Here is a 230686-nt window from a genome sequence, read left to right on the forward strand (position 1 = left end):
CAGGTTGCCGTCGCGGCTGGCTAGATTCAGAGCCAGCTCGAAGGGCTGGGAGAGGGCTTCACGGTGGGTGAAGTCGACCACGGCGATCTCGTCAATGCCGGGTAGCGTCACGGTAAAGTGCAGTCCGGTGCTTTGCATATCAGCTTCCCTCTCCTGTGCCAGAACCGATGACGACGCCGCCGCAGTCCACCGCGTGGCCTGTCAGCGCTGCGGGTTTGCCATCGATCAGTATGGAGCTTGAGCCCTGGGCAATCGTGCGCGGGTGTGGTGGATGGTTGGGCTTATCATGAGGTTCCAGCGGGTCGCCTACGCGAGCGACCGGTTTACCATCCATGATGACCGTGCCGCTCCCCGCAGTGACGGGAGTGGGAGGGAAACCGTCGTGATCGGTGCCCGTATCGCCTACGAGTACAAATTTCTGGCCCATTGTTGGTTCTCCTTTTCCTGTGTCGCGCGTTATACCCGACGACTATTCATCCCATTTGGCGGGCGCTTCATAGGTGGCCACCTCGAACGCATCGACGTATTGACGCGTGAAGCCAGCGGCTTCGAGGCTATCGACGGCCGAGTAGCAGGTCAGCGGTAGGCGTATCTGTAGCGGCACGCCGCTTAAACTCCGCCTGACGGCCATGAGTAAACGTGTGCCATGGCCGCTGCCTTTCCACTCTTGGCTGATATAGAAAAACCGTAGCTGCCACGCGGCTTCGTCATCTGGGCGGCAGGCTAACACCATGCCCAGCGGTGGCCCTTCTCCATGACGAAGGGCAAGCAAGCGCCCTTGCCAGCGGGCAACTTGCCCCTCTTCGCGCTGAAGCCAAAGGCCGCGGTGAACGGTGAATTCCAATGCCCGCCGTAAGGTGTCCAGTACGCTCTCATCGCGTAACACCCACGGCGAGTTGCCCTTGGCATCGGCTTGGTAAACGGCCTCGATAAAGCGATCGATGTCTTCTGGCCGCGCTTCTTCCAAAGGGCGCGAGCGTTTACCCCCATGGCGCGCTGGTCGCGTGGGCGAGGGTTGCGCGCCAAACATCTGCTTAAGTTTGGTCAGCATCATCCCTCCGCTCTGCATAGAGCGCCGATGGCAGCTGGAAACCAGATGCCAACGGACGAGTAAACGGGTTGGGGGCGCTATCAGCGAACAGGCGATAGCGCATGCTGCCGCCATCAACGTTGAACCGCAGTTCCAGTTCACGCTCGCTGACGCTGGTGATATCCGCTTGTTCCAGCAAGCGGAACCAGGCCCAAGCACCATCCTGGCTGATGCTGCGCGGCGAACGATTCACTTCACTGGGCACCATGGTGATGCGGCTTTCTGTGCCACTGCGCAGCGCATTGGGCCAAATCATCGACACCCGCTGGCTGGCACTATGCGCGTATTCAATGAGCTGACCATCGACACTGATCACGCTGCGCCGCTTGTCGGGGCTTAAGCTGATAGGTTCTAGGGCAAACTCCACATCCAGCGCGCCGTCGCGGCTAAAGTAGGCGCGGCGAATCTGCTCGGCCTGCTGAACAGCGGTGTAGAGGCTGTCGCGCAGCAGGGAGTTTCCTTCTGCATCCACCAAGTATTCCGGCGCGCCTTCGATGAAGGGCTTGAGGCTGTCTTGATAGAACGCATCCAAGGTTCCTTCAGGCGCAAAGAACTCTTCAAAATCACTGAGCGCCACTTCACGATTCGCACTAGGCGATAGCGGGTAGCGGCCCGCTAAACGCTCTTGATAGGGGGCCACCACCTCGTCCAGCCACTGGCTTTCAAGATGGCGTGTTGCGCTCACCATCATGAGTTGCCAGCTTTGGTCGGCCAAGTTATGCAGCATGCGGCCAACCGGCTCGGGGGTGTTGTCGGCTATCCGCTGTAAGTTGTAGATAGGGTCGTTACCACGCAGTGAGAGGCGGTCACGAACGGTGATGAAAGCAGCGCGCCCTGAGTCGTTCGCTTCTTCAATGCCCATCAGGTAATCACGCAGTGCGGTGACGGCTGATTTGATCTCTTCAAGCGAAGAGGGGTTATCGTTACGCGCCTGACTGAGCTGATTAATGGGCGTGAAAGGCTGCTCAATGGCCAGCGCCAACTGGTAGCGCTGAGACTGTCTCAGCGCTTCTCGCGCCTGCTCATCGTCACTGGGCAACTCAGGATAAAGGCTGGTATTGCGAGCCACCGCATCCAACAACCGATCCAACGGGCGCTGCGCGCCGACGAGTGCATCGGCCACAACGATGGCTTGACGAATATCGGGCAGCGGCACCAACTGTGTATCGCGCAGGGCGTCACGCCAACTGACGTGATAATCCGCCACGTAGTGCTCACGCAGAGCGGTTTGTAGCTGCTGACGGTCTGCATCGCTAAAGTTGATGTTATCGCGCTGGCCGAGTACCCACGCGTCAATAAGCGCCAGCTCGGTGGCACGGTCTAGCTCTTGTAGAAAGTAGTTCTCGAACCCGTTACGCGTCACGAGGTGCGGTAAATGAACGTGCTCGGGATTATCATTGCGAGACATGAACACCGTATTGAACAGCGTACCCACGCTACGGCGTAAATCCAGCGGCTCCCCGCGGCGGCTGCCTGCCGCCTTAAGCGCGGCGTAAACTCGCTCATCGATGGGCTGGCGTGCCAACTCCTCTTGCGCAGCGGCAATACTGCCTTGAAGCGGCGCCATGGCCTGCTCAGCGCGGGGGCTGCCTGCCGCTATGCGCCCTTCCAAATCGCTATGCGCCATGGCGTAGTCTAGGTGCGTCAACAGCCGCTGCTGAACGTCCCCCTGCTGGGGAAAGAAGCTCTGCCAGCGCTGCGCCATATAACGCTCGACGCGTTCAGGTTGTCGCCCACTGGCATCCGACATCATCCGCAGCACACGTAGCAGCGCCAACTTGGCATTACTGTCCGGCTCGGCCCGGTTCATGTCATCCATGATGCCGATCATCAAGGCAGGCAAGAACTGATGCTCGAGCATGGCTAGGTAAGCTCGCTCGACCTGCGCGCCAATAATATGCCCTTGGTATAAGCCCATGTCTGCCAAATAGGGCGTATGGGTTTGGTAGCCCTCAAAGGTTTCCAGTGCATAGCGCAACCGGTCGAGGGGTTCTAATAACTCGTAACCGGAAGGATCATCGCTTTGAAATGCTTCTGGCTGGGTCGCTAAGAAGGTCTCGGCACGCTCTTCCACGGCCGCCAACGAGACACTGTTTTTCTGGTAGAAATGTGCCCAGCCACCGACTAACCCTACCCCCATCACCAAACAGGCAACGAGGCTGAGCGTTCGCATACGCTTGCGCTGCTGGGTCACTCGGGCGTTATCACCGGCTAGCCCAGCCTCGGGGTAAATAATTTTTTCAAATAGCTCTTCGGTAAAGTACAGCGCACTGCGTGTGGCACGATGCGCGGGCTGAACGCTATCTTCCATGCCATAACGGCGTGCCGCCGCATCCACGAAGGGGTCTTCTGGCACACCCTGCTGATACACCGAGGTAAAGTAAGTGCCGCGTACCATGGCAGCCGTCGAAAAGCGGTCACTGGAGAGCGCTTCGGTTAAAAAGCCCTGCAGTACGTCACGCAGCCCTGCTAATTGGCGAACAAAACGGAAGACCGATTCGCGCTCTTCGCGGTCACGACACTCGGAAAGCATCGTCGGTAGCAGCTGATTCAAGCGCGATAACATCGCATCGTAGTCAGCTTCAAACTCGGCTTCCCACTGGCCTGGGGTGTGCATAGAAGCTGGTGTAAAGGTAAAGCCGAGCGGAGCCTTACGGGCGGCACGAGAGTAATGGCGGAAGAAATCATCAAACCCGTGCAGCAAATCCATTTTGCTGAACGTGACGTACACAGGCAGCCGTGTGCCGTGGCGCTCCATTAATTCTCGCAAACGGCTGCGCAGCAGCGCCGCGTAGGCTTTACGAACGGCCACTTGGGCATGGCTTAAACGGGCAAGGTCTAGCACTAACACCACGCCATCCAGCGGTCGCTGGGCTCGGTTGCGCTCAAGCCAACCCACAAAGTGGTCCCAGAGGCGGCTCTGCAGCGCTTGCGGCTCGCCCTCTTCCATCGCGCCTTGGGTTAATAGCTCGCCATCCGGGTCGATCAAAACGGCTTGATCGCCAATCCACCAATCGAAGCCTAACTGGCCTTGCTTGCTGCTCTGCCCAGAGGCCTTCATCACATGGGTAAGCGCAAAGTTTTGTCCGGAACGGTTGATCAGACTCGTTTTACCCGCGTTTTCCACGCCCATAACGAGGTACCAGGGTAGGCGATACCGACTGTTAGCACCGCCGCCTAAACTATCGGTAAGTTCGCTCAGCACGCGATTCAGCGACGCTTCTTGCCGCTCAACTTGGCTCATGATGGGATCTTGCTGACGCGCATCTTCTAACTGCCGCTGCTCATCCAATTCCCGCAGACGGCGGGCGAGGCGAACGCCCCACACAATGACGGCCACCGTGACGACAGCCAGCGTTGCCAACAAGCGATTAGTGAGCGGCGCCAGCGGCATCATGCCGCGAACTTCCCAGTTTGGCCCCAGCCACCAAATAGCGACGACTAGCGCGATCAGCAGTACTGACCACAGTAGCGTAGACAGCCTAAGCAAGCCTTTCGCTTTATTGCCGTGCGCATTCGCTTGGTTTTGCGCTGACTGTGCCCGCGATAACCCCGGCACCCAGCGACTTAGTTTCGACATGAAAGTTGACCACATGAGCCTTTATCCCTCGTCCCTTATGATGATGTCCGTTGTTAATGCGTCTCTTGAATCGCCGCTTTTAGGCGTGAAACCAAGGCAGGTTCCCACTGCTCTAGCGCCAGCGACGTGACGAGTTGATGCAACGTGTGATAATGCTGCTGGGCCAGGCTCTCCAGGCCTGCCTCTTGCAGCAGTTCTGCACTGGCTAACCGCCAGTAGGCGCTGTCACGCGGAGAACGCGCACGGCTCAGCCCTTGATCCAGTACCTTGAGTGCCGCGCCCAAATCGCCGTTTTCCATCACCTCACGTGCTTCGTCTAGCCCTGCATGCCAGGCATCGTTACCGCCCCCAGCGCTGTCGCTACTGCCCGTATTACTCTGCAACCAACGCGCCGTATCTCCATCAAGAAACGCCGCTCCGCTGTTGAACGTCAGCGCTTCGATACCGGGCAACCGTTCTACAAAACGCTGCGTTTCATCACGAATGGCTTCGGCACAGCGCAGATGCCCTAGCTGCTTGGCCAAACCAGCGCTCAAACGATGGCCCTCAAGCCAGTACGGGCTAAGTGCCAAGCTATTTTCAATACGCTGCCAAAGCGCGTTATCACCGCCTTTTGCGAGCGCTTCGCGGTAGTCGGCAATCCTGTCGGCAGAAACCGGGGCCAGCTCTGTTTTGCCATTCTCTTTTGCGGCAGGGAGCGCTTGAATGGTGCTCCAGACCGCATAACGGCGCAGGCGATACGCCAGCGGCTCACCAACGGATTGCTCACCCAGAAACTCCGCCATTTTGAGCAGCGCTTGGCGATTGGAGCGCTCATTTCCCGCTTCCAGGCGAAGCTCGGGTGCTTTGTTGGCGGAGGTTTCTACTGGTGCTGAGCCCGTTGACTGACGTTGCCCCGCTGGCGAAGTGGACGCGCTTTGCGGTGCTGACTGTTCAGCAGACGACGGTTGTTTTGCCGGGCGCAGCGCCAGTAATTGACGACTGAGCTCAACAACCCCCTCTTGTGGCAACGACTTTTCAGCGGCTTGGTGCTGCAACTCCTTTAGCGACGCTTGGCAAGCCTCAAACTCATCTTCCGCGTTATGGAAATCCAACCCGGCAACCAGCTTGACGCTGCGTTGGATGAACTGTTGAAACAACCGCGGGCGTAATTTTTCGCCCCTCTTTCCTGTAAAGGGGTAGGCATGCTCCCACCAGGGTTGTGCAGCGCTGCGCGCCAATAGCCGTAGCGAAAGCGCAAAACGCACGCCATTACCGCCGTGTTGCAAGCAGTGGATCAGGTGGCCCAGCACTTTTAGATCTTTACCACGCTCACTCAGCATGCGAATGGCCAACCCTTCAGCGGTTTCCCATTCAACGTGCGCGTGCTGTAGCGAACCCACTTTCATCATCTCTTCATCGAGGGCGAGATAGTCGTGGCTATCCTCTACTGGCTCGCCGACCAGAGCGCCCTCAGCATTTGCGGAGAGCGGTGCTAGCACCGGGTCTAAATGAGGTTCCGACGTGATGCGCATCGTTCGTTGCTCCCTTACCAGCGGCACGCATTGCGCAGTGGTTGAATGTCTTGACGTAGCCCCGTTACATCAAACCGCAGGCCGTCCAAAGCACTGACATCGCTGCGCAGGGTGACCTCGCTTGCATTGAGCAGTTGACGCAGCGTTTCGATGGCAGGCAGGCCTCGCCCACCACTAACCACTTGGCCGCCATCACGCACGCGCCATTGCTGCTGCACGGTGCCACCGTTACCCACTAGCTGCAGGTCTACTCGGGCGTCATTCAGTGACGTGGGAAGATGTAGTTGAAAACGGGTAATGAGCTTTTCGCAGGCCATCACCAGAATGGGACGAGGCGGCGTTGTGCCCAGCGCGGGCACGCTGATCAGCACGTTGTCGCCGCTTTCTTGCACCATCAGCCCCACGTCATCTTCTCGACGAGCTGCCTCTTGGCGCTCAATGTCGTACCACAAGGCGGGCATATCCGTGCTTTCGCCGGTGTCACCGTCTGTTTGAAACACTGCGTCGTAGCAGTTCAAGCGCTCCAGCCGAGATGACTCTTCGCCACAGGCGCGGGCTTGCTCCAGCATGTCAGCCTGGGTGTCGGCCTGCAGGGCTGGGCTAACCAGCACGCTGGCGATGAGTAGGCTACCGACTAGCCACTGATGTTTAAGCAGCATCGTATTCATTTGGTATCCAGTTCGAGTAGCTGGCATTTATGCGCCAGCGTTCGCTTCGGTAGGCCTAGGCTTTGCGCCGCTTGGGCACGATTCCCCCCAAAACGGCATAACCGTTGACGGATAATCGCGGACTCCACATCGCGCAGTGCTTGGCGAAGATCATCAATATCATCCGCCAGGGGAAGCCCATGAGGAGTAGTCGTGGCAGACGGTTGAGGCGACGCGGTGTCTTGCTGCTCGCCAGGCAGTGAATAGGCGTCGATATCCGCCCCTTCAGGCGTCATAGCGCAGGCGTAATCCACTATATTTTTTAGTTCGCGCACGTTACCGGGATACTCACGCCGGTGTAATAGGCGCAGTGCCGCTGGCGTAATCCCAATTTCATCACGCCCTTCCCGCCGACAAAAATCAGCGATAAACGACTGGGCCAATTGAGCAATATCGTCTCGACGCTCGGAGAGCGGCGGAACAGTAATGGGAAACTGGCCTAGCCGGTAATAAAGGTCTGCTCGGAAGCGCTGCTGTTTGATCTGCTCTCTGAGCGGTTGATGGGTTGCCGCCACCAAGCGTAAATCAGCGCACCGCTCTTCGCTGGCGCCCAGCGGGCGATAGCGGCCGCTTTCGAGAACCCGCAGCAGTTTTGCTTGAAGTGCCAGTGGCATATCGCCAATTTCATCCAAAAACAGCGTGCCACCGTCTGCCTGGCTAATCAGGCCTTCCCGAGCGTGGTCGGCCCCTGAAAACGCGCCTTTGGAGTGACCAAATAACTCTGACTCCAGTAGCGCCTCTGGAATCGCAGCGCAATTGATCGCCATGAACGGGCCACTTGAGCGCCCTGAAAACTGGTGAATCGCACGAGCAACGCAGTCCTTGCCGGTGCCGGTGTCTCCTTGCAGCAGTACGGCTAAATTGGTTTCCGCCGCCCGGATAACATGCCGCCGAAGTATTTGCATAACCGACGACTGCCCTAGCAGATCATCCGCCAACTGGTCTGCTAACGTTTGACGGCGTGCGCCATCGTTCAATTTCGCCAGAGAGTCCTTGAGTACCTGAGAGCGCTGACGTTCGCCTTGCTCTCGTGCAAGTCGCGACCATAAGCGGCAAAGCAGCGCCTCAAAAGCCACCATACCCGGGTCATTCGCCAACGCAGCTAAGATCGTTGGCTGCCCTACCAGCAATAGCGCGCCTAACCACTCCCGTGGGCCATCAACGGCGCGTAGCGGCAAGACATGCAGTTGCAACGCGCCTTTCAGCGCGGCCAGTTGCGATTGAAAACCTGGATGATCCAGCCGAATACGCGCATCCGCCACGCTGAGCGTTAACGGCTTACCGCTGCGAATGGCATGCGCATAGGGATGGTTAAAGTCGGCACAATCAAACTGTAAGTCGTCACTGTCTCGACCCAGCCAGCGGCCACTACCCTCTACATACAGGCACTCTGCCATTACCAGGCCCAGGTGTTCCTGCAGCAACTGGGCAGCTTGCTTACGTAGCGCAACGGTTGAGCTGCTCTCAACTAACGTCAGGGCTAACGGCATGCCCGCCAGTTCAACAGGCAGCCGATGTTGCGAAGCGGCAGGCAACGTCATGGTGTCAAGCCACCTCCGCAGTGAAGGTGCCATGCTCTTGATCAATGCCTAACGCCACGCGCGTAACCGTTTCGCGTTTGGCCATGCGCGCTAACAGCGCTCGTGAAAGAGGCGGCAACAGCTCGCCATCAATCACGGACTCCAGCATTCGTGCTCCGTTTTCACTACGCGTTGCACGACCACAGATGGCATCCGCCAAGGCATCATCGAGAGTGATTTCTGCCTCACGGTGGCGCTCTTGGATGCGTTTGGTCAGCGTCGCCAGCTTGGCATGAACGATATTGCGCAGCGTTTCACCCGCCAACGGTAGATAAGGAACGACTTCCATACGGGCTAGCAAGGCAGGTTTAAAGAACTCTGCGAGGACAGGATACAGCGCTGCATCTAACGCGTTGGCATCATCACCATGCGCGACGATGGCTTCATATCCCAAGTTTGATGTCAGGAAAAAGAGGACATTTTTACAATCGATCAGCCGCCCTTCTCCATCCGCAAGCTCACCCTTATCGAACGCTTGATAAAAGAGGTTAAGCACATCCGGGTGGGCTTTCTCGACTTCATCTAGCAGAACCACTGAATAGGGACGCTGGCGAATAGCCTCTGTTAACAACCCACCTTCACCGAAACCGACATAGCCCGGGGGCGAGCCAATCAGGCGAGACACCGTGTGTTTCTCCTGATATTCAGACATGTTGATGGTGGTCAGAAACTGGCGACCGCCATAAAGCTGATCGGCAATCTGCACGACCGTCTCGGTTTTGCCCACGCCGCTAGGGCCGACCAAGAGAAACGCCCCTAATGGTCGACCTGGGCGACGTAAGTCGGCCCGAGCGGTTAAAAGATGACGATGGATCCGCTCAATGGCCGTCGCTTGCCCTTGAATTTGCTCACCCAGATAGCGCGGTAATTCAGTCAGCCGCGTAAGTTCATCACTGGTCATTCGCTCTACGGGCACGCCGGTCCAGTCGCCGATCACTTGAGCGATCTGCGCTTCTTCGACGCTAGGGTTCACTAGCGCAAATTCCTGCTGGAGGCGGGTTAGCTGTTGCTCTCGCTCTGCTAGCTCACTTTTCCACTGCTCAGGAGAAGCATCTTGCTGATCATGCTCAAGCAATTGGCGGTGCAGCGCTACGATGGCGTCAACGCACTCGCGCTGCTCTTGCCAAGCGTCTTCAAGGGTCGATAGCTCGTTTTCGAGGGCCGTTAAGCGCTCATCCAGCGCTTGGCGGGTCGTGGCGTCTGGGTCGCGACCTAGTAGCGACTCTCGGTCTAATTGATCACGCTCACGAAGCGCCGCCGTATACTCGCTCTGCAGATGGCTAAGCTTGCGTGGCGGTGTATCCAGCGCCTGCGCCAGCCGTGTGCAGGCGGTATCCAGCACGTCGATGGCTTTGTCAGGTAACTGGCGTCCGGCAAGATAACGTGCAGAGAGAGCTGCCGCTGCGCGTAACCCGCTATCACCAATCAGAACACCGTGAGCACGCTCGTACACATCCCGTAGGCCACGCAATATGACCAGCGCTTGTTCGACACTGGGCTCAGAAAGCGCCACCGGTTGGAAACGACGCGACAGGGCGGGGTCTTTTTCAAAGTATTTTTTATACTCACGCCATGTGGTGGCTGCGATAGTGCGCAGCTCGCCCCGGGCTAGTGCGGGCTTCAATAAATTAGCCGCATCTCCACCGCCTTCCTGGTTACCGGCACCAATCAACGTATGCGCTTCGTCGATAAATAGCAGCGTCGGCCGTGGGGCACTTTTAACTTCATCAATCACGGCCTTCAGGCGTTTTTCAAACTCTCCTTTGACCGCCGCACCTGCTTGCAATGCGCCCAGATCTAGGGTCAAAAGCTCAACGTCGGCCAGGGCGGAGGGCACTTGGCCTGCCACAATACGGGCAGCCAAGCCCTCTACCACGGCGCTTTTACCCACCCCTGCGTCGCCAATCACAATCGGGTTGTTTTTACGACGCCGCCCGAGAATGTCGAGCATTTGATCGATTTCAGGGTCTCTTCCCAGTACCGGGTCTAGCTCCCCCTGGCGGGCTTGCTCTGTTAAGGACGTCGCAAATCGCGCCAATGCACTGTCATCGTTTTGCTCTGCTGGCGTTCGGCGCGATGTGGCGGCCGACGCTTCTTGAGGTGCCTCTGCTGACTCGGCAGTTATACGGTCCAGGTGGCGACGCAAATGCTCACGATTGATCTCGGCGAGTAAGCGTACTGATCCGCTGGCCAAGTAGCGGTCGGTGCTGTGCAGCAGCGTGGTAAAAATCACCCCGCTGCGCAGCGTCACATGTTGATACTCTGTTGATGCTAGCAACCAAGCGTCTTGTAATAGCTCAATGAGCAGCGGTGAAAAGCTGGGGGTGGCCACGTCTAACGTGCGCGGCGGACGCGACTCTTCTGCTAACTGGGCACGCAGTAGCGCTGTATCAAGATCCACATGCTCGCAGATACTGCGTACATCGCACAGCGGCTGATCGAGCATGGCTTGCAACAAATGCCCGGCCGTGACTTCTGGTGCCTGTTGCTGCGCGCAGAGCACGGCAGCCTGTTCAAGCCCTTGTCTTGCCACCGTATTTAGGCGGCCAATAAGCGCTGGTAGCTCTACCCTGAGCATGGTGACTCCTAGCGATAAAGTTGGTTAAGAAGCGAAGTGATTTGTTCAGCTTGCTGATCTAGCGACCAGGAGAAGGCGAGATATACAGCTACCATCGCAATGCCAAAGAGCGCAAAAATCCCCCACACCGGGAAGCGGGTTCCCATGCGTTGGCGACCGTGGACAATATTTTTCAGCGGCTGCGTCAACGACTCTTCGGCGGGCTCTTCAAGGCCTGCCAACTGGTCACCTAAGGCGCGTACAATCTGCTCATACTCTTCGCGACCGTGAGACATCACTCGGTAACGGCCTTCAAAACCAAGGCAGAGGCATAGATAGATAAACTCCAGCATGTCCCGGTAACGCTGCGGCTCTTGCTGGAGGCGCGCCAGGATGGAGAAAACTTTTTCTCCCCCCCAGGTTTCGTTGTGAAAGCGCGTGAGTAGCGAGTGCTCCGCCCATTTACTTTGGCGGCCCCAAGGCATGCCCATTACCGCCTCATCTATGAACGAGCAAAGCACGTAGCGATAAGCCAGTAGCGTTGCCCTGTCATACCCCTGCTCGGTCAGCTCAATCTCAATTGCCGCAATTTCATCAACGACTTGGCGATACAAGCGCTCTACATCTCCCGCGCTGTCCAACTGGCGAACCCTGACCACCATGCCTAACAGGCTACTGGCCGCATCAACCAATGGATTTAAATTGTGCCCACGCAAGCGAAACCAGTAATCTTCGTCAGCATCCAACTGCTCGGCATGGCTGTGGATGAGATGCTCTAAGCCACGCTCATTGATCAAATCTTCGTGACGTCCCTTTTGGTGAGACGCACGCTGGCGGGAGACATGTTGTCCATCACTCACAAGTTGCTGCATGGTTTAACTCCTGATCGCCCAGAACTGCATTTCCAACCCAGGGAACTCGCCCGCCACGTGGAACGCAAAGCCACTGGCACCGTTGAGCATTCCCCACGCTTCGCTTTGGCGGTCTAACTGGAAGTAGGTGTAGCCAGCGTGATAAGGCAATTCGCGAGGTGCCACCGGCAAAGGTTCAAGCGGCACGCCGGGGAGCTGTAGGCTAATGAGGTCGCGGATACGCTCAACGCTGGCCACTTTCGTTTGCTGAAGAAACAGCTTACGCAGCCGCTCGTTGGGCATGTCGGCCCGCACGGCCAGAATGAACTCAGCGGATTCGATCAAACTGAGATCCGACAGCGGCGCGACCAATAAGCCAAAGCGGCGCGCCTGCAATTGAATGGCCACGGCGCGTGGTTCAAGCACCGTCGAGAGCGCTTGGCGAAGCATTTTCATGAGCGGACGAAATGCGCGCTCGGGGTGGTCGTGATCGTAAGCTGGGCACTCTGGGGGGAAACGCGACTCGTCGGTAAACGTAACCAACTCGCAGGCAATTTCATGCATGGTGTCGTAGAGACGTTCAGGGTGCAGCTGCCCCAGGCGCGCGAGGTGCTGAAAACGCGGCTGAGCGCGGTTCAGCAGTTGCAACAGCATAAAATCAGACACATCCGCCACCCCAGCTTGATGGGGCGTCGATAGCCGCTGAGCAATATTGCGCGCGCGTTCACGCATTAACCCTGCCATTTCACCGACAAACCGCTGTAACCCTGGCGCTGCCTGAACGTTGAGCAGGGTGGGAAGAAACTGCTCATCTAGCACTAAGCTGCCATCAGGGCGTCGTTCGACAATCCTGGCAACGGCCAAACAGGCGTAGCCACTACGATCTTCTTTCTCTAACAATAAACGTGGCGACACACGTGCCACTTCTAGCTCGGCAGTAGCCCCCTCCTGTGAATGTAAATCGCGTACGCTACGGCTTAGCAACCGATAACGAGCGGGCAAGTCATCGCCTGGCCAGCGCACTTCTCCCACGCCGTCCGTTGCTAGCGGCAATCCCAAGTAAACCACTTGATTCGTAATGCTGGAGTCGTTAATTTCCAGCGGGGTTGGTTCAACATCATCGGCCGGTAAGTGAAAAGCCACGCCGTCAGGCATGACACCACTGGCTCGGCTAATCGCCACGCGTCCGAAGCTGAGGAATTCGTTGTTCAGCTCCAGGGAGAGAAAGCCGTATAAATAGTGGCTGACGCCTTTCAGACGGGTATCCAACAACCCTTCCAAGCTGCGCTGCTGTTGCTGGAAGTGCTGTGGTTTGATGAAGAGCCCTTCGCTCCACACTACTCGGTTGCGGGTCGCCATTACTCTTCCTTCCTTAGCTCTACTTCGCTGTCACGCAGGTGAACCAGCAAATGGTAGTGCTCGCCTTGACTGGTCACTTTTACGACTTTTTTCCATTCCGCTTCATTAGGTGAAGCGTAAAAAGCGATGATGCCGATATAGCGCGTATCCTCATCTACCTCGAAGGGCTCGTAGAACTTCCACTGACCGGGTAGCAGGGTGAAGTCGTCATGGGTCAAGTAGTTGGTGCCCAGCGCCTCCTCCAGGTCACGCTGTAACTGACTTAAATCCGCCGCCATCAGCATGGAGTCATCTTTGAGCTGAAGTACCTGAAAGCGCAGCGGAGTACCCTCGCCCTCCGCGTTAGGGTTGACGTTAGGCTCTGCCACCATGCTGAGATCCACACGGGTTGGCCTCTCTTCTGGATAGCCAACCGGTATAGAAGGATCGCGGATCACCTGCCACGCTTTGCCAGTGGCTTCCCGAGTCGAGGCACAGCCGGCCAGCACAAGGCAGAGGCACGCCACTCCCGCTAACCGGACCATGCTGGAGGTGCTCATGCTTCCTCCCGCTGCTGGCGACGTACGGACTGGTCATAGCCCTGTTCGAACACTTCCCAAAAGAGTTTTTGAAAGCCCTGCTGACGGCCAGAATTTAGCTCGCGGTAGTAGTGTTGATACATTTCCCAGGCCCAACCGCCCTCATCGTCAATACGCGTGCCTGCACCTCGGTAAGCATGAAAACGCTTGAGCAGTGCATCGGGGGAAAACGCATCAAGAATGGCGCCAAGCGCTTGGCCAATGGCCTCTTCTACGGCCGCCTGATGTTGCCCTTGGTGGCGCAAGCTTTCGGCAACGGCTTCTGGGGCTGATAGATGAACAAGGCTACGCTGCGCGGAAAACAAGGTCTGTGCCGTCTCATCATAGGAGAGCCCCAAGCGCAGCGGGTTATCTTCAATTGGCTGCAGCCGACGATCACGAAGTGGGTACTTACTATCGTTTTGTACTTGCTGTAGTAACCGCAAACCATCAACGGCCGCGCGCAGTGTTTGGCCTGCCTCCTCTAAAAAGGCCTGCTGCTCTTCACTATCACGAAATGGCAGATCAAGTCCCATTCCTCGCAACAAGGGGTCAGCACCTACATGACCAAGCGTTTGTGTCGTTGGTGTTTGCCAGCGATCTTCGAGTTGTTCACCAACCGAGCGCTCTAAGTCGTTAAGCTGCCGTTCATCCATGTCACTGCTCCTCTGCCTAAATGTGCCGTTGAAGGTTTGAATATCAGGAAGGTTTACCGCTTCGCCACGCGGCTGATGATGTCTATACGGCAGCTCATCTAGGGGCTCTATCGCCGATGCCGATGCCGCTCCTTGATCTAGCGCTACCATAGGATCGTGCTGTAACGAGCCTGGCATGACGCCCCCCAGCGCCTCGATGGGGTCGTCTTGCCTTGCCTGCTGACGAAGCGAGTGCTCACTGCCGATAGGTGCCCTGTCGTGCTGGCGGGTCATATCTTCGTGCTCTTCATCAATCAGCGTCGTGATTGAGTGAACGCCCGGCTGCCATCCATGCCGGTCGCCTAAATGCACTTTCAGTTGATACTCTCCTACGATCAGCTCATCGCCATCGCGCAGGGCGACTTTGCGATTTCTCCCCACCGGCAACGTCGCACGATTGATATAGGTGTGGCCGCTGGCATCCACTAAACAGAACTTGCCATCGATCTTGATGATTTCTGCGTGCTGAGGGCGAATGAGGCCAACATGGTCTTGGAGAAGCCAATCGTCAGCATCACTGCTCCCCAGCGAGCCGCCCTCTTCATAAAACACTTGGCTGCTGGAGGAGCGCCCCTCAAGCTGTTCACTGTTCAATACAACCAACGTAATGGCATCAAGTGGATCGGCGTGCATGGTTTAACTCGTCATTTGAATACGGACACGGCGATGCGTCGCACTGCCGTCGCCGTCGGGGTTTACGAACGTCGTCCAGCCCAACTGACAGGAGCCAGCCTCTCCCAACTGCATGGGTTTCACGTCACTCTCGAGCAGTTCCAGCTCCAGGTCGTAAGCAAGCGGCTCACGCAATACAAAGCTCACCAGCGTCTTCAACGGCTGGTGCTCAACGCCGTCTGGCAGAAAGTCGCGAAACCTTTCCAGGCTTAGCCCTCGCAGGCACAAAGCAAACTTCCCATTCACATCAGCAACACGCTCACCGGCCACCATGTTGTCACCGAGCGTCATTCCAGAGACGCCGGTACGACTACGCTGGTCGAGCGGAATGTCTACCCAGCGATGCACCCATTGCTCGATTTCCACGGTGGCCAGGTCAAAGCAGTGGCTGACAATGCCGCTGACAACGTCCGGCGAGCGTGACCGACCGGCAAGCAGCCCGGCATAGGCCAGCATCTTGCTCCAGTTGATCGGTGTTTCACCGCGCAAGTTGTCATCTGCAAGCCCCACTAGGGCAAAGACTGCTGCAGAGAAACCATCCTTCGCATCGTCTTGATAGCGCACAAAGTGACGATATTTCCGCCAGCTCCGGTGCATCAATGTCAGCAAGCGGTGATTAAAAAAATCTAGGAAGTCACCAGCTGAACCTTCTTTATGCGCCGACTCATGTGCCAGTGCCTCCAGGTAGTAGCTCGGCAGTGGCGATTGCGCCCCTTGTAAGCCAAGAAAGCTGACTTGCAGCGTATATTGGCCTTGCTCGTTCACATCTAAGGCCAGCACATCGCTGCCCGGAAACCCTAACGACGCCGAGGCGGTGTACCGAACTCGCTGAAAAGCAGGCACGCTACCGCCACGCCGTTGCTCTAAATCATCACCATGATGACGATGCAACAGCTCTACCAATTGGAAAAATTCGTAGCGACGCGCGCCATTCAACAAGGGCGCCAACGCTACATCAGAGGCTGCTGCCCCACTTGCAAGCTCCATACATAGCGCTCTTGGTTGTGCCGATTAACCACCTGCAATTCGTGGAACGAATTGATGCTGGCGTATAAAGACAGAAAGCGTGCTAGCACACTGCCAAAGAGATAGAGGCTGCCTTCATCTCCAAAAGCGTCTTGATCTAGCGTCATGACCGATCGCAAACCACGTACCGGCAAGCCTTTACGTAACCGGTCCACCGGCTGCGTCTGAATATCCACAATCCCGGTCAGGCGCTTCTGTGCGATGCGCTCTGCTTGACGGTCCACCAATGCCCGAAAGTCGTAGGCTTTCAGTACGGCACACAGCGCATCCCTGTTCAGTAGCGACAGGTAGTTCAGCGATAAATTTGAAATCAGCACCCACAACAAACCATCGTCAATGGCGGGTCTTAGCACCGGCGTGGGTTTGGTAATGTTGCGAAACTCCGCGAACGTGGGACTTTTCTCGGTTCCCACGCAAACATCACCGATCGTTAACTGTTCAGGTAACTCACGATTACTGCATGTAAGGCTTAAGGAAATTGTCTCTCTCATCCCCAAACACTGCTGCTCATCTCCTCGGATGAACGCAATATCGTGATCAAACCCATCTCCTCTCAGGCTGTTACACACCCGTACCCGGTAGTGAAGCGCTTCACGCCCCCGGTCACGCTCAATTTGATGCTGGAAACTCTCGAAAGGAACGTAGCGTCGCGCGGCTGTCTGCACGCTGCTTTTTTCACCGTCTAAACGGCCCACCACCTCATCGACACTAAAGGTTTCATAGTGCGAGGGCGCTTGACTGCTGGGTCGAATACGGTATTCACTCCGTTCTCCGGTCAGGTCAACGGGTTCCGCGTCATGCTTAAAGAGATTAATGGCGGGCGTGCAATACAGCGCCAAGTGCTCGTCTTGCACCCGCGCATCCGTCGGCAAGGGCCGGGAAAATTCGAAACGCAGCGTGACATGACGACTGGGGGTCGAAGGAAGCGCTTGGCCCATGTTTTTCACATCAAAAAAATGGAAGGCTTCAGGAAAGCAGAGGTACTCCTGCAGGATTCGGTATCCCTGGTGGACGTTACGCGGATACGGCAGAAGTGCTTGGTCGCCATCGAAACCAACCGATTGCAACGTGTCCGCGGGAAGTCTTTGCTTAACCCCATCGACCTCCAGCTCAAGACGCTCTAAGTAGTGGCTCATCCATAGATAAAGCGTTCTAGCGGTATACGCATCCCCGCCCAAATACAGCCGCAGTGCATCGATACCCAATGTATCCGTGGGCTGGTCGCTATGTACGGTCATCGCTAGTTCAACTACCGAGCTTTCTCGGGTATGTCGCGCCGTTACACCGTTATGCGCCAGTGGATAAAGTGCAACATCATGACAAGTGCGAAATAGGCAGGCCGTATTGTTCACAGGCACGCTGGCAAGCTCAGTCCCCCGGCTAACGGTCTGTTGCTGACTCAATGCGTGTAGCTTTGGGATAAATTGCACGACGGTCATGCTAGGCACCGGACGCAGATAGTTCGGCCATAGCATGCTGATTAGTGAGTGCGTTAGCTCAGGAAACTCGTCCTCGACTTTTTCTCGCATGCGCCCCGTTAGAAAGGCGAAGCCTTCCAACAGGCGCTCAACGTCAGGATCGGTACTGCGCTCCGATAAAAAACGGCTAAGGCCAGGGTTTGCATCTGCAAACTCTCGCCCTTGCCTCTTTAAAAAATTGAGCTCGTCTCGGTAGTAGCGGTTAAGCATGAGTGCCTCGTCGGTCTATCAGTTGAGACACTGATAACGCTTATTATTGAGCAACAGGTCGATAGTGGTATGCGTGCTGCTGTTACCCAGCGCTACCGTGGCATGAACCTGAAAGCGCAGTTGAAGGGGGTCTCCTGCGTTCGGCAAAGACTCGACGTCAACGCGCTGCACGCGTGGCTCATAGCGCTCAATGCAGTGCCTAATGGCCTGCTTGATATTGAGTTCCAAATCCAACACACCAATGGTGGCGTCATTGAAATCCAGCAGGCCAAGCTCTGGCACACTAGCGCTGTTTCCCGGATGGCTATTGAGCAAGTCCACTAGGTGTCGCTTGATTGACTCAACGACTTCTTCCAGCGGACTCTCCTCTACGTACTGCCCTAGCTGTTGAGGTGCCGCGAGACGTTCAAACAACCGGCTTCCTAGTCGTCTACTGCTCTCCATTGCCATAGCGCTAACATCCCTTTATTCCTTGTCGAGTCGACCGACTAAGGAAAGCTCGAAGTTGGCACCCATGTATTTGAAGTGGGGGCGCACAGCCATAGATACTTGATACCAGCCCGGATCGCCTTCGACTTCAGACACTTGGATAGAAGCAGCACGTAGAGGGCGACGGCTACGAACATCAGCAGGCGGATTCTCCTGGTCGGCGACGTATTGGCGAATCCAAGCATTCAGCTCACGTTCCAAATCCTGTCGCTCTTTCCATGAACCAATTTGTTCACGCTGGAGCACTTTCACGTAGTGAGCCAAGCGATTGATGATGAACATATAAGGCAGCTGGGTTCCCAGCTTGAAATTGGTTTCTGCAGCTTTTCCTTCAGCCGTATTGGGAAACACTTTCGGCTTTTGTACAGAGTTAGCGGAGAAGAAAGCGGCATTATCGCTTCCTTTGCGCATGGTGAGAGAAATGAATCCCTCTTCGGCCATTTCAAACTCACGACGATCTGTAATGAGAACTTCCGTCGGAATTTTGGCTTGCAGCTGGCCAAATGCTTCATACGTATGCACGGGCAGGTTTTCTACTGCGCCGCCACTTTGCGGGCCAATGATGTTGGGGCACCAGCGATACTTGGCAAAGCTATCGGTCAGTCGCTCTGCGAGCAGGTAGGCGGTATTGCCCCACAAATAGTGCTCGTGGTTTTCACTGACATTTTCGCGGTAATTAAACGTTTTAACCGGGTTTTCAATGGGATCGTAAGGCGTGCGCAACAAAAAACGAGGTGCCGTCAAACCCAGATACCGGGCATCTTCGGACTCACGCAGGCTGCGCCAGCGCGCGTATTTGGGGCCTTCAAAAATCGCTTTGAAATCTTTGATATTGGGCAGTTCTTCGAAACTGTCGATACCAAAGAAAGAGGGCGCAACAGACGACATGAACGGCGCATGAGACATGGCCCCAACGGCAGACGTGTACTGCAGCAGCTTCATATCGGGGGTCGAGGGTGAAAAGTCGTAATGACCGATAATCCCCGCAACCGGCTCACCACCAAACTGCCCATAACCCGCGTTGTAGACGTGGTGATAAAGCCCGCTCTGACTGATCTCAGGAGCGAACTCAAAGTCCTCTAGCAGCTCTTGTTTCGTGGCATGCAGCACATCAAGTTTGATGTTTTCACGAAAATCCGTGCGATCTACCAACAGTTTCAAACCACGCCAAGCAGACTCCATTTGCTGAAAGCTGCTGTCATGGAGAATTTCGTCCACTTGATGGCTGATTTTACGATCAAGTTCAACGATCATCCCATCGACGAGCGATTTATTAACGCTCTGTACTGAATCATTGCTGTTCAGCAGCTCCGCAATAAACGCTGCGACGCCCTGCTTGGCAACATCATAGCCTTCATCGGCCGGCGCCATGCGCGTTTGAGCCATCACCTGGTCGAGCAGGGAAAGCTCTGATTCTGTCTCAGTGGCGGTTGTTGACTGCTGCTTTGCCGTTTTACTCATTGTCGTGCCTCGAAATCGTTGACAGTGGAATCGCTAAGTCGACTACGCGGGCATCAATCGCCCTTACGGTCTGTTTCCAGTAGTTCCAACTCGCTGAACAGCTGCTGGCGAGCGTCTTCGTTCTCCAGCAGCTTCTGTAAACGATCTCGAAATGCAGGGACATTGCCCAACGGCCCCTTGAGCGCAACCAACGCTTCACGTAGCTCCACCAGCTTGCGTAGCTCGGGCACCTGCTTCGCCACCGCATCAGGTGAGAAATCTTCCAAAGACTTAAACGATAGGTCGACAGCCATATCGCTAGGCTCTTCGCCTTCTTCCAAACGGTTCGGCACAGAGGCCTGAAGCGTTAGGCCCGCCTCGCGCATGACCGACTGAAAATTGTTTTTGTCGACGGATACCGCTTGCCGCTCCTCAATCGACGTCTCCTCCTCTCCGCCTTTGAAGTCACCAACGACTAACAGCTTGAGCGGAAGCTCCGTCTCTGATTGCTGGTCTCCTGTTGCCGGCACATACTTGATATTGATGCGCTCTTTCGGCGCGACAGTTCCTTGTTTAGCCATGCGGATAAGCCCTAGAGAGAAGTGACCGAATGTAACCGCGAACGGTTCTCAATCACGGGAAGTTAACGAATTCCTCTCCTCCATGCCAATCAGCCTAAACATCAATGCCAACATCACGGACACCGCCTTTTTTTAAGATGCAGGCTGTTTAACTCATTTTTTTAGACGTTACCCCCCTTTATAGATCAAAAATAAAATCAAATTATAATTTGTAAGATATTTCTTACAAAAACTATCGGCAATCTCTTAACGTAATAGACAGAAATCGCTTACAAGCACCTTTGCGAAACGACCGTTTGACTTCATCAATATTGAGCTTAAAAGCGACTAATGGTGCTATTCGTCGCACTGCAAAACTACATTTATTAACACGACAAAACCATCTAAATAAACAACAAGGATATGGCTTATATAAGTTAGGCAATCTATTGCCAATGGCAACGCCTTGCCTGACAACAGGCAAAAAATTGCCTAATAAAAAATAGCAAATTCCATTAAAACAAAACAAATTATTGTTTTTTATGGGAATAAAAAAAGTGGCATTTGTCTTGCAGTCATTACTGTGTCCTTAGGACAACTTACACTTTATCCGTCAAGGAGCAGACTATGCCAACTCCATGTTATATCAGTATTGAAGGTCAGACTCAGGGCAACATAACTGCCGGTGCCTTTACCCCTGACTCCGTGGGCAATATCTATGTGGAAGGCCACGAAGATCAAATGCTGGTGCAAGAATTCAAACATGTGGTAACGGTTCCGACTGACCCTCAGTCTGGTCAACCGTCTGGTCAACGTGCACATAAGCCGTTCATCTTTACCGTCGCCCTGAACAAAGCCGTGCCGCTTATGTATAACGCACTGGCATCAGGCGAGATGCTGCCAAACGTGGAACTGAAGTGGTATCGCACCTCTGTAGAAGGCAAACAAGAGCACTTCTTCACCACGACATTGACCGATGCCACGATTGTCGATATCAACCTGCGCATGCCGCACGCACAGGATCTGACGAAATCAGAATTCACCCAGCTCATGGATGTTTCTCTGGCTTACCGCAAGATCGATTGGGAACACACCGTTGCTGGCACCTCGGGATCCGACGACTGGCGCGCGCCCATCGAAGGCTAAAACCCTTGGCTTTTCAGTATGCAAAAGGCCCTCCTAAATGGAGGGCCTTTTTCATGCTTAGCATAGAGCCGATGCAAATTACACAAACCGCCCCAGACCTACCGCAGAGCGTAAACGGTCCATGGTGGCCGCTGCCTCCTCTCTAGCACGTTCGGCTCCTTTCTGGAGCACGGCTTCGATATGGCCGGGGTCTTCCATCAGCGCGTTATAGCGTTCACGAGGAGCACTCAGATGGGCATTAAGATATTCAAATACGCGATCCTTCGCCTCGCCCCAACCGATGCCTTCAGCGTATTGCTGACGCATGGCCGCCGCTTCTGAGTCGATCGCGAACGCTGAGAAAATTTGAAACAGCGTACAGGTGTCGGGATCTTTCGGCTCCCCTGGCTCGAGCGAGTTGGTTTTAATTTTTCTCACTAGCTTTTGCAGCTTTTTGTCGCTTACAAACAGCGGAATCGTGTTGTTATAGCTCTTGGACATCTTGCGGCCATCCAAGCCTTTGAGCACTTCGCCCTTTTCACTCACCACCGCTTCAGGCGGTGTGAAGTACTGGCCTTTGAACAGATGATTAAAGCGGCCAGCGATGTCCCGTGCCATTTCGATATGCTGAATCTGATCACGACCCACGGGTACTTTATTGGCGTTGAACATCAGTATGTCGGCAGCCATCAGCACCGGGTAGCCAAATAGCCCCATGGTGATGCCTTTATCGGGATCCTGGTCGCCGGCTTCTTCGTTCTCGGCGACGGCGGCTTTATAAGCGTGAGCCCGATTCATCAACCCTTTTGCGCATACGCAGGAGAGCATCCACATCAGCTCGGGGATCTCATGAATATCCGACTGACGGTAGAAAATGGCATTGTCGGTATCCAGGCCAAGTGCCAACCACGTTGCCGCGATCTCCAAACGAGAAGCTTGCACACGCTTGGGGTCTTGGCACTTGATAAGCGCGTGGTAGTCAGCAAGAAAGTAGAACGACTGCACATTCGGATCTTGGCTTGCTTCGATAGCGGGCTTGATGGCGCCCACGTAGTTACCAAGGTGCGGCGTTCCGGTCGTGGTAATCCCGGTCAGCACACGGGTTTTGGCTGTCTGACTCATGATCTGGATCCAACTGAATAAAGGTCAAAAACGATACGCTATTGTACGCCTATTGCCAAACTACCGCTGCTTCTGCAACGGCGTCGCCACTCGCTTTTCGGGCCACTAGCAGCGGCAAGCTTTGCGCAATCAACGCGCCATTCCCATCAAAGGTGGCTCCCAAAGCCATGACCCACCGTTCACCATGGTAGATGATCGGCATGTAAAAGCAGCTTTGATGGGGACAACGGTGAGAGACAGATGCGTTCGAGTACGTGCCGACGTCATCAAAACGCGTCGCTTTAGGCGTCTCTAACACGGGTGCGCCCTGCCAATCGAGCTCATCCCACCCGACCAGCGCTTCCGAAGCCGCCGTTTCAGCACGCATCTGGGCTTGGATCGACGCTCGAAAGTTGCCTGCCAAGCGCTCATCCACCAACGCCGCCTGCATGCCTATCAGCGCCATGACCAAGGCGCTGGCTAACAGTACCATCACGATAACCAGCGCTGCGCCTTGCTGTTTATTCACTTCGGTCCACATGATCAGTCATCCGAGGACGGAAATAGCACAGCACGGTGAGCGACGTGGAAACTCAGATCTCTCCCACCAGGGCCTAGTGGCAAGGTAACGAGACTGTCGACACCGTCCGCCGCTTGGCGCCCCACTGGCACATCGCGCTCACAACTGTGGATCGATGGAATCATGAAATTGACCATTGGCTGAGCACGCGACATGTCTTGAAGCGTGCAGCGGCATGCTTCTTCTACTTGGCGGCAGCGTAAATGATAAAACGCCTGCCCCGACGCATCGTAGGCGCCATGCTGACGCAGCGTTTCCGTCATCGTGGTGACCGCAAAAATCAATGCCTCTTGCTGACGGCTAAGCATATCGACATGGCGGTGGGTTTGCAGCGTCCCCAGAAAGAGATGCCCAGCGCCTAATACGATGACCAGTCCAATGGCCATCGCGACCATCACTTCGGTTAGCGTGAAACCAAGCTGCCTTTCCACTGGCATCGAACAACTCCCTTTGACACATTTAAAGCGGCAGTAAAAACCGATACTCCAGCCTGATACCGTTCTCATCGTCAGGGACATCGATCTTGACCGTGACATCGAACTGGCAACCGGACCGGCCAATCGCACTCTGCGCCGGATCAACACTGCGTTTCAGCGGTGCCTCTTCATCCAAAAACCATGCGTCACGCCAAGCGCTTTCAATCGAGGCAACCGGTACGCTCTGACACCCTTCCACGTGGGCAATAGCAGCCCAAACACGCTCTTGCGCATCCAAAGCGGCCACGGAAGCAAGCGACTGTTGATAGCCATTGCGAACGCTCTGCATGGCTTTGAACTGCATCGCTGCCACGCTGAGTACTCCTAGCGACAGAACGACTAGCGCCACTAACGCTTCTACCAGAGAGAACCCTCCCTGACGCACCTTCATTACCAGCACGCCACCGGCGTGCGTTCGCCACGCGCATTGAATCGAATGTCATCACTGCAACCATCGGCCTGTGACGTGGTTGCTGTCAGCATGAAACCGCCGTCATTTGCACCGCCGGCCGCGACGGAAATGGTGTAGTTACCATCGGGGGATGTTGTGGTAATGGCACAACCGGCATAACTGTATTGACGGGAGTAACAGCGCTCCAACTCAGACGCGGCTTGAAGCAGGCCCGCATGAGCATCGGTTCGTAGAGAACGTTCTACGTAGCGGGTATAGCTAGGGTAGGCAATGCCTGCGACAATCCCGATGATCGCCACGGCAATTAGCATTTCGATGAGAGTAAAACCTTGCTGGTGAGTCTCCTGCTCACCAGCAAGGGGAGATGAAGGGCTAGGCACCGAGTCTGCTCCTGTATCGGTTAAACCATACTTCGAGTATGTCGGAAACCGATACGCTTTGCATCACTCGCTTACGTCTATTCACTCACGCTGTTTCACCGATGAGCGCTTCAGCACATCCATTCTCGTCTAACAGCATTACTCGCTGACGATCACCCGCTCGCGAAGCTCTTTCGGCATCGAGAACGTAATCGTCTCTTCACGTCCTTGCAGTTCGACCGGCGCTTCGGCACCCAGCGCTTGCAGTTGGTCGATGACGCCTTTTACCAGCACCTCGGGGGCGCTCGCGCCAGCGGTGACGCCAATGCGTTTCACGCCTTCCAACCAAGAAGGCTCGATTTGCTCGGCGTTATCGATCAAGTACGCGGGGGTGCCCATCCGTTCCGAAAGCTCACGTAGACGGTTAGAGTTCGAGCTGTTGGGGCTACCGACCACCAGCACCAAGTCGCTATCTGCTGCCAATTCCCGCACCGCATCCTGGCGGTTTTGAGTGGCGTAGCAAATATCGTCTTTGCGTGGCCCCTGAATCTCAGGGAATTTCTCCCGCAGCGCGTCGATCACTTTGGCGGTGTCATCCATGGAGAGCGTGGTTTGGGTGACGAATGCCAGCGCCGAGGGGTCGTTGACGACCAGATTGGCAACGTCCTGCTCATCTTCCACCAAATAAATCTTGCCGCCGTGGGAGGTGTCGTAGCGCCCCATGGTGCCTTCTACTTCTGGGTGGCCTTCGTGGCCAATCAGAATGCACTCTTGCCCACGCTTTGCGTAGCGAAGCACTTCCATATGCACTTTGGTGACCAGCGGGCAGGTGGCATCGAACACTTTCAGGCCACGCTGCTCGGCATCTTGCTGCACCGCACGGGAAACGCCGTGGGCAGAGAAGATGACGATCACATCGTCGGGCACTTCGTGGAGCTCTTCCACGAAGACCGCGCCGCGTTCGCGCAGGGTTTCTACTACAAAACGGTTGTGCACCACTTCATGGCGAACGTAAATCGGCGGGCCGAAGACATCCAGCGCGCGGTTGACGATATCGATCGCGCGGTCGACCCCCGCACAAAACCCGCGCGGGTTGGCTAGCTTGATCTGCACGGGCTGAGATGACTCTGATGACTGCATAAAAGCGCCTTGATGCAACCTGCATCGCTCAGGAAATTAGTGTGTGGTGATCGGCGTGACGTTGAGCACTTCAACCTCAAACGTCAATGTACGCCCTGCCAGCGGATGGTTGAAGTCAACTTCTACGCGGTCACCGTCAATGGTTTTGACCACGCCCGGCAATTCCGTTCCTGCTTTATCAGCAAACGACATCACCATACCGATTTCAGGCGCTTCATCACCAAAGTCGGCCCGCTTCAATGTCTGAATATTCTGCGGGTTGTGCTGACCAAAGGCGTGCTCTGGGGTGATATGAAACGTCCCGCTCTGGCCAGCTGCCATGCCTTTGATCGGATGCTCAAACCCCGGCGGCAGGTTACCGTCGCCATACTGAAACGTGGCTGGGGCCTTCTCTTTAGTGGAGTCGACGACCGTGCCATCTTCCAACTTCAGCGTGAAGTGCAGGGTAATTTCCATACCTTCGTCAATTAGGTAATCCATGGTGCCTCGCTCATTGATACTAAGAAGATGATGACTGCGCAGCTTTCTTACGCCGCCGCTCACCCATAATCGACTCCCAAATTAAGCCCACGGCCCCCAGGGTAATGCCGATATCCGCCACGTTAAAGGCGGGGTAGTACCAGCCCGCCGCATGGAAGGAGAGAAAATCCACCACATAGCCATGAATCAAGCGGTCGTATAGGTTACCCAGCGCCCCACCGATAATCAGCGGCAAGGCGATAGCGAGCAGCTTCTCATCCGCACGTACCCGAGATAACCAAACGGTGAGGCCAATGCTGGCACCAATGGCAATCGCAGCAAAAAACCAGCGCTGCCAGCCGGGGTGCTCGGCTAAAAAGCTAAACGCCGCGCCGGTGTTGTGCAGCAGCGTGAGGTTGAAAAACGGCAACACCTCAACCGGCTGTGCATAACTTAAATAGTGGCTGGCCAAGTATTTTGTGGCGAGATCTAGCACGATGACGGCGACGGCCAGCCATAACCAGCGCAGTGGCCGCCGCATGGGCGGCCACTGAGGTGCTTTATGAGCAGGAGAAGAGTTAGGCATAGTAACGAATCTCACCGCTGCCTTCGGGTAAATTGCTCACACAGCGGCCGCACAGGTCGGGGTGCTCGGCAACGCTGCCCACGTCCACCCGGTGGTGCCAGCAGCGCTCGCACTTGGCATGCTCACTGGCGCTCACCGCAACCTTCAAGCCTTCAAGCTCGGTGCTTTCGGCATTGGCGGCATCCGCCAGCGGCGCTAGGTGCACTTCGCTAGTGAGCATCACGAAGCGCAGCTCGTCACCGAGCTTCGCCAGCGTCGCGTGCAGTTCATCATTGACGAACAGCGTCACTTCCGCCGCCAAGCTACCCTTGATTACTTTGGCGTTACGGGCGTCTTCCAGGCATTTGTTCACCGAGTGCTTCACTTCCAGCACCTGCTCCCAGAACGCGCGGCCCATATCAGCGCCCTCTTCCAGCGTGGAAAGCCCGGTGTAGTAGGTCTCCAGCAGCACGCTATCGCCCCGCTCGCCGGGGATATGTTCAAAGATCTCCTCGGCAGTGAACGACAGAATTGGAGCCACCCAGCGGCTCAGCGCTTCCACCACATGATAAAGCGCGGTTTGCGCGCTGCGGCGGGCCAGCGAGTCGGTTTGGGTGGTGTACTGACGATCCTTGATCACGTCCAGGTAGAAACCGCCCAATTCCCGGGCGCAGAAGCCGTGTACCTGCTGGTACACATCCAGGAAACGGTACTCCTCGTAGGCGGTTTCGATGCGGCCTTGAAGCTGTGCGGCGCGATCCACGACCCACTGGTCCAATGCCAGCATATCGCCAAACGCCACTTGGTCCCGCTTGGGATCAAAGCCGTTCAGGTTGGAAAGCAGGAAGCGCGCGGTGTTGCGGATACGACGGTACACATCCGCAGTGCGCTTGAGGATTTCATCCGAGACGGCCATTTCACCGGAGTAGTCGGTAGACGCTACCCACAGGCGCAGAATATCGGCACCCAGCTTATCCATCACGCTTTGCGGTGCGACCACGTTACCGATGGACTTGGACATCTTGCGGCCCTGGGCATCCACCGTGAAGCCGTGGGTCAGCAGTTGGCGATACGGGGCATGGCCATCAATCGCCGCGCCGGTGAGCAGCGATGAGTGGAACCAGCCGCGGTGCTGATCAGAACCTTCCAGGTACAAGTCAGCTCGCGGGCCGCTTTCATGGCCGTGGGGGTGCGAGCCACGCAGCACGTGGCGGTGGGTGGTGCCCGAGTCGAACCACACGTCCAGCGTGTCGGTGACTTTATCGTAGTCAGCGGCTTCCGCGCCAAGCAGCTCGGAAGGTTCGAGCTTGAACCACGCTTCGATGCCCTCTTGCTCCACGCGCTTGGCGGCTTCTTCCATCAGCGACACGGTGTTGGGGTGCAGCTCACCGGTTTGCTTATGCAGGAAGAACGGAATCGGCACGCCCCAGTTACGCTGGCGGGAGATGCACCAGTCCGGGCGGTTGGCAATCATGCTGTGCAGGCGCGCTTGCCCCCAGGCAGGGGTGAATTCCGTCGCTTCGATACCGGCCAGCGCCCGCTCGCGCAGGGTTTTGCCATCTTTACCCTGAATATCCATACCGACGAACCACTGGGCCGTTGCGCGGTAGATCACCGGCGTTTTGTGGCGCCAGCAGTGCATGTAGCTGTGCTTAATAGGCGTATGTGCCATCAGCGCGTTGACGTCACGCAGCTTCTCGATGATGTTCGGGTTGGCTTTCCAGATCATCTGGCCGCCGAAGAACGGCAGGTCATCCACGTAAACGCCGTTGCCCTGCACCGGGTTCAGCATGTCGTCAAAGCTCATGCCGTGCTCGCGGCAGGTAACAAAGTCATCCATACCGTAAGACGGAGCAGAGTGAACGATACCGGTACTGCCCACCTCAGACTCCACGTAATCCGCCAGATAAACCGGCGAGAGGCGGTCGTAGAACGGGTGGCGGAAATTGATCAGGTCAAGGTTTTTACCTTGGGTCGTCGCGACCACCTCACCTTGTAAACCAAAGCGCTCTAAGCAGCTCTCGACCAGCTCTTCGGCCAACAGCAGTAGGCGCTCGCCGGTATCCACCAGCGCGTAGGTAAAGTCCGGGTGAACGTTCAGCGCCTGGTTGGCAGGAATGGTCCACGGCGTGGTGGTCCAGATCACCACGGCGGCGGGCTTTGATAGCTCGCTTAAGCCAAACGCTGCCGCCAGCTTGTCGGCGTCTTCCACGGGGAAGGCAACGTCGATGGCATCGGATTTTTTATCGGCGTACTCGACTTCCGCCTCGGCCAGCGCCGAGCCACAGTCGAAACACCAGTTCACCGGCTTCAGGCCTTTAAAGACGTAGCCCGCATCGACCATATCCGCCAGCGCGCGGATCTCGCCCGCTTCGTTGGCGTAATCCATGGAGCGATATGGATGATCCCAGTCACCGATGATACCCAGGCGCACAAAGTCCACCAGTTGGGTTTCGATTTGGGCACCGGCGTACTCACGGCACAGCTCACGGGCTTTATCCGCCGGAAGGTGCTTGCCGTGGGTGGTCTCGACCTTGTGCTCAATGGGCAGGCCGTGGCAATCCCAACCCGGCACGTAGGGCGCATCAAAGCCCGCCAGGTTTTTGGACTTAACGATAATATCTTTGAGAATTTTATTAACGGCGTGACCGATATGGATACTGCCGTTGGCGTAGGGAGGGCCATCGTGCAGTACAAACAGCGGCGCACCCGCACGGGCTTCGCGCAGGCGCTGGTACAGGTTCATATCCTGCCACTGGGAAACACGCCCTGGCTCCTGCTTCGGCAGCATGCCGCGCATGGGAAAGTCGGTTTCTGGCAGGTTTAGCGTGTGCTTATAGTCCATAGTCCGGTCAGCCGTCGTTAGTATCGGCGGCGTCATCCGCCGAAGTGAAATCAGAAGAAGCGGTCTCACGCCCAAGCGGGGCCGAGGCCAGCGGAAGAGAGGTCGTTAGATCAGCGTCGGCGGTCGCAAAGTAGCGGCGTGCCTTGGCCTGGTCCTGGTGAATCTGTGCTTTTAGCGCGTCAAAATCGTCAAACTTCACTTCTCCCCGCAGCCGTGTGCAGGGGTAAACCGTCAGCCGCTGGCCATACAGATCGCCAGAAAACTCCAGCAGGTGCACTTCCAGCGTAGGGCGTTTAGACCCCACCGTAGGCCGAAACCCGACGTTCGCTACGGCGGGGTGGCGCTCGCCATTCGCCAATTCGGCCACCACCGCAAACACCCCCCGTAGCGTCAGCGGCTGGGGCAATAGCGGTAGGTTCGCGGTCGGTACACCAATGGTGCGCCCCAACTGCTGGTCGCGCACCACGCGGCCATGCAGCGAATAAGGCCTGCCCAACAGGCGGGCGGCCACTTCAAAGTTACCGCTGGCCAGCAGCGTACGCACTCGGGTGCTTGATACCCGCTCGTCATCGACTTTGAAGGTGCGAGTATGCTCTACGCCAAAGCCATGAGTGCGCCCCACGGCTTCTAACAAACTGAAGTCGCCACGGCGATCACAGCCAAAGCGGAAGTCGTCGCCCACCACTAGATGCTTAACGCCCAGCCCATCAATCAACACCTGATCGATAAACTCGCGCCCGGTGAGGCTGCGCAAGGCATCGTTGAACGGCAGGCAAAGCACTTGCTCGGCACCGTGGTCGCGCAGCAGGCGCACTTTTTCCCGCAGGCGCGTTAAGCGCGGCGGCGCCTGGTCACCGGCAAAAAACTCGCGGGGCTGAGGCTCAAACACCACCACGGTCAGCGGTACGTTCAGGCGCGCAGCGTGCTCGCGGCACTGCTGTAGAATCGCCTGATGGCCGCGATGCACGCCATCGAAATTACCAATGGTCGCCACGCAGCCACGATGGGACGCTGTCAGATTGTGCAGACCTCGAATGACGTGCATGGCACCTCTTTTTTAAAAGCTTGTTTTAAAAGCGTTTTCCGTTTTAAGGCCGCTAGCCGTTTTCAAAGCGTTTGATTATAACGAACGCGCTGCTCTGGTGCAGAAGAAGATAATAGCGCTCACGCGCCTGCCCCTTGCCTAGCCGTTCATTTTAAAGTGGCGAAGCCGCAGGCCAAGCGCCGTTAACCAGATAAAGTAGAGCCCGCCCCCGAGCGCTACTAGCCCGGCCACCCAGCGGACGCGCTGCCATAGCCCAAACTCTAACCACACCTGCCAATCAGGTGAGACTAACATAAGCGCCACGCTCATCAGCACGCTGCCGCCGACTAACTGCACCGCGTAACGCCCCCAACCCGGCTGAAATACCAGCACCTGCTGTCGATAAAGCAGATACCCCAGCAGCCCCGCGTTTAAAAATGCAGATAGCGCAGTGGCCAACGCCAAGCCCGCATGGGCCAGCGGCCAAATCAGCAGTAGGTTGAATACCATGTTCGCGACCATGGCGATAATGCCTACCTTCACCGGTGTTTTGGTGTCCTGGCGGGCGAAGAAACCAGGCGCTAGCACCTTAATCAGCATAAAGGCCACCAGTCCAAAGGCGTAGGCACGCAGGCTCATGGCCGCCATCTGAATATCGTTATCGGTCATCGCCCCATAGTGGAACAGGGTAATCAAAAACGGTTCAGCCAGTATCGCCAGCGCTAGGGCTGCGGGCACGCCCAACAGCAGCACCACACGAATCGCCCAATCCAACATGGCGGAAAAGTGCTCGGTGGACTGCTCCGCATGACGTTTGGAAAGCGCAGGCAGAATAATGGTGCCAATCGCCACGCCAAACACACCAAGCGGCAGCTCTACCAAACGGTCAGAGTAGTAAAGCCATGAGACGCTGCCCGCGGCCAACAGCGATGCCAGCACCGTATCCAGCAGCAGGTTGATCTGGGATACCGAGACCCCAAACAAAGCCGGCACCATCAGCTTCAAAATGCGCTTCACGCCATCGTGGGCGAAGTTAGGCCACGGCGTCGGCAGCAGCCCCAAACGCAGCAAAAACGGCACCTGAAAGGCAAGCTGGGCCGCCCCAGCGATCAGCACGCCCCAGGCCAGCGCCATGGCAGGCTCTTCCATTAGCGGCATTAACAACAGCGCCGCGCCGATCAGCGACAAGTTCAGCAGCACCGGGGTAAATGCGGGCACTGCAAAGCGGTTCCAAGTGTTTAGCACACTGCCGGAGAAGGCGGTTAACGAGATCAGCAGCAGGTAGGGAAAGGTGAGCCGCAGCATATCGGCGGTCAGCGTCAGCTTTTCCGGGTCGCGGCCAAAACCAGGGGCAAACAGCCATACCAGCCAGGGTGCGCCCAGCATCGCCAACGCGGTGATTAACGCCAGCAGCGCGGTTAAGCTCCCCGCCACCGCATTCAGCAGTTCACGGATCTCCTGCTTGGTGCGCTGGGTGGAGTACTCAGAGAGCACCGGCACAAATGCCTGGTTAAACGCCCCTTCTGCAAATAAACGGCGCAGAAAATTGGGAATTTTAAACGCCACAAAGAAGGCGTCTGAGCCGTTGCCCGCGCCCAGAAACGTTGCCACGACCACATCGCGCACCAACCCCATCACCCGGGAGAGCATGGTCATCGCGCTGACCACCAACCCCGAACGCATGAGCCCGCGGCGTGGCGGCGGCATATTGGCATGCTGTGGTGTATCGGCGCTCATCAGGTTATTCCCTACAGGCTAAATAGAGATACACATATCGCCCGGTAGGCGACGCTCAGGCACAAAAAAACCGGCCGCAGCCGGTTTTTTTATGGCGCCTGCCGGCTTACGCCGCCAGAGCCTTAATGCGCTTGTTCAAGCGGCTTTTCAGACGTGCAGCTTTCTTCTTAGAAAGAACGTCTTTATCAGCAATACGGTCAACGACCGGCTGCATTGCCTTGAACTCTTCCATCGCTTTGCCATGGTCGCCAGTGTTGATCGCTTTGATCACACGCTTGATATAGGTGCGGACCATGCTGCGCTGGCTGGCTTTCAGGACGCGACGAGTCTCGGCCTGGCGGGCGCGCTTGCGTGCTTGCTTGCTGTTCGCCACAGGTATCTCCTTGGAGAATAAGGGCTGCCTAAAAACGGCAACGAATTTACTATGTGTTTGTCGGCTGGCATTGCCAAGTCACGACATTTCCTTAACAACCAATTGATTCAGCAGCGTTTCTAACTCTGCCAAATAGTGTAACGAGCAGTCTTATGGCTGCCCGCTCACGGGTCTTGTCTGAGAGGATGGCGTAGTCTATCACGCGTAGAGAGGGCTTACTAGCCGCTGTCAATCCTTTTCAAGCTCGCCGCTAAGGCAATGCCTGCCCAGTGGGCGCCAAAATCTTGCGCAAAAAGCGCCGAGTGCGCTCATCCTGCGGGTTCGTGAACAGCTGCTCGGGAGGCGCCTGCTCGACAATCTGGCCTTCATCCATAAACACCACTCGGTCGGCAACGTCTCTAGCAAACTGCATCTCGTGGGTGACCACAATCATGGTTTGCTGCTCGGCAGCCAACTGTTTCATGAGGCCAAGCACTTCTTCCACCCACTGAGGGTCAAGTGACGAGGTCGGCTCATCAAACAAAATGACATCGGCATTCGCCGCCATGGCACGACCAATGCCTACCCGCTGCTGCTGGCCGCCGGAAAGCGATGCGGGGTAGGCATCCGCTTTATCCGCCAAGCCAATGCGCTCCAGAATCTCCCTTGCTCGGGCATGAGCCTGCGCCTTGGGCAGCTTATCCACCACAATCATGCCTTCGCTAATGTTCTCAAGCGCCGTTTTGTTGGCGAACAGGCCGTAGTTCTGAAACACGAAGGCAGTGCGGCGGCGCAGCGCCAAAATATCCGCCCGGCTGGCTTTACGCGCATCGACACGCAAATCACCGACGGTGATACACCCTGCCTCTGGGCGCTCTAGAAAATTGATACAGCGCAGCAAGGTGGACTTACCGGTGCCCGATGGGCCGATAATGACGATGATTTCGCCCTGCTCAAGGTGTAAATCGACATTGGTAAAGACCGGCTGCTGACCAAACTGCTTACTGACGGATTCAAGCGTGATCATCGCTGGTACGCCTTATTCAGATACGTTTCTAAGCGGCGCTGGCCCCAAGAGAGCGCCTCCACCACCACCCAGTAGATAATCGCCACCAGCAAGAAAGCTTCTAAGTATAAAAAGCTGCCCGATGCCTCTTTTTGGGTCGCGCCCATCAACTCCGTCACGCCCAGCGTGAAAGCCAGCGAGGTCGCCTTGATCATATCGATGAAGTAGTTCATCAGCGTGGGCGTGGCTACGCGGGTGGCCTGGGGCAGGATAATCCGCCGCATCAGCTGCGACTGGGTCATACCAATCGAGAGCGCCGCTTCGGTTTGGCTACGGTCGATACCGACAATTGCCGCACGAATGGATTCCGCCATATACGCCGAAAAGTGCAGCGTCAGGCCCAGTACCGCCGCGGTGACGCCATTGATGGAAATCAGCGCATCAATCAATTGCGGCAGACCGTAGTAAAACAGAAACAGCTGCACCAGCAGCGGCGTACCGCGAAAAAACGAGATAAACAGTAGCGCCGCGCCGTTCAAGACGGGGATTTTCGATACCCGCACGACCGCTAACAAGCAGGCAATGATCAGCGCAAACACCATGGCGATGCTCGCCATCTGCAGCGTCAGCGGTAAATAACTGAGCAGGACCGGCAACAGGCCCCACATATACTCCACGTTTAGCATCGTCGTATCGCTTATAAGCAAAACGGCCGTGGCAATGCCACGGCCGCCATCATCAGAGGTTAGCCGTACTTATGGCTGCGTGATTTCAGTATCGAACCACTTCTGAGATATTTCACCCAAGGTGCCGTTGTCGCGCAGTTCCTCAAGCGCGGCGTCGACACGGTCGCGCAGCGCTCGTCCCTCTTCATCGTCACGGAACGGTAGCGCGTTTTCGATAGTGGTAAACGGCTGCCCCGCCAACGCCAGCGGCAAACCGCGCTCGCTGATCACTTGGCTAGCGCTCACCCGGTCCATCACGAACGCATCGACACGGCCCAGCGCCACATCCTGCTCGACGTTGGATTCGTAAGTGCGGATATCGATCTCGTCGGCATTCGGCTGCTCACGCAGCAGCTGCTCGTAGTTAGACCCTAAGTTCACTGCCACGCTTTTGCCGGACAAATCCTCAACGCCGTTGATGGTGTCGTTACCTTCACGCACGACCACTTGGGCACCGTCGTACACATAAGGCGCGGTAAAGGCATATTTGGCTTTGCGCTCATCGGTAATAGTGATTTGGTTGGCAATGGTATCAATGCGGCCAGATTCCAACATACCTGCCAAGCCCGAGAAGCTCGCGGTCACGAACTCAATCTCGTCGCCGGTGATCTCCCCTACCGCATTCATCACATCGACTTCGAAGCCTTTCAGCTCATCCTGCTCGACATAAGTAAACGGGAAGTAGCCACCGGACATGCCCACCCGCAGTGTGTCGGCCTGGGCAGCCACGGAGACTACCCCTGCCACGCCTAAGGCGAGAGCAGCGGCGATCTTCTTCAAACGGTTCAAATTTGCCATACGGATTTCCTCATTGGGTCATACAACCCACAGCTTATACGGATGGCGCTGGCTTTGACTCCGTCATCACCAGCGCAATGCCGACAAGATACCAGCAAAAAAGAAATAATAAACCGCCTGCTTATTATTTTTTGGAACTAGCCCAGCGTCGTTTCTATACCATCATTTAGCGGTCAAGCCCCGGGACCTGATCCAACTGTGCATAGGCGTGACGCAACCACACTTTCATCCTCTGGCGTTCGGCGATGTTCATCATGCGCCGGTCGTTGGCCACCGCCCAGAAACTGCTGTCATTGAAATCGATTTTTTGGGTGAGCTTGGCATGCAAACGAGGCAGCTCTATGAGAGTAGTCCCTTGCACACGGGCCTGCTGATACGCCTCTGACTGCGTAAAGCGCTCAAAGCTTTCGCCACGCCCAAGGTTCTGAACGACCACGACATCCACCGGCTGCGACGCGTAACGGGTTAGCACCTGAGACAGTAGCGTCACAGAGTCAGCACCATCATCCATCACGTGCCACCACACGACCTGCATGCCCAGCTCCTCGAGCAGCCCAAACACATCGGTTTCCTCAATCCAGCGATTGATGGGCTGGGCGGACTGTGCGGCCAAGTCGATAATCAAATCCCGGTCTGGCGCCTCTTCTACGGCCGATAGCATGCCATCAAGGCTATCGTCATCGCCCACCACTACCGAAGAGGCGTACTCCTGATAAAATCGTGAAAACGTGCCGTGGGAAGCGTCGCAATCAAAGCCTAAAAATGGCCGCTCGTGATCGATGTAGTACTGCGCCAACACCCGCGCCGTCATCGACTTGCCGACACCGCCCTTCTCGCCGCCAATAAAGTGAACCTTGCCCATCCTTGTCTCTCCGCCGTCGGGCCCGATGCCCTGTTGGAATTTAGCAGGAAAAAGCGTAGAGCGGTGCCAGCGGTAGCGTTGCAAAGCCAGCGGATCTGCTAAAGAAAACTCAAAGGCGCACACAACTACGCTTTTCATGCAATTAACAGAAAAGACTTATGGCAGACTCTCAGTATTAGGATGGCTTTTATGCCTTTGCAACAACGCTTCAGGAATAGGGCACCTCAACCACATGGTCACACTGTTTGTAACAGGCGGCGCAGGATTCATCGGCAGTGCGGTGATACGCTACCTAATAGAGCACACCGATTGGCACGTGATCAACATCGATAAGCTGACCTACGCTGCCAATCTAGACGCGCTGGGGAGTGCTCGTGAGAACGAGCGCTGTCATCTAGCACAGGTAGATATCTGTGACCCACTCGCCCTCCAAACGCTGTTTGCAAAGTATCAACCGAACGCGGTGATGCATCTTGCTGCTGAAAGCCATGTGGATCGCTCCATCAGCGGGCCTGCTGATTTTATTGCCAGCAATATCGTGGGCACCTACACGCTTTTAGAAGCTAGCCGTCATTACTGGCAGGCATTAGTGGACAGTGAACGAACAGCATTCCGTTTTCATCACGTTTCCACCGACGAAGTGTATGGGGATTTGTTGCCTGAAGCTCCAGCATTTACTGAAACAACGCCTTATGCTCCAAGTTCGCCATATTCGGCCAGCAAGGCAAGCTCTGACCATCTAGTACGGGCTTGGCACCGTACCTACGACCTACCTGTTGTGGTCACCAACTGTTCCAATAACTACGGCCCCTGGCAGCATCAGGAAAAGCTCATTCCCCTCATGATCAGTCAGGCGTTGGCTGGAAAGCCGTTACCTGTCTATGGAAACGGCCAGCAGCGAAGAGACTGGCTGTACGTAGAGGATCACGCACGCGCGCTTCACTGCGTGCTGACTTCTGGCCGTGTAGGTGAAACCTACAACATTGGAGGAAGTAACGAGCATGCCAATATTGATGTCGTCAATGAGATCTGCAGGCTGCTGGACGAGTTAGCCCCACGCAACTCGGGCTCTTACACAGAACAGATCGCTTTCGTTACCGACCGGCCAGGGCATGATCTGCGCTATGCGATTGATCACCAGAAAATCACTCATGAGCTCGGATGGCGTCCACAAGAAAGCTTTAGCAGCGGGTTACGTAAAACCGTGGAGTGGGCGCTGAACCAACATAAGCCGCTTCAACGAGACGTCAATTAAAGTATCAATCGTCGCATAATTAATATAAGCAAAGGATAACCATGAAAGGCATCATTTTGGCAGGTGGGAGCGGTTCAAGGTTATACCCCATTACCATGGGAGTCTCCAAACAGCTACTGCCCATTTACGACAAGCCGATGATTTACTACCCGCTTTCAGTGCTTATGCTAGCGGGTATTCAAGATATATTGATCATTACCACCCCTGACGATCAGGCAAGTTTTCAGCGGTTGCTAGGGGACGGCAGCCGCTTTGGTATCCATCTCAGCTATGCCATACAGCCGAAACCGGAAGGGTTAGCCCAGGCGTTTTTGATTGGCGAACGCTTTATCGGCAACGACAGCGTTTGCCTAGTGTTAGGTGATAATATTTTTTACGGCCATGGCTTTAGCCCTAAGCTTCGTCAAGCTTCACAGCGCATGAGTGGTGCTACCATTTTCGGTTACCAAGTAAAGGATCCAGAGCGGTTTGGTGTTGTCGAATTCGATCAAGACAGACGCGCTATTAGTATTGAGGAAAAACCACAACAACCACGATCACATTACGCGGTTACCGGTCTATATTTTTATGACAATGATGTGATTGATATCGCTCGAAATGTCACTCCGTCTGTACGAGGTGAATTAGAGATTACCAGCATCAACCAAGCCTATTTAGCCCGGGGTGACTTACATGTGGAGTTGTTAGGCCGTGGGTTTGCTTGGTTAGATACGGGTACACATGAGAGCCTGTTAGAGGCAGCGCAGTTCGTTGAGACTATAGAAAAACGCCAAGGCTATAAAATCGCATGCCTAGAAGAAATTGCATTTAACCAAGGGTGGATGAGTCGGGAGGAATTACTTAACCGCAGCTTTGCCTTTGAAAAAAATGGGTATGGCTCATATATTAAAAACTTAGCGAGAGAATCATGAGCGATAAGCCAATCTATGTGACTGAACCCTTTTTACCGCCTTTAGAAGAGTTCATACCTTATCTAGAAGACATCTGGTCGAGTAAGCAACTGACGAACAACGGCCCCATGCATGAGAAGTTAGAACAAGCACTTTGTGAATATTTGGATGTGCCTGAAATAGCACTTTTCAACAACGGCATGTCAGCATTAGTCACGAGCTTGCAGGCGTTAAATATTAAAGGAGAAGTAATCACCACTCCCTTTTCGTTCATTGCGACCACGCATGCTTTACTGTGGAACAACCTGACTCCCGTTTTTGTCGACATAGACCCATCCTCTTTCAACATTGATCCAAGCAAAATAGAGAGTGCAATCACATCTAAAACAGAAGCCATTTTAGCAGTGCACTGCTACGGCGTACCGTGCAATACCACTGCCATTCAAAAAATTGCTGACAAACATGGTTTAAAAGTTATCTATGATGCAGCACACGCATTTGGTGTAAAAGACTCAGCAGGCAGCGTATTAAAGCAAGGAGATCTAAGCGCCATCAGCTTTCATGCCACCAAAATATTTAATACTTTTGAGGGAGGCGCCATTATATGCAAAGACAAAAAAACAAAATTAAAAATAAACCAATTAAAAAACTTTGGCATCACGAATGAAAACACAATTAGCCATGCTGGGCAAAACGGAAAAATGAGTGAAATATGCGCAGCGTTCGGACTACTCCAGCTGACAAAAATAGATCATATCTTGAACAGCAGAAGAGAAGTCTACCAGACTTATGTAGAGCATCTCAAAGACATCGTCGGAATTAAATTACCTAGCAACAAGACAAATAACTCATACTTTCCAATCATAGTTGAGAAGCAGTGCAAAATAACTAGAGATGAGTTACATGAAAAATTAAAAGAAAAAAACATTTTTACTAGAAAATACTTTAGCCCACTAATATCGGACTGCGAGCCTTACACCCACATTCAATCCGAAACACCCCATGCAAGGTCAGCAAGTGCACGCGTGCTATGCTTACCTATTTACCCTAACTTAGCACGCGGGGATGTTGTAAAAATTTGCCACCATATTAAAGAATTACTATGACAACCACATCAAAGAAACAAGATCCTTTTTTTATTTTAGGGAACCCACGATCAGGCACCTCCCTACTGAGACTAATGCTAAACAGTCATCCGGAAATAGTCGTACCACCTGAGTGCGGCTTTTTGTTATGGTTGAGCGACAAGTACGCATATCAATCGAGCTATGATGAACACACTTATTCCAATTTCGTAGACGATCTTTTCAAAACGAAAAAAATTGAAACATGGAGCATTCAGAAAGAAAAATTACTTGGAAAAATAAAAGCTGCGAAACCCAAAGACTATACCAGCATGACATCCATCGTATACAGCCACTATGCTATGGAAAATGAAAAAAAACCACGACTTCATGGGGACAAAAATAATTATTATATTAACGAGATCGATAAAATTGAAAAACTCTTCCCTCAAGCAAAACTCATATATATAGTTCGAGACGGGAGAGATGTAGCAGCCTCTTACCTAAAAATTAAAAACAGCCAGATAAGCTCTCAGTATAAACCGACACTACCTCAATCCATTGAAAATATCGCAAGCGATTGGTCCAAAAGCACGCTTAAAGCCCAAACGATGCAAAAGCAACCTAACACATGTGTCATACTCTACGAACACCTTGTACGAGATCCAGAACGCACTTTATCGACAGTTTGCACCCATTTAAACGTAGACTATTCAGATAACATGCTGCAGTTTTATAACAACAATGACGAACCCGTCGACTTCCTACAATGGAAAGCAAAAACGAAACATCCGGTGGATACGAGCAGTCTTGGAAGTTATAAAAAAGAGCTAAGCCAAAAGCAAATTCTATCGTTTGAACAACATGCACACGAGGCGCTGAAAGCGTTTAACTACCTTTAAAGGAAGCAGGGCTTGTACAAGCCCTGCCTTAATCATAAATAAATCAAAAACTGATTACCTATAATCTCTTTTCTTAGTGAAAACTTCTCACAAAATTCATCAACCGCTTTTATAACCCCACCATCCCACCAACCACCAGGCTGATAATCATCACCACTAATAACACCGCCTTTTTTAACCTTATCTAAAGATGCATTAAGGTCTTTGAGCACAAATTCATATAAATGATTACCATCTATATAGACCCAGTCTAGAGACTCGTTTTCAAATAACTCTAATGCTGAAGCTGAATCCATGCGGTGAATCACCACGATCTCTGCCGCAATCTCTTCCTGAAACTTTGCCTGAACAGATTCAAACCTTTCATCTAACTCAGCTTGCCCCTCGGCCATACCACCATACCAAGATTGATCATACTGGGCGCTTGGCTCATAACGCCATGGATCAATAAGGTGCAACTGCTTTGGCCGCAATGAGTTTAACAAGAACTCACTAAACTCGCCTTTATGTACACCAACCTCTACACCCACCGAGTGGTGTGGTAAGCGAGATACAAGTTGATTTCGATAATTCTCTTTCATAGGTCACACCTCTAGAAAACTGTTTATACGAGACAGATTCTGCCCCAGAGCCTCATCGCCTCTGGCTTTTCTCAAGTTAGCCCTATCTTTTTCGACCATCGAGTCCTCCTTCGATGGCAGCTCATTAACGGTGCTGCTTTTTAAAAAATCCGTGAATTCAACACATTGAATAGACATATCAGACAACCTACTCCACATAGGATTCTGCATGTGAGATTCACGATATAGAATAGTCTTTTTCAAAACGACTTTAGTACCAAAATAAACAGCTGCATTAATCGTCGCACCAGCTTGAGAGCGGTCATGCGCCGTGACTAACAGCTCTGCGCTAGCAATCAAATCAAAATAGTCTTCTTTCGACATAAAGTCAGTAAGTATCTCTAATCGATTTTTCGAGAACCCTTTTGACAGAGCATACTGCTGTAATTTTGATGCATACCCGTCAGGAGCGTTATATGAGCATGGAACAATGATTCTATAATCATTTATATCTTTCTTGGCAGATAGTGCGTCGAGAATCTCAGCATGATTATTACCAACATCACCACTATTACCGACAACGATTATTTTTTGTTTCTGAACGGGTAAGCTTTTATCAAGCTCATCAAAAGGGAATCGATAAGCAAAATCAAAGTGCTTCTTTTGACCGAATAAGCGCTCATATACCTTATAATCATCGCTTGTTACGGTTGCAATACAAGCAATCTTCTCAACCAACTTTAGCATTTCATTAGTAGGCTCTTGATAACGATATATATCGCCCCCCCAAATGACCCAAGCTACTTTTTTAATGCTACCGACTTCGTTAAGAATCGCTTTCTGCCAATCAAAGAAAAGTCCATGTATATAGACCCCTTGAACATTCTTCCCTTTACAATATCTAATTATACTTTCCAAATCTTTAGCCGCGTCAAAAAAGGTCACGTTCTTCGTGTCATATGCGACCGAGTAACCTTCAACACTTCTTGCTTTATTAACAAAAAACACATTACTGCCATGGCTCTCTGAGCCTACCGCTTCACAAGCCTCAATCAATGATTGAGTGTGCATATTATTAAAGCATATGTGCACAAAGCAATTCGGATGAGCTCCCGTAGTGACTTCTGAGACTAAGCTTTTATCTGACAAGACGGACGCATTTACACCCTCTATTTTTACGTATTTCTCTGCCAATGCTTTGGCCAGGCCATCAGCTGAAAAAACATTGCTCATTAAATATGCAGCTTTAACAAGCCTGTCTGGTCTCAAATTGAGTTGATATAAATCTTCAGAAACCAACACTAACGAAACACTCTCAAGCTGCTCCTCAATCTGAGAAACTGAGTGCCTCATAGCAGGATGTGGCGAATAAACAAATTCTGTCATGTTGTAACATACAAAGCCATTCGATGCAGCCCAGTCCAAAATTTGAGCAACGCTCGATTGACCCTCATGAGAAGGGTTAACAGAAGCCTTGACTTTGATTGCTAGTGTGTTTTTTAAATATTTCTCACTGTTGTTCAAAATTGCTAAAGTGTCATTGAGGTGATCTAGCACCATCAAATCGACGCCCGGCAAACCATCAACAGCATTAAGTGGCACTGTGCTGATAGGCAGCGTGGACAACACTCGAAGAGGATCTTCTTGGTCTTGCGTTTGACGCGCCTCTAAAGGTTTTAGTGTTCCTGTCAACTCTGGCTCTAAGGTTGCATAAAGCGTGGCATCTTGTCCATCTCCTAATGTGGCATGCGGATAATGGTGCCATTCGCCCAGTTGTTTGAGCTCCACTGACTGTTGCGTAAGCAGACTACCTGGATCAAATGAAATAACGGCAAAGTTGCCTGTCTTCATCCATTTTGAAAAATTTTTGTCCCTAGTAAATAGAGCACCATTATCGACAACGGTAATTGGTTCATCAAGCTTCCAATCAAAGAGCACCTCGTGTGATTCCTGCCTAACCTCTACTAACTCAACAGGCTTTGCATCATCAGCAAACCAAGCATCTCCCTCTTTATTAAAGGTCAACGCTTCTGGAGTCTTCCCTTCACAGTGACGCTGCCATATACCACGCATCGCTTTCGTAAAATTTTTAGCAAAACGAGCACCATCACATACAGGCGATTCTTTTAAAATCGTACGTAGCGCAGCACGTATCACTGCTAAATTGGGCAAGTCACTTGCAAGTTCTTTAGCCCGCTTGCGGAAGTCTTCCCAATTATCAGTTACAAGTTCGGGCAGCCCCGCATTTGCCAAATGCGTTGCGCTATGGCGCCCTGCAAAAGTAGGTCCTACGCATGTCACTACAGGCACCCCCATTGCAAGGGCTTCACACGTAGTCAAACCACCGGAGTATGGCCATGTATCTAATGCAATATCAATACTTTGATAAGTAGTTAAAAACTCTTGATGTCTTGCGGGCCCCTGTAATATCAAACGATCCCGATCTATTCCATGCTCAAAGAATCGAGACTCCATACGTTTACAGAACTCCTCCCCCTCAAACTGTATGCCACGTAATAACAGCTTGCTATTAGGAATTTCTTTGAGTAAGTCAGCCCACTCTTTGATTAGTGGCGGAGATAACTTAGCAGGGTTGTTCAAGCAACCAAATGTTATATAGCCATTCTTTAATGCAGGAAGCCCATTAACATCGGGGATATAATCAGGAATATGGTAACAAACGTAATCGTCTGGCAGGCGAATCAGCTTTTCAGTATATAACTTATCTACATTAAAAGGTGTCTCGATACCGTCACTTAGAAGATAATCGAAACAGTCAAGCCCTGTAGTATTGATCAACATCCCCACCCATTTGACGATCAATGGCGCTGGTTCTCTTGAAATCACTTGGTAGCGAGACCCCTCACCACCACCATTTAAATCGATCAGAATATCAATTCTATCTTGACGTATTTGGTTATCAAGTTCATCTTCGTTTAAACCAGCCACATCAATCCATTTATTGACGCACTTCTTAATTCTCTGAGTTAAGTTGTCAGTTGTTTGATTGGTACTATATGCAAAGAGCTCTAATTCTCTATTATCCAAATTCTGCAGTGCTGGCAAGATCATTTGTCCAACAGGGTGAATTCTAAAGCTGCCCGACAATAGTCCTATGCGCACCCGCTTATTCGAATATTTTTTTGTACTCGCCCTGTTCACCAGATCACTATTTACATACTTGTTCTGCCACTCACGAGCAGCTTTATAAATATCATCTACTGTATATGTGGGGTTATAATGTTTGGCCACCAACAGATTAGTAGCCACACTTGAATTATCCTGGAGCCTTAGCTCATCATTGAAATGCTGCTCAGCACTCTCATAAAGCCCTTCACGAAGGTCTAGACTAGCAATATGGTTGCTAACACCTAAACGGGCAGGTGCAATTCTTTTTAGCTTGACAGCTGCTTTGCGGGCCTCCGTAGGTCTTTTGGCTTGATCCATGATTCGGCTTCGCCACAAAAGTGCCTCAGGGTCATTGGGGCTTATATCGCATGCTTTATCATTGGCATCTAGTGCATGCTCAATACGCCCCAAAACATGGTAAGCACGACTTGTCCATGTCCACACCTTGACGTTACGAGGCTCATATTTGTGCAATGGCAGTAGTACTTTCAATGCTTCTTCAGCAAAACCAGCAAGCAAAAGATACTGTGCATACTTTATTGATGCTTTTGTATTTTGATGAGGCAGTAAAGAGCATGAAGTCGCCATAGCATCAGACGCTTCCCGCATTCGATTAAGGTTACCCAACGCATTCGCTTTTAACTCCCATACTTCTGGAGACTTAGGAAAAGTGTCTATCAAGCGATTTGCTATAGCAAGTGCTTGGGCATAACGTCGGTTGTCGAAATGCTCCTGAAACTCTTTCAGGTAGTGATGCATAGCTGGTTTCAGCGCACTAGAGTTAGCTGGTTTATTTGTACGTTTCGACTTTTTCCGAGACATTCTTTCCTAACCCTGCAGACATGAAGTGAGATGTCATTGTAACGCGATCTGACATACAAAAAAGGCTGGCCAATGGCCAGCCTTCGCTGCTATTTCTTGCTTTAACTGCGTAGCAATTAGCCCAGCAGAGACAGTACAGACTGCGGCGTCTGGTTCGCCTGAGCCAGCATAGAAGTACCTGCCTGTTGCAGAATCTGTGCACGCGTCAGGTTAGATACCTCTTCGGCGTAATCAGCGTCTTGGATGCGCGAACGTGCTTCTGACAGGTTAGTAACGTCAGTGGTGAGGTTCTCAAGTACTGATTCGAAACGGTTGATGGTCGCACCCAGTGTAGCGCGGTTGTCATCGATAGTTTGCAGAGCACTATCAACAGCATCGATTGCCGACTGTGCAGAATCGAAATCAGCAACGCTGAGAGCATCAATTCCCAGAGTACTTGCTGTAGCGTCCACGGTACTAATAGAAAGGTTATCAACATCAGCGGTGGTATTGGCACCCACTTGAATGTTCAAAGTACCGTCTGCGTTCAGCAAGTTAGTACCGTTAAATGTAGTCGCGTTGGCAACACGAGTAATTTCAGAAATACGCTCGTCAATTTCTAGCTGGATAGAAGAGCGGTCTTCTGCAGTGTTGGTATCGTTTGCGGCCTGAACTGCCAGCTCACGAATACGCTGAAGGTTGTCGCTGATCTGGTTCAGACCGCCTTCTTGGGTCTGTGCCAGAGAAATACCGTCATTGGTGTTACGCTGAGCTTGCTGCATGCCCGTGATTTGAGCGCTCATGCGGTTAGCGATGGCTTGACCAGCAGCGTCGTCAGCAGCGCTGTTGATACGCAGGCCAGAAGACAGACGCTCTTGCGCCTTGGCCAGCATTGCCTGGGAGTTAGACAGGTTGTTCTGACCGATCAGGGCAGTGATGTTCGTATTGATCACAGACATGGAAGTGCTCCTTGAAGATTAACTGGCCATGTGGCCTGCTTTGCGGCGGTCAACCGCCGTTATTTTAATTAACGGCGGCTCAGTCAGAATCTTTAGAGAAATATGCCTTTTTTTTGTAAAACAATGTAACGAAGTTAGTTATTACTCTGCATGGCACTCAACATACTGAACTGCTGAGCCAGATATGCCCCCGTCGAGTTCATCTGTGCGATCATGCCATCCAACTGTGCAAATTGACTGCGATAGCGCTCAATATTGCGCTCGATGCTAAGTTCAGTGCGCGCAATTCGCTCGTCGAGGTTCTCGATACGCCTCTCGGCACTATCAACGGATACTTGGATGATACCGTCGTCAGCCGTGATCGATTCAAGTGTGGTATTCAAACGTCCAGCAAAGCCGCCTTCTTCGGTCTCCCCTGCAAAGAAGGACGTTAGCCCTTCTACGTTGGTGGCAATGGCTTCATCAAGCGTTGTTTCATCGATTTGGAGACGACCACGCTCATCGATATCGATGCCAATTTGCGCAAGGCGATTCAGGTCACCGTTACCTAAGCTATCAGTAATATCGCGACGAATTCGGTTCTCTATGGTGCGCACTGTGCGGTCGCCTAGCAGCTCCCCAGCAGTTTCGCCCTCACCATTGAAAGCCGTCATCCGGTCGATGGTGGAGCGCACTTCGTTATAGGTGCTGACGAACTCTTCGATCGTTTCCTTCAACGACGCTTCGTCACGCTCTATCACCAAAGATACTGGGCTCTCTGACACGGCAGAGATATCCAGTGTTACCCCTTGGATAGCTCCTTCGATACGGTTGGTCGTCCCAGTGATGGCAATCCCATTCACTTCGAGTTCAGCATCTTGACCAGGGCGCAGCGTAGCACTGTCCATGGTGAGCTGATCCAGCCCTGAAAAACCGACTACCGAAGCCTCTTTGCCTGTTTCTTTGGAGCTCAGCGCCAGTCGATAACCAGTCCCGTCGTTAACGATAGAAGCCGTGACACCAGACTCAGCGTCGGCATTGATTTGGTCGCGCACGTCCTCAAGGGTGCTATCGGCGGCAATGTCTAGGGAGTAGCTGCTGAGAGGCGCAGCCCCCGCATCAAAGCTTCCGTTCGTATAAGTGGCACCAAAATCGATGGTTAACGTGGTAGCGGCCGTCGTCAACACCTGATCCATTGCTACGCTATTGGAGGCGACGCTTCCACCTTTGGCAAGTTGAATCACGTTGATATCGTAACGACCTGCATTGGCGGTTTCACCCGCGTTGGCGCTAACACCTTCACCTGTCACCGTACTGGTCTGCTGACGGAAGGTAGACGTATCGTTCAACGCGGTAATCGATTCTTGCAGGCGATCCATAGCCGACTGCAAACGCCCGTACGCCGAAATCTTGGTCTGTTGCGTATTCTGCTGCTGGGTCAGTGGCGTTAGCTTTTGCCGTTCAGAGGCTTGCAACTGAGTCAACAGGCCATTCAAATCCAAACCTGAACCAACGCCAAGAGAGGTAATCGTCGCCATGAGGCTCAGCTCCTTTTAAATGAAAATAGTATGACTGAATCTATTATCGGCAGCAGGGAGAGAAACTTTAGCGGAATGATGGCAGTGAAGAGACAAAAAGGCCTAGAGAGATCTCTAGGCCAGAAAAAGCGAACGAGCCAAAGTTAGCCTTGACCTGTTTGTCCTAACGTCGCGAGTTGCTGAGACAGGTAAGCGCTAGTCTGGTTCATCTGGCCTACCATGCTGTCCATAGCAGCGAACTGCGCGCGGTAGCGCTCCACAGTCTGGTCGATTCGGCTCTCTGTGGTAGCAAAGCGATCATTTAACGATGCCACACGACTCTCTGAGCTGCTCACGGCGCTTTCCAACCGACCATTGGTTCCTACAAGCTGCTCAATCGCTGATGAAATTTGTCCTGCCATGCCACCCTCGCTTGATGCTCCTGCAAAGAAATTCGCTAATTGATCGGGTTGGTTAGCGATAATGCCATCGAGTTGTTCGTCGTCGACCGCCAACGTTCCATCCAACTGCAACGAGATACCAATGTCAGACAGCATGTTGAAACTATCGCCACTGGTACGACTGCTCAATGCTTGGCGAAGTGTGGTTTCAACGGCCCGCGTAGCGCTGTCGCCATTTAGCTCGCCGGCGCTATCACTTTCTGGGTTGTAGGCCGTGAGACTCCCTATCGTATTCTTCAGAGCGTTATAATCATCGACGAATGCCGTCAATTGCTCGCGAATCGCATCACTATCCTGAGAAACGGTGACGGTGCTGCTTGCATTGGCTTCTGACAACGTCAGCGTCAGCCCCTGAATGGCACCTTCGACACGATTGGTAGCGCTCACGATATCAATGCCGTTGACGTTGAACGCGGCATCCTGGCCCGCCTGCACCACCTGGGTATCACTGGTGGTGACGCCAGCGTCCAAGATTTGCGTGAAGTTGGTGCTTTGGATACTAGCAGCAGCGCCAGTTTCTGTTGCATTCACAGATAGGCGGTAACCTTCACCATCATTAATAATAGAAGCACTTAAACGTCCCTCACTCTGAGCGTTGATCGCATCCCGCATGTCTTCTAGCGTACTGCCATCCTCAAGCGTAATGGGATCTATGCTGCCTTCTGCTAGAGAGAACGTTAGCGATTGCTGACCAGAAACCAGTGCCGTATCAGGCGCGTCCAGGCGCTCCGTCACTAAGCTGCCTGCTGTTGCTAGCTGATCGACTTGAATATCGTATTGACCTGCTTGAGCCTCATTATCGCTAACGGCAGTAACGGCGCCTCCCTCTACGCTAGTACTCAGGCTTTCAAACGCATCTTGCTCATTCAGTGCCTTGGTAGAAGCCTGGAACGAAGACAGAGCGCTTTGCAGCTGCCCATAGGCAGAAATTTGTGCTTGCTCTGATTCGATACGCTGCTGAATGGGCTCGAGTTTAGCGCGCTCTGCTTGCTGCAACTGGGTCAGCAAGCCATTGAGATCCAAACCAGAACCGATACCTAACGATGTAATAGAAGCCATAATCCAACCTTTAGTGGTGCGTTTTACTCGCTATTAGCCACTCCTAATCAAGAGGCAACACACTTCCTAGCGTAGTACGACAGTCCGTAGTGACGGTTAAAAATTAACGATGTCATATAATTCTCGGCAATAAAAAACACGAGTTAAACAGTATGACTAATTTTTAAGTATCTATATGTAAAAACAAGTAACAATACGAATCTAAAAAAAGTTTGAATATTATTGGAAGCGTTAAATATAAACATCAAAAGCTGCAATTTTTTGACAGCTCGCCATCTTTTTCTCCCTGGGTGCGACGACACGGCGCGAAAAATATAGACCTTGGTCTAACACCCAACCCTGCTTTACAATGCACCGCAGCAACTCCATTTCGCTGCGATTGCAGGAGCCACACCCCATGCCCGCTGAAGCGCTACCCTCTGCGTCGACTGCCTCTTTTCACATTCAGCGTAGCTTACGCCACTGCCTTTCTAGCATGGCAGAGCTGCTGTATGAGAGCGGCCACGTGCTCGAAACGATCACGCTGCCGCAGCGTGGGTTGTCACGCCAGGAGCTAGACGCTCTGCGCCATCAGCACCCTCGTTGGGCGCTTTGTCAGAAGACGTTGGAAGAGAGCGATGCCGCCATGCTTAACGACTACGGTCGCTTCGTTTTGACGCCACTCGGTCGAGAATTGATGTTCGATATGTTTGGGCAAGGCGCCGCTGACTGCGCCTAACCGATGTACAGAAGCACAAGACAAGTAAAGAAAACGCCCGCTGGAAGGAAGCGGGCGTTTCAGAGCACTCAAATAGCACTAAGTCGTTGAGAATACGACCTAACGCAGACCGAGCAGTGAAAGAATAAACAGGACGACAACGATCAGGCCGATGATATAGATAATGTTACGCATAACGGCACTCCTTGCTTTAGCGTTTCATGGAAATCAAAGGGTTGCTTCCCTTCAATAGGCGCTTTTAGCGTAGCAGGCTTTTTAACGATTTGCGTAATCGCCATGATTGCCTCTTTGAGGGAACCTTGCTTCATCACGGTTTTCAGAACCTTACTTTTCCCCTCTTAGGTGCTGCCATGAAAACCATTGCTCTTGCGCTGACATGCGTGCTGAGTGCTGTGACAACCACCCACGTGGTCGCCCAAATGCCCTCTCCCAATTCACTGCAAGCACTCGATCAGCAAGCTCGGGCACTCGATCGCCTACACACCGTGGTGGTCGCTCATGACGGCAACATCATTCATGAACATCACCAAGGGGGCCCAGGCGTTGCAGCACCTGCCAACGTCAAATCGCTGTCTAAAACGGTGTTAGCCGCCATCACCGGGGCGGCGATCAAGGCGGGCGTCATTGAGTCCGTTGACCAGCCGCTGGTGGCGCTACTAGATAGTGTGCCCAGCGCTGCTGCCCCACAAGTGAACGACATCACCGTAGCGCATTTACTGGCGCAACAAGCGGGATTAGAGCGTACTTCGGGCAGCAACTATGGCGCTTGGGTGGCCAGCGCCCATTGGGTAAACGATGCGCTCACTCGCCCATTCGTGGACCGCCCAGGCGGGCGCATGCTCTACTCCACCGGCACCAGCCATTTGCTCTCGGCGGCGCTCACTCAGGCCAGCGGTGAAAGCACCCTCGCGCTTGCCCAGCGCTTGTTAGGCGAACCACTCGGCATTGCGATTCCCCCATGGCCGCAAGACCCTCAAGGGATCTACTTTGGCGGTAACGATATGCAGCTTTCCCCTCGCGCGCTCATTGCGATTGGGGAGCTGTACCGCAACGACGGCGTGGCCAATGGCCAGCGCGTGCTGCCTGAAGGCTGGGTAGAAGATTCATGGACGCCCAGAGGCCAATCACCCTGGACGGGCGATGGCTACGGCTTTGGCTGGTTTATCACGACGCTCGCGGATGAACACGTCGCTTACGGAAGAGGATACGGCGGGCAGGCGCTATATGTGATTCCCGAGCGGGAGATGACGGTGGTGATTACCTCAGACCCAACCCCGCCATCGCCCGGTGGCCAGTTCCAGCAGCAGCTCAACGCACTGGTGACTGGCTTATTGGAAGAGGATTAACGACGTACGCCACTGCTCCTGTCAATCACTACTTGTTAATAACTATTTGTTAATGACTACTCTCCTTTATGCGCCAAACTCATCAAGTAGAGCGCGGCGGCCAGCGCCAGAACGGAGAGTGCCAGGTAGATCGCATCCAAGGGTGTCGCGAATCGAATATCCACGACGGCTCGGAAAAACTCGATAATCACGGCCAGAATCACCACACGGGCGATTTTGTCTTTCAACTGATCCAGCGAGGCAACGTTGAAGGGGTGTGCGGGGTAACGCACTTCAGCTTGGTCGATGCGCGAAACGAACAGCCGATACACGCCTAGCCCAAAAATCAGCAGCACAATGGCGATCAGATAGATATCCACCGCAATAATGATATCGGGCACCAAGGTGTCGTGAATGTTGCGGGTGTCATCCACCAAGTAGTAGTGCAGCACATCGCCTACCACTTTGAAGATATCCAGCGTGCCCACGATAAACAGCATCAGCGAGCCTAATAAGCTCGGCACTACCGCTAGCATGACCAAAAAACGGGAATTCCACAGCGCCGCCTCGACACGTCGCTCCCATACGGACTGTTGGTGAGGCGGTTTGGGCGGCGGCGGTGAATGGGGAGAGGGTGAGTGGCTCATCGTAGGCACATAGCTCCTTCTTGCTTTTAGACCAATCGCGAGAGTGCCTAGTAAAGCATTAGACGAGGTTCATCACTACTACCGTGAAGGTCACGCCGGTCAGCAAGAACCCTAGTGCTAGCATGAGGCCATCTCTAGCCACCAGCCCCAATCCAAACAGCGTGAGCGCAAGCCCAGCACCATTAGCGCTAAAAGGAATGAACTCCATGGGCGGCATGGCCAAGGCGACCAGCAGACAAATGAAGGCGGTGACACGGATGCCGATGTAGCCGGTCATCCAAGCCAAGCGCACACCCAACAAGCTATCTACCCACTTAGCGGGCTTTTTCATGTAGCGTAGCGCTTTATCGAACTTATGCCGGGAGAGGGAGCGGTTCAGCAACCAGCCAGGCAGCCAGAACGTTTCTCGGCCAATCAAGAGCTGCACTGACGTCAGTAGCACCAGAGCAGCCATCAGCGTTGGCATACCGGGAATATCGCCAATAATCGGCGCCAGCGTAATCAAGCCTGCCAACAGCAGCAGCGGCCCAAACGAGCGCCGCCCCACCGCATGCACCACGTCGTCCACGCTGACCTGCTCTTTTTCCCGCTCCATCTGCTCCATGGTGTGGATCAGCTCGGTTAAGTTCGTCGCATCCTGCGTGTTACTCATGGGCGTTTCGGCGCTCCTTTGCCGTGGGTATCGTGATGGAAAGAGGGTTCTTCCGGTGACTGGTTAAGCTTGCTGCGAATAAAGTCGCTATGGCTGACATGCAGCAGATCAGCCAGCCGACGAATCCGATGCTCTTCAAGAGGGTCGAGCGAGCCGTCGGCCCAAGCCAGCTGCCACATTAAATTGACCAGCTCCAAGCGCTGCTCGTAGCCGTAGTGCTGTTTGATCAGGCTGACGAACTGATAGTGATCCACCGCGTCATCGACCTCCGCCTCTGCCAGTGCCATTAACTCGCTGACATCCTGCTCGTTGAGCCGATAGCGCGCCATCAGCATGTGCTTCAGCGCCGCGCGCTCTTCATCACTGTTGTCGTAATCGGCGCGCATCACTTCACACAGCAGCGCTGCCGACGCTAGCTCTAGGGTGAGCGTTTGGTTATCACGCTGTTCAGGCGCGGAAAGCACCTGTTGGAAGAAAGAGTGAATGGCATCCAGCACGGCGGTCTCCTCATCTCAGTGGCTAACCTAGGACTACACGACACCTTAAGAGTGCCGCCCTAGGCCTCACCGTTTACTCTTTCCGCTTGGCAAGCTGCTCTTTGAGCTGTTTGGGCACTTGCTTGATGATCAACCGATCCTGGGTTTCGTCATACTCAATGCTGGAACCCAGCAGGTGTGAATCAAAGCTGATCGAGACGCCTCCAGAGCGCCCGGTGAAGCGGCGAAACTGGCTGATAGTGCGTTTATCCGGCGGAATTTCCGGCGAGAGGCCGTAGTCGGCGTTGCGAATATGGTCGTAAAACGCCTTGGGCTGCTTCTCATCCACGAGCCCGGAGAGCTCTTCCAGCGTCATAGGTTCGCCGCGGCGCAGCTGCTCGTTGGCGTAATCAACCAGAGTATCGGTTTTTTCCCGGCTGGCGTCGTCGTCCAGGTCCTCTTTTTCGACGTAGTCGCTAAAGGCTTTCAGCAGCGTGCGGGTTTCGGCGGGGGCATCAATGCCCTCCTCCATGCCCAGCAGCGCCGCTACGCCATCAGCGAGCTTTTTACCGCCCCGATCTTTCAGAAACGAGACGTACTGGGCACTTTCCCCACCGCTCTGCCACTGGGTCAGGTTGATGCGGGCTGCCAGGGTGAGTTGGCTCGTGTTCAGTTGGGCGGCAGGCACCGCTTGGTGCGCGTCGTTAAAGCCGATACCTTCCCGCTGGTGAATGAGGGCCATCAGCAGCGTTTCCGTATCGCCCTGTTGTAGATGGGCAATGACCAAGTAACCGCCAACGGAGAGCTGCCCCTGCAGCGTTTGGGCCAGTCGCTCGGCCATCGCGTTCGCCAGTTGGGCAAAAGTTTGCTCGTCGGCTTGATACGCCGTGAGCCACGCCACCAGCGGCCCGGCCTGCTCGCCCTGCTCGGCAAAGCGCCCCCAGCCCTTCGCTTTGGTGTTGTAGGTATCGTTTAGCGCATTCACTAGGCTGGCCATCACCGTGTCGTCGCTGGCGGCAGCGGCCTCGGCAGGCGGAGCCGTCACACTTAAGCGCTCGCCGTCGAGGGATGGCTCAAGGCGGTAGACAGTACTTTGCAGTAGCGGCATAAACAGGCATTACCTTTATAAAAACGTCGAAGAGGTCACTTCAGCATCAGGGCTTTAAGCGGTAACCGGTGCGGAAAATCCAGCCAATGGTGGCAAGGCTTGCCGCCAAAAACAGCAAAATCATCGCCACGCTAGCGCCTAAGCTGACATCGCTAATGCCGTAGAAGCTCCAGCGGAAACCGCTGACGAGATACACCACCGGATTCGCCAGGGTCACGCTCTGCCAAAACGGAGGCAGCATATCGATGGAGTAGAAGCTGCCGCCCAGGAACGTGAGCGGGGTAATCACCAGCAGCGGCACGAGCTGCAGCTTGTCGAAGCCATCCGCCCAGATACCGATGATAAAGCCCAGCAGGCTGAAGGTGACGGCGGTCAGTACCAAAAACGTCAGCATCCAGAACGGGTGGGCGATCTCAAGCGGCACAAAGAAGCTGGACGTACCGAGAATGATCAGCCCTAGCAGTATCGATTTCGAGGCCGCCGCGCCTACGTAGCCCACGACAATCTCCAAATAGGAGATCGGCGCCGACAAAATCTCATAGATGCTGCCGGAGAACTTGGGAAAAAAGATGCCAAACGAGGCGTTCGAGACGCTCTGGGTCAGCAGCATCAGCATAATCAAACCAGGGACGATAAACGCACCGTAGCTCACCCCGCCAATTTCGGTAATCCGCGAGCCAATCGCCGCGCCAAACACCACAAAGTAGAGCGAGGTAGAGATCACCGGTGAGACAACGCTCTGTAGCAGCGTGCGGCGAGTGCGGGCCATCTCCGCCATATAAATCGCACGAACGGGATAGAGGTTCATGAGCGCTCCTTCACCAGGTCCACGAAGATATCTTCCAGCGAGCTCTGCCGGGTGTGTAGATCTTTAAAGCTGATGCCCGCCTGCTCTAGCTGCGTTAACAGGGTAGAGATCCCTCGCCCCTCCTCTTCCTGACGGCCATCGTAGGTGTACACAAGCTCATAGCCGTCGGCGGTCAAGCTGAGTTCTTCCTGCGCCAGCGCAGGCGGCAATTCTGCCAGCGGGCTGTGGAGCTGCAGAGTGAGCTGCTTGCTGCCCAGCTTTTTCATTAGCGCGGCTTTCTCTTCCACCAGCACGATCTCGCCGCGATTGATGACGCCTATGCGGTCGGCCATCTCTTCGGCTTCTTCGATGTAGTGGGTGGTGAGAATGATCGTCACCCCATCGTCCCGCAGCCCGCGCACCACGTTCCACATATCCCGCCGCAGCTCGACGTCCACCCCGGCGGTCGGCTCATCCAAAAACAGAATGCGTGGCTCATGGGAAAGTGCCTTGGCAATCAGCACCCGCCGTTTCATACCGCCGGAGAGGGTCATCAGGCGGTTGTAGCGTTTATCCCACAGCGAGAGTGACTTGAGCACTTTTTCGATATGGGCGGGGCTGGGGGACTTGCCAAACAGGCCACGGCTAAAGCTCACCGTGTTCCAGACCGTTTCGAACGCTTCATTGGTGAGTTCTTGCGGCACAAGACCAATCCGCTCGCGGGCTTGGCGGTAATCGCGCACGCTGTCGAAGCCGTCGACAATGACATGGCCTTCGCTGGGATTGACCAAGCCACATACCAAGCTGATCAAGGTAGTTTTACCCGCCCCGTTCGGGCCGAGCAGTGCAAAAATTTCGCCGCGCTGGATGGTTAAATCCACGCGGGTGAGCGCCTGAAAGCCACCTTCGTAGGTTTTATTCAGGCCATCGATGGTGATGATAGGGTCGTTCAAGGCGTGCTCCTTACATCGCGGGCCAGCGCAGAACCGGCGCAGCGCGATGCCAATGGCACCGCGACATGGCTGCCGCGGTGCATGACGGCCTTTAAAAGGTATTAAGTGCGGCTGGTGATTTCGAGCAAGTGATAGCCAAACTGAGTTTGAACCGGCCCGTGAACCTTGTTGAGCTCACCGCTGAAAACGACTTTGTCGAATTCCGGCACCATTTGGCCGGGGCCAAAGCTGCCCAGGTCGCCGCCCTGACGGCCAGAAGGGCAGCTGGAGTGCTGCTTGGCTACGTCCGCGAAATCGCGGCCGTTCTCGATCTCTTGTTTCAGTGCGTTGCACTGCTCTTCACTGCTTACCAAAATATGACGGGCGCTGGCACGTGCCATAACGAACTCCTTAATAAAAAACCCAATACGGTAGGCCAGTTTATCACGCTCGCTGCTAGTCGTGACCCAAGGCACCGCTATAACGCAGCGCTTCGCCCACACTCGCCAGGGCACGCTCATGGGCCTGCACCGAGAGCGGTCCACGGGTACACGCCACGATGACCCAGGGGCCATTGGCGGCGTCACCTGCTTGAGAGGCACGCGATGCAATACCGGCATCGCAGCTTCGCCGGTGCTGCGTGCCTGTTTTGTGCGCAAAGGTGAACTCGCTGCCCATGCCTTGTTTCAAGCGCCGCTCGCCAGATTTAGTTCGCTGCATGATCGCCAGCAGCGTTTGGCGCTGTTCGGCATTCACATCCTCCATACCACCGTGATGCAGGCTGGCCAGCAGGTCGCCATAGGCGCGCAGCGTGCCCACGTTTTCACCAGTGGCTTCGTAGGCATCGAAGGCGTGGTCGTAGTCGGGCTGTTCGAAGCTCCCTTCACCCATGCCCAATGTGCGCGCTAAGGCGGCAGGGCGCTGGTTCACACGGTGTTGGCGCAGGGCGATAAAATCTAACCCGCCCAGTTGGCGAGCCTCGGGATGTAACTGGCCATATACACCCTGGCGCACTTCCACCAGCTTGCTGATGTGGCCAAGGTGCTCCGGCTGGCCGTTACTGGCGGCGACCATGCGGCGGGCGCGGGCATTCACGGCGTCCAAGCCCACACGGTCTATCAGCATATCCGTGGCGGTGTTGTCGCTGACGGTGATCATTTGCTCGAGCAAATAACGAATCGAGATCGGTGTACCGGGGTCGTGCCAGTTGACCGGCCCAGCGCCATCGACAAAGTCGCTGCGTGCCAATGTAAGGCGCTCATCCAGAGAGAGCGTGCCCGCTTGGCGCTCAGCCAGCACCTGAGCCGCTACGGGCACTTTAATCAGCGAGGCCAAATACCAGGGGTCGTCTGCCTGCCAGGAGTACGCCTCGCCTGTTGCAAGGTTCTGAACATAAACACCTAGCGCGCCGCCAAACACCTCTTCAATGGCGCTTATTCGCGCATCTACATCGCCTTGCCAAGGGCTCTGTTTATCGACCTCGTAGTACCAGTTCGTACTTGCCAATACCGCGGTGCTGGCTGGCAATAAAGCGCATAGCAGCGCGGCAAAGCGTTGAAGATGTCGCAACTTTACCTCCTACCGCTGCTGGTGGCGGGTTATTTGTAACGAGCGATCCAGCGCGTTAGCCAAATCCACAGCGCGGCCCCAAGAATTAACATCCCACCCACGCCAAGCGCCTGTGGATAGGTGTACATGCCTTCGCCTTCCAGCAGAAAACGCAGCACCAGAAAAATCATCACAATGTGGAAAATAAACGCTTTGAGCGCATCGCTACCCACTATGGTTAATGGCCGTAGCGCCTTGGCTGCCGTAGCTCCACCAGCGAGTGCAGCGCCTAAAATAACCAGCGCGCCGCCCACGCTGTACAGCGTGAATTTCAGCCCGGGCGGGTGCTTGCCATCGTTATTCGCCACCGCCAGCATCGCAGCGGAAACATCGCCTTCTGCAAAGGCCAAACCATAGAACGCGGCGACCATAACAGCCCCCACACCCACCAGCGCCAGCACCAGCTTTCGCCGCAGCGCCGTATCAAAATAGCAGCGCAGCAAGGCTTCACCGATCAGCAGGCCCGCCAAAATTAACGGCGCACGGCTGAGCTGGCCCCAGGTGTAATGGTCTTCATGGTCCACCAGCAGGGCTTTTAAGGTGTCGTTCCCGCCAAAGCTCAGCCCCTGCAGCCAAGCGGAGAGCGCAGTTAAACTAATAATAAGTGCACACCGACCCCATAGCGGTGTACGTGCCCATAGTGGTAGTACCAGCGGCACCCACAGCAGGGCAATAGCGTAAAAACCGAGAATTTCTACCCAAATCGCAAAGCGCTGATAAAGCAGCGCATCAACAATATCGCCTGGGGCGTAATACGGCAGCATCTCGACGACCGTCAACGCCTTGTACCAAAACCACACTTCAACCGCGCGCACCCATAGTTTTAGCCGCCGTTTTGGCCACGCCTCTGTTTGGGTAGACGCTAAAAAGGCCACGGCTAGCGCAATCCCAAAGACCAGGATGAACAGGGAAGAAGAGAACTTAGTGAGAAAATGGACGGGCACCATGCCCCAATCGGGGACGTTGCGTATTCCAATCAGCCCACTCACCGTATGGCTGAGAATCATCAGCCCAATCGCTATACCACGGGCGAGATCCATCGCATCTATACGCCCTTCCGCACGGGGCAGGCGTGGCACTTCTTGCCAGGTAAACACGTTAACAACGTCCTTGTAGGGTGTTCGTGTTAGGGAAACATTGCTTTTACCATAGCCTATTCACCTAGTGTGCTATTGCGCTTTATTAAACGTTGCCACTCATCCAACACAACAGTGCCCCGCAATGGGCGGGGCACTGTGCTGCTCATCCGTGAGCGTGAGGGGAAGGACTTCCTTTTGCTAAAATGGGTTTACTGGCCGGATGTGTCATCCTTTTCCGTTTCCCACTGCTCTTGCTCTTCCTCCTCCTCTTCGTAAGTAAATTCTTGCTCTTCCTCTTCGTACTCGGTGGTCACGCCTTCAGTAGTCGACCCCTGCTCCTGCTCGGTGTCGTAGGAGTTGTAGGTGCCTTGATCATCCTGCATGGTCTCTTCTTGCGGCGTTGCGGGCTGCTCTTCAGGCTCTTCCATCGCAAACGCGAGCGGGCTCGCTACCAGACCAAATGATACACCCAGGATACCTAACTTCTTGAGAGCTTCCTTTTTCATGGTCGTGCCTCCTAATGGCAACTCTTTCGTTCAATTCAGCGTTAAACATTTAACAACGTTATGTCTTCACGATAGATTCACGATCGATAAGAGCGGCGAGTCATCCTAACCTTTCGCTCTTACCCAACTATTGCAGACGCCATACCAGGGCATGCCAAAAATAAATATAAACACTATTTTTCAATCACTTAATAAAAACCCCATTAACAGAAACAAGATGAATTGCGATTTTTAATTAGCAAAATCTTGTTTACGTTTGGCACATGAGCCCCAGCGATTCATGCCACCCCGCACCGCGGCTAACTTGGCATAATAAATAGGTACATAGGGCGAAAGCGTTGGTGAGAAAGGTTGCAAGGCTAGAAAGGCTTATTTTAACCCAACATAACTGCTGGTATCTTTTGGTCACCGTTCACCGTATCGAGAAAATAAATGTCTACCCAACAAGCATCCACGTTTCGTTTAGTTACCCGCAGCGATTTTGATGGTTTGGTATGCGGTGCCCTGCTCAAGCACTTAGGCCTTATTGACGACATCACCTTCGTTCACCCGAAGGACATGCAGGATGGCAAAATTGATATTGATGCCAACGACATCACCACCAACCTGCCCTATGTGCCCGGCTGCCACTTAGCGTTCGACCACCACCTAAGCGAAACCGTGCGCAACGTGGAGCGTGCCGACAACCACATCATCAATGCAGACGCCCCTTCCGCTGCCCGCGTAGTGTGGGAGTACTACGGCGGCCACGAGGCCTTCCCCGCACGCTGGGACGATATGATGGAAGCCGTCGATAAGGGCGACTCTGCCCAGTTCAACAAAGACGAAATTCTCAACCCGCAGGGCTGGGTACTGCTCAACTTCATTATGGACGCCCGCACCGGCCTGGGCCGCTTCCGCGACTTCCGCATCTCCAACTATCAGCTGATGATGAAGCTGATCGACTACTGCCGCGAGCACACCATCGATGAAATCCTCGCCCTTGACGATGTGCACGAGCGCACCACGCTTTACCGTGAGCATGAGCAGTTAGCAAAGGAGCAAATCGAGCGCTGCGCAACCGTGCACGGCAATGTGGTAGTACTGGATCTACGCAACGAAGAGACCATCTACGCCACCAACCGCTTCGTGATCTACGCCATGTACCCCGACTGCAACATCTCGATTCACGTGATGTGGGGGCTCAAGCAGCAGAACACCGTGCTGGCGATTGGTAAATCGATCCTGAACCGCTCCAGCAACACCAACGTAGGCGAGCTGTGCTTAAGCTACGGTGGCGGCGGCCACCTAAATGCGGGCACCTGCCAAGTTGATAATGATCAGGCGGAGAGCGCGTTGGCGGAGATTGTTGAGAAGATTAATGCGGATGGGTAAAACGGGTACTTATCTGTCATAAGTAGAGTGGCCGCTACTGGCGGCCACTCTACTTAGTTAACGCAGGCTACTCAGCGCCAACCACATGCTTCACTTCCAAGTACGCACTCAGCCCCCAAGGGCCTAACTCACGCCCGATACCGCTGCGCTTGAAGCCACCCCAGGCAGTTTCGGGTAGCACGAGCTGCTCGCTGTTGTACCAAATACTGCCTGCCTTCAACTGACGGCCAATGCGCTTGGCCCGCTCCGGGTCGCCGCTGATCACCGTCGCGGCGAGGCCATAATCACTGTCATTGGCAAGCTGAATCGCTGCGGCTTCGCTTGCCACGCTACGACCACAAAGTACGGGGCCGAAGATCTCTTCTTTCCACAAACGGCTCTCTACCGGCACATCGCGGTAAAGCGTGGGCGCTAGGAAGTAGCCTTGGGCGGGCAGCGTGCGGTGTTGCCCATCGCGTACCACCGTGAGCCCTTCCTGATCGGCAATATCCAGGTAGCGCTGTACTGCATCGCGCTGCTTAACGCTGGTAAGTGGGCCTAAATCGGTGCCTTCGGCTAGCGGGTCGCCTAGCGTCAGCGCATCCATGCGTTCGGCAAGCGCAGCGTAAAGCGCTTCGGCTATGTCTTCGTGAACCAACAGACGCGAGGTAGCAGAGCAGATCTGACCGGCGTTGAAGTAAATACCCGCCATTACCCAATCAGCGGCTTGGGCGGGGTCCGCATCTTCCATCACTAAAATGGGTGATTTACCGCCCAGCTCCAGCGACACACTCGCAGTACGGGCGCTGGCAGCCTGCATCACCGCTTCGCCAACGCGGTTACTGCCAGTAAAGGAGATTTTATCCACGCCAGGGTGGTTAGTCAGCGGCGCACCGATGCCCTCGCCGTCACCATTGAGCAGATTTAGCACGCCTGCAGGCAAGCCGACTTCCAGCGCGATCTCCGCCAGCACTTGTTCAGGCAGCGGCGTCACTTCTGAAGGTTTAAATACCGCAGTGCAGCCCGCCGCTAGGGCAGGTGCCAGCTTCCAAGCACTGGTCACTAAGGGGAAGTTCCATGGCGCAATCAATCCCACTACCCCAACCGGGTCATGATACGTCCGCGCTTCAACGCCTTCCATGTCGACACTGACCCGCTCCCCTTGCCGGGCATCCAGCGCTTTGGCCTGCTTGGCGTAGTAGCGGTAGCAGGCAATTGCATCGTCTAGGTCAATACCTGCTTCCACCAGTGGCTTACCGTTATTGGTGGCCGACAGTGTGATCAATGCCTCTCGGCGAGACTCAAGTGCATCAGCAAATCCATCGAGGTAGTTGGCACGTTCGGCCCCACCCAACGCCTGCCATTCAGGTTGAGCCTGCTGGGCAGCTTTAACAGCAGCATCCACATCTGCCGCATCTCCACCAGTGACCTGTGCGATACGCTCTTCGCGGTAAGGATTCATCACATCGAGCAAACGGGTGCCCTTCGATGCAACCCAATGGTTGTTGATGAACTGATGATTGAGTGTCTGCATGGGAATACCCTAGTCAGAAAGTGAGCACGCGCGCTGCCAGGCAGCGGCGTCAATTTCGATCAGTAGCGGCCCGGTGGGAACGCGGTTGGCGAGTGCCTGGGAAAGCTCAGCTGGGCTCTCTACCAGCATGCCGGGGCAGCCGAAACCTTCGGCCAGAGTCAGGAAGTTAGGTGCTTGAATATCCACACCTAGGCGGGCCACGCCGTTGGCATCCATATAGCGGCGAATCTCTTCGTAGCCCGCGTTGTGCCATAGCACGATGACCACGGGCAGGCGGGCTTCCACGGCGGTGGCAAGTTCCGAGAGCGTAAACATCACCCCGCCGTCTCCCACCAGCGCTACTACGGGTAGATCTGGCCGGGCTAGCTGCGCCCCTAATGCCGCAGGCAGCCCATAACCCAAGGTGCCGTAACCGGTGGATGCATTGAAATAGCGGCGAGGCGCAGGCTGGCTGACGAGGTGGTTTCCGGCGTACACCGGGGCGGTGGAGTCGCCCACTAGAATGGCGTCAGGTAAGTGGTCGGCCAGCGTTTTATAGAACGGAACGAAATCGCTAAACGCGGGATCGTTGGCCAAATCTAAAGCGTTCAGAGCAGTGGCGGTCTGTTCGCCGCCCTGACGCTTCAGCGGCTCAGAAAAATGCGTTAGCAGAAGCTCCAAACTGCGCCCGGCATCGCCCACCAAGCCAAGCGTGGTGCGCTGGTTGCGCACCAGCTGCTCAGGATCAACGTCGATACGAATCAGCGCGCCGTTGAGGTGAAAACCGTCGTCAAAGACGACGTCATAGTCGGTTTCACCCAACTCGGTCCCTACCGCCAGAATCACATCCGCCTTAGCGGCTAGTGCCCTCACGGCGGGCAGAGCAGCATTGGCTCCTAGGTCCAGCGGGTGATCACGACCCAGCAGCCCCTTGGCGTTGATGGTTGTCACCGTGGGGGCATCCAACTGCTCTACCAGTGCTCGTGCGGCGTCAGGCGCTGAGACACAGCCACCGCCCAACAGCACCAGAGGCAGCTTCGCCGCCTTGAGTAGCCGAGCCGCCTCGGCCAGCCCTTCCGGGTCGGGAGCCGCGCGGTATAGCGTGGGCGCTTGCCAGCTAGTCGGCACGCTGACGGGCGCATTGAACAGATCAATGGGGATTTCAATATGCACCGGGCCTGGGCGCGCGCCGTTGAAAACGGCAAAGGCACGGGCCAACACCTCGGGTAGCGTGCTGGCATCCAGCAACGTGTGGCTAAAGCGCGCCACGCCGCTAATCATCTGTTGCTGGCTGGGCAGTTCGTGCAATCGCCCCTGGCCTAAGCCCAAGGTATCGCGGCGATTAACGCTGGAGATCACCAGCATGGGGATGGAGTCCGCCAGGGCTTGGCCCATGGCGGTGGCAATATTGGTCATCCCCGGCCCGGTGATAATTAAACACACACCTGGCTGACCGCTGGCACGGGCATAGCCATCGGCCATAAACCCCGCCCCCTGCTCATGGCGCGGAGTGATGTGCGCTACCTCACTGCCTTCCAGGCCACGGTACAGCTCCACCGTGTGCACACCGGGAATGCCGAACAGCGCGCGTACGCCGTAGGTATCGCGCAGCAGGTGGATCAACAGGTCGGCGCAGGTCATTGTCGTTGATTCGTTCATGCATAGCCCCTTAGAAGAAAAACGTGTGGGCCATAAAGGCGATGATCGGCAGCGTAATCGCGGTACGCAGCAGGAATACCACGGCCAGCTCCCAGAACTTGATGGGAATCTTCGACTTGAGCAGCAGTGCACCAATCTCCGACATATAGACCAGCTGCGTCATGGAGAGGCAGGCAATCACGAAGCGGGTCAGCTCGCTTTCAATGTTGGTGGCCAGCACCGCTGGCAAGAACATGTCGGCAAAGCCGACGAGTGTGGCAGGGGCGGCCGCCTGGGCTTCGGGAATACGCAGCAGCTCCAGCACTGGCACCATGGGGTAGGAGAGCCAGGTAAACAGCGGCGTGAACTCGGCCAAAATCAGCGCTACGGTGCCAATCGCAAACACCAGCGGCAGCAGCGTCAGGAAGATATCAATAACGTTAAGCAGCGCCAACCGGGCCAGCTCTTTTGGCCCTGGTGCGCCAGCCGCGCGGCGGGTTGCCTGCAGCAGGCTGTAGCGGAACAGGCCCACGTTTTCGGTGCGCTCTTCGCTTAACTGGCAGCCGACAGGCTCGTAATAGTCATCGGATTTACGCGACAGCGGCGGAATCCGCGAGACGATGACAGCTGCCATCAATCCAGAAACCACTACCGTGAAATAGAACTGTACGAAGAGGTGGTTGATCTCGACAAAGTTTGTTACCAGCAAGCTGAAAGCGATGGAAGCAACGGAGAAGTTAGTCGCGATCACCGAAGCCTCACGGCCGTTATAGTAGCCCTGCTCGTACTGCTGTGCGGTAATCAAAACGCCTACCGTACCGGAGCCCATCCATGACGCAGTGGCATCAATCGCGCTGCGCCCTGGCAGGTTAAAGATGACCCGGAACGGCTTACGCACCATGGTGCCAATAAACTCCATAAAACCGAACTCGACCAGAAAAGGCAGTAGCAGCGCGGCAAAGAAAAAGAACGTCAGTAGCACGGGTGCCAGATCATTAAGCATCACTCCGCCCGTGTAAGACGCTGTGATGACTTCGGGACCGAACTGGAAAAACGTCATGATGACGAAGATCGCACCGAGTACCCGCAGCGCTACCCAAATAACCCCCACGTCGAACATGTCTTTGAAGTGGCCTTGCTGTGCCCAACCAGGCTTTGCGAGCTTCACATAGAGCGTCACGATGACGGATAGACACAGCACACACAGGGCAATCGCGGGCAGTGCAGCGCCCAAAAGCGACTGCAGGCCATCGGCCATTAACCCCATGCCGATATTGATCGAATCACCGACTTGAAACGGCATTAGAAAAAGCAGTACGCCCATCAGCGAAGGCAGCAAAAACTTTAGAAGATGTGCTCGGGGGATCAATGAGGACGAAGTGGGTTCTTCCGACTTCGCTTGAGAATAAGACATACGGTTCACCTATTGGATGTGATTATTGGAGGTGGGCTGGCGGCGTCCTGAAGGGAAGCGCGGCTCCCCTTCTTATGTTTTGTCATCTGCGCCTTGTTAGGTCGGCGCTTTTTATGAACACGTGTGTGCTAGGTTTAGGCGTTATGCTTAACGCCCGGCAGTACGCAGAGCATTTCATACAGCAGCGTGGCCCCCATCAGCGCCGTATTACCGCTGGGGTCATAAGGCGGTGATACCTCTACTAAGTCACCACCGACGATGTTCAAGCCAGCGGTGCCCCGCACAATTTCCAAGCCTTGGGCAGAGGTTAGGCCGCCCATTTCCACGGTGCCGGTACCGGGGGCAACGGAGGGGTCTAAGCCATCGATATCAAAGCTGATATACACGGGGATATCGCCCATTTGTTCGCGCACTTCCGCCATCAATGGCGCCAGCGAGCGGTGCCAGCACTCCTCAGCCTGCACCACACGGAAGCCCTGCTCGCGGCACCAGTCGAAATCTTCAGGGGCATAACCAGTCCCGCGCAGGCCAATTTGCACGACCTTGTTATGGGCGAGTAACCCTTCCTCCTGGGCACGACGGAACGGCGTGCCGTGCGCGATGGGTTCGCCAAACATGTGCTCGTTCACATCCGCGTGGGCATCGATATGAATCAACCCCACCGGACCATGCTTTTTCGCCATGGCACGCAGAATGGGTAGCGTCAGCGTATGCTCGCCGCCCAGGGTTAACGGAATGCAGTCGTGCTTGAGCACGTCGTCATAGAAGGCAGTGATGATGTCGACGCTTTTCGGCAGGTGAAAGGTGTTGATGGGCACATCGCCAATATCGGCTACCTGAAGACGCTCGAACGGCGCAGCGCCTGTCGCCATGTTGTAAGGGCGCAACATGCGCGACTCATCGCGAATCTGGCGTGGCCCTAGGCGCGTACCCGGGCGGTTCGACGTACCGATATCCATGGGTATACCGATAAAAGCCGCATCCAGCCCTTCGGCACTCTCTTGCGTGGGCAGGCGCATCATGGTGGCAGGCCCCGCAAAGCGCGGCATGGTGTTGCCGCCCAGCGGCTGATTAAAGTCCGACATCATTTTCTCCTTGGATTTATTATGGCCAGCCTGACGGGCCTAGCGCTTTAGCGATTTATCTAGCTCATACACAGGTACTGCACAGACCATGCCAAGTCACCCGCGCCGATAAATAGGTAGGTTTACCGGCTTATCGATGCAAAAATGAATCAATCAACCAATTAAATGATGCAATAGTGACTCAATGAGTCACCTTTGCATCACTCTGTTCATCCAACGATATAAAAGCGGCTGCGGTAGATAAGGAGGACGTATGAGCGAAATCGACAGGCGTGTACTGCAAACCATCATAGAAACCGCCAACGACCACTTCTTCATTGTCAGTGGCGATGGACAGATCTTGGATATTAGCCCCGGTGCTGAGGCGGTGTACGGCGTATCGCGAGAAGAGCTTCTTTCAAGCAGTGTTCAGCAATTGCAGGCGGCCGGTGTTTTGAAACCTTCCATTACCATGGAAGTGATGCGCACCCGCCAGCCTGCCCAGTTGATGCAGATCACCGGCACGGGCCGCCGCGTCATCGCAGAAGCCTACCCGGTGTTCGTCAACGGCACGCTAGAGCGCATTATCAGCCGCTCACGGGATTTAACCGATTTGCAGCTACTGCAAGATGAGTATGCCCTGCTGCAAAAACGCTTTAGCGAGCACTTAAAGCGCAGCCAAGCCGCGCCTGATGCAGAAGAGCAAGCGCTGGATGACGCGCTGGATAACCTACAGGTCAGAAGCCATGTGATGCGCGAAATTGCCCTACTGCTCAAGCGTGTTGCGCCGTCGGATGCCAACGTCCTGATGCTCGGCGAATCTGGCGTCGGCAAGACCGCGTTTGCCAAACAGCTTCACCGCTGGAGCCAGCGCTGCGACGGCCCCTTTATTGAGGTGAACTGCGCGGCAATCCCGGAAAATCTGTTTGAGTCCGAAATGTTTGGCTATCAGCCCGGCGCCTTCAGCGGTGCAGCCCGGCAAGGCAAAGCGGGGCTGTTAGAGCAGGCCGAAGGCGGTACGCTGTTTCTGGATGAAATCGGCGAGCTGCCGCTGTTAATGCAAACCAAACTGCTCAAGGTCATTCAGGATGGCAGCTTGACCCGCCTGGGTGATACACGTTCCCGTCGGGTCGATTTCCGTTTGGTGGTCGCGACCAATCAGGATTTGGGCAAGCAGGTAGAAGCGGGGCTTTTCCGCCTGGATCTTTATTACCGCCTCAACGTCATTCCCGTCACCCTGCCACCTTTGCGCGAACGACGTGAGGATATTCCCGACTTAGTGGAAGCGTGCTTACAACGGCTGAACCAGCGCTATGGACGGCAGAAAATTCTCGGCAATCAAGTCTGGTCGACGCTCATGGGCAGCGACTGGCCGGGTAATGTCAGGGAGCTGGAAAACTGGCTGGAAAGAGCCTGGCTTTCAAGCCCCACCGATCAAATTGAAGTGCCTACAACGCAAGCCTATACCGAACAGCATACCCACAGCTTGGCGAATGTATCTGCCTCACCTTTAGCGGCACCGCTCGCCCCAGGCGAAAGCTTGAAAGAGTATCTAGAACGGCTGGAGCGGGACGCGCTACAAACGTTGTGTCACACGTTGCCTAGCACCTACGCCATCGCCAAACGGCTGGGTATCAGCCAGTCCAGCGTGGTGCGTCGGTTACAGCGTTATGGCATTAAAATCCGCCGCTAACGCCTCGGTGCATCACCCACCTGCCATATAAACGTCATTCAACCGCAACATCGCCATCACATGATCCCACTATACGACGCTAAAAGGCGTCGACGAACGCCACTCACGACCAGACAGAGGCCTTGAGCATGAGAGATCATGTCATCTTGATGCAGCAGGGAAACATCGTGCAGGAAGGCACACTTAGCGACCAGACTGACAGCGTAGATGCTGCTAACGCTACCAGCAGTATGGCCATGAACTTTCTACCTCTGATAGAGGGCGAACACGGCGCGGTGATTGAGGGTGAAACCTCCTCCCTTCCCGTCGCGCCCAAAGAGGCCGCCGGTGGGTATCTAGGCTTGCGCCCCGGCGCTATTGAATTACACCCAGTATCGGCAACGGGCATGCCCGCTAAAGTGCTCCGCACCGAGCGTTGGGAGGACGATACGATGGCGCATGTGGCCGTTGGACCTCATGTGGTGCGCGTTCGTTTGAACGGTCATCAGCCTATCGACAACCAAACGTGCAAGCTTACGTGGGCACCTGCGCTTGCTCAGCTCTTTGATGCGCAGGGAGCCCGCCAAGATACGCTGTTGGCCTTTGCGCTTTCCGCCACTGATCGACGAATTCCCCGACCGCCAAGGGTGGGTTCGTTCCAACATTGAGTTGGTGATGACGATCACAGGCCTTCGCTAGCCAAACTCACGTGAGTTTTCGTGCGACAATTCTCCTTCACGCACACGACAAGGAGAGCAGCGATGCACGGCGACTCGGCAGCCCTCAAGGTACTGCAGGAGGTCTTTGGCTACGACCACTTTCGTGGCCCGCAGCAGGCCATCATTGAGCATGTGATGGCGGGAGGCGATGCGCTGGTGCTGATGCCCACTGGCGGCGGTAAATCGCTGTGCTATCAGATCCCTGCGCTGCTACGTGAAGGCACCGCGATTGTGGTCTCGCCGCTCATCGCGCTGATGCAAGATCAGGTGGCCGCGCTGATTCAGAACGGGGTGCGCGCCGCCTACCTGAACTCCAGCCTCGAGATGCATGAGGCGATGGATGTGGAAAACCGCCTGCGCGAGGGCGAGCTGGATCTTCTCTACGTCGCGCCCGAGCGGCTGGCAACGGCACGCATGCAGATGCTGCTGGAGCAAACGCGCATTGCGCTGTTCGCCATCGATGAAGCCCACTGCGTTTCCCAATGGGGGCACGATTTCCGCCCCGAGTATCGCCAGCTCTCCCACCTGCACCAGCGCTTTCCTAACGTGCCGCGCATCGCGCTCACCGCCACCGCCGATGTGCCTACCCGGCACGACATCATGGAGCATCTGCAGCTTCAAGAAGCCGCGCTCTACAACAACGGCTTCGATCGGCCCAACATTCGCTACCATATCGCTGAAAATCAGGGCAATGCCAAAGAGCAGCTGCTGAGTTTCATCCGTGAGCATCACGACGGCGAGGCGGGCATCGTCTACTGCCTCTCACGGCGCAAGGTGGAGGAGACCGCCGCTTGGCTGGCACGCCAGGGGTTGACCGCGCTGCCCTACCACGCCGGGCTGCCCGCCGAGCAGCGCCAGCAGCACCAAACCCGCTTTCTGCGCGAAGACGGCGTGGTGATCGTCGCCACCATCGCTTTTGGCATGGGCATCGACAAACCCGACGTGCGCTTTGTGGCACACCTCAACCTGCCCAAAAGCATCGAAGCCTACTATCAGGAAACCGGCCGCGCCGGACGCGACGGGCTGCCCGCCGATGCCTGGATGGCCTACGGGCTTCAGGACGTGATCACTCTGCGCCAGATGCAGCAGGATTCCGGTGCCGCCGACCAACAAAAGCGCATCGAGCAGCAAAAGCTCGACGCCATGCTAGGGCTCTGCGAGATCATTAGCTGCCGCCGTCAGGCGCTGCTTCACTACTTTGGCGATTCATTAGACGAACCCTGCGGCAACTGCGATAACTGCCTCACTCCACCTGACACCTGGGAGGCCACCGTCGCCGCGCAGAAGGCGCTGTCGTGTGTTTACCGCACCGAACAGCGCTTCGGCGTGACGTATCTGGTGGATGTGCTGCTGGGCAAGCGTAACGAACGTATCAGCCGCTTCGGTCACGACAGCTTGAGTACGTTCGGCATTGGCAAAGAGCTCACCGCCAGCGAGTGGAAAGCGCTCTTTCGCCAGCTAATCGCCAGCGGCTATTTGAGCGTGGATATGGAGGGCCATGGCGGTATCAAGCTCACCGCCAACGCCAAGCCCATACTGCGCGGCGAGCAGAGTCTCACCCTGCGCAAACCCAGCAAGCCCGCGCGGCGCGGTGCCAAAGGGGCGTCTGCCGTCAAGGGCCACGGCGCCCTGTGGGAAGCACTGCGCCAGCATCGCAAGGCGCTTGCCGACGCCCAGGGCGTACCCGCCTACGTGATTTTCAACGACGCCACCCTGGCTGAGCTGGTAGAGCAAAAGCCGCAAACGCTGCAGGCGCTGGGCACCATCTCGGGCATCGGCGCACGCAAGCTGGCGGATTATGGCGAGGGGATCCTGCGTGTAATTTTTCCTATTGAGAAATAGAAACCAGATAGCTGACTATTACCAATGTAAGATATTAGGGATCACAAGGGTTGTTATAAAATTCATTGAAAAAAGCTAACTTCGGTGAAATAATAAATATTGCCTAGCAATTAGACTCATGTCACTGACAGTGAGTCTCGGGGTATGAGTCATACCTTGCATTGAGTGGATGACAGCTCGTGTTACGGTGGCTTTGGTTCGGAGCCCAGCCGTAGTCACGACTGGGCTCCGAACCAAAGCCACCGCGCTGAATGTAGGCATAAATGAATACAACAGAAAAAAAGATAACTGCACACAATCGAATTGGCCCTCACAAAAGGGCCATTTCTTTTTTATGCGAATCAATAAGAAATAAAGAAATAACTGTAGCTGCATCAACGCCTAGGCTTTTCTTTCTATGCGGCGCTAACATCAAAGAAGGCGTTCTTTCTATTCGCCGGCAGCGCTTAAGAGACTTTATAGAAAATTCAATAGAAAACTCTAAAGTAGTAATTGCGGAACATTTTTTTGAAAATTTTCAAAAAAACCATAGAGATAAAAAAGACAACAGAAACTCTCTTGACTTTGAGTTTATATTAACCGAAATATCTGAAAAGGTTATAATAGTACTCGAGAGCCACAGTTCATTCTGTGAACTTGGCGCGTTTTCTCACAACAGCCTTCGCAACAAATTATTAGTTATAAATGATTCTAAACATCAAGCAACGCGCTCATTTATAAACACTGGCCCTATCTTAGCTTTAACTGAAAATTATGGCCTCAATCGAGTTCTGTGGTATGACATGAGGGAAAGGGTAGATGAGGAAGATAGTATAGCTTCTATTTTCTTACAATTAGAAGAAAGTATCGGAAAGAACGCCATTAAAGTTGGTGATCCCGTCAACATTGATCCAACCCAAGGTCCGACAACTATAGAAAAAGCTTTATTTATCCATGATATTATACACTTTTACAAACCGAATGATTATAGCGCGCTCATAAGAATATTAAAAGAAATATTTGGGCATAACAAAAGCTTTGATATGATTCGTCATATCATGGCCATACTGACCTCACTAAAGTTCATCCAGTACGACCCAGAAAAAAAGTCACTTAAAAGCTTAAACAACTCTATCTTCTTAAGCTATGGAAATAAAGAAAGACAAATAAAGTCTGGTTTCCAGTTATCAATGCTAAAACAGAAAATGAGGGCTTAAGATGGATATAATAGATTCATTTTGCAATGAAATAGGAATTAGCCCCGACGAATTCGAAAATTATGTCCTAAGTGCTCAAAAGCGCGTAAAAAAAGCTCGTATCAAGAAAAAAGACGGAAGCAAACGTGAAATAACCATACCCTCATGGGAATTAAAAATAATTCAGTATTGGACTATAATTAATTACTTAAGAAAGCTACCTGCAAGCGACGCAGCGACAGCATATTACAAAGGCTCTAGCATTTTAAACAATGCTAAAAGACATAGCAATGGAAAGTATTTTGTAAAATTAGACATAGAGTCTTTCTTCCCCTCAATTAGCAAAGAAATTTTTATTTCTGCATTGAAAAAAGATGAAGAAAAAACTAGCTCCCCTACTACAAAGCAACTTATAGAAGCTTCAAAAAACAGCATTTTTTTCGATGGCTTATTTTATAAAAATGCATGCGTAATAGGCTACCCTGCTTCACCTTATATAGCCAACTATGTTCTTCGAGATTTTGACCAAAAAATATCTGAAGCACTTAGCTCAGTCAGCGACCAAATAGGCAATTATTGCTTCACGAGGTATGCCGACGACATAATGATATCTTGTGAAAAAAAAGGCAACAAGGCACTAATATACAAAATAGTGAAAGAAACACTAACAAAAACTTACAAAGGATCTCTCAGAATTAAAAAAGAAAAAACAAAAGCAACAACCAAAAGTGGAGGAAGCACAAAAATAACCGGAATTATAATCTGTAGCGACGGAAGGCTAACCCTGCATAAGAAATACAAAGACCATGTGCGCCTACTCTTCTCTCTTTACTCTAAAGATAAACTAAAACCCGAAGAAACATCGTCTCTTCTAGGTCACCTAAATTATATAAAATCAGTAGAGCCTACGCTCTATAACAAGCTATACACCAAGTATTACAAGCAGATAAAAGCACTACTAAACAACTGAAACACTCAAAAGCACGTTAGAAAAAACAGTCTCTTAGTACGCATAATGAAATTTTTCTATCTATAATAACTCATTAAAATCTAAGTACTGTAATCAAAAACAATGCTCGCCCCGAGCAATCGCCGCTGAGTCAAACACGCCGGTATCCAAAATCCAGGCGGTGACCAGCTTGGCGGGCGTCACGTCGAAGGCGGGGTTCCACACCGGGGCATCGCTCGGTGCCCACACCACCTCGCCAAACGCGCCTGCGGCTCCGCGCACTTCCGCGCCATCGCGCTGTTCGATGGGAATCGCCACGCCGGTCGCGCAGGCGGGGTCGACCGTGGTGTAAGGGGCGACCACATAAAACGGCACCTGATGGTAGTGCGCCGCCACCGCCAGCATGTACGTGCCCACTTTATTGGCAAAGTCGCCGTTGGCGCAGATGCGATCCGCCCCGACCATCACTTTATCCACCTTGCCCGCCGCCATCAGGCTGGCCGCCATGCTGTCGGTGATTAACTGGTAAGGAATGCCTAAATCGGCCATTTCCCACGCGGTTAAACGCCCACCCTGGAGCAGCGGACGGGTTTCATCGACATAGACATACAGATCTATGCCACGCTGTTTGGCGATGGCCAACGCGCCAATCGCGGTGCCCACACCGGCCGTGGCCAGCGCACCGGTGTTGCAGTGGGTCAGCACGCGGTCGCCGGATGCCAGCAGGTCGGCACCCCGCTCGGCCATGCGTTGGCACAGCGCGCGGTCCTCGTCAAACAGCGCTTTGGCTCGTTCGGCCAGGGCGTCAGCGCCCTGGGCAAAACAGGCTTCCATGGCGTCCAGGCAGTACATCAGGTTCACTGCCGTGGGGCGCGTCGCCCGCAAGCGGTCGCTGACGGCTTGCCACTCGGATTCGGGATGGCGAGCGGCGTACTGGGCCAGCACGAAAGCAGCGCTCAAACCAATCAGCGGCGCGCCACGAATGGCGAGGTGTTTAACCGCGTGCTGCCACGCCTCGGGGGAGTCGCAGCGCACCCACTCTTCGGCCTGGGGTAGCCGGGTTTGGTCCAGATACTCAAGCGAGTCGGCATACACCCGTAAACTGCGTGACTGTAAATTGACCATGAGGGGCTCCTTGATAATGGGGCAAGCAGAACAGCGGCACGGCTTATCAGGCGCGAAGCTTATCATATAGAATGGCCGCCACTAGACGAGGCGATGCTGACCCGATGAACACCTTACACACCGAACTGCTGGACGCCATCTCCTGGGCGGCGCAGCAAGGCTGGACGCCCGCCACCGGCGGCAACTTTTCCGCGCGTACCGAGGCGGGCTATCTAGTCACCGCCTCCGGGCGGGATAAAACCCGTATCCAGGCGGATGACCTGCTGCTGTGCGACCTGGAAGGCCGCGTGCTGGAAGGCAACGGCAAACCCAGCGCCGAAAGTGACCTACACGCCGCGCTGTACCGGCTAGACCCCAGCATTCACTGCGTGCTGCACACCCATACCGTCGCCAGCACCGTGCTGTCGCGGCGCTTTCCCGAAGGCATTGAGCTAAGCGGCTTTGAGATGCAAAAAGCGTTGGCGGGTAACGTGACGCATGATGCGACGATTCTTTTGCCGGTGGTGCCCAACTCCCAGGATATGGAGGAGTTAGCCGAGCATGTTCGCCAAGGCTGGCCGATGCCCTGGGGCTTTTTGGTCGCGGGCCACGGTATTTACGCCGTGGGCGACAGCATTGCCAGCTGCCGCCGCCACCTGGAAGCAATCGAATTCTTACTTGCCTGTGTACTGGAAGAGAGCCGATGGTCCCAATGAGTAACCCAACCGTTCGCGCCATCGTGACCGATATCGAAGGTACCACCACCGATATCCACTTCGTTCACAAAGTGCTGTTCCCCTATGCCTACGCCAAGCTGCCTGACTTTCTGCGTGAGAATGCAGAAGCACCGGCGGTGGCCGAGCAGATTGATGCCGTGCGCCATGAGATGCAGGACGCCGACGCCACACTGGAAGCGGTGATTGCCACCCTGCTGCACTGGATCGACACCGACCAGAAAGTGACGCCACTCAAAGCCCTGCAGGGCATGGTGTGGGCCGACGGCTACCAGCGCGGCGACTTCACCGGCCATTTATACGCGGATGTTGCTCCGGTGCTACGCCAGTGGCAGGCCGCAGGCGTGGCGCTCTATGTGTACTCGTCAGGCTCGGTGCAGGCGCAGAAGCTGCTGTTTGGCTACAGCGACGAGGGTGATTTGACCCCGCTGTTCAGCGGCTACTTCGACACGCACATTGGCCATAAGCGCGAGGCCATGGCCTATCAGCGCATTATCGAGGCGCTCGATCTACCTGCAGAGTCGATACTGTTCCTGTCGGATGTGGTCGAAGAGCTGGATGCGGCCAAGCAGGCGGGTATGCAAACCCTGCAGCTCGTGCGCGAAGGTACCCAGGCGGGCACTGTACACGCCTGTGTCGACAGCTTTGCTGACATTGCCCTTTAACGGCTATGTTCACCCCTTACCTCTTAGGAGCGTCTTTATGTCCCAACTGAAAGTCTTTGCCGATCAACATCCTAATGATGCGCTGCTGGACACCACGGACGGCGAGCAAATTACCGCTGAGCTGAACCGGGTAGGCGTTCTATTTGAGCGCTGGGCAGCGCCGGGCGAGATTGCCGACGATGCCACCCAGGAGGAGATTCTGGCGCTCTATCAGGAGGACATCGACCGGGTCAAAGCCAAGGGCGGCTACCAAACCGTCGACGTGCTGCACATGGTGCCCACCCACCCAGACAAAGAGGCGATGCGTCAGAAGTTCTTGAACGAGCACCGCCACCATGAAGACGAAGTGCGCTTTTTCGTGAAGGGCCAGGGGCTGTTCTGCCTGCACATCGACGACAAGGTGTATCAGGTGCTCTGCACCCGCAACGACCTGATCAGCGTGCCTGCCAATACCCCGCACTGGTTCGATATGGGCCCAGAACCGGAATTCACCGCGCTGCGCTTCTTCGACAACGTAGAAGGCTGGGTGCCCCACTGGACCGAAAGCGACATCGCCGGGAAGTTTGATCGTTTAGATCAGCTTTAACGTGTGAAGGCGGCTATCGCCGCCCTCGCGGGTGCCTCATTTGTTCGTACCTCGCAAGATTCGTTACGCCGCGCTACATGGCTTCGCCGAACTCCAGGAGTGGCATTCGTAGCGCGGCGTAAGCGGAGCGCACCCGCGAAGCACCGCAAAGCGGTGCCGAAGGTGCCACCTAAAGTGCTTACAACACTGATTTCTGATTGTATGCTTTGGCTAAAGCCACCAATGCGTTGAGATCACAATAAGCTTCCGGTTCCATGATCAGCGCTTGGCCCATCAGCACGTTGCGTGCTTCCAGCTTGGCGCGTAAGGCGGTGTCTTCGATCTCTTCAAAGTCAGCGTTGTGGGCAAGCGACAGCACGCGGCGGTGCATTTCGATGCCGCAGTAGGCCAGCGCATCTTCACGGATCTCTTCCAGCAGCGCGTCGCAGGCGTCGTCGGCGCTGTTGCCCTGGTCTTCGAACAGCGCTCTGGGGAACAGAATACCGGTGCGTTCGGTTTGCCAGAGGTGGCGAAACTCCTCATCGAAGCGGGTAAAGCAATCGGTGATCACTTCTAAAATCCACGCTTGATAGGCATCAAGATCGCTCTCTGCGCGGTGGGCAGGCTGGCTAAAGTAGGCCATGAAGAAGTTGGCTACCGCCATGCCCAAGTCGAACGCCATCGGGCCGTACTGGGAAAATTCAGGGTCGATGACGCGCACGCTGGTGTCGGTGGCCATGATGGAGCCGGAGTGCAAATCGCCGTGCAGCATGGTCTCGGTGTTGGCGGTGAACTTCATCAGCAGCCGCTGCACCTTGGCTTTCAGGCGGGCGTTGCGGCGCAGCTCGTCCACCACGGGCGATAGCTCGGGCGTGTGGCGGTTCATCTCCGCGCCGTAGTAGGGGTCGGTAAACACCAGCGATTCGGTGATCGCCGGAATCGCCACGTTGCCAGAGAACAGCCCGACATCGGCTTTCTTATCCGGGCTTGCCATGGAGAGTTCAGCGCCGCGAAACGCCGTGCGTGCGCAAAACTCACCCAGAGTAGCGCCCAGCTCCGCCACGCGTTCGCCGCTGATCAGCTTGCGCCGCAGAATGATATGGGGGTGCAGGTACTCCATCACGATCAATGCCTGGGGCTTGTCGAAGTAGTACACCTCGGGGGCCACGCCGGGCGCCCGCGTGGCCTGGCGCACCAGCGCGTAATATTCAAAATGGGCGCGATAGAGTGGCAGCGGCCAGCTCTCACCTACCATGCGCACATAGGGCAGCGCCTGCTTGACCACCACGCTGCCGGTGCTGCCCGTCACGATGAATACCAAGTTGAGGTTGCCATCGCCCACTTCACGGATTTGCCACTCGGCGGGGTTGCCGCCCACGCGGCTGGCGACGGCCTCCACACCGCCTAGCCGCTGGCCAAGGGTATCCACTCCCAACGCTTGATAGCTCTGCTCGTCTGTCACCGATGATTCCTCACACAAAATGGATGTGTGTTTGTCATACCCAGTAATGGTTGTCAAATTCGCTTCCACCTCTGGCCACGTAAAGCCTCATAACGCGGGAAATGTTAAACAATGCAACGCCTATGGATAACTCTTGTAGCAGATTTATAGTAATACCTGACTAACCCAATCAGGTACTCCATCATGAAAAACAATGGCCCAGTGACCCAGGTGGAACACCCGCTGCGCGAAGATGATGTGCTGATTTCTAAAACCGATAACAGCAGCTACATTGCCTATGCGAACCATCGCTTTGTCGAGATCAGCGGTTTCGAGTATGAAGAACTGGTGGGTTCACCCCACAATATGGTGCGCCACCCGGACATGCCCGCGCCCGTCTTTGCCGATATGTGGAGCGACTTAAAAGCGGGCCAGTACTGGAGCGGATTGGTCAAAAACCGTCGAAAAAACGGCGACCATTATTGGGTAAGGGCGAACGTGGTGCCCATTCGGGAAAATAACCAAGTGACCGGCTTTGTGTCGATCCGCGTCAAACCCTCCCAGGCAGAAGTCGACAACGCCGAGCATATCTACCGCGATATCCGTGAAAACCAGGGGCGCTTTACGGTCAAGCATGGCGAAGTCATGGCCCGCAACCCGCTCAAACGGCTGGTCAGCGCTACTTGGTGGGCCCCTCGGCTCGCCAACGTCGCTGGCGTGCTGTTTACCTTGGCGGCCACTGGCGCGTTAATGCTGGCTAGCGCTTGGTGGCTGAGCAGTCAGGTCACAAGCGGTGTGCTGGCTCCGCTGCTCGCGATGATCTTTGTCACCGGCTTACTGCTCAGCGTCTACCAGTGGCGCCAGGCGCGCCGACTGCGTCGTTTCCTGCACAAAGCCAACGACTTCGCACTGCAAATCGCCGCCGGTGACTTGAATGCGCAGGTGCCCACCGTGGGCAATGCCGCCATGGATAACACACTGGCAACCATGAACTTCATGCGCCGCTCGCTGGACGCGCTGATTGGCGACCTGGATCAGCGCATCGCGCAAGTCATGCCCTCGGTGGAAGAGCTTTCCCGCCATAACCAAGCCATGGGCAACCGAGTCGACCAGCAAGCATCTGCCGTGCAGCAAACCGCCGCCAGCGCGGAGCAAATCGCCTCTACCGTGCGCCAAAGTTCAGATAACGCCCAGCTTGCCAGCCAGGCCTCGGTGGGGAACGTCAGCGAAGTCGACAACGCGGTGGCGATTATGCGTGAACTGGCCGATGCGATGGAGGGTATCACCGCGACTTCTCAAGACATGGCGGGCATTGTCAAAACGATCGATAACATTGCCTTCCAAACCAACATCTTGGCGCTGAATGCTTCCGTAGAAGCGGCCCGAGCCGGTGAGCATGGTCGAGGCTTTGCGGTGGTCGCTGAAGAGGTGCGCCGCTTGGCACGCCAATCCGCTGAGGCCGCCCATCAAGTACAAACGCTGATCGAGACCGCTCGCCAGCGTATTGAAGCCGGACAGCATAAAGCCGGTTCAGCAGGCGATGCCATGGGGCGCATTCGCCAAGCCAGCCATAACGTGAACGACTTGATGGAAGAGATTCGTGCGGCTGCTCGGGAGCAGAGCGAGGGCATCGCGCAGATCAGTCAGGCCATTTCGCAGATCGACCGGGGCACCCAAGAGAGTGCGGCCAGCATGGACGCGTATCTGAACGCCGTCGACGTTCTCTCTCGCGAGGTCAATCACCTGGCGCACAGTGCCCATGCCTTTATGCCGGTCACGAATGCGATGGTTCCGACACCCGCGCTTCCTCAACCCGCCAACAATGTGTACCGACTCCCCGTGGCTGAAAAACCGCGCGCCTTCCCCCGAGCAAAAGCCGTGTAACTCTGCGCTGCGGGTGGCATTTGCCACCCGCAGTGGTTTACCTCAAGCGCCATCCCAGTAGGGAACGTCGCCAATCGTGCTCTCTAGATAAGCCATGAAGACGGATACCTTCGATGAGCGCAGGCGGTTTTCAGGATAAATAGCGTAGATGTTGTCCAGATAGCCATCCTCAGACGCTTCCCATTGCGTCAGTAACGGCACTAACGTTTGCTGGCGCAGTGGCTCGAAGAGTAGCCACGAGGGAAACATCACCACGCCCTGCCCCGCCATCGCCGCTTCCACTAGGCTTTCAGCATTATTAGCGACCAAATTCCCCGACAAAGCGTAACGCACCGCCCGTGGTGCGTGGCGTTCCTGGAAGTACCATAGCTGCGTTCCCTTGCTGCCTTTATACAGCAGGCAATTATGCTGGCTGAGTTCCTCTGGCGACGCAGGCGCGCCGTGTGTTGCCAGATAATCCGGCGACGCGCAGACGATAAAACGCTGCCGGGCGATGCTGCGGGCCACCAAGCTTGAATCCGCGAGCGTCCCCACGCGAATCACTACATCAGCCCCCTCTTGCACCGGATCGATAAAACGATCTTCCAGCGTTAAATCCACCTGAATGTCCGGGTATTGCTGCTGAAACCGCGCCAAGTGCGGGGCGATATGGCGTCGCCCGAAGGCCACGGGCGCGTTGATGCGCAGCACGCCTTGAGGATGCTGCGCGCCGCCCATCACCTGCTCAGTGGCTAGCTCCAACCGCATCAGCGCATCGCGCACTTCGTGAAAATAGCGCTCCCCTGCCTCGGTGAGCTTGACCGCACGGGTATGGCGATAGAGCAAGCGTTGCCCCAGCGCCCGCTCCAGGCTAGCGATGTGTCGAGAGGCCGAAGAGGTAGGCAGCCCGTAGTAACGCGCCGCTTCCGAAAAGCTGCCGCTGGCGGCCACGCGCACAAACAGGCGCAGCGCTAGGAGTCGAACCGAGTTGTCCAAAGTGCAATAGTCCTTTGCCTTTTTAGCGCATTGTAGCAATAAGGCTTCCTCTTTAGAGTGCTGCCTCTTCATAAGAGGGGAGCAACACATGCAACACGCACTGATTCTGCTGGGCGTACTGATCGCCGGTATGGGGTTATCCGTTGAAGCGGGGCTGTTGGGGCCGCTTGGCGAGCAGGTAGGTCACCTTTCCGCCACGCTCTCCATTTTTATGGTCGGGGCGCTGCTGCTATCACTGGCGCTGCTGTTTTCGCCCAAGCGCCAGTTGGGCGCGCTGTTCAAACAGCCGCGCTGGCTGTTAACCGGCGGTGTGTTAGGACCGATTTACGTCATTATTTTAACGTTGGCCACCCCGCTGGTGGGCGTCGGCATGACCATGGTGGGCATTTTGTGCGGCCAGGTAGCGGCCAGCTTAGCCATTGACCATTTTGGCTGGCTCGGCAGCGAACGTCGCCAAGTGGATGGCTACCGTTTAGGGGCTCTTGCCATGATCCTTGCCGCGCTTTGGTTGATGTAACAGGAGAGACACCATGCTTTTACCCATCGTATTTGCCCTACTGCTCGCAGGCGGCGCGGTCTTGGCCGCTCAATCCTCCATTAACGGCCGTTTAGGTGCTCACACCGGCGTGCTGGAAAGTGCCTGGCTAACGTTTGCCGTGGGTGCCGTGCTGACTTTTTTGCTGATGTTCTTTTTTGAGCCGTCCCACGAGGCGACTCTGTTTAGCGTGCCCAAGTGGCAGCTCACGGGGGCGCTGTTTGGGGTGGTGTATATGCTCGCGATCGTCTTTGCAGTGCCCCGTGTTGGTACTGCAGCAGCGACGGTCTCGGTGATTTCCGGCCAGCTGTTGATGAGCTTATTGATCGATCACTTTGGATGGCTCAATAACGCCGAACGGGCGCTGGATGGGTCACGCTACGTGGCGATGGTGCTCTTGCTGTTGGCTATTGTATTGATCTACCTAAGCCATCGCCGCTCAGTGCATCCCGTGAGTTGATCATCACCACCCGGTTTCGCCCTTGGCGCTTGGCCTCGTAAAGCGCCTGATCGGCGGCTCGGAATAGCTGCGAAGCGCTCACATCCTCTGTTGGCTGCAGCACCGCGCCTCCTACGCTAATGGTGACGTTGGCAGGCACTGCACCGCCATGGTGGGGCAACTGCAGCGCCTCCACCGCGTGACGTAACTGCTCGGCTTGGGCCAGCACCGTCTGATGTGACTGCCCCATGCTTAACACTACAAACTCCTCTCCGCCGAAGCGCGCCACGACGCAGGCGTTGTCCGCGTGGGCACGCAGCGCGCTGGCGACTTGCTTGAGGCAGTGATCGCCCTGCAAATGGCCGTAGTGGTCGTTATAGGCTTTGAAACAGTCGATATCGATGACCATCAGGCCCACCGTGGCGCGCGCTTCCACGGCCTGCTGCCAAAAGAGGTTAAACAGGGTATCGAACTGGCGGCGATTGGCTAACTCCGTCAGTGGGTCTGTTAACGACAGTTTGGACAGCTCCGCGTTACTGCGCAGCGCGTGTCCGGCTCGATGGGTTTCGCGCAGCAACAGCAGGTAGGCCTTGCGTTCGCTGGCTTCTAACCGATAGTTGGCGATCAGTGTGAAGATCGCTTTGGCACACAGTGTAAAAATCGCGAGCCGTTTGACCTCGACCGGCATCGGCTCATACCCCGCAACGAAGTACACCATGATGGCGACGCTCAGAAGTGACGACACCAGCGCATACTGAAAGCGCAGGGAGTAAAGCACATTGCCAACGACCAAAATCAGGCCGAACGAGAAAATATCCAAATAGGAGTATGGCGACCGAGAGGATATAAAGATCACGCAAGAGGCCGCCATGGCCACCACAACGGTGCTCGCCATTAGGGTTTCTCGTGCGCCCCCTGAGACGCCTTTGTAAATGGCCCACAAGATGGGTAAACCAAAGGGAATGACCACCAACCCTCTTATTAGCACAGAGAGCCAAAATTCATTAGGTCGAAAGCTATAGTCATTGATGAGGAACAGACTGTAAATCAGCGCGGCGATCAGACCCGCCACCACCATGTTGCGGTTTCGTTGGGGCTGGGTGTCGCTCTCGAAGCGCACCTCTAACTCATCGGCAAAACGCAGTTGCCAGCTGGGCCGCACCAGCTCACGCTCAATGGCGTTGTGAAAGGAGTCACTGGTCATGCATACCTCGTTGAGTCCCGGCGTCTCTCGACTATCCTGACGGAACAACGTGACGAAGAGACGAAACGCGCACTGACGAGTAGGTAAACGCTTACTACGCTTAACGCGGTTAGGCTAGCCCCTTTGTGACACACAACCGTCAGAACGATCAACGCTTTCTTCGCGCTATTTCTTTCACCTGACCCGTAACGGAGACCCTATGACGCGTCCCACCACCGCCTCTCATCACGACCTGACCTTCACCATGGGGCATGAGGAGCTGGTGATTCACCGCCGCTACGAAGTGCTCAGTATTCTCAACGATTTCATGCTGGGACTGTGGTTTGCCATTGGCAGCGTCTGCTTCTTTTATGACGGCACCGTCAAAACCATCGGCGTCTGGCTATTCGTGATTGGCAGCCTGCAACTGCTGATGCGCCCAGCCATCCGCCTGCATCGCTACATCTATTTCAAGCGGCTGCCGGACGAGCAGCACGATGCCTAACCTGCGCTCATAAAGCGCACGCCTTGGGCGGCTAACGGGCTTCTTAAACGATCGGGCAGCGGGCTGTCGGTAATTACCGCGTGATAGTCTGCCAGCGAACCGGCGGCGCAGCGCAGCGGTAGGTCGAACTTGGTCTTATCCAGCACTAAAATTCGGTACGCCGCGTGGGCCAGCAGCGCCTCACGGGCCATTACTTCGTCGTCGTTGTAGTCGTAGAGCTGGCCGTGGCTATCCATACCGCCCACAGAGACAATGCCAATATCCACTCGATAACGCTGAAAAAAGCGCCAAGCGTCGCCACCAATCACATCCTGATCACGGCGGCGTACGCGGCCTCCGGCCACCACCAGCTCACACTCCAGCGCGCATAACTTGATCAAAGCGTGCAGGTTATTGGTCATAATCTGCAGTCCCTGCTTGTCCCGCAGCGCGTCGGCTAGCTGCTCTACCGTCGTCCCCGTCCCCAAAAAGAGCGACTGGTGATTAGAAATCAACGACGCCGCCTGCCGTGCAATATGCCGTTTGCCTTCCTGATTGACGATTTGGCGCTGGTCGTAACCCACATTCTCTTGATCAGGAAAGGGCATCACCTCGCCGTGGCGGCGCAGAATCAACCCCTGCTCAGCCAAGACGCGAATATCCCCCCGCAGGGTTTGCACGGAGACGCCAAAGTGATGGGCAAGCGCTACCAGCGTTTGCCGCCCCTCTCCCCGCACGCGCGCCAACACGGCACGCCGCCTTTCTGTCACGTTCATGCTGCCCCCACCTTTCTCTTTATCGTGCTTGCTGGCAAAACGAAAAAAACTTTCCCGCCAGCGAAAGCTAACCGCTATCAAACGAAAGCGTAGTGTCACGATGTTGTAAGCCGATGACAGTAGTGTGGTGGCTGTTCACCTACTGGAGGTTTTCCCGATGTTGAAGCGCTCGTTGTGTTCCGCCGTGACTCTCGCAAGCATTGCCCTCTCCACGTCGTTGCTCGCTGATGACAAGCTGGTGCTCTACACCAGCCAGCCCAATAGCGATGCGCAGCAAACGGTCGATGCGTTCCAAGCCGCCTACCCGGAGATTGAAGTGGAGTGGGTGCGCGATGGCACCACCCGCCTGATGACACGCTTGCGTTCGGAGCTGGCTGCCGGTGTCAGCAACCCTGACGTGCTGCTGATTGCCGACAGCATGACCATGACCTCGCTGAAACAAGAGGGCCATCTGCAGCCCTACCTCAGCCCTGAGCGCGATGCCTACGACGAAGCGCTTTACGACCCAGAAGGCTACTTCTACGGCACCAAGCTCATCACCACCGGTATCGTTTACAACACCGGCGCCGAGCAGCAGCCCCAACGTTGGGAAGATCTGACCGGCCCTGAGTACGAAGGCCTCGTCACCATGCCTAGCCCGTTGTACTCCGGCGCGGCGCTAATTCATATGGCAGCCATCGGTGAAAACCCGGCATTAGGGCTTGAGTACTACGAGGCACTACAGGCCAACCGCACGGAAGCACAGGGCGGTAACGGCGGCGTGTTCAATGCGGTGGCCGCAGGCACCAAGCCCTACGGCATCGTGGTGGATTTTCTGCCCATCCGCGAAGCCGCGAAAGGCTCGCCCGTGGCGTTTGTGTTCCCTGAAGAGGGCGTGAGCGCCGTCACCGAGCCCGTTGCCATTATGCAAGAGGCTGAGAACCTAGACGCCGCTCAGAAATTTGTCGACTTCGTGCTCTCCCAACCGGGGCAAGAATTGGTGAGCCAGCAGGGCTACCTGCCTGCTCACCCGGATGTGACGCCGCCAGAAAGCTTCCCTGAGCGCAGCACGATCAACCTCATGCCGGTGGATATCGAACAGGCGCTCGAACAGGAAGAGACGCTCAAGCAGCGCTTTAGCGATCTGTTCGGCGGCTAACCATGACCCCTTCGCTCAACCTTGGCAGCCAGCATCGCTGGCTGCTTAGCCTGATCACCCTGCTCATCGTACTGCTCAGCCTCGCGCCCAGTTTGCGACTACTCATCGAGGCACTGAGCGACCTTGGCCAGGGTAGCCAAGCGCCGCTGTGGAAGGTGCTCACCGCTGCCAGCACGTGGCGTGCGCTGTGGCACAGTGTGTATACCTCGGGCCTCGGTATGCTGATTGCGCTGGTGCTGGGTAGCCTGTTCGCGTTTGTGATCACATTGACGGACATGCGCGGCAAAGCGTGGCTAGTGTTCTGCTTTATGCTGCCCATGATGATCCCGCCCCAGGTCACCGCCCTGAGCTGGCTACAGCTGTTTGGCCCCGCCAGCCCCTTGTTAAAAAGCATCGGCATGGCGCCACCGTTAGGCAGCCCGCAGCCGCTCTACTCCGCAGAGGGTATTGCGCTGCTGCTGGGTATTCAGAGTGCGCCCCTAGTCTTTTTGGCGCTACGCACGTCTCTGCTGTCCCTGCCACGTGAATTGATTGAAGCCGCGCGCATCAGCGGCGCGCGCCAAACCCAGGTGTGGGGCCATATTGTCTTACCCATCACCCGCCACGGCCTGATTGCCGGGGCCGCCATGGCGTTTATCTCTAGCCTGGGTAACTTTGGTATTCCCGCGATGCTGGGAATTCCCGCCGGTTATTACGTGCTGCCCACGCTGATTTACCAGCGCATGGCCAGCTTTGGCACCGGCGTACTGGCAGAGATGGCGGCGCTTTCTCTGTTGATCGGCATCCTGGCGCTGGCAGGCGTGGCCTTGCAGCAGCATTGGATGAACCGCAGCCGGTTTGGGTTAGGCGGCCATAGCGGCCGCGCCCACGATTTTTCGCTAGGTCGCTATCGCCCCCTCGTGACGGCTTTGCTGGTCGGCGTACTGCTGGTGATCCTGGTCGCGCCGCTAGCCGCGCTGGTGGTGAGCTCCTTGGTGCCTGCGATGGGCGTGCCACTGAGCATTGAGTCCATTACGCTCAATGCCTATCACGAAGTGATTGGCCGTCAAGGAGCCACTTGGCGGGCAGTGCGTAACAGTCTTTGGCTGGCAGGCGGTGCCGCGCTGGTACTGATGCTATGCAGCCTGCCGCTCGCTTACCGCCTACAGCGCCTTCCACCGCGCCTGCAGCAGCTCACCCTTAGCGCTATTGAGCTACCGTACGCGCTGCCCGGCGTAGTACTGGCGATTGCCTGTATTTTACTGTTTGTCCGCCCTTTACCGCTCATCAACCTAGCGCTTTACGGCACGCTCGGATTGATCTTTGTGGCCTATCTGGCGCGCTTTTTGGTGGTCTGCCTGAAACCGGTAAGTGCCAGCTTGGCCCAGCTAGATCCCTCACTGGAAGAAGCCGCTCAGCTGGCGGGCGCAGGCCCCTGGCGTCGGCTCATCACCATTCTTTTACCGCTGATTGCGCCCTCGCTATTTGCTGGCGGGCTGCTGGTATTTTTGCTGGCAGTGAATGAACTGACCGTCTCCGCGCTGCTCTGGAGCGCCGGGAATGAAACCCTGGGCGTACTGATTTTCAACTTGGACGAGGGCGGTGAGAGCGTGCTGGCATCAGCAGTTTCCGTGCTGGTAGTGATCATGGTCGCCTCGCTGATGCTATCGCTCAGCCTGCTAGCCCCGCGTCTACCTAAAGGAGTCGTGCCGTGGCAGGGCTAGCTATTCATCGTGTGACTAAACAGTTTGGCGATCACCGGGCGGTTGATGATCTGTCGCTGGAGATTGCCCCCGGCGAGTTTGTGGCACTGCTCGGCCCCAGCGGCTGCGGCAAAACCACCATGCTGCGGATGCTGGCGGGGTTTGAGCAGATCAGCAGTGGCACCCTCACCCTCAACGGCACGCTACTCGCCAGCGACCAGCACCATGTGCCCCCTGAGCAGCGCAACATGGCGATGGTGTTTCAGTCGTACGCGCTGTGGCCGCATATGAGCGTGGCCGACAACGTGGGCTACCCGCTGAAACTGCGCCGCATTCAGGGCAGCGAGTATCAGCGCCGAGTCGCCCACGCGCTGGAGCAGGTTGCGCTTACCCCCTACGCCCAGCGCGCTCCACAGGAGCTCAGCGGTGGCCAGCGCCAGCGGGTAGCGTTAGCGCGCTGCTTGGTCACCGATCCAGACGTGGTGCTGCTCGATGAGCCGCTCGCCAACCTGGACCGCAACCTGCGCGCCTCTATGGAGCACAGCTTTGTCGACTTCCACCGCCGCACCCAAGCCACCATGGTGTACGTGACCCATGATCAAAGCGAAGCCATGGCAATGGCGGATCGCATTGCGGTGATGCGTGACGGCGCGCTGGTACAGTGGGCAACGCCTGAAACGCTCTACCGAGAGCCGCGTAGCGAATGGGTCGCACGGTTTATCGGCCAAGGTAGCCAACTAAAGGTCGCAGGCGGCGCACCGGGCCAGCGACTAAGTGAATCAGCGCTGATGCAAGGCTTGGCCGCGCCGCTCACGGCGCGCACTCAGCCCGTTTTGGTACGTCCTGAACATATCCGTATTGAGGCACACTCCCCTGCACCGTCGTCCGCGCACTCGCCTAGCCCATACGACTTAACCGGACGCGTGGAGCGGCTCACCTTTCGCGGTGAACGCTATGAGCTACACCTGCGCTTATCCACGGGAGAAGCGCTGCTGGCCTATCATCACACCGCACTCAACGAGGGCCAGCACGTCGCGGTGCGCTTGCTGGAAGGTTGGTGCCTGGAGCCTGACCAATGAGCGCCACGATTCAGATCCTCAGCGGGCTGGGCGGTAAAGGGCCGGCGGCCGTCGTGGTGGAAGCGCAGGGTAAACGCCTGCTGCTGGACGCCGGAGGCGCACTACACCCCGGCGAGCCGATTACCTGGGCACGCGGGCTGGACGTAGACGCCGTATTGATTAGCCATGACCACGTGGACCACATTGGCGGCGTCGCGGAGCTGCCCACGCAGATACCGCTTTACTGCACGCCGTTAGTCGCCAAGGCGCTGCCCCCACAACGGGCGTGGCAGCCACTGCCCTACCGGGGTCGTATTAACGTCGAAGGGATGACGGTGACCACCGGGCAAGCGGGCCATTCGCTAGGCGGTGTCTGGCTACATCTCGACGTTGCAGGCGGTATTTTCTACAGCGGCGATGCCTGTTTTGAGTCGCGCATGTTTCCATTTGATGCGCCCCCACCCGCAAACACGGCGCTGCTGGATGCCTCCTACGGCCGCTACGACCAGCCCCAAGCGCATTGCATCCACGCCATTGGCAAGGCGTTAGACCACCCGCTGGTGCTGCCGGTACCGGAAACGGGGCGTGCCCTGGAAATGGCGCTATGGCTGGCGGAAGAGGCGGACCAACGCCACCTGCCCTTTGCGATTGACCCGATCATTCGCGATAACCTGGCCGCCCTACTCGCGCTGCCCAATGACCTTCGCCGTGAAGGGTTAGATGAGGCTATCCAAGCGCTTTTAAAACGCCACAATGCCCGCGACCCGGCGCTTTGGCTGGTCAGCGACCGTGGCGATAACCCTGCCGACTGGCCGCATCACCGCCTGCTCCACACTGGCTACTTAACGCCACAGCGTCGCCAACAGCTCGCCGCTGGCGAGGTGCTTTGGCAGCGCTGGAACGTTCATTTGCGCGCCTCGCACTTGGTGGCCCTGGCCAACCAGCTCCAGGCGGCCCAAGTGGCACCGCTATTTACTTCGCTCCATGCCGAGGCTGAGACCACATGGCGTGAACTGCTGAGCGAACGGTTCATCACGCAGCCTTCGCTAAACGCCCCGTCAGCGGCGCGCCCGCTCTCTTCACTTCTGTTAACGCATTAGGAAACATGTCTATGAACGCAGTCATTGTTGATGTCGACGGCACGCTGGCCGAGTTTCACCCTGCCGATGTCCACGAGTGGGTACTTGGCCCCGCCAAACAGTGGGATCCTTTCTTTGCCCACATGGCGAACGCGCCGGTGATTGAACCCGTCGCCCGGCTGGTCAAACTGCTAAAAGCCCAAGGCCAGCACATCGTCATCTGCAGCGGCCGCCCAGACAGCCACCGAGAACACACCCAGGCATGGCTCACCCGCCATGACATTCCTTTCGACGCCATGTACTTACGCCCGGAAGGCGATGACCATGTGGATGACGAAGAGGTGAAATCAGCGCTACTGGACCAAATGCACAGCGACGGCTTCGTCCCCTGGCTCGTGCTGGATGACCGCGATGCCGTCGTCGCCCAGTGGCGCGCACTCGGGCTGACCTGCCTACAGTGCGCACCGGGGGATTTTTAAGCGCTTGCCAAGCTTGCGCGGCGCTGCCAAACCAGGACCGCCAAGGGCACTATCGAGACGGGAATCAGTACTAGGTTCAGCGTCGCCCACCCCAAGCCGTTCACCAGAGGCCCGGCAGCCAACGCCGTCATCGCAGCGGTACCAAACACGAAAAACTCGTTGGCCGCCTGGGTACGCGCTTTATCGACCGGGCGGTAACACTCGGTAAGCAGCCCAGTGGCGGGCAGGAAAGTGAAATTCCAGCCCAGGCCCAGCAATACCAGCGCCACATTGAATCCCGTCAAACCAATATCCCATTGGGCAACCAACGCACTTGCCACTAACAGCAAGCAGCCCGCCACAATCACTTGCCTAGCGCCGAAGCGAGCGGCCAAGTGGCCCGTAAAGAAGGAGGGCAGAAACATCGCCACGACATGCCACTGAATGGTCATTGAGACGTGGTGAAAGTGGTGCCCTGCACTCTCCATGGCCAATGGCGTGGCCGTCATCGCTAGGTTCATCACCCCGTACCCCACCATCGCGGCACTCACCGCCATCATAAACCCTGGCTGGCGGAGTATCTTACCCAGCGGCAGTGGCGTGCCTTCGCTGTGGGTTCGAGATGCGGACGGTAACCGGATCATTATCAATACGATCAATGCAAGTAAGTAGAGAGCCGCCAGCCCTATGAAGCTACCTAGAAACGGCACCTCGCCCAGCTCACGGCTTGCCCTTGCCAGCCACGGCCCAGCAAAAGCCGCTAGCACGCCGCCGCCCATCACCAAGCCAATCGCTCGGTCGCGCACCGGCGCTGGCGCGGCCTCTACCGCCGCAAAACGGTATAGCTGACCAAACCCCATCCCCACACCGATCAGCCACGTCGCTAGCAAAAACAGTCCAAACCGCTCGCCGATCAGCGCCTGCGCGGCTACCAATGCCCCCACCAGCCCAACGATGTTGCCCAGCATGAACCCCCGCTTACGACCCAGCCTTGCCATGATCAGCGACGCGGGAATGGTTGCGCACATCAGGCCGAGCCATTGGCTAGCCACGGGCGCCGTCGACCAGAAGGCGCTTGGCGCTAACGACGCGCCAATCAGCGGCGAGATACCAATCAGCAGCACATTGCCAGTCACCAACAGCGCTTGGCAAAGTGATAAGAGAGTGACGGTTATGGGCATGAGATGCTCCCCTGAAAAGCAGCGGCTTGAGAAGAGGCAAAGCGCTGGCGATACACCGAGGGGGAAACGCCGTAGTAGCGCTGAAATTGGCGACGCAGCTGTTCTGCACCGCCCAGCCGCCAGCGCTGTGCCAGACGCTCAAGGGAGAGTGGCTCCCGCTCGTTAAGCAGCGCCAGCCGGGCTTGCTCCAGGCGAAGCTGCGTCAAATAAGCGCCTGGCGTGGTGTTTAAATGCCGTTTAAACAGCCGCGTCAGGTGGCGTGGGGAGACCGCCATCTGTTCGGCCATACTCTCCAAGCCAACGTCTTCGCCCGGATCGGCATGGAGCCGGTCCAACAAACGTCGCAGCGGCCCCGCCGACTGCTGACGGCGCAATATCTCACTGAACTGCGACTGACCACCGGGACGCTGTAAAAACACCACCAGCTCACGGGCCACCTGACCCGCCAGCCCAGCACCGTGGTCCGCTTCTACCAGCGATAGCGCCAAATCAATCCCGGCGGTCACCCCAGCACTGGTGTAACGGCCATGGCTTTCGATATAGAGCGCATCCGGCTCAACGGACAGCGCCGGATACTCATCCGCCAATTGTCCCGCATGCCGCCAGTGGGTCGTCACGCGGCAGCCATCCAGCAGGCCCGCCTCCGCCAGCAAAAACGCCCCAGAGCAAATGGAGCCAAGGCGCCTAACGTCAGACGCTATCTCACACAGCACTTGCTTTACGGCTGTGACCTCTCGCTGCTGCATCACCCCGCTGCCGCCTGACACCAACAGCGTATCCAGCGGCCGTAACTCATGAAGTTGGCGGTAAGAGTGAGTGGCGTACACTGCCAACCCACCGTTGGAGATGACTGGACCAATAGCATTAGCGACCAGCGTTAATTGATACAGCGGCGTAGGGCTTAACGCATTCGCGCTAGCAAAGACCTGCCAAGGGCCGCTGACATCGAGCAGTTGGCAGTCGGGGTAGGCAAGCAGGGCAATATGGCGTGTCACTGTCTCTCTCCAACAAAAAGGATGGAACTAGAGAGAGTGTCAGCGCTGCGCCCCATGTCGGCAAGGACCATTACCCCACCGATAAAGACATGAATATCGTGCTCTTACGGGCAGTAAAAAGTCATCCCGTGCGCTCCATCGGCGCTTCCATACGGCGCACGCTGGCAACGAAGTCGCTAAAGCGCTCGCCTTGAATCAACACGTGGTCGCAGAGCGCCTGTTGGGCCTGGGCGGCGTCGCCCTGCTCGATGGCGTCGACGATCGTTTGGTGCTCATGGAGCGAGTTGTGCATACGCTGGCGGACCTGCAGCTGTAAGCGGCGGTAAGGCTTTAAACGCTGCTTGAGCTGGCGGGCTTCGCTGGCTAAAAACGTGTTGTGGCTGGCGGTATAGATACAGTCATGGAACGCTTCGTTCTCGTAGTAGTACTCATCGGTGTCGCCCGCCAGGGCGGCGGCTTCGCAGCGCTTGTGTGCGGCCTTAAGCGCCGCCAGCTCTGGCTCGCTGATACGCCGCGCGGCCAAGCGGCCACACATGCCTTCAAGCTCTGCCATCACTTCAAACATTTCGATTAGCTGATCGATACCCACCTTCGCAACGAACGTGCCTTTCTTCGGCGAGACCGTGACCAGCCCGCTGGCCACCAATTGTTGAAACGCCTCACGCACTGGGGTGCGCGACACATTGAACTCTTGGCCCAGGGCTTCTGGGTCTAGCCGCTCGCCGGGGGCGCGCCGCCCGTTGATGATGTCATCCTCTAAAGAATCCCTTAGCCGCTGTGCGTTGGAACGCTTCGTATCCGCCATGACTGACCTCCTTCGGTAACGCCGCAGGCGATGACATAAATATGGCATAAATTTGACATTAGCATACATAACCGCTATTGAAATATATATCAGCTCGCCTGATAAACACACAACGCTAATCCAAACACACAACAACAACTGTTGGAGACGCCACATGAAACGCTTCTTACTGCCCACCGCTGCGGCCCTGGGCCTCGCTATTGCAGCCTCCCATGCCAATGCGGACACCGTCCTACGCGCTTCGCACCAGTTCCCCGGGGGCCAGGGCGATATTCGCGATGAAATGGTGCAGATGATGGCACGCCATGTCGCCGATGCGGATGTCGGCTTAACCATCGAAGTCTACCCAGGCCAGTCGCTATTCAAAGCCCGCGAGCAATGGGGGGCCATCGCCCGCGGCCGTCTGGATATCACCTCGCTGCCGTTGGATTACGCTAGTGGCCGCCACCCGGAATTTTCGGCCACGCTGATGCCGGGCTTGGTGCGTAACCAGGCCCACGCCCAGCGGCTGAACGACTCCGAGTACATGACGATGATTAAAGACGTCATCATCGAAGGCGGGGCACGCGTGTTAGCGGATGCTTGGCTATCGGGCGGTTTTGCCTCTAGCGAGCAGTGCATTACCTCTCCAGAGACGGTGAATGGGCAGAACATCCGCGCCGCTGGCCCTGCGTTTGAAGAGATGCTGGAAGCGGCCGGTGCGTCGATTTCCTCCATGCCCTCTTCCGAGGTGTATACCGCCATGCAAACCGGCGTGCTGGAAGCCGCCAACACCTCTTCTATGTCGTTCATCTCCTTCCGCCTTTACGAACAGGTGGAGTGCTTGACGGAACCCGGCGATTACGCCCTCTGGTTTATGTACGAGCCCATCTTGATATCTGAGCAGGTGTGGCAAGGCTTAACCGAGGAGCAGCAAGCCGCGCTCATGGAAGCCGGTGAGGCCGCCGAGGTCTATTTCGCGGAAGAAGCGGCTGCCATCGACCAGCAGATGGTCGACGTGTACGAGGAGAACGGCGTCGAGGTGGTCAGTATGAGCGAGGATGACTACAACGCCTGGCTTGAGATTGCCCGCGAAACCTCCTACAAAAACTTTGCCGATAACGTTCCCAACGGTCAGGCCATCATCGACGCGGCGCTTGCCGTCGAGTAAGACGCGCCTCCACTGACCGTGCTGGCCACTCACTGAGTGGCCACGTTTGTCCGCTGCTTGCTGAGCTTGACGAGGGAACTATGGCAACTTCAACCACTCACCCCCCTGCCGTACGCAGCGGGGTTATTGGCGGCTATATCCGCTTGATGGATACGCTGTCGCGCGCGTCGGCATACCTCGCCTGCGCCATGTTTGTGGCAGGCGTTCTGGTGATCTGCCAAATGGTCTTTATCCGCTACGCCTTGGGCATGAGCACAAGCTGGCAGACCGAATTCACGATTTTCTCCGTGACCGGGGCCATGCTGATGGGCAGCCCCTACGTACTGATGACCGGTGGCCATGTGGCGATCACCATCGTGCCAGATGCTCTCGGTGGCCTGGCCAAAAAAGCCATGTACTTGGTGGCATCGCTGTTTGGCCTGCTCTTTTGCGCGGCGCTGGCCTACGCCTCTTGGGTATACGTCTTTGAAGCGCTGCACGGCGAATGGACCACTGGCTCGGTGTGGAACCCACCGCTCTGGCCCGCCATTCTGCCCATGGCCGTGGGGGCCACGCTGCTCTCGCTGCAGTACGTGGCTGAAATTATGCGCGGGGAGGGCTAATCATGGATCCCATTACGCTTGGCATTATCGTGGCCATTGGTTTAATCGTGCTGATGGCGATTGGTACCCCGATTGCGTTCGCACTCGGCGGTGTGTCACTGCTGGCGCTGCTGTACGACCGGGGCCTGCCGGAACTTACCTACTTTGGCGAAACGTTTTTTGATCGCATCGCGGAGTTTGGCTTTGTGGCCATCCCGATGTTTATTTTGATGGGCGCGGCAGTGGCCTCCTCCCCAACCGGGCGCGATCTTTACCGCTCGCTAGACCTGTGGATGGGCCGCCTGCCCGGGGGTCTCGCGGTCTCTAATATCGGCGCCTGCTCTATTTTCGCTGCGCTCTCGGGTTCCTCCCCGGCCACCTGCGCCGCCATCGGCAAAATGGGCATTCCTGAAATGCGCACCCGTGGCTACCCAGATGGCGTGGCGGCAGGCTGTATCGCGGCGGGCGGCACGCTGGGGATTTTGATTCCCCCCTCGGTCACCATGATTATCTACGGTATCTCCACCGAAACCTCAATTGGCCGGCTGTTTATTGCTGGGGTGGTGCCGGGCTTTATGCTCGCGGGCCTGTTTATGATCTGGACCATGATCGCCTGCAAGATGGCCGGGGGTTACAACAACCCGCTGACGGCCTCTGCTGAAAAGCTGAAGGAGAACATCAAGCAGAATGTCGATAGCAACATGAAGGCGCTGGTGCGGGTGCTGCCCTTCTTGGGCGTGGTCGCGGGTATTCTATTTGCCCTTTACGGCGGCGTGGCGACTCCGTCGGAAGCCGCAGGCGTGGGGGCATTTCTCTGCTTGGCGCTGGCGATTGTGATTTACCGCATGTGGCAGCTTGGCCCCATCAAGCTAATCATGCGCGACTCGCTGCGGGAAAGCGTGATGATCATGCTGGTCATTGCTACTGCTGAAGTGTTCGCCTACGCACTTTCGTCAATGTTCATCACCCAAACCGTGGCCGCTGCCATTGCCGATTTAGAAGTCAATCGCTGGGTGCTGATGGGCATTATCAACCTGTTCTTGTTAGTGGCAGGGTTCTTCCTACCCCCCGTGGCGGTCATCGTGATGACCGCGCCGATTCTGCTGCCGATCATTTTGGCGGCGGACTTCGACCCCTACTGGTTCGCGGTCATTTTGACCATCAACTTGGAAATTGGCCTGATCACGCCGCCGGTGGGGCTTAACCTGTTCATCATCAAAGGCATCGCCCCCGATATCTCACTGCGGGATATTCTGATGGGCAGCTTGCCCTATGCGCTGTGCATGGTGCTGGGCATTCTGCTGCTCTGCCTGTTTCCGGGGATTGCGCTATGGCTACCGAACCTGATCATGGGTTAAAGGGGGACGCATCATGAACATGACCTTTCTCCAAGAGATGTTTAACAGCATCACCCAGCGGGACGCGCTGTTACGGCGCAAGCACCCGGAAACGCTGACACCCGACCATCATCAGCTGGTCAAAGCCTGCCAAGCGCTGCTGGCCAGTGACGGCGAAGCCTCCAGCATTGCGCTGGCCAGCCGCGCACTGGCGATTTACCAGCGGCTGTCGGAAGGGGAAAAACGCCAGTTTTTTAAGCGCCTGGCCGACGACTTTGCCGCGGAACCGCAGCAGATTGATAGCGCCTACCAGGCCTATCAACAGGCCCGCGACAACCACACGCTGCAGGCGCTGTTTGAAGCCTGTGAGCCGCGCCGCCAGGAGCTGTTTAGGCGTTTGAACCTCGCCACCGACGGTACTTACGACCTCGTCAAAATGCGTGAGGATCTGCTGCAGCTGCTGCGCGAGGAGCCTAACTTAGCGCCCATCGATGATGATTTTGCGCACCTGTTTGGCTCCTGGTTCAATCGCGGCTTTTTGATGCTCAAGCGGATCGACTGGAACACGCCTGCTTCTATTCTAGAAAAAATCATCCGCTATGAAGCGGTGCATGAAATTCAGGACTGGAACGACCTGCGGCGGCGCTTGGATGCCCGAGACCGCCGCTGTTTCGCGTTTTTTCACCCCGCGATTGGCGACGAACCGCTGATTTTTGTGGAAGTCGCGCTGCACAAAGGGCTACCCAGCCGTATTCAACCCATTTTGGCAGGCGTTGAGGATGGCTTGGCGGACCCAGATGATGCCGATACCGCCGCCTTCTTCGGTATCAGCAACTGCCAAACCGGGCTGCGGGGTATTTCGTTTGGCAACTTCCTCATCAAGCAGGTGGTGCAGGAGCTCAGCCAGGAACTGCCCCAGCTCAAGTACTTCGTTACCCTCTCGCCGGTGCCCGGCTTCGCCCAGTGGCTGGCCGAACAGCAGCAGGAAGCCCAGTGGCCCGATAGCATCCGTGAGGCGCTCGACGCGCTAGCAACGCCCAACTGGCAGCAGGACAAAGCCCGCGAAGAGCGCCTCAAAACCGCCATTCGCCCGCTCGCTGCCCACTATTTGGTCGATCAGAAGAACCGCCATGGCCTGCCACTGAACCCGGTGGCCCGCTTCCACTTGGGTAACGGTGCCGAGCTACACCGCATTAACTGGCTGGGGGATGTGTCTGCCAAAGGGATGAAGCAAGCGGCAGGGCTGATGGTGAACTACCTCTACGTGCTCGACGATATCGAGCGCAATCACGAAAACTATACCGCAAAGGCCACCGTTGCCTGTTCAAGCGAGGTGCGCGACCTAGCTCGCCGCGCCCGCAAGCTGGCCAAGGGAGAGACCACCAAATGAACCACAACTTATTTGATACCTTTGCCGCACGCATGCGCGAGCGTGGCAACGCCCCCTTTATCACCACCCGCGAAGGCCGCCACTACAGCTACCAAGACGCGCTCAGCGCCAGCGCCCAGCTTGCCGGGGCACTCACCGCGCTAGGCGTGAACGTAGGCGACCGCGTGGCGGTGCAGGTGGATAAAAGCCCGGAAGCCATTTTGCTCTACCTCGCCTGCCTGCGTATCGGCGGCGTCTATTTACCGCTCAATACCGGCTACACCGGCGATGAGATCCGCTATTTCTTGAAAGACGCCGAGCCCGCACTGTTCGTGTGCAGGCCTTCGGACGTCGACACCGCCCGCGCCATTGCCCGCGATACCGGCTGCCCGGCGGTCGAAACCTTAGGCACCGATGCCGATGGCAGCTTAATGGAGAAAGCGCAGCAAAGTGTCCCCAGAGATGACATCGTCACGCTGGGCGAGCGAGATTTAGCGGCGATTCTATACACCTCGGGCACGACCGGCCGCTCAAAAGGCGCGATGCTGACCCATCGCAACCTCGCCTCTAACGCGGAAACGCTGGTCTCGTCTTGGCACTTTAGCGCTGAAGATCGGCTGATCCACGCGCTGCCTATTTTTCATACCCACGGGCTGTTCGTGGCGTGCAACGTCACGCTGATGGCAGGCGCCAGCATGTGCTTTCTGCCTAAATTCGATGCCGATGTGATTTTCGATGAACTGCCTAAAGGCAGCGTGATGATGGGCGTACCGACGTTCTATACCCGCCTGGTTCAAGACCCGCGCCTCACCCCTGAGGTCACCGCTCATATGCGGCTGTTCGTCTCGGGTTCGGCACCGCTCACCGCGGAAACCCACGAAGCCTTCGAGGCCAAAACCGGCCACGCCATTCTTGAGCGCTATGGCATGACCGAAACCAATATGAACATCTCCAACCCCTACACCGGCGCACGCCGAGCGGGCACCGTGGGCATGCCGCTGCCGGGCGTCGAGATGCGCATTACCAGCCGGGACACCGGTGAAGAAGTGCCGCAGGGTGAGATTGGTATGCTGCAAATTCGCGGCCCCAACGTCTTCATTGGTTACTGGCGCATGCCGGAAAAAACCCGTGAAGAGCTGCTGGAGGATGGTTTTTTCATCACCGGCGATCTCGCCATGGTCGATGAGCAAGGCTACGTGCATATCGTCGGTCGGGATAAAGATCTGGTGATTTCCGGCGGGTATAACGTCTACCCCAAAGAGGTCGAGCAGGTGATCGATGAGCTGCCTCAGGTGGCGGAGTCTGCCGTGATTGGCCTGCCCCACCCCGACTTCGGCGAAGGCGTCACTGCTGTAGTGGTACCCCAGCCAGGGGAGCAGGTGGATGAAGCCGCCATTCTGAATCATTTAGCGGGGCGGCTGGCTAAATACAAACAGCCGAAGCGGGTATTTTTTGTCGACTCACTGCCGCGCAACACCATGGGCAAAGTGCAAAAGAACGAGCTGCGCAAACGCTTCGACACCACCTACCACGCCGCTTAGCCGATTCGTTAAAAACACCCCACCCAAAACAGCCACGCCCCGCAAAGCGGGGCGTGGCTGTTTTTTCTCGAATGCTGCTTTTAAACGCTGGCGTGATTAGGCTCTGCCGGAAAAGTCGGCGAGCGAATGCCAGTTATCAGGCAGAGCCTAGCCGCCTGCAAAGGAGGCGTACATGATCACCACCAAAACCACCAGCACGATACCGGTAGGCACCGCGCCTTTCCACGGGGTGAGATCGACATCGCCGGAGTCTTCCTGCACCCAGTCCGTTGCGCGTGGGCGCAGCTTACCGATCACCAGCATGACCGCCACCAGCAGCACGAATACGGCAGCGACGAAGTGGAACTCGTGCATCACCATGGGCAGCTTGTTGAACGGCGCCACGAAGTAGCCCGCCGCAATCAGCAAACAGCCGCCGACCAGCGCTACTTTCGCGGCCATGGGCGGTACGCGTTTTGTCAGCAGGCCCACCAGCACCACGGCGAGAATCGGGATGAAGTAGATCGCGTTCATCTTCTGCAGGTAGCCGAACAGGCTGTCCTGGCCCGCCAGCAGCGGCGCAATAATCATGGTGGTAATCGCCATGATCCAGCCAAACACCTTGCCGGATTTCACCACCTGCTCTTCCGTGGCGTCTTTTTTCAGCACGCCTTTGTAGATCCCCAAGCTGAAGATCGTCGTGGTGCTGTTCAGCGCGGAGTTAAACGAGGAGAGAATAGCCCCAACCATCACCGCCGCAAAGAAGCCGGTCAGGTAAGGCGGCAGCACGTTGAATACCAGGTGGCCATACGCCTCGTCGGCGCGAATACCCTGGTCGGCATACAGGTGGTACGCAATGATACCGGGCAGCACCAGGTACAGCGGCCCCAGCAGCTTTAGAAACCCTGTGAGCAAGACGCCCTTCTGGCCTTCGGCCAGGTTCTTGGCGGCAAAGGTGCGCTGGATGATTTGCTGGTTGGTGGTCCAGTAAAAGAGGTGAAGCAGCAGCACGCCGGTAAAGATGGTCGAGAACGGTACCTGCTGTTCAGGGCCACCCATGGAGTTGAATTTGCTGGGGTCGCTCTCTTTCAGGATATTCCAGCCCTCCATCACACCGGTGCCGCCGCTCACCGCCTGTAGGCCGAAGTAAACGATCACGAAGCCGCCGATCAGCAGGCCTACCCCGTTAAGGGTATCCGATACCGCTACAGTGCGCAGGCCGCCAAACAGCGCGTAGACCGCGCCAATCAGGCCCACCGCCCATACCGTCGCCCAGAGCAGCGCAGTGTTGGATTCAATGCCGGTCAGGCCCTGTAAGTCCAGCATGCCCTGAAGGCCGATGGCCCCGGAGTAAAGGATGATCGGCAGCAGCACCACCGCGTAAGCAATCAGGAAGATAACGTTGGCAATCAGCTGCGTGCCTGTATCAAAACGAATCGCCAGCAGCTGTGGCAGCGTGGCAATGCCGCTTTTCAAAAAGCGCGGCAGGAAAAATAGCGCCAGCGCCACCAGGGCGATCACGGCGATCACTTCCCACGCCATGACGCTCAAACCATCGGTAAACGCGGACCCGTTTAGCCCCACCATCTGCTCGGTGGAGAGGTTGGTCATCAGCATGGACGCCGCGATCAGCGGAAAGGTCAGCGTGCGGCCTGCCAGAAAATAGCCGCTGGTGCTACGGTGGTCATCACGTCGCGTGATGCGCCAGGTGACAAAGGCCACCAGGCCCGTAAAGAACAGAAACGATGCCAGGGTTAGGGCATGCATGGGGGAAAGTCCTTCGATGCGGTCGCGTCTGAAGCGGTGCCCAACACGGGCACGAAGAGCGGTATCAAGCGATACGACACGGTGAATTTAGGTAAAAATACCAAGCATCGCGGGATTCTAAGCAGGTGACACGTTTCATCTATTAGCCTTTAGTCGCAACAAAAGGCAAACAATAGGTTTTTTTACTACCAAATCCATCGCGCAACGAAAGCCAAAAGACGATTGCCGATCCCAGGCGAAGCTATGTCACAATGCCCACGTTGACTGACCCACCGTCATTAACCACAAGGATGACACTGCCATGTTGCACTATTTACAGGGATTACCGTCTTTCTTTGCCTACCTGCTCGGCGCGCTCGCGCTGCTGGTGGCCTTTATGTACTGCTATAGCCGCCTAACCCCGCACCACGAGTGGGCACTGATTCGAGCGGGCAATGCGGCGGCCGCCACCGCTTACGGCGGCTCTATCCTGGGTTTCACCCTCCCGCTCTACAGCGCCATGGCCCACTCCATTAGCTATATCGACTTCATTCTGTGGGGCGTGGTGGCCTTCGGCGTGCAGATCGCCACGTTCTTTGGCCTGAAACTATTTCTCCGCCGCCAGGGCGAGAGCTTGTCTCAGCACATCACCGAAGGCCACCAGGCTTACGGCACGCTGGTGGGCAGCATCTCGATTGCCGTGGGCTTGATCAACGCGGCCTCAATGACCTGGTAACGGAGCGCACTCATGGAAAAGCAGATCCATCCCACTCACCTGCCCCGCCGTAAGCGCAGCGCGCGCCTCTCTTTGGCGATGATGGGAGCGAGCGCCTTCGGTTTGACCGCCTGCACCCAGCCCGCGGAGGACGAGCACCTGACCGATGTACGCTTCGACGAGCCCAAAAGCTATCAAGGCGTCGAAGAGTGCGTAGCCGCCAACGTGTACACCCGCAGCGCCTGCGAAGACGCTTACGAGGCCTCTCTAGAGTCCGTGCCGCGCTTTGACACCCTAGAAGCCTGCGAAGCCGAACACGGCGAAGGCGCCTGCGCTGCCCCCACCGACGAGCAGGCCCAGGCTGCGGGCGGCGGCAGTTGGTTCATGCCTGCCATGATGGGCTATATGGTCGGTAACATGCTGGCGAATACCAGCCGAGGGCGCTCGTTTGAGCGCGTGTATCAAGAGCCGGTCTACCGCAACCGCCAAAACCAGGGCAACTGGAATGCCGCTGCCAGCCAAGCTTCCCAGCGGGTCAATCAGCGTAACGAGGCCCTGCGTAGCTCGGTGGTGCAAAACCGCCAAGCCACGACGCGGCGCGGCCTGGGCACCCGCTCGGCCTCTTGGGGCTCTTAGCCACCCCCTTGGGAGCCACTATGCTGCGCATCAACGTTTCTGAACGCCCGCAGTGGAAAACCCTGGCCAAAGAGCTGGGGTTTCATTTCCACACCATCGATGGCGAGCCTTACTGGAAAGAGGACGCCTACTACCAGTTTACCCTGGAACAGGTAGAGCAAGAGATTGAAGCGCCCACCGAAGCCCTGCACGAAATGTGTATGGCGCTGGTTGATAAGGTCTGCCACTCCAATGCTTTAATGCAGCGCCTCGCGATTCCCGAGCATATGTGGGACATCATCCACCACTCCTGGCGTAGCGGGCAGCCGCCGCTGTATGGGCGCATGGACTTTGCCTATTCGGGCAACGGTCCCGCGAAGCTTTTAGAGCTCAATTACGACACACCCACTTCGCTCTATGAAGCGGGCTTTTTCCAGTGGGTGTGGCTAGAGCAGGCGATTGAGCAAGGCATCCTGCCCCGCCATGCCGACCAGTACAACTCGATTCAAGAGCGCCTGCTCAATGCTATGGCGCATTTGGGCGACCGCTTGGAAAACCGCACCCTCTACTTCTCCTGTGTCAAAGGCAGCGATGAGGAGCGTGCCACCGTCAGCTACTTGCAGGATATCGCCCTACAAGCAGGCTTACAGGCGCCGTTTATCTACATCGAAGACATTGGCGTGGCCCCAGGAGCCGAGCACTTTGTCGATTTGGACGAGCAGCCGATTACCGCGCTGTTCAAGCTCTATCCGTGGGAAGAGATGGCGGTAGAAGCATTTGGCGAGGCGGTCACGCAACTCAACACCCACTGGTTTGAGCCGCCCTGGAAAGCCGTGCTCTCCAATAAAGGGATTCTGCCGCTGCTGTGGGAAGAGTATGAGGGGCACCCGAATCTGCTACCGGCGTATTTCGAGAAGGAGATTCACGCTCCACTGGAACCCGGCTGGGTGCGCAAGCCGTTTTTCTCACGGGAAGGGAGCAATATCAGTTTGATAACGCCCAGCGGCCAGCACGAGAGCGTGGGCGGACCCTACACCGATAGTCCATGGATACGCCAAGCGTATCAACCGCTGCCGCGCTTTGGCGACAAGCACGCACTGATTGGCAGTTGGGTCGTGGGCGATCGCGCCTGTGGCATGGGCATTCGAGAAGACGTGGGGCGTATCACCAAAGATACGTCATGCTTCATTCCCCACGCCATTCTTTAGCGATGGACGGTTCAGGCGGCGCTGGCGCCCGGGCGATCGCCTTGGATAGGCACTTGCCAAGCGGGCGATACGCCCAACGAGCCACTCTCCTCCGCCACCCAACCCTCTTCGCCGATGACGGGTAAAAAGTGACGCGCGCCTACCCAGCGCAGAGGTTCGGCCAGCTGCACCTCGTCGGGCATACCACCTTGTATCATTCGCAACAGATAGTCATCGCTCTCGGTGGGATGCCAGTGGGCCAGCAGCTCGAACGGCGCCTGACGTGAACGACGCGCGGCCAGCACACCCAACCCGGGCTGACAGTGGAGTTCGATGATATGCGCAACCCCTTTCGCCAGCAGGGAACGGTAGGTGTGTTTGTCCAATGCAGAGGTCGACACCGCCGTGATGTTCATGGGCAGCGAAGGAAGCCGCTGCGCCAACTGGCCCCACCGATCGGCGCTGGTGACCATGATATCGCCCGCGTTGAGTTCCCATAGCGCGTTGGCGTGATCGAACAGCGAACGCGACGACCAACCCGCCTGCTGTGGCAGCAGCGCCCCTAGCATGAACCCCGCCGCCGTTTGCATAGATAGCCAGCTCACCACGCTGCGGCTGGCTTGGCTTTCGTGGGCCAACAGCGTCCTGAGCGCTTCGGCCTCTTGCCGTAACGATGCTGCGCTGTATAGGTGCTGGCGCTGCAATTGATGGCTAAACGCCCCGCCAGTGGCACTATCGAACAGGCGCAGGTGGGAAATGTCGCCACGCTCGCTAAGCGCATCGGCCCACTCCTCCAACGTGATGGAAGAGGCCGACAGAAGATCTGTATCGGTCAAGCCGAAACAGCGTTTGACCGCGAGCACCAAGCGTTCGCGTTCTGGCGTCCCAGCGGCGGGCAACATACCGCTTTGGTGGCGGCTATTGCGCGGCAACATGCTCCGCAAGACGGCCAGCAGGGTAGGTGGGGTGAGTGACAACATGTTGCTTCCTTAGCAAATCATCGTTCCATTTGATTAACAGGCTACGTGCATGTATCACTTTTGTCAAAATTTTAACCTACGTCAAACGCAATGGATAATCTTTGTATAAATAAATCACCTACATAGGCAAACCGTTGGTGTAAATAGTAGACACTCCTCCCAAAAGCCGCTGAAATCGTTGTTATCATGCCTGACGGGCATGGCGTGACCCTGCTAATGATCTACCCATGAAACGCGCCGTGGCCCTCTGCCTTTTCATGAGCGTCTTCGTCCCACTTGGAGCAATCGCGATAATGACAGCGCGCTGGAAAACCCTGCCATTACGGCTACGTTTGTTTATCTCGTTTGGCACGGTGCTGGCCATTGCCATGTTTCTGGCTCTCTATTTGCAGGCGCGTACGCACAGCCAAGCCCGTCTGGATAACCTGCTGAACGTCGAACTGCCTGCCCAGGTGGAAGGATTAGCCACGCGTATCAACCTCCGCTTAAGTCCGGCGCTCGCGGTGTCTGAGAGTTTGGCCAACAGCTATTTCATCGAACAGTGGGTCGCCGACGGGCTACCCGAGGCACAGCAGCCAGACATCGAGCGCTACCTATCGCGCCTCATGGACCAGTTGGATACCGAGCTGCTCTTCATCGCCGCGCAAACCCAAGGGCGCGGCGTCTACTTCCAGTACCGTGACGGCGAGTTCCTGCAGCGTCCGCTCCAATCTCCTGGCGGAGACGACGACTGGTACTATCAGTTCACCGACAGCCGCGCGTCTTACAATCTGAATTTAGACAGTGATACCTTCTCTCCCGAAGAAGCCTTCGTATTCCTTAACTTCCGCAGCAGTGGCACCGCCGCCAACGGGCGCCCCAGTGTCGTGGCGGGCGCGGGGCTCGACCTATCGCGCATGGCGCAGCTCATTCGTGACTACCGTTTGGGCGAGACGGGTCGAGCGTCGATCTTGAGTGCCGAAGGGGCGTTCTTGATTACCAGCAACGAAACCAATATCTCGGAACTGCAAGCCCAAGAAACCGATACCCTGCTGCGCCAGGATAACGAGCTTCACGTGACCGACATCGAGCGCGATGGCGATCACTATTACGTCACGACCCGCTGGCTGCCGGAATTACAGCGTTATCTCATGGTGGAGGTCTCCAAAGAGGAGTACACCACCAGCATTCGCCAGCGCTTTTTGAGTTCGATCGAGCTTGGCTTGCTGCTGCTGGTGGCCGGACTGGCGCTGCTCTACCCCCTAACGGGGAGCCTGATTCGACCGCTCAACCGTTTTCAACGCCAGCTAAAAGAGATCACCCATAGTCTGGACCTCTCCCGCCGGGTAGAAACGGACGACCGCGCCGAGCTTGGCGACTTGGCCGACCAAACCAACCAACTGCTGGAGCGCCTCTCCCGCGCGATTGCGGCCGTGTCATCCAACGCGTTGGCGCTGACCCAAGTAGCCGACCGTTTAGCACAGACAGCGGGGCTATCCGGCATTCAGGGGGGCGATATTCATCATGAAGCCAACCAGACGATGGCCGCCGCGGTGGAAGAGATGGCCTCTTCTGTCGCAGAAATCACGTCCACCATGGAAGAGCTCTCCACGTCGTCCACACAAATTGCCGATCACTCCCAATCCGTGGTGGACGTAGCGAACCAAACCCTAGAGCGCAGCCGTAAAGGCAGCACCGCCATGCAGTTACTGCAGGCCAAAATGCAGGATATCCGCAGCGACAGCGAGCAGAGTCTTGCTGAGATCATGACCCTAGGGGCGAAGTCCAAGCAGATCAGCAAGGTGATGGAGCTGATTAACACGCTGGCCGCCCAAACCAAGCTGATCGCCTTCAATGCCGCCCTGGAAGCCTCCAGCGCGGGAGAGTCCGGCCGCCGTTTCTCCGTGGTCGCCAACGAGATCCGCCGTTTGGCCGACAGCGTGACCGACTCCACCCAGGAGATCGAGGGGCACACCGACGATATTCAGCAAGCGATCAACCGCTTGGTGGTGGCCTCTGAAAAGGGCGCGACCTCCATCGAGCAGGGGGTCGAGGCCAGTATCAGTACCGCTCAAGACTTGGAAGCGCTGCTCAAAGCCGCGAGCCAAACCAGCAGCGCTGCCCAGCAAATTTCGCTCTCCACACAGCAGCAAAAAACGGCCAGCAACCAGGTGGTTATCGCCTTGCGGGATATCGACACAGCCAGTGCCCGTAATGCCCACTCCGTGCGCAGCATCACGGAGATCAGCCAAGACATGGTACAGATGTCTGCAGAGCTGAATGCGCTCGTTCAGGAGTTTACTCTCGAAGAGCACGGCACTGCCCCGCCCCATCAGCAACGCCCCTCCTGAGGACGTCCCCATGAGTCCAATTCGGGTCGTGATAGCGGATGACAGTCAGTTGGCGCGCGAGGTGTTGCGCGACATCCTCACCCGCGATGGCGATATCGAGATCGTCGGTGAAGCCGCCAACGGCCAAGAAGCCGTCGAGCTGGCGCGGCGGCTGAGTCCGCAGCTCATCACCATGGATTTGACCATGCCGGTGATGGACGGGCTCAGCGCCATCGAGGAAATCATGCACACCAAAGGGGTGCCCATCGTCGTGATCAGTGACAGCGCAGACGCCCAAACGGCGTATCAGGCGCTGGAGGTCGGCGCCCTGGAAGTCCTGCCCAAGCCCGGCCTCGACGAGGAGGACGCGCAGCGGCTGCTGTCGCGGGTGCGGTTGTTGTCAGGCGTGTCGGTGATTACCCGACTGCGGCGTCGCGCATCGGCCGCACGAACCCCCACGCCGGTCAGGCTGCCCGTTCCCGGCCCTTGCCCGGTCGCCTCCCGCGGTTTTCAGCGGGTGGTGGCCATTGCCTGCTCCACCGGTGGCCCGCAGGCGCTGGCCCGCCTCTTGAGCAAGCTGCCCAAAGGATTTCCCTCCCCCATAGTGATTGCCCAGCACATCAGCCCCGGGTTCATCGACGGCATGGCCACCTGGCTTGGATCGCTTTGCGCGCTGCCGGTGAACGTGGCGCAAAGCGGCGAGCGGCTGTGCCCCGGCCATATTTACCTCTGCCCCCCCGAAAGCCAGCTCAGCGTCACAGGTCAGCATCGCTTGCAGCTCACCCCCAGCCCCGCCCAGACGCTCTACCACCCCAGCTGCGATGCCATGCTGCACAGCGTGGCCAGCGTTTATGGCGCCGACAGCATCGGTGTGATCTTAACGGGCATGGGGCGCGATGGCGTCAGCGGCCTAAGAGCCATCCTCCTCGCGGGCGGCACGACCCTGGCACAGGACGAAGCCAGCTCGGTGATCTACGGCATGAACCAAGAAGCCGTCAACGCTGGCGTGGTGCAGCACGTGCTGGGGCTAGACGAGCTGCCAGCGCGCCTGCTGCGGGAAGTCCGCTTTACCCCATCGCCTTGGCGGGAGCCGCAATGAGCGCCCTTGATCCGTTCAAACAGTGGGTTCATCAGCGCTGCGGGCTGCACTTGGAAGGTCTCGCCGAGGCGCGCCTGACCCGCGCCATCGACGCCTTGCAGGTCGAGCTAGGCACCCAAAACAGCGACGTGCTGCTGGCGCATCTGCGTCAAGACAACGATCTGTTCGACCGCTTTGTCAGTCAGCTAACGGTCAACGAAACGTACTTTTTCCGCGAACCGGAAACGATTCAATGGCTGGTCGATACGTACCTGCCCCGTCGGCTCGCCGAGCAAGGCGGTCCGCTGCGCCTGCTCAGCGCGGGCTGCTCGTCGGGGGAAGAACCCTACAGCGTCGCCATGGCGTTACAGGAGCGCTACGGTGATCGCGCCCAAGCGCTGTTCGGCATTATCGGGGGCGACGTCGACCACCAAGTGCTGACCAAAGCGCAGGCGGGTCTCTACGCCGGTATGGCGTTTCGTGCGCTTCACCCCTCGCTGAAAGCGCGATTTTTCACGCCGGTGGGGCGCAGCTTTCAACTGAGTGCCTCGCTGCGCCAGTGGGTGACGTTTCGCTCGCTGAACCTGTTGGCGCCGGATGAACGAGCCATTGGCGGCCCGTTCGATGTCATCCTGTTTCGCAACGTCTCGATCTACTTCGACGAAGCCACACGCCGCACCATCCAGCGCCAGCTCAAACGGCTGCTGACACCTAACGGCATTCTGCTGTGCGGCGTTACCGAAACCTTGGGTAACGACCTGGGCGTGCTCTCCCTCAAAGAGGAGCAGGGCGTCTTCTACTTTCAAGCCGATACGCCCGCGTCTGAGGAAGATAGTGGCGCACCGACCATACCGCTGACGAATCATATCGCCGTGGTCAACGAGCCTGACGCCCCTGCAGCGCTACCCGCCCAAGAACCACCACGCCAGACGCCACCCTCTTCATCGGCGCCCACGGCGGCCCACGCCGAGCTACAGTACGCTCACGATGCGCTGAACCAGAACCGCTTCAGCGAGGCCGATGCCTTGCTGGCACCGCTGCTGGCTGACGACCCTTGGAACGTGGATGCGCTGCTGTTAGCGGGTCTCGTTGCCCGCTGGCAGCAGCAGCCCCAGCGAGCGTTCGACTACTTCAAGCGCGCGTTGTACGTCGCCCCCGAGTGCTGGCCGGCCCATTTCTACCAAGCCGAGCTGCTGCGCCAGGGGGAGCTACCCGACCATCCGACACAGCGGCAGCGCGGTTACGCCGCCGTAGTGCGGCTGCTCGAAGCATCGCCCCTGGCCAGCGGCGGGCTGACCGTCATTGCACCGCCCCTGCCGCCCGGCGATGCCTGCTTCTTGGCAAAACGCTACCTATCTGAACACACCGCCACACAGGGAGTGGGCTAATGGCGCTGGATATTCGACGCTTCATCCAGCGGTTCGTCGAAGAGGCCGCTGACCACCTACCCCGCTTACGCGAGGGGGTCAGCGCCTTGGAGCAGAGAGCCGCCGATAAAGAGCGTATCAACGAGCTGTTTCGCTCCGCGCATACGCTCAAAGGCTCGTCCCGTATGCTCAAACTGGCTCCTATCACCGCAGTGGCGCACAGCGCGGAAGAGCTTTTGAGCGCGTTTCGAGACGGTAGCCAAGCGCCCGGCCCCGACAGTATCAGCCTGCTGAATCAAGCCATCGATGCGCTAGCCGACTACGTGGCCCAGCTCGCCCAGGGGGCCGCTCCCGAGACCCTCGCCGAGGCCGACCCCACGCTCTGCCAAGCGCTGGAAGCCGCCGCCCAAGGGGCAGCAGACCCCGCATCACCGCTCCAAGCATCGGCAGCGGCTGCCCCGCCTGTACCGCCGCCGTCAGCACCTCCGGACACCCCGCCGCAACCCTCTCCCATAGGCAGTACGACACTGGCGCTCAGCGACACGGTACGTGTACGCCTGGATCGTTTGGACGACGTGATCCGCTTGATGGGCGAGGTGCTCTCGGGGCATCACCACCTCCACACCTTGGTCGAACAAGCCCAGGCGCTGGAAGCCACCCTGCCCAGCGATCAGCGCAGCGCCGTCCATGCCTTCAACCGCGAATTGAAAGACAGCGTGCTAAGCCACGATGCGCTGATGAGCGACCTGCATGAGCGCGCCCTGCAAATGCGTATGCTGCCCCTTGGCGTGGTGTTCGACCCGCTGGCGCAAATGGCCAGGGAACTTGCCCAGTCGCTGGGGAAGCGCGTGGATTGCCGGGTGCGGGGCAGTGAAATCGAGCTGGACCGCCAACTGATCGATCGCCTGTCCGACCCGCTGATCCACCTGCTGCGTAACGCGCTGGATCACGGCTTGGAGACGCCGGAACAGCGCCAAGCCGCCGGCAAGCCGCCCAGAGGGCAGCTCGAACTGGCAGCGTGGCAAGATGGTAACTGGGTGGTGGTCGAAATGCGCGACGACGGCGCCGGCATTTCCCTGGCAGCGGTTCGCCAAAAGGCCATCGCCAAGCAGCTGCTCACCGAGGAGCAGCTGGCCGTCTTGAGCGATCAAGAGACGCTCGAACTGATCTTTCTGCCCGGCTTTTCGACCAAGCCCATGATTACCGATTTTTCGGGGCGCGGCGTGGGCATGGATGTGGTGAAGCGGACCATGATGGATGAGCTGAGCGGCGATCTGCAGCTCGCCAGCGAGCACGGCAAGGGCACACGGTTTACGCTTCGCCTGCCGCTCTCGCTGGCGATGATGCGGGTGCTGCTCGTCCAGGTCGGCAACGTAACGCTCGGCGTCACCGCGCCCCAAGTCGCCGAGCTGGTCGAGTGTTCGCCGGAGCAGTTCATCGATGCGGCAGGCCAGCCCACGCTGATCTTGCGCAATGAGTTCGTTCCCGTGGTGCCCCTCGCGGAGCTGCTAGGGCTGCCCGTCCCCGCAGAGCTGCCCACCAAGTTCCTGCTGCTGGTCGTGCATCAGCGCCAGCAGAAACTGGCGCTCATCGTCGACTCACTGGTCGACGAGCGTGACATGGTGATCAAACCGCTGCCCGACCACCTGCGCTACCTGCCTTTGGTATCGGGCATGGTGTCCCAGGGGCGTAATGCGCTGGTCAGTCTACTGCACGTTCCGGCGCTGCTAGAGCGCGCCAAGCGCCACTCGCCTGCCGTGACGCGTAGCGAAGCGCCGAACAATACTCCTCACCGCGTGCTGATCGTGGACGACTCTCTGAATACCCGAGAAATCGAGAAAGACGTGCTGGAAGCGTGGGGCTATCACGTCACCTTGGCGGAAAACGGCCGCGATGGGTTGAACAAAGCCCTGGCCGAGCCCTTCGACGCCGTGCTCACCGACGTCGAGATGCCCGTGATGGATGGCTTTGCGCTGACCGCCAGACTGCGCGAAAATGATCTTTATCGTCACAAGCCGATTATCATCATCACTTCCCGCGAAAAAGAGAGCGACCGTCAGCGGGGAATGGAAGTCGGCGCCGATGCCTACATCGTGAAAGGCAGCTTCGATCAAAACAACTTAGTGGAGACGCTCAAAGCCCTGCTGGGCTAAGTCTCCCGCCAAGAGGATTACCATGCGAATATTGGTCGTAGACGACGACCCCCTAGCGGGGGAGATGACCGGGGCACTGCTAGAGTTTCAGGGCCACGATGTCCTACTCGCCAACGACGCTATGGAGGCTACCAGCCAGTTGGATGCCCATGACGATATCGCGATGATCGTCAGCGATATGCACATGCCGCTGATCAACGGTATCGAGCTGTTACACATGCTGCGTGAGCAGGGGGTCATGCTGCCGTTCATCCTGCTCACGGGCGATACGCCAGATGAGTCGCTGCGCCAAACACCGGGTCTTAGCGCTTGCCTGCAGAAAGATGCAGCGCTGGACACTTCGCTCGAGCACGCTGTCGCCCACGCGCTGGGTGAGTAGCCATGCCGTTACCTACGCCATGCACCGCTCGCCCACCCGCACAGGTAGCCTGATGTCCCCCTCTGCTCCTTCGTTGCACGACAAACTCAATCAACTGCGCCAACGTTTCATCGACCAGTTACCCGCGCGCTTACAGCACACGGTCGACCAGTGGCAACAGAGCCAAGCGTCTTCCGAAGCGCACGCGCGCCTGGGGCCAGAACTGCATCGGTTTTTCCACAGCTTGAAGGGAACGGGACGTTCATTGGGCTTCGAGCGGATTGCGCTACTGGCCGACCAGGGCGAGACCGCCCTCCATGAGCAGCCTCCCGCAGGCGACGTGGTCGAACGCGTATTTGCCCAGCTCGCCGAAGAGCAGCAGCGGCTGCAGTCGCTGCCGGGGCAGCAGCGGGCGCTGGCGGCGATGAATAGCGTCGAGTTCTCGCCCAAGCCAGTACAAACCCGCAGCAAGCGCCAACGGCTGATCTACCTGTGCGACGACGAGCCGGATCAGGTGGGCCAACTGCTGCACCACCTGCGCTGCTTCGGCCACGAGGTGGTGCATTTCGAAGATACGGACGCCTTTTTTAATGCGGTGATCACCCGGCGTCCCGATGCCATCATCATGGACGTGCAGTTCCCCCAGGGGCATACCGCAGGCACCGAAACGCTCGCCAGTCTCAACAAGCTCACCGGCGAGCGCCTGCCCTCGATCGTGCTTTCTGCCCATGGCGATTTTCACTCTCGGCTGAGCGCCGTGCGGGCGGGCTGCAACGGCTACTTTACGAAGCCGGTGAAACCGCTGGATCTCATGCTGGCAGTGGATGAGCTGACCACTCCCATCGACGACGAGCCGCTGCGTATCTTGATCGTGGACGATGAGCCCGAGGTAGCGGCGTATCATGCCCTGTTGCTGGAACAGGCGGGCATGGCCGTGCAGCAGGTCAACCACCCCGCCGATGCGCTGAATGCCCTGGAGCGCTTTAGCCCCGACCTGCTGCTGGTGGATGTCTATATGCCCGTCTGTTCGGGCGAGGAGCTGGCGAACATCATTCGCCAACAGCCCGAGCACGTGGGTCTGCCGATCATCTATCTCTCGAGCGAAACCGACAGCCAGAAGCAGCTCTCTGCCATGACGGCGGGTGTCGAAGCGTTCATCACCAAACCCGTGGTGCCTGACGAGCTGGTCTCTGCCGTAAAGTTGCGCGCCGAGCGGCTGCGCCTGCTGCGCTCGCTGATGACCCGTGACAGCATGACCGGGCTGTATAACCACAGCACCACCACCGACCTCATCAGCAAAGCGCTGGCCCAGGCCCACCGGGACAACACCCAGCATGCCATGGCCATGATCGATATCGACCACTTCAAAGCAGTGAACGATACTTACGGCCACCTCGCTGGCGACCAGGTCATCATCACCCTGGCGAGACTGTTGAAAACCCGCCTACGCATGTCGGATATCATTGGCCGTTACGGCGGCGAAGAGTTCGTGGTGCTGCTCAAAGGGGTCAGCGACGCGCGCGCCAGCGAGCTGATCGATGCTCTGCGCCACGACTTCGCCCAGGTGGATTTTCATGCAGGCGGCGCGCGCTTTCGCTGCACGTTCAGCGCTGGCGTTAGCAGCTTCCCGACTCACCCCTCCACCGAGTCGCTGCGCTTAAGCGCCGACCAAGCGCTCTACCGCGCCAAGCACCAGGGGCGCAACCAGGTGATCACCAGTACGGAGCAGGACGATGACGGATTCCCGACAGCCTGATCCTGAGGCCGGCGACACGTTTGCCCAGGCGTTCAGCGAGCACAGCGACGATACGGCCATCGTCGATGTGGACGAACCCAGCCAGCAGGTGGTGCTGTTCCAGCTCTCCGGCCAGCCGTTTGCGCTGCCCGGCCATGCGGTGAGTGAAATTCTCAAAGGGGATACGCCGGTCTATTTCGTCCCTGGCCTGCCGGACTCCACGGAGGGCGTGATTCACCTGCGAGGCCAGATCGAGTCGCTGATTACGCTACAGCCGCTGCTGGGGCTTCCCACGACCCCAGCCGACGGCATGCTGCTCATCGTGAAGGGCGCGGGCATCCGCAGTGCCGTGCGCATCGACCAGTTGGAGGATGTGTGCGAGCTGCCCGTGAGCGCCTTGAAGACACCTCCCGACACTCTGGCGAGCACGCTGCGCCCCTACGTGAGCGCGCTGTGGCAGCCCAGCGATGGGCAGCCCGCCACGGCGTTACTGGACCCCGATGCGCTCTTCCAAGCGTATCAGCAAGGGCTTGGCTAACCGTGGGTAGCGTGACCTGCGTGTGCTTCGACGCCTGTGGCTACCGATGGGCGCTGGAAGCCCGCCATGTCAGACGTATCGACAGCACCCTCTCCTTAGCGCGCCATGCGGCGTTCGAGACGCTGCTATGTGACTCGCCCGGCCAGCCGACCCGCTGGCTCACGCTGGTGGATCGGCAGGGCCCCTGGCAGTTGGGTCTTCCAAGCGATAGCGTACTTCTGCCCTTGCCCGGTGCGGCCCTCCACCCATTGCCTCCTCTCTTGGCCGCACGTGTTCGGCATCCGGCGCTGTGCGGCATCGCTGTCGTCGCGCAGTCGCTCACGCTCCTTCTGAACGGTGCGCAACTCAGGCTACCCACCACCTCAGGTTCAGTGGGCGAGCCATAGGCAACGCACCGGGCTGCCTTTTTCCAGCTGGCGATTGGGATCAATCACCGCCAGCGCATCGGCCGCAATGCAGGAAGAGAGCACCGCTGAGTTTTGATCATCAAAGGCATCGGCCTCGATGCCCTCGGGCGTAAAGCGCAGCGCTACCCGCATGTAGTGCTGGCGCGGGCCGGTCTCGGTGGCAAAGGTCGCGGTGGCCGTTAGGCACGGAAGCTCCGCCAGCGCAGGGCAGCCCAGTAGCGCCCCCATCAGCGGGCGTAGAAACAGCCACGCGCCCACGAAGCCTGACACCGGATTACCCGGTAGCCCCACAAACCGCGCTTGGCTGCCATCGTCGCGGGGCAAGCGGCCTAGCGCTAATGGCTTGCCAGGACGAATCGCCAGCTTCCACATATCGAGCTGTCCAAGCGACGCCAGCGCCGCTTTGACGTGGTCCTCCTCCCCGACGCTGACACCGCCAGTGCTCACCACCACATCGGCCTCGGCAGCGGCGTGGTTCAACAGCGCCACGGTCTGGGCGTAGTCATCGGGCACGCTCACCAACTGCACTACCTCGGCGCCGAACGTCTCCAGCAGCCGCTTGAGCATGGGACGGTTGGAGTTGTACAGCTGGCCCGGTTGTAACGGCGTGCCGGGGTCGACGATCTCATCGCCGGTAGAGAGTAGCGCCACCCGGGGGCGACAGCGTACGTTGACCTCGGTGATGCCCTGCCCCGCTAAATGTCCCAGCGCGGCGGCCTCCAGGCGCTCGCCTGCCGTGAGCAGCACATCGCCTTGACGCACGTCGCGGCCCTGCAAGCGAACGTTGTCTCCTTCCGGTACGTCCGCGGGAATGAGCGCCTCGCCGTTCTCTTCAGTCACCCGCTCCTGCATCACCACGCAGTCAGCACCAGGGGGGATCTGCCCGCCGGTAAAGATCCGCGCGCAGGTGCCCGTCGCCAATGGCCGTGCCGTACTGCCCGCGGCAATGCGCTGGCTCACCGGCAGCCGCATACCCGCGTCTACCGCGCACAGCGCATAGCCATCCATCGCACTGTTATCGAACGGCGGCACGTCCAGCGTGGCCGTGACCGGTTCGGCCAGCACGCGGCCAGCGGCGTCGCTCAACGCGACCCGTTCGGCATCGAGCGGCGTCGCGTCGGCCAGCAGCGCTTCCAGCGCCGCTTCAATCGGCTGCAGATCAGCCATGCTGCCCCCGACCGGGAATCACCAGGTTGGCAAAGTTGCAGGGCTTATGGCGGCTATCGAGCTGTTCGGCAAGAATGCCATCCCAACCGGTACGGCACGCACCGGTAGAGCCTGGCAGGCAGAACACCACCGTGGCATTCGCGAAGCCGCCCAACGCGCGGCTCTGAATCGTGGAGCTACCGATCTCATCGCCGCTGAGCTGGCGAAAGCGCTCGCCAAAGCCTTCGATACGCTTGTCCAGCAGCACGGCGACCGCTTCGGGAGTGGAGTCGCGCCCGGTAAACCCTGTGCCGCCCGTAGTCAGCACCACCTGCACGCTGGGGTCGGCAATCCACTGAGCGACCACCGCCCGGATTTGGTACACGTCATCCGGTACGATGCGCTTATCCGCCAAACGGTGGCCCGCCTCGGTTAGCCGCTGCACCAGCGACTGGCCCGAGCGGTCGGTCTCTTCAGTGCGCGTATCGGAGACGGTCAGCACCGCAATGTTCAGCGCTTCCATGGCATCCATGGCGCTACTCCTTGTGATCGTTGGAGGAGGCGTTGGCCTTTTTCTTGGCTTGGCGCGCGTCGAGGGCGGCCAGCTGTTCCGGTGTCGCCTCGCCCTGGTGATGGGCTTTCCACTCGCTGTAGGGCATGCCGTAGACGTACTCGCGGGCGGCATCCAGATCGAGCGCGGTGCCGCGCTCATCGGCGGCGGTCACCAGCCACTTCGAGAGGCAGTTCCGACAGAAGTCCGCCAGAATCATCAGGTCGATGTTCTGCACGTCTTTATTGTCGTCCAGATGCTTGAGCAAGCGCCGAAAGGCAGCGGCTTCCAGCTCGGTACGAGTGGTGGCATCCAGTTCGTCAAATGTCGCCATGGTGATTCCTCTTTCCCAATTCGTTGAAGTGCAGCATAACAAAAGACACCGCCCGAAGGCGGTGTCGAAGGGCGTTCACGTTCACCTATCTCGATGGCGTGACTCAGCTTGGCTTGGCGGGCGAAGGGGTGCCGCTGTCGCCCGCTTTACGCGCCGCCAGCTCCTCTTCGCTGATGGTTTGATCCTTGACCTCTTCGTACCACAGATTGTGATGCTCTTTGGCCCAGGTTTCATCCACGTAGCCGGTGGTCATGCCTTCCAGCGCGCCTTCCGTGCCCAGCGTGCCGATGTAGATGTGACCCAGCGAAACGGCGGTCAGGCCGAGCGCGCCCACGGCGTGGATGATGTTGGCCCACTGCATGGTGTCGCGGCCCTGGTCGAAGTTGGGGAAGTCGAGCACGAAGCCACTCGCCACCACCAAAATGCCTACCGATGCCAGCAGCCAGTACCAGGCTTTTTCACCACCGTTGCAGAAGCCCGCATCGACGTGGCCTTTGCCGATCATACCGCCGCCTTTCTTGAACCATACCCAGTCGTGCTTTTTGGGAATGTTCTCTTTGATCAGGCTAATCAGCATGATGACCAGCAGCACGCCAAAAATCGGCCCCAAGTAGTTGTGTAACACCTTGGACGCCGCGACCATCCAGCCCCAGACGGCATCGCCGAACAGCGTACGGAACACGAACTTGCCCAGCAGCAGGTTCAGCCCGGTCAGCGCCAGCGTGATGAACAGCGTCGCCACGGTCCAGTGCAGCGCGCGCATTAGCAGCGACCAGCGCAAGAGCTTGCGGCCCGTGCGCGGCTCTTCCAGGTATTTACGGCCAACGATGAAGTAAAACAGCGCAATCATCGCGGCCATGCCGCCGATGGCGATCAAGCCAAACGGCGATACCCAGCGATTGCGCAGTATCCGCCACGTTTCGCCGCTGGCGTTGATCAGGTTGTAGTTACTCTCGTGCCGGGAGTCACGGTAGTTCGGCCCCGTCTCGCCACTGCGTACTTGACGCCACTGATCCGCCGTGATGCCGGGGGCGGCGGTGGTCATTTCGCGATCCGGGTCGGCTTGCGCCACGGCCATGTGGGTGACCCCCAAACTCGCAACCAACAGCACCAGCATTAGGCATAGACGCCAGCCACGCTGTAGCCAGCTAGCGGTGCCGCTAGGTGCCCGTGAGGGCACCTTTGTCATGGTCAACGTTGTCATGACACGCCTCCTTACCCTTTGCGGGCAGCATCATAGGCAAGGTTGTCAGTGCTAGCCTGAGGATTGTTCGACCACGCACCATCTTTATGGCCACGGTGTACCACGCGCTGGCGGAAGATATCGGCCACATCCTGCGCATCACCGGCCAGTAGCGCTTTGGTAGAGCACATTTCAGCACACAGCGGCAGTTTGCCTTCCGCGATGCGGTTGGAGCCGTACTTCTGGTACTCCTCTTCCTTGGTTTCGGCGGGGCCACCAGCACAGAAGGTGCACTTGTCCATCTTGCCGCGCTCGCCGAAGGCATCCTGTTGCGGGAACTGCGGCGCGCCGAAGGGGCAGGCGTACAGGCAGTAGCCACAACCGATACACAGGTCTTTATCGTGCAGCACGATGCCGTCGTCGGTTTTGTAGAAGCAGTCGGTGGGACACACCGCCATACACGGGGCGTCGTCACAGTGCATGCAGGCGACGGAAATGGACATTTCGTCCGCTTCGCCGTCGTTCAGGGTCACTACGCGGCGGCGCTGGATGCCCCACTCGACGTCGTTGGCGTTCTTACAAGCGGTGACGCAGCCGTTGCACTCGATGCAGCGCTCGGCGTCACACATAAATTTCATTTGAGCCATGGTGTTCTCCTCTTGCCGGTGCGGGCGTGGCCGCACCGGCATGCTGTCAGGTCAGGTCGTGTTAGCTGGCGCGTTCGATACGGCAGATGGTGCACTTGGTCTCTTGCATCAGTGTCACCGGGTCGTAGCCGTAGGTGGTGGCGGTGTTGGCCGCTTCACCAATCACGTAAGGAACGGTGCCTTCCGGGTAGCGGTCGTGCAGGCTTTCGCCCTGGAACACACCGCCGAAGTGGAACGGCATGAACGCCACTTTACGATCCACGCGGGGCGTGACCAGCGCTTTCACCTTGACCCGACCGCCTTCGGCGCCTTCGACCCATACTTGGTCGCCGTCGCGGATACCAATGTCGTTGGCATCGGCCGGGTTGATCTCGACGAACATCTCCTGCTGCAGCTCAGCCAGCCACGACATAGAGCGCGTCTCTTCACCGCCGCCTTCGTACTCGACCAAGCGACCCGAGGTCAGAATGATCGGGTAGTCCGCGCTGTTATCACGGTCCTGGATGGTTTTGTACATCGTGGGAAGACGCATGATGGAGTCAAAGTCGTCCCACGTGGGGTAGCGCTCAACCAGGTCACGACGGGTGGTGTAGAGCGGTTCGCGGTGCTTCGGCACCGCATCCGGGAAGGTCCACACCACGGCGCGGGCTTTGGCGTTACCGTACGGCGCGCAGCCGTGCTCGATGGCCACGCGCTGGATACCGCCGGAGAAGTCGGTCTTCCAGTTCTGGCCTTCGGCCGCCGCTTTCTCTTCAGCGGTGAGATCGTCCCACCAGCCCAAGTCTTTGAGCAGCTGGTCGGTGAACTCGGGGTAACCGTCATCGATATCGCCACCCACAGGAGCGGAGCCTTCCGCCAGCAGGTTCACACCATCGCGCTCGATACCGAAGCGGGCGCGGAAGCCCATGCCGCCTTCCATGACCGGAATGCTGGTGTCGTAGAGGTTGGGCGAGCCAGGGTGTTTGAACTCCGGCGTTCCCCAGCAGGGCCACGGCAGACCGTAGTAGTCGCCATCGGCGGGGCCGCCTTGGGCACGCAGGTTTTCGAAGCTGAAGGTGTGCCAGTTTTGTTGGTGCTCTTTCAGGCGCTCCGGGCTTTGACCGGTGTAGCCAACGGTCCACATACCGCTGTTGATTTCACGCAGTACGTCTTCGATCACCGGACGGTTGCCGTCCATTGCGAAGTTCTTCACGAACTCGTTGCCAAAGCCGAGCTTGTTGGCGAACAGGGTCATGATTTCGTGGTCGGGCTTCGATTCGAACAGCGGTTCGATGACCTGATCGCGCCACTGGATCGAGCGGTTGGTGGCGGTGACGCTACCCGAGGTCTCGAACTGCGTGGCGGCAGGCAGCAGGTACACGCCATCGGTGCGGTCGTGCATGACGGCGGCCACGGTGGGATACGGGTCGACGATGACCATCATCTCCAGCTTCTGCATCGCCTTTTGCATTTCGACGCCGCGGGTTTGCGAGTTGACCGCGTGGCCCCAGTAGAACATCGCTTTCAACGCGGTGCGCTGGGAGATGTTTTCGTCCTCTTCCAGCACGCCATCTACCCAACGGGAGACGGTAATACCGCTGGAGTACATGGGTTTGCCGTCAGCGTACTCGGTGTCATCGAAGCGGCCTTTCAGCCACTCGTAATCCACGTCCCACACTTTGGCCCAGTGCTGCCAAGCGCCTTCTGCTAAGCCGTAGTAACCCGGGAGGGAGTCACAGCCCAGCCCCAAGTCGGTGGCACCCTGTACGTTGTCGTGGCCACGCAGAATGTTGGCACCGCCACCGGATTTACCGATGTTACCCAACGCCAGTTCCAGAATGCAGTAGGCGCGGGTGTTGTTGTTACCGGTGGTGTGCTGGGTACCGCCCATACACCACACCACGCAGCCAGGACGATTGTCGGCCAAGCGCTTGGCCACGTCGAACATCTCTGCTTCGGGCACGCCGGTAATGTCTTCGACGACGCTGGGCGGGAACTGGGCGACTTCGGCCCGCACGTCGTCCATGCCGTACACGCGCTGGTTGATGTACTCGCTATCTTCCCAGCCGTTTTCGAAGATGTGCCACAGCAAGCCCCAGATGTAGGCCACGTCAGAGCCAGGACGAATGCGCACGTACTTGTTGGCTTTTGCCGCCGTACGCGTAAAGCGCGGGTCCGCGACGATGATGTCGCAGTTGTTGCGCTCTTTGGCGATCAAAATGTGCTGCATGGCCACCGGGTGCGCTTCACTGGGGTTGGAGCCAATGAAGAGCATCGATTTGCTGTTATGCATATCGTTGAGCGAGTTGGTCATCGCTCCGTAACCCCAGGTATTCGCAACGCCCGCCACGGTGGTGGAGTGGCAAATACGCGCCTGGTGATCGGTGTTGTTGGTGCCCCACATGGAGGCGAGCTTGCGCATCAGGTACGCCTGCTCGTTGTTGAACTTCGCCGAGCCCAGCCAGTAAACGCTGTCGGGGCCGTGGGCGTCGCGCAGCTCGAGCAGCTTGTCGCCGATCTCGTTGACTGCATCGTCCCAGCTCATGCGCTGCCATTCACCCGCGACCAGTTTCATCGGGTATTTCAGGCGGCGAGTGGAGTGGCCGTGCTGACGAAGCGACGCGCCCTTGGCGCAGTGAGCACCACGGTTGATCGGGTGGTCGAAAGCGGGCTCTTGCTTGGTCCAGATACCCTCTTGCACCTCGGCATACACACCGCAGCCCACCGAGCAGTGGGAACAAATGGTGCGCTTGGTTTCCACCGGGGAGTCGAGCACCGGGGTTTTGTCGGCCGCTTCGGTGCGCTGCATCATCGGCGCGCCCATGAAGCCTGCCGCAGCCACACCACCGGTAGCCACGCCCGTGCGCTTCAAGAACTGACGGCGGGAAATACCCAACCCAGTGGTAGCGGGGGTGTTGGTTTTGCGAGTTAGACGCATGGCAAATCTCCTGGCAGTTCGCCGTCAGTCACGCAGCGACGCGTAATAAGCACGAATATGGTCGGTCTCGCGGTAGTTCACCGCCTGCTTGTCGCGCTCAACCGGGCTTTTATCATCCGCCTGTGCCAGCGTGACGTGGCCTACCGCAACGGCTGCGCCCGCAGCGGCGGTGCCTAAACCAACGGTTTTCATAAACCGGCGGCGCTCAGGGTTATGTGACTGGTGCATGGGGTTCTCCTCTTTCATGCCCTTTTTTATGCGTGGCCCGTAGGCCCTGTTGTTCGCTTACCGCTGCGCACGGTCACGTCACGGTGTGGCTTTGCGCGCTGCACCGGCGTCATAGGAAGCAGGCTCCACTATGCGCACCGGTTGATAGGCCGCTTGATCGCTCAAACGTGCCTGTTCGCTCTCCATAAAAGCACTACCCAACTGCCCCAGCGCTGAATAGAAAGCGGTGTCTACTTTTGCAAGGTCATCCCAACAGCGGCTAGCCCAGGGGGCAAGATGCCGTTGGAAAAAAGTAAACTGCTCGCCATTTTGTGCCGCGATGAGCATGGCCATCACTTCGCACATCGCCGCCAGGTGGTCTTCTGGATCCCGGGTATGCTCGCTACGCTCGAAACCCAATGCCCGGAGGTCTTGGCGCAGCGCGACCAGCGCGGCTTCCATCAATTCGCCATTGCGGTACCAGGAGGCGTAGGGCACCACGTCGCCCTGAATCACGCCCACGAGGTGGCGAAAATGCGCTCGCTTGAGACTATCGACACTGCTCTCGCCCGCGGCCAGCGACAGCGCCGCCCAGCACTCGGCAATCCGGCTGCCATCTTGCTCGCTGTCCAGGCTTGCCAACCACGTGAGCAGCTCGCTGTCCGGCGCTTGGCGCAGCAGACTGGCGAGCAGCTGGTAGATATCCATACGCAGCGCATCGGTTTCGCTCAATGTCGGCATTGCATCGCTCATTGCATTACACCTTTAGTTGCGCGTTAGGATCGCGAGCCATGGTTTTCCAGACGTCTTTTACACGGCAGTCTTCGCACATTTCCAAACGCGCCATGGCATCCCCGGCAAAGTAAGGGTGGTTGGCCAGCTTGGCTTTGATGGTAGCCACGGTGCTGGCCGTGGCGAACGGCTTGCCGCAGCCAATGCACTCGAACGCTGCCTCTTCATGGCAAATATGCCGCGTTTCACGGGCCGGTGCGGCGAGGAAGCCCGGGGCCAGCGTGATGGCATCCTCGGGGCAGGCCTGTTCGCAAAGGCCGCACTGTACGCAATCGGCTTCCAGGAAACTTAACGCAGGCGCGTTACCACCCGCTTTCAGCGCTGGCGTGGGGCAGTTGCTGACACAGGCGTGGCAGAGCGTACAGGCAGCGCTATCAACGTTGATGCCGCCGTACGCCGCGCCTGGTGGCATGGCGTGACGGTCACCGCTGGGCGCCCCCAGCTCGGCCAATCGCGCCAGTACCACGTTCAGGCGGGCGCGTTTGTTAGGCTCGTTGAAGCTCAACGGCGACTCGGTGAGCGGGGTAAGGCTTGGCAGCGCATCGCGCTCGCTCTCGGCCCCAACGGGCAGCAGCTTGATACGCGCCGTGTCGTGGCCCAGTGCGCTGAGTAGCGCATGCGCCTGAGCGATCTGCTGTTCTAAAAACGCGCTGAGCCGATTCGGCATGTCGTCGTGAAGCTGAATGCGCACTTCGGAGGCACCGCTGGCAAGCGCCGTTAGCCACTGATCGTGGCCCGCCGCACCCAGATCTTCCAGGGGCGCATCGATGATGTGGCCGGGCGTGGTAATGCCTGAAGTGCGCTCGGCGTCTAGGGAGTCATGGGTGATGAAGCGCAGCACCGGCACCTCGCCACCGGCGTCCCGGTAAGCGACGAGCCAAGTGGCTAACGTATCCTGCTGACGGCGGGTTTCCGGTAGGCGAAACTCGATGGCACCGGTCGGGCAGGCGCTGGTACAGCTCCCCACGCCTTGGCACAGAAACGGGTCGATCTCGATGCGCGACTCGATGCGGCCTTGGATGCTAGAAATCGCATCCGCCGGGCAGACGTCGAGGCAGCGGGTGCAGCCGACGTTACCACTGGAAGAGTGGGCACAAAGATCGGTATTGACCTGGAAATAGCGGGGCTTGTCGAACTCGCCGATCAGCTCGGTCACGTTCTCCAGCACGTCGGCACGCTCGGCTTCCTGGCGCTCCCACGCGAGGCGCAGGTAGCCTGGCGGCGGCAGTTCCCAAGAAGCGACGTTAAGTGTTCCCTCCGAAAGGTCTAGCACGACGTCGAACACGTCGCGTTCGATCAATGCTTGCGCCAAATTGAGCGCATCGCCATCGTCTTGGGCCAGAGTGGCACGAAAACCGCCCAAATGCCCTGCAACACGGAGCTGTGCCTGCTGGTGCGTGCTCAGCACTTGCGTGGTGATCGGCTCGCTGGTGGCAGTGAGGTCAACGTCCACATCCGTCGTGAGCAGCGTAAGAGACGCTAAACCGCGCCCCTGCAGCGCACGCGCCGCTTGGCTGACGGACGACGCACGGCCGAACAGCAGCACGTGCCCGCGGCTGTGGTAGGTGACGTTGGCAGGCGTTAAATTCACCGGCCATGAGATACGCCGACGCACCGCTTCACGAGCGGCGGCGTTGCGCTGGTCGTCGATCGACGCCAGTTGGATTCGTTGGTTCATGCATTCTCACGGTCAAGAGGTCGTTTTTGTTATTATGGGCGTTTAGATTTTGTCATCTGGCAGATGACTTTCGGCGTTATATCGACATAGCTTCTGGTATCAGCGTATGGCGCAAACAGCATTTATGCCACTTCCATTGGTCGTATCGCTGTCAACGCAAGCCCGCCAGGCTTACCATAACCTGCTGATTCAAAAGGCTAACCGTCTTTTTTGCGCTCTCCCTGAGCGTGATCAGAATAATCAGACTGGTCGTCTAGTGAGGCACTTTGTACAAAACTGTCATCACTTGTGCAAGCGCTCCCCTGTCCAGTCCCCTTCTCATCCTCGTCATGGCTCGCGCGTTCTGGGTCGTTTTGCGCGGCCTCGTCCAGCTTATCGAGGGTCTCCTCTGCTTTATTGGCCCAGCGCCGCAGCTTGCCCGCCAGCTCGCTTGCCATGGGCTTCAATTGCTGGGTGTAGTCGGCGTCGTAATCATCCAGACCGTCGCGCACGTTGTAGTTACCGGTAGCCCAGAGCCTGCGCAGGGCGCGACGCCGAAGAGTGGCGCTCACTCCGGGCACCATAAAGGCGCTGAAATCACTGCCTGCAGGCAGGGTGTCCGGGTCGGGCAGCGTGTGGTCCAGGCTGCCGGGGGGCGGTGGCGCGTCGGCCGCTTGCTCCACCGCGGGCGTGGCGTCGTCGTCTGCCTTTGCAGCGAGCGCCTGTGCTTCCAACGGCGGCGCGGCACCTTCCGTGGGTTCAGTGCTCGCCGGCTCGGGATCGTTCTGCTCGATGCCGCGCTTTTTACGCGACCAGCGCTCTAAACGGCTCACTGTGGCTGCTCCTTGGTCGGGGTCTCTTTGCCGCGCCCGGCCCCTTTGCGTTTTTTCTTGCGGGTTTCCACCGGCGCTTCGCCATGACGCGCGAGATAATGCTCTATCCACACTTGAATCGCCATCGGCATCGGTGCCTCCAGCACTTGCTGCTCGCCATCCAGCCAGCCCGCCGCCACATCCTGGCTGGCGGTGATGGCATCGGGCTTCGGGGGCTGCCCGGTAAACCCGGCACGGACGAACAGGCGTGGCGTTGGCGAGGTGAGATTGAAACGGTAAGCCGCTCGCTCGGTCATGTAGAGCTGCAAGTGGAGTACGCACTCCCCTTGATCCCCGGGCACTAGCTCGGCAATGCGCCACTGGGTCAGCGTGAAACTTCGCACCTGCTTGGGCTCCGCCACTAAGGTAACGCTCAGCGCGCGCAGATTATCACTCATGGGTTTCACCACCTTAGACCTTGAACGGGTAGACAAGTAAGCCTTTTGAGCGCCATCATCGTCAACTCAGACTATTTTACTCAACTATTATGATCTTGTGCGCCGTGTGTGCGTCAGCCACGCCGCGTTTTGGTATCAGTGAGGATTGCGGATGCCCGCCCTTCAGCTAAGCCGAGCCCGCTTACCGGCCACGACCACCATCGATGTCATGGATGCCTACGGCGACACCCGCCCTCAGGCCATTGCCGCCGAGCGTGCGCTTACGGTGTACCTCAATAAGCGCGAAATCGTCACTCTGATGACGCTGGGTGACGATCCCGAAGCGCTGGTGGTGGGGTACCTGCGCAATCAGGGGCTATTGAAGAGTGCCGAGGATTTGACCGCCGTCCAGGTGGATTGGGAAGTAGAAGCAGCGGTGATCGTCACTCGCCACCTGCCGGATGACTTGGAAGCGCGCCTTAGCACACGCACCGTCACGACGGGCTGCGGCCAAGGCACGGTGTTTGGTAAACTGTTGGAACAAACGTCCCTCACGGCGCTGCCTGAGACGCCGCTGACCCAATCGACGCTCTATCAACTGTTGACCAATTTGAACACCTACAACGAGACCTACCGCAGCGCGGGCGCGGTACACGGCTGCGCGCTGTGCCATCAAGCGCAGGTGCTGGATTTCGTCGAAGACGTAGGCCGCCATAACGCCGTGGATACCTTGGCGGGACGTCAGTGGCTCAACCAAGCCGACAGCCACAGCGCCGATATTTTCTATACCACGGGCCGGTTAACATCGGAAATGGTGCTGAAAGTCGCGCAAATGGGCATTAGCGTGCTGGTATCGCGCTCCGGCGTCACCCAAAAAGGCGTAGAGCTGGCCGAGCGTTTCGGCGTGATGCTGATTGCCCGCGCGAAGGGGAAAGGCTTCCAAGCCATTAACGCCACTGGCCGCTTGACGCTGGATGCGATCCCCCCCAAGCCGCCGAGCGCACGCTCGTCCAAGGAGGCAGGCGTATGATCGCCAAGCACGATCTGACTGGCATGATTCTCGCGGGCGGTGAAGGCCGCCGTATGGGCGGGCGAGATAAGGGCCTGGAGCCCTTTGCAGGCCTCCCGCTGGTAGCGCATACCGTTAAGCGCTTCGATGGCCAGGTGCATGAGCTGGTGATCAATGCCAACCGCAATGGCGATGCGTATGCGCTGTTTGCCGACCGCGTTATCGAGGATGCCGAAGGTGGCTTCAAAGGCCCGCTGATGGGTATTTACAGCGGCCTGCGCGCCGCTCGAACGCCGTGGCTAGTGGTCGCCCCCTGCGACTCCCCCGCGCTTCCCCACGACGTGGTGGCGCGCTTGGTCGCGGGGATTCACCAGCAGGATGTCGAGCACGATATCGCCGTGGCGTTCGATGGCGAGCGCCTACACCCCGTCGTCGCACTGCTGCGTACGTCGCTCGCTGACGACTTAGCGGCCACCCTGGCGGAAGGCGAGCGTAAAATCGACCGCTGGTACGCTCGCCACGCCTGGTGCCGAGTGGATATGTCCGACTGTCCTGACGCCTTTGCCAACCTCAACACCGAAGAGGAGAAAGCCCGCTTGGAGCTGGCACTGACAACGCCTTCCCAGGAGACGCCATGAGCCTGTCATGTTTTGAGCTAGGCGAGCAAATGCTCAGCGTCGATGACGCCCGCGATGCGCTGATGACGCTGGTTGAGAAATCGGTAGCGGTAGAACAGGTGGCACTAGGCAGCGCCTACGGACGCAGGCTGGCGACCGATATCAGCGCGCCCATTAACGTGCCACAGAATACCAATGCGGCGATGGATGGCGTTGCCCTGGCCTGGCCAAAGCAGCCGCCCTTTCAAACCCACTGGCCTGTTGCGGGCGATGCCTTCGCCGGGCAAGCGTTTGAGGGTGAGGTGCCTCCAGGCCGGTGCGTGCGTATCACCACCGGCGCGCCGCTGCCCAGCGGCACCGATACGGTGATTATGCGTGAGCAGCTCATTGAGGGTGACGACAGCGTCACTATCGATGCGCCAGGGCGGGTCAGTGTTGGGCAGCACGTACGCCAAGCCGGGGAAGATATTGCCCAAGGGGCCGTTGCACTGACGGCGGGCATACGGTTGGATGCCGCCAGCATGGGGCTGGTGGCGTCCCTGGGCTATGCCGAGGTCGACGTATACCGGCGCCCTAAGGTTGCGATTTTTTCTACCGGCAACGAAGTCACCCCGCCGGGAGAGCCGCTCCCCAGCGCCGGGATCTACGACACCAACCGCTTTACCCTGATGGGCATGCTGAGCGAGCAAGGGGTTGAGGTAGTGGATCTAGGCATTCTACCCGACGACCCGCGCGCTATTGAGCAAGCGCTTGCGGAAGCAGCGGCGCAGTGTGACCTTGTCATTACCAGCGGCGGTGTTTCCGTGGGCCACGCGGATTACACTCGCGACGCGCTGGAAGCTCTCGGGCGGCTGGCCTTTTGGCGGGTGGCGCTGCGCCCTGGCCGCCCGATGGCCTGCGGCCAGTTGGGCGAGTCGCGCACGCCGTTCGTGGGTCTGCCCGGCAACCCGGTGGCCGTCATGGTGACCTTTAGCCAGTTTGTGGTGCCACTGTTGCAGCGGCTGCAAGGCCAGCTCCCGGCTGCGCCAACACGGCTGACAGCGATTGCCCAAACGCCGCTAAAAAGCCGCCTGAATCGCACTGATTTTCTGCGCGGCATTTACACATGCGATGACCAGGGAGTGCTGCATGTACGCAGCACCGGTGCCCAGGGCTCGGGTATTTTGACTTCCATGGTGATGGCCAACTGTTTGATCGAACTTGGCAATGACCAGGCAGACGCACAGCCAGGCGAGGCGGTCTGCATTCAACCGATAACGAGCTGGCAATGACCGAACAACTGATTGACGATTTTGGCCGCCGGGTGCGCTACGTGCGCATCTCCGTAACGGACCGCTGCGACTTCCGCTGCGTGTACTGCATGAGCGAGGAGATGACGTTTCTCCCCCGTGCGCAGGTACTCACGCTGGAAGAGCTCGCCATGGTGGCGCGCGCCTTCACCGAGCTTGGCGTCGAGAAGATCCGCCTGACCGGCGGTGAGCCGCTGGTGCGTAAAGGCATCGAGCAGCTCGTGGACGAGATCGGCGCACTACCGGGGCTGGACGACTTCACCATGACCACCAATGGCGCTAGCCTGCGCAAGCACGCCAAGCGGCTGTACGAAGGCGGCCTACGTAGGCTCAACATTAGCCTGGACTCCCTCGACCCCGAGCGCTTTAAGCAGCTGACGCGCACCGGCGACTTAGCCAAAGTGATCGACGGTATCCACGCCGCCAAAGAGGCGGGCTTCAAGCGCATCAAGCTGAACGCGGTGATCTTGAAAGGGCGTAACGAAGACGAAGTGCTCGACTTGGTCACCTTTGCCCGCCAGGAGGGCCTCGATATCAGCTTTATCGAAGAGATGCCCCTGGGCGATGTGTCCGACCACTCCCGAGCAGAGACCTTCTACTCCAGCGACGACGTTCAGGCATTGATCGAAACACGCTACCCGCTGACGCCCACGACGGAGAGCACACCAGGGCCGTCGCGCTACTTCAAAATGGCCGACAGCGACAGTCGGGTGGGCTTTATCTCGCCCCACAGCCACAACTTCTGCGATAGCTGCAACCGCGTGCGGGTCACCGTGGAAGGTCGCCTGCTGCTCTGCCTAGGGAATGAACACTCAGTGGACCTGCGCGCCGTATTGCGCCGCCATCCTGGCGATATGCAGGCGCTCAAAACCGCCATTATCAATGCGCTGCCGCTTAAGCCAGAACGCCACCACTTCACCATCGATGGCGACGTGCAGGTGGTGCGCTTTATGAACATGACCGGAGGTTGACCGTTGGCAGCCGCTTCGCGCGTTCCCGTTCACATCGTCACCGGCTTTTTAGGTAGCGGCAAAACCACGCTTATCCACAGCCTGATCGAGCAAAAGCCTGTGGATGAGAAATGGGCCATTCTGGTCAACGAATTTGGCCAGATCGGCATTGATCAGGCCATGTTCGATACCCGCGATGATGTGGTGGTGAAAGGCTTGCCCGGCGGCTGCCTATGCTGCCAGCTAGCGTTCGTGCTTCAGGCGGCGCTGGTCAATTTATTGGCGCGCAGTAAACCCGACCGGGTGATTATCGAGCCATCGGGCCTTGGCCATCCGGCGGGGTTATTAGATTTATTGCGCGGCGAGGCGTTTCAAGACGTGGTGGCGGTGCAGGATATCATCGCCACGCTCGACCCTCGCCGATTGGATGAAGCCCGCGTGCGCGAGCACGACACGTTTCAGGACCAGCTCCACATGGCCGATGCCATCGCCATCACCATGGGCGACCAGGCAAGTACGGCGCAGCATCAACGAGCGCAGCAATTTGTCGGCGCGCTATGGCCAACCCCAAAGTGGGTGCATACGGTCGATCAGGGCGGCCTCCCCGTGGCACTGTTATTGGGCAGCGGCCAAGCGCGTCAACAAGATCAACCCGCGATGCCTGAAGCGCACCGAGCCCTGGCCGCAGCGCCTAGTCTGGAAGGCACTTTTTTCGATTTTCCGCCGCCACCCGGCGAGCCGGAGCAACACACTGCCAGCGCCCTGGGTTACACCAGTACGGGCCTGCGTTGGCACCCTACCGAGCGATTCGACCTCGACCATCTCGCCCATTGTGTTGGCGAGCTGCCCGCTACGGCGCGAGTGAAAGGGGTGTTCCACACCACCGACGGCTGGAAGCGGCTCAACCGCGCAGACGGCGCGCTCAGCGTGACGAGCAGCGCCTGGCGGCAGGACTCACGGCTCGAGATCATTACCCCCGACGCCATCGAGCACCATGCACTCATCGCGTCACTGCATGCGCAGCTGGCCCGTTCATGAGCGGGAGTGCGCTGACACCATCGCCTCGATCTTACCGACCGGGGCCGGACGGCCAAACAGATAGCCCTGAAAGGCGTGGCAGCCGTGGGCCATCAGCCACGCCTGCTGGGCCGGCGCTTCGACGCCTTCGGCAATGATATCCAGGTTCAAGCTCTTCGCGAGGGCAATGGTACTCTCTACGATAGCAGCGTTGGCCTTGCTCTCGAGCACCTGCTGCACGAAGGACTGGTCGATTTTCAGCTGATCCAGCGGCAGCTGCGCCAAGTACGCCAGCGACGAGTAGCCGGTGCCGAAGTCATCCAATGAGAAGCGCACGCCCAGCGCTTTCAAGCTGAGCATCTTATCCCGAGCATCGTCGCGGGCTTCCACGAACAGCGACTCGGTGACTTCGAGCTTAAGCTGGGCCAGCGGCGCTTGGGTGCGCTGAAACACCTGCTCGAGACGGGCCAGAAAGTCCGCTTCACGAAACTGCAGCGGGCTGATATTGACCGAGATCGTCAGCTGGCTGAGCAGCGGGGAAGGTGCCCAGCGGGCAAGCTGCTGGCAGGCCTCTTCCAATACCCATTCGCCCACGTCGTTGATGAGCCCGGTGCTCTCCAGGAGCGGAATAAACTCACCCGGAGAGACCATGCCGCGCTCGGGGTGCTGCCACCGCAGCAGCGCTTCCACACCCGTCAACGTGCCGTGACGATCTACCTGAGGCTGATAGTGGAGCCGCCACTGGTCGTTCTCCAGCGCCTGACGCAGCTCCGCTTCCAGCTTCACTTTGGCCAGCAGCGATGCCTGCATGGAGGGATCGAAGAAACGCAGCGCGTGACGACCGCTCATCTTGGCCTGAGAAAGTGCCATATCCACCTGCTGCAGGTAGTCATCGGCACTACGCTGGCTATCCGAGACAATGGTAATGCCCACACTGGCGGTCACCACGGCGCTCTCTTCGCCAATGGCCACGGGTTCATCCAGTGCTGCCAATAGCTTCCGGGCAATGTGTTCCGCCAGCGTTTGGGTCTGGCGGGGGCTGCCATCCACACCTTCGATCAACACGGCAAACTCGTCGCTGCCCAGCCGGGCCAGGGTATCGGTGTCGCGCAGCATCTGACCGAATCGGCGCGCCACACACTGCAGCAGCTGGTCTCCCGCATGGTGTCCCAGAGTATCGTTCACATGGTTGAAGTTATCGATATCGATCAGCAGGAGCGCGCCGCAGCGCTGGTGGCGATTCAGCTCTTTGAGCGCCGTGCCCACACGGTCCATGAACAGCCGCCGGTTGGCAAACCCGGTGAGCGGGTCGTAGAACGCGAGCTGGTGAATCTCCTGCTCGGCGGCCTTACGCTCGCTAATATCGCTCATGGTGGCCACATAGTGGGTCAGTTCGCCCGTCGCACCGTACACCGCGCTGATGGTCAGCCACTCGGGAAACAGCTCGCCGTTCTTGCGCTGATTCCAGATCTCCCCTTCCCAGTTCCCCGTGGCCAATACGCTACGCCATAACCGACGATAAAACGCGGCGTTGTGATGGCCCGAACTAAACATGCGCGGGTTTTTGCCCACCACTTCTTCATCGCTGTAACCGGTAATGCGCTTAAAGGTATCGTTCACTTTCAAAATATTACCCCGCGCGTCGGTCACCATAATGCCCAAGTGCGCCTGAAAGGCAGCAGCAGCAATTTGCAGCTCGACTTCGGCTTGCTTCGCCTCGGTAATATCGCGGGTCACGGATAGGACTCCTTCAACGTGATGAGTATTGCTAGCTAACGGGCTCACCGTCGCGTGAAAATAGCGCTGCTGCTGGCCGAGCATCAGCGGGTACTCGAACGTCGCCACTTGGCCCGAGCGCTGGACTTGATGAAACACGGTGTCGAACGTCGCGGCCAATGCAGCAGGCAGCACTTCTTGGTAGTGACGACCCAGCGCTTGCTGGCTTCCCAACAGCAGTTTGTCTTTCTCGATGGCATGGATAAAGCGAAACCGCCCCTTGCCATCAAAGACGAAAATCAAATCCTGCAGCGAGTTGATCAACGCGTCCAGACGCGCTTCTCGGGATTGCAGCCGATACGACAGCCCCAGCCGGTTCAAGTAGTGGCGCCCACCCCAAGCGCCCAGTAGCACCATGACGGCCATTACCACCGTCAGCACCAGGCCACGCTGACGCCATCCGGCAAGCTGGCGCTGCACATCGACCCCGACCACCACTAGCACGGGATAACGGCCCACCCGCTGCATATGGAACAGGCGCTCGCGCCCGTCCAGCGGCGAGCGGGCGGTAAAGGTTTGGGAGGCTTGCTGGGTGGTCAGCCACTGCTGAGTGGCCGGATCGTCGATCTGCGTTCCCACCACGGCGGGCTGCGCAGGCGCCGGATGACGGGCAATCAGTTTCAAGGTGCCATCTACCAAGCTCATGCTTTCGCCATCGTAAACGCGCATTTGCTGGAGGGCGTCCATAAGGGTTTGCGGTACCAAGCGCGCGACCACAATGCCTTCGAAGCGGTCGTTCTCACCGCTGATCCGGCGGGCGTGATAAAGATAAAACTGCGCGTCCTCCTCCGACCAGTAGAGCGGGGTCACGAGTTCGCGCTGCTCCCCCTGCTGAAACGAGCGAAAAAAGGCAGTATGGCTGATATCGATACCGGCATGGCGATTATCACTGCTGCTGATCCACACACGCCCCTGAGCGTTGAGAATGCCCAGCTCGTTAATCAGCGGCATGTAGCGGGTCAAGGCTTCGACGGAGCGCTGGATATCGGCCATCCCTTCAGCACTCTCGAACCCTCGGGTCTCGACATGCTGAGCCAAGGTAAAGAGCGCTTGACCGCTCTGGCCAAAGATCCCTTTCGCCCATTCGGTCATCACATTGGAGCGAGCCGTTGCCCGCGCTTCTGCTGCACGGATCTCCTGCTGGTACTGGCCGGTCAGCAGCCAGCCGAACAGCGATACCATCACGCACAGCGCTACCAGGAAGAGGGCTATGGCGCGACGCTGCAAACGTCGATACCTGGGTAACACGGGCACATCGCGGGCCGTTGAGTCACTGCGAGAAGGAAACATCACACGTCGACCTTATTCAGGCATCCCGCAGGCGCACCTGATACAGTGTAAAAAAGAACAGTGGAAGATACACCACCGCGACATCAAGATGGCATTACTCGATAGTGGCGCGTCGCTTTTTTGATGTATATCAATTTTTAGCAAATCCGTTACCGCAATAAACGCCCTTTTTATCAAGAAGAGGTAGTTATGGCAGCACTGGGCCAAATGAGCGACTACGACATACGCTTGGTACGTATTTTTAAGACGGTGGTGGAGTGTGGAGGGTTTACCGCAGCGGAGACCACGCTAGGCATTAGCCGTTCGGCCATCAGTCAGCACATGAGCGATCTGGAAAGCCGTTTGGGGTTTTCGCTTTGCCAGCGGGGGCGCGGTGGCTTCAACCTGACAGAAGAGGGCAAAGAGATTTACCAAGCCGGGCTGACGCTGCTCACGGCGCTGGAGACGTTCAAAAGCGATGTGAACGCGCTGCATCACACCATCAAAGGCGAGCTGAATATCGGCATTACCGATAACTTGGTCACGCTGCCCGCCATGAACGTGACCCATGCCCTGGCCGCATTGACGGCGCCGAACCACGAGGTCACGGTGCATATTCACATGGAGCCCTCCGACGCGGTGATTCGCGGCGTAATGGATGGCCACCTGCACGTGGGTGTGGTGCCTGCCGTGAACCTGCCCACCAGCCTAGCAACGCGTTTACTCTACGACGAGCCCTCGTACTTGTACTGCTCCGCTGATCACCCGCTGTTCAGCCTGCCCGACGACGCATCGACCTCAGACCACCTTACCCGCTACCCCGCCATCCGACCGCGCTACCCGCTTCCCGATACCGCACGTCAGGCTCATGAAGCCCTCAACCTACAGGCCTCGGCATCCGATCGAGAAGGCGCGGCGTTTCTCATCCTCACCGGGCGCTTCATCGGCTTCCTACCCGAGCATGTGGCCGCGCAGTGGGTAGCGGCAGGCAAAATGCGCGCCCTGCACCCGACCACCCAGCACTACCGTATTCCCTTTGTGTTAGTCACCCGCCACGACCGTCGCCCGAATCGCGTGGTGGATGCATTTTTGGGGTTTATTAAACAGCGCGAGCCATAAAGCGTAACGCCCGGCGGAGCGCCGGGCGTTACGGTGTGGGTCAGCCGTTAATAGGATGACGGCCTACTTAACGATCTCACTTGCCGCCAGAGGCACAGGCCCTGCCTGGGGCGACGTCGCGAGCGCTTGGCTGGCGAGGTAATAGACGACTGCTCCCAACGCGGAGCCCGTAAACCAGCCGTAGTCATAAAACCAGTTCATGGTGCCGGTTAGCAGCGAAAGCAGCGTTAACGCAACCGGAACCCCAAAGGCGATAAAACCGGCCATATTGACGGCGGGATAAGCATGGTGATTCATATACAGGCTAGGCACATCCAAACGCTGCTTTTTAATCAGGAAGTAATCCACCGCCATAATGCCAGCGATAGGACCCAACAGGCTGGAGTAGCCTAATAGCCAGTTGGAGTACATTTGTTCAAGAGAAACGCCGGGGGCGATGACGCCGGCTTTTTGCAACAAGTCATAACCCATCAGCAGCACACCGACCGCACCGGTCATGAGCACGCCACGCGTTTGGTTAATCAACTTCGGCGCAATATTTTGGAAGTCATTCGTTGGCGACACGATATTGGAAGCAGTGTTGGTGGAAATAGTCGCGATGATAATCAGCAGCATGGCCATGATGACCCAGAAGGGGCTATCGATGTAGCCAATCAAACGTACGGGGTCGGCAACCGTTTGCCCTACGAGATTTTCCGACGCAGCGGTCAGCACCACCCCCAACGCAGCAAAGAAAAACATCGTGAGCGGCAGGCCAATAATTTGCCCTACAATTTGATCTTTTTGGCTTTTGGCAAAGCGGCTAAAATCGGGAATGTTCAGAGATAGCGTGGCCCAAAATCCCACCATGGCCGTTAAACCTGCAAAAAAATAGCCGTACACCGAGGCCCCTTCAGGGCGCGACGGCGGCTGTGCCAATAGCTCGGTCATCGACATATTCGGCCATGCCCACATCATAAGCCCAATACCCACGGCTAAGAGCAAAGGAGCCGCCAGCGTCTCCAGCCACTTAATCGACTCCGCGCCCCGGATCACTACATAGAGGTTCATAGCGCCGAAAACAAAAAAGCCAATCACTTCCCCCACGCCCCCTAGGGCTGCCCAGGCGGGAATCAGCTCCGACAACAGCAGGTGAATGGCCAAGCCGCCAAACATGGTTTGAATACCGAACCAGCCGCAGCCCACCAGCGCACGTACTAGGCACGGCACATTCGAGCCCAAAATACCGAAGGATGAGCGCAATACCACCGGAAAAGGAATACCGAACTTAGTACCGGGAAAAGCATTCAGCGTCAGTGGAATCAGTACGATCACGTTGGCTAGCAAGATGGCAAAGAGCGCCTCCCCCACGCTTAAGCCAAAATAAGCGGTTAACACCCCGCCCAGCGTATAGGTGGGTACACAAATCGACATTCCTACCCACAGCGCTGCAATGTTCCACTTGCTCCACGTGCGCTCACTTGCCTGAGTAGGCGCAATATCTTCATTGAAACGAGGACTCGAACGAACATCGTCCTCAACGTGGAGTTCAATTAGCCCCTCTCTGTCTACCATCTGGGTTCTTGAGCCTGTCATTTTATTCTCCTCAGCAGCGACATTGCCGACCGCATTCACGGGTTCAGCTTTCGTTGCAGCAATAAGCATGCCTAAACACACCGCATGACAGTTAACTTATTGAGCAAAAAGCTGACTTAATCGACAGATAGGCAGTCACCGCGCCCTCACTTGTTATTGTGTTTTTTGAATGCGACGTAAGACCACTAAAAACCTTAGTTGGTTAAAAAAATAACGCACCAAAAAGATACAAAAAAATCGTTTAAAACCCTATAAAAAATTATCAAACTATTGATTTTTAAAAATATAAAAAAATCACCAAACATGTGCATGCATTCACCAAATCAGGAAAAACAGGCTTAACAAAAAACAAAAACATATAAAATCAATAACTTGAAAGCACACTCATCATTAGATAAAAAAATCTTGAAAAGTGACCACACAGAGGACTATGTTCAAAAAGCTGTCAAATATGACAACTTTTAAAAACAACAATAAACACTCGGCTTTATGCCAGTGTCACCACACGCCAAGTGACCGTCATCACACTCACAAATATTAGCGATTAGTGTTTTTAACTTGCCGTGATGCGCTAGCCAATGCGGTGAGCGCGTATGACACGAGAGGGCTTTGTATGCAGAAGATGAAAATCGGCCTGATTCAAATGGGCCTAAAAACCAGTACCGATTTGGAACCCGCCGCTATTCGAGACGCGATGAACGAAGCGCATCTGCCGCTGATAAAACAAGCCGCTGAACAAGGCGTGCAGGTGCTGTGCTTCCAGGAAGTGTTTAATCAACCCTACTTTTGCCCCAGCCAGGACAGCAAATGGTACGCCGCTGCCGAGCGGGTGCCGGAAGGCCCCACCTGCCAGATGATGCAGAAGCTCGCGGCTGAGCACCGCATGGTGATCATCGTCCCTATCTATGAAGAGACCGAGACCGGCGTTTACTACAACACGGCAGCGGTATTCGACGCTGACGGTAGCTATCTGGGCAAATACCACAAAACACACATTCCCCAAGTGGCTGGCTTTTGGGAAAAATTCTTCTTTAAGCCGGGCCAATCCAACTGGCCGGTGTTCGATACCGCCTACGGCAAGATCGGCGTGTACATCTGCTACGACCGTCACTTCCCTGAAGGCTGGCGAGCACTGGCCCTTAACGGTGCCGAAATCATCTTCAACCCCTCCGCGACTGTGGCCGGGCTATCTCAATATTTATGGGAGCTTGAACAGCCCGCCTCGGCCGCCGCTAACGGCTGTTTTATCGCCGCCATCAACCGTGTGGGCAGCGAAGCGCCTTGGAATATCGGCGATTTTTACGGCTCCAGCTACATCGTCAACCCACGCGGCAAGATCGAAGCCCAGGCCAGCGAAACCGAAGACGAGCTGCTGGTACACGAGATCGACTTAGACATGGTGCGCGAGGTGCGCAACAACTGGCAGTTCTTCCGTGACCGCCGCCCGGAAACCTACACCCGCTTAACCGACGGCGAATAGGCCCCTCAGTCAATTACCCCAGGAGTGAACCATGAGTTTATTGATCAAGGGCGGCACCGTCGTCACCCACGCCGACACCTACCGCGCTGACGTGCTCTGCGTCGATGGAAAAATCCACGCCATTGGCACCGATTTAGACGTGCCGGAAGGCTGCGAGATTGTCGATGCCAGCCACCAATTGGTGATGCCCGGCGGTATCGACCCCCACACCCATATGCAGATGCCGTTTATGGGCGCGGTGGCCAGCGAAGATTTCTACACCGGCACCGCCGCGGCCATGGCGGGCGGCACGACAACCATCATCGACTTTGTGATCCCAAGCCCCGGCCAGTCGCTGCTGGAAGCGTTTAACACCTGGCAAGGTTGGGCCGAAAAAGCCGCCACCGACTTCGCTTTCCACGTGGCGATTACCTGGTGGGACGAGAGCGTCAAAGAAGAGATGGGGACGCTGGTGCGGGAGCATGGGGTCAACAGCTTCAAGCACTTTATGGCCTACAAGGGCGCGATCATGGCCACCGACGATATCCTGGTGGAGAGTTTCTCGCGGTGTTTAGAGCTTGGGGCGATCCCCACGGTACACGCGGAAAACGGCGAGCTGGTCTACCACATGCAGCAAAAGCTGCTCGCCCAGGGGATGACCGGGCCAGAAGCGCATCCGCTTTCCCGACCACCTCAGGTGGAAGGCGAAGCCGCCAGCCGGGCGATTCGTATTGCCAGCACCCTGGGGGCGCCGGTTTATTTGGTACACGTTTCCACCAAGGACGCGGTGGACGAAATCGCCTACGCCCGCCAGCAGGGCCACCCGGTATTTGGCGAGTGCTTAGCGGGCCATCTAGTGATCGACGACAGCGTTTATCAAAACCCCGACTGGGCAACGGCGGCTGCCCATGTGATGAGTCCGCCCTTCCGCCCTAAAGGCCATCAGGAAGCGCTGTGGCACGGCCTTCAATCTGGAAACCTGCAAACCACCGCCACCGACCACTGCTGCTTCTGCGAAGAGCAAAAGGCCGCTGGGAAAGATGACTTCACCAAGATCCCCAACGGCACCGCAGGCGTGGAAGACCGCCTGGCCGTGCTGTGGGACGAGGGCGTGAATACCGGCAAGCTATCGCCTCAAGAGTTTGTCGCGGTCACCTCCACCAACACCGCCAAAATCTTCAACCTCTACCCGCGCAAGGGGGCGATCCAAGTGGGCTCCGATGCTGACATCGTGGTGTGGGACCCGAACGGTACGCGCACGATCTCCGCGAAAACCCACCACCAAAACGTCGATTTCAACATCTTCGAGGGCAAAACGGTGCGCGGCATTGCTCGCCACACCATCAGCCAGGGCAAGTGGACATGGCGTGATGGCGAGCTGCACGCCGAGCGCGGCGCAGGGCGCTACTTAGAACGCCCCGCCTACCCCGGCGTATTCGAGCTTCTCGCAAAACGCGCCGAGCTGAATGCCCCCGTGGCGGTAACTCGCTAATCCCAGCCCCTACGAAGAACAGAACAGTCCAGAAGGACCAGGGAGAAACGACCGTGACCCATTCACTTGATCATCTGCCCAGCGCAAAAGAGGTCGGCACCTACGACCCAGCGACGTTGGCGCATAATTTCAGCGATCTGCACCCGCCGCTGACGCCGCGCCAGGCCATCATTGAAAGCCAGCGCTGCCTGTACTGCTTCGACGCGCCCTGCGTCGAGGCCTGCCCGTCGGATATTGATATACCGAGCTTCATCCGCCAAATCAGTGAAAACAACATTAATGGCGCAGCGGAAACCATTCTGGAAGCCAATATCCTGGGCGGCAGCTGCGCCCGCGTATGCCCCACCGAAATCCTCTGCGAGCGTAGCTGCGTGCGTAACCACGACGCCGAGTGCCAGCCGGTGCTTATTGGCCTGTTGCAGCGCCACGCCACCGATCATATGCAGTTTGAGAGCCACCCGTTTAAGCGCGCCGCCAGCACTGGCCGACACATCGCCGTGGTGGGTGCCGGGCCTGCGGGACTCTCCTGCGCCCATCGCCTGGCGATGCTGGGCCATCAGGTGACGATTTTTGAGGCTGAGAAAAAACCCGGCGGGCTCAACGAGTACGGCATCGCCCGCTACAAAATGACCGATGACTTTGCCCGTAAAGAAGTCGAGTTCTTGCTGGATATTGGCGGCATCGACCTTCAGTACGGCCAGCGCCTGGGCGACAACCTTACCCTCGACACCCTGCGCCAGCAGTACGACAGCGTATTCCTGGGTTTGGGGCTAGGGGCCAGCCGTACGCTGGGACTAACCGGCGAGGATGCACCGGGCCTGATGCCTGCGGTGGACTACATTAAAACCCTGCGCCAGACCGATGACCTGGGCAGCTTGGCCGTGGCCAAGCGCTGCATCGTGATTGGCGCGGGTAACACCGCGATCGATATGGCCACGCAAATGGCGCGGCTGGGCGCGGCTGAGGTCACGCTGGTGTATCGCCGTGGCACTGAGGCGATGTCGGCCACCGACCATGAACAGGAGATCGCCAAAGCCAACGGCGTGCGCATGATCACCTGGGCGCAGCCGGACGAGATTCTGCTGAATGAGCAAGGGCAGGTGGCAGGCATGCGCTTTGCTAACACCCGCGATCAAGAGGGGCGATTAACACCCACCGGCGAATCCTTTGAGATTCCGGCGGATGCCGTTTTCACCGCCATCGGCCAAGGCTTCGAGGGCGAAAGCCTACGCGACGCCACTGCCTCGGAGCTTGCCCGCGACGGCGAGCGCATTCACGTCAATGAGATGTTCCAAACCTCACTGCCCAACGTTTACGCCGGGGGCGACTGTGTGAAACCCGGCCAGGACCTCACCGTACAAGCCGTGCAGCACGGCAAGCTGGCGGCTCACGCCATCCATCAAGCGCTCGCCGCCCAGCAGGAGGCCGCATGAACACCACGCCTTTCAACACACTCTCTTTTCCAGGCAAGAAAAACAGCGGCGACAGCGTGGTGAACGGCGTTGATCTATCGGTGAATTTTGCCGGTATCAAAGCCCCGAACCCGTTCTGGCTGGCCTCTGCCCCGCCCACCGACAAAGCCTACAACGTCGTGCGCGCCTATGAAGCGGGCTGGGGCGGCGTGGTGTGGAAAACCCTTGGCGAAGAGCCTGCGGCAGTCAACGTCTCCTCCCGCTACTCCGCTCACTATGGCAAAAACCGTGAGGTCATCGGCTTTAACAATATCGAGCTGATTACCGACCGTTCTTTGGAGATCAACCTCAAAGAGATTACCCAGGTGAAGAAGGATTGGCCCGACCGGGCGCTAATCGTCTCCATCATGGTGCCCTGTAACGAGGAAGCCTGGGCGTACATCTTGCCGCTGGTAGAAGCCACCGGCGCAGACGGAATTGAGCTCAACCTGGGCTGCCCTCACGGCATGCCGGAACGCGGCATGGGCGCGGCGGTGGGCCAAAACCCGGATCTGATCGAAAAAGTCACCTACTGGTGTAAGAAGCACTACTCCAAACCGGTGATCGTCAAACTCACCCCCAACATTACCGATATTCGCGTGGGTGCCCAGGCGGCGCTACGTGGCGGCGCGGATGCGGTCTCGCTAATCAACACCATCAACTCGATCACCAGTATCGACCTGGACAACATGGTCGCCAAACCCACCGTAGGCCATCAGAGCACCCACGGCGGCTACTGCGGCAGCGCCGTCAAACCCATCGCCCTGAACATGGTGGCAGAAATTGCCCGTGACCCAGCCACACCTACGCTACCTATTTCAGGCATCGGCGGGATTTCCACCTGGCGGGATGCGGCGGAATTTATCGCCCTGGGCGCAGGCAGCGTGCAGGTGTGCACCGCCGCCATGCTCAACGGTTTTAGGATCGTAGAGGAGATGAAAGACGGCCTCTCCCGCTGGATGGCAGAAAAAGGCTACGACTCTATCGAGGCGTTTTCCCGCAAGGCGGTGCCGCACACCACCGACTGGAAGCATCTGGATATCAACTTCAAGACCATCGCCCATATCAACCAGGATTTGTGCATCGAGTGTGGCCGCTGCTATATCGCCTGCGAAGACACCTCTCACCAGTCGATTGCCAAGCTCACCGAGCAGAACGGCGCGCGCCGCTACGAGGTCATCGAAGACGAGTGCGTAGGCTGCAACCTGTGCCAAATCACCTGCCCCGTAGAAAACTGCATCACCATGGTGCCTCAGGAAACCGGCAAACCCTTCCTCGCCTGGGATAACGACCCGCGCAACCCCTTCCGCGTCGCTTCTTAGTCGCTTAGTGCTTAATGATTAGCGCGTAGCTATTACGCGCCACCACGACCGCCTCTACGCAGGCGGTCGCATTTTCTGCAACATGGCGTTCCCTTTGCAAAACGAGACAATGCCTCAGCTTACTGCGATGATGAGAAACTATTGCATATAGCTATACTTCTCAAAAGACAGCTGTATTTCTCAAAAGACAGCTAGGTTTCTCAAAAAAGGGACTGCCATGAAAGTAACGACCTTCGCCACTGCGCTACTGCTGGCTAGCGCCAGCGCCGCCGCAAGCGCCGAGCAGCGCATTGCCACGTTTGATTTAGGCAGCCTGGATACGCTGGACGCACTCGGGGCGAGTGAGCACGTGGTGGGCGTGCCCAAAGCCAGCTTGCCGAGCTACCTTGAGCAGTATGCCGCCGATGCCTACACCGATATTGGCGGCCTGCGCTCGCCCGACATGGGAGCGCTGGCAGACGCCAACCCCACGCTGATTGTGCAAACGGGCCGCCAGGCCGAGTGGGCCGAAGAGCTAGGCGATATTGCCCCGCTGTTCGATGCCAGCGTGTCAGGCGAGGCGTATCTTGCTGCGGTCGAGCGCAATGTGCGCGAACTGGCCAGCCAACTCGCGGTAGAAAGCGAAGCCGAAGAGGCGCTCACAACGCTGAACAGCGAGATCGAGCGCCAGCGCGAAGCGCTGCAGGACGCCCCAACGACGCTGGTCGTCACGCACAATGGCGGCAACCTGATGCTCAACCAGCACCCGGTGGTACATCAGGTGCTGGGCATTACTGCGCTGGAGATGCCCGAGAGCGTTACTCCCGAAGTACGCGGTGAACGCACTTTTACGCCGCTTTCCGCTGACGCCATTGCCGAGATCGACCCTGACGCGGTGCTTGTGATCGACCGCAGCGCCGCCATTGGCGACGAACCCGCAGACGCCGATCAGCTGCGTGCCACTCTAGCGGAAGCCGGCGCCGCGCCCAGAGTCGTGATGCTCACTCCCGCCCTGTGGTATCTCTCGGGCGGCGGCTTGCAAAGCTTGGCGCTTCAAGTGAAAGAAGTGGCGAGCGCGTTGGCCGATTAAGCATCCAAGCACTCTTGGCCGCTTTCGAGCGGCCTACCCCTGCGGGTTCATGAAATGCTGGGCCAGGGTATCGCTCATCGGGACGTTGAGCGTAATCCCCTTGCCGGGCAAGGGCTGTTGGAACCAGCGCTCGTAGAGCACCTGCATGTCTCCCCGTCGATAAATGGTGCGCAGCGCTTGATTGACCTGGGCCACGAACGCGTGATCGTCTTCGCGCATGAGCAAGCCCAGCGGCTCTTCAGCAGTGATGGCTTCCTCTGAGAGGGAGTACGCCGACGGCTCCTCCGCTGCCGCTATCAACGTACTGAGCAAAATATCGTCCATGGCGAACGCTGCCACACGGCCCTCGGTGACCAAATCGAAGGCTTCCTGCAACGTTTCCACCGGTACGACGGAGAGATTGAGCTGCCGTTCGCGGTTGGCCTGGTTGATTTGGCTGACATTGACGGTGCCCCTGGCCACGCTTACGCTCCTCCCGGCCAAGTCCTGAAGCGTTAAAAACTGGTTCTCCTTGAGTGCCACAAAGCGCACGGACACAAAGAAATGGCTCAGCGAAAACTCAGCGCTGCGGCGGCGCTCCGCATTGTTGGTGCTAGCATTGCATTCGATATCGATGTCACCGCTGTTTAGCAGCTGCACTCGATTACCGGGTGTTCTGAACACATATTCGATATCGAGGGTGGGCAAACCAAGCTGCTGCTGTAACTGCGCCGCCACCCGCTGGCATAGCTCGATGGAGTAGCCCAACACGTTGCCCTCGTCATCGGTATACGAAAAAGGCGCGGTATCGCCATAGCCCACACGAAGCGTGCCTGTCTCATTCAGCCGCTGCAGCGTATTGATATCGGCCGCCGAGGCGACGGACCACACCGCCATGAGGAGCCCTGCCCACCACTGCGCTTGGATCTTCATGTCTCACCTCCTTAGTCGGCCGCCTCTGGGTGCTCGAACGTAGCCGCCAGCTCTGCACTTAATGGTAGGCCAATCACCCGGTTGTCAGGCGGTATGGGCTGCAGAAACCAACGATCGTATAGCGCATGAATCGCACCGCTTTGGTAGTAGGCATACAGCGCGTCATTAACCATGTCGGCAAATACCGGATCTTCGAGCGGCATCATCAAGCCGTAGGGCTTGGGTTCGCTGATCGCTTCTTCTGAAATATGAAAACGCTCGGGGGACGCCGCACTGGTGATCAAGCTTGCCAGCAAAACCTCGTCCATCACGAACGCAGCGGCCTGCTCGTTTGCAACCATGGCGAACGCCTCGTCGTGGCTACGGCTGAGCATGACGGCGAGGTTCAGGTCATGATGGCGGTTGAGGGCGTTGAGCTGCTCGATGTTGATCGTTCCCGTCGTCGACACCACGCTTCGACCCGCGAGATCCGCCAGTGTCTGCATCGCGTTGTCCGCGAGAGCCACGTAGCGTGTGGCGGTATAAAAGTGAGGATAGGTAAACGCAGCCTGTGTGAGACGCTCCGGCGAGCGTGTGGTCACACCACACTCGAGGTCGATTTCACCATGGCGCAGTAAAATGAACCGGTTGACGGGGGTGACCGGTACGAAACGGACGTCGAGCGGTATGCCGCCCAGCCGCTGCCGTAGGCTTGCTACCACTGCCATACACAGATCCACGGAGTAGCCAGCGGGCCGCCCAGCGACCACGTAAGAGAAAGGAATCTCGTGGCTGCGGTGGCCAAGCGTAATGACTTGACGTTGTGCGATTCGCGACAGAGTAGGCGATGCCTCAACGTCAACAGGCCCAGCGCTGGCGACCTGACTCGTCAGCGCCAGAGCCAACCAGACGCCGGTTTTAGCCGTCATACGGTTTGGCATCCATGGTCATGTCAGGGTTGAAGACTGCATAGCGGCCACGCCCCATGGCTTTCGCAGTGTACAGGGCCACGTCGGCGCTACGGAGTAGTGAGTGGCTGCTGTTGCCATCTCGTGGCGCCAGCGCAATGCCCACGCTCACACCGATACGCACCTCATGGCCATCGATGGAGAACGGCTTTTGCAGGGCGTCGACCAGTTGGCGGGCGAGTTGCTTGGCTTCGGCCAAGGCATCGCGGTGGGCATACTGGATGATCGAGAATTCGTCTCCACCCAGCCGAGCGACGAGATCGCTCTCCTCCAACAGCGCCTGCACGCGCTGGCTCGCGTCCACCAGCAAGGTATCGCCCGCCGCATGGCCGAACGTATCGTTCACTGCCTTGAAGCGATCGAGATCAAAGAGCATGACATTGAAGGACGCCCCGTGGGGAACCTGAGTGACCGCTTCCTGCAGCACATCATTGAACTGTGTGCGATTCGGCAGTTTGGTCAGGGCGTCATGATGCGCCAAGTGCTGGTAGCGTAGTGCCTGCTCCTTGACTTCCAGAAGCTGCTCACGCTCTTCCACTTTTTTGCGCAGCGCTTCGATGGCCTGTGCCATACAGCCAATTTCATCACTACGCCACGTGTAAGGGGTGGCGCGCCCCGTCTCGTTCTGGGCAATATGGGTGAGTGCACGTATCAAACGCGGCACCGGTCTAAACAGCTGGTTCATCAACATACTGATCAAAAGCGCCGTGGCGAGCAGCACCACCCCCAAGGACGCCGCTACTTTCAAGATCAGCTCACGGTGTACTTGATACAGCTCACTCTTCAAGCCAATGCTCGACACCACGACGCCATGCAGGTCGCCTTGTGGGCTAATGATGGGCAGGGAACTGACGAAGTGCTCCTCGTCACCAATACGGGCAAACCCCACATACAATGCGTTGGCTAAGGAGCTGCGACCTACCTCAGAGGTGGTGGGAAACAGCATGTGTCCCGTGGCGCTGTTAAAGGCATCGGCGACCGGCGCGAGACGGCCGTTATCCGTCAATGCAAAGAGCCAAACGTTGTGGCGCGTTTGGGCGCTGGCCAGTGCCAATACGTCGATGGGGCTAAAGCCAGTGCTCAGCACCGAATCTTCATCGCCAATTGGCCGTGCCGCCACCAACTGTGTCACTTGCCCGGTTGGGTCGGTTCGCACCGCGACGGACGTATAAATACGTCGGATGGTGGCACTGACAATCTGCGCATTGACCTGCGCCTCACGGCTCCACTGATCCCGAGCGCTACGCTCGACCATGGTAAAACCCAGCATAGCGCCCATGAGATACGCAAAAATCACGCCTAACAGCATGAAGATGGCGACTTTACCCACCACCGTACGGTGCCAAGGAAGCGTAGCTTTTGAGTTCAGCGCGTTGTCAGCCTTTACCTCTTGCATGCAGCATGTGTCCTTCCATCGGCGTTCTAGCCATCTGCATCGGTGCGTTTAGCGACCAACATCTTGAAATGACATTTCTCACCTCTCAGCAACAGCTGCAGGCTTTTAGTTGTTTAATAAACTACCACCAAATGACCTCTATATAAGCACACTATTTAAACGTTTTATCTATGAGTCATTTCGTTTTTCTGGCATATCTTTTGCGCAACTAAGCCAACCGCTCGTAGCAATTATCTCAACCTCACTTGGCTAGCTAGCGGAAGACACGCTAAGTTACTACTTCATATTACCAAGGAGCCCATCATGAGCATCGAGACCGTTCGCCAGTTTTTTGCCGAGCACGCGCCAGAGGTGGCCATTGAAGTTCTGGAAACAAGCACGGCGACCGTACAGCTCGCCGCCGAGGCTCACGGTGTCGCCCCTGGGCAGATTGCGAAAACATTGGCGTTTAAAGTAGGCGAGAAACCGCTGCTGATTGTGGCCAGTGGCGATGCACGGATCGATAACCGCAAAATCCGCGATACCTTCGGCGGCAAAGCTAAAATGCTCGATGCTGACACCGTGATGGAACTGACCAGCCATCCGGTGGGCGGAGTATGCCCGTTCGGGCTAGCGACGGATCTCCCCGTCTATTGCGACGAATCCCTACACGCATTCGATGAAGTGCTGCCCGCGGCGGGATCACCGAACAGCGCGGTGCGTTTAAGCCCCCAGCACTTGGCCGAGCTGGCCGGTGCCCAGTGGGTGGACGTGTGTAAGTTGCCGGAAAGCACCCACTAAGCGACGATGTAGCGACTTACTTCACATCGAGTAAATAGCCATAAAACGCCGTATTGCGCTGCCAGCCCAGCGATTCGTACAGCCGCTGGGCGCGCTCATTCTCTACCTGCGTCATCAATATCAAACGCGCGACGCCATGTTCACGGGCAAGCTGGGTGGCGGCTTCCATGAGCGCCCTGCCTGTTCCTTTCTCACGACACTCTGGCAGAACAAAAAGGTCGTTCAGCGTCCAGCGTGAATTCAAACCGACGGTGGAAACACCGGGATAAAGTTGAACAAACCCCGTAAGTGCGCCATCACTGTTTTCACTCACTAAAATACGGGAATCCGCTTGCCCAAAGCGCTGGCGCAGAAAAGCACGCGCTGCTTGGATATCCCTTGGCTGTTGATAAAACTGACGATAGCCATCTAGCAGTTCGGTTAAAGCGTCGAGATCATGAATAGTGGCAGGGCGAACATGGGTCATACGTTACCTTTCTCGTGGTTCACTCAATCATCGTGGCAATGGAGTAAAGCGGCACTCAACGGATACGCGGCGTATTTCCTGACGGCTTTCTTGTAGTAGTGTATCGTCTTTTGAACGTTTATTAATCAATCCAACAGCAAGGGGACGACGCGTTCCCACTGGGGTTACCGTGGTCCAATCACTCTCTACTCAAACTGAATCCCGAGCACCGATTTACAAAGCTTGGAGTGTCCATGTCTTCACCGCCAGCGGCGTGCTGTTTGGCACGATGGCGCTGCTAGCGCTGGTTGATAACAACCCGGTGGCCTGCCTGCTCTGGCTCGGGGCAGCGATGATGATCGACGGCATTGATGGCACTCTGGCGCGCAAATATGAGGTGAAGTCCGTACTCCCCCACTTCGATGGTTCCACGCTGGATATGGTGATCGATTACCTCACCTGGGCCTTTATCCCCGCCCTGTTCATTTACTACTTCATTGAATTGCCGCCCTACTTAGGGCTGATCTCCGTTTTTATCATTTTGCTGTCGTCGATGTTCTGTTTCTGCAACGTCGATATGAAAAGCCAGGATAATTACTTCGTAGGCTTTCCCGCCGCCTGGAACATTGCGGCCGCCTATTTTTACATTCTTGATTTACCGCCACTGCTGACATTTGGCGCGATACTCGTCCTGGCGATGCTGACCGTGACGAAAATGAAGTTTCTGCATCCGTTTCGAGTGCGTCTATTTATGCCGCTCAATATCGCTGTGACGCTGCTTTGGTGCGTGTGCGCAACCTCGTTAATCCTCTCAAATTCTGATCATGCGGCCTGGGCACTGTGGGGCTTAGGCGTGACCTCTGCTTACTTCGCTGGCATGTGCTTTTGGCGCACGGCTCAAGAGTGGTTCGGCGGGCAGATGGTACGTTAAATGGCCTCCAACTTTATCGCCCCCGATGGCCACCCACGCTGCCAGTGGTGTGGCGTAGCAGCGGAGTTTCTGCCCTACCACGACCACGAGTGGGGCTTTCCCGTTGCCGATGACCAGCGGCTGTTTGAAAAGCTCTGCTTGGAGAGCTTTCAGTCAGGCTTAAGCTGGCGCACGATCTTGAACAAGCGCGAAAATTTTCGCGCAGCTTTCCACCACTTCGATTTCCATAAAGTCGCCGGTTTTAACGAAGAGGATGTGCAGCGCTTACTGCAAGATGCGGGCATTATTCGTCATCGCGGTAAGATCGAAGCCACCATCAATAACGCGCGTTGTGCGCAGGAAATGGTGGTTCAAGAAGGCTCGCTAGCGGCGTTTTTCTGGCGCTATGAACCGGATAGCGCTTCTCTGCCTGCCCCACAAACGCAAACCACATCGCCGGAATCTATCGCGTTAGCAAAAGATCTTAAAAAGCGCGGCTGGAAGTTTTTCGGCCCCACCACCGCGTTTGCGTTTATGCAGGCCATGGGGCTGATCAATGATCACTCGTTGAACTGCGTCACGCGCGAACGCGTTGAACAGGCGCGCGCAGCGTTTCAGCGGCCTTCATAAGCGGGCGCGAAAGGGGCTTCTTATTTGATAGCGAGTGAGCATTCACCTACCTCGCTGAGCATCTCACTCGCTAGCTCACCCACCCGGCGCACCGCTTCTTCCATCGCAGGCGTTAAGGTAAACGCGTAGTTCAACCGCAAGCACTGGCGAAACTTACCCGATGCAGAGAACAGCGCCCCCGGCGCCACATGGATGGCGTGTTGCGCTAAGCGCTCGTTAAGGCGCACGCAGTCGACATCCGCCGGTAGCTCTACCCAGAGTAAAAAGCCCCCTTGCGGGTAGCTAATGCCTGACCCTTTCGGAAAGTAGCGCTGCACCCAGCTAATCATGATATCCCGCTGGCGTTGATACTGGCGGGAAACAGCGCGTAGATGACGCTCAAAATGGCCCTTGGCGACAAACTCCGCCACGGCCAATTGCGGCAACGTGGCAGACGCGCCGGTGGAGACGTACTTCATATGCAGCGCCTTTTCCCGGTAGCAGCCAGGGGCCAGCCAGCCCACGCGCAGGCCCGGCCCTAAGGTTTTCGAGAAACCGCTGCACAGCAGCACGCGCCCGTCGGTATCAAAGGATTTTATCGTGAGCGGCCTGGGTTGGGTGTATGCCAAATCCCCATAAATATCATCTTCAATAATGGCCACATCAAAACGTTGGGCAAGCTGATAGAGCGCCCGCTTGCGCGCTTCTGGCATGGTATAGCCTAACGGGTTGTTATAGGTGGGCGTTACCTGAATGGCGCGAATAGGCCACTGCTCCAGCGCCAGCTCTAACGCTTCCAGGCTGATACCGGTTTGCGGGTCGGTGGGAATCTCCAGCGCCTTTAAACCGTTGGCTTTCAGAATCTGCATGGTGCCGTAGAAGCTGGGCGAATCTACCGCCACCACATCGCCGGGCTGGGTGAGCGTGCGAAGCGCAATGGAGAGCGCTTCCTGGCAGCCGGTGGTAATCAGCACATCATCCGGATGCAGCAGGCAGCCAGATGCCACCGCCAAGCGCGCCACCTGTTGGCGCAGTTCAGGGCTACCGCTGAGTTTGTCGTAATTAAAGCCGTGCAGATCGTTACTACGGTGCAGCCCGGCGAGGATTTTCGACAATGGCTTTAACGACGCCACCTCAAGATTGGGCACACCGCGCCCAAGCAGCAGCCGTTTGTCGTCTCGCTGGGTAGCTACCAGCTCTAGCACTTGGTCCCACTGGGAGACATCCAGCGGGCACTGGGCTGGTCGCGAAACAGAGGGCAAAACGGAGGGAATACGACACGGCAGCACGAAGTAGCCCGACTTTGGCCGCGACTCAATCAGTGCGGCGTCCATGAGTTGGCGGTACGCTTCTTGCGCCGTTGAGATACTCACATTCAGCTCTTGGCAGACCGCGCGAATAGAGGGTAACCGGTCGCCCACGCGATAAATCCCGTGCTCAATCCGCTCCCGTAACGTTGCCGCCACCTCTTCATAACGCGTCATCACGCCCACCCCCGCTCGGTTCATCTGCCATACAGAAGGCATCTCGTTTCGCCATACAGAGGTATAACACGCCCCATCTGTACCTTAAAAATAAAAAAACCTATATCTGTATTGCCACCAGCAGGCTGCGTAACCTAAACAGGCACCCCACCGCTCGGAGAGCCGCCATGCCACGCTTCAGCCTCACTCAGCTTCGTTACCAGCTAAGCCGCTACCAACAGCGCCGCCGCAGCCGTCGGCAGCTGCTCACGCTAGATGACCACTTGCTGAAAGATATTGGCCTCACCCGTGAACAAGCCTGCCAGGAGGGAAAACAAACGTTTTGGAAACAGATGCTCTCCAATAAGGGGGATGTATGACCACCGCCGAGTATTACTTGCTAGATGTCTTTACCGACCAGCCCTTTGCGGGCAACCCACTGGCGGTCTTTCTCAATGCAGATGCGCTAGACACCCGCACCATGCAATCGCTGGCCAATGAGTTAAATCTGGCGGAAACAGTGTTCTTGAGCGCCGAGTCAGCGCCACAACACTACCCCATGCGGATTTTCACTCCGACCAGGGAACTGCCGTTTGCAGGCCACCCTACGGTAGGCACTGCCCACCTATTGGCGGCGTTAAAACTCGCCCAACCAGAGCAACCCTTGGTGCTTCACCCACCCATCGGGAAACTCGCGATCACATGGGCCAATGGCAGGGCAACGTTCAAAACATCCAAGGCCGTTATGCTGGCAGACAGCACCCTCGATCGCCCCACCACCGTTGAGCTGTTGGGGTTAGATATCCATCAGGTAGTGGGCGACCCAGTCATCGCCTCCTTCGGGTTGCCCTTTCACCTGATTGAGCTATCGGATATCGCAGCATTAGAGAGCGTCAGTATTTCCTCCGCCCTCTGGGCAAGTGCCGTGATGCCAAGCAGTGCGGTTCAAATCTACCTGTACGTGAGTGAGCAGTCAGAGGGACAAAAGACCGAGATTCGCAGCCGCATGTTCTGTATGCACGACAGCCTCTGCGAAGACCCAGCCACCGGCAGCGCCGCCGCAGCGTTAACCGGCTACTTAGCTTCGCTCCAGCCCGAAGCGCTGCGCTGCACGATTCATCAAGGCGTTGAAATGGGACGGCCCAGCGTTATTTATACGGCGGCCAATGGTGATATAACGCCTGGGTTTGTGACGGTGGGGGGGCAGGCGGTCTTGGTGGGTAGAGGGGCGTTTTATCTAGCGTGATCACGCGTGCACTAAAGCGCTGTAGCAACCAACTCAACACTCGCTTTCATCAAGCCGTCAGCCCAATGCCTCTTAAAATCACCGAGGTCACCGACTGCACGGCTTTTTCAAACTGTAGGTCGTCCAGCGGTTTGTCGTCGTTCAGCAGTGAAATTTGGTAGTCGAAGTCCGCGTAGTGCTGGGTGGAGGCCCAGATCATATAGAGCAGGTAGGAAGGTTCGACGGGGTTGATTTGGCCGGAATCGACCCATTCGCGGATTTTCGACTCTTTCAGTTTGGCCCATTCATAAAGGTTATCGCGCAGGCGCTCTTTGAGCATCGGGGCACCTTGCATCACTTCGGCGGCCCACACTTTGGAGCCGTGGGCGCGGTTGCGGGAGTGGTTCATCTTGGCGCGAATGTAGGTGGAGAGCACCACTCGGGGGTCTTCATACAGCTCAAAGCAGAGCGCGTCCTGCTTCCATAGCTCTAATAGCGCCAGCAATACCTCTTGATAGAGTACTTTCTTAGTGGCGAAATAGTAGTGCACATTGGACTTTGGCAGGTCGGCTAACTGGGCAATGTCGCCCATGGAGGCACCGGCGTAGCCTTTTTCGGCAAACAGCTGCTCCGCCGCCTGAAGGATCTTTTTGACGTTCGTTTGCCGAATTTCGTCCTGTGTTCTCGCCACGCTGGTATCCCTTTGCAACCCTGACCGCTCATAATACGCACCAAAAAATACACCACCGCCCAACAATGATGCAGGCGGTGGTGCAGTGAAGATGGCGCAGTTAGCGCATCGCGTCAACGCTGGTTAGTAGGAAACGAGAACTCCGCCCGTGTGGCTTCGCTGACGGAAGGCCAGCGCTGGGAAACCGCCTTGCGGCGCGTGTAGAAGCGAACCGAGTCTGGGCCGTAGGCGTGAAGGTCGCCAAACAGCGAGCGCTTCCAGCCACCAAAGCTGTGGTAGGCCACCGGCACAGGCAGCGGTACGTTCACCCCCACCATGCCCACTTCGATACCGTTGGTGAAGCGGCGGGCGGCTTCGCCATCGCGGGTAAACAGGCAGGTGCCGTTGCCGTATTCGTGGTCGTTAATCAGCTGCATGGCATCGTCCAGGCTGCCAACCCGTACCACGCAGAGTACCGGCCCAAAGATCTCTTCCTGGTAAATGCGCATTTCAGCGGTGACGTTATCGAACAGGCAGCCACCCACAAAGTAGCCATCCTCATGGCCAGCCACGGTCAGGCCACGGCCATCCGCTACCAGCGAAGCGCTAGCGTTCACGCCATCCTCAATAAATCCAAGCACTTTATCGCGATGCTCTGCGGTGACCAGCGGGCCCATATCCAGGCCTTTATCGGTACCCGGGCCCACCTTCAACTGGGCGATTTTGGGCAGCATGGTTTCCACTAACCGGTCGGCAGTTTCATCGCCTACGCACACCGCTACCGAGATCGCCATACAGCGCTCGCCGCAGCTGCCGTAGGCGGCACCCATTAGGGTATTGGCGGCGTTCTCCAGGTCGGCATCCGGCAGAATCACCGCGTGGTTCTTCGCCCCGCCCAGGGCCTGAACGCGCTTGCCCGCTGCCGAACCTCGGGAATAAATCGCTTCCGCCACAAGAGTGGAACCCACAAACGAAATGGCTTTCACGGCTTTGGCATCCAAGAGTGTTTCCACCGCTTCGCGACCGCCGTGAATCACGTTCATCACGCCTTTGGGCAGCCCCGCTTCTTGCAGCAGTTCGGCCACGGCCATGGCCGCTGTTGGGTCTTTTTCGGAAGGTTTAAGAATAAAGGTGTTACCGCAGGCAATCGCCATCGGGTACATCCACAGCGGCACCATGGCGGGGAAATTAAACGGGGTAATGCCCGCGACCACGCCCAGCGGCTGGAAGTTAGACCACGCATCAATGCCCGGACCCACGTTGTGGGAGTACTCGCCTTTTAACAGTTCCGGCACGCCGCAGGCGTACTCAACGTTTTCAATGCCGCGCTTCAGCTCGCCCATGGCGTCTTCGACCGTTTTGCCATGCTCTTCGCTGACCAGTTGCACGAGGCGTTCCGCGTGCTCTTCCAGCAGCTGCTTAAAGCGGTACATCACCTGGGCGCGCTTGGCAGGCGGCGTATCGCGCCAGGCAGGAAAAGCAGCCTGGGCAGCAGCAATGGCACGTTCCACATCCGCCGCGCTGGCATCCGCCACGTGGCGAATAACCTTGCCCGTAGAAGGGTTGGTGACGTCCAGCGTGCGCTGGCTTTCCACTAGCTCACCGTTAATCAGGTGGGAAACAACACTCATCATGAAACTCCAAAACAGGGTTGGCCAGGGTTACGCCAGTGAATCCAGGGTGGTTGCAACGGCATCGAACAAACGCTCAAGCTCGGCTTCCGTGGTGCCAAAGGGAGGGCCGAACTGCAGGGTGTCGCCGCCGTAGCGCACGTAAAAGCCTGCTTCCCACAGCGCCATATGCGCATCGCGGGGGCGAATCGTGGGGTCGCCGTTGCGCGGCGCTAACTGAAGGGCACCGGCCAAACCGTAGTTGCGAATATCGACAATGTGGTTGTGGCCTTTTAGGGCGTGCAGCTTCTGCTCGAACACCGGAGCGATGGCGTTCACCTGAGCGGGGAAGTTTTCACGCTCCATCATCTCCAGCGCCGCCAGCCCCGCCGCGCAAGCCACGGGGTGGGCGCTGTAGGTGTAGCCGTGGGGGAATTCAATGGCGTGCTGGGCACCGCCTGCGTGCATAAAGGTGTCGAAAATCTCGCCAGTGGCAATCACCGCACCCATCGGCACCGCGCCGTTGGTGATCTGTTTAGCCACGTTCATGATATCCGGCGTGACGCCAAACGCTTCGGCCCCGGTGGTCGCCCCACTGCGGCCAAAGGCGGTAATGACTTCATCAAAAATCAGCAGAATATCGTGGGCGGTGCAGATCTCCCGCAGCCGATCCAAATAGCCTTTTGGCGGCACAATCACACCCGCCGAACCCGACATCGGCTCCACAATCACCGCTGCAATGGTAGAGGCATCGTGAAGGGCGATTTGATCCAGCAGCGCATCGGCCAGCTCAGCGCCAGTTTCCGCTTGGCCACGGGTGTACGCATGGCCCGCCTGCAAGGTGTGGGGCAGGTGCGTCACGTCCATCAGTTGGCCGTAGTGCTTACGGTTGCCGCCAATGCCGCCCAGGCTGGTGCCACCAATATTCACCCCGTGGTAGCCCTTGGCGCGACCGATCATGCGGGTTTTTTCCGGCTTACCTTTTAACCGCCAATACGCCTTGGCCATCTTGACCGAGGTATCGGCAGCTTCTGAACCGGAGTTGGTGAAAAACACGTGATCCAACCCAGCAGGCGTTAAGCTGGCGACCTTTTCCGCCAGCTTGAACGCCAACGGGTGGGCAATCTGAAAACCGGGGGCAAAATCCAGCGTACCGAGCTGCGCCGCCACGGCTTTTTGGATCTCTTCACGGTTATGGCCTGCCCCGCAGGTCCATAGGCCAGAGAGCGAATCAAACAGCTTGCGCCCCTGGTCATCAATGTAATAACGCCCTTCCGCCCCGGCAATCATGCGCGGGTTTGCGCGGAAATCACGGTTCGCGCTGAACGGCATCCAGAAGTGCTGGTTGAGGGCGGTGCCTGATGCAGACTGCTCAGCCTTTTTTTCCGCTGGCTGTGCGGTCGTTTTACTTTTTAAACCAAACATAGTGTCCAGCTCCGTCGCTATGAGACATGCCCTCAGCATGCGCCACCCACTACGTTTATAAAATTATGCTTTTCTTGAGTTCACGTTAGAGAATCCATACGCAACACAGCTTAAAACGTTGCCTGCTCACCTTGACGTAGCGATTCAAAGCGCCTAGTTCTTATATTTATACGAATAAATACAACAAATCAGTGGAACACGCCTAAGTAGCACCCGCACAGACAATGCGCCAAACAGCGCTGTTGTTGCCTGCGTGCACTATGAATACTGCTCACAATTTCAATATAAACAAAGGGCTAACTTGCTATGAAATACTTAACACCCTTAAAGCTATCCATTTATGGCGGCATGCTCTTCAGCTTTTTTATGCTGGAAAGCCCCCTCATTATGCTGGCTAACCGCATAGAACCCATGGTGATGGGTCTCCCTTTTCTGCTGGTGTGGAACTTGTTCTGGTGGTTTGCATTAACGGCACTGTTTTTGGTGGCTTATTTCACCAATTGGGGCAGCCCCGAAACATCCACTGTCCACGCAACTAAACAGCTGTAAAAAAAGGGGTTCACCATGACCGGTAGCTTATTAATTATTGCAGCTTTTATGATTATCCCCTTGATGGTGGGGGTTTTATCAGCACGACAATCGCAAGAAACCAGCGAGGACTTTTTTGTTCAAGGCCGTGCCATGGGGAGTATCGCGGTCTTCTTCACCGTCGCGGCCACTTGGTGGAGCGCGTTCGCGTTCCTCGGCTCTAATGCCACGTTTTATACCAACGGGCCGGTATTTCTGACGGCGTTAGCTTGGAACCTCCTGTTTGGCTTTATGTATTACTGGATAGGCAAACGGGTTTGGTTTTTAGGCAAACGTTTCAATTACTTAACACCTTCAGATTTAATTGGCGATTTTTATAATAGTGAGGCACTGCGCATTACCGTTGCCGCTATTACGCTGATTTTTACCGTACCTTATCTGCAGATCCAGCTCACTGGCGGCGCTTATTTAATTGAGGTTGCCTCGGGCGGGTTAATCCCTTTCTGGCTCGCCGCCCTGCTGTTTTACTTCATTATTATCATCTACGTATGGATTGGCGGTATCCGCGCTATCGCCTGGACCGACGTTATTTACGGTGCGCTGCTATTCTTCGGCATGCTGTATGCCGGTTACTACATTTCCAGCCAAGTAGGTGGCCCAACAGCGCTATTTAGTCAACTTCAGCAAACCTCTCCTGACCATCTCACCATGCCTGGGCCTAACGGCACGATGGGCTACCCCATGTGGTTCTCGCTATTTGCCATTACCGCCATTGGTGCCTTTATGGGCCCGCAAATCTGGCTGCGTATGTACTCGGTGAAACACGGCAAGCTGTTTAACTTGATGCCGTTCTTGCTGGGATTGGCGGCCTTTGCCTATGTAGGCTCGGTGCTGTCTGGCTATTCAGGCGTGCTGCTTGAACCCAACGTAGAGAACCCAGACCAGATCCTGCCCATTATGTTGATGGAGTATGCGCCTTACCTACTCGCATCACTGATCATGGCAGCCGGTGCTTCAGCCGCTATGTCTACCGCTAATTCGCAGATCCACGCGGTGTCTACCGTGGTGACGATGGATATTTACAAACGCTATGTCAATCGTGACGCAAGCCAAGCGCGCATTGTGTATATCGGTCGTTTATCGCTGGTGGGCTTCTCATTGGCCGCTTATATCATGGCGCTTACCGTACCTGGCGTACTGGTCACGATTGGTATTGCGGCACTGGCGGGCACCGCGCAGTTGATCATTCCCACCATAGGGGCCATCACCTGGAAAAAAGCGCACCCCACCGCTGCACTGGCGGGTTTGTGGGCGGGCGTTGCCTGCGTGCTCCTCATGACCTTTGGCCCGCTCAGCGCACCGTTTGGCTACCATGCGGGTATCTGGGGTTTATTGCTGAATGCTGCGCTGTTTGTTGGGCTCAGCCACGCGCTGCATCGACGCGACACAGCGGTCGTGGAACGCTTTACTCAAGCACGCTATGACTATGATGCCGAGTACCACCCAGAGCGCTTACCCGCCTATACACAAGAAATCACCAATAGCGCTAACCACCTATAAGGAGTGGGTTGATGACTCAAGCCCCTGTTTCAACCTCGCCGCGCAGACCCAAGCTTGCCGAGCTGATTAGCGACGACATCAAGCGCTGGATAGCCGCAGAGTCACTGGGAGAAGGCGACCGGCTGCCCAACGAAAAAGCGCTGATGGAGCTTTACGGTAGCGCTAAGGGCACCGTGCGAGAAGCGCTCAAGATCTTAGAGGTTGAGGGGCTCATCACGTTAAAAACCGGGCCTAAAGGAGGCGCGGTCATTAATCAGCCCAGCATGGAGCCCGCCAGCCGAATGCTGCGTAACTTCCTGCACTTCCAGCAATTGGATGGCAAGCAGGTATACCAGTTACGCAAACTGCTGGAAGTAGAACTGGCGGCCTCCGTGGTGGGTAAGCTCAACGAGCAGGACTTCCAAAAGTTGGAAGCCAATATGTCGGCCTGCGCCTGCTGTGCGAGTCATGAAGAGGATCATCGACACCAACGTTTTCTAGAGCTGGAGTTTCACCAGTTGCTGGCCCGTGCCTGTCCGAATCCGTTGCTCGCGTTTATGTGCCAGTTCTTAAACGACATGCTGCGCGATTTGGTGGTGATCAAAAAAGCGTACGTCCCGGAGCGAAAGCAATTCGACCACGCCAACCAGGATTACCACCGGCAGCTAGTGGATGCCTACCGCGCTGAAGATGCCCCGCGTGTGCGACAGATCATGGCCGAGCACATGGCCGATGCTGAACATCACATGAGCGCACTGGAAGCAGAAATGGCGGTACAGATGCTGGTCAGCAACGATTCACCCAATCATCAGAATCACCGTTCCAAGCTGCACGACTTACTAACGGAAAACACATCCGTTTAACTTTGCGAGGAGAGTGAGATGAATACCTACGTTACCCCCATCAAAGAGTCCAACCTACTCACTGACAGCGACCGCCTGTGGGCGTCGCTCATGGAGATGGCCAAACTAGGGGCCACGCCGAAGGGCGGCGTGAACCGCCAGGCGCTGACCGACTTAGAGCGTCAAGGCCGCGACCTGTTTATTCAGTGGTGTCGTGCTGAAGGCTGTACGATTCGCATTGATAATATTGGCAATATTTTTGCCCGCCGGGAAGGCAGCGACCCCAGCGCCAAAACAGTCATGGCCGGCAGTCACTTAGATACCCAACCCACCGGCGGTAAATACGACGGCTGCTTCGGTGTCATGTCTGGCCTTGAAGTGATTCGCACCCTAAACCAGCACAACATCACCACGCAATCGCCGATTGAAGTGGTCGCGTGGACCAATGAAGAAGGCTGCCGATTTCCCCCTTGTATGATGGGCTCCGGGGTATTCACTGGTGAGCTGGCGTTTGACGCCATGATGGCGCGCACCGACGCCGATGGTGTTACGGTCAGCGATGCCTTAGACGCGATTCACTATCGCGGTAGTGATGAGGTCTCACCCAACGAGATCAAAGCCTATTTTGAGCCACACATTGAGCAAGGCCCCATTCTCGAAGATACCGACACCACCATTGGCGTTGTCATCGGTGGGCTTGGGCAGAAGTGGTTCGACTTAACCCTCACAGGGCTTGAAGCCCATGCAGGCCCCACCCCAATGAATCTTCGTCGGGATGCCATGATGGGGGCCGCAGAAGTTACTCAAGCGCTCAACCGAATTGCCCATGAGCACCAACCCCACGGGCGCGGCACGGTAGGCTGTATGACGCTATACCCAGGTTCGCGCAATGTCATTCCCGGCCAAGTCAAAATGACCCTGGATATGCGCCACTGGGAACCCGACGCCCTAATCGCCATGGGCCAAGCGGTGGCTACCGCCGTTGAAGACATTTGCCAACGTCACGGGCTGGAATACGAGCTCACCCCCACCGCAGATTTTGCGCCAGAGCATTTCAATAAAGCATGTGTGGATAGCGTGCGACAAGCCGCTGAAAAGCTGCAGCTGTCACACATGGATATCATCAGCGGAGCCGGGCACGATGCGATGTTTGTTGGCCGTGTCGCCCCCGCTGCCATGATCTTTATTCCCTGCAAAGATGGCATTAGCCATAACGAGATTGAAAGCGCCACCCCCGAGCACGTCCACGCAGGCTGTAACGTTTTACTGCACGCCATGCTCAATGCGGCCGGTGTGAAAAGCGGGGAGTAATCATGGCGGATACCTTTGAAACCCTGACGGCAACTGATGCATTGGCACGTTTCAGCGAGGGCTCGCTTTCGCCGGAAACGCTGGTGGAGGACTGCTTAACGCGTATTGAGCGAGATAACCCCAAGGTGAATGCCTTCACCTGTATTAACGGGGAAGAGGCACGCCGTTTAGCGGCAGAATCCGCTCGACGCTGGCAAGCAGGCTCCCCCTGCGGCCCGCTAGACGGCATCCCAGTGACGATCAAAGATTTAACCCTAACCAAAGGCCTGCCTACACGGCTGGGTTCCACCACCACGGCTCCGGATGGCCCCTGGGAGGTAGATGCGCCCATTAGCCGTCACCTACGCAATGCCGGGGCCATTGTGGTCGGTAAAACCACCTCGCCTGAATTTGGTTGGAAAGGCGTCACCGATAACCCGCTGCACGGCATCACCCGCAACCCTTGGAACACTGAGCTAACGCCAGGAGGGTCATCCGGCGGCGCGGGGGCAGCCGCGGCGCTTAACCTGGGCCTACTTCATCAAGGCAGCGACGCGGGCGGCTCCATCCGTATTCCGTGCAGCTTTACCGGCACGTTTGGTATTAAACCCACTTTCGGCTGGGTGCCTCAGTGGCCTGCCAGCACCATGAGTACGCTGTCTCATTTAGGGCCTATGACGCGCACTGCACGTGATAGCGCCCTCATGCTCAGCGTCATGGCCCAGCCCGATGCTCGGGATGGTTATGCTGGAAACCCTACAGGGCCAGACTGGCTCACGCCGCCCCCAGCGAGCCTCAGTGGCTGGCGCATCGCTTTTAGCGCCAATCTTGGCTATGTAGAGGTAGCGCCAGATATTGCCCAGCGAGTTGAGGAAGCCATCGCTTATTTAGAAGCATTGGGGGCCACCGTAGAACGCATTGACCCAGGCTTTAGCGATCCGCTTAAAACGTTTAATACACTCTGGTTTGCGGGGGCCACGCAGGCACTCGAAAAACTGAACGAACAGCAGCAGGCAGCGCTTGACCCTGGCTTTCTGGAGATTGCACGACGCGGGCAAGATGTATCGCTTTCCGCCTACCTCGCCGCCCGGCGTGAGCGCAGCGAATTGACCGCTCACATGGCCGCCTTTCACGAACGCTATGATTTGCTAGTAACGCCTACGATGCCCATTGCGCCCTTTGCAGCGGGCCACAACGTACCACCGGGCAAACACTATCGAGATTGGATGGATTGGACGCCGTTCAGTTATCCCTTCAACCTGACCCAACAGCCCGCGGCCTCCCTTCCCTGCGGGTTAGACAACCAGGGGCTGCCGGTAGGTTTGCACTTAGTGGCGGGTAAATATCAAGACCTCAAGGTACTGCATGCGGCCCAGTTACTTGAACGCTATTTGCCGCCGTTAACTCCGCCTACAACACCACCTCAAACCCTTCAAACTTAGGCGGGCCAAGGTAGATGCCTTCTGGCGCTTTGGCGTTGGCGTGCGCTTTGCGGAAGGCGTCTGACTTCGTCCAGGCGCGGAAGGCCTCTTCGGATTCCCACACGCTGTGGGAGATAAACACGGTGTGGTCTTCTTGGCTTTCGCCCTGCAGCATTTGAAACTGCTTGAAGCCGGGCACTTCGTCCAAGTGGGAATCGCGGTTGCGCCATACCTCTAGAAAATCCTCTTCGCGGCCTGGAGCAATCCGAAAACGGTTCATGGCGATATACATAGTGTTCTCCTGTGGGCGGGTGTGACTCAGTTGGTTACGCAAACAATCGCTTGATGGTAACGTCATCACTGCATCACGAATAGATAAGTGACGAACAGGCGTTACGGCTAATGGCTCAGGCACCCCTTCAGGTCGTTTGGTTCAAACGCGATTTGCGCATTCACGATCACGCACCGCTGGCCAACGCCGCAGCGGCAGGCCCGGTGTTGCCGCTATTCGCCATCGAGCCTGAGCAGTGGCAAGCGCCGGACAGCGCCCTGCGCCACTGGCAGTTTGCCGCCGATTCGCTGGTTGATCTTGCCCAAGCGCTCAACACGCTGGGCCTGCCGCTCTGCCTGTGGCAGGGCGACATGGTGGAATGCCTAACCGCGCTCAAAGCCCACTACGGTGAACTGGTGCTGCACTCCCACCAAGAGACTGGCAACGCCTGGAGTTTTGAGCGCGACCAACGCGTTCAAGCGTGGTGCCACGCCCACCAGGTGCCCTGGCAGGAGGCCCGCCAGCAGGGCGTGATTCGCGGGCTGAGTAGCCGCACGGGGCACCAATCCCGCTGGGAAAACCACTGGGAATCATTGATGGCCGCCCCCACCTGCCCCGCCCCGCCAACAGCAGTGGCAGCACCCGGTTGGGAAGCATTTCATCACGTAGATGTGGCACAACTGCCCTCACTGACCTTGGGGTTCGATACCACGCCCTGCCCCCAACGCCAGCGCGGCGGGCGCAGTGAAGGCCGCGCGCTGTGGCTGAGCTTTATTACTCAGCGCGGGCGTCGCTATCGCGGCTCGCTCTCTAAACCGTTACTGGCCTGGGAGTTTGGATCGCGGCTCTCCCCGCACTTAGCCTGGGGCACACTCTCCATGCGGGAAGTGGTGCAATCCCTGCGCCGCCAGCGGCAAAAGCACGCCGACGACACCGCCTGGGCCCGCTCGCTGCGCGCCTTTACCTCGCGGCTCTACTGGCACTGCCACTTTATCCAGAAGCTGGAGAGCGAACCCAGCATCGAGCATCAAACGCTGCACCCGGCGCTGCGCGGCCTGCGGGAGCGCGACCCGGAACATCCCAACCTGATCGCCTGGAAGCTCGGCCAAACCGGCGTGCCGCTGGTGGATGCCTGCATGCGCAGCCTGACCGCCACCGGCTGGATCAACTTTCGCATGCGCGCCATGCTGCTCTCCCACGCCACCTTTGGCCTGGGGCTGCACTGGTACGAACCTGCACTGCACTTGGCTCGGCTGTTCACCGATTTTGAGCCCGGCATTCACTACCCCCAAGTGCAGATGCAAGCAGGCGCCACGGGCACCAACGCCATGCGGGTCTACAACCCGATCAAGCAGGCAGAAGATAACGACCCCACTGGCGAGTTCATCGCCCGCTGGGTGCCGGAGCTTTCGCCCCTGCCTCAGGAATGGCGCGCCAAACCCTGGGCACTGCCGGAAAGCCTGAAAAAGCGGTTCGGCTTTCAGCCGGGCGTCGATTACCCCATCCCCAATGACTTTGAAGCCGAGGCGCGCTATTGGAAGAAGCTGTTGTATGAGCTGCGTCGGACTCCAAATGCAAGAGAAGCCAGCAAAGCGATTGTGGATAAGCTGGCGAGTCAGCGGCGGCCGCCTGCTCGGCGTGGTAAAAAAACGAAACCCGCCAATCGCCAGCAGCTTTTGTTGTTTGATGAGGGTAAGTAGACGTTAAGCTTGGCTATGGCTTACTAGCTGGTCACCAGAAGACGCGGCCTCATCTGGGAAAATACGGCATTGCATATGCGCCATGAGAAGTAGCTTTTTGTTTTCTATATTGCTGATACTATTGGCAAATTTCTTCAGTAATGCTATCAGTCAATATCCATCCGGCGGCTCGTTTGAAGAGTACCCAACATTTACCTACTCAGTTGGCAGAAAAGTGCCTAACCCCGCAATCTGCGGCAAATTTATCCTAAAGCAATGCCTTATTATACAATCATCTAATTCATTGGCGGCAAATTTTTATCACATCTTTGGGCATTAGAATGTGCCAGAACTTTTCCCGCTGAGGTTATTGTTAAAATGAGTGGGATATTGTCCCACCACTTTTTCAAAGCATTCAGATTCGGCCTTTTCTTCCACTCATCCATAAATGAATTGATATTACTTTGCTTTACACCATCATTTTGAGAGTAAAGGTTATAAATAGAGTTTATCGCTTCTACTTGGGAGCCTGTTAACTTTACCGGCACGATGACTATAGATCCTTCTTGTAAGATTGTTTTTTGCAATGGAATTGAATCAATTTGATCTCTATTAGAAACTGGGATTCTTAAATAGTCAGAATTCAGGCTATGATCGATTAACAGCACTCTGGGCAAATGGTTAGCATCAAGTATCTCCAATGCTTTAACGTGATTTTCTGAACCTTTCTCTATACCTACATCTATATAGCCTGGCAAGTTTTCTGGATAATACTGCTGCACTTTTTTCAAGCTGCCGAATGAGTTTAATCGGACTGTATTCAAAATATCCAAATGATCGAGCCACTCATGGCCTACAGGTAACTTTCCGTAGATAACTTTCCCAAACAAGTCATTTAAAACATCCAGCCCTTTATCAATATCACCAGCGACAGGAAAAAAGCTATTTACAGCATGAGCTACCGTCAAACCGAGTAAAGCCTCGTCAGAAATTTTATCTACAATTTCAACAGCGAGACTAATACCAGCTCTTGCAATGCGGTTATCACTTTTTTGAAATCTATGAACAAGCAATTCAGACAATAGATCATAATCAGCTGGTCTTTCTGTAGATGCAGCTGTTTTTTGTGCATCAACTAGTAATAATTGAAAACTTGGATCTGCAAAAGCCTCCAAGGCACCTTCAACCTTTTCCATTTTTGGCATGAGACTTTTTTCAAACTCAGATATCCTCGCATTCGCAATCTCGAATGCTTCATGAGTATAGTCTTGTCTCAACTGGCGGTTCATTTCTTGAAACACCTCTCGGGCACGCTTTTCATCAATCCCCATGTGCACGACCATTTGATCAGCTTGCAAGTTTGTTGACTGACTTCCACCTTTTTGACTTTGTTTACTCATCATTTTTTGTCGCCACCTATTTTAAAATCACCACCAACTTGTATATTCGTTGAGTTATTTCCGCCTTTCTGATTCTGCTTGTTTTTTCGGGAAGAAATAAACCAACTTATAATCGCAAGAGGTAACGCTATTGCGATGCCGCTAAAAAGCCATTCTTTATTCTCTACAATCCATTCCATATCTGCACTTTCCACCTATGGTCTATAACAGGCTAAATATCAAAACTGTCTTTTTACTGCATCTCCTCACAACTCCACCTTGAGCAGCCTCCCATCCAAACCCAGCTTAGCACAGCGCCCTGAAATCGACTGATCATCTCAGCGCCATGCTTTCAACGCCCACAAAAAAACCCACCCACCGCCAACAGCTTACGCTGCCTGACGATGGGCGGGCTTAGTGCCGCTTAGAAGACTATTAGCTCAACGCTTCCAACGACGCCTCAATAATGCTCAGCCCTTCTTCCAACACCGCAGACGACACCGTCAGCGGTACAAGAATGCGTACGCTGTTGCCGTAGAAGCCACACGAAAGCAGGATCAGGCCTTTCTCGCGGGCTTTGGCGCAGAGTGCGCCGGTCATTTGCGGGTCGGGCTTGCCGTCGCGGTTGAGCAGTTCGAACGCGGCCATGGCGCCGAGCTGGCGGCCGTGGGCGACGGCGGGGAAGCGCTCTTCCCAGACGGTGAAACGTTCGGCCAGCATTTTGCCCATCTGCTCGCTGCGGGCCAGGATGTTCTCTTCTTCGATGGCTTCGATCACCGCCAGGGCCGCCGCACAGGAGAGCGGGTTGCCGCTGTAGGTGCCGCCTAGAGAGTTGGGGCCGGAGGCGTCCATCACCTTGGCAGTGCCGACCACGGCAGAGAGCGGCATGCCGTTGGCGAGGCTCTTGGCGGTGGTGAGAATGTCCGCTTCGATGCCGCTGTGTTCCAGTGCAAACAGCTTACCGGTACGGGCAAAGCCGGACTGCACTTCGTCGGCGATCAACAGAATGCCGTGCTCGTCGCACAGGGCGCGCAGAGCTTTCAGGTAATCCGGCGAGGCGATGTAGAAGCCGCCTTCGCCCTGTACCGGTTCAATCACAATGGCCGCCGTGCGGTGCGGGGCGATATCGGTTTTGAACAGCGTGCGAATGGCGTTCAGCGAAGCCTCTTCGCTGATGCCGTGCAGCGGATTAGGGAACGGTGCGCGGAACACATCGCCCGGCATCGGGCCGAAGTCGTTCTTGTAGGGCAGCACCTTGCCGGTCATCGCCAGGGTCATCATGGTGCGGCCGTGGAAGGCACCGTCGAACGTGATGATGCCGGTGCGGCCAGTGGCGGCGCGGGCGATCTTCACGGCGTTTTCCAGCGCTTCGGCACCGGTGTTCACCAGCATGGCTTTACGCTCGTGGCCGCGCACCGGGGTGAGTTCGCAGAGCTTTTGGCACAGCTGCACGTAGGGCGCGTAGGAGATGACCGCCGCGCTGGTGTGCATGACTTTCTTGAGCTGCGCTTCCACCGCCGCGACGATTTTCGGGTGGCGGTGGCCCAAGTTAAGCACACCAATGCCGCCTGCGAAGTCGATCCAGCGTTTGCCGTCGGCGTCCCACAGCTCGGCGTTTTCAGCGCGTTCGGCAAACTGGGTCGTCGGCGTGGCGGCACCGTTGGCCACGAAGCGTTTTTTCAGGTCGTTCAATTCTTGGTTAGTCATCATCGTTCTCTTTATAAACCGCCCACGCAGACGTACTTCAGTTCCGTAAATTCATCCAACCCGTGGTGGGAACCTTCACGGCCCAACCCGGACTCTTTCACGCCGCCAAACGGCGCTAGCTCGGTGGAGATCAGCCCTTCGTTCACGCCGACCATGCCGTACTCCAGCTGCTCCATGGTGCGCCAGATGCGGCGGTAATCCGTGGCGTAGAAGTAGGCGGCCAGGCCAAACGGGGTGTCGTTGGCCATGGCGATGGCTTCTTCATCGCGCTGGAAGCGGAACACCGGCGCGACCGGGCCGAAGGTCTCTTCATCGGCGACGGCCATTTGAGTGGTCACATCCGCCAGTACCGTGGGAGTAAAGAAGCGATCACCCGCCGCGTGGGGCTGGCCGCCGCACAGTAGGCGCGCGCCTTTGCTCACCGCGTCGTCGACGTGGCGCTGCACTTTATCCACGGCGGCTTGGTTGATCAGCGGGCCGATGATGCTGCCTTCGGCCAGTCCGTCACCCACGTTGAGCGCGTTCACGCGCTCGGTGAGCTTCGCGACGAAGGCATCGTAAATGCCGTCCTGTACCAGGAAGCGGTTGGTGCACACGCAGGTTTGCCCGGCGTTGCGGAACTTGGAGGCGATGGCTCCGTTCACAGCGGCGTCCACATCGGCGTCGTCAAACACGATGAACGGCGCGTTGCCGCCCAGCTCCATGGCGGTTTTCTTCACCGTACTGGCGCACTGGGCCAGCAGGTGTTTGCCCACCGGGGTAGAACCGGTAAACGACACCTTGCGCACCCGAGAGTCAGTGGTAAGCACCTCGCCCACGGCAGCGGGTTTGGAAGCAGTAACCACATTGATAGTGCCTGCGGGCAGGCCCGCTTCCAGCGCCAAATAGGCGGCGGCCAGCGCGGTCAGCGGCGTGGCTTCTGCTGGCTTGATGACCACGGTGCAGCCAGCGGCCAGGGCCGGGGCGCATTTGCGGGTAATCATCGCGAGCGGGAAGTTCCACGGGGTAATCGCCGCGACCACGCCAACCGGTTCGCGCAGTACCAGCAGGCGCTTGTCCGCGCCGTGGCTGGGCAGGGTTTCCCCCGCCATGCGTTTGGCTTCTTCGGCGAAGAACTCGATGAACGATGCGCCGTAGGTGACTTCGCCTTTGGCTTCCGCCAGCGGCTTGCCCTGCTCCAGGGTCATCAGGCGGGCTAGGTCGTCGGCGTGCTCATTGATCAGCCCAAACCAGCGGCGCAGTAGCGCGGAGCGCTGTTTCACCGGGGTGGCGCGCCAGGCGGCACCGGCTTCGTAAGCGGCGGCCACGGCGTCGCGGGTGTCGTCGGCGCTTAAATCCGCCACGTGGGCAATGGTCTCGCCGGTGGCGGGGTTATCTACGGCAAAGGTCTGCTGGCCCTTGCGCCACTGCCCACCCACCAGGGCCGGTACGGCATCGTGCAACCACTGTTCTATAAAGCTCATAGCGTGCTCCTTTAAAGTGTTGGAACGGCTTACAGGTCAGCCATCATGTGTTGGTCGCTGTAGGCGCGGCCGTAGGTGCGCAGGGCGTGGATGTACAGCCCCACCCCCAGCAGCGACCAGCCCGCGAAGATCGACCACTCAGCGCCGCTCAGTGCCGCCGGGCTACCGGGCAGGTAGAGGCACGCCATGCCGAAAGAGAGGACGACCGCCAGGGTGCCGCACAGCTTGCCGTGACGAATGCGGAACGGGCGCGGCATATCCGGCTCGCGAACCCGCAGCACTACAAAGGAGATGGCCACGAACAGGTAGGCAATCACGATGCCCAGGCCACCGGCGTTGACGATCCACACCAGCGCGGGGCGGCCGAAGAACGGGGCGATACAGGAGAGGAAGCCCATCAGGAAGATGGCGTTAGTGGGCGTTTTATAGCGCGGGTGCAGCTTGGCAAACGGCGCAGGCAGCATGCCCGCACGGGCCAGGGCGTAGATCGCCCGCGAACCGCCGATGTAGAAGGCGTTCCAGCTGGTGATGATGCCCGCAATACCGGCCAGTATCATTAAGTTGCTGGCCCAGGGGGCGTTGAACAGGCTGCCCATGGCATCCGGCACGCTCAGGGAACTCGCGGCCAGCTCGGTGCTGTTCAGGGCAAGGCTGGTGGCCAGAATGATCAGCGCGTACCACACCACTGCCAGAATGACCGACATCATCAACACTTTGCCGATGGCTTTGTAGGGCAGGTTAATCTCTTCAGCGGCTTGGGGAATGACGTCAAAGCCCACGAACAAGAACGGCACCATGACCAGCACCGCGACAATGCCCGCCACCACGCCGGTATCGGCCTGGGTGAACAGCGGCATCATGTTGATGGTTTCGCCTTCGAACAGCGCGCCCGTGACAAACAGCACGCCAACCAGCAAAATCATGCCGGTCACGACTTTTTGGATCAGCGCGGCGGTGGTCACACCGAAGTAGTTGATAACCATCATGGCGAGCGAGCCGCCAACACCGACGGCCACCCACGTCGCTTTGACTTCCCAGCCCGCGATGGTCCATAAGTGGCCAACCGCATAGTTTGGCGCTAGGTGCTCAATGACGGTGGGCAGCGCCACGGCTTCAAAGGCCACCACGCTTAAATAGCCTAAAATAATCGCCCAGGTGCATAAGAAAGAGGGTAAGTGACCCAGGGCGCGGTAGCTGTAGACATGCTCACCGCCTACTTTGGGCATGGCGGAGGCCAGCTCGGCGTAGGTCAGGCCCACCATGATGATCGCTAAACCGCCGACGATAAACGCTAAAATAGCGCCTACGCTGCCAGCGGATTGAATCGCGGTGCCGGTTAATACAATCCAGCCCCAGCCAATCATCGCGCCGAAGGCGAGGGCTAATACGTCGCCGCGGGCCAGTACCCGGACGAGCTTATCCTGTTCAGAAGAGGGAGTGGTCATCGCACAGTATCCTGCAGGTTATTGGATGTTGTCGTTGGCGCTCTGTGGCGCAGTATCCTGATTCCAGTGACGGAATAGTTACACGCTAGCAGGCGGCGGTCAGAACGCGAATGCACCACTTTGGCGTTCGACTAGACCACTTTTTCAACGCACCAAATAAGTGCATAACTGACATAATGCTTTCGTCTAAACGCCTGACAGCAGCGGGCTTCACGCGGAAAAGAGGGCGTTGATATGGATCGCCAGCAGGTCTTGCACCAATTTATGCAACTTTATGCACTCCAACCGGAGCGGCTGAGTAAGCAGGTGCGCATTGAGCAGGCGCTACGCCAAGCCATCACGCAGCAGTGGCCAAGCGGGCTGCGTTTGCCTTCTCATCGGGTGTTGGCCGATGCCATTCAGGTGGCGCGCCAAACCCTGGCCCTGGCGATTGGCACGCTGTTGGAAGAGCAGCTGCTGACCACCGCCCACGGCCAAGGCACCTGGACCTGCAAGCCGTTAACACCACCGCCCGATGCACCCACCAATGTGCAGCTATCACAGCGCGCCCAGCGGGTGCTGCAAGGCCCTGGGGCCAGCATGATTCAGAGCGGGGCTTTCGTGCCCGGCATTCCAGATATCGCTCAGTTCCCCATGCGCAAGTGGCGTCAGCTCTACGCCAGCGTGACGGTGCCGCAAAATGCCCTGCTGCTCTCCTACTCCACCGGTGGCTACGGCCCGCTGAAACGCGCGATTCGTGATTTTCTGGCCCGCTGGCGGGATATTCATTGTGATACCGAGCAGATCATCATTACCGATGGCACCCACAACGGCATTGAGCTGTGCGCCGTCACCCTGGCGGATGTGGGCGATACGGTGGCCATGGAGTCGCCCTGTTACTGGGGTGCGCGCAACGTGTTTACCGCCGCCGGGCTTAACATCGAGATGCTGCCGTGGCGGCCTGAAGCGGGCCATGCCTTGCCCGCCTCACCCGGCCCCGTGGCGCTGGCTTACCTCACCGGCTCGCACCACTACCCGCTCAGCGTGCCGACCAGCGCCGAGCATAAACAGCGGCTGTGGGAGGCGTTATCGCCCACCTACGTGGTGGAAGATGACTATGAATTTAACCGCGACGACCACCCCAACCTGCTGTTTGATGCCCACTCTGAGCGCCATTTGCTGGTAGGCTCTTTCTCTAAGATGATGTTTCCCGGCCTGCGGCTGGGCTACTTGGTGGTGCCGCGCCATTTGGCAGGGCCCATGAACCGCCTGCGCAGCGAGCTGTTTCGCGAGGGCCGTATGCTGGACCAAGCCGTGCTGGCCCAGTTTATTTTTGATGGTGATTTGGATGCCTGGTGTCGGCGCATTCAGCGGGACTATTTAGGCCGCCAGCAGGTGCTTCACGACCAGCTGCGCTCGCTGCCCCACGTGCGCTCGGTGTCGGCTCCTAGCAGTGCCATCAGCCTGTGCGTGGAGTTCGAGCCGGGCATTAACGATGTAGCCATCGCGCAATCATTGCTGAAAGAGCACTTAATTGTGCGGCCGTTAAGCCCGGTGTGTGCGCCGAACGACCCGCGCGCTGGCTTGGTGATGGGGGTGGGCATGCTCTCTGGGGAAACGCTGGTGCGCGAGGCGCAGCGCCTACGCCGCTGCCTGGAGCCATTGCTGCGCTAAGCGGCCAACGCGCTTTATTCGTCAGTACACTACACAAAACGTGAGTAACACGACTTATCCACAAGGACCGTCTTATGCATCGCCCTGTTGATAGCTTTTGGGTCTCTGCGCTCTCTTCCACTGCCTCCTCTTATACCGCCCAGCTACGCGGCTGGCTGGCCGTCGCAGCACTACTGCTGCTCTCTGGGTGCGCGACCTTTGCGCCCAGCCCGCCGGAGGATCAGACCAATATCTGCGAGATTTTCCGCGAACAGCCTAGCTGGTACGACTACGCGCAAGAGTCTGAAGAGAAATGGGGAACGCCCATCGCGACCCAAATGGCGTTTATTCAGCGGGAGTCCTCGTTTCGCAGCCACGTGCGCCCAGACCGCAAATACTATCTTGGCTTTATTCCCGGCCCGCGCCCCTCTTCCGCTAAAGGTTACGCCCAAGCTCAAGACCCGGTATGGGGTGAGTACGAAGACCAAGCGGGCAGCCTGTTTGCCCGGCGCACGCATATGAAACACGCCACCGATTTCGTTGGCTGGTACAACGCCCGCACTCGCGCCCAAACGGGCATTTCGCTCAACAATCCTGAGCACCTCTATTACGCCTACCACGAGGGTGCAGGCGGCTATCAGCGAGGCACTTATCGCAGTAAACCCCAGGTGCTCAACGCAGGCCGCCAAGTGGCGAGCCTTTCCAACCGCTACCAGGCCCAGCTCAACAGCTGCCAGGCAGAGTTCCAGTGCCGCAAGTTCTATCAGGTGTGGCCGTTCTGTCGTAGCTGAGGGCGTCTTTCATGACACTGTTAATGGGATTCGCCTTTGTCGGCGTGGTGTTTTTCACCTCCATGCTCTCCGGTGTGTTTGGTATGGCGGGCGGGCTGGTGTTGCTGTGGTTCCTGCTGGTGATATTCCCCGCCAGTACTGCCATGGCCGTGCATGGGGTGATTCAGTTAACGTCCAATGCTTCTCGGGCGTGGCTGTCGCGGCGCTTTATTGTTTGGCGCATTGTGGCACTGATGGCGCTGGGCGTACTCAGCGCGGCAGGGCTTCTGCTGCTGTTTAACTACACGCCCAATGCGGCCACTGTTTCTTTATTGATCGGGCTGCTGCCCATCTTGGTCTGGACGCCCAAGCACTGGTTCCAGCTCGATGCCCATCGCGCCAGCCACGCGTTTTGCTGCGGCATCGCCTCGGGTGGCCTCACGATTGCCGCCGGGGTATCCGGCCCGCTGATCGATATCTTCTTTGTGCGCTCGCAGATGGACCGTCGCCAAGTCGTCGCTACCAAGGCCATGATTCAAGTGGTCGCCCACTCCATCAAAATCCTCTTCTACTTAGGTGCCGCCCTTGCGCTCAGCGTGGGTGAGTGGAGCATCGTGCTACTGGCCGCCCCGTTTGCCATGCTGGGCACCCAAACCGGCACACGGATTCTGCACCGCCTGACCGACGCCAATTTCCGCACCTGGACCCGCTGGATCGTCACCGGCATTGGGGTGTTCTACTTCCTGCAAGGGGTGTACCTGCTCAGCCGCTAAGCGTGGGCGGTACCGCCACTCATCATTCGTTCATAGCCTGTAATTGACACCGCGATTGAGTAAGGCTATCTTCTCCGAAAGATGCAAATGAGAAACACTCTCTTTTTAGCCAGCACTTTGGTAGAGAAAGGGCCGTTGAGGTAAAGGGACGTCACATGACCAGTGAACAGCGCCAGCTTCGTCAAACCCTGCTGTTTTTACGCACATCGTTTGAAGCCATTCAGCACTCGATTGCCGGACGGCTGGAAGACCCGCTGCCCTGCTGGCTAGACACCAGCATGCTCTCCATGCTCTCACGCGAGCTGACCCGCTGCTGCCAGCAGGCCAAGCCGCTGTTCGCGCCTGAGGTCGTGGAGCAGCTATTCATCGCCTCCCAACAGTGCGACCTGCTGCTCAAACAGTGCCCCGGCGTACTCAGCAGCGCCGTCTGCCACCGCCAGCTCAGCGCGATCATGCTGCCGCTCACCAGCGCCATTAGCCAAATCGATACGCCGGTTAAGCGTCGCTGGCCTTGGCAGCGGCACTGAACAAACGTATTTACCCTCTAACCCCGCCTCATTTACCCGGTGGGGTTTTGTTTTGCGCGTCCGTCCCCATTAATTAGGGCATAGCATCGTTGTTGGCGCTTACTAGTAAACTGGTCTATTCTGTTTGCCACGATGATACTCACTGCTGCAAAGGAGTTTTGCCCTATGGCGTACGAGACGCTGTTTACCCCCACCACGCTAGGTAGCTTGACCATTCCTAACCGCGTCATCATGGCGCCGCTGACCCGTTCGCGCACGCCGGATAGCGTGCCGGGCAAAATGCAGGAAGCCTATTACGGCCAGCGCGCCGGTGCGGGCCTGATCATCAGCGAAGCCACTAACATCTCTCCTACTGCCCGTGGCTATGTGTACACGCCCGGCATCTGGACCGACGAGCAGGAAGCAGGTTGGAAAGGCGTCGTGAATGCCGTTCACGCCAAAGGTGGCCGCATGGCCCTGCAGCTGTGGCATGTGGGCCGCGTTTCCCATGAGATGGTGCAGCCCAACGGCCAGCAGCCGGTAGCCCCTAGCGCGCTGAAAGGTGAAGGCGCTCAGTGCTTTGTTGAATTCGAAGACGGCACCGCTGGTCAGCACCCCACTAGCACGCCGCGTGCGCTGGAAACCGACGAGATTCCTGGCATCGTGGATGATTACCGCCAAGCGGCCATCCGCGCCAAGCGCGCCGGGTTCGATATGGTCGAAGTCCACGCTGCCAACGCTTACCTGTTGAACCAGTTCCTGGCCACCGGCACCAATAAGCGCACCGACCAGTACGGCGGTTCGCTGGAAAACCGTGCCCGCTTCCCGCTGGAAGTGGTCGATGCGGTCGTGGAAGTGTTTGGTGCTGAGCGTGTCGGCATTCGTATGACGCCGTTCATCGAGCTGTTCGGCTTGACCGACGACGAGCCGGAAGCGATGGCGTTCTACATGGCAGAGCAGCTCTCCAAGCGCGGCCTCGCCTACCTGCACCTCAACGAGCCGAACTGGGCGGGCGGCGACATCACCTTCCCTGCCGGTTTCCGTGAGCAGATGCGCGAACGCTTTAGCGGCAGCCTGATCTACTGCGGCAACTACGACGCCGAGCGCGCCGAATCACGCATCAGCGAACATACTGCCGATGCCGTGGCCTTTGGCCGCCCCTACATTGCCAACCCGGATCTTCCGGAGCGCTTCCGCGTGAACGCCCCGCTCACCGAGCCGAACCATGAAACGTTCTATGGCGGCGATGAGAAGGGCTACACCGATTATCCGTTCATGGATAACGGCTATGACCGCATGAGCTAAGCCTCTTCGCGATGCGCAGGGCTGGGTTTCCCCTTTTGGGGGAACCCTTATGGACGAAAAGCATCACTTAGGTGGTGCTTTTTTTATGCCTACGTGTTTTAAAACGCTGCTAGGCTATTGATTCTCTCGTTTTAACGCGCGTTTCTTTACTCACGAACAGGTGGTTTATGCTCGCTTCGCTGTTGGCGCTGCTGGTCTCATTGCTACTGGTGGGTGCCGCTGCCGCCACGGGCGCACGCTTTCGTCCCGATGGTTGGTACCGGGCGCTGCGCAAACCTCGCTGGACGCCGCCCGATCTCGCGTTCCCCATCGCCTGGGGGATTCTCTATCTCTTGATGGCGATTGCGGCTTGGCGGATTTATATGGCGGACGACTCGCCACTGCGTAGCGCGGGCCTTGCTGTGTATGGTGTGCAGCTGTTGGCCAATGCGGCGTGGTCATGGCTGTTTTTTGGGCGCAAACAGATGGCCGCCGCGCTGGTGGATATCTTGCTGCTGTTGGGGCTGATTACGCTGGCCATTGGCCTGTTTGCCCAGGTGAATAGCCTCGCCGCGTGGCTAATGGTGCCTTACTGGCTGTGGGTCGCTCTCGCGCTGGCACTCAACGCCACCATTTTGCGATTAAATAGCGCCTAAGGGTTAACTAACAAAAGGGTGTTACCCCATGGATACAACGTCACTGCCCGTTCTACTGGCCTTTGCCTCGCTGCTGTTAGGGGTGCTGGCCGTAGTGATTTTCGCTTACGTCGTGGTGCCCAAACGGCGCCGCGCCAAGGCCAAGGCCGAAGCAGCAGAGGCACCGGCACCGGTCGTCGCGCCTACGCCGCCGCCAGCGGAAGAGCCGCCGCCCGCTCCCGCCAAGCGCACGGGGAAGGTCAAACAGCACTCGCTGTTCGTCATTTTCAACCAGCCGGATGTCACCACCGATGAGCGATTGACCGAGTGGCTGCGTGGGAAAGGCGCCCATTACGACGCCATCAAGAAGGTGTTTTTGATCGACGGCCAGCAGGCATCTAACCCGATTACCGTGGCCAACGCCTTCCCGCCTGGGGAAATGCCCGACCTGCTGCGCGGGGAAACCCACGAGCCCATTCGGGGGGTTAGCCTGCTGGTGAAGCCGCCGCTGCACAAACGCCGCAATCAGCAGATGCACGTGTATGTGGAACTCGCCAAAGAGATGAACGAGACCTTCAGCGGCGACATGCTGGATGCCGACCGAGAGCCAGCCACCGAGGCCACCTACGCTCAAATCATTGGTTAAGCGCTACACCACGCCCTGGCTGCGCAGGTAGTCGTCGTAGCTGCCGCTGAAATCGACGATGCCATCCGGCTGCATGTCGATGATGCGGGTGGCGAGGCTGGAGACGAACTCCCGGTCGTGGCTAACGAACAGCAGCGTGCCGGGGTAGTTCTCCAACGCCAGGTTGAGCGCCTCGATGGACTCCATATCCAGGTGGTTGGTGGGCTCGTCCATCAGCAGCACGTTGGGGTTGGTGAGCGTTAGCTTACCGAACAGCATTCGCCCCTGCTCGCCCCCCGAGATCACCTTCACCGACTTGTTGATGTCGTCGCTGGAGAACAGCATGCGGCCCAACGCGCCGCGTACCACCTGCTCACCGCCTTTGGTCCACTGGCCCATCCACTCGAACAGCGTGGCGTCATTGGCGAAGTCATCGGCGTGGTCTTGGGCGAATACGCCAAGCTCGGCGGCATCGGTCCACTTCACTTCACCGGCGTCTGGGCGAAGATCCCCCGCCAGCGTTTTCAGCAGGGTGGTTTTGCCAATGCCGTTAGGGCCGATGATGGCAATGCGCTCACCTGCTTCCACGGTCATGGAGAAACGCTTGAACAGCGGCTCGCCGTCGTAGCCTTTGGTAATCGCCTCCACGTTCACCGCGTTACGGTGGATCTTCTTGTTTTGATCAAAGCGGATAAACGGGCTCACCCGGCTGGAGGGTTTGATGTCCTCCAGTTTGATCTTGTCGATCTGGCGCGCCCGCGAGGTGGCCTGCTTCGCTTTGGAGGCGTTGGCCGAGAAGCGGCTGACGAACTGCTGCAGCTCGGCAATTTGCGCCTTCTTCTTGGCGTTGTCCGCATGCTGACGTTCGCGGGCCGCAGTGGCCGCCGTCATGTAGTCATCGTAGTTGCCGGGGAACAGGGTGATTTCGCCGTAATCCAGATCCGCCATGTGGGTACACACGCTGTTCAGGAAGTGACGATCGTGGGAAATAATCACCATGGTGCTGCTGCGCGCTTTTAGAATCTCTTCCAGCCAGCGGATAGTATTGATATCCAGGTGGTTGGTAGGTTCGTCCAGCAGCAGCACGTCCGGGTCGGAGAACAGCGCCTGGGCCAGCAGCACGCGCAGCTTCCAGCCAGGCGCGACTTCACTCATGGGGCCGGTGTGCTGCTCAATAGGAATGCCCAGGCCCAGCAGCAGCTCACCCGCGCGGGACTCGGCGGTGTAGCCATCCAACTCGGCGTAGCGCACTTCTAAATCCGCCACGGCCATGCCGTCTTCTTCGCTCATTTCGGGCAGCGAGTAGATGCGCTCGCGCTCGGCGGCCACTTTCCACAGCTCGGCGTTGCCCATGATAACGGTGTCGATGACCCGTTCGTTTTCGTAGGCAAACTGGTCCTGGCGCAGCTTACCCAGCCGGGTACTGCTATCCAGCATCACCTGGCCAGACGAGGGCTCCAACTCGCCTCCCAGGATTTTCATAAAGGTGGACTTACCGCAACCATTCGCGCCAATCAACCCGTAGCGATTGCCGTTATTAAATTTGACGGAAACATTTTCGAACAGGGGCTTGGCCCCAAACTGCATGGTGATGTTGGCGGTTGCGATCAAGATAGAGGCCCTGGTTAACGAGGAAGCGCTGTTGGAGAAACGAGCACGCTTGCAAAAGCTCGCGATTCTACGCGCCTTTGGGCAACGTTACATCTCCCCTTGCGCGCTTCCCTTAACCGGGCACTTGACTACTGCGCAGGCATTTCAAGCAGAAAGCGTTCTCCGTCAAGCGCTTGGCGCAGGCGTGAGTGTAAAATCTCAACGATCCCCTGGTGCTCGCCGACCAGCGCGGTGGTCGTCACCGTCAACCCACTGTGGCGCTGTTCGGCGGCGGCGCAGATCTCGGCGATATCGCCACCCTCACCGGCATGACGGCCTGGGGAGAGAAACAGCATCGCCAGCACCACGTTCCCGCTGCTGAATTCAGGCGTATCAAGCAGGTGCTCCAATAGCGGCTCGTTAAAGCGGTACTCGTCGCCGTCACGTCGCTCCATGGAAGCCGCCGCCACGCAGCGCACGTCGTCGCCCAGCAGCACGCTCAATTGCCCAGCCAGGCGGTTACGCACGGCGGTAACGTCGGGAATGGGGCTGCCGTGGTCCACCAGCGCGACCTTGGCAGCGCCTTGTTCAGGCAACTGCGCACGTACGTTATTGGCCAACAGCTGTGCCAAGCGCAGGTCGTTGTTCCTCAGCTCATCCACCAGCGGCTGAGCAACCCGCACCGACACGTTAGGAAAACGGGCCTGTAGCGCGGCCATTCGCTCCGGCAAGTACCCCGTTAGCGCTTTACTGGGGCCGAAGAAAAACGGCAGCACGATAATCTCCGTGGCGCCTGCCTCGGCGCTGCGTTCGGCGGCGGGGCCTAACGTAATGGCGGGAATGCCATCGACCTCTTCAGCGGGGATTTTATTGGAGTGCAGCAGCGAGGCCGCCTGAACAGTCTCCCCTAGCGTCTCGCTCAACGCGGCCGCCACCCGGCGCAGATTATGGGTCGCCTGGGGGCGCAGAGAGCCGTTATCGACAAGAAAAATAGCGCGCATCGCGTTCGTCCTTTTCAATCAAAGCGTTAATGAGCCGCCAGCACATCCGCAGCGGCTCGATGTAGCTGGGCGTGACGTGTAGCCAGGGCGGCAATATCGCGGTCGTAGCCGCCGCCGATGACCGCCGCCACGGGAATGTCAGACTCACGACAAAGGTTCAACACGTAGTGATCCCGGGCATAGAGCCCGTCGCTGCTGAGCGATAAGTAGCCCAGGCGGTCGTCGTGATGCACATCCACCCCGGCATCATAGAGCACCACGTCTGGCTGGTACGCGGCGAGTACCCCTGGCAGCCAAGACGCAAGTTCGGCCAAATAAGCCGCATCCTCCATGCCGTTGGGGAGGGCGATATCCAGATCGCTTTTTGCTTTGCGGGCGGGGAAATTACGCGCCGCGTGCATGGAAAAGGTAAACACGCCAGGGTCGTTGGCAAAGAGCCGCGCGGTGCCATCGCCTTGATGCACGTCGCAATCCACAATCAGCACCCGCTCTACCCAGCCCTGCGCCAGCGCGTGGGCGGCGGCCACGGCTAAATCGTTAATCAAACAGTAGCCGCTGGCGGCATCCGCATGGGCGTGGTGTGTGCCGCCCGCCGAGTTGCAGGCAAGCCCGGTGGCCAGGGCCGCTTCAAGGGTGAGCAGCGTGCCGCCGGTTTCCAGCCGCACTCGTTCCACCAAGGCTTGCGACCACACAAACCCGCTGCGCCGCTGGGCGGCACGATCGAGCTGGCCGTGCAAAAACGCCTGAACATAGTCACGAGTATGCACGCGTTGCAGGCTTTCGAGGGTGGCCGGTTGGGGCGTGTGCCACTCGATGGGGCAGGCCAACGTTTGCTCGCCCAATAGCTGCCGAAGCACCCGAAACTTTTCCATGGGGAAGGGGTGATTGGCTGGTAAATCAATCGTATAACCCGGATGATGAACCACCGTTAACGCCATGCGCGTGCAGCCACTTTGGTCACAAATATAGATCGCTTATGTTGCTTGATACCACGACGTTAAACCAGCAAAGAAACTTCTTCGACGGCCATGCGGATATCTGGCTTTTTGGCTACGGTTCGCTGATTTGGAAGGCCGATTTTGACTATTTAGAGCGCCGGCCTGCGGCGATTACCGGCTGGGCGCGGCGCTTCTGGCAGGGCTCCCACGACCACCGCGGCACGCCGGAAGCACCGGGGCGAGTGGCGACGCTGATTCGTGCCGAAGGCGCGGTATGTCATGGCATGGCCTACCGCATCACCCCAGAGGTGCTCGCACCGTTGGATGTGCGGGAGAAAAACGGCTACCTGCGGGAAAAAGTCACGCTGACGTTTTTGGATGAAGCGGGTAACCCTGACGCCGACCAAGCGCCTAGCGAGGGGCTGATTTATCTGGCCAGCGAGGACAACCCTGCATTTTTAGGCGATGCCCCGCTGGCCGATATCGCCCAGCAAATTGCCCAGGCCCATGGCCCCAGCGGCCCCAACAGCGCTTACTTGCTGAACCTCGCCCAAGCGCTGCGCGAGTTGGGCACCGAGGATGCGCATATTTTTGCCCTGGAAGCGCAGCTACAGCGCTACCAGTAGCGCGGATAGCGGCGGTGGCGCGCCAGGTTATTGACCAGAATCGCCACCATTAGCATGACGATGCAGCCTGCGCCAATAGGGATCAGCGGATACCACCAGCCCAACTGATGCACGCTGGCACCGCCTGCCACGGCAATCAGCGCAGCGGCAGCCCCTGGCGGATGAACGGTATGGGTGAGCTGCATAACCAAAATGGAGAGCGACACCGCCAACGCCATCGACAGCGGCGTGGCCCCCAGCAGTTGATAGCAGCCCACGCCCACACAGGCAGAGAGCACGCTGCCAAACAGCACATGGCTTGGCTGGGCAAAGGGGCTTTCCGGGGCGGCATAAATCAGCACCGAGGTTGCCCCGAACGAGCCCACGATCAACAGCTGCTGGGAGAGCCACTCGGCGCTTAGCCAGCAAATCAGCGCCATGCCAGTAAAGGCACCCAGCCACGACCAGCAGGCATCCTGCCAGCCCACCCGGGGGCGCGGCGTTCGTTCTCCGCGCATCTTGCCAAGATACGTTTTCATCGCACTCGCCTTTGCACAAAAAGAGTGCAGATGATGACAAAATGCACCAAAGAAGCAAATGACGATGCGTCATAGTGACATGAATGAGGCTCAGGACCCCTTTTACGGATTCCAACTACGCACGAGGGAAACGCTTTATTTTCCCTATCGTCTTAGTACTACATCATCAGCCACGATAGGATAAAGAGCCCAATCAGCGTGCGGAAAATGCCGCCAATGATGGAGCCACGCAAAAACGCACGCAGCCCACCCCACAGCACCAGCAGGCCGATGAGCAGTATCGCGAGACTCAAGAACGAGTCGTTGATCCCCAGCGAACGCGTCAGACCGCCGATAAAGTCGTCAAAAGCACCGAAAAAGTTGGTGAAGAGCCCCACCAAAAACTCCACCACCACGCGAATGGCATCGCCTATCGCCTCGCCGATGCCCTCAAAAAATCCGTTTGCCTGCATGCGCGTTGTCCATTGCTTGAAGATGATTGATCGAAGGTAATCGCTCGAAAATAGCTCGTTGCAGATAGTTCGTTGCAGATAGTTCGTTGCAGATAGTTCGTTGCAGATAGTTCGTTGCAGATAGCAAGCATTGTGTGTGAAAACACGCAGCCTGGCAAAGCCACGCGATTGAGCGGCTTCCACCTTTCGCCTATTCCCTTTTTAGCACCGCCGCGTTACAACGTTAAGTACGCAGTTGCGGGAGAGACTGGTACACGACACCAGCGCCGAAGGAGCAACGACCCCGGAAACTCTCAGGCCAACGGACCGCAGCCGCTAACGTTTTTACCAATACGTTCCGAAGAGCGGTTGATGACGGCGTCACTCAGCCCACCGAAGGAGCAAGCGCCACATCATCGGCGTGAATCTCTCAGGTTCCATGACGGAAGGGGTACGCCTAGCAAACACGTTTGCTGGGGTATCACCCGACGCTCATACAATCTGTGGAGAGACTCATGCAACGCATTGCAATTATTGGCGGTGGTATTACCGGTATTACCAGCGCCTACGCCCTCGTGAAACGCGGCTTTGACGTCACTGTGTTTGAAAAGCATCGCTACGCCGCGATGGAAACCTCGTTTGCCAACGGCGGGCAGCTTTCTGCCTCCAACGCTGAGGTATGGAACCACTGGCCCACGGTCCTCAAAGGCCTGCGCTGGATGCTAAAAAACGACGCCCCACTGCTCGTCAACCCTCGTCCTACCTGGCACAAGCTGAGCTGGTTTGCGGAATTTATCGCCGCCATCCCCCGCTATGCCGACAACACCATCGAAACGACGCGCCTCGCCATTGCCGCCAGGGAGCATCTGTTTCAGTGGGCGCAAGACGAGCAGATCGATTTCGACGTGAAACAGAAAGGCATTCTGCATATCTACCGCGATAAAGCGGGCTACGAGCATGCCGCTAAGGTCTCACAGCTTCTGCACCAAGGCGGGCTCGAGCGTAGGGCGGTCACACCAGAAGAAATGCGCGCCATCGAACCCACGCTCGCGGGTAGCTACTACGGCGGTTTCTTCACCGAAAGCGACGCTACCGGGGATATTCACAAATACACCAACGGCCTCGCAAAGGCCGCGGCCAAACGCGGCGTGCGGCTGAACTACGGCCACCAGGTGACCGACCTGGGTGCGGATGAGAACAGTGCCTGGGTCAGCGCTTCCGTCGACGGTGAAGAGGTACGCCAAAGCTTTGATAGCGTGGTGGTATGTGCCGGGGTCGGCAGTCGTGCCATCGCCGCCCAGCTGGGCGACCGCGTGAACATCTACCCGGTCAAAGGCTACTCCATCACCGTACAGCTGGACGACGAGGCCTCACAGCAGGCCGCACCGACGGTGAGCTTGCTGGATGACGAGACCAAGCTGGTGACCAGCCGTCTAGGGAACGACCGTTTCCGCGTGGCCGGTACCGCTGAGTTTAATGGCGCGAACCGCGACATTCGTAACGACCGGATTCAGCCGCTGGTGCGCTGGGTAGAGCAGTGCTTCCCCGGCGTGAGTACTCAACGAGTGGTGCCTTGGGCGGGCCTGCGCCCGATGCTGCCGAATATGCTGCCTAAAGTCGGCCCTGGCAAATTGCCGACCGTTTTCTACAACACGGGCCACGGCCACCTGGGCTGGACGCTTTCTGCGATCACCGCCGAAATGCTCGCCGACGCCGTGGACCACTCCACCGCCACCTCGCTAATCGCGACGCACTAGGCAGAGCCATCGCTCAAAACGACCAAAGGGGCCGCTGGGCCCCTTTTTGCTAACATGCCATATTGCTAACACGCGACGCGGTCTCGCCCGCTCTCTTTCGCTTGATACAGCGCGTTATCGACCCGTTTCATCATGCTTTTGGGCGTGTCGTTCGCAGCCGCTTCTGCGACGCCTAAACTGACGGTCACGCGCTCGGCGCCTGGAAAGGCGGCGCTTCCGATACATTGACGAATTTTCTCGGCAAGCCTGGCGGCCTGCTCAAGGGACGTTTCCGGGGCAAGAATGATGAACTCTTCCCCTCCCCAGCGGGCGCAGTAGTCCGCACTACGCAGATTGTCTTCCAGCAGTGCCGCCAAGGCGCGCAGGACCTGGTCGCCCACATCGTGGCCTTGGCTGTCGTTGATCGTCTTGAAGTAGTCGATATCGAGCATGATGAGCGAGAAAGGCCGCACATAGCGGTTCAATCGCCCTAGCTCGTGTTTTAACAGGTAATCGAACCGGGCGCGATTCATCAACCCAGTCAGCATATCGGTGGTGGCGAGACGCTTGAGCTCGGCCTCCTTTTCCACCCGCTGGGTGATGTCGCGCTGCACCAATACCAACACGTTATCGGCATAGCCGGGCATCGACATGGCAGTGACACGCCACTCGATGAGCGGCCGCGGCGCCTTGGAGAGCAGCGCTTCCTCAGCGTGGTCCAAGCCGGTGAGGGAGCATCCTAGGCCCAGCTTGCCACCCGACAAGGCGTGGTGGAGCTGGGTCAAGAGCTGCTCGTTCGCCGCCTCTTGATGGACGATTTTAGGCGACGCGCCCAACCAGTGGTCGCGATCTCCTCCCCAAAACTGCACGTACTCCTCGCTGACGTCCAGTATCCGAATGCCCTGGCCGTTAGGCCGTCCGCCGAGTACCGCGACGGCCTGACTGCTGGGTTCGCTGATGGACAGCGGCGCTCCTTGCGTTTGATTTTGCGGGGTTTCTACCATAGTTCATCCAATGAAAGTCGGCGCCTGGGCCGTTTCGTCCCAGAAACGAGCCGTGATCCAAGCGCGATATGTCTCTCGACAATACGTACCCTTCCTGCGCCGACCACGTCGCCATTACACAAAGGATACGCTCGTTTACTAAATAGCAATATAGCCCACGTTATGAATAAGCGAAAAGGGCTGGCCGTTACTCGGCCCTAGCGACCCACAGCCGGTAAAGCGCTGGCGTGAAGAAAAACGACACCAGTGTGGCCAAGAGTAGTCCAAAGCCCACGGTTTGCGCGAAAGGTGGCCAAAGCCCACCGGCGGCCACCATGAGTGGAATGAGCCCGGCAAAGGTCGTGATGGTGGTCGAGACGATGTGCCGACTGGTCGGCCCGCTAATGACCGCCAGCATGGCTTCCCTATCGCCTTGCCGAGCCGCAGGATCATCATCGAACGCGGCAATGATGATGATCGTTGCGTTGATCGCCACCCCCACCAACCCCATGATGCCGACGATGATCACGAAGCCGAAGGCGTGGCCGCTCAGCAGCAGTGCTACGATCCCCATGCCCATCGCCTGGGCACCGGCAATGAACACAATGGCGGCGCGGCGGAAGGAATTAAAGGCCAGTACGACCGTGGCCACCATGGCAATCACTAGCAGCACGACCGAGGCGAGCAGTTGGCTAACCGCTTCGTCACGCTCGGCGGCTTCCCCACCGGTCTCGATCCGATAACCGGGAGGCAGGCGTATCTCACCCGCATCGATGGCTGCTTGCAGCTTGGCATCGAGCTGCGCCATGGAGACGGCCGGCAGCGCATCGGCCACCAAATAGCCCTGCACGAGCTGCACGCGCTCGGCGTTACGGCGGGTAATGACGCTCCACGACGGCGCCAGATAGCTCTCGGCCACGGCGGCCAGCGGTAACCCCTCGCTGACCTGGTCGCTGACCAGGCGCAAGGCAGCCAGCTGCTCGGCATCGGTGCGCCACGCATCGGCATAGCGCACGCGTACCGGCAACTGCTGGGTATCTTCCAGTAAAACACCTGCAGGCTGACCAGAGAGTGCGGCCCCCACCTGCTCGGCTAGGGTCTGGGGCGACAGCCCGGCATCGCTCAGCGCCGTTTGGTCGATCTCCAGCATCAGGCGTGGCAGGTCCTGCTGCATCCCGGCACGCACGTGGGTCACCTGGGAAAGCTGGTGCATCAGGCCCGCCAGCTCTAACCCCAGAGAAGAGAGTATGTCGAGATCGTCACCGTACACCCGGAGTTCGATAGGGGCTTGGAACGGCGGCCCCTGCTCGTACTTGCGCACAACGCTCTGGGCTTGGGGAAAGCGTTGGTCAAGCGCTTGCTGCAGTTGGGGCACTTGCTGGCGAGTGACGTCCAGCGATGCCGTATCGACGATGAGGTGTAAAAACGCCGGGTTGTTGTCCTCGTTCGTTAGCACGTTGTAATACATCATCGGCGCGCTTTCACCGACGAACGCAGACACACGCACCACGCCCGGCAGCTCGCGCACCATACGCTCGACGTCGTGGGCCAGCGATTCCGTTTGCGCCATGCTGCTGGCAGGAGGCAGGCGTACTTCCACGTGGAACTGATCGCGGTCGGCGGGCGGGAAGAACGCCACGTCCAGCGTGGGCATCAGCGCCATGCCCCCCACCGGCACGCAGAGCGTGATCACCATGGCGGCCACTGGGTGGCGCAGTGCGCTGCGCACCGTACCTCGGAAGGCACGCTTGAGCGCATTATCCCGCGGGGCGGGCGGTTTGGCCGCCACTTTGGCCAGCAACATGGGCGATAGCGCGGGCACCAGAAACAGGGAGATCAGGTAGGAGCTGACCAGGGCCACCATCACCGCCATGGCGAGCGGCCCGACGAACTCGCCCGCCGGGCCCGGCATGAGCACGATGGGCATGAAGGCCAGCACGGTCGTCAGCGTGCTGGCAAGCAGCGGCACCGCCAAATGGCGCAGCGCATCCCGAGTCGCGACCAGCGCGGAATCCCCCTGCAGAAAGCGCTCCCGCAGGGCGTTGGTCATCACGATCGCGTTGTCCACCATCAGACCCAGCGCGACGATGATGCCGATAATACTCATCTGGTGGATTTCCATGCCCAACGGCCGGAACAGCGCCAATGTCAGCAGGGCGGTGGCGGGAATTGCCAGCCCCACGGTGAGCGCCGAACGCCACCCCATGGTCAGAAATAGAATACCCACCACCAGCACTAACCCCATCAGCAGGCTAAGCGCCACGTCGCTCAACCGCTGATTGGTGTAGCTGGCCTGCTCGAACACTTCCTCGACGGCGAGCCCCACCGGCAGCTCATCGGCGAAGGCCGCGAGTCGCTCCTGCGCCCGTGCCACCCAGAGATCGATCCGCTGACCAGGCGCCATGCGCGCGCCCACGAACACCGCTCGCTCACCGTTGAGCAGCGCCACGGCGCTGGGTGGGTCTTGTACACCGCGGCGCAGTTCGGCAATTTCGCCCAATTTGACGCTTTGCCCCTGCCGAGTCGTCACGTTGATCTCCCGCAGACGATCCAGCGCGTCGAATTCCCCGCTCAGCCCCACCGTGAGACGGTACCCTTGGGTGACCACCTCGCCAGCGGTGCGTCGTCCATCGCTGGCGTCGATGGCGGCAGCCAGTTGGCCCACGGAAAGTCCGAGGGCATTGAGCTCCAACGGATCGACCATCACCTCGACCTGCTCGCCGGCCACGCCAAAGCGGTGGGTATATTCGGTGCCGGCCACCTGCCGAAACGCATCTTCCAAGCGTTCGGCGTAACGCTCCATGAGCTGTGGGTTGGGCGGCGTATCCAGCGTCCAGCGCAGCGCGGCCACGAGGCTGAAGGCGTAGCCGCGATCATCCAACAGCTCTGGAGTATCTACCCCTTCTGGCAACGACGGTGCCACATCGCCCAGCTTATCGCGCACGCGGCTCCAAACCGGCGCCACGTTGGTGACGTCGTCACCCAGTTCGAGACTCAGCAGCGCGATGCCTTGGCGAGACGTGGATTCCAGTACGCTGATCTCAGAAATGGTGCGCAGTTCTTGCTCGATCGGCCTGGCCACCAGCGCTTCGATCTGCTCTGGGGTGGCGCCTGGGTACGGCGCCAGTACCGTGGCATTGCGCGCGATGAGGTAGGGATCTTCTGCGCGCGGCAGCGTTTGGACGGCCGACAGCCCGGCGGCGATGAGCAGGCCCAGCGAGAGGGCCAGCAGGCGGCGATTGAACAACCACTCAATGCGCATGGGCCACGTCCTCGCTCAGCGTGACCTGCTGCCCGGGCGTAATGCGGTGAGTACCACTGCGAATCAAACGCATACCCGGGGCCAAGGTGCCCCGCACGAAGGCGTCATCCCCTTCGGTGTGCAGTAGCTCGACGCTAGCTTGCGCAACGCGGTAGCGGTCGTCCTCGTCTGGCTCGGCAATCAATACGTTCCACAGGCCCCGGTCGGCAGCACGCAGCGCCGCTAGCGGTACCCAATAACCGCTCGCGGGTTCGGTCATCGAGTAGCTCAACTCGGCCAAATCGCCAGGCACGGCAGCATGGTCGCCCGTCATCGCCACGACCAAGGTTTGTGTACGGCTGTCGCCATCCACTTGGGGCAACCGGGCACGCACGCTGCCCTCGATCGTTTGGTCGTTCACCTGCAGCATCACGGCCTCCCCGACGGCAAACGTCGCCGCCAGCCGCGCGGGCAAGCCAAGGTGCGCCTCCAACTGGCGCGTATCGATGACATCGAACGCCGCCGTGCCGCTCGTCACGAGGCTTCCTACATCGATGTAGCGCTCGACCACTCGGCCCGCAAACGGCGCTTTGAGCGTGCTGTCTTCTAGATCGGCCGTGAGGCTATCGCGCTCGGCGGCCAACGCAGAGAGTCGCGCTTGCAGGGTCAAGCGGTCGGTGCGGGCCTGATCCAACGCCGTACGGCTCGCAAAGTTGCTCTGGTTCAACTGCGCTTCGCGCTCTTCCTGACGCTGGGCCAGAGCGAGGCTCGCGCGTGCCTCTTCGCTGCGTGCTGCCACTTCGGCTAGACGGCTCTCTAGCCGGCGGGTATCGAGGGTGGCCAACACTTCGCCCTGCTCAACTGCATCGCCTCGGTCGGCCTGCAGAGTCTCCACTCGCCCGGCCGGTTCGAAGGCCAACGATACCGACTGGCGCGCCACCACTCGGCCGGTTAAACGCACTTCTCGCGTCAGCGTGTCAGCCTGCGCCAGCGGCTGCGCCACGACCTGGAGCAGGGCGTTATCCGCGCCCTCCTGACGCGCCTGCTGAGCGCTACTACGCTGACTGGACACCAGCGCCACCACGATCAGCGTCACACCGATCATTAGCAACGCCGCCAGCGCACCGCGCAGCCGGTGCCCCCAAGAAGTCTTCAACGTACCCATGTTGGCCTCGAAATGGTTTATTCTTGAACGATAGCGTTCACTATAATATGTGTACATTACCGTTCAATAACTATTTACGTATGGGCATGGATTTCTTGCATGACAGACGCTCGACCGACGTCGCCTGACCAAAAACGCAGCGCAGGCCGCCCCAAAGACATGGCAAAACGCGATGCGATGCTGGACGCTGCGGCCTGCCTCTTTTTTCGCAACGGTTTGGAGGCCGTCACCATGGAAGCCGTCGCGCGGGAAGCCGGCGTGTCGAAAGTGACGGTGTACGGGCATTTTGCGACGAAAGAGACACTGTTTGGCAGCGTCATCCGCCGCGAAACCGCGACGATCCGTCAAGGGCTGGCCCAACTTCCCGATACCCACGACGCCGTGCGCCAGTCACTGATCGAGGTAGGGGTCTGCATGCTGCGTTTTTTGCTGGAACCCCACGTTCTGGCGGTAGAGCGAGTCATGAGCCACCAGGGCGAGCAGCACCCCAAGCTGCTGAGGGCCTTTTTCGACGCGGGCCCGTGGGCCATCAGCCAGTGGCTGCGCGAAAAACTGGAAGGATTGGCCAGCGCTGGCCACCTGAGCCTACCCGACCCGGCACGCGCCGCCGACCAGCTCTGCAGCATGTGGCAGGGTATGCTGATTAAGGAGGTGCGGATGGGCGTGCGCCCCACGCCCACCGAGGAGGAAATTCAGCGGCAAATCACCAGCGCCGTCGATGTTTTTTTGGCAGCGTATGGGCGGCGCTGATGCGCATTAAAAAGCCCCGCCTTCGCGGGGCTTGGAGCATGGTTTAAACCGTTGATCGCGTGTTCGTGGTTCACACCCCCACCGGCCCACCATCGCGCTTCTGAATCACCACGGTGGCGGCACGCGGGCGTACTTGCCCACTCGCCGCCGCAGTGGCGTCTTGCACCAGGGCACTGCCATCCGCGGGCCAGTTGCCGGGGTGCTGGATGTTGATGAACAGCGCGGTTTTATCCGGCGTGGCAAAGATGCCGGTCACTTCGCAGCCGTTCGGCCCCACCGCAAAGCGTTTGAGCTGCTGCTGGTTGCTGCTGTTGATCACCGGCCCTGTACCGCGAATATCCTCTAACCCTTGGGGCACCACGGCCAATAGCTGGTCGTTGGTGTGCTCGGTAACGCCTTCATAGCCGTTGTCGGTCTGAATCCACAGGATGCCTTGGCCATCTTCACGCTCATCGAACCACAGGCCATCTGGGCTGGCGAACTGGTTCATCTCGTTTAGCCCGGAGTGGTTATCCGCGTCATCGGCCGCTGCGCCGAACACAAATACTTCCCAGGTGAAGGCGTTGGGCAAGCGGCTCTCCCGCCAGCGAATCACGTGCCCGGCCTCGTTATTGGCGCGGGGGTTCGCTGCGTTCGCCGGGGCGGTAGCGAACCCGACACCAGGCTGGCTAAGCTCGCTGCCGTCATTAGTGAAGGTGGCATCGCTGCCCTCGTCACTGCGCTGGGTGTTGTTCGTCAACGTGAGATACACCTCACCCGAGGCCGGGTCTACCGTGGCCCACTCGGGACGGTCCATCGGCGTGGCGCCCAGCAGGTCGGCGGCATCGCAGGTGTTGATGATGATGCCTGCCAAATCGTTCTCGGCTAGGCCAAGTGCGGCGGCCAGCGTGCGGCCATCCTGGGTCTTGGCGCTTGGTGTGAGTGGCAGCCACTCGCCGCTGCCATCGGCATGGAAGCGCGCCACGTAGAGCGTACCGTTATCCATGTATTTATTGCCGATGGCGAGGCGGTCGTACTCAGCGCCGGGGCGGTTGGCATCGGCGGGATCCCAGGCGGCATCAGAGACGTACTTGTAGACATACTCGTTACGGGCATCGTGGCCTGAATAGTAAACGATGGGCTTGCCCGCTTCTAATTTGCCCAGCCAGCACCCTTCATGACGAAAACGTCCCAGCGCCGTACGCTTCACCGCGCGAGCACCGCTGTAGGGGTCGACTTCTACTTGGTAGCCGAAGGTACGTGCCTCGTTGCGGTAGTCATCTTCGGCACGCTCACCGCGTGGAGTGATGTCAAAGCGCGCAAACTCACCGTTTTGCTCGGTGGCGTCGCCTGCCGAGGTATCCCAGCCATAGCGGCTTTTATCCGTGGGAATACCGATGCGCGCATCATCCTGGAAGCGCTCGCCACGGTTGACGAAGATATCGGGCCAGTTCTCTTCACAGGCGATATAGGTGCCCCAGGGAGTCACGCCGTTACCGCAGTTGTTGTTGGTGCCGCGGGTTTGCGTGCCGTCAGGGGAGAACTGGGTTTTTACGTAGTCGCTACCCGCCACGGGGCCCGCTAGATCCATCACCGTGGCGCTGGTGAAGCGGCGGTTATAGGGCGAATTGGCAACGTGAGACCACTGGCCGTTAGCGTCTTTCTCAACTTCAACCAGCGTGACGCCGTGGGCATTGATTTCGGTGCGTGATTCGTCTGCGGGGCGCGCGCCCGCTTCGGCATTGGTCGGCCCACCTTGGGGTGCCCACAGCGCGTCTTGATCGATGTACTCGTTGTTCAGCGCCAGCACAAAACGGCGCGAGGCGTTATCCGCATCCAGGGCGAAACCAGCCATGCCGTCGTGGTGCATGCCCACACTCATCGCCTGACGCTCGGGTGTCATGGGCTGGTCGGCCTGCCACTCCTGGCCTGCCTGCAGCGGCGTACCCCAGGGCACTAACACCTGGGCTACGTAGCCCTCCGGCACGACCACGGCATCGGTGCGGGAACCGCGTACGGCCTCAAAGGCCAGTGTGAGCGGCGTTTTCGCCTGCTCGCCTGCGAGCGCCTGCGCAGCCCCGCCAAACCCCAACATGGACGCTGCCGCCAACCCCAGGCCGCCTCGCATTACGTCGCGCCGAGAGACGTGCTGAGCCAACACCTCGGCAAACGGCTGGTTATGGCTGTGGTTAAACAGGCGGTGATCTTCGATTTCCTTGCTCATGGTGCTCTCCTCGTCATCGCTGGTCAGAACGGACGTCTGCGTTTGGGAGGAGACTATTAGGCAAAGATGAATTAACCATGACGCATTCACGACCGTTATATGACGATCCGTGCGCAAACGGTTGACCCTTGCCCACCAACACGCACCAAAAGCTATACAAATCCATCACACTCATTAGACTCTACATAAACACAGTTGAGCCAATGAGGTGCCGCTATGTCTTCACCACTCCCCCCTCGTTTGACCCTGGATGAGCTTTCCCAACTGACCGCACCGCTGCCTGACGTCGAGCTGCATGGCATCGATATGGGCTGGTACATCGTGCGCCTGCATAGGGACGAATCGGTCAGCTTACTGGTCAACCCACAGGGCGAAACGAAACGGTTCAGCGGCACTCAGTGGGTCAGCCGCGCGCTGGCACCGCTGGGCTTTACCCACGGCATCCTCACCTGGGCCGATGCCGCCGATGAGATGATTGGCAACCCGACCCCACCAGTCTCCGCCCAGCAGCGGCTTGAGCATGGCGTCCGCGTGGCCTTTGCAACTCGGCACTAACACGTCCCGGTCTTACCTCCGCGATGCGGCATGACTCGCCATGATGGTAAAAAAGCCTTCATGGCTTTCAACCCCGCCTGTCGATAAGATTCATAACGAGCCATCAAGCGCTTTCAAGTAGTTGTGTCAAAAATTAATGATCAAAGGATGGACTCTATGCGCGATGAAGAGAAGTACACCAACACCGAGGAGCAGTTGCTCTATCTTCAAAAGTTGCTCGACGAGGAAGATACGGCTGCCCTGAACGAGCTATTCAACGAGCTCGATATCTTAGCGATTGCGCGCACCCTTGAGTCTTTTCCTGCCAAAACGCGTGACCTGCTGTGGGAGTACATTCCAGAGACGCTGCTTGGCGAGGTGCTCGCCGAGGTCGACGAGGACATTCGCGCCGATTACATCGAAGACCTAAGCGCCAGCGATGTTGAACAGATCGTCAAGGGGCTGGACGCGCAAGAAGTCGCGGAAGTTCTCGATGTCGCCGACGAAGAGATCAAAACCACCGTCTACGCCAGCCTAGATCAGGAAATTCGCGCCCAGGTCGAGAACCTCTATACCTACGAAGAGGACATGGTCGGCCGTTACATGGACCCCGAAACGGTCAATGTAAAGCAGGGCGTATCGCTGGAAGCAGTGCAGCGCTATATCCGGATTCATCACCTGCTGGACGACGATTCCCAGCAGGTCATGATCACCGACAAAGACAAGCGTCTGCTGGGCACCCTGACGCTGATCGACTTGGTCAAGCAGCCTCAGGAGAGCACCGTCGACGAGTTTATGGACGATGCGCCTTACACGCTGAATGACCAGATGAAAGTAAGCGACGCCGCCGCCCTGCTGCGCTCCAAGGAGCTGCCCTTCGTGCCGGTGTGTAACAGCGACGGGCTACTGGTAGGCCAGCTGAACGCCGCCGACGTACTGGAAATTACCCAAGACGATGCGGACATGACGTTGAAGCACATGTCCGGCGTGAGCGACGAAGAAGAGGTGTTCACCCCAATTCTGCGCAGCGCCAAGAGCCGCGGTATCTGGCTCGGCATCAACCTATTGACCGCATTCTTAGCCGCCTTTGTGATCGGGCAGTTCGAAGCGGTGCTGGATCAAATCGTCGCCCTCGCCATCCTGATGCCGGTGGTCGCCAGCATGGGCGGGATTGCAGGCAGCCAAACGCTCACGGTAGTCATCCGCGGCTTGGCATTGGGGCAAATTGCCGGTAACAACAAGCAGTGGCTCTATAACAAAGAGATGTGGGTCGGCATGAGTAATGGCTTGGTCTGGGCCCTGGTAGTAGGCGGCATTTCCTACCTGTGGTTTAGCGACCCGCTCATCACCCTGGTGATTACGTTGGCGATCTTCATCAACATGAGCCTCGCCAACCTTTCCGGCGTTCTCATTCCTTTGGTACTGAAACGCTTACAAATCGACCCCGCCCTCTCCGGCGCGGTCATCCTCACCACGGTCACCGACGTGGTGGGCTTTCTCTCGTTCTTAGGGCTGGCGACGCTGATTATTTTGTGATCAACGCGATGGAAAGGCGCAGCTGCTTTTCTATTCGCCCGCTAACATTTATCTAATGCTATCCTAGCGTGCCCCGCCGCTGCGGGGCTTTTTTATGTTGGTCGTCTTGAATACTGAGTGAGGCTACATGCTCCCCGACTACTCCCTCGTCGCCTGGCTGCTGATCATTTTTTCTGTCTATCTCACCGGCGTCTCTAAAGGGGGCTTTGCGGGCGGCTTTGGTACGCTCTCGGTGCCGCTGATGGCAGTGGCGATTAGCCCCACCCAGGCAGCTGGGCTGCTGCTGCCGTTACTGCTGGTGATGGACGTCTTTGCGGTCAAAGCGTGGTGGGGCAAGCACGATCGCGCGGAAGTATGGCGCTTTGTGCCGGGGCTGTTCATTGGCGTGACGGTGGGAACGCTGCTGTTTGGCAGCCTAAGCGAGCAGGGCGTGCGGCTGGTACTGGGTGTTCTATCGGTCGTGTTTGCGGCCTATATGCTGCTCAAACCCGTGGCGAAAAAACCCATCTCCACCTACTGGGCGCTGCCCGCCGCAAGCGTGTGCGGTTTCACCAGCTTCATTGCCCATGCGGGCGCGCCGCCGATGAACATGTACCTGATGCCGCGCAAGCTCACTAAAGAGACGTTTATTGCTACCTGCACAGTGACCTACGCCGTGGTGAACACCATCAAACTCGGCCCGTATATGTGGCTAGGCGAAGTCAACATGACCAGTGCCTGGGCCTCGCTGCTGCTGGTACCCGTGGCTTGGATCGGGGTACGTAACGGTCTTTGGCTACAGAGTCGCGTCAATGAAAAGCTGTTTTACCGCCTGGTCATTCTGGCCATGTTCCTGGTGGGCCTTAATTTGGTATGGCAAGCCGTGCGTTAGTCACCGGGGCCGATGGTGCGGACAAGCAGGCGCCCTCCTCCTCTTTTCTACGCCCCTCGGCGCTCTCGTAAGGAGGGTTTGAGTCACTCTGTATACCGTCATGTTATTCGCCACAATGACAACAAAGGTGATCTCATGTTTGCGAAATACTCCGTTGCCCTGGCTGCCAGCGCGGCACTGAGCATAGGGCTTTCCGCGCAACCTGCTAGCGCTGATACGTTCGTGCACTTATTTGAATGGCAGTGGGAAGATGTTGCCCAGGAGTGCGAAAATTGGCTAGGACCAAAAGGATTTAAAGCCGTACAGGTCTCGCCTCCACAAGAGCACATTCAGGGGGATGCTTGGTGGACTCGCTACCAGCCGGTCAGCTATCAGCTGGAAAGCCGCAGCGGCTCCAGCGACGCCTTTGCTGATATGGTGCAGCGCTGCAATGCAGCGGGGGTCGATGTGTACGCGGATGCGGTGATTAACCATGTGGCCCACGGCAAGGGCCAGGGCATTGCCGGCTCGTCTTATGACAATGAAGCACTGAACTATCCCCATTATCAGCGCGATGACTTCCACGAACCCTGCGGCATCGAACAGAGCGACTATACGCAAAATGCTGAGCGCGTTCGGCAATGTCAGCTAGTCGGCCTACCCGATCTGAACACGAGCGACCCCACCGTGCAGAGCCATATTGCGGATTACTTGGATACCTTGGCAGCACTGGGTGTGAGGGGTATTCGGGTCGATGCAGCCAAGCATATGGCCCCCAGCGATATTGCGGCCATTCTGGCGCAGGTAGATGCGCCGCTTTACGCCTTTCAGGAAGTCATCGACCTAGGCGGTGAGGCGATCAGTGCCACGGAGTATCAAGGTACGGCGGATATCACCGAGTTTCGCTACGGAGCGTCTCTTGGTGATATTTTCAACAATCGAGCCCTGGCCAACCTTCAGCAGTTTGGCGAATCGCCTGCCCTGCTGCCGAGCGATCAAGCCGTCGTATTTACCGATAACCATGATAATCAGCGTGGCCACGGGGCGGGCGGCAGCAATATTCTGACGCATCGAGATGATGCGCTTTATCGCTTAGCCAACGTGTTCATGCTGGCATGGCCGTATGGATACCCGAAAGTCATGTCGAGCTACGCCTTTTCCGACAGCGACCAGGGTCCGCCACAAGTCGCCGTCTACCAGCAGGGCGAGGCCCAATGTGGGGAAGCCTGGGTATGCGAACACCGCTGGCCCGAGATTGCCAATATGGTCGCGTTTCGCCAACAAGCCGACGGCTCAGAGGTCACCCACTGGTGGGATAATGGCCATCATCAAATCGCCTTCAGCCGCGAAGCCCAGGGCTTTATTGCGATTAACCGGGAGCCGCAAGCGCTCACCCACACTTTTCAAACCGATATGGCAGATGGCCGCTATCAAAACGTGACGGCTGAGGGACAATGTATCGTGGTAGAGGATGGTCAACTGACGTTGAGCGTTCCCGCCATGTCTGCGGCAGCCCTGCACGTCGGCGCTCCCTGTCCAGCCTCATAGCCTGGTCGTCTAACGGGCTCTGCCAGCAGAGCCCTTCAAAGAGATGTTATGACGCGACTGGCAACTCTCGCCATGCGCTTAAATTGCCTTAGCAACTTGGGCAAGTGCGGATGCCCGCCAGTCTAAGCGTCGCCACCCTTCTACACTAGCCACCTCGGCCAATACCGGGTCTGGGTTGACCGCTACGGCGCAATCCACGTACTGCAGCAGCGGCAGGTCATTGCGGGAGTCGGAGTAGAAAGTGGTATGGCTTGGGGTGATGGCGTGTTCTGCTAACCACTGCTGAAAGCGGATCACCTTGCCGCCTCGGTACGAGAGCACGCCTTGGCTAGCGCCGGTATACACACGCCCCTCCTCTGAAGTGGCGACTTCCAGCTCCACCGCGAGCACGTGCTCGATGCCCAACGCCGCCGCAATGGGGGCCACCAAATGGTGGGATGAGGCAGAGATCAGCACCAGGATATCGCCCGCCTTTCGATGGCTTTCTAGGCAGCGCCACGCCTGATCAAAAATACGCGGCTGTAGATGGGTGGCGACAAAGCGCTCTACCTCTTTTTCGACGTCGGACACTCGCCGCCCTTTCAAGGGAGCCAACGTCATGGCGAGGTACTCTTCCAACTTGAGCTTGCCCGCGTGATAGGCCTGCTGCATCTGCTCCGCACGCGCCATGAAGCGCTCCGCGTCGCTGATCCACCCTTGCTCAATCATCCATAAATTCCAGCGGTCGCTGCAGTCTCCATCCAGGAGGGTGTCATCAAGGTCAAACAGGGCCAGGCGCATGGGAAACTCCTATCGTCGCGGTTTGGCGCGCGTAGGGTATGCCAAGCATGATGACAGTAAGATGACGAACGCGCGCCTAACGGCTCAGCCAGGTACGGGCAAAACTGTCGGCCGACAGCGGTTTGCCAAACCAGTAACCTTGCGCCTGATTGCACCCCATCTCGGCCAGTAGCGCTGCCTGGGCGGCACTCTCGACGCCTTCGGCGAGGGTTTTCATGTCCAGCGTGTTGGCCATGGCGATGATCGTTTGCACGATGGCGCGATCGTGGTGGTTATCCAACATATCGCGCACGAACGAGATGTCGATTTTGAGCGCATCGGCTGCGAAACGACGCAGGTAAGAGAGCGAAGAGTAGCCGGTGCCAAAATCGTCGATGAACAGCGCATAGCCTGCTTGGCGCATGGCCTGGGTGATAATGACCGCCTGATCGGGGTCGCGCATGAAGTCACTTTCGGTCAGCTCGATGGCAATCGCACTGGGCGAGACGCTGGAGGTGAGCGTGGCAATATGGGTGGTCAAGCGCGGGTCGGCAAACTGCTGCGCGGAGATGTTGATCGATAGCCGTCCAGGGAGCGGTGTACCCGCCGCCTGCCACTCGCTCAGCTGGCGAGCGGCCTCTTCCAGCACCCAGTCGCCGAGTAAACGAATCAGCCCGCGCTCCTCTGCCAGGGGGATGAACTCACCCGGGCTTACCCAGCCCCACTCGGGATCGTGCCAGCGGCACAGCGCCTCTGCCCCGGTCAACGCTTGAGTGTGTAAATCCACCTGAGGCTGGAAGTAGAGTTCCAGCCGCCGCTCCAAGATCGCCACGTGCAGCCGCTCGGTCATCCATTGGCGGCGCTCCAGGGTATGACGCATGGTTTGCGTATAAGGAGAGATGTTGGTGTCGCGCTTTTTGGCGTGGTGTAGCGCGATGCTAGCCGCATTGAACAGCTCGCTGGCCTTGGCGACATCGCCAGGGTAGCGCGCAAAGCCAATGCTCACGTCCAAATTGAAGACGCGATGATCCAAACGAATCGGCCGCTTGACCAAGCTGCACAGCTGTTTGACCACGTCATCCACGCTCGCGCGATCGATGTGAGGCAACAGCAGCGCGAACTCGTCCCCCGACAGTCGCGCGCAGTGCACGTTCGGCAGGTCCAGGTGACGCAAACGTCCCGCCACGGTGGCCAATAACTGATCACCAATGTGATGACCGTGCAGGTCGTTGATCTCTTTGAAGCGGCGCAAATCCAACAGCAGCAGCGCCAGCGGCGACGTCTGCTCATGGGCAAGCTGGCCCATGTCGCGCAGATACTCCATGAACTGCACCCGGTTGGGCAAACCGGTCGTGCTATCGGTGTAGGCCAGCTGATGCATATGGCGATGGTCACGGCGTCGCTCTAGCTCCGCGGCCGCTCCCGTGGAGAGAATCTGTAGCACCGACGTAGCAAAGGCATTGGTGGTTAACGGCGCTTGGTAAAACACCATCATCGCCCCAATGGCTTCGCCTTTCGCGTTATCCAGCCGTCGACCAATCCAGGCTTGTGCGCTCAGCGTAGCGCCCGGCAAGGTGAAGCGCTGGCCATGATGGACGACGCTCTCTTGTTCGAGTACGACGCGCTCGACCGGCGTATCGCGCAGCAAAAAGGTGTGATTCTTGCGAGGCTGACCGGCGACGACCAGGCTCACGGTATGGCCCGTGGTGGCGGGTAGCACATTATTGGGGTGGGGTGACGCTCCCTGGGGCGGCGGTACGGGCTGATCCAGTAGGGCAATGAACCCTGCATCGGCTTCCAATAGCGTGGTCAGCGTGGCGATCAGCTGCTGAAAGTAGTCATCGCCTACCCGGGAGGTCACGGTCGAGGCGACTTGTACGACCGCCTGCTGCACTCGCTGCGCCTCTTGCTGGTCGGTCACGTCGGTAATGAAGCCTTCCAAACAGAGCACGTCGCCTTCGTCGGAGAAAATGGCCTGCCCCTGTTCCCACATCCAGCGCTCGCTGCCGTCGCGATGCCGGATACGAAACGTCACCCGATAAGGGCGGCGCTGGCGAATCGCCGCCTGCACCTCCTGGAACAGCCGCTCTTGATCCTCCTTGTGCACGAGACTAGCAAAACTCGTCACTCGGCTGTGTTCCAACTCCTCCGGCCGATAACCGGTCAGCGCTTCGGCACCTTGACTCACTAACTGCATGGTCCAGTCGTGGTCATTCAGGCAGCGGTAGGCCATGCCGGGCAAGTGATTGAGCAGGGTGTTCAGCCGCCGCTCGCTCTCTTTGGCGGCGGCCTCGCTTTTGCGCAGCGCGGCTTCTGCCTGCCGACGACCCAGCTCGGCGCCTGCTTGTGCGGCGGCAATGCGCAGAATTTCGTTCTCTAACCCATCGAATGCCATGGCACGATTGTTGAGCACGGCCAGTAGGCCAATGGCCGAGCCATCGGGTCCAAACAGCGGCAAGCCCATGTAGCTATCGGCACCGAGCTGGCTCAGGAGATCGTCTTCTGGAAAGCGGGACTGCACATCGCAGGCGTACAGGCAGGGCTCACGACCTACCACGGTTTCACAAGGGGTGCCCGCCAGCGGATAGGAGAGATTGGCTTGCAAGCCCCCTCTTGACCAAACGGCCAGGGTTTCCGCTATATTGGCATCAGTGACGACCGCCACCAGCGCATGGTCGACGGCCAGTAGATGAGCAAGCTGTTCCACCAGGGTAGCAAAGAAACAGGGCTGACCACTGCGTCCGACCCCTTCTGCCAACTGGCGAAAAATCTCTGCTGCTTCTTTCCTTGTGTGCATCGTTGCACTCGCTTATGTCGTTATAGAGCAGCTAAGCTTTGCCACTGTTTTAACAAAGCACGGCGACGTTTGCACCATAAACAGCTACCTTATGGAAGATGTCGAAATGCCCAAGCGTATCGGTGGCCTTGGCATTATGATAAAAACATCTATCGCTATTCAGTTGATTGCCCGCTTCGCTGCACGGCATTTGAGGAGACACTATGACGGGGCCTACCGCCGTCAGCGAAACACTCTACACCTCGCTGGCTAACCAGCTTCCCAGCTTTCTCAGCAGCGCCTTGCTGCAATGCAAGCGACTACCGACCCTACCCGCCGTAGCGCTCAAGGTGCTAGACATCTCGCGCAGTGGCGACGCCACTTTGAGCGATTACGCCCGCGCCATCGAACACGACCCTGCCCTGACGGCCCGGGTCATGAGCGTGGCCAATAGCGTGCACTACCTGCGCGCGGCCCAGCCGCCTCATACCTGTTTCGAGGCGACCCAGCGCCTGGGGCTGGATGTCACCCTGGCCACGGTACTGAGCTTTTGCCTGTTTGAACATGGCCACACCGCCCGCAGTCGCCAGCACTTTTGGCAGCGCGCCGTCACGGCGGCCGTCGCCGCGAGCTACCTCGCGCAGCAGCTCTGCCCCCACCAGTCTGGGAGCGTGTTTACCTCGGCGCTATTGCAAGACATTGGCATGTTGGCCCTGCAAACCGCCTACCCCACCGACGCTGACCTGCTGTATGGCACCGAGCACACCTCCCACCTACATACCCTTCAGGTGGAAAGGCGCTATTTCGACTGCGACCACGCTCTGGTGGGCGCTTGGTTGCTGGCAAAATGGGGCGCCCATGACGCGTTAGTGCAAGCGATTCACGGTAGCCACGACGGGCTCGATACCGAGGATAACGCTGCGCTCTGCCTACGGGTCTCCGGCTCGGTGGCCGATGCTTGGTTATCGGCCAATCCCGCTCAAGCATTAGCAGGCGTGATACGCCAGCTCCAGGCGTTAGCGCCTGCGAGCGAGTGGGCCATGTCGGGGCTGCTGGCACACCTGGAGCAGTCCCTTCCCCCCTTGATGGACACCCTCGGACTGAGTCAGCCCGTCCCGGTCGACAGCGTAGCGCTACTGCAGGAGGCTCAGCAGCTGCTCTTTGAGCACACCTTGGTGCTCAGCGCTCGCTTGGACGCTCAGCAAAAAGCACGCAAAACGCTGCTCAACGATTACGCCATGCTAGAGCAGCGCAGCCGGATCGACCCGCTGACCCAACTGGCCAATCGCGCTTGGCTGGAGGAGCAGCTACGCGCGCGCTTTCACCTCTGCCTATCGACCAAACGCACCATGTCAGTGGTGTTCATCGACCTGGACCACTTCAAAGTGCTCAACGATCGCTTCGGCCATCAGGCGGGCGATGAAGTGCTCACCCGTTTTGGCAAAATGCTCGCCTCGCTGATTCGCGTGGGCGACCTGGCGGGCCGCTACGGGGGTGAAGAGTTTCTGGTGATTCTGCCGGACGAGGATGCCGAGGGCGCGAGACGTTTTGCCGAACGCATTACTCGACGCTTGCAGGAGCGCCCCATGGCACGGATCGAGCAAGAGGCGCTTTACGTCTCAGTGTCGATTGGCGTGGCTTGCCTGACCGACGGCGGCTTTGGCAACGAGCGCGAACTGATCGATGCCGCCGACCAGAGTATGTACTTCATCAAACGCTCTGGCCGGGGCGGGGTGTCGGTGTATGGTCACTAACCCTGGCCGTCAGCTCGTCATGGCATAGGGCAGGTAGAGCGCGATGCTGGGGAAGAGATGCATGAGCGCAATGGCCAGCAGCATCAGCAAAAAGAACGGCAGCGTCGCTTTGGTGATGGTCAAAATATCCTTACCGGTCAACCCTTGGATGACGAACAGGTTAAAGCCAACCGGCGGCGTGATTTGCGACATCTCGACCACGATCACCAGGTAAATGCCGAACCAGATCAGATCGAAGCCCGCAGCGCTGATGACCGGCATGATAATCGCCGTCACCAGCAGGATCAGCGAAATACCGTCCAAAAAGCAGCCCATGATGAGCAGCAGCAGCGTCAGCGCAATGAGCAGCATCGTAGGCGAGAGCCCCATCTCACCAATCGCCTGCGCCAGCTTCATGGGAACCTGAGTAAAGCCCATGGCCGAAGTGAGGAACGACGCACCGGCAATGATGAAGGCGATCATGCACGCCGTACGCACCGCCGCAAACAGCGAGTCGGTAAAAATCCCTCGATTGAAGTGGCCGTTGAACCGGGCAATGATCATCGACAGCACCACGCCCACCGCAGCCGCTTCCGTCGGCGAGGCCAGCCCGCCGTAAATCGAGACGATGATGCCGCCGATCAGCAGCAAAATAGGCACCAGCGCCCAGGTATTGCGCAGCTTTTCGGCGAAGCTCATATCGGATTCATCGGCACCGGTGAGGCCTTCGCGGTTGCCTTTGAGCAGCGCCCACAGCACCAAATACGCCATGAACAGCGCCAAAATCATTAAGCCGGGACCAATGCCCGCCATAAAGAGCCGCGAGATCGACTGCTCCGTGACCACACCGTAAACGATCAGCACGATCGAGGGGGGAATCAGCAGACCCAGCGTGGACGCACTGGCCAGCGTGCCAATCGCCATATTGCTGTCGTAGCCACGACGCTCAAGCTCTGGCAGGGTCATTTTGCCCACCGTGGCACACGTTGCTGCCGATGAGCCGCACACCGCTGCAAACATCCCGCTACCAATGATATTGGTATGCAGCAAACGGCCCGGCAGGCGATTCAACCAGGGGGACAGTCCACGGAACATGTTGTCCGCCAACCCCGAGCGAAACAGAATTTCGCCCATCCAGATAAACATCGGCAGTGCCGTCAAATCCCAGCCGTAGCTTGCACCCCAAAAATCGGAGGCCAGGATAGGGCCGGGGTCAAAGGGGCTGAAAAACTGCAGCGCAATCCATGCGGTGCCTATCAAGGCAAAGGCAATCCACACCCCGCTGCCCAACAGCAGCACCAGGGTCAACATAGTCGCTAAACTTAGTAGTAGCACGAGGGTCTCTCCCGAGTCGCTGCTTAATGCGCGTCGTTATCGTCGATGGACATGGCTTCCCGAAAGCTTGCCGGGTCGCGTATGGCAATGCGCCCAGCCATCCATAGTGCTTCTAATAGCGCCAAAGCCAAAAGCCCTACCCCAACGGCGAGCGCCACCTGGGGAATCCATAGAGGAATCGACATAAAGCCCGATGACACATCGTTGTACTGCAGGCTTTCCCTCGCCAAACCGATCAGGCCATAGGCCAGCAAAACGCTGATGACCAACGCGATCAACAGTCCGAAGACCTCAAACCACACGCGCACGGCTGACGGCAGACGTGAAATCAGTAAGGTCACTCGGATATGGGCATGATGAACAAAGGTGTAAGCCAGCCCCAGAAACGTGGCGCCCACCAATAAATAGGAGGCCATTTCCGACACCCCCGTAATACTGATACCGAGTCGGTTAACGCCCACCAGCACCAGTAGGGCATCCACTAAACGGAAAGTGACTTGGAGCGCGATCAGCGCACAAATGGCCACCATGCACGCTGCTGCGCCCCAGGCACCCAGGCGATAGAGTTTGTCGAATTTAAACGTCATGTTCGCAGTCTCACAGAGCGCGTAGGGGAAGGGGCAGCCCGCGAGCTGCCCCAGGCGTTACCGAAGCAACGAGGCTTTAGTTGCCACGCTGCGAGCGGTAGGTTTCCAGTGCCGCTTTGGCTTCATCGTCTGCACGAGACTGCCAATCGGCGAATAGCTCGTCACCGGCCGCCTGCAGTGCAGCCGCTACGTCAGCATTGGGCGTCGATACGCTAATGCCATTCTCTTGTAGCGCCGCCAGGCTTTCCTCGTTGTTCTCACGGCTCATCTGCCAACCGCGCTCTTCGGCACGCGCCGCTGCTTCCATCAGCGCGTCTTGAGTCGCTTCGTCTAAGCGGTCAAAGCTGCGCTGGCTGATGAAGACGATGTTCTTCGGCAGCCACAGGTTGGCATCGGTGTAATCGGTCACGTAATCCCACGCGGCCATCGAGTTACCGGTAGAGCTGGAGGTAATCATGGCGTCCACACGGCCCGTGCTGAAGGCAGTGGGAATATCGGACTCCTCGGTTTCAGTGGGGCTACCGCCCAGGTTATCGACGAAACGCTGGGTGTTGATGTTCGGCGCACGCACGCGCAGCCCTTCGAACTGGGCCGGATCCGTCAGCGGCTCGGCGGTATAAATACCCTGCGCAGGCCAGGCGACGGCGTAGAGCGGAATCAGCCCTTCATAGGCGAACAGCTCGGTGATCATTGGCTTGGTGGCTTCCCACAGCGCGTAAGCATCGTCGTAGCTACCGGCCACACCGGGCAGCGTATCGACTTCGAAAATCGGGTCGTCGTTGGAAAGGATCGACAGGAACACCTCACCGGCATCGATGGTGCCGCGACGCACCGACGGTTTGATCTCCCCGTGGGACACCAGCGAACCGCCGCTATGGACGGTAATGGTGAGCTCGCCATCCGTGGCTTCTGCCACGTCTTCCGCGAACTGCTTGGTGTTTTGGGTATGAAAGCTGGCATCGCCGTAGGGCGTCGCCATGGTCCATTCAGCGGCCTGAGCGGTCGCGGCGGCGGCAAGGCTGCAAGCCGTGGCAAGAAGTAGGGGGGTAGCCAAGCGGGTACGCATAGGAAAAGTCCTCTTATTCATATTGATGGAGGTGCTGCACGGGGGTGGAGGAAGGAGCGCTAGGTGTGACCCAGCGTCCGGTAAAACACGTGTTCGTGATCTCGGTATGCTTTTCGGCGGCATACGCCAGCGCGCACTCCTGCGCCAAACGGGCAACGCCGCGGCAGAAGCGTGGATGATTGGCGCTACGCCAAATCACATCATAGTGCATGGCGGGTAACGGCGCGGGGAGGGCCAAGCGGTAGAGCTCGCCACGCCACCACTCATCCAACACGGTAGCGACCGGTAGCGCGCCAATCCCTAAGCCTTCCGTGGTCAAACGCACAATGGTCATGAGGGTGCTGACGCTATGAATACGCGGCTGATGAACACCTTGTGCCGCCAGATAGCTCACCAGCTCTTCATAAGGGCGCGCCAGCTTGCCAAAGGAGATGAACGGCAGCGTGGTGCACCACGCGTGGGGGCGTGCGCTCAGCATTTGGGCATGGCGTGGCGAGACGAACATGCCCATTTCGTAGGGGATTAGCGTCTCTTGGTCGATCTGCTCGGGGGGCAGGTAGCCGTTCATGGCCAAGAGAATATCCAGCTCGTTGCTCATCAACCGCTCGTTAAGCGCGGGAGAGTAGTCGACAGTCAGTTCGATGATCAGCTTGGGGTAGCGCTCGGTGAGGCGCTGCATGAAGCGAGGAAACCAGCTATGGGCAATCGTCTCGATCGTGCCGAGCCGCAACGGTGCCGAGAAATCCTCTTCGCTGTCGAACAGCTTCAAGGCTTCATCGCGCTGAGCCAGCATACGCTCGGCGTGGAGAAAGAACTCTCGACCGCGCATCGTGGGCTGAATAGGCCGCGCCGAGCGCTCTAACAGCAGCTCGCCCACCGTGCTCTCTAGCCGTGAGATACGCTCGGAGACGGAGGGTTGCGTGATGTGTAAGCGCACCGCCGCTTTACGAAACGAGCCAAGCCTGACGGCCCATACGAAGGCGTCGAGTTCCTTAAAATCCAGCATCGTCTTTACCAGCCTATCAAAAGCGCATTCATGGAAAGCACCGCATCAGGCGCTTTCACCACGCCGCCCACCGCGGGTAACCCTGGTGAAGCGTCGCTATGCAAATGTGTGTGCAACCTGCCGTGCTGGGCACGGGCAAGCTGTCGCGGGGCTGGCAACCGCATGTGGTACTCCTCGGAAATCACCCTTCCCTAACCATTGTTATAAGTGTCGCAAACACGCGACATACGGCGGATCAGGGCGTCTCTTTTGTAATCTTTTTTGAGTCGCTTTCTTTAGTTGATAATCGTATCACGCCCTAGCGTCAACTATTTTTCTACTAAATAACAGCATGATAGGAACCACCGATACTTAATATCGCTAAAAACGATTGGCACTTGAGACACAGGCTCCATATATTATTTTTGCGTTAACACAACCATAAACATACTGACTAACGAGTCATCATGATTAGCAAATGGTTTCCTCATTTAGCTAATTAATTGCGATATCAATTACTAACAACACGCAATCCTGCAGGAGACGTTATGGCGATTCCGCTGCTTAACTGCGATATGGGCGAAAGTTTCGGCAACTGGTCGATTGGTTTGGACGCCGATGTCATGCCCTACGTTGACTGTGCCAACATTGCCTGCGGTTACCACGCATCCGACCCCCACGTGATGCGCAAGACAGTAAAGCTTGCCGTTCAGCACGGCGTAAAAATCGGTGCGCACCCTGGCTACCCGGATTTAATGGGCTTTGGCCGCCGCTCCATGGCCTGCTCGCCTGCCGAAGTGGAAGACATGATGCTCTACCAAATCGGCGCACTAGCGGGCATTTGCCAAGCGGAAGGCACCGCGCTGAGCTACGTCAAACCCCACGGGGCGATGTACAACGACATGGCTGCCAATCTGGCATTGCTGGAAGGTGCCATGCGCGCCGTGAAGGCATTCGATGTCCGCCTGCCGCTCATGGTGATGGCCACCGCCAATCCAGCGCCGCATCGTCAGTTAGCGGAAAAAATGGGCGTGACGCTGTGGTTTGAAACCTTTGCAGACCGCGCGTATGAGGCCACTGGGCACTTAGCCTCTCGCCGCCTGCCGGGGGCCGTGCACCACGACCAAGCCACCATCGTCGCCCAAGCCGTCACGCTTGCGAAAGGGGAACCCCTCACCGCACGGGATGGCAGCGCCTTGTACCTGCCCTGCGACACGCTCTGCGTGCATGGCGATAACCCCGAATCCGTGGCCGCCGTGCGCGCCATTCGTGAGGCCTTTACGGCGCTGGAGTCCGCGTGAAACTGCGCTTAGAAACGGCAGCGATGGACGCCCTGACGGTGCGTCTGTTCGATGCCATTGATGAAAGCAATATGGCGTGGATCATGGCCGCCGACGAGGCGCTACGGCGCGCCTTCGATCACGCGCTGATTGATCTCATTCCGTCGTACACCACCCTGCTGGTGCACTACGACTGCCAAAAGCTCACCTTTGCCCAGGCCTCGACGCTCGCGCGCAGTGCGCTGCGCAATTTAACGCCCGCCGATGCCCAACAGGGCCAGCTCCACGAAATCCCCGTATGGTACGACGAGCGCGTTGGCCCGGAGCTACCCACAGTTGCCCAGCGCGCTGGGCTCAGCGTCGAGGCGCTGATTGAGCGCCACTGCAGCCACGACTACTGCGTGTTTGCACTGGGCTTTGCCCCTGGCTACGGCTTTATGGGCCTAGTGGATGAAGCCATTGCCACGCCGCGTTTGAAAACGCCCCGCCGGCGCGTCGCGGCCGGAAGCGTGGGCATTGCCGACCGGCAAACCGCCATTTATCCGCTACTTTCCCCCGGCGGCTGGAACATTCTTGGCAGAACAGCCGTGCCGCTTTTCGAGCACGCCAAACGTGGCGAGCCGCTGCTGCGACCGGGCGATAAAGTGCGCTTTAAGGCGATATCCCAATCAGAATTTGAAGCGGCTGGGGGCGATACGACCCCGCTGGAGGAGCGGTCATGAGCCAACCCATGTTGACCGTCAAGCAAGCCGGACCGCTGGCGCTGATTCAAGATGCGGGCCGCTTCGGCGTCGGCCACTTAGGCGTGACTCAGGGCGGTGCCGCCGACTGGATCGCCTTCCGCTGGGCCAACTGGCTGCTGGGCAACCCGCTGGAGAGCGCCGCGCTGGAAATCGTCATGGGCGGCAACCTGACGCTGGTGGCCAATAGCGACGTGCGCCTTGCCCTCACCGGAGCCGACCTTGCCGCCACGCTGGATGGCCAGCCGCTGACGCCCAACGACAGCTTTATGATGCAAGCGGGCCAAACGCTGGTCTTTCGTCAGCCGCGAAAAGGCCTGCGCGCGTACCTTGCCTTTCCTGGCGGGCTTGATGCGCCAACAGTGCTGGGCAGCCAAGCCTGCACGGCAAGAGAGCACATCGGCGGCCTGCACGAAGATGGCAAACCGCTTAAAACCGGCGATCAGCTCACCTGGAAAGGCAGCAGCGCCACGCCGCGACAGTTACCCCAAGGCACCCAGCTTCCCCTGCCCGACTCAGAAGAAACCGTGCTGGACATGGTGCTGGGCTCCCAAGCCGCGCACTTTGCCGGGCGCAGCCTGTTCGATGCCTTCAACCAGCCCTGGACCGTGGACCAACGCGCCGACCGCATGGGCATTCGACTCACCGGCAAAGCGCTGAACAGCCGCCTGGGCGGCATCGTCTCTGAGGGGATTCCGTTAGGTGCCGTGCAGATTCCTCCCGATGGTCAGCCGATCATTCTGATGAACGATCGCCAAACCATCGGTGGCTACCCGCGCCTGGGTGCTTTGACGCCCATGGCCTGCGCCCGCCTCGCCCAGTGCTTGCCGGGCACCAAGGTGCGTTTGCAGCCCATTAGTGCGACGCAGGCGCAGGCGGCCTACAGAGCGCAGTTATTGAAGTGGCAGTAAGGCTAAAAAGCCCCTCATCAGGGGCTTTTATCGCTAGGAGTGCCTAATGAGCCGCTTGCTTCTTCGCCGGGTCATTGGCAGTGCGACGCTGTGTACCCAACTCTTCAGCGATGGCGGCAAAGAAAGCATCGGTAGAGGCTTGATGAGGCTTGGTCACAAGACTAACGCCAACAAACAGCACACTCGCGACCACAATGCCCCATACACCGGCAGGCAGACCCAGTAGTGAATTGCCGGTGGCATACATCAGCAGTACAAAGGCGCTGGTACCCACCACGCTGGTCAGTGCACCGGCAGCCGTGCCGCGCTTCCAATAGAAAGCACCGATCAGCGCAGGCACCATAGCCACCAAGCCCGACGAGGCGGCCACCGACAGCACTGCAATCAGGTCAAGCTGCAGCTCGGCGAACGCCAGCGCCATCAGTGCAATCACTGGCACCACACACTTACCCACCAGCAGTTGACGCTTTTCACTAACGCTGGGTTTGAGGTTGGCATAGACGTCGCGGGAGACCATGGATGCCAGGGTCAGCATGATCGAGTCGATGGTGGAAACGGCCGCCGCCATGATGCCGATCATCACTATCACGCCTAATACGGGCGGCACGAACTCGGAGGCCAGTAGCGTGGGCGTGGCTAAATCGGCGCGCTCTAGGCTAGGGAAAGCGGCCAACGCCGAGAACCCCCACAGCACGGAGACCAGAGTGTAAATAAACCCGAACACCAAAAAGCCAATCAGCATGTGGCGCATTGAGCGCAGCGACGAGGGCATGAAAAGACGCTGACTGACCTGCGGATTCGACAGGCTAAAGAAGAACCAGGGAATGGTGAGCCCTAGAAAGGTCACAAAGCTGAATAGCCCTGGGCCGGGTACCGTCAGGGACTGAGGGTGCTCCGTTGCCAACGTATCGAAGAGTACGCTAAAACCGCCCAGGTGTTGGATCACCAAGAGCGCGACCAACGTGGACGCCACGATCATCATGATGGCCTGGAGCGAGTCGGTCCACATGACTGAACGAATCCCGGCGATATAGGAGAAGAAAATGGCGATCACCGTGGCCAGCACGACCCCAGTGGTAAACGTGATGGTGCCATCCGTCATCCCCTGAAGCAGATAACCCACCCCGGCGAGCTGGACGGCAGAATAAGGAATCAGGAAGATACAGCTCGCTATCGACACGGCCATGGCCACCGGCTTGCTATGGTAACGATGCCCCAGCATCTCGCTGGGCGTCACGTAGCCGAACTTCTTGCCGACCGCCCAGAATTTAGGGCCGAAAACCGCCACCAGTGAGACACCGGCAAAGTAGATGATTTCAAAACCGAGCGCGCCCACGCCACCCGCATAGGTCAGGCCAGCCAAGCCCACCATCATGAAGGCGCTATACGTTGTGGCACTGTAGCTCAGCGCCGAGACCAAGCCGTTCATTTGGCGGTTACCCAAAAAGTACCCCGACATGCTGTCTGAGCCGCCTTTCGCCGAGCGTTGGCGCGACAACATAGCGATGCCAATCGCGACGACCACATAGATAGCGATGGACCACCCAATGAGCGACTCAGTCATCGCCATGTTCCTTAAAATCTGAGGTGATGAACACGTTCAGCGCAATGATGACCAGTCCGGCCACGGTCCAGAACAAAAAGCTGCCGTACCACCGCGACACGTCGCTCAACAGCGTGTAAGGCACTAAATAGCTCAACAAGACAACGGCCCATACGAGCCATATCCATTTACTGCGTGTCATCGTCGATCTCGTGTTGTTACATGGGAGGGAAAGCACACGCTACTGTAGCAAAGCTGACGAACCAGCGATGCCCAGACACGCATACAAAAAAGGCACCCACTAGGGGTGCCTTAGATAGTACGACGAACCGTTGCTGACTTACGACGCGACGTCGAAACGGTCAGCGTTCATCACTTTGGTCCAGGCGGCGACGAAGTCTTTAACGAACTTCTCACCGTTATCGTCCTGGGCATACACTTCTGCGTAAGAGCGCAGCAGCGAGTTGGAACCAAATACCAGATCCACACGCGAGGCGGTCCACTTCACGGCACCGGTCTTACGGTCGCGGATTTCGTAGGCGTTGCTACCTACCGGCTTCCAGCTGTTCCCCATATCGGTCAGGTTCACAAAGAAGTCGTTGGTCAACTGGCCTTCGCGGTCGGTGAAAACGCCGTGTTTGGTGCCACCATAGTTGGTGCCCAATACGCGCATACCGCCCAGCAGCACGGTCATTTCCGGGCCGGTCAAGCCCATCAGCTGCGCACGATCCAGCAGCATCTCTTCCGGCTTCACCACGTACTCTTGCTTCTGCCAGTTGCGGAAACCATCGGCCAGCGGCTCCAGCGGTGCGAAGGAGTCCGCGTCGGTCATCTCGGCGGTCGCATCGCCACGGCCTTTCAGGAAGGGCACGCGTACTTCGTAACCTGCTGCTTTCGCGGCTTTCTCGATACCGACGCTACCGGCCAGTACGATCACGTCAGCCACGCTAGCGCCGGTGTCTGCCGAGATCTGCTCGTAGACGCTCAGCACTTTCGCCAAACGCTCCGGCTCGTTGCCCTGCCATGTATTCTGCGGAGCCAGACGGATCCGGGCACCGTTGGCACCACCGCGCATGTCGGAGCCACGATAGGTACGGGCGCTGTCCCAAGCGGTGGCGACCATGTCGCTGATGCTCAGACCGCTTTCCGCGATTTTCTGCTTGACCACTTCTTCGCAGTAGTCAGTGTTACCTGCCGGAATCGGGTCTTGCCAAATCAGGTCTTCTGCCGGTACTTCCGGGCCGATGTAACGTGATTTCGGGCCCAGGTCACGGTGCGTCAGCTTGAACCACGCCTTCGCGAAAGTTTTCTTGAAGTACTCCGGATCCGCGATGAATTTTTCGCAGATAGCGCGATAGGTCGGATCCATCTTCATCGCCATATCCGCATCAGTCATGATCGGGTTGTGGCGAATCGAGGGGTCGCTGGCGTCGACCGGCTTGTCTTCTTCCTTAATGTTGATCGGCTCCCACTGATGGGCACCGGCAGGACTCTTTCTCAGTTCCCACTCGTAGCCGAACAGCAGATCGAAGTAGCCCATATCGAACTTCGTAGGGTTGGTGGTCCATGCCCCTTCAATGCCCGAGGTCACGGCGTTGCTCGCCTTGCCCTGCATGTTGGGGTTGCCCCAGCCAAAGCCCTGGTTTTCAACGTCAGAGGCTTCTGGCTCAGCGGCCAACGCAGAGGCATCACCGTTACCGTGACACTTACCGACGGTGTGGCCACCAGCGGTCAAAGCCGCCGTCTCTTCGTCGTTCATCGCCATACGGGCGAAGGTTTCACGCACCTGCTGGGCGGTTTTCAGCGGGTCCGGCTGACCGTTGACACCTTCCGGGTTTACATAGATGAGCCCCATCTGGACGGCGGCCAGCGGGTTTTCCATGGTTTCGGGTTTGTTGACGTCGTCGTAGCGCTCGTCAGAGGGCGCGAGCCACTCTTTTTCGTTGCCCCAGTAAATGTCTTTCTCGGGCTCCCAAATATCGGCGCGACCGAAGGAAAAGCCGTAAGAGGGCAGGCCCATGGACTCATACGCCACGGTACCGGCCAAAATCATCAGATCAGCCCAGCTGATTTTGTTGCCGTACTTCTTCTTGATCGGCCACAACAAGCGACGTGCTTTATCCAGGCTGACGTTGTCCGGCCAGGAGTTGAGCGGTGCAAAGCGCTGCGCACCGGTACCACCGCCCCCACGGCCGTCAGCAATACGGTAGGTGCCTGCGGAGTGCCAAGCCATACGGATCATCAAGCCACCATAGTGCCCCCAGTCAGCGGGCCACCACTCTTGGCTGTCAGTCATCAGCGCGCGAACGTCTTTTTTCAGCGCGTCGAAATCGAGCTTACGGACTTCATCACGGTAGTTGAAATCCGGGTCCATCGGGTCTGATTTGCGATCTTGCTGATGCAAAATATCCAGGTTCAACCCTTCCGGCCACCAATCCTTGTTGGACGTACCGGTCGAGGTGTTACCACCATGCATGACAGGACATTTACCGCTCATAGCTCTCTCCCTTATTGCTCTTAGCCTTGGTGATACCAAGGGAACAAATGCTGTGCATCTTCACGCTAGATGAGGTACCGACGCCCACCGTCGCTAGCGCAGGAATGCGTTATTCACGTGTCACAGTTTTAAAGCACCTTCGCAATAGTCACAATTTGCATTTTACGACCAATGTAATAGCTCGCAGCTATTGAAAATATCGCCTCCCTCGTCGATAGGTATCTATGCGTCCGTGCCTTTGGAGCATAGCGCGACTTTTATGACAGTGTATGACGAATATCCGCGCGGCTTCTTGCCTTGTTGCACCATCGCCGTATGGTATAAACGCTATACTTTCCTACCATAAAATTAAATATCGATATAATGTTTTCAGCCGACCTCGGCATTACCGCGGATAGCGGCAGCCGCAGCCATAGCGCTGCTTTCGATTCGACCTCTCAGAGTAATTCCTCATGCTGACGGCTAGACGTCCCGCACCTGGCTTTACCCTGCTAGAGCTTTTGGTGGCCCTGGCGCTCTTCGCCACGCTAGCCACCATTGCGATCCCGAACTTTTCACGCATCATCCAGGAAAACCGCGTCGTCACGACCACCAACGACTATAAAATCGCGCTGAGCTTTGCCCGCAGCGAAGCGGTGCGGCGTAACCAGTCCGTCAACCTCCTTCCCGTGGCCGAAGGCTGGAGTGATGGCTGGGAAGTGCAGGCCGATGAGGTGGTACTACGTCGCTGGTCCCAGGAAGTAGACGACATTGCCATAGTGAATGCGCCTGAGCGTTTTACGTTCAATAGCCAGGGGCGCTTGGTGACGGCAGCGTTTGCCTCACAAAGCGTCTCCGTCACGCTGAATGAGATAGGCCGCTGCGTACGTATCGAACCGAGCGGCATTTCCCGTGTACTCACTACCCGTCAAGCCTGCGACTAATTCATTAGCGAGCAACGCCATGCCAACACCACAACGAGGTATCTCACTGCTGGAGTCACTGATCGCACTGCTCGTGTTGTCGATTGGCTTGCTTGGGGTGCTCGGCTTGCAAACCCAGTCGCTGGTACATAACCGCGCTGCCTATTTTGAAACCCAGGCCACCAATATGGCCCAGGACATGCTGGATCGCATTCGCGCCAACCGAGAGCAAGCGGCGGACTATGCACTTACGCTCGGCGAGGAGGTCGACGGCGACGACCTGCCTGCCACGGATCAAACCGAGTGGATCGCAGATATCATCACCATGCTGCCAGGCGGCGCTGGAGGTATCGAGGTCGACAATCGACGCATTCGTGTCACCGTTCGCTGGGACGACACCTCGTCTCCCAACGACATCCGGCAAATACAACTGGTTTCGGAGCTATAGCGTGGGCAGAGGCGAACCTCAAACAACACAGGCAGGCTTTACGCTCGTGGAGCTGTTAGTGGCCATGGTCATTGGCTTATTGGTCATGGCAGGTGCGACCCAGCTATTCATCTCCTCCCAGCAGAGCTACCGTTTTCAAACCGCGCTGGCCGATATGCAGGATACCGGTCGGTTTGCACTGGATACGTTGGCCCGTGAGCTTCGCCAAGCCGACTATAGTGGCGGCTGTGCGCTGCCCCAGACGAGCGTCCATCTACGTCACTGGGCGGATAGCAATGCGGACGCCTTGCCCCTTCAAGCATGGAACACGCCCAGCAACCATGATTTTACGGCAAGCCTCACGAGGCCCGTCGATGGTCAGGATGTGCTGGCGTTTCGTGGCGGCTTGGTCGCTCGCACAGGATTTACCAGCGACTCCCTGGCTGTCGAGCGCGTCGATGACAACCAGCAAATCACGCTGAGCCGAGAGATAGGAGCCGTTTTTAACCGTCGACTGGTACTCCTGCAGGGGCTGCAGAATTGCGATATTTTTTACAACACGTCTAACGATGCGCGAACGCTGCAGAAAACGGCATCGGCCGGTTGGCAAAGCAACCTCGCCCCCAATCTGAGCCACTGGGGTAATGCGAGCGGACTCACCTACAGTGCGGGCCAAAACGTATCGCTGAGCGCCTTGAGCAGTGCGATCTACTACGTTGGGCAAGATATCAACAACGATAACGTACCCTCGTTGATGCGCTTGGACCTGAGCCCAACGACGCCCCGTAACGAGGTGGTAGCCAGCCATGTGGTGGCCATGCGCACGACGTTTTTGATCGACGACGCCTATGTATCGCCCGAAGGGATCGACATTGCGGATTGGCCCAACGTGAGGGCGGCGCGCGTTACGCTCATCGTACAAAGCGACCGTCCCAACCTGCGTAACGCCAACACCACGCTGGCGATCGGCAATTTTCGAGGGGACAACGCATTTACCGGCGGCAACGGGCGGATTTATCAAGCCTTCACGACGACCGTTTCTTTGAGGAATCGCTAGCATGCAGAGCCACGCATTGAGGCATCAGCGAGGAATGGCGCTCGTGTTGAGCCTGATCTTCCTCGCCATTGTCACCATTTTGAGCCTCTCTTCCATGCAAGGGGCGATTACCCAAGACCGTATGGCCTCTAGCCAGCGTGATTACGGTGTTGCCTTTCAGACAGCAGAGGCCGCACTGAGCGAAGCAGAGGCCCAGTTACAAAACGGCGCTACCCCCGGCAATGGCTGGAGCAACCATGACATGGATATGGAAGAACTCACACGCAACCCGCGCTATCGCATCCAGACGCTAGCACCGCTGGGGTCGCGTACCGTCAATGACGGCACCGAGGTGGTCGAGATGCTTTATCGTATTGATGCCGAAGGGTTTGGCCGTGGTGAAGATACCAGCGTCACGCTCGAAGCCCTCTACGTTCGTCAGCAGCAGGTGGAGGTAGTGGCACCATGACATGTGCACGACTCGCGTTACTCTTGTTGATCACGTCGCTGACGCTAGGCTCTGTAGAGCGGAAAGCGATCGCTGCTGGTAACTTTCCTCCAGACTCTCAACCTGAAAACCCTTCTCCCGATCCGGAGCCGGACCCTGAGCCAGAACCAGAACCAGAACCAGAGCCTGAGCCTGAGCCTGAGCCAGAACCGCCTATCGGCGGAGGGGGCGACGAACCCATTGATGACAATTACGACATCCCCGACGACCAAACAGGCCTCTCCCCTGCTCCGTTGAACGTGGTCAGTCGCGTTCCACCTAACGTTCTACTCATTTTAGATAATTCAGAAAGCGGCCAGGAAGGGTTAGACGGTCGCGTGGCCATTGGCAGTAAAGAGGGTGACCGTGAAACGCTTGCCGCCTGCCAGCCAGACACTTTCAATGCTTCTCAGTGTCCCGCTGGGGCAAGATCGCCACTCAGCAAATCTAGCATCATGAGAAGTGTCGGGCGTGAGCTCATCGCGCAATATCGCGGTGAACTTAATCTAGGCCTAATGGCGTATCAACAAAACCCTGCCTCAAATTTTCGCAATGACTTTAGTACAGGAGGTACTGTTCGCTGGCGGCTTACCGAACGCATGTTGGCTCCCCGCTTTAGCACATCAATGACACCTAGTTTTTATGACCCGAATTTTGAGGGAAGCTGGGATTCACCAACCAAGCGCTATCGCGCCAAGCTACCCAACGAGAATATTTACGCATTTTTCAATGTTGGTCTGCCTGGATACACTTATACCGATGGGACATTTGGCGTACCCACCACCGATAACATTGAATACATGAGTGCAGCGGATAGACAAAGCGATCAGTTTTATCAAAGCAGAGGGGAAAGAACCTATTACGCTTATAGGGACATTGAGAGTACTCAGCCGCGCTTTGACGATTACTTTAATACTTATAGAGTCCTGTTGACGGATGGCTTGCGTCAGCGAGGTATTCCTCACTTTGGTGACTATTTAATCAATTACCCCCTTAGACAACTTGAATGGCGGACAACGTCTTCTCCGGGCCTAGGCTATCTGCACGTGCCTATTGGAGGAATCAGCGATGAAGGCATGGTAGACGAGGACCATTGGGATGCCATCGACGTCAAGCTTGGCACACAAAGACATGACTGGAATGGGACTGGTAATCCCATGACGGACGCCAACTGGCCGCTCATATCAGCGGGCCTGACACCTTTAGAAGGCACCATGTACACCGCTCGTGATTACTTTTTAAACAATACAGAGAGAGGCAGCTCGTTTGGCCCCTACCAGGGGCGTCGTGCAGACATTTCTATTCCCAACATCAATAACCCAGATGCCCAACAGTGTTTAGTAAATGCCAATATTTGGCTGACCGACGGTTTACCCTCGGTAGACAGCTCGGGAAACTCGCTAGGCAACGACGTTAGCGGCGCTTTGGCCAGCGCCGAGGCGGCCATTAAGCGACTCTACGACGACACTGACACACGTCTTCCCAATCCGGTGAGAACCTATGTGGTTGGCTTCAGTCTCCCCCCCGATATCGCCAATCTACCCAACGTTTCCGATGACCCGCTTGGGGATCTCGCCCGAGCAGGTGGCACCGAGCGGGCCTACTTCGCCAACGATGCAGCGTCGCTGAACGAAGTCATGCAGCAGGTGCTGGGCAATATCATCGCCGCGTCTCAGTCCAACACCTCCGCGGCGGTGAATAGCGACGAATTTGGTCTTGAAGATGGCAACCTACTCTATACCGCAGGCTTTCGAAGTGAGGATTGGTCAGGGCGTTTAGCAGCATCGGAGATCGCATCGAATGGCACGCGCAGCCAGCGCTGGAATGCCGAAGCCGAACTGGCCGAGCAAGCGGGCAATCGACGGCTGTTGACTTACCGGCGACTGGACAACGGCACTGAAAGCGGCGTTTTGCTCAGCGCTGATAACAGCGGTTTAAGCAGTGCCGAAGTGCGCTGGCTACAAGGACAAACCGTCCCCGAGTTACGGCAACGCCAATCGCTGCTGGGCGATATCATCAATGCCAACCCTGTGTACCTGCAGGGCACCGACAACCGTGCAGCGCTTCTGCTGGCGGCGGCCAACGACGGTATGCTGCACGGCTTCGATGCGAAGACCGGCCGAGAACTGTTTGGTTTTTTACCGGCTGAACTGACCCAAGGCGATGCGCCCGCCATTCGCTCACTGATGCAACCCGACTATAACCACCGCTACTTTATGGATGGCACCCCGGCGGTTCGTGAAGTGAACATCTCCGGTGGCCCTTCTGCCGTGGCCGTCGGCACTATGGGCGCTGGTGGACGGACGGTGTTTGCACTCGATGTGAGCGACCCAACCGATATGAGGGCGGCCGACGTGCTTTGGGAATTTCGCCATCCCGAGCTGGGCACGGGGGTCACTCAACCCACGATCACGCAGCTAACCGATGGCACATGGGCCGCTATTTTTGGCAATGGCTATAACAGCACAGGTTATCAAGCATCTTTGTTCGTGGTGGATCTCGCTACGGGGGAGTTGATCAAGCAGATCCAGACAGACGTCGGCAGTGCGGAGGCACCCAACGGGCTGGCAACGCCAACCGTCACCGCTTGGCCGAGCTATAATGGCGCGCGCTTTGCCTACGCAGGCGACTTGGCGGGCAATATGTGGCGCTTCTCATTAACCGGCAATGGCGACGTTAACCAGCTATATCAAGGCAACGATAGCCAGCCCATCACGTCAGCCCCCGCCGTAACCCTCAGCAGCGGCTCACCGGATACGCTACTGATCAGTTTCGGCACCGGCAGCTATTTCCGCAACGGCGATATTGGCGATCGCTCGACGCAGCAGCTCATCGGCCTGCGTGACCAAGTGAATCGCAGCTCGACCATTACTCAAAGCGATCTACTGCTTCAACGCATTACGGGTGAAAACTCACAGAGTGGCTTTAACCGCCGCGCCAGCACCAACTTCGCCCCTGACAGTAACGACGTGGGCTGGCGCTTGGAGCTGCCTGCCGGAGAGCGGGTGATTGCCGCCCCGTCGATCTCCAGTAGCCTCCCACGGCGGGTGCGCTTCTCGACGCTGCTCCCTGACGAATCCGACCCCTGCGGCGGTGGGCGTAGCGGGTTCTTTATGTCGCTACTGGCCGACACCGGCGGCAGCGGCGGCTCGACCACGTTCGACTTCAATGGAGACGGTACGCCCGATAGCGACGCTACGATCAACGGCAATGCCATTACCGGCCTTCAGGCAGGCACCGGCGAGCGTTTGGTGGGCGTGAGCGATGGCAACATCGAGCGCCTCTTCGTCGGCAACCCGGATGACCCAAACGCCTCACCGAATGGCGATGGCTCCATCACGATTGGTTTTAGCGATGACCATCTGGGGCGGCGCTCCTGGCGGCAGTTAACCGGGGAAGAGAACGACACCTGAACGACACCTAAGCGGGTAAAAAAACAGGGGAGCCATGGGCTCCCCTATTCATCACGCGCTGTGAATCATGACCTATTCCTAGCGTTCTGCCGACTTACTCCACCAGCGGTAGCAGTGCATTCAGACTATCGCGGGCATCGCCGTAGAACATGCGCGTGTTCTCTTTGAAGAACAGCGGGTTCTCGATACCCGAGTAGCCGGTGCCCTGGCCACGCTTGCTGACGAACACCTGCTTCGCTTCCCAGACTTTGAGAACGGGCATCCCCGCAATGGGGCTGTTGGGGTCCTCTTCGGCCGCAGGGTTCACGATGTCGTTGGAGCCGATGACGATGACCACGTCGGTCGTGGCGAAGTCGTCGTTGATTTCATCCATCTCCAGCACGATATCGTAGGGCACCTTGGCTTCCGCCAGCAGCACGTTCATATGTCCTGGTAAGCGCCCGGCCACGGGGTGAATGCCGAAGCGTACGGTTTTGCCAGCCGCGCGCAGCTTACGCACGAGATCGCTCACCGCCGTTTGGGCTTGCGCCACCGCCATGCCGTAACCCGGCACGATGATGATGCTGTCGGCATCGTTGAGTGCCGTGGCAACGCCGTTGGCATCGATGGACACCTGCTCGCCTTCGATCTCGGCAGCAGGCCCTTGGGAGCCTCCAAAGCCTCCCAAAATCACGCTGACGAAGTTGCGGTTCATCGCCTTACACATGATGTAAGAGAGAATCGCCCCGGAGGAACCCACCAGCGCCCCGGTGACGATCAGCAAGTCGTTGGAGAGCGTGAAACCAATCGCCGCCGCCGCCCAGCCGGAGTAGCTGTTCAGCATCGAGACCACCACCGGCATGTCCGCCCCGCCGATGCCCATGATCAGGTGGTAACCGATAAAGAACGCCAGCGCCGCAATCACCAGCAGCGTCCAAAAGCCTGCGCCGTTGAGGTACATAATCGCCAGCAGCAGCGAAAGCACAGCCGCACCGGCATTCAGCATGTGGCCGCCGGGCAACTGCTTCGGCTTGCCGTCCACTTTGCCAGCGAGCTTGCCGAAGGCTATCACCGAGCCGGTGAACGTCACCGCGCCGATAAAGATGCCTAGCACCACCTCGATTTGCAGGAACATCAGCTCATCGGGGGCTTTGGTCGCCACCAGCGCCGCAAAGGCGGAGAACTGATCCAGCGATGCCTCAGCGGCACGAGCTGCCATCACCCGGCGACGCTCTAGGTCCGCGCTCCAGGCAACGAAGACCGCTGCCAAGCCCACAAAGCTGTGCAGGGCCGCCACGAGTTGAGGCATTTCGGTCATTTCGACCTTGCCCGCCACGTAGGCCCCGATGCCTGCGCCAATCAGCATCATGGGAATCAGCCACCAGTAGGCGCCAATACCGGGGCCGAAAGAGGTGAAAAACACCGCCAACGCCATCCCGACGATGCCGTACCACACGGCTCGTTTGGCCTTTTCCTGATTACTCAGCCCGCCCAGCGACAGAATAAACAGCACGCTTGCCGCAATCGCCGCGGCAGATACGAATCCTTGCTCTAACATATCGTCTCTCCGCCGCTTAGGATTTTTGGAACATGGCCAGCATCCGGCGTGTCACCAGGAAGCCACCCACGATATTGATAGACGCGATCAGTACGGAAATACCCGCCAGCACGCTCACCACCGCGCTGCCCGAGCCAATTTGTAGTATCGCTCCCAGAATAATGATGCCGGAAATGGCGTTGGTTACCGCCATCAGCGGGGTGTGCAGTGAATGGCTCACTTTCCAAATCACCTGAAAGCCAATGAAGCAGGCCAATACGAAGACGATAAAGTGCTGCATGAACGAAGCAGGCGCCACAAGTCCCAACAACAGCATGAGCGCGCCCCCTACGGCCAGCATGGTGACCTGGCGCTTGGTTTGCGCCTTGAAGGTGGCCAGTTCGGCGGCTTTCTTCTCTTCGGGCGTGGGCTCTTTCTCTTTTTTCTTCGGCTTGGCCGCGCCAATGGCTTTCACCTTCGGCGGCGGCGGTGGGAAGGTGACTTCCCCTTGGTGCGTCACCGTCGCGCCGCGAATCACATCGTCATCCATATTGTGATGGATCACGCCGTCTTTCTCAGGGGTAAGGTCGGTGAGCATGTGGCGAATATTGGTGGCGTAAAGCAGTGACGCTTGCGTCGCCATGCGCGAGGGGAAGTCGGTGTAGCCAATCACCACCACGCCGTTATCGCTCACCACGCGCTCGTCGGGCTGCGTCAGGTCGCAGTTACCGCCCTTCTCGGCGGCCAAATCTACGATCACCGAACCGGGTTTCATGGCGGCGACCATGTCTTCCAGCCAGAGCTTGGGCGCGGGCTTGCCGGGAATCAGTGCCGTGGTAATCACGATATCCACGTCCGGAGCCTGTTCGCGGAAGCACGCGAGCTGCTTTTCGCGGAACTCAGGGCTCGAAGGGGCCGCGTAGCCACCGCTCTCGGAGCCGTCCTGGCTATCCTCGAAATCGAGGAACAGGAACTCGGCGCCCATGGATTCGATCTGCTCAGAAACCTCAGGGCGCACGTCAAAAGCGCGCACTACGGCGCCTAGGCTCGTCGCCGTGCCAATCGCCGCCAAGCCCGCCACCCCAGCACCGATCACCAGTACTTTCGCAGGCGGCACCTTGCCCGCCGCCGTCACCTGACCGGTGAAGAAGCGGCCAAAGTTATTGCCCGCCTCGATTACGGCCCGGTAGCCCGCAATGTTGGCCATGGACGACAGCGCATCCATCTTCTGCGCCCGAGAAATACGCGGCACCATGTCCATCGCGATGACGGTGGCACCCTGAGCTTTGCAGGTTTCCAGCAACGCTTCGTTTTGGGCTGGCCAGAAGAAGGCAATCAGCGTTTGGCCTTCGCGCAGCCGCTTGGCCTCTTCATCAGAGGGCTCGCGAACTTTGATGACCACCTCAGCGTCGCGCCACAGCGCGTCGGCGCTCTCGATCACGGTGACGCCAGCATCGCGATAGGTGTCGTCATTGAACCCGGCGGCCAAGCCCGCCCCCGTTTCGATGAGGCACTCATGGCCCAGCTTTTGAAGATGCTTTGCGCTCTCGGGGGTCAGCGCGACCCGCGCTTCTCCCCGGGCACTCTCTTTTGGTGTGCCTATTTTCACACGCTTTCTCCCTTGGTTGTCCCGCCAACAGCGCCGCCCCCTCACCGCCAGCGTGTCATCGCTAGCGTCGTTGAGCGCTGTTCATTCACTGCGGCGCCAAACAACGCGCCAGCTAGCAGTTTAGGATCTAACGCCGAGCCTGCCAGTGACCATTCAACCTTTGCTTCAACTGCGTTGTTTATCTACAACACGTTGATCTGGAAAAGGGAGTGCTTTAACGGCGCACGGTGTTGGCAAAGGCGGTGAGTTCTTCGTACAGCCATACGTTGGCAGGCGCATTGGCGTAGAGGCTGTGCTGGATCAGCGTCATGGTCAATTCGGGAAGTTCGTCCGGTGGGGCCACCATGCGTACGGGCAGCATGGCAACGAAGCGCTCGGCCATTTGGCGAGGCAAGGTAATGATCGCGTCGGTCAGCGCCACGACCCGTGCGGCGGCGATGTAGTTGAGGTTTTTCGAGATCACCCGGCGGCTCAATCCGTGCTGGGCGAGACAGCTCTCGATACGGCTGGGCAGCAGACCACTGATATCGGCGAGTTCTACGTGGAGCTGGCGGGCAAATGCCTCGAGTTCCAGCGCTTCCCCCACGTGCGGATTGTGCTGGGCCGCCAGACACACCAGCTCTTCGTGCATCCAGGGCGTTTGCACCACGCCGCTAGGGAGCGATGACTGGCGATCCAGCCCTACTACCATGTCTACTTGGCGCTGTTCTAACGCGTCGCTCAGGACGTCGGGAGTAATCAGCTCGATGGAAAAACTAATCCCGGGGGCATAGCTCAACAGTTGGCTCAGAAACGCCGGGTACATGACCTCTTCGAAGTAGTCGGTGGTCGCCAGGGTAAAGTGCCGAGTGCTGGTCGCGGGGGCAAAGGTGGCTGGCGGTGCCAACCCCGCCTGTAACGACGTCAATGCCTGTTGCACTACGGGGAGCAGCGCCATGGCGCGGGGCGTGGGCTGCAGGCCCTGCTCGGTGCGTACCAATAGCGGGTCGTCTAGCGCGTCACGCAGGCGTTTGAGCGAATGACTGAGCGCTGGCTGGCTCAAGTGAAGCTTTTCGGCAGCGCGAGTGACGTGTCGCTCACGCATGAGCATCTCGAAGACCAGCAGCAAATTCAGATCAAAGTGGCGGAGCGACCGCATAGCGCCTCACTATTCATGCAATGAATGATTTCATTCTAAACATTCATTTCATTCATCGCTAAAAATTCCTTATCGTCGCGCTTCTTTGAGCATCCCCGCTCGCGCTTGCCACCCTTTTCTTACTGCTGCACACCATAGGAGTACACGTTAGGTGACCCCATCTCAGATCATGCCCAGCCTGTTTGGTGACGTTATCTCCACGTTTATGGGCGTGCCCAAAGCGACTGACCCCAACGCCACCGATGCTGAAGTCGTGGTTAGCGGCGTACCGTTTGATCTAGCGTGCTCTGGCCGTTCTGGCACGCGTATGGGGCCGAACGCCATTCGCCAAAGCACCGCCAACCTGATTTGGGAAGGCAAGCGCTGGCCGTGGGATTTTGCTCTGGAAGATCGCCTGCAGGTGTGCGATGCCGGGAACCTGGATTACGCCTATGGCGAGCCTGAAAGCCTGGTGGATAACCTGGAAACCCACGCCATGCGCTGGCTGAAAGCGGGTAAGAAGATGCTGACGCTGGGCGGTGACCACTACATCAGCCTACCGCTGCTACGCGCTCACGCCCGTGAGCACGGCCCGCTGGCACTGATTCATTTCGATGCCCATACCGATACCTATGAGCAAGGCACGCGCTTTGACCACGGCACCATTTTCCACCATGCCTTACAGGAAGGCTTGGTCGTGCCGGAGCATTCGCTGCAAATCGGTATTCGCACCAGCTATGACCGGAGCAACCATCCCTACGAAGTACTGGATGCCGATTGGGTGAACGACCACGGCCCGGCGGCGGTGCTGGAGCGGATTCGTGCGCGAGTGGGTCACCACCCCGCGTATGTCACGCTGGATATTGATGGCCTGGACCCCGCCTTCGCACCGGGCACCGGCACGCCGGTATGCGGCGGCATGTCCACCGACCTGATGCTGAAAGTGATGCGCGGCATGGTGGGGATGGAACTGGTGGGTATGGACCTAGTAGAAGTGAACCCGGCCTACGACCACGGCGATATTACTTCGCTGGCGGCAGCCACGCTGGGATTGGAGTTCCTTTACACCCTCGCGGCCTCCAAAAAGGCGTAGGCGTTTCGCCGCTCACCTTGCGGAAGCGCTCAGCGTAGGGTCAGGTCAATGACCAGTAGCAGCGCCAGTGCCCCGACGGCCGGCCAAGGACTTTTCAGCACGACGCCAAACAGGGTGAGCGGAATCAAAACGGTCAGCGCTGCCAGCACATGCGGCAGCGCCGCCGCGCCGCTTGTCCACATACTACCAATGACGAGCAACCCCAGTAGGCCTAAGCACAGCCCCAGCCAAACACCTCGTTGACGATATCTTGATGGCATTTTCTCGCCTCTCCTTACCCTATCCAACTGCCCTATCAGGTACCGTGCGTGGCCGCTGGCCTGTCATGATGGCCAGTCGCGTGTCGCTCATGTGTGTTGTCCGAACTGCAGCGCTGCGAGGTGACGATAGAGATCACTGCGCTCCATGAGCGAGGCGTGCGTGCCGGACGCCACCAGCCGCCCCTCTTGAACGACCAGTAAACGGTCTGCATGCACCACCGTTGCCAAACGGTGCGCAATCACGATGCTGGTTCGCCCCTGCATCAGCCGGTCTAACGCGCGCTGCACCAATCGCTCGCTCTCTGCATCCAGCGCGCTGGTGGCTTCATCCAACAGCAGCACCGCTGGGTTTTTCAGCAGCGCACGGGCAATGGCCAATCGCTGACGCTGACCGCCCGAGAGCTGCACCCCGCCCGGCCCCAGCGGCGTATCGAACCCTTGCGGCAGCGCCTCAATGAACGCGAGCGCGTTGGCGTCTTGGGCGGCCAGGCGAAGCTGCGCTTCAGTGGCTTCTGGGCAGCCGTAGCGCAGGATCTCCGCCACGGTGCCACTGAACAGTACCGGCGACTGAGCGACCAAGCCCAGCGCACCGCGTAGCTCGGACAGCGCCAAGGTGCGAATATCCACGCCATCCAGCATGACGTGCCCCTGATCAGGATCGTAAAAGCGCAGTAGCAGTGCCAGCAACGTGCTTTTACCCGCACCGGAGGGGCCCACCACCGCGACCCGCTCACCAGGTCGAATATGAAGATCGATCGCGTCCAGCGCGGGCGTAGAGCGTCCAGGATACGTGAAGCGCACCTGCGCAAGCGTCAGCGCTCCTCGAAGTGGCTGAGCCAGCGTGACCGGCTGCGCCGGTGACTGAATGGTAGGGGGCGTCTCGAGCAGCTCCAGCAGACGCTCGGCAGCGCCAGCGGCGCGCTGCACATCGCCCGCCACTTCGGCCAGCGTCGCAACCGCGCCAGCGGCTAGCACGGCGTAGAAGATGAACGCGGAGAGTTCACCGGGGCTCATACTGCCTTCCAGCACCGCAAGACCGCCCTGCCACAGCATCACCCCCACGGCACTGAATACCACCAGCATGGCCACACCGGTCAGCCATGCCCGCTGGCGGGTACGCGCCACGGCGCTGCCAAACGCCTGTTCGACCCGCTGGCCGTAGCGGTGGCGCTCACCGGCTTCCTGAGTGAACGCTTGCACGGTCGTCAAGCCGCTGAGCGCCTCTTCGGCGTAGCGGCCTACTTCCGCCACGTGGTTCTGGCTGGTGCGCGAGAGCCGTCGCACCCGCCGCCCATACCACACGATGGGCAGCAGCGTCGCGGGAATGCCCACCAGCACCAGCGCAGAGAGCCAGGGCTGGGTCAGCAACATGAGCACCACGGCACCAACCAGCATGACGCCATTGCGCAACGCCAAGGAGATCGATGAACCAAACAGGCTCTGCAGCACACTGGTATCCGCCGTCAGGCGCGAGGCGATCTCTCCGGCGGCGCGTCCGTCGCTCGCGCTTTCGAAAAAGCTGGGCTCCAATGAGAGCAGATGCTCGAACACCCGCTGGCGTAGATCCGCCGCTAATCGCTCCCCAATCCAAGTGACTTGGTAGTAACGCAGCGCCGAGGCGGCCGCCAATAGCGCCACGATGCCAAGCAGGACCCCCAACGTCGTGGCAAGCGCATGGGCATCGGCCGCGAGAAAGCCTTGATCAATGACGCGTCTCAGGCCATGGCCCAGCAACAGCACACTGCCAGACGCAACCAATAGCGCGCCCCCCGCCAGCGCTACGCGCAGGCGATAGGGGCGAAGAAAATGCAGCAGCCGAAGAAGAACACGCGGACGAGAAGAGTGACTCATGGGGAGGACTCGGCAGCAGGGAACAGCCGTTGACCATAGCAGGCATCAGGCGTTTCTGCAGGGCCTACATGAAAACGTGACTGCCCGCGCCTAGACGGACTCACCGGTATCGTGAGGAGACGCCAGTAATCCCAAACGAATGGCTTCGTGCACTAGGCCCGCCGTGTGACGGACGCCCAGTCGACGCATAATGTCGGCGCGATGTGTTTCGATGGTTTTAATGCTGACATTGAGCTGATCGGCAATCGCTTTGCTGCGAAACCCTTGGGCCACCAGCTGCAGCACCTCACACTGGCGCGCGGTGAGCGGGTTGTCATGGGGCGTCTTCACGCCCAGCCATGACGCCACACTAACGAAATGCTCAGGCTCCATGGCCGTCAGCATGAACTGCTCGCCCCGGGCAGCCTTTTGAATGGCGGCCTCTAACGCCGCCACGTCGGCGTTCTTATGCAGGAGGCCGCATATACCCGCTTCGAAAAGACGGTGTATGTAGCTATCGCTGGAGTAGCTGGAGAGAATGACGATGCGCAGCGTGGGACACAGCGATGTGAGCTGTGCCAGCAGTTCAACCCCTTTCAAGGACACAACGGCTGCGTCGATGAGCGCCACGTCCATGTCTTGGTTGGCGACTTCGCTTATCAATTGTTGCTCAGACCCGACCTCTGCCACCACGGTCATCTTGTCGAAGGTTTCAATCAAGGAACTGATCGCGGAACGCACAAGCCGATGCTCATCGGCCAGTAATATCCGAGTCGTATTATCTGAACGTTTCATGGAATATGCCAAAACCTTGACAAGGTAAAAACCTGCTGTAGAACCCCCTCGCAAGCACGGGTCCATTGTTATCTTGGTACCGGTCGAACGTCGGCACACCTCGTCACACAAACGTAAGGAAAACCCGCCACAAGCAACTAACTAAGCTTATTTGACCCGCACGTTAACTCACTGACCTGCAAAGCAGTATAAGCAAAAACCCTGATTATCGTTCCGATTCCAGGATGCCCAGGCGCAGCGCTTTTTCAAGCATGTCGTGGAGTGCATCAAGGGTTTGTGGAGCGTTTGCCGATGCGCTGGTTCTATGCAACAGCGTACCGACATCTGGGCGACCAAACAGCCGCTTCAAAATGGTAGGACACAAAAACATCTCCCCCTTAGCCGCAGCGTGAAGGGCGACTTCCAGCTCGTCAACACCCGCCTCCCGCAGCAAAAAACCGTGAGCCCCTGACTGAAAGACGCGCTTGACCTCGTCAACGCTTGGGTTGACGGAAATGATCACCACCCGCGTATCCAAACCAACGTTACGCAGCCGCTTGATGACCTCGACGCTGGTTTGACTGGGAAACTGGGCATCGATCAGGGCCACATCGACCGGTAACGCCGCCGTAATGGCATCCAACAGATGCGGGCAGGGCACGCTGGCCACGACATCGACCTGTGGGAAACGCTCGAGGACACGGCACAGCCCTTCTCGTATGAAGCCGCTTTCATTGACGACGACGACCCTAATCGTTGCCCCAGCACTGCTGTGCGAACTCATTGCGCACTTCTCCCAAAACCTGACTATCTTGCGGCGCGCCCTGCCGGTTAGAACGCTCCCTGTACTTGCTAAAGTGAATATCTTGGCCCGCTTTTATTGTTCATGAGCGTAAGTTGGCTGGGTTAACCGTTATCGACATTGGATCAGGTCATTCTCTACATAAAAACCCTGAGTCGACATTAAAAACACGGCTGACTGATCAGCCCTTAAATACGCTTATAGTTTAAAGCATGAGCGAAGACACGCCGAGATTTAGACTTAAGTTAAGAGCAGTTTAGTGGAACATAAGACGGTGTAGGCTTTATTTCATCAGGGAACTATTCGCACACCAGCCTACTTTCAACGCTCGCGCTCAGTCATCGTTGACCTCGACCCGATTGCGCCCCGACTCTTTGGCTCGGTAAAGCCCCACATCGGCACGCTTTAGCGCGGCTTTGAGCGAGGTTTCCTCGACCGATACCGACGTTACTCCTAGCGAGGCGGTGAGCCATAGCGTTCGCTCGAGCGCTCCTTCATGCACGGAGAAGGGCGTGGTTTGCACGGTGTGCCGAATACGTTCCGCCACCTGTACGGCCTGAGAGAGCGGCGTCGTGGGCAGCAAGATGGCAAACTCCTCGCCCCCCACGCGGCACAGCAGATCCTCTTGACGCAGTAACCCGGAAACGATGCGGGTAAACGCCTGCAGTACGTCGTCACCGGCATCGTGCCCATACTCATCGTTGATGTGCTTGAAATGGTCGAGATCAATCGTCACTAGCGCAATGGCATAGTCCTGGCGACGCGAACGGGCGATCTCAATGGCTGCCTGTGCCTGAAGATAGCGACGGTTAAACACCCCGGTGAGCGGATCGGTCATGGCCTGTTCGCGCAGCTTCTCTTCCAGCTTTTTACGCTCGGTCAGGTCGAACACGGTCGCCCGGGAGTGCACGAACCGCCCACCACGACGATAGGCAGAGGCTTGAATCATCACATGGCGCTGTTCACCACTGCGGGTCAGCAGGCTGCACTCTGCACTACCGGACTGGTGCTCCAGCACGTCTTGAAACGCTTTATCGAATGCCGGTCGTGTCTCGGGTGTGATGAGCTCACGATACGCCATGCGCTGGAGGACTTCATCGGCCGAGTAACCTAGCCAGGCCAGCTCGGTGCGATTCATCTTGACCACGCGCCCAGCATCATCCAACGAGTGGTAGCCGCAGGGGGCGTTTTCGTACAAATCGCTCACTTCAATGGCATGCCGCTGAGCCGCCCGGCGCAGCGTTCGCTGCCGCTGGCTGCTGATGGCCCACAGCATGCCAAACGCCACCGCCACCGCGTAGATCAACAGTAAGAACCACAGCACGGTCGTCTCTTCGTCGATCAGCGACATCCAAGAGGGGGTGGGCAACAGCACCCCCAGTTTCCAGGGGTAGTACGCATGCTCGCTATAGATATTGCCTGCCAAGCTACGATAGCGCTGGGTGCGAATATCTTCTGTCTGAAAATAGAGCAGTTGTCGATCCGCATTGACGAACCCTTCGCTGCGTTGTGCCATCGCCTGCCAGTAGTCGGGCGCCAATGTCGCCAGCGTCTCGCCAAAGTGCGCCGTTCCCTGGGGCAGCGCTGCTTTGTTCAATAGCCACTGTCCCTGGGCATTCACCAGCAGACTATGACCTTCGTGCCCCAACCGCATCGCCTGCTGCAGGCCGCTGGTGAGATACCGCCAGTTGAGACTGAGCAGCACCACTCCTTGACGGCGCCCAGCCGCGTCAAACACCGGGGTCGAGACGTTCACGACGGGGATGATCTCGCCATCGAGCAGTTCGTAGTGAAGGTCTCGCCCGAGAGGGGTGAGATACAGATCTCTAGGCAGCAGTTGGCTGGCTTCTTGAAAGTAATCCATCTCCTGGTGACGGCGGCCGCTGACATGGGCACCGGGCGCCACGCTCTGTGGCGCGCGCAACACCTCATGGCCCTGATTGTCGATCAGCACCAGTTTGGTATAGCGCGGGTGGTGGCTGATGATGGTATCCAGAAAACGGGAGAGCTGGGTCAGATCGCCTGGCGGATAGCCCGGCTCGAGCAGTGGCGGCGCATTGTGTGTGGCAAGGTAGTGCCGCAGCGCGGGCATTTCCGCAATGGCCAGCACGGAGTTCAGACTTTCATTGATGTCGCGCGTCAACGCTTCCTGGCCTGCCTTCAACACGGCCCGCGCCTCGGTATGAAGGCTCTCGACACGTGTCTCCATGTGCACATGGAGCACGGGCAACAGCATGGCCGTTACTAAAATAAGCGGAACGCTCACGGCCAACAGCAAGCGAGTAGTTAAGCGGCGCAGTGACACTGGCGTATTTCCTGTCTTGGAGCCTGTCGCAAACGCGGGCTCTCATTACTGTTATTAGGAGGTCATATCGCGCTGCCGATATCATTTAGCAGCGCACTGGCGCAATCGTTAGGGTTGTGAGGGCGGGTTGAGCACCGGCGGTAGCTGGGTCAATACATCAAACGGCACCGGCTTGGAGAAGTAGTACCCTTGCAGCAAGTTGCACTGGCGCTGCTGAAGGTCGCGCTGCTCCTCTTTGGTTTCGATGCCTTCGGCGACCACGGCCAGTTCCAAGTGGTGCGCCATGGTGATCACCCCCTGAACGATCGCGGCATTCTTAGCATTTTGGGCAATCCCACTGACGAACAGCCGGTCGAGCTTGACCTTGCTGATCGGCAAATCACGCAGGTAGCTCAAACTGGAGAAGCCCGTTCCAAAGTCATCCAACGCCACGCTGATGCCCAAATCGCGGACATCGTTCAACAGCGCCACCGCCTGTTCGGTATTCGACATCAGCGTCCCCTCGGTCACTTCCAGCTCCAGCAAGGCGGGCGGCAGACCGCTGTTAGCCAGGGCGGCTTTGATCTCATCCATAAAGCCGCTGCGGCGAAACTGCATGGGGGAGATATTCACCGCCACGGCCAGCGGCGTTTCTCGCGTGGCATTCAGCTGGGCAATATCGTGACAGGCACGCTCCAACACCCAACGGCCGATGGCGATGATCTGCCCGGTTTGCTCGGCGATGGGCATGAACAGCGCAGGCGAGACTAGCCCCTTGGTGGGATGGTGCCAGCGAATCAACGTCTCTACGCTGCGCACACAGCCGCTGTACGCATCGACGATGGGCTGGTAGTACGCTTCGAACTGCTGCTGTTGTATCGCCTCCTGTAGCTCACGGCGAATGATGACGTGCTCGGCGATATTGTCGATGGAGTCACCGCAGTACCACTGCCAGGTATTGCGCCCCTGACGTTTGGCGTCTTCCATGGCAAGGCTGGCGTGGTGCAACAGGTCGTGGGGTTTCGTCACGCTACCTTTGTTCGACGCAATGCCGATACTGGCGCTGATGTGCAAGCAGTGCTGATAGAGCGTGAAAGGCTGCGCAATGACGGTCAATAGCCGCCCCGCGAGCGCAATGACGTCGTGCTCGTTTTGGAAAGGAGCCACTAGCACGACGAACTCATCGCTGGACAAGCGGGCCACGTGGGCACCAGCTGGCACGGTATCCAGCAAGCGCTGCGCGACCGTTTTCAGCAGCAGATCTCCCATCCCGTGCCCTAAGGCATCGTTCACCGGTTTGAAATCGTCGAGGTCGAGATGCAGGACCGCCATCGACTGCGCCTGCTGGAGGCACTGCTGAAAACCGTTCTCCAAGCGTGCCTGCAGCGCCCCAAGGTTCGGCAGCCCTGTCAACGGGTCGTGGGAGGCTTGATAGGCCAGCCGCGCTTCTTGATCGCGCTGCTGGGTAATGTCTTGCTGGATACCGATGAAGTGTGTGCACAGGCCGTGCTCGTCGAACACCGGGCTGACCGATAGCTGGTTCCAAAACAGGCTGCCATCCCGGCGGTAGTTACGTAGCAGCACCTGAACGTCCTGATGCTGCGCGATGCCACGCCGCATCGTCTCGATGGCCTCTCTATTGGTATCCTCGCCTTGTAAAAACCGGCAATTGCGCCCCAGCGCCTCGTCAGCGGTATAGCCGGTAATCTCGGTAAACGCGCTATTTACGTACACCAGTGGCAAGTGCGGCTGCGTCGCATCGGCCATCACCACCCCGTTAGGGCTTGCCTCAATCCCACGCTTGAGCAGGCGCAGCTCGCTCTCATCTTTTTTGCGCTGGGTAATGTCACGAAAGATCGCGTACACCCCTATCAACTGGTCGTCCGCGATGATGGGAACGTGGCTAATGTCGAGCTGCACGGGTTCTTGGCAACCCACGCAAAGCGCTTGGTAATACTGATGCTCGCCGTTTAGCGTGGCTTCAAAGGCCGCTTGCGCGACCGCGAAGGACTCTGGATGCAGCAGCCGACGATACGCCATCCCCGCCAACTCGTCCGCCGCTTTCCCGGTGATGCGGGATGCCGCCAAATTGCTGTGTACGATGCGGCCATCACGGTCCAGCTCGCAAATCCCATCTGGGTGATAGGTAAACAGCGAGTGATAGCGCGCCTTCGCGTACAACGACACCGCCTGCGTGCGAAAGGTGAGAGATTTTTCCTTGGTACTGGCCAAGAACGGTATTTTCACAAACGTATCCACGGTGCTAAATCACAAAAGGCATTCACAACAGACAGCAATGAACGGCGAGCCATACGCCACGCCTCTACGACGGCCGTGCCGTCGTAGAGGTCATGTCGGCGTCTGGGGTGTTAGAACGTTTCCCAATCATCCGTGGCCGCAGCCCGGCGAGCAGCGGGTACCGATGACGGTGCAGACGTTGACGCAACCGCAGGAGCCATCGCTTGCTGGCGCGGCTGAGTCGCGGTCGTGCTGAGCTTGAAGGTGGCGATCAACGCCGCTAGCCGATCGGCTTCCTCCTGTAACGATGCCGCCGATGTGCTGGTCTCTTCCACCAGCGATACGTTCTGCTGGGTGGCAGAGTCCATCTGGGTAATGGCGGTACTAACCTGATTAATGCCGCTTTCTTGTTCATTCACCGCCAGCGCGATCTCTTTCATAAGGTCATTGACCTGCTTCACGGCGGCCACGGTGCTCTCGATTCCCTCGCCGCTCCGCGCAGATTGCTGTGCGCCCTCTTTGATACGCGTGGCGATAGCATCGATGATGCCGCGAATTTGCCCAGACGACTCCGAGGTCTTGGTGGCCAGCTTGCGCACCTCGCCTGCCACGACCGCGAACCCACGGCCATGCTCGCCCGCGCGGGCCGCCTCTACTGAAGCATTCAGCGCCAGAATATTGGTTTGAAAGGCAATGCCTTCGATGACTTGAATGATGTCCTGCACGTGCTTGGAGTGTTGCTCCATTTCGCTCATGAGGGCCGTGGTTTGCAGCACCTCTTCACGGGCGTGACTTGCCCGCTGTGAGGCCGTCATGGTGAGCTCGCTGGCCGAGCTAGCCGTCTGGTTGTTATGGGTAACGGTGGAGGACATCTGCTCCATGCTGGACGCCGTTTCTTGCAAGGCGCTGGCCTGCTCTTCGGTACGCGAGGCCAAATCTTCGCTACCGCTGGCAATTTCGCGGGCGCTGTTCGCCACCATTTGGCTGGTGTGTGTCAGCGTCACCATCATATCGGTGAGCTTGGTCTGCATGGCACTCATGGCGCGATACAGCTGACCTACTTCGTTATTACCTTCGTCATGAATCGTGCTGGTCAGGTCACCCTGAGAAATATGCTCACAGATCGTCACGGCGCGACGTAGTGGTGAAACGATCAAACGACGCATGCCCACCTGCAGCCCCACGAACAGCAGCAGAGACAGCACTAACACCGCGACGACGGTCCAGATGATGCGTTGACTCGCGGTGGAAGCCTCACTCTGCATCTCTTCGGCTAACTGCTCTGCAAAACGGGCAAACGCACGGGTGGCTTCGGTCATGGCACCCGCGCCTGCTTCCAAACGACGCTCTTCTTCTGCCAGTTGCGCGACGTTGCCAGCAGCCACGGCATTTTTAAGCGAGGTAGTCACCAGTTCATTGAAACGTTCCACGACGTCCGTGAAGTAAGGATAGCGACGCTGCGCTTCGGTAATCTTGTAGGCCGTCAGCTCGGCAAACCGCTGCTCGGCCCGCTCCAGGCTCTCGCGGGTTTGTTCGAGCGCCGTGGCGGCCTCAGGGTTTCCCTCAGTGCTGTAATCCACGAAGCGCGACAGCCGTAGTCGCATCTCCATGAGGTTGACTTCCATACGGTTGGCCGAATTGACTTGATCAGCACTCAATTCAGCCATTTGATTAATGTCACTCAAACTATTACGCGAGGCGTTAATCGCAAGCGCGCTAATGACTATTACCATAATAATCAATATTGTCATGGCAGCCGTTAAACTGTGCTGGATACGTATGTTTCTCATCACCCTGATCCCTTTCATAAGTTTATAGCAATAGACAAGCACGCCTGCGCTTTGAAGAGACGTGTGTTTAAGCAGAGGCATTCATTGGCTTAACGCCAATGGACGCTCAGAGAATATTCTTTTTGATTGAGAACACGGAGAAGGACGAAAGGCATACTTTGGTCCTATTTTTTATACGTTATAAGTATTATTATTTTACTTAGCCCCCAAGAGGTCAATTGTGGTTACTATGTATATTCTTCGACGAGAGAAACGATAAAAATCATCTAATAATCAAAATACTTATATTAAAAAGCAATATAAACCCCTCTTGAAATTATCGCTATTACCTTGAAAATCAATACGTTAGCGGAATTTTAGAATATTTATACCCTCGTTCTCGTTTAGCGCTAAGCTTATACCGACTAGGCCACACCTCCTTCATCTTCTTCTACCACCAACGTCGATCAGGGTTTTTACTGATACAGATGTCTGACTGGCGACGCATAGCAACACTCATACGAGAGACCGATGACCATGACCACCCCGACGCCTTCTACTTCACCGCCCGCTGCGAACCGCCTACCCTGCCGAGGCTGCCTAGCAAACTGCCACCACTACCCTACCTGTGAAGGTAAGCCTTGGCGGTCATCGTCGGTACCGCAAACGCAAAAAACCCCGCTATAAGCGGGGTTTTTAAAGCTGACCGGCTAAGCCGGCTGCTAACATTCAATCTATGTGATTAATCCATCACTTGAATGTTCGATGCCTGAAGGCCTTTTTGCCCTTGCGTGACATCAAAAGCCACCTTTTGACCATCTTGCAGGGATTTAAAGCCATCAGCCTTAATTTCGGAGAAGTGAGCAAACAGATCGTCGCCGCCCGCTTCAGGAGAGATAAAGCCGAAGCCTTTTGCGTCGTTAAACCACTTTACGGTACCAGTTGCCATGATCGAAATCCTCGATTTAGCGAAATAAATG

205 protein-coding genes and 2 riboswitches are annotated in these 230686 nt (G+C 57.6%); of the genes, 87 read left to right on the top strand and 118 right to left on the bottom strand.

The features are described from left to right. Positions 1-139: 139 nt before the first annotated feature. The 16 genes from NH398_RS09650 to tssB are packed head-to-tail and all read right to left on the bottom strand — an operon-like array spanning position 140 to position 20386. On the bottom strand, positions 140-427 hold the full coding sequence (locus NH398_RS09650) for a type VI secretion system PAAR protein (protein WP_253018179.1): 288 nt from the start codon (positions 425-427) through the stop codon (positions 140-142). Positions 428-469: 42 nt separating this feature from the next. Continuing rightward, on the bottom strand, positions 470-1051 hold the full coding sequence (locus NH398_RS09655) for a GNAT family N-acetyltransferase (RefSeq protein WP_253018181.1): 582 nt from the start codon (positions 1049-1051) through the stop codon (positions 470-472). Beyond that, the gene (gene tssM, locus NH398_RS09660; protein ID WP_253018183.1) at positions 1035-4670 is read right to left on the bottom strand and encodes a type VI secretion system membrane subunit TssM; all 3636 of its coding nucleotides are present in this window, start codon (positions 4668-4670) and stop codon (positions 1035-1037) included. The genes NH398_RS09655 and tssM overlap by 17 nt, the downstream gene beginning before the upstream one ends. Before the next feature lie 53 nt (positions 4671-4723). Beyond that, a complete protein-coding gene (gene tssA / locus NH398_RS09665; protein WP_253018185.1) occupies positions 4724-6184 on the bottom strand; it encodes a type VI secretion system protein TssA in 1461 nt (486 codons plus the stop codon). 14 nt (positions 6185-6198) lie between these two features. Then, the gene (gene vasI, locus NH398_RS09670) at positions 6199-6852 is read right to left on the bottom strand and encodes a type VI secretion system-associated protein VasI (protein WP_253018187.1); all 654 of its coding nucleotides are present in this window, start codon (positions 6850-6852) and stop codon (positions 6199-6201) included. Further along, a complete protein-coding gene (locus NH398_RS09675; protein ID WP_253018189.1) occupies positions 6849-8432 on the bottom strand; it encodes a sigma-54 dependent transcriptional regulator in 1584 nt (527 codons plus the stop codon). Before NH398_RS09675 ends, vasI begins: the two co-directional genes overlap by 4 nt. Positions 8433-8436: 4 nt before the next feature. Next, positions 8437-11049 (bottom strand): type VI secretion system ATPase TssH, encoded by a 2613-nt coding sequence (gene tssH, locus NH398_RS09680; protein ID WP_253018191.1) that lies wholly within the window; start codon positions 11047-11049, stop codon positions 8437-8439. 8 nt (positions 11050-11057) lie between these two features. Beyond that, complete coding sequence (gene icmH / locus NH398_RS09685) at positions 11058-11900, bottom strand: type IVB secretion system protein IcmH/DotU (RefSeq protein ID WP_253018193.1); 843 nt, start codon at positions 11898-11900, stop codon at positions 11058-11060. Positions 11901-11903: 3 nt separating this feature from the next. Continuing rightward, entirely contained in the window at positions 11904-13238 is a 1335-nt protein-coding gene (tssK, locus tag NH398_RS09690; RefSeq protein ID WP_253018195.1) for a type VI secretion system baseplate subunit TssK, read from the bottom strand. Next, positions 13238-13777, bottom strand: coding sequence for a type VI secretion system lipoprotein TssJ (gene tssJ / locus NH398_RS09695; RefSeq protein ID WP_253018197.1), 540 nt, complete (start codon positions 13775-13777; stop codon positions 13238-13240). Before tssJ ends, tssK begins: the two co-directional genes overlap by 1 nt. Next, positions 13774-15123, bottom strand: coding sequence for a type VI secretion system-associated FHA domain protein TagH (gene tagH / locus NH398_RS09700; RefSeq protein ID WP_253018199.1), 1350 nt, complete (start codon positions 15121-15123; stop codon positions 13774-13776). The genes tssJ and tagH overlap by 4 nt, the downstream gene beginning before the upstream one ends. Before the next feature lie 3 nt (positions 15124-15126). Next, on the bottom strand, positions 15127-16149 hold the full coding sequence (gene tssG, locus NH398_RS09705; RefSeq protein ID WP_253018200.1) for a type VI secretion system baseplate subunit TssG: 1023 nt from the start codon (positions 16147-16149) through the stop codon (positions 15127-15129). Beyond that, positions 16113-17876: a type VI secretion system baseplate subunit TssF gene (gene tssF, locus NH398_RS09710; protein WP_253018201.1), complete on the bottom strand. Its 1764-nt coding sequence runs from the start codon at positions 17874-17876 to the stop codon at positions 16113-16115. The genes tssG and tssF overlap by 37 nt, the downstream gene beginning before the upstream one ends. 18 nt (positions 17877-17894) lie before the next feature. Then, positions 17895-18290, bottom strand: coding sequence for a type VI secretion system baseplate subunit TssE (tssE, locus tag NH398_RS09715; RefSeq protein ID WP_253018202.1), 396 nt, complete (start codon positions 18288-18290; stop codon positions 17895-17897). A gap of 51 nt (positions 18291-18341) precedes the next feature. Then, on the bottom strand, positions 18342-19826 hold the full coding sequence (gene tssC, locus NH398_RS09720; RefSeq protein WP_253018203.1) for a type VI secretion system contractile sheath large subunit: 1485 nt from the start codon (positions 19824-19826) through the stop codon (positions 18342-18344). A 53-nt stretch (positions 19827-19879) separates the two neighbouring features. Next, positions 19880-20386 carry a type VI secretion system contractile sheath small subunit gene (gene tssB, locus NH398_RS09725; RefSeq protein ID WP_253018204.1) on the bottom strand — a complete coding sequence of 169 codons (507 nt, stop codon included), beginning with the start codon at positions 20384-20386 and terminating at the stop codon, positions 19880-19882. 606 nt (positions 20387-20992) lie between these two features. Here tssB and NH398_RS09730 point away from each other — a divergent pair. After that, positions 20993-21511, top strand: a complete 519-nt coding sequence (locus NH398_RS09730; protein ID WP_253018205.1) for an Hcp family type VI secretion system effector — start codon at positions 20993-20995, stop codon at positions 21509-21511. A 78-nt stretch (positions 21512-21589) separates the two neighbouring features. Here the strand turns inward: NH398_RS09730 and NH398_RS09735 are convergent, their stop codons facing one another. The 16 genes from NH398_RS09735 to NH398_RS09810 form a co-directional block, all read right to left on the bottom strand. Then, the gene (locus NH398_RS09735; protein WP_253018206.1) at positions 21590-22612 is read right to left on the bottom strand and encodes a tryptophan--tRNA ligase; all 1023 of its coding nucleotides are present in this window, start codon (positions 22610-22612) and stop codon (positions 21590-21592) included. A 49-nt stretch (positions 22613-22661) separates the two neighbouring features. Further along, positions 22662-23132 carry a PilX N-terminal domain-containing pilus assembly protein gene (locus NH398_RS09740; protein WP_253018207.1) on the bottom strand — a complete coding sequence of 157 codons (471 nt, stop codon included), beginning with the start codon at positions 23130-23132 and terminating at the stop codon, positions 22662-22664. A 2-nt stretch (positions 23133-23134) separates the two neighbouring features. Beyond that, positions 23135-23608, bottom strand: coding sequence for a prepilin-type N-terminal cleavage/methylation domain-containing protein (locus tag NH398_RS09745; RefSeq protein WP_253018208.1), 474 nt, complete (start codon positions 23606-23608; stop codon positions 23135-23137). Positions 23609-23630: 22 nt separating this feature from the next. Then, complete coding sequence (locus NH398_RS09750) at positions 23631-24038, bottom strand: prepilin-type N-terminal cleavage/methylation domain-containing protein (protein WP_253018209.1); 408 nt, start codon at positions 24036-24038, stop codon at positions 23631-23633. Then, on the bottom strand, positions 24038-24439 hold the full coding sequence (locus tag NH398_RS09755) for a type IV pilin protein (RefSeq protein ID WP_159343252.1): 402 nt from the start codon (positions 24437-24439) through the stop codon (positions 24038-24040). The genes NH398_RS09750 and NH398_RS09755 overlap by 1 nt, the downstream gene beginning before the upstream one ends. A 138-nt stretch (positions 24440-24577) precedes the next feature. Further along, positions 24578-25558 (bottom strand): 4-hydroxy-3-methylbut-2-enyl diphosphate reductase, encoded by a 981-nt coding sequence (gene ispH, locus NH398_RS09760; protein ID WP_159343253.1) that lies wholly within the window; start codon positions 25556-25558, stop codon positions 24578-24580. A gap of 36 nt (positions 25559-25594) precedes the next feature. Further along, positions 25595-26038, bottom strand: coding sequence for an FKBP-type peptidyl-prolyl cis-trans isomerase (gene fkpB / locus NH398_RS09765; protein ID WP_159343254.1), 444 nt, complete (start codon positions 26036-26038; stop codon positions 25595-25597). 19 nt (positions 26039-26057) lie between these two features. Beyond that, on the bottom strand, positions 26058-26603 hold the full coding sequence (gene lspA / locus NH398_RS09770) for a signal peptidase II (RefSeq protein ID WP_159343255.1): 546 nt from the start codon (positions 26601-26603) through the stop codon (positions 26058-26060). Next, positions 26596-29427, bottom strand: a complete 2832-nt coding sequence (gene ileS, locus NH398_RS09775; protein ID WP_253018211.1) for an isoleucine--tRNA ligase — start codon at positions 29425-29427, stop codon at positions 26596-26598. The genes lspA and ileS overlap by 8 nt, the downstream gene beginning before the upstream one ends. A gap of 7 nt (positions 29428-29434) precedes the next feature. Then, on the bottom strand, positions 29435-30472 hold the full coding sequence (ribF, locus tag NH398_RS09780) for a bifunctional riboflavin kinase/FAD synthetase (RefSeq protein WP_159343256.1): 1038 nt from the start codon (positions 30470-30472) through the stop codon (positions 29435-29437). A 138-nt stretch (positions 30473-30610) separates the two neighbouring features. Then, complete coding sequence (gene murJ / locus NH398_RS09785; protein WP_253018213.1) at positions 30611-32188, bottom strand: murein biosynthesis integral membrane protein MurJ; 1578 nt, start codon at positions 32186-32188, stop codon at positions 30611-30613. Positions 32189-32294: 106 nt separating this feature from the next. Further along, on the bottom strand, positions 32295-32561 hold the full coding sequence (gene rpsT, locus NH398_RS09790) for a 30S ribosomal protein S20 (protein WP_083024671.1): 267 nt from the start codon (positions 32559-32561) through the stop codon (positions 32295-32297). A 250-nt stretch (positions 32562-32811) separates the two neighbouring features. Beyond that, the gene (locus NH398_RS09795; protein WP_253018215.1) at positions 32812-33567 is read right to left on the bottom strand and encodes an amino acid ABC transporter ATP-binding protein; all 756 of its coding nucleotides are present in this window, start codon (positions 33565-33567) and stop codon (positions 32812-32814) included. Then, positions 33564-34232, bottom strand: coding sequence for an amino acid ABC transporter permease (locus NH398_RS09800; protein WP_137094889.1), 669 nt, complete (start codon positions 34230-34232; stop codon positions 33564-33566). Before NH398_RS09800 ends, NH398_RS09795 begins: the two co-directional genes overlap by 4 nt. A gap of 69 nt (positions 34233-34301) precedes the next feature. After that, positions 34302-35069 (bottom strand): amino acid ABC transporter substrate-binding protein, encoded by a 768-nt coding sequence (locus NH398_RS09805; RefSeq protein ID WP_253018217.1) that lies wholly within the window; start codon positions 35067-35069, stop codon positions 34302-34304. A gap of 166 nt (positions 35070-35235) precedes the next feature. Continuing rightward, a complete protein-coding gene (locus NH398_RS09810; protein ID WP_253018219.1) occupies positions 35236-35931 on the bottom strand; it encodes a mobilization protein in 696 nt (231 codons plus the stop codon). A 232-nt stretch (positions 35932-36163) separates the two neighbouring features. Here NH398_RS09810 and rfbB point away from each other — a divergent pair, with 232 nt between their 5' ends. The 4 genes from rfbB to NH398_RS09830 are packed head-to-tail and all read left to right on the top strand — an operon-like array spanning position 36164 to position 40042. Then, positions 36164-37186 (top strand): dTDP-glucose 4,6-dehydratase, encoded by a 1023-nt coding sequence (gene rfbB, locus NH398_RS09815; protein ID WP_253018221.1) that lies wholly within the window; start codon positions 36164-36166, stop codon positions 37184-37186. Positions 37187-37227: 41 nt separating this feature from the next. Beyond that, entirely contained in the window at positions 37228-38097 is an 870-nt protein-coding gene (rfbA, locus tag NH398_RS09820; RefSeq protein ID WP_253018223.1) for a glucose-1-phosphate thymidylyltransferase RfbA, read from the top strand. Further along, complete coding sequence (locus NH398_RS09825; RefSeq protein WP_253018225.1) at positions 38094-39182, top strand: DegT/DnrJ/EryC1/StrS family aminotransferase; 1089 nt, start codon at positions 38094-38096, stop codon at positions 39180-39182. Before rfbA ends, NH398_RS09825 begins: the two co-directional genes overlap by 4 nt. Continuing rightward, positions 39179-40042: a sulfotransferase gene (locus NH398_RS09830; RefSeq protein WP_253018227.1), complete on the top strand. Its 864-nt coding sequence runs from the start codon at positions 39179-39181 to the stop codon at positions 40040-40042. The genes NH398_RS09825 and NH398_RS09830 overlap by 4 nt, the downstream gene beginning before the upstream one ends. A gap of 32 nt (positions 40043-40074) precedes the next feature. On the opposite strand, the gene NH398_RS09835 is transcribed toward NH398_RS09830, so the two are convergent. The 5 genes from NH398_RS09835 to fliD (NH398_RS09855) all read right to left on the bottom strand — a co-directional run bounded on the left by NH398_RS09835 (position 40075) and on the right by fliD (NH398_RS09855) (position 48507). After that, positions 40075-40623 (bottom strand): class I SAM-dependent methyltransferase, encoded by a 549-nt coding sequence (locus NH398_RS09835; protein ID WP_253018228.1) that lies wholly within the window; start codon positions 40621-40623, stop codon positions 40075-40077. 3 nt (positions 40624-40626) lie between these two features. After that, positions 40627-44553, bottom strand: coding sequence for a TDP-N-acetylfucosamine:lipid II N-acetylfucosaminyltransferase (locus NH398_RS09840; protein ID WP_253018240.1), 3927 nt, complete (start codon positions 44551-44553; stop codon positions 40627-40629). A 116-nt stretch (positions 44554-44669) separates the two neighbouring features. Further along, the gene (locus NH398_RS09845) at positions 44670-45491 is read right to left on the bottom strand and encodes a flagellin (RefSeq protein WP_139525741.1); all 822 of its coding nucleotides are present in this window, start codon (positions 45489-45491) and stop codon (positions 44670-44672) included. A 134-nt stretch (positions 45492-45625) separates the two neighbouring features. After that, positions 45626-47008 carry a flagellar filament capping protein FliD gene (fliD, locus tag NH398_RS09850; protein ID WP_253018242.1) on the bottom strand — a complete coding sequence of 461 codons (1383 nt, stop codon included), beginning with the start codon at positions 47006-47008 and terminating at the stop codon, positions 45626-45628. A 143-nt stretch (positions 47009-47151) separates the two neighbouring features. After that, positions 47152-48507, bottom strand: a complete 1356-nt coding sequence (gene fliD / locus NH398_RS09855) for a flagellar filament capping protein FliD (protein WP_253018244.1) — start codon at positions 48505-48507, stop codon at positions 47152-47154. Between the two features lie 397 nt (positions 48508-48904). On the opposite strand from fliD (NH398_RS09855), the gene NH398_RS09860 reads away from it, so the two are divergent. Then, positions 48905-49225 carry a hypothetical protein gene (locus NH398_RS09860; RefSeq protein ID WP_253018256.1) on the top strand — a complete coding sequence of 107 codons (321 nt, stop codon included), beginning with the start codon at positions 48905-48907 and terminating at the stop codon, positions 49223-49225. Positions 49226-49575: 350 nt separating this feature from the next. Continuing rightward, positions 49576-50571, top strand: a complete 996-nt coding sequence (locus NH398_RS09865; RefSeq protein ID WP_253018258.1) for a serine hydrolase — start codon at positions 49576-49578, stop codon at positions 50569-50571. Positions 50572-50627: 56 nt separating this feature from the next. Here the strand turns inward: NH398_RS09865 and NH398_RS09870 are convergent, their stop codons facing one another. The 10 genes from NH398_RS09870 to NH398_RS09915 form a co-directional block, all read right to left on the bottom strand. Continuing rightward, the gene (locus tag NH398_RS09870) at positions 50628-51197 is read right to left on the bottom strand and encodes a YqhA family protein (RefSeq protein ID WP_159343269.1); all 570 of its coding nucleotides are present in this window, start codon (positions 51195-51197) and stop codon (positions 50628-50630) included. Between the two features lie 58 nt (positions 51198-51255). After that, a complete protein-coding gene (locus tag NH398_RS09875; protein ID WP_253018260.1) occupies positions 51256-51849 on the bottom strand; it encodes an exopolysaccharide biosynthesis protein in 594 nt (197 codons plus the stop codon). Next, positions 51846-52346, bottom strand: a complete 501-nt coding sequence (locus NH398_RS09880; protein WP_253018272.1) for a TerB family tellurite resistance protein — start codon at positions 52344-52346, stop codon at positions 51846-51848. The genes NH398_RS09875 and NH398_RS09880 overlap by 4 nt, the downstream gene beginning before the upstream one ends. Positions 52347-52419: 73 nt before the next feature. Further along, on the bottom strand, positions 52420-53433 hold the full coding sequence (locus tag NH398_RS09885) for a nucleoid-associated protein (RefSeq protein ID WP_253018274.1): 1014 nt from the start codon (positions 53431-53433) through the stop codon (positions 52420-52422). Positions 53434-53479: 46 nt separating this feature from the next. Beyond that, complete coding sequence (locus tag NH398_RS09890; protein WP_253018276.1) at positions 53480-54241, bottom strand: ABC transporter permease; 762 nt, start codon at positions 54239-54241, stop codon at positions 53480-53482. Further along, positions 54238-55173, bottom strand: coding sequence for an ABC transporter ATP-binding protein (locus NH398_RS09895; RefSeq protein ID WP_253018278.1), 936 nt, complete (start codon positions 55171-55173; stop codon positions 54238-54240). Before NH398_RS09895 ends, NH398_RS09890 begins: the two co-directional genes overlap by 4 nt. Before the next feature lie 101 nt (positions 55174-55274). Next, positions 55275-55553, bottom strand: coding sequence for a peptidylprolyl isomerase (locus tag NH398_RS09900; RefSeq protein ID WP_016915098.1), 279 nt, complete (start codon positions 55551-55553; stop codon positions 55275-55277). Between the two features lie 55 nt (positions 55554-55608). Beyond that, complete coding sequence (locus tag NH398_RS09905; protein WP_253018780.1) at positions 55609-56694, bottom strand: serine hydrolase; 1086 nt, start codon at positions 56692-56694, stop codon at positions 55609-55611. Positions 56695-56750: 56 nt separating this feature from the next. Beyond that, a complete protein-coding gene (locus NH398_RS09910; RefSeq protein WP_253018280.1) occupies positions 56751-57857 on the bottom strand; it encodes a heparan-alpha-glucosaminide N-acetyltransferase domain-containing protein in 1107 nt (368 codons plus the stop codon). Positions 57858-58048: 191 nt separating this feature from the next. Then, on the bottom strand, positions 58049-58345 hold the full coding sequence (locus tag NH398_RS09915; protein WP_054641241.1) for a hypothetical protein: 297 nt from the start codon (positions 58343-58345) through the stop codon (positions 58049-58051). A 432-nt stretch (positions 58346-58777) separates the two neighbouring features. Here NH398_RS09915 and NH398_RS09920 point away from each other — a divergent pair, with 432 nt between their 5' ends. Beyond that, positions 58778-59719 (top strand): exopolyphosphatase, encoded by a 942-nt coding sequence (locus NH398_RS09920; RefSeq protein ID WP_253018282.1) that lies wholly within the window; start codon positions 58778-58780, stop codon positions 59717-59719. A gap of 67 nt (positions 59720-59786) precedes the next feature. On the opposite strand, the gene NH398_RS09925 is transcribed toward NH398_RS09920, so the two are convergent. From NH398_RS09925 to speB (NH398_RS09940), 4 genes are all read right to left on the bottom strand, one after another. Continuing rightward, on the bottom strand, positions 59787-61232 hold the full coding sequence (locus tag NH398_RS09925; RefSeq protein ID WP_253018284.1) for an aldehyde dehydrogenase family protein: 1446 nt from the start codon (positions 61230-61232) through the stop codon (positions 59787-59789). A gap of 9 nt (positions 61233-61241) precedes the next feature. Then, on the bottom strand, positions 61242-62870 hold the full coding sequence (locus NH398_RS09930; protein WP_253018286.1) for a 5-guanidino-2-oxopentanoate decarboxylase: 1629 nt from the start codon (positions 62868-62870) through the stop codon (positions 61242-61244). Between the two features lie 10 nt (positions 62871-62880). Continuing rightward, positions 62881-64263: a YjiH family protein gene (locus NH398_RS09935; RefSeq protein WP_253018288.1), complete on the bottom strand. Its 1383-nt coding sequence runs from the start codon at positions 64261-64263 to the stop codon at positions 62881-62883. 134 nt (positions 64264-64397) lie between these two features. After that, a complete protein-coding gene (gene speB, locus NH398_RS09940) occupies positions 64398-65348 on the bottom strand; it encodes an agmatinase (protein ID WP_253018290.1) in 951 nt (316 codons plus the stop codon). A 253-nt stretch (positions 65349-65601) separates the two neighbouring features. On the opposite strand from speB (NH398_RS09940), the gene NH398_RS09945 reads away from it, so the two are divergent. From NH398_RS09945 to NH398_RS09965, 5 genes are all read left to right on the top strand, one after another. Then, complete coding sequence (locus NH398_RS09945; RefSeq protein WP_253018292.1) at positions 65602-67020, top strand: sigma 54-interacting transcriptional regulator; 1419 nt, start codon at positions 65602-65604, stop codon at positions 67018-67020. 128 nt (positions 67021-67148) lie between these two features. After that, positions 67149-67667, top strand: coding sequence for a hypothetical protein (locus NH398_RS09950; RefSeq protein WP_253018294.1), 519 nt, complete (start codon positions 67149-67151; stop codon positions 67665-67667). A gap of 93 nt (positions 67668-67760) precedes the next feature. Next, positions 67761-69560: a DNA helicase RecQ gene (recQ, locus tag NH398_RS09955; protein ID WP_253018296.1), complete on the top strand. Its 1800-nt coding sequence runs from the start codon at positions 67761-67763 to the stop codon at positions 69558-69560. Between the two features lie 263 nt (positions 69561-69823). Beyond that, complete coding sequence (locus NH398_RS09960) at positions 69824-70756, top strand: retron St85 family effector protein (RefSeq protein ID WP_253018298.1); 933 nt, start codon at positions 69824-69826, stop codon at positions 70754-70756. A gap of 1 nt (position 70757) precedes the next feature. Then, positions 70758-71705: a retron St85 family RNA-directed DNA polymerase gene (locus tag NH398_RS09965; RefSeq protein ID WP_253018300.1), complete on the top strand. Its 948-nt coding sequence runs from the start codon at positions 70758-70760 to the stop codon at positions 71703-71705. Positions 71706-71798: 93 nt separating this feature from the next. Here NH398_RS09965 and mtnA read toward each other — a convergent pair whose 3' ends face one another. Next, positions 71799-72809: an S-methyl-5-thioribose-1-phosphate isomerase gene (gene mtnA, locus NH398_RS09970; protein WP_253018302.1), complete on the bottom strand. Its 1011-nt coding sequence runs from the start codon at positions 72807-72809 to the stop codon at positions 71799-71801. A 104-nt stretch (positions 72810-72913) separates the two neighbouring features. Between mtnA and mtnB the strand changes: the two genes are divergently transcribed. The 3 genes from mtnB to NH398_RS09985 are packed head-to-tail and all read left to right on the top strand — an operon-like array spanning position 72914 to position 74773. Continuing rightward, a complete protein-coding gene (gene mtnB, locus NH398_RS09975; RefSeq protein ID WP_159343291.1) occupies positions 72914-73504 on the top strand; it encodes a methylthioribulose 1-phosphate dehydratase in 591 nt (196 codons plus the stop codon). Beyond that, entirely contained in the window at positions 73501-74187 is a 687-nt protein-coding gene (gene mtnC, locus NH398_RS09980; protein ID WP_253018304.1) for an acireductone synthase, read from the top strand. Before mtnB ends, mtnC begins: the two co-directional genes overlap by 4 nt. Before the next feature lie 37 nt (positions 74188-74224). Beyond that, on the top strand, positions 74225-74773 hold the full coding sequence (locus NH398_RS09985) for a cupin (RefSeq protein WP_089675241.1): 549 nt from the start codon (positions 74225-74227) through the stop codon (positions 74771-74773). A 178-nt stretch (positions 74774-74951) separates the two neighbouring features. On the opposite strand, the gene mtnK is transcribed toward NH398_RS09985, so the two are convergent. Further along, complete coding sequence (gene mtnK, locus NH398_RS09990) at positions 74952-76214, bottom strand: S-methyl-5-thioribose kinase (RefSeq protein WP_253018305.1); 1263 nt, start codon at positions 76212-76214, stop codon at positions 74952-74954. A gap of 183 nt (positions 76215-76397) precedes the next feature. On the opposite strand from mtnK, the gene NH398_RS09995 reads away from it, so the two are divergent. Continuing rightward, entirely contained in the window at positions 76398-78077 is a 1680-nt protein-coding gene (locus NH398_RS09995) for a PAS domain-containing methyl-accepting chemotaxis protein (RefSeq protein ID WP_253018306.1), read from the top strand. A gap of 42 nt (positions 78078-78119) precedes the next feature. Here the strand turns inward: NH398_RS09995 and NH398_RS10000 are convergent, their stop codons facing one another. Continuing rightward, positions 78120-79052, bottom strand: coding sequence for a LysR family transcriptional regulator (locus NH398_RS10000; RefSeq protein WP_253018307.1), 933 nt, complete (start codon positions 79050-79052; stop codon positions 78120-78122). An 88-nt stretch (positions 79053-79140) separates the two neighbouring features. Here NH398_RS10000 and NH398_RS10005 point away from each other — a divergent pair, with 88 nt between their 5' ends. Both NH398_RS10005 and NH398_RS10010 read left to right on the top strand, forming a co-directional pair. Then, positions 79141-79569, top strand: a complete 429-nt coding sequence (locus NH398_RS10005) for a DMT family transporter (RefSeq protein ID WP_253018308.1) — start codon at positions 79141-79143, stop codon at positions 79567-79569. Between the two features lie 13 nt (positions 79570-79582). Further along, positions 79583-80047: a DMT family transporter gene (locus NH398_RS10010; RefSeq protein ID WP_159343298.1), complete on the top strand. Its 465-nt coding sequence runs from the start codon at positions 79583-79585 to the stop codon at positions 80045-80047. Here NH398_RS10010 and NH398_RS10015 read toward each other — a convergent pair. Then, positions 79995-81230 carry a GGDEF domain-containing protein gene (locus tag NH398_RS10015; protein ID WP_253018309.1) on the bottom strand — a complete coding sequence of 412 codons (1236 nt, stop codon included), beginning with the start codon at positions 81228-81230 and terminating at the stop codon, positions 79995-79997. The two genes, NH398_RS10010 and NH398_RS10015, sit on opposite strands and share 53 nt — an antisense overlap. 199 nt (positions 81231-81429) lie before the next feature. Here NH398_RS10015 and NH398_RS10020 point away from each other — a divergent pair, with 199 nt between their 5' ends. Then, a complete protein-coding gene (locus NH398_RS10020) occupies positions 81430-81714 on the top strand; it encodes a YrhK family protein (RefSeq protein WP_159343300.1) in 285 nt (94 codons plus the stop codon). Here the strand turns inward: NH398_RS10020 and NH398_RS10025 are convergent. Further along, positions 81711-82469 (bottom strand): DeoR/GlpR family DNA-binding transcription regulator, encoded by a 759-nt coding sequence (locus NH398_RS10025; protein ID WP_159343301.1) that lies wholly within the window; start codon positions 82467-82469, stop codon positions 81711-81713. The genes NH398_RS10020 and NH398_RS10025 overlap by 4 nt on opposite strands. Before the next feature lie 157 nt (positions 82470-82626). Between NH398_RS10025 and NH398_RS10030 the strand changes: the two genes are divergently transcribed. The 5 genes from NH398_RS10030 to NH398_RS10050 are packed head-to-tail and all read left to right on the top strand — an operon-like array spanning position 82627 to position 87905. After that, positions 82627-83607, top strand: coding sequence for an ABC transporter substrate-binding protein (locus tag NH398_RS10030; protein ID WP_253018310.1), 981 nt, complete (start codon positions 82627-82629; stop codon positions 83605-83607). 2 nt (positions 83608-83609) lie between these two features. After that, complete coding sequence (locus NH398_RS10035; RefSeq protein WP_253018311.1) at positions 83610-85310, top strand: iron ABC transporter permease; 1701 nt, start codon at positions 83610-83612, stop codon at positions 85308-85310. Then, entirely contained in the window at positions 85298-86368 is a 1071-nt protein-coding gene (locus NH398_RS10040) for an ABC transporter ATP-binding protein (protein ID WP_253018312.1), read from the top strand. Before NH398_RS10035 ends, NH398_RS10040 begins: the two co-directional genes overlap by 13 nt. After that, positions 86365-87447 (top strand): MBL fold metallo-hydrolase, encoded by a 1083-nt coding sequence (locus NH398_RS10045; protein WP_253018313.1) that lies wholly within the window; start codon positions 86365-86367, stop codon positions 87445-87447. The genes NH398_RS10040 and NH398_RS10045 overlap by 4 nt, the downstream gene beginning before the upstream one ends. 11 nt (positions 87448-87458) lie before the next feature. Then, positions 87459-87905 (top strand): HAD family acid phosphatase, encoded by a 447-nt coding sequence (locus NH398_RS10050; protein ID WP_253018314.1) that lies wholly within the window; start codon positions 87459-87461, stop codon positions 87903-87905. Here NH398_RS10050 and NH398_RS10055 read toward each other — a convergent pair. The 3 genes from NH398_RS10055 to NH398_RS10065 all read right to left on the bottom strand — a co-directional run bounded on the left by NH398_RS10055 (position 87902) and on the right by NH398_RS10065 (position 90865). After that, positions 87902-89065, bottom strand: a complete 1164-nt coding sequence (locus tag NH398_RS10055; RefSeq protein ID WP_253018316.1) for an MFS transporter — start codon at positions 89063-89065, stop codon at positions 87902-87904. The two genes, NH398_RS10050 and NH398_RS10055, sit on opposite strands and share 4 nt — an antisense overlap. Next, positions 89056-90060 carry a GlxA family transcriptional regulator gene (locus tag NH398_RS10060; RefSeq protein ID WP_253018318.1) on the bottom strand — a complete coding sequence of 335 codons (1005 nt, stop codon included), beginning with the start codon at positions 90058-90060 and terminating at the stop codon, positions 89056-89058. Before NH398_RS10060 ends, NH398_RS10055 begins: the two co-directional genes overlap by 10 nt. Before the next feature lie 121 nt (positions 90061-90181). Continuing rightward, entirely contained in the window at positions 90182-90865 is a 684-nt protein-coding gene (locus NH398_RS10065; RefSeq protein WP_159343309.1) for a GntR family transcriptional regulator, read from the bottom strand. 154 nt (positions 90866-91019) lie between these two features. Here NH398_RS10065 and dctP point away from each other — a divergent pair, with 154 nt between their 5' ends. The 5 genes from dctP (at position 91020) to NH398_RS10090 (ending at position 96843) form a co-directional block, all read left to right on the top strand. Then, positions 91020-92015, top strand: a complete 996-nt coding sequence (gene dctP / locus NH398_RS10070; protein WP_159343310.1) for a TRAP transporter substrate-binding protein DctP — start codon at positions 91020-91022, stop codon at positions 92013-92015. 80 nt (positions 92016-92095) lie between these two features. Then, on the top strand, positions 92096-92617 hold the full coding sequence (locus NH398_RS10075) for a TRAP transporter small permease subunit (protein WP_253018320.1): 522 nt from the start codon (positions 92096-92098) through the stop codon (positions 92615-92617). Positions 92618-92619: 2 nt separating this feature from the next. Further along, the gene (locus NH398_RS10080) at positions 92620-93954 is read left to right on the top strand and encodes a TRAP transporter large permease (RefSeq protein WP_253018322.1); all 1335 of its coding nucleotides are present in this window, start codon (positions 92620-92622) and stop codon (positions 93952-93954) included. 13 nt (positions 93955-93967) lie between these two features. After that, on the top strand, positions 93968-95323 hold the full coding sequence (locus tag NH398_RS10085) for a malonyl-CoA decarboxylase (RefSeq protein ID WP_083024990.1): 1356 nt from the start codon (positions 93968-93970) through the stop codon (positions 95321-95323). Continuing rightward, positions 95320-96843, top strand: coding sequence for a malonyl-CoA synthase (locus NH398_RS10090; RefSeq protein ID WP_253018324.1), 1524 nt, complete (start codon positions 95320-95322; stop codon positions 96841-96843). Before NH398_RS10085 ends, NH398_RS10090 begins: the two co-directional genes overlap by 4 nt. Positions 96844-96990: 147 nt before the next feature. Here the strand turns inward: NH398_RS10090 and NH398_RS10095 are convergent, their stop codons facing one another. Continuing rightward, complete coding sequence (locus NH398_RS10095; RefSeq protein WP_253018326.1) at positions 96991-98589, bottom strand: solute:sodium symporter family transporter; 1599 nt, start codon at positions 98587-98589, stop codon at positions 96991-96993. A gap of 301 nt (positions 98590-98890) precedes the next feature. Here NH398_RS10095 and NH398_RS10100 point away from each other — a divergent pair, with 301 nt between their 5' ends. Genes NH398_RS10100 through NH398_RS10110 form a run of 3 tightly spaced genes read left to right on the top strand, consistent with a single transcriptional unit; the run spans position 98891 to position 101106 of the window. Continuing rightward, positions 98891-99304 (top strand): DUF350 domain-containing protein, encoded by a 414-nt coding sequence (locus NH398_RS10100; protein WP_044630035.1) that lies wholly within the window; start codon positions 98891-98893, stop codon positions 99302-99304. A gap of 12 nt (positions 99305-99316) precedes the next feature. Continuing rightward, positions 99317-99919, top strand: coding sequence for a DUF1190 domain-containing protein (locus tag NH398_RS10105; RefSeq protein WP_253018328.1), 603 nt, complete (start codon positions 99317-99319; stop codon positions 99917-99919). A 20-nt stretch (positions 99920-99939) separates the two neighbouring features. Continuing rightward, complete coding sequence (locus NH398_RS10110; RefSeq protein WP_253018330.1) at positions 99940-101106, top strand: glutathionylspermidine synthase family protein; 1167 nt, start codon at positions 99940-99942, stop codon at positions 101104-101106. An 11-nt stretch (positions 101107-101117) separates the two neighbouring features. Here NH398_RS10110 and NH398_RS10115 read toward each other — a convergent pair whose 3' ends face one another. Beyond that, the gene (locus NH398_RS10115) at positions 101118-102065 is read right to left on the bottom strand and encodes a hypothetical protein (RefSeq protein ID WP_253018332.1); all 948 of its coding nucleotides are present in this window, start codon (positions 102063-102065) and stop codon (positions 101118-101120) included. 293 nt (positions 102066-102358) lie between these two features. Between NH398_RS10115 and NH398_RS10120 the strand changes: the two genes are divergently transcribed. Genes NH398_RS10120 through NH398_RS10155 form a run of 8 tightly spaced genes read left to right on the top strand, consistent with a single transcriptional unit; the run spans position 102359 to position 111989 of the window. Then, the gene (locus NH398_RS10120; protein ID WP_159343318.1) at positions 102359-104395 is read left to right on the top strand and encodes a methyl-accepting chemotaxis protein; all 2037 of its coding nucleotides are present in this window, start codon (positions 102359-102361) and stop codon (positions 104393-104395) included. Positions 104396-104405: 10 nt separating this feature from the next. After that, positions 104406-105473 (top strand): chemotaxis-specific protein-glutamate methyltransferase CheB, encoded by a 1068-nt coding sequence (cheB, locus tag NH398_RS10125; RefSeq protein ID WP_253018334.1) that lies wholly within the window; start codon positions 104406-104408, stop codon positions 105471-105473. After that, positions 105470-106840, top strand: a complete 1371-nt coding sequence (locus NH398_RS10130) for a CheR family methyltransferase (RefSeq protein WP_253018336.1) — start codon at positions 105470-105472, stop codon at positions 106838-106840. Before cheB ends, NH398_RS10130 begins: the two co-directional genes overlap by 4 nt. Further along, a complete protein-coding gene (locus NH398_RS10135; RefSeq protein ID WP_253018338.1) occupies positions 106840-108972 on the top strand; it encodes a hybrid sensor histidine kinase/response regulator in 2133 nt (710 codons plus the stop codon). Before NH398_RS10130 ends, NH398_RS10135 begins: the two co-directional genes overlap by 1 nt. A 22-nt stretch (positions 108973-108994) precedes the next feature. After that, positions 108995-109351 (top strand): response regulator, encoded by a 357-nt coding sequence (locus tag NH398_RS10140; protein ID WP_159343322.1) that lies wholly within the window; start codon positions 108995-108997, stop codon positions 109349-109351. 52 nt (positions 109352-109403) lie between these two features. Continuing rightward, complete coding sequence (locus NH398_RS10145; protein WP_253018781.1) at positions 109404-111086, top strand: diguanylate cyclase; 1683 nt, start codon at positions 109404-109406, stop codon at positions 111084-111086. After that, complete coding sequence (locus NH398_RS10150) at positions 111064-111603, top strand: chemotaxis protein CheW (RefSeq protein WP_159343323.1); 540 nt, start codon at positions 111064-111066, stop codon at positions 111601-111603. The genes NH398_RS10145 and NH398_RS10150 overlap by 23 nt, the downstream gene beginning before the upstream one ends. A gap of 2 nt (positions 111604-111605) precedes the next feature. Beyond that, positions 111606-111989, top strand: a complete 384-nt coding sequence (locus NH398_RS10155) for a hypothetical protein (RefSeq protein WP_253018340.1) — start codon at positions 111606-111608, stop codon at positions 111987-111989. On the opposite strand, the gene glp (NH398_RS10160) is transcribed toward NH398_RS10155, so the two are convergent. From glp (NH398_RS10160) to NH398_RS10210, 11 genes are all read right to left on the bottom strand, one after another. Further along, positions 111972-113177 carry a gephyrin-like molybdotransferase Glp gene (gene glp, locus NH398_RS10160; RefSeq protein WP_253018342.1) on the bottom strand — a complete coding sequence of 402 codons (1206 nt, stop codon included), beginning with the start codon at positions 113175-113177 and terminating at the stop codon, positions 111972-111974. The genes NH398_RS10155 and glp (NH398_RS10160) overlap by 18 nt on opposite strands. Further along, positions 113170-113688: a molybdenum cofactor biosynthesis protein B gene (gene moaB / locus NH398_RS10165; protein ID WP_159343326.1), complete on the bottom strand. Its 519-nt coding sequence runs from the start codon at positions 113686-113688 to the stop codon at positions 113170-113172. Before moaB ends, glp (NH398_RS10160) begins: the two co-directional genes overlap by 8 nt. 4 nt (positions 113689-113692) lie before the next feature. Continuing rightward, positions 113693-114040 (bottom strand): DUF1244 domain-containing protein, encoded by a 348-nt coding sequence (locus tag NH398_RS10170; protein WP_159343327.1) that lies wholly within the window; start codon positions 114038-114040, stop codon positions 113693-113695. Positions 114041-114143: 103 nt separating this feature from the next. Then, the gene (locus tag NH398_RS10175) at positions 114144-115244 is read right to left on the bottom strand and encodes a formate dehydrogenase subunit gamma (protein WP_174788533.1); all 1101 of its coding nucleotides are present in this window, start codon (positions 115242-115244) and stop codon (positions 114144-114146) included. 11 nt (positions 115245-115255) lie between these two features. Next, positions 115256-115870 carry a formate dehydrogenase FDH3 subunit beta gene (fdh3B, locus tag NH398_RS10180; protein WP_139525806.1) on the bottom strand — a complete coding sequence of 205 codons (615 nt, stop codon included), beginning with the start codon at positions 115868-115870 and terminating at the stop codon, positions 115256-115258. A gap of 61 nt (positions 115871-115931) precedes the next feature. Next, complete coding sequence (locus NH398_RS10185; protein ID WP_159343328.1) at positions 115932-118787, bottom strand: molybdopterin-dependent oxidoreductase; 2856 nt, start codon at positions 118785-118787, stop codon at positions 115932-115934. A 24-nt stretch (positions 118788-118811) separates the two neighbouring features. After that, the gene (locus tag NH398_RS10190; RefSeq protein ID WP_052509959.1) at positions 118812-119015 is read right to left on the bottom strand and encodes a twin-arginine translocation signal domain-containing protein; all 204 of its coding nucleotides are present in this window, start codon (positions 119013-119015) and stop codon (positions 118812-118814) included. A gap of 78 nt (positions 119016-119093) precedes the next feature. Beyond that, positions 119094-119747, bottom strand: coding sequence for a molecular chaperone TorD family protein (locus tag NH398_RS10195; protein ID WP_253018344.1), 654 nt, complete (start codon positions 119745-119747; stop codon positions 119094-119096). 4 nt (positions 119748-119751) lie between these two features. Then, positions 119752-121464, bottom strand: a complete 1713-nt coding sequence (locus tag NH398_RS10200; RefSeq protein WP_253018346.1) for a 4Fe-4S binding protein — start codon at positions 121462-121464, stop codon at positions 119752-119754. Between the two features lie 197 nt (positions 121465-121661). Beyond that, positions 121662-122276 carry a DUF3306 domain-containing protein gene (locus tag NH398_RS10205; protein WP_253018348.1) on the bottom strand — a complete coding sequence of 205 codons (615 nt, stop codon included), beginning with the start codon at positions 122274-122276 and terminating at the stop codon, positions 121662-121664. Continuing rightward, entirely contained in the window at positions 122273-122713 is a 441-nt protein-coding gene (locus NH398_RS10210; RefSeq protein WP_253018350.1) for a DUF3305 domain-containing protein, read from the bottom strand. Before NH398_RS10210 ends, NH398_RS10205 begins: the two co-directional genes overlap by 4 nt. Before the next feature lie 151 nt (positions 122714-122864). Between NH398_RS10210 and NH398_RS10215 the strand changes: the two genes are divergently transcribed. Genes NH398_RS10215 through NH398_RS10235 form a run of 5 tightly spaced genes read left to right on the top strand, consistent with a single transcriptional unit; the run spans position 122865 to position 127595 of the window. After that, complete coding sequence (locus tag NH398_RS10215; RefSeq protein ID WP_253018352.1) at positions 122865-123722, top strand: formate dehydrogenase accessory sulfurtransferase FdhD; 858 nt, start codon at positions 122865-122867, stop codon at positions 123720-123722. After that, on the top strand, positions 123719-124339 hold the full coding sequence (gene mobA / locus NH398_RS10220) for a molybdenum cofactor guanylyltransferase MobA (RefSeq protein ID WP_253018354.1): 621 nt from the start codon (positions 123719-123721) through the stop codon (positions 124337-124339). Before NH398_RS10215 ends, mobA begins: the two co-directional genes overlap by 4 nt. Beyond that, positions 124336-125589, top strand: coding sequence for a gephyrin-like molybdotransferase Glp (gene glp / locus NH398_RS10225; protein WP_253018356.1), 1254 nt, complete (start codon positions 124336-124338; stop codon positions 125587-125589). Before mobA ends, glp (NH398_RS10225) begins: the two co-directional genes overlap by 4 nt. Further along, positions 125586-126578: a GTP 3',8-cyclase MoaA gene (gene moaA / locus NH398_RS10230; RefSeq protein ID WP_253018358.1), complete on the top strand. Its 993-nt coding sequence runs from the start codon at positions 125586-125588 to the stop codon at positions 126576-126578. Before glp (NH398_RS10225) ends, moaA begins: the two co-directional genes overlap by 4 nt. Positions 126579-126581: 3 nt before the next feature. Next, entirely contained in the window at positions 126582-127595 is a 1014-nt protein-coding gene (locus tag NH398_RS10235) for a GTP-binding protein (RefSeq protein WP_253018359.1), read from the top strand. Here NH398_RS10235 and NH398_RS10240 read toward each other — a convergent pair. Next, positions 127590-130640 (bottom strand): EAL domain-containing protein, encoded by a 3051-nt coding sequence (locus NH398_RS10240; RefSeq protein ID WP_253018782.1) that lies wholly within the window; start codon positions 130638-130640, stop codon positions 127590-127592. The genes NH398_RS10235 and NH398_RS10240 overlap by 6 nt on opposite strands. A 189-nt stretch (positions 130641-130829) precedes the next feature. On the opposite strand from NH398_RS10240, the gene NH398_RS10245 reads away from it, so the two are divergent. Next, positions 130830-131738, top strand: coding sequence for a LysR family transcriptional regulator (locus NH398_RS10245; RefSeq protein WP_253018360.1), 909 nt, complete (start codon positions 130830-130832; stop codon positions 131736-131738). 63 nt (positions 131739-131801) lie between these two features. Here the strand turns inward: NH398_RS10245 and NH398_RS10250 are convergent, their stop codons facing one another. Beyond that, positions 131802-133313, bottom strand: coding sequence for an NCS1 family nucleobase:cation symporter-1 (locus NH398_RS10250; protein WP_253018361.1), 1512 nt, complete (start codon positions 133311-133313; stop codon positions 131802-131804). Between the two features lie 613 nt (positions 133314-133926). Here NH398_RS10250 and NH398_RS10255 point away from each other — a divergent pair. The 5 genes from NH398_RS10255 (at position 133927) to NH398_RS10275 (ending at position 140106) form a co-directional block, all read left to right on the top strand. After that, positions 133927-134793: a nitrilase-related carbon-nitrogen hydrolase gene (locus NH398_RS10255; RefSeq protein ID WP_228219367.1), complete on the top strand. Its 867-nt coding sequence runs from the start codon at positions 133927-133929 to the stop codon at positions 134791-134793. A 31-nt stretch (positions 134794-134824) separates the two neighbouring features. Then, entirely contained in the window at positions 134825-136264 is a 1440-nt protein-coding gene (gene hydA / locus NH398_RS10260; RefSeq protein WP_253018362.1) for a dihydropyrimidinase, read from the top strand. 53 nt (positions 136265-136317) lie between these two features. After that, complete coding sequence (locus NH398_RS10265; protein WP_253018363.1) at positions 136318-137697, top strand: NAD(P)-dependent oxidoreductase; 1380 nt, start codon at positions 136318-136320, stop codon at positions 137695-137697. Further along, positions 137694-139037 (top strand): NAD-dependent dihydropyrimidine dehydrogenase subunit PreA, encoded by a 1344-nt coding sequence (gene preA, locus NH398_RS10270; RefSeq protein WP_253018364.1) that lies wholly within the window; start codon positions 137694-137696, stop codon positions 139035-139037. The genes NH398_RS10265 and preA overlap by 4 nt, the downstream gene beginning before the upstream one ends. Positions 139038-139254: 217 nt before the next feature. Continuing rightward, positions 139255-140106, top strand: coding sequence for an ABC transporter substrate-binding protein (locus NH398_RS10275; RefSeq protein ID WP_253018365.1), 852 nt, complete (start codon positions 139255-139257; stop codon positions 140104-140106). A gap of 33 nt (positions 140107-140139) precedes the next feature. Here the strand turns inward: NH398_RS10275 and NH398_RS10280 are convergent, their stop codons facing one another. The 3 genes from NH398_RS10280 to NH398_RS10290 are packed head-to-tail and all read right to left on the bottom strand — an operon-like array spanning position 140140 to position 143361. After that, complete coding sequence (locus tag NH398_RS10280) at positions 140140-141018, bottom strand: amino acid ABC transporter substrate-binding protein (RefSeq protein WP_253018366.1); 879 nt, start codon at positions 141016-141018, stop codon at positions 140140-140142. Positions 141019-141029: 11 nt separating this feature from the next. Then, complete coding sequence (locus NH398_RS10285; protein ID WP_253018367.1) at positions 141030-141926, bottom strand: amino acid ABC transporter substrate-binding protein; 897 nt, start codon at positions 141924-141926, stop codon at positions 141030-141032. Then, positions 141916-143361 (bottom strand): GGDEF domain-containing protein, encoded by a 1446-nt coding sequence (locus NH398_RS10290; RefSeq protein WP_253018368.1) that lies wholly within the window; start codon positions 143359-143361, stop codon positions 141916-141918. The genes NH398_RS10285 and NH398_RS10290 overlap by 11 nt, the downstream gene beginning before the upstream one ends. 303 nt (positions 143362-143664) lie before the next feature. On the opposite strand from NH398_RS10290, the gene NH398_RS10295 reads away from it, so the two are divergent. Next, positions 143665-144141 carry a YbaK/EbsC family protein gene (locus NH398_RS10295; RefSeq protein WP_253018369.1) on the top strand — a complete coding sequence of 159 codons (477 nt, stop codon included), beginning with the start codon at positions 143665-143667 and terminating at the stop codon, positions 144139-144141. 16 nt (positions 144142-144157) lie between these two features. Here NH398_RS10295 and NH398_RS10300 read toward each other — a convergent pair whose 3' ends face one another. Then, the gene (locus tag NH398_RS10300; RefSeq protein ID WP_253018371.1) at positions 144158-144607 is read right to left on the bottom strand and encodes a GNAT family N-acetyltransferase; all 450 of its coding nucleotides are present in this window, start codon (positions 144605-144607) and stop codon (positions 144158-144160) included. Between the two features lie 169 nt (positions 144608-144776). Between NH398_RS10300 and pcsA the strand changes: the two genes are divergently transcribed. Continuing rightward, complete coding sequence (gene pcsA / locus NH398_RS10305; protein ID WP_366070416.1) at positions 144777-145517, top strand: phosphatidylcholine synthase; 741 nt, start codon at positions 144777-144779, stop codon at positions 145515-145517. Continuing rightward, positions 145518-146126, top strand: a complete 609-nt coding sequence (locus NH398_RS10310; RefSeq protein WP_253018373.1) for a DNA-3-methyladenine glycosylase I — start codon at positions 145518-145520, stop codon at positions 146124-146126. Between the two features lie 20 nt (positions 146127-146146). Here NH398_RS10310 and NH398_RS10315 read toward each other — a convergent pair whose 3' ends face one another. Then, positions 146147-147589 carry a PLP-dependent aminotransferase family protein gene (locus NH398_RS10315; protein ID WP_253018784.1) on the bottom strand — a complete coding sequence of 481 codons (1443 nt, stop codon included), beginning with the start codon at positions 147587-147589 and terminating at the stop codon, positions 146147-146149. A gap of 167 nt (positions 147590-147756) precedes the next feature. Here NH398_RS10315 and NH398_RS10320 point away from each other — a divergent pair, with 167 nt between their 5' ends. After that, on the top strand, positions 147757-147948 hold the full coding sequence (locus NH398_RS10320; protein ID WP_253018375.1) for a DUF1127 domain-containing protein: 192 nt from the start codon (positions 147757-147759) through the stop codon (positions 147946-147948). Then, positions 147945-148814, top strand: a complete 870-nt coding sequence (locus NH398_RS10325; RefSeq protein WP_253018377.1) for a PhzF family phenazine biosynthesis protein — start codon at positions 147945-147947, stop codon at positions 148812-148814. The genes NH398_RS10320 and NH398_RS10325 overlap by 4 nt, the downstream gene beginning before the upstream one ends. A gap of 49 nt (positions 148815-148863) precedes the next feature. On the opposite strand, the gene NH398_RS10330 is transcribed toward NH398_RS10325, so the two are convergent. The 3 genes from NH398_RS10330 to NH398_RS10340 form a co-directional block, all read right to left on the bottom strand. Further along, the gene (locus NH398_RS10330; protein ID WP_253018378.1) at positions 148864-149484 is read right to left on the bottom strand and encodes a TetR/AcrR family transcriptional regulator; all 621 of its coding nucleotides are present in this window, start codon (positions 149482-149484) and stop codon (positions 148864-148866) included. Positions 149485-149597: 113 nt separating this feature from the next. Further along, positions 149598-151094, bottom strand: coding sequence for a CoA-acylating methylmalonate-semialdehyde dehydrogenase (locus NH398_RS10335; protein WP_253018785.1), 1497 nt, complete (start codon positions 151092-151094; stop codon positions 149598-149600). A 30-nt stretch (positions 151095-151124) separates the two neighbouring features. Then, a complete protein-coding gene (locus tag NH398_RS10340; RefSeq protein WP_290441464.1) occupies positions 151125-152498 on the bottom strand; it encodes an aspartate aminotransferase family protein in 1374 nt (457 codons plus the stop codon). Between the two features lie 306 nt (positions 152499-152804). On the opposite strand from NH398_RS10340, the gene NH398_RS10345 reads away from it, so the two are divergent. The 5 genes from NH398_RS10345 (at position 152805) to NH398_RS10365 (ending at position 158139) form a co-directional block, all read left to right on the top strand. Beyond that, positions 152805-153047, top strand: coding sequence for a hypothetical protein (locus NH398_RS10345; protein WP_253018380.1), 243 nt, complete (start codon positions 152805-152807; stop codon positions 153045-153047). Between the two features lie 63 nt (positions 153048-153110). After that, a complete protein-coding gene (locus tag NH398_RS10350) occupies positions 153111-154586 on the top strand; it encodes a sodium:solute symporter family protein (protein WP_290441478.1) in 1476 nt (491 codons plus the stop codon). An 11-nt stretch (positions 154587-154597) separates the two neighbouring features. Then, positions 154598-155428 (top strand): FCD domain-containing protein, encoded by an 831-nt coding sequence (locus tag NH398_RS10355; protein ID WP_253018384.1) that lies wholly within the window; start codon positions 154598-154600, stop codon positions 155426-155428. An 18-nt stretch (positions 155429-155446) separates the two neighbouring features. Then, entirely contained in the window at positions 155447-156718 is a 1272-nt protein-coding gene (locus tag NH398_RS10360) for a Zn-dependent hydrolase (RefSeq protein WP_253018386.1), read from the top strand. 2 nt (positions 156719-156720) lie between these two features. Continuing rightward, positions 156721-158139, top strand: a complete 1419-nt coding sequence (locus NH398_RS10365) for an amidase (RefSeq protein ID WP_253018388.1) — start codon at positions 156721-156723, stop codon at positions 158137-158139. Here NH398_RS10365 and NH398_RS10370 read toward each other — a convergent pair. Next, on the bottom strand, positions 158108-158410 hold the full coding sequence (locus tag NH398_RS10370; RefSeq protein WP_062363117.1) for an antibiotic biosynthesis monooxygenase: 303 nt from the start codon (positions 158408-158410) through the stop codon (positions 158108-158110). The two genes, NH398_RS10365 and NH398_RS10370, sit on opposite strands and share 32 nt — an antisense overlap. Positions 158411-158520: 110 nt before the next feature. Between NH398_RS10370 and NH398_RS10375 the strand changes: the two genes are divergently transcribed. Beyond that, positions 158521-160089, top strand: a complete 1569-nt coding sequence (locus tag NH398_RS10375) for an FAD-binding domain-containing protein (protein ID WP_253018390.1) — start codon at positions 158521-158523, stop codon at positions 160087-160089. 275 nt (positions 160090-160364) lie between these two features. Here the strand turns inward: NH398_RS10375 and NH398_RS10380 are convergent, their stop codons facing one another. From NH398_RS10380 to NH398_RS10400, 5 genes are all read right to left on the bottom strand, one after another. Further along, positions 160365-161471, bottom strand: coding sequence for an LPO_1073/Vpar_1526 family protein (locus NH398_RS10380; RefSeq protein ID WP_253018392.1), 1107 nt, complete (start codon positions 161469-161471; stop codon positions 160365-160367). Continuing rightward, positions 161468-161647: a hypothetical protein gene (locus NH398_RS10385; RefSeq protein ID WP_139525852.1), complete on the bottom strand. Its 180-nt coding sequence runs from the start codon at positions 161645-161647 to the stop codon at positions 161468-161470. The genes NH398_RS10380 and NH398_RS10385 overlap by 4 nt, the downstream gene beginning before the upstream one ends. 235 nt (positions 161648-161882) lie before the next feature. Beyond that, the gene (gabT, locus tag NH398_RS10390; protein ID WP_253018394.1) at positions 161883-163154 is read right to left on the bottom strand and encodes a 4-aminobutyrate--2-oxoglutarate transaminase; all 1272 of its coding nucleotides are present in this window, start codon (positions 163152-163154) and stop codon (positions 161883-161885) included. Positions 163155-163165: 11 nt separating this feature from the next. Beyond that, positions 163166-164617, bottom strand: a complete 1452-nt coding sequence (locus NH398_RS10395; RefSeq protein ID WP_253018396.1) for an NAD-dependent succinate-semialdehyde dehydrogenase — start codon at positions 164615-164617, stop codon at positions 163166-163168. Between the two features lie 29 nt (positions 164618-164646). Next, positions 164647-166062, bottom strand: a complete 1416-nt coding sequence (locus NH398_RS10400) for an APC family permease (protein WP_253018398.1) — start codon at positions 166060-166062, stop codon at positions 164647-164649. Between the two features lie 234 nt (positions 166063-166296). On the opposite strand from NH398_RS10400, the gene NH398_RS10405 reads away from it, so the two are divergent. The 7 genes from NH398_RS10405 (at position 166297) to NH398_RS10435 (ending at position 172308) form a co-directional block, all read left to right on the top strand. Next, positions 166297-167715: a PLP-dependent aminotransferase family protein gene (locus NH398_RS10405; protein WP_253018400.1), complete on the top strand. Its 1419-nt coding sequence runs from the start codon at positions 166297-166299 to the stop codon at positions 167713-167715. Positions 167716-167789: 74 nt separating this feature from the next. Then, entirely contained in the window at positions 167790-168485 is a 696-nt protein-coding gene (locus tag NH398_RS10410) for a lysozyme-like domain containing protein (RefSeq protein WP_253018402.1), read from the top strand. An 11-nt stretch (positions 168486-168496) separates the two neighbouring features. After that, a complete protein-coding gene (locus NH398_RS10415; protein ID WP_159343353.1) occupies positions 168497-169237 on the top strand; it encodes a sulfite exporter TauE/SafE family protein in 741 nt (246 codons plus the stop codon). Between the two features lie 155 nt (positions 169238-169392). Beyond that, entirely contained in the window at positions 169393-169764 is a 372-nt protein-coding gene (locus tag NH398_RS10420; protein ID WP_253018404.1) for a hypothetical protein, read from the top strand. A 165-nt stretch (positions 169765-169929) separates the two neighbouring features. Further along, a complete protein-coding gene (locus tag NH398_RS10425) occupies positions 169930-171048 on the top strand; it encodes an alkene reductase (RefSeq protein ID WP_253018406.1) in 1119 nt (372 codons plus the stop codon). Positions 171049-171215: 167 nt separating this feature from the next. Continuing rightward, entirely contained in the window at positions 171216-171683 is a 468-nt protein-coding gene (locus NH398_RS10430) for a TspO/MBR family protein (protein WP_253018408.1), read from the top strand. Between the two features lie 28 nt (positions 171684-171711). Beyond that, positions 171712-172308 carry a cell division protein ZipA C-terminal FtsZ-binding domain-containing protein gene (locus NH398_RS10435; protein WP_253018410.1) on the top strand — a complete coding sequence of 199 codons (597 nt, stop codon included), beginning with the start codon at positions 171712-171714 and terminating at the stop codon, positions 172306-172308. Positions 172309-172311: 3 nt separating this feature from the next. Here the strand turns inward: NH398_RS10435 and NH398_RS10440 are convergent, their stop codons facing one another. From NH398_RS10440 to NH398_RS10450, 3 genes are all read right to left on the bottom strand, one after another. Further along, entirely contained in the window at positions 172312-173898 is a 1587-nt protein-coding gene (locus NH398_RS10440; RefSeq protein ID WP_159343361.1) for an ABC-F family ATPase, read from the bottom strand. 128 nt (positions 173899-174026) lie between these two features. Continuing rightward, positions 174027-174878, bottom strand: a complete 852-nt coding sequence (locus tag NH398_RS10445; RefSeq protein ID WP_253018412.1) for a CbiX/SirB N-terminal domain-containing protein — start codon at positions 174876-174878, stop codon at positions 174027-174029. A 26-nt stretch (positions 174879-174904) separates the two neighbouring features. Then, positions 174905-175816, bottom strand: a complete 912-nt coding sequence (locus tag NH398_RS10450; protein ID WP_253018413.1) for a histone deacetylase — start codon at positions 175814-175816, stop codon at positions 174905-174907. A 38-nt stretch (positions 175817-175854) separates the two neighbouring features. Here NH398_RS10450 and NH398_RS10455 point away from each other — a divergent pair, with 38 nt between their 5' ends. Next, complete coding sequence (locus tag NH398_RS10455; protein ID WP_062374154.1) at positions 175855-176442, top strand: gamma-glutamylcyclotransferase; 588 nt, start codon at positions 175855-175857, stop codon at positions 176440-176442. Here the strand turns inward: NH398_RS10455 and NH398_RS10460 are convergent. After that, positions 176433-176960, bottom strand: coding sequence for an HPP family protein (locus tag NH398_RS10460; RefSeq protein WP_253018415.1), 528 nt, complete (start codon positions 176958-176960; stop codon positions 176433-176435). The genes NH398_RS10455 and NH398_RS10460 overlap by 10 nt on opposite strands. A gap of 158 nt (positions 176961-177118) precedes the next feature. Beyond that, the gene (locus NH398_RS10465) at positions 177119-177412 is read right to left on the bottom strand and encodes a hypothetical protein (protein WP_044630200.1); all 294 of its coding nucleotides are present in this window, start codon (positions 177410-177412) and stop codon (positions 177119-177121) included. A 228-nt stretch (positions 177413-177640) separates the two neighbouring features. After that, positions 177641-177731, top strand: a riboswitch (glycine riboswitch). 8 nt (positions 177732-177739) lie between these two features. After that, a riboswitch (glycine riboswitch) is annotated at positions 177740-177847 on the top strand. A gap of 59 nt (positions 177848-177906) precedes the next feature. Between NH398_RS10465 and NH398_RS10470 the strand changes: the two genes are divergently transcribed. Beyond that, on the top strand, positions 177907-179148 hold the full coding sequence (locus tag NH398_RS10470; protein ID WP_159343365.1) for a D-amino acid dehydrogenase: 1242 nt from the start codon (positions 177907-177909) through the stop codon (positions 179146-179148). Between the two features lie 65 nt (positions 179149-179213). On the opposite strand, the gene NH398_RS10475 is transcribed toward NH398_RS10470, so the two are convergent. The 3 genes from NH398_RS10475 to NH398_RS10485 all read right to left on the bottom strand — a co-directional run bounded on the left by NH398_RS10475 (position 179214) and on the right by NH398_RS10485 (position 184516). Next, on the bottom strand, positions 179214-180131 hold the full coding sequence (locus tag NH398_RS10475) for a sensor domain-containing diguanylate cyclase (RefSeq protein ID WP_253018417.1): 918 nt from the start codon (positions 180129-180131) through the stop codon (positions 179214-179216). 187 nt (positions 180132-180318) lie between these two features. Continuing rightward, on the bottom strand, positions 180319-183372 hold the full coding sequence (locus NH398_RS10480) for an efflux RND transporter permease subunit (RefSeq protein WP_253018419.1): 3054 nt from the start codon (positions 183370-183372) through the stop codon (positions 180319-180321). Then, on the bottom strand, positions 183362-184516 hold the full coding sequence (locus NH398_RS10485) for an efflux RND transporter periplasmic adaptor subunit (RefSeq protein WP_253018421.1): 1155 nt from the start codon (positions 184514-184516) through the stop codon (positions 183362-183364). The genes NH398_RS10480 and NH398_RS10485 overlap by 11 nt, the downstream gene beginning before the upstream one ends. 99 nt (positions 184517-184615) lie before the next feature. Here NH398_RS10485 and NH398_RS10490 point away from each other — a divergent pair, with 99 nt between their 5' ends. Beyond that, positions 184616-185266 (top strand): TetR/AcrR family transcriptional regulator, encoded by a 651-nt coding sequence (locus NH398_RS10490; RefSeq protein ID WP_159343369.1) that lies wholly within the window; start codon positions 184616-184618, stop codon positions 185264-185266. Positions 185267-185336: 70 nt separating this feature from the next. Here NH398_RS10490 and NH398_RS10495 read toward each other — a convergent pair whose 3' ends face one another. Beyond that, positions 185337-187469, bottom strand: coding sequence for a PhoX family phosphatase (locus NH398_RS10495; protein ID WP_253018423.1), 2133 nt, complete (start codon positions 187467-187469; stop codon positions 185337-185339). Between the two features lie 216 nt (positions 187470-187685). On the opposite strand from NH398_RS10495, the gene NH398_RS10500 reads away from it, so the two are divergent. From NH398_RS10500 to NH398_RS10515, 4 genes are all read left to right on the top strand, one after another. Further along, a complete protein-coding gene (locus NH398_RS10500) occupies positions 187686-188024 on the top strand; it encodes a DUF6482 family protein (RefSeq protein ID WP_253018425.1) in 339 nt (112 codons plus the stop codon). 156 nt (positions 188025-188180) lie between these two features. Beyond that, positions 188181-189539, top strand: a complete 1359-nt coding sequence (mgtE, locus tag NH398_RS10505; protein ID WP_159343372.1) for a magnesium transporter — start codon at positions 188181-188183, stop codon at positions 189537-189539. Positions 189540-189666: 127 nt separating this feature from the next. Next, positions 189667-190410 carry a sulfite exporter TauE/SafE family protein gene (locus tag NH398_RS10510; protein ID WP_253018427.1) on the top strand — a complete coding sequence of 248 codons (744 nt, stop codon included), beginning with the start codon at positions 189667-189669 and terminating at the stop codon, positions 190408-190410. A 135-nt stretch (positions 190411-190545) separates the two neighbouring features. Beyond that, the gene (locus tag NH398_RS10515; protein WP_253018429.1) at positions 190546-191937 is read left to right on the top strand and encodes an alpha-amylase family protein; all 1392 of its coding nucleotides are present in this window, start codon (positions 190546-190548) and stop codon (positions 191935-191937) included. Between the two features lie 78 nt (positions 191938-192015). Here the strand turns inward: NH398_RS10515 and NH398_RS10520 are convergent, their stop codons facing one another. After that, a complete protein-coding gene (locus NH398_RS10520) occupies positions 192016-192717 on the bottom strand; it encodes an HAD-IB family hydrolase (RefSeq protein ID WP_253018431.1) in 702 nt (233 codons plus the stop codon). A 76-nt stretch (positions 192718-192793) separates the two neighbouring features. Then, positions 192794-195493 carry an EAL domain-containing protein gene (locus NH398_RS10525; protein WP_253018433.1) on the bottom strand — a complete coding sequence of 900 codons (2700 nt, stop codon included), beginning with the start codon at positions 195491-195493 and terminating at the stop codon, positions 192794-192796. A gap of 203 nt (positions 195494-195696) precedes the next feature. On the opposite strand from NH398_RS10525, the gene NH398_RS10530 reads away from it, so the two are divergent. Beyond that, positions 195697-197226 carry a GGDEF domain-containing protein gene (locus NH398_RS10530; RefSeq protein WP_253018435.1) on the top strand — a complete coding sequence of 510 codons (1530 nt, stop codon included), beginning with the start codon at positions 195697-195699 and terminating at the stop codon, positions 197224-197226. Positions 197227-197235: 9 nt separating this feature from the next. On the opposite strand, the gene NH398_RS10535 is transcribed toward NH398_RS10530, so the two are convergent. The 5 genes from NH398_RS10535 to NH398_RS10555 all read right to left on the bottom strand — a co-directional run bounded on the left by NH398_RS10535 (position 197236) and on the right by NH398_RS10555 (position 201363). Next, on the bottom strand, positions 197236-198540 hold the full coding sequence (locus NH398_RS10535; RefSeq protein WP_253018436.1) for a TRAP transporter large permease subunit: 1305 nt from the start codon (positions 198538-198540) through the stop codon (positions 197236-197238). Positions 198541-198563: 23 nt separating this feature from the next. Continuing rightward, complete coding sequence (locus tag NH398_RS10540; protein WP_253018437.1) at positions 198564-199127, bottom strand: TRAP transporter small permease; 564 nt, start codon at positions 199125-199127, stop codon at positions 198564-198566. A gap of 76 nt (positions 199128-199203) precedes the next feature. Then, on the bottom strand, positions 199204-200193 hold the full coding sequence (locus tag NH398_RS10545) for a TRAP transporter substrate-binding protein (RefSeq protein ID WP_253018441.1): 990 nt from the start codon (positions 200191-200193) through the stop codon (positions 199204-199206). A gap of 13 nt (positions 200194-200206) precedes the next feature. Continuing rightward, complete coding sequence (locus NH398_RS10550; RefSeq protein WP_253018443.1) at positions 200207-201199, bottom strand: LysR family transcriptional regulator; 993 nt, start codon at positions 201197-201199, stop codon at positions 200207-200209. A 5-nt stretch (positions 201200-201204) separates the two neighbouring features. Continuing rightward, positions 201205-201363, bottom strand: coding sequence for a hypothetical protein (locus tag NH398_RS10555; protein WP_253018445.1), 159 nt, complete (start codon positions 201361-201363; stop codon positions 201205-201207). A 363-nt stretch (positions 201364-201726) separates the two neighbouring features. Between NH398_RS10555 and NH398_RS10560 the strand changes: the two genes are divergently transcribed. The 3 genes from NH398_RS10560 to NH398_RS10570 are packed head-to-tail and all read left to right on the top strand — an operon-like array spanning position 201727 to position 204109. Further along, entirely contained in the window at positions 201727-202479 is a 753-nt protein-coding gene (locus NH398_RS10560) for a 5-oxoprolinase subunit PxpA (protein WP_253018447.1), read from the top strand. After that, positions 202476-203180 carry a 5-oxoprolinase subunit PxpB gene (pxpB, locus tag NH398_RS10565; RefSeq protein ID WP_058577450.1) on the top strand — a complete coding sequence of 235 codons (705 nt, stop codon included), beginning with the start codon at positions 202476-202478 and terminating at the stop codon, positions 203178-203180. Before NH398_RS10560 ends, pxpB begins: the two co-directional genes overlap by 4 nt. After that, entirely contained in the window at positions 203177-204109 is a 933-nt protein-coding gene (locus NH398_RS10570) for a biotin-dependent carboxyltransferase family protein (protein ID WP_253018449.1), read from the top strand. The genes pxpB and NH398_RS10570 overlap by 4 nt, the downstream gene beginning before the upstream one ends. 43 nt (positions 204110-204152) lie before the next feature. On the opposite strand, the gene NH398_RS10575 is transcribed toward NH398_RS10570, so the two are convergent. From NH398_RS10575 to katG, 3 genes are all read right to left on the bottom strand, one after another. Further along, a complete protein-coding gene (locus NH398_RS10575) occupies positions 204153-205673 on the bottom strand; it encodes a sodium:solute symporter family protein (RefSeq protein ID WP_253018451.1) in 1521 nt (506 codons plus the stop codon). Further along, on the bottom strand, positions 205666-205854 hold the full coding sequence (locus tag NH398_RS10580) for a hypothetical protein (RefSeq protein WP_159343386.1): 189 nt from the start codon (positions 205852-205854) through the stop codon (positions 205666-205668). Before NH398_RS10580 ends, NH398_RS10575 begins: the two co-directional genes overlap by 8 nt. A gap of 138 nt (positions 205855-205992) precedes the next feature. Further along, complete coding sequence (gene katG, locus NH398_RS10585; protein ID WP_253018453.1) at positions 205993-208149, bottom strand: catalase/peroxidase HPI; 2157 nt, start codon at positions 208147-208149, stop codon at positions 205993-205995. A 452-nt stretch (positions 208150-208601) separates the two neighbouring features. Here katG and NH398_RS10590 point away from each other — a divergent pair, with 452 nt between their 5' ends. From NH398_RS10590 to NH398_RS10610, 5 genes are all read left to right on the top strand, one after another. Next, a complete protein-coding gene (locus tag NH398_RS10590) occupies positions 208602-209072 on the top strand; it encodes a GspH/FimT family protein (protein ID WP_159343388.1) in 471 nt (156 codons plus the stop codon). A 19-nt stretch (positions 209073-209091) separates the two neighbouring features. Further along, positions 209092-209499, top strand: coding sequence for a type IV pilus modification protein PilV (gene pilV, locus NH398_RS10595; RefSeq protein WP_159343389.1), 408 nt, complete (start codon positions 209092-209094; stop codon positions 209497-209499). 1 nt (position 209500) lies between these two features. Further along, a complete protein-coding gene (locus NH398_RS10600) occupies positions 209501-210535 on the top strand; it encodes a PilW family protein (protein ID WP_253018455.1) in 1035 nt (344 codons plus the stop codon). A 1-nt stretch (position 210536) separates the two neighbouring features. After that, a complete protein-coding gene (locus tag NH398_RS10605; protein WP_253018457.1) occupies positions 210537-210983 on the top strand; it encodes a PilX N-terminal domain-containing pilus assembly protein in 447 nt (148 codons plus the stop codon). Positions 210984-212158: 1175 nt separating this feature from the next. Next, positions 212159-214414, top strand: a complete 2256-nt coding sequence (locus NH398_RS10610; RefSeq protein WP_253018459.1) for a PilC/PilY family type IV pilus protein — start codon at positions 212159-212161, stop codon at positions 214412-214414. Between the two features lie 94 nt (positions 214415-214508). Here the strand turns inward: NH398_RS10610 and NH398_RS10615 are convergent, their stop codons facing one another. The 3 genes from NH398_RS10615 to NH398_RS10625 all read right to left on the bottom strand — a co-directional run bounded on the left by NH398_RS10615 (position 214509) and on the right by NH398_RS10625 (position 218677). Next, a complete protein-coding gene (locus tag NH398_RS10615) occupies positions 214509-215951 on the bottom strand; it encodes an NAD(P)(+) transhydrogenase (Re/Si-specific) subunit beta (RefSeq protein WP_253018461.1) in 1443 nt (480 codons plus the stop codon). A 16-nt stretch (positions 215952-215967) separates the two neighbouring features. Continuing rightward, positions 215968-217539, bottom strand: coding sequence for a Re/Si-specific NAD(P)(+) transhydrogenase subunit alpha (locus NH398_RS10620; RefSeq protein WP_253018463.1), 1572 nt, complete (start codon positions 217537-217539; stop codon positions 215968-215970). Between the two features lie 214 nt (positions 217540-217753). Continuing rightward, positions 217754-218677 (bottom strand): LysR family transcriptional regulator, encoded by a 924-nt coding sequence (locus NH398_RS10625; RefSeq protein ID WP_159343393.1) that lies wholly within the window; start codon positions 218675-218677, stop codon positions 217754-217756. A gap of 169 nt (positions 218678-218846) precedes the next feature. On the opposite strand from NH398_RS10625, the gene speB (NH398_RS10630) reads away from it, so the two are divergent. Then, positions 218847-219749: an agmatinase gene (gene speB / locus NH398_RS10630; protein WP_253018787.1), complete on the top strand. Its 903-nt coding sequence runs from the start codon at positions 218847-218849 to the stop codon at positions 219747-219749. A gap of 29 nt (positions 219750-219778) precedes the next feature. Here the strand turns inward: speB (NH398_RS10630) and NH398_RS10635 are convergent, their stop codons facing one another. The 8 genes from NH398_RS10635 to NH398_RS10670 all read right to left on the bottom strand — a co-directional run bounded on the left by NH398_RS10635 (position 219779) and on the right by NH398_RS10670 (position 230655). Continuing rightward, positions 219779-220009 (bottom strand): hypothetical protein, encoded by a 231-nt coding sequence (locus NH398_RS10635; protein ID WP_159343394.1) that lies wholly within the window; start codon positions 220007-220009, stop codon positions 219779-219781. A gap of 87 nt (positions 220010-220096) precedes the next feature. Further along, positions 220097-221860 carry an ABC transporter transmembrane domain-containing protein gene (locus tag NH398_RS10640; RefSeq protein ID WP_253018465.1) on the bottom strand — a complete coding sequence of 588 codons (1764 nt, stop codon included), beginning with the start codon at positions 221858-221860 and terminating at the stop codon, positions 220097-220099. Positions 221861-221950: 90 nt separating this feature from the next. Beyond that, positions 221951-222634 carry a response regulator transcription factor gene (locus NH398_RS10645; RefSeq protein ID WP_253018467.1) on the bottom strand — a complete coding sequence of 228 codons (684 nt, stop codon included), beginning with the start codon at positions 222632-222634 and terminating at the stop codon, positions 221951-221953. Positions 222635-222839: 205 nt separating this feature from the next. Further along, positions 222840-223397, bottom strand: a complete 558-nt coding sequence (locus NH398_RS10650) for a response regulator transcription factor (RefSeq protein WP_253018469.1) — start codon at positions 223395-223397, stop codon at positions 222840-222842. 352 nt (positions 223398-223749) lie between these two features. Beyond that, positions 223750-225720, bottom strand: a complete 1971-nt coding sequence (locus NH398_RS10655) for a diguanylate cyclase (protein ID WP_253018470.1) — start codon at positions 225718-225720, stop codon at positions 223750-223752. A gap of 108 nt (positions 225721-225828) precedes the next feature. Next, positions 225829-227946 (bottom strand): EAL domain-containing protein, encoded by a 2118-nt coding sequence (locus tag NH398_RS10660; RefSeq protein ID WP_253018471.1) that lies wholly within the window; start codon positions 227944-227946, stop codon positions 225829-225831. A gap of 122 nt (positions 227947-228068) precedes the next feature. Then, positions 228069-229808 (bottom strand): methyl-accepting chemotaxis protein, encoded by a 1740-nt coding sequence (locus tag NH398_RS10665; protein ID WP_366070433.1) that lies wholly within the window; start codon positions 229806-229808, stop codon positions 228069-228071. 640 nt (positions 229809-230448) lie between these two features. Then, entirely contained in the window at positions 230449-230655 is a 207-nt protein-coding gene (locus NH398_RS10670) for a cold-shock protein (RefSeq protein WP_159343401.1), read from the bottom strand. Positions 230656-230686 lie beyond the last annotated feature (31 nt).

Origin of the sequence: Halomonas sp. CnH100-B (assembly GCF_024124605.1) — a bacterium.
Taxonomy (GTDB): domain Bacteria; phylum Pseudomonadota; class Gammaproteobacteria; order Pseudomonadales; family Halomonadaceae; genus Vreelandella.

Bases quoted from the DNA above. Each gene is read 5' to 3' on its own strand.
- tssG (WP_253018200.1), bottom strand. From the start codon at position 16,149: ATGGAGCTTGCAAGTGGGGCAGCAGCCTCTGATGTAGCGTTGGCGCCC.
- katG (WP_253018453.1), bottom strand. From the start codon at position 208,149: ATGAGCGGTAAATGTCCTGTCATGCATGGTGGTAACACCTCGACCGGT.
- NH398_RS10185 (WP_159343328.1), bottom strand. From the start codon at position 118,787: ATGCGTCTAACTCGCAAAACCAACACCCCCGCTACCACTGGGTTGGGT.
- NH398_RS09835 (WP_253018228.1), bottom strand. From the start codon at position 40,623: ATGAAAGAGAATTATCGAAATCAACTTGTATCTCGCTTACCACACCAC.
- NH398_RS09675 (WP_253018189.1), bottom strand. From the start codon at position 8,432: ATGACGTTGCCTGCCGCTTCGCAACATCGGCTGCCTGTTGAACTGGCG.
- NH398_RS10445 (WP_253018412.1), bottom strand. From the start codon at position 174,878: ATGCGCGCTATTTTTCTTGTCGATAACGGCTCTCTGCGCCCCCAGGCG.
- tssK (WP_253018195.1), bottom strand. From the start codon at position 13,238: ATGGCGACCCGCAACCGAGTAGTGTGGAGCGAAGGGCTCTTCATCAAA.
- NH398_RS10550 (WP_253018443.1), bottom strand. From the start codon at position 201,199: ATGCTGGATTTTAAGGAACTCGACGCCTTCGTATGGGCCGTCAGGCTT.
- NH398_RS09995 (WP_253018306.1), top strand. From the start codon at position 76,398: ATGAAAAACAATGGCCCAGTGACCCAGGTGGAACACCCGCTGCGCGAA.
- NH398_RS09830 (WP_253018227.1), top strand. From the start codon at position 39,179: ATGACAACCACATCAAAGAAACAAGATCCTTTTTTTATTTTAGGGAAC.
- NH398_RS09840 (WP_253018240.1), bottom strand. From the start codon at position 44,553: ATGTCTCGGAAAAAGTCGAAACGTACAAATAAACCAGCTAACTCTAGT.
- NH398_RS09825 (WP_253018225.1), top strand. From the start codon at position 38,094: ATGAGCGATAAGCCAATCTATGTGACTGAACCCTTTTTACCGCCTTTA.
- NH398_RS09730 (WP_253018205.1), top strand. From the start codon at position 20,993: ATGCCAACTCCATGTTATATCAGTATTGAAGGTCAGACTCAGGGCAAC.
- mobA (WP_253018354.1), top strand. From the start codon at position 123,719: ATGATCGCCAAGCACGATCTGACTGGCATGATTCTCGCGGGCGGTGAA.
- NH398_RS09870 (WP_159343269.1), bottom strand. From the start codon at position 51,197: ATGAGCCACTCACCCTCTCCCCATTCACCGCCGCCGCCCAAACCGCCT.
- NH398_RS10345 (WP_253018380.1), top strand. From the start codon at position 152,805: ATGAAATACTTAACACCCTTAAAGCTATCCATTTATGGCGGCATGCTC.
- NH398_RS09985 (WP_089675241.1), top strand. From the start codon at position 74,225: ATGTCCCAACTGAAAGTCTTTGCCGATCAACATCCTAATGATGCGCTG.
- tssH (WP_253018191.1), bottom strand. From the start codon at position 11,049: ATGCTCAGGGTAGAGCTACCAGCGCTTATTGGCCGCCTAAATACGGTG.
- NH398_RS10480 (WP_253018419.1), bottom strand. From the start codon at position 183,372: ATGCGCATTGAGTGGTTGTTCAATCGCCGCCTGCTGGCCCTCTCGCTG.
- glp (WP_253018342.1), bottom strand. From the start codon at position 113,177: ATGGCTGATCTGCAGCCGATTGAAGCGGCGCTGGAAGCGCTGCTGGCC.
- NH398_RS10300 (WP_253018371.1), bottom strand. From the start codon at position 144,607: ATGACCCATGTTCGCCCTGCCACTATTCATGATCTCGACGCTTTAACC.
- NH398_RS10295 (WP_253018369.1), top strand. From the start codon at position 143,665: ATGAGCATCGAGACCGTTCGCCAGTTTTTTGCCGAGCACGCGCCAGAG.
- NH398_RS09885 (WP_253018274.1), bottom strand. From the start codon at position 53,433: ATGCCGCTACTGCAAAGTACTGTCTACCGCCTTGAGCCATCCCTCGAC.
- NH398_RS09865 (WP_253018258.1), top strand. From the start codon at position 49,576: ATGAAAACCATTGCTCTTGCGCTGACATGCGTGCTGAGTGCTGTGACA.
- NH398_RS10020 (WP_159343300.1), top strand. From the start codon at position 81,430: ATGACGCGTCCCACCACCGCCTCTCATCACGACCTGACCTTCACCATG.
- NH398_RS10050 (WP_253018314.1), top strand. From the start codon at position 87,459: ATGAACGCAGTCATTGTTGATGTCGACGGCACGCTGGCCGAGTTTCAC.
- mtnC (WP_253018304.1), top strand. From the start codon at position 73,501: ATGAGTAACCCAACCGTTCGCGCCATCGTGACCGATATCGAAGGTACC.
- NH398_RS09860 (WP_253018256.1), top strand. From the start codon at position 48,905: ATGCCCGCTGAAGCGCTACCCTCTGCGTCGACTGCCTCTTTTCACATT.
- NH398_RS10375 (WP_253018390.1), top strand. From the start codon at position 158,521: ATGGCTCAGGCACCCCTTCAGGTCGTTTGGTTCAAACGCGATTTGCGC.
- speB (WP_253018290.1), bottom strand. From the start codon at position 65,348: ATGTCGGACTTTAATCAGCCGCTGGGCGGCAACACCATGCCGCGCTTT.
- NH398_RS10245 (WP_253018360.1), top strand. From the start codon at position 130,830: ATGGCAGCACTGGGCCAAATGAGCGACTACGACATACGCTTGGTACGT.
- fkpB (WP_159343254.1), bottom strand. From the start codon at position 26,038: ATGGATTACCTAATTGACGAAGGTATGGAAATTACCCTGCACTTCACG.
- NH398_RS10355 (WP_253018384.1), top strand. From the start codon at position 154,598: ATGACTCAAGCCCCTGTTTCAACCTCGCCGCGCAGACCCAAGCTTGCC.
- tssM (WP_253018183.1), bottom strand. From the start codon at position 4,670: ATGTCGAAACTAAGTCGCTGGGTGCCGGGGTTATCGCGGGCACAGTCA.
- NH398_RS10075 (WP_253018320.1), top strand. From the start codon at position 92,096: ATGGCAACTTCAACCACTCACCCCCCTGCCGTACGCAGCGGGGTTATT.
- NH398_RS10045 (WP_253018313.1), top strand. From the start codon at position 86,365: ATGAGCGCCACGATTCAGATCCTCAGCGGGCTGGGCGGTAAAGGGCCG.
- NH398_RS09915 (WP_054641241.1), bottom strand. From the start codon at position 58,345: ATGAAAAAGGAAGCTCTCAAGAAGTTAGGTATCCTGGGTGTATCATTT.
- NH398_RS09750 (WP_253018209.1), bottom strand. From the start codon at position 24,038: ATGAAGGTGCGTCAGGGAGGGTTCTCTCTGGTAGAAGCGTTAGTGGCG.
- NH398_RS10665 (WP_366070433.1), bottom strand. From the start codon at position 229,808: ATGCCTCTGCTTAAACACACGTCTCTTCAAAGCGCAGGCGTGCTTGTC.
- NH398_RS10190 (WP_052509959.1), bottom strand. From the start codon at position 119,015: ATGCACCAGTCACATAACCCTGAGCGCCGCCGGTTTATGAAAACCGTT.
- NH398_RS10145 (WP_253018781.1), top strand. From the start codon at position 109,404: ATGTCCCCCTCTGCTCCTTCGTTGCACGACAAACTCAATCAACTGCGC.
- NH398_RS10065 (WP_159343309.1), bottom strand. From the start codon at position 90,865: ATGGCGGATACGAAGCGTTCCAACGCACAGCGGCTAAGGGATTCTTTA.
- NH398_RS09960 (WP_253018298.1), top strand. From the start codon at position 69,824: ATGAATACAACAGAAAAAAAGATAACTGCACACAATCGAATTGGCCCT.
- NH398_RS10015 (WP_253018309.1), bottom strand. From the start codon at position 81,230: ATGACCAGTGACTCCTTTCACAACGCCATTGAGCGTGAGCTGGTGCGG.
- NH398_RS10455 (WP_062374154.1), top strand. From the start codon at position 175,855: ATGTTGCTTGATACCACGACGTTAAACCAGCAAAGAAACTTCTTCGAC.
- NH398_RS10335 (WP_253018785.1), bottom strand. From the start codon at position 151,094: ATGAGTGTTGTTTCCCACCTGATTAACGGTGAGCTAGTGGAAAGCCAG.
- moaA (WP_253018358.1), top strand. From the start codon at position 125,586: ATGACCGAACAACTGATTGACGATTTTGGCCGCCGGGTGCGCTACGTG.
- NH398_RS10485 (WP_253018421.1), bottom strand. From the start codon at position 184,516: ATGGGTACGTTGAAGACTTCTTGGGGGCACCGGCTGCGCGGTGCGCTG.
- NH398_RS10170 (WP_159343327.1), bottom strand. From the start codon at position 114,040: ATGGCGACATTTGACGAACTGGATGCCACCACTCGTACCGAGCTGGAA.
- NH398_RS10200 (WP_253018346.1), bottom strand. From the start codon at position 121,464: ATGAACCAACGAATCCAACTGGCGTCGATCGACGACCAGCGCAACGCC.
- NH398_RS10385 (WP_139525852.1), bottom strand. From the start codon at position 161,647: ATGGAATGGATTGTAGAGAATAAAGAATGGCTTTTTAGCGGCATCGCA.
- gabT (WP_253018394.1), bottom strand. From the start codon at position 163,154: ATGACTAACCAAGAATTGAACGACCTGAAAAAACGCTTCGTGGCCAAC.
- NH398_RS09845 (WP_139525741.1), bottom strand. From the start codon at position 45,491: ATGTCTGTGATCAATACGAACATCACTGCCCTGATCGGTCAGAACAAC.
- NH398_RS09930 (WP_253018286.1), bottom strand. From the start codon at position 62,870: ATGAACGAATCAACGACAATGACCTGCGCCGACCTGTTGATCCACCTG.
- NH398_RS10030 (WP_253018310.1), top strand. From the start codon at position 82,627: ATGTTGAAGCGCTCGTTGTGTTCCGCCGTGACTCTCGCAAGCATTGCC.
- NH398_RS10090 (WP_253018324.1), top strand. From the start codon at position 95,320: ATGAACCACAACTTATTTGATACCTTTGCCGCACGCATGCGCGAGCGT.
- moaB (WP_159343326.1), bottom strand. From the start codon at position 113,688: ATGGATGCCATGGAAGCGCTGAACATTGCGGTGCTGACCGTCTCCGAT.
- mgtE (WP_159343372.1), top strand. From the start codon at position 188,181: ATGCGCGATGAAGAGAAGTACACCAACACCGAGGAGCAGTTGCTCTAT.
- NH398_RS10010 (WP_159343298.1), top strand. From the start codon at position 79,583: ATGCTTTTACCCATCGTATTTGCCCTACTGCTCGCAGGCGGCGCGGTC.
- NH398_RS10175 (WP_174788533.1), bottom strand. From the start codon at position 115,244: ATGACAACGTTGACCATGACAAAGGTGCCCTCACGGGCACCTAGCGGC.
- NH398_RS10250 (WP_253018361.1), bottom strand. From the start codon at position 133,313: ATGACAGGCTCAAGAACCCAGATGGTAGACAGAGAGGGGCTAATTGAA.
- icmH (WP_253018193.1), bottom strand. From the start codon at position 11,900: ATGCAGCAACTTGTGAGTGATGGACAACATGTCTCCCGCCAGCGTGCG.
- ispH (WP_159343253.1), bottom strand. From the start codon at position 25,558: ATGCAGTCATCAGAGTCATCTCAGCCCGTGCAGATCAAGCTAGCCAAC.
- ileS (WP_253018211.1), bottom strand. From the start codon at position 29,427: ATGGACTATAAGCACACGCTAAACCTGCCAGAAACCGACTTTCCCATG.
- NH398_RS10490 (WP_159343369.1), top strand. From the start codon at position 184,616: ATGACAGACGCTCGACCGACGTCGCCTGACCAAAAACGCAGCGCAGGC.
- NH398_RS10515 (WP_253018429.1), top strand. From the start codon at position 190,546: ATGTTTGCGAAATACTCCGTTGCCCTGGCTGCCAGCGCGGCACTGAGC.
- NH398_RS10395 (WP_253018396.1), bottom strand. From the start codon at position 164,617: ATGAGCTTTATAGAACAGTGGTTGCACGATGCCGTACCGGCCCTGGTG.
- NH398_RS09950 (WP_253018294.1), top strand. From the start codon at position 67,149: ATGAGAGATCATGTCATCTTGATGCAGCAGGGAAACATCGTGCAGGAA.
- NH398_RS10575 (WP_253018451.1), bottom strand. From the start codon at position 205,673: ATGACTGAGTCGCTCATTGGGTGGTCCATCGCTATCTATGTGGTCGTC.
- NH398_RS10025 (WP_159343301.1), bottom strand. From the start codon at position 82,469: ATGAACGTGACAGAAAGGCGGCGTGCCGTGTTGGCGCGCGTGCGGGGA.
- NH398_RS10350 (WP_290441478.1), top strand. From the start codon at position 153,111: ATGGTGGGGGTTTTATCAGCACGACAATCGCAAGAAACCAGCGAGGAC.
- ribF (WP_159343256.1), bottom strand. From the start codon at position 30,472: ATGCACGTCATTCGAGGTCTGCACAATCTGACAGCGTCCCATCGTGGC.
- NH398_RS10605 (WP_253018457.1), top strand. From the start codon at position 210,537: ATGCAGAGCCACGCATTGAGGCATCAGCGAGGAATGGCGCTCGTGTTG.
- NH398_RS10240 (WP_253018782.1), bottom strand. From the start codon at position 130,640: ATGTTTCCTTCTCGCAGTGACTCAACGGCCCGCGATGTGCCCGTGTTA.
- NH398_RS09925 (WP_253018284.1), bottom strand. From the start codon at position 61,232: ATGCAGACACTCAATCATCAGTTCATCAACAACCATTGGGTTGCATCG.
- NH398_RS10510 (WP_253018427.1), top strand. From the start codon at position 189,667: ATGCTCCCCGACTACTCCCTCGTCGCCTGGCTGCTGATCATTTTTTCT.
- NH398_RS10290 (WP_253018368.1), bottom strand. From the start codon at position 143,361: ATGCAAGAGGTAAAGGCTGACAACGCGCTGAACTCAAAAGCTACGCTT.
- NH398_RS10115 (WP_253018332.1), bottom strand. From the start codon at position 102,065: ATGTTGTCACTCACCCCACCTACCCTGCTGGCCGTCTTGCGGAGCATG.
- NH398_RS10215 (WP_253018352.1), top strand. From the start codon at position 122,865: ATGCCCGCCCTTCAGCTAAGCCGAGCCCGCTTACCGGCCACGACCACC.
- NH398_RS10640 (WP_253018465.1), bottom strand. From the start codon at position 221,860: ATGAGTCACTCTTCTCGTCCGCGTGTTCTTCTTCGGCTGCTGCATTTT.
- NH398_RS10380 (WP_253018392.1), bottom strand. From the start codon at position 161,471: ATGATGAGTAAACAAAGTCAAAAAGGTGGAAGTCAGTCAACAAACTTG.
- NH398_RS10080 (WP_253018322.1), top strand. From the start codon at position 92,620: ATGGATCCCATTACGCTTGGCATTATCGTGGCCATTGGTTTAATCGTG.
- dctP (WP_159343310.1), top strand. From the start codon at position 91,020: ATGAAACGCTTCTTACTGCCCACCGCTGCGGCCCTGGGCCTCGCTATT.
- NH398_RS10055 (WP_253018316.1), bottom strand. From the start codon at position 89,065: ATGCCCATAACCGTCACTCTCTTATCACTTTGCCAAGCGCTGTTGGTG.
- NH398_RS10465 (WP_044630200.1), bottom strand. From the start codon at position 177,412: ATGCAGGCAAACGGATTTTTTGAGGGCATCGGCGAGGCGATAGGCGAT.
- NH398_RS10470 (WP_159343365.1), top strand. From the start codon at position 177,907: ATGCAACGCATTGCAATTATTGGCGGTGGTATTACCGGTATTACCAGC.
- NH398_RS10360 (WP_253018386.1), top strand. From the start codon at position 155,447: ATGAATACCTACGTTACCCCCATCAAAGAGTCCAACCTACTCACTGAC.
- NH398_RS09920 (WP_253018282.1), top strand. From the start codon at position 58,778: ATGTCTACCCAACAAGCATCCACGTTTCGTTTAGTTACCCGCAGCGAT.
- NH398_RS09935 (WP_253018288.1), bottom strand. From the start codon at position 64,263: ATGTCTTATTCTCAAGCGAAGTCGGAAGAACCCACTTCGTCCTCATTG.
- NH398_RS09965 (WP_253018300.1), top strand. From the start codon at position 70,758: ATGGATATAATAGATTCATTTTGCAATGAAATAGGAATTAGCCCCGAC.
- recQ (WP_253018296.1), top strand. From the start codon at position 67,761: ATGCACGGCGACTCGGCAGCCCTCAAGGTACTGCAGGAGGTCTTTGGC.
- NH398_RS10670 (WP_159343401.1), bottom strand. From the start codon at position 230,655: ATGGCAACTGGTACCGTAAAGTGGTTTAACGACGCAAAAGGCTTCGGC.
- NH398_RS10150 (WP_159343323.1), top strand. From the start codon at position 111,064: ATGACGGATTCCCGACAGCCTGATCCTGAGGCCGGCGACACGTTTGCC.
- NH398_RS09810 (WP_253018219.1), bottom strand. From the start codon at position 35,931: ATGGGCAAGGTTCACTTTATTGGCGGCGAGAAGGGCGGTGTCGGCAAG.
- NH398_RS10100 (WP_044630035.1), top strand. From the start codon at position 98,891: ATGTTGCACTATTTACAGGGATTACCGTCTTTCTTTGCCTACCTGCTC.
- NH398_RS10425 (WP_253018406.1), top strand. From the start codon at position 169,930: ATGGCGTACGAGACGCTGTTTACCCCCACCACGCTAGGTAGCTTGACC.
- hydA (WP_253018362.1), top strand. From the start codon at position 134,825: ATGAGTTTATTGATCAAGGGCGGCACCGTCGTCACCCACGCCGACACC.
- glp (WP_253018356.1), top strand. From the start codon at position 124,336: ATGAGCCTGTCATGTTTTGAGCTAGGCGAGCAAATGCTCAGCGTCGAT.
- NH398_RS10540 (WP_253018437.1), bottom strand. From the start codon at position 199,127: ATGACGTTTAAATTCGACAAACTCTATCGCCTGGGTGCCTGGGGCGCA.
- NH398_RS10310 (WP_253018373.1), top strand. From the start codon at position 145,518: ATGGCCTCCAACTTTATCGCCCCCGATGGCCACCCACGCTGCCAGTGG.
- NH398_RS09945 (WP_253018292.1), top strand. From the start codon at position 65,602: ATGAGCGAAATCGACAGGCGTGTACTGCAAACCATCATAGAAACCGCC.
- NH398_RS10625 (WP_159343393.1), bottom strand. From the start codon at position 218,677: ATGCGGTCGCTCCGCCACTTTGATCTGAATTTGCTGCTGGTCTTCGAG.
- NH398_RS10110 (WP_253018330.1), top strand. From the start codon at position 99,940: ATGCTGCGCATCAACGTTTCTGAACGCCCGCAGTGGAAAACCCTGGCC.
- NH398_RS09795 (WP_253018215.1), bottom strand. From the start codon at position 33,567: ATGATCACGCTTGAATCCGTCAGTAAGCAGTTTGGTCAGCAGCCGGTC.
- mtnB (WP_159343291.1), top strand. From the start codon at position 72,914: ATGAACACCTTACACACCGAACTGCTGGACGCCATCTCCTGGGCGGCG.
- fdh3B (WP_139525806.1), bottom strand. From the start codon at position 115,870: ATGGCTCAAATGAAATTTATGTGTGACGCCGAGCGCTGCATCGAGTGC.
- NH398_RS10420 (WP_253018404.1), top strand. From the start codon at position 169,393: ATGACCAGTGAACAGCGCCAGCTTCGTCAAACCCTGCTGTTTTTACGC.
- tssC (WP_253018203.1), bottom strand. From the start codon at position 19,826: ATGAGTAAAACGGCAAAGCAGCAGTCAACAACCGCCACTGAGACAGAA.
- NH398_RS10140 (WP_159343322.1), top strand. From the start codon at position 108,995: ATGCGAATATTGGTCGTAGACGACGACCCCCTAGCGGGGGAGATGACC.
- NH398_RS10435 (WP_253018410.1), top strand. From the start codon at position 171,712: ATGGATACAACGTCACTGCCCGTTCTACTGGCCTTTGCCTCGCTGCTG.
- NH398_RS10525 (WP_253018433.1), bottom strand. From the start codon at position 195,493: ATGCACACAAGGAAAGAAGCAGCAGAGATTTTTCGCCAGTTGGCAGAA.
- murJ (WP_253018213.1), bottom strand. From the start codon at position 32,188: ATGAGCGCCGATACACCACAGCATGCCAATATGCCGCCGCCACGCCGC.
- NH398_RS09805 (WP_253018217.1), bottom strand. From the start codon at position 35,069: ATGGCAAATTTGAACCGTTTGAAGAAGATCGCCGCTGCTCTCGCCTTA.
- cheB (WP_253018334.1), top strand. From the start codon at position 104,406: ATGAGTCCAATTCGGGTCGTGATAGCGGATGACAGTCAGTTGGCGCGC.
- lspA (WP_159343255.1), bottom strand. From the start codon at position 26,603: ATGCCTAACTCTTCTCCTGCTCATAAAGCACCTCAGTGGCCGCCCATG.
- NH398_RS09735 (WP_253018206.1), bottom strand. From the start codon at position 22,612: ATGAGTCAGACAGCCAAAACCCGTGTGCTGACCGGGATTACCACGACC.
- NH398_RS10035 (WP_253018311.1), top strand. From the start codon at position 83,610: ATGACCCCTTCGCTCAACCTTGGCAGCCAGCATCGCTGGCTGCTTAGC.
- NH398_RS10555 (WP_253018445.1), bottom strand. From the start codon at position 201,363: ATGCGGTTGCCAGCCCCGCGACAGCTTGCCCGTGCCCAGCACGGCAGG.
- tagH (WP_253018199.1), bottom strand. From the start codon at position 15,123: ATGCACGCCGATCCACTTGATGCCATTACGTTGGTTGTATTGAACAGT.
- NH398_RS10130 (WP_253018336.1), top strand. From the start codon at position 105,470: ATGAGCGCCCTTGATCCGTTCAAACAGTGGGTTCATCAGCGCTGCGGG.
- tssA (WP_253018185.1), bottom strand. From the start codon at position 6,184: ATGCGCATCACGTCGGAACCTCATTTAGACCCGGTGCTAGCACCGCTC.
- NH398_RS10255 (WP_228219367.1), top strand. From the start codon at position 133,927: ATGCAGAAGATGAAAATCGGCCTGATTCAAATGGGCCTAAAAACCAGT.
- NH398_RS09740 (WP_253018207.1), bottom strand. From the start codon at position 23,132: ATGTGGACCGAAGTGAATAAACAGCAAGGCGCAGCGCTGGTTATCGTG.
- rfbA (WP_253018223.1), top strand. From the start codon at position 37,228: ATGAAAGGCATCATTTTGGCAGGTGGGAGCGGTTCAAGGTTATACCCC.
- NH398_RS10415 (WP_159343353.1), top strand. From the start codon at position 168,497: ATGACACTGTTAATGGGATTCGCCTTTGTCGGCGTGGTGTTTTTCACC.
- NH398_RS10450 (WP_253018413.1), bottom strand. From the start codon at position 175,816: ATGGCGTTAACGGTGGTTCATCATCCGGGTTATACGATTGATTTACCA.
- NH398_RS10545 (WP_253018441.1), bottom strand. From the start codon at position 200,193: ATGCGTACCCGCTTGGCTACCCCCCTACTTCTTGCCACGGCTTGCAGC.
- NH398_RS10495 (WP_253018423.1), bottom strand. From the start codon at position 187,469: ATGAGCAAGGAAATCGAAGATCACCGCCTGTTTAACCACAGCCATAAC.
- vasI (WP_253018187.1), bottom strand. From the start codon at position 6,852: ATGAATACGATGCTGCTTAAACATCAGTGGCTAGTCGGTAGCCTACTC.
- NH398_RS10315 (WP_253018784.1), bottom strand. From the start codon at position 147,589: ATGACGCGTTATGAAGAGGTGGCGGCAACGTTACGGGAGCGGATTGAG.
- NH398_RS10590 (WP_159343388.1), top strand. From the start codon at position 208,602: ATGCTGACGGCTAGACGTCCCGCACCTGGCTTTACCCTGCTAGAGCTT.
- NH398_RS09650 (WP_253018179.1), bottom strand. From the start codon at position 427: ATGGGCCAGAAATTTGTACTCGTAGGCGATACGGGCACCGATCACGAC.
- NH398_RS10210 (WP_253018350.1), bottom strand. From the start codon at position 122,713: ATGAGTGATAATCTGCGCGCGCTGAGCGTTACCTTAGTGGCGGAGCCC.
- NH398_RS10610 (WP_253018459.1), top strand. From the start codon at position 212,159: ATGACGGACGCCAACTGGCCGCTCATATCAGCGGGCCTGACACCTTTA.
- NH398_RS10645 (WP_253018467.1), bottom strand. From the start codon at position 222,634: ATGAAACGTTCAGATAATACGACTCGGATATTACTGGCCGATGAGCAT.
- NH398_RS10560 (WP_253018447.1), top strand. From the start codon at position 201,727: ATGGCGATTCCGCTGCTTAACTGCGATATGGGCGAAAGTTTCGGCAAC.
- NH398_RS09875 (WP_253018260.1), bottom strand. From the start codon at position 51,849: ATGAGTAACACGCAGGATGCGACGAACTTAACCGAGCTGATCCACACC.
- NH398_RS10275 (WP_253018365.1), top strand. From the start codon at position 139,255: ATGAAAGTAACGACCTTCGCCACTGCGCTACTGCTGGCTAGCGCCAGC.
- NH398_RS09900 (WP_016915098.1), bottom strand. From the start codon at position 55,553: ATGGCACGTGCCAGCGCCCGTCATATTTTGGTAAGCAGTGAAGAGCAG.
- preA (WP_253018364.1), top strand. From the start codon at position 137,694: ATGAACACCACGCCTTTCAACACACTCTCTTTTCCAGGCAAGAAAAAC.
- NH398_RS10650 (WP_253018469.1), bottom strand. From the start codon at position 223,397: ATGAGTTCGCACAGCAGTGCTGGGGCAACGATTAGGGTCGTCGTCGTC.
- NH398_RS09745 (WP_253018208.1), bottom strand. From the start codon at position 23,608: ATGCCAGTGGAAAGGCAGCTTGGTTTCACGCTAACCGAAGTGATGGTC.
- NH398_RS10530 (WP_253018435.1), top strand. From the start codon at position 195,697: ATGACGGGGCCTACCGCCGTCAGCGAAACACTCTACACCTCGCTGGCT.
- NH398_RS10580 (WP_159343386.1), bottom strand. From the start codon at position 205,854: ATGACACGCAGTAAATGGATATGGCTCGTATGGGCCGTTGTCTTGTTG.
- NH398_RS10410 (WP_253018402.1), top strand. From the start codon at position 167,790: ATGCATCGCCCTGTTGATAGCTTTTGGGTCTCTGCGCTCTCTTCCACT.
- NH398_RS10365 (WP_253018388.1), top strand. From the start codon at position 156,721: ATGGCGGATACCTTTGAAACCCTGACGGCAACTGATGCATTGGCACGT.
- NH398_RS09655 (WP_253018181.1), bottom strand. From the start codon at position 1,051: ATGCTGACCAAACTTAAGCAGATGTTTGGCGCGCAACCCTCGCCCACG.
- NH398_RS10370 (WP_062363117.1), bottom strand. From the start codon at position 158,410: ATGTATATCGCCATGAACCGTTTTCGGATTGCTCCAGGCCGCGAAGAG.
- NH398_RS10135 (WP_253018338.1), top strand. From the start codon at position 106,840: ATGGCGCTGGATATTCGACGCTTCATCCAGCGGTTCGTCGAAGAGGCC.
- fliD (WP_253018244.1), bottom strand. From the start codon at position 48,507: ATGGCTTCTATTACATCGTTAGGTATCGGTTCTGGTTTGGATCTCAAT.
- NH398_RS10635 (WP_159343394.1), bottom strand. From the start codon at position 220,009: ATGCCATCAAGATATCGTCAACGAGGTGTTTGGCTGGGGCTGTGCTTA.
- pilV (WP_159343389.1), top strand. From the start codon at position 209,092: ATGCCAACACCACAACGAGGTATCTCACTGCTGGAGTCACTGATCGCA.
- NH398_RS10120 (WP_159343318.1), top strand. From the start codon at position 102,359: ATGACAGCGCGCTGGAAAACCCTGCCATTACGGCTACGTTTGTTTATC.
- NH398_RS10005 (WP_253018308.1), top strand. From the start codon at position 79,141: ATGCAACACGCACTGATTCTGCTGGGCGTACTGATCGCCGGTATGGGG.
- NH398_RS10280 (WP_253018366.1), bottom strand. From the start codon at position 141,018: ATGAAGATCCAAGCGCAGTGGTGGGCAGGGCTCCTCATGGCGGTGTGG.
- speB (WP_253018787.1), top strand. From the start codon at position 218,847: ATGCCCAGCCTGTTTGGTGACGTTATCTCCACGTTTATGGGCGTGCCC.
- fliD (WP_253018242.1), bottom strand. From the start codon at position 47,008: ATGGCGACGATTACCTCTCTTGGCGTTGGTTCAGGTTTGGATTTGAAT.
- NH398_RS10340 (WP_290441464.1), bottom strand. From the start codon at position 152,498: ATGTTTGGTTTAAAAAGTAAAACGACCGCACAGCCAGCGGAAAAAAAG.
- NH398_RS10105 (WP_253018328.1), top strand. From the start codon at position 99,317: ATGGAAAAGCAGATCCATCCCACTCACCTGCCCCGCCGTAAGCGCAGC.
- NH398_RS10520 (WP_253018431.1), bottom strand. From the start codon at position 192,717: ATGCGCCTGGCCCTGTTTGACCTTGATGACACCCTCCTGGATGGAGAC.
- NH398_RS10085 (WP_083024990.1), top strand. From the start codon at position 93,968: ATGAACATGACCTTTCTCCAAGAGATGTTTAACAGCATCACCCAGCGG.
- NH398_RS10405 (WP_253018400.1), top strand. From the start codon at position 166,297: ATGGATCGCCAGCAGGTCTTGCACCAATTTATGCAACTTTATGCACTC.
- NH398_RS10320 (WP_253018375.1), top strand. From the start codon at position 147,757: ATGCCACGCTTCAGCCTCACTCAGCTTCGTTACCAGCTAAGCCGCTAC.
- NH398_RS10460 (WP_253018415.1), bottom strand. From the start codon at position 176,960: ATGAAAACGTATCTTGGCAAGATGCGCGGAGAACGAACGCCGCGCCCC.
- mtnA (WP_253018302.1), bottom strand. From the start codon at position 72,809: ATGGTCAATTTACAGTCACGCAGTTTACGGGTGTATGCCGACTCGCTT.
- NH398_RS10195 (WP_253018344.1), bottom strand. From the start codon at position 119,747: ATGAGCGATGCAATGCCGACATTGAGCGAAACCGATGCGCTGCGTATG.
- NH398_RS10570 (WP_253018449.1), top strand. From the start codon at position 203,177: ATGAGCCAACCCATGTTGACCGTCAAGCAAGCCGGACCGCTGGCGCTG.
- tssB (WP_253018204.1), bottom strand. From the start codon at position 20,386: ATGGCTAAACAAGGAACTGTCGCGCCGAAAGAGCGCATCAATATCAAG.
- tssJ (WP_253018197.1), bottom strand. From the start codon at position 13,777: ATGAGCACCTCCAGCATGGTCCGGTTAGCGGGAGTGGCGTGCCTCTGC.
- NH398_RS10400 (WP_253018398.1), bottom strand. From the start codon at position 166,062: ATGACCACTCCCTCTTCTGAACAGGATAAGCTCGTCCGGGTACTGGCC.
- tssF (WP_253018201.1), bottom strand. From the start codon at position 17,876: ATGCTTAACCGCTACTACCGAGACGAGCTCAATTTTTTAAAGAGGCAA.
- NH398_RS10285 (WP_253018367.1), bottom strand. From the start codon at position 141,926: ATGACGGCTAAAACCGGCGTCTGGTTGGCTCTGGCGCTGACGAGTCAG.
- rfbB (WP_253018221.1), top strand. From the start codon at position 36,164: ATGGTCACACTGTTTGTAACAGGCGGCGCAGGATTCATCGGCAGTGCG.
- NH398_RS10615 (WP_253018461.1), bottom strand. From the start codon at position 215,951: ATGTTAGAGCAAGGATTCGTATCTGCCGCGGCGATTGCGGCAAGCGTG.
- NH398_RS10325 (WP_253018377.1), top strand. From the start codon at position 147,945: ATGACCACCGCCGAGTATTACTTGCTAGATGTCTTTACCGACCAGCCC.
- NH398_RS10475 (WP_253018417.1), bottom strand. From the start codon at position 180,131: ATGGTAGAAACCCCGCAAAATCAAACGCAAGGAGCGCCGCTGTCCATC.
- NH398_RS09800 (WP_137094889.1), bottom strand. From the start codon at position 34,232: ATGCTAAACGTGGAGTATATGTGGGGCCTGTTGCCGGTCCTGCTCAGT.
- NH398_RS10095 (WP_253018326.1), bottom strand. From the start codon at position 98,589: ATGCATGCCCTAACCCTGGCATCGTTTCTGTTCTTTACGGGCCTGGTG.
- NH398_RS10430 (WP_253018408.1), top strand. From the start codon at position 171,216: ATGCTCGCTTCGCTGTTGGCGCTGCTGGTCTCATTGCTACTGGTGGGT.
- NH398_RS10500 (WP_253018425.1), top strand. From the start codon at position 187,686: ATGTCTTCACCACTCCCCCCTCGTTTGACCCTGGATGAGCTTTCCCAA.
- NH398_RS09890 (WP_253018276.1), bottom strand. From the start codon at position 54,241: ATGAACCTCTATCCCGTTCGTGCGATTTATATGGCGGAGATGGCCCGC.